The sequence below is a fragment of the Streptomyces sp. NPDC033136 genome, assembly GCF_055578235.1.
This window is the reverse complement of sequence record NZ_JBVIPD010000016.1, coordinates 1-191,161: the sequence shown is the minus strand read 5'-3', so window position 1 is coordinate 191,161 and position 191,161 is coordinate 1. Positions and strand designations below refer to the sequence as shown.

Annotated in this window: 162 protein-coding genes and 14 pseudogenes; 95 read left to right on the top strand and 81 right to left on the bottom strand. The window is 71.0% G+C overall.

Annotated elements, in window-relative coordinates:
* Window positions 1-437: 437 nt before the first annotated feature.
* Window positions 438-638 carry a hypothetical protein gene (locus ACZ5TL_RS27170; RefSeq protein ID WP_468593001.1) on the top strand — a complete coding sequence of 67 codons (201 nt, stop codon included), beginning with the start codon at window positions 438-440 and terminating at the stop codon, window positions 636-638.
* 242 nt (window positions 639-880) lie between these two features.
* On the opposite strand, the gene ACZ5TL_RS27165 is transcribed toward ACZ5TL_RS27170, so the two are convergent.
* The 6 genes from ACZ5TL_RS27165 to ACZ5TL_RS27140 form a co-directional block, all read right to left on the bottom strand.
* Complete coding sequence (locus ACZ5TL_RS27165) at window positions 881-3,715, bottom strand: glycosyl hydrolase family 65 domain-containing protein (protein WP_468593000.1); 2,835 nt, start codon at window positions 3,713-3,715, stop codon at window positions 881-883.
* A 141-nt stretch (window positions 3,716-3,856) separates the two neighbouring features.
* Window positions 3,857-6,124: a discoidin domain-containing protein gene (locus ACZ5TL_RS27160; protein WP_468592998.1), complete on the bottom strand. Its 2,268-nt coding sequence runs from the start codon at window positions 6,122-6,124 to the stop codon at window positions 3,857-3,859.
* 105 nt (window positions 6,125-6,229) lie between these two features.
* A complete protein-coding gene (locus ACZ5TL_RS27155) occupies window positions 6,230-7,099 on the bottom strand; it encodes a carbohydrate ABC transporter permease (RefSeq protein ID WP_468592997.1) in 870 nt (289 codons plus the stop codon).
* A 6-nt stretch (window positions 7,100-7,105) separates the two neighbouring features.
* A complete protein-coding gene (locus ACZ5TL_RS27150) occupies window positions 7,106-8,074 on the bottom strand; it encodes a carbohydrate ABC transporter permease (protein WP_468592996.1) in 969 nt (322 codons plus the stop codon).
* Window positions 8,075-8,111: 37 nt separating this feature from the next.
* Window positions 8,112-9,410, bottom strand: coding sequence for an extracellular solute-binding protein (locus ACZ5TL_RS27145; protein WP_468592994.1), 1,299 nt, complete (start codon window positions 9,408-9,410; stop codon window positions 8,112-8,114).
* A gap of 67 nt (window positions 9,411-9,477) precedes the next feature.
* Complete coding sequence (locus ACZ5TL_RS27140) at window positions 9,478-12,012, bottom strand: beta-glucosidase (RefSeq protein ID WP_468592992.1); 2,535 nt, start codon at window positions 12,010-12,012, stop codon at window positions 9,478-9,480.
* Window positions 12,013-12,166: 154 nt separating this feature from the next.
* On the opposite strand from ACZ5TL_RS27140, the gene ACZ5TL_RS27135 reads away from it, so the two are divergent.
* Window positions 12,167-12,802, top strand: a complete 636-nt coding sequence (locus tag ACZ5TL_RS27135) for a TetR/AcrR family transcriptional regulator (RefSeq protein WP_468592990.1) — start codon at window positions 12,167-12,169, stop codon at window positions 12,800-12,802.
* Between the two features lie 39 nt (window positions 12,803-12,841).
* Here ACZ5TL_RS27135 and ACZ5TL_RS27130 read toward each other — a convergent pair whose 3' ends face one another.
* The 4 genes from ACZ5TL_RS27130 to ACZ5TL_RS27115 all read right to left on the bottom strand — a co-directional run bounded on the left by ACZ5TL_RS27130 (window position 12,842) and on the right by ACZ5TL_RS27115 (window position 18,081).
* On the bottom strand, window positions 12,842-13,831 hold the full coding sequence (locus ACZ5TL_RS27130; RefSeq protein ID WP_468592989.1) for a carbohydrate kinase family protein: 990 nt from the start codon (window positions 13,829-13,831) through the stop codon (window positions 12,842-12,844).
* Between the two features lie 330 nt (window positions 13,832-14,161).
* Window positions 14,162-15,613 carry a glycoside hydrolase family 32 protein gene (locus ACZ5TL_RS27125; protein WP_468592988.1) on the bottom strand — a complete coding sequence of 484 codons (1,452 nt, stop codon included), beginning with the start codon at window positions 15,611-15,613 and terminating at the stop codon, window positions 14,162-14,164.
* The gene (locus ACZ5TL_RS27120; RefSeq protein WP_468592987.1) at window positions 15,606-16,985 is read right to left on the bottom strand and encodes a glycoside hydrolase family 172 protein; all 1,380 of its coding nucleotides are present in this window, start codon (window positions 16,983-16,985) and stop codon (window positions 15,606-15,608) included. The genes ACZ5TL_RS27125 and ACZ5TL_RS27120 overlap by 8 nt, the downstream gene beginning before the upstream one ends.
* A gap of 91 nt (window positions 16,986-17,076) precedes the next feature.
* Window positions 17,077-18,081, bottom strand: coding sequence for a LacI family DNA-binding transcriptional regulator (locus ACZ5TL_RS27115; RefSeq protein ID WP_468592986.1), 1,005 nt, complete (start codon window positions 18,079-18,081; stop codon window positions 17,077-17,079).
* 439 nt (window positions 18,082-18,520) lie between these two features.
* Here ACZ5TL_RS27115 and ACZ5TL_RS27110 point away from each other — a divergent pair, with 439 nt between their 5' ends.
* The 6 genes from ACZ5TL_RS27110 (at window position 18,521) to ACZ5TL_RS27085 (ending at window position 23,155) form a co-directional block, all read left to right on the top strand.
* Window positions 18,521-19,861 carry an ABC transporter substrate-binding protein gene (locus ACZ5TL_RS27110; protein ID WP_468592984.1) on the top strand — a complete coding sequence of 447 codons (1,341 nt, stop codon included), beginning with the start codon at window positions 18,521-18,523 and terminating at the stop codon, window positions 19,859-19,861.
* Between the two features lie 62 nt (window positions 19,862-19,923).
* On the top strand, window positions 19,924-20,799 hold the full coding sequence (locus ACZ5TL_RS27105; protein WP_468592983.1) for a carbohydrate ABC transporter permease: 876 nt from the start codon (window positions 19,924-19,926) through the stop codon (window positions 20,797-20,799).
* Window positions 20,796-21,701, top strand: a complete 906-nt coding sequence (locus ACZ5TL_RS27100; RefSeq protein WP_468592981.1) for a carbohydrate ABC transporter permease — start codon at window positions 20,796-20,798, stop codon at window positions 21,699-21,701. The genes ACZ5TL_RS27105 and ACZ5TL_RS27100 overlap by 4 nt, the downstream gene beginning before the upstream one ends.
* 41 nt (window positions 21,702-21,742) lie before the next feature.
* Entirely contained in the window at window positions 21,743-21,934 is a 192-nt protein-coding gene (locus tag ACZ5TL_RS27095) for a hypothetical protein (protein WP_468592979.1), read from the top strand.
* A gap of 48 nt (window positions 21,935-21,982) precedes the next feature.
* A complete protein-coding gene (locus ACZ5TL_RS27090; protein ID WP_468592978.1) occupies window positions 21,983-22,420 on the top strand; it encodes a hypothetical protein in 438 nt (145 codons plus the stop codon).
* Entirely contained in the window at window positions 22,421-23,155 is a 735-nt protein-coding gene (locus tag ACZ5TL_RS27085) for a NosD domain-containing protein (protein WP_468592977.1), read from the top strand.
* A 207-nt stretch (window positions 23,156-23,362) separates the two neighbouring features.
* On the opposite strand, the gene ACZ5TL_RS27080 is transcribed toward ACZ5TL_RS27085, so the two are convergent.
* From ACZ5TL_RS27080 to ACZ5TL_RS27065, 4 genes are all read right to left on the bottom strand, one after another.
* Window positions 23,363-24,796, bottom strand: a complete 1,434-nt coding sequence (locus ACZ5TL_RS27080) for a carbohydrate ABC transporter permease (RefSeq protein WP_468592976.1) — start codon at window positions 24,794-24,796, stop codon at window positions 23,363-23,365.
* Window position 24,797: 1 nt separating this feature from the next.
* Window positions 24,798-25,724, bottom strand: coding sequence for a carbohydrate ABC transporter permease (locus ACZ5TL_RS27075; RefSeq protein ID WP_468593013.1), 927 nt, complete (start codon window positions 25,722-25,724; stop codon window positions 24,798-24,800).
* Between the two features lie 79 nt (window positions 25,725-25,803).
* Complete coding sequence (locus ACZ5TL_RS27070; RefSeq protein WP_468592975.1) at window positions 25,804-27,108, bottom strand: ABC transporter substrate-binding protein; 1,305 nt, start codon at window positions 27,106-27,108, stop codon at window positions 25,804-25,806.
* 143 nt (window positions 27,109-27,251) lie between these two features.
* A complete protein-coding gene (locus ACZ5TL_RS27065; RefSeq protein WP_468592974.1) occupies window positions 27,252-28,286 on the bottom strand; it encodes a LacI family DNA-binding transcriptional regulator in 1,035 nt (344 codons plus the stop codon).
* 752 nt (window positions 28,287-29,038) lie between these two features.
* Here ACZ5TL_RS27065 and ACZ5TL_RS27060 point away from each other — a divergent pair.
* Window positions 29,039-31,828: a GH32 C-terminal domain-containing protein gene (locus tag ACZ5TL_RS27060; RefSeq protein ID WP_468592973.1), complete on the top strand. Its 2,790-nt coding sequence runs from the start codon at window positions 29,039-29,041 to the stop codon at window positions 31,826-31,828.
* Between the two features lie 141 nt (window positions 31,829-31,969).
* Here the strand turns inward: ACZ5TL_RS27060 and ACZ5TL_RS27055 are convergent.
* The 5 genes and pseudogenes from ACZ5TL_RS27055 to ACZ5TL_RS27035 form a co-directional block, all read right to left on the bottom strand.
* Window positions 31,970-32,305, bottom strand: a pseudogene (locus tag ACZ5TL_RS27055) (transposase); the annotation flags it as partial.
* A gap of 3 nt (window positions 32,306-32,308) precedes the next feature.
* A complete protein-coding gene (locus tag ACZ5TL_RS27050) occupies window positions 32,309-34,105 on the bottom strand; it encodes a molybdopterin-dependent oxidoreductase (RefSeq protein WP_468592972.1) in 1,797 nt (598 codons plus the stop codon).
* Window positions 34,102-34,392 (bottom strand): hypothetical protein, encoded by a 291-nt coding sequence (locus tag ACZ5TL_RS27045; protein WP_468592971.1) that lies wholly within the window; start codon window positions 34,390-34,392, stop codon window positions 34,102-34,104. Before ACZ5TL_RS27045 ends, ACZ5TL_RS27050 begins: the two co-directional genes overlap by 4 nt.
* Window positions 34,393-34,900: 508 nt before the next feature.
* Window positions 34,901-35,374: a hemerythrin domain-containing protein gene (locus ACZ5TL_RS27040; RefSeq protein WP_468592970.1), complete on the bottom strand. Its 474-nt coding sequence runs from the start codon at window positions 35,372-35,374 to the stop codon at window positions 34,901-34,903.
* A gap of 50 nt (window positions 35,375-35,424) precedes the next feature.
* The gene (locus tag ACZ5TL_RS27035; RefSeq protein ID WP_468592969.1) at window positions 35,425-36,708 is read right to left on the bottom strand and encodes an MFS transporter; all 1,284 of its coding nucleotides are present in this window, start codon (window positions 36,706-36,708) and stop codon (window positions 35,425-35,427) included.
* A 292-nt stretch (window positions 36,709-37,000) separates the two neighbouring features.
* Between ACZ5TL_RS27035 and ACZ5TL_RS27030 the strand changes: the two genes are divergently transcribed.
* Window positions 37,001-37,423, top strand: coding sequence for a pyridoxamine 5'-phosphate oxidase family protein (locus ACZ5TL_RS27030; RefSeq protein WP_468592967.1), 423 nt, complete (start codon window positions 37,001-37,003; stop codon window positions 37,421-37,423).
* A gap of 92 nt (window positions 37,424-37,515) precedes the next feature.
* On the opposite strand, the gene ACZ5TL_RS27025 is transcribed toward ACZ5TL_RS27030, so the two are convergent.
* The 5 genes from ACZ5TL_RS27025 to ACZ5TL_RS27005 all read right to left on the bottom strand — a co-directional run bounded on the left by ACZ5TL_RS27025 (window position 37,516) and on the right by ACZ5TL_RS27005 (window position 45,498).
* On the bottom strand, window positions 37,516-38,535 hold the full coding sequence (locus tag ACZ5TL_RS27025; protein ID WP_468592966.1) for an Acg family FMN-binding oxidoreductase: 1,020 nt from the start codon (window positions 38,533-38,535) through the stop codon (window positions 37,516-37,518).
* A gap of 813 nt (window positions 38,536-39,348) precedes the next feature.
* Window positions 39,349-40,566: an IS256 family transposase gene (locus ACZ5TL_RS27020; protein ID WP_468592965.1), complete on the bottom strand. Its 1,218-nt coding sequence runs from the start codon at window positions 40,564-40,566 to the stop codon at window positions 39,349-39,351.
* 719 nt (window positions 40,567-41,285) lie between these two features.
* Window positions 41,286-42,815 carry an L-piperidine-6-carboxylate dehydrogenase gene (gene amaB, locus ACZ5TL_RS27015; protein WP_468592964.1) on the bottom strand — a complete coding sequence of 510 codons (1,530 nt, stop codon included), beginning with the start codon at window positions 42,813-42,815 and terminating at the stop codon, window positions 41,286-41,288.
* Between the two features lie 24 nt (window positions 42,816-42,839).
* The gene (hglS, locus tag ACZ5TL_RS27010) at window positions 42,840-44,234 is read right to left on the bottom strand and encodes a 2-oxoadipate dioxygenase/decarboxylase (protein WP_468592963.1); all 1,395 of its coding nucleotides are present in this window, start codon (window positions 44,232-44,234) and stop codon (window positions 42,840-42,842) included.
* Window positions 44,235-44,277: 43 nt separating this feature from the next.
* Entirely contained in the window at window positions 44,278-45,498 is a 1,221-nt protein-coding gene (locus ACZ5TL_RS27005) for an NAD(P)/FAD-dependent oxidoreductase (RefSeq protein ID WP_468592962.1), read from the bottom strand.
* Between the two features lie 130 nt (window positions 45,499-45,628).
* On the opposite strand from ACZ5TL_RS27005, the gene ACZ5TL_RS27000 reads away from it, so the two are divergent.
* The gene (locus ACZ5TL_RS27000) at window positions 45,629-46,549 is read left to right on the top strand and encodes a LysR family transcriptional regulator (RefSeq protein WP_468592960.1); all 921 of its coding nucleotides are present in this window, start codon (window positions 45,629-45,631) and stop codon (window positions 46,547-46,549) included.
* Window positions 46,550-46,571: 22 nt separating this feature from the next.
* On the opposite strand, the gene ACZ5TL_RS26995 is transcribed toward ACZ5TL_RS27000, so the two are convergent.
* Window positions 46,572-47,504: a LysR family transcriptional regulator gene (locus ACZ5TL_RS26995; protein ID WP_468592959.1), complete on the bottom strand. Its 933-nt coding sequence runs from the start codon at window positions 47,502-47,504 to the stop codon at window positions 46,572-46,574.
* A gap of 149 nt (window positions 47,505-47,653) precedes the next feature.
* On the opposite strand from ACZ5TL_RS26995, the gene ACZ5TL_RS26990 reads away from it, so the two are divergent.
* Entirely contained in the window at window positions 47,654-50,599 is a 2,946-nt protein-coding gene (locus tag ACZ5TL_RS26990) for an FAD-binding and (Fe-S)-binding domain-containing protein (RefSeq protein ID WP_468592958.1), read from the top strand.
* Window positions 50,592-51,737 carry a Glu/Leu/Phe/Val family dehydrogenase gene (locus ACZ5TL_RS26985; protein ID WP_468592957.1) on the top strand — a complete coding sequence of 382 codons (1,146 nt, stop codon included), beginning with the start codon at window positions 50,592-50,594 and terminating at the stop codon, window positions 51,735-51,737. The genes ACZ5TL_RS26990 and ACZ5TL_RS26985 overlap by 8 nt, the downstream gene beginning before the upstream one ends.
* Before the next feature lie 797 nt (window positions 51,738-52,534).
* Here the strand turns inward: ACZ5TL_RS26985 and ACZ5TL_RS26980 are convergent.
* From ACZ5TL_RS26980 to ACZ5TL_RS26965, 4 genes and pseudogenes are all read right to left on the bottom strand, one after another.
* Window positions 52,535-52,753, bottom strand: a complete 219-nt coding sequence (locus tag ACZ5TL_RS26980; protein WP_468593015.1) for a hypothetical protein — start codon at window positions 52,751-52,753, stop codon at window positions 52,535-52,537.
* A gap of 68 nt (window positions 52,754-52,821) precedes the next feature.
* Window positions 52,822-53,145, bottom strand: a pseudogene (locus tag ACZ5TL_RS26975) (YcaO-like family protein); the annotation flags it as partial.
* A gap of 71 nt (window positions 53,146-53,216) precedes the next feature.
* Window positions 53,217-53,609 (bottom strand): glycoside hydrolase family 32 C-terminal domain-containing protein, encoded by a 393-nt coding sequence (locus ACZ5TL_RS26970; RefSeq protein WP_468593012.1) that lies wholly within the window; start codon window positions 53,607-53,609, stop codon window positions 53,217-53,219.
* The gene (locus tag ACZ5TL_RS26965) at window positions 53,593-56,526 is read right to left on the bottom strand and encodes a glycoside hydrolase family 32 protein (RefSeq protein WP_468592956.1); all 2,934 of its coding nucleotides are present in this window, start codon (window positions 56,524-56,526) and stop codon (window positions 53,593-53,595) included. The genes ACZ5TL_RS26970 and ACZ5TL_RS26965 overlap by 17 nt, the downstream gene beginning before the upstream one ends.
* A gap of 265 nt (window positions 56,527-56,791) precedes the next feature.
* Here ACZ5TL_RS26965 and ACZ5TL_RS26960 point away from each other — a divergent pair, with 265 nt between their 5' ends.
* The 7 genes and pseudogenes from ACZ5TL_RS26960 (at window position 56,792) to ACZ5TL_RS26930 (ending at window position 64,062) form a co-directional block, all read left to right on the top strand.
* Window positions 56,792-57,826, top strand: a complete 1,035-nt coding sequence (locus tag ACZ5TL_RS26960; protein ID WP_468592955.1) for a LacI family DNA-binding transcriptional regulator — start codon at window positions 56,792-56,794, stop codon at window positions 57,824-57,826.
* 186 nt (window positions 57,827-58,012) lie between these two features.
* Window positions 58,013-59,278, top strand: a complete 1,266-nt coding sequence (locus ACZ5TL_RS26955) for an ABC transporter substrate-binding protein (RefSeq protein WP_468592954.1) — start codon at window positions 58,013-58,015, stop codon at window positions 59,276-59,278.
* Between the two features lie 87 nt (window positions 59,279-59,365).
* Window positions 59,366-60,292, top strand: coding sequence for a carbohydrate ABC transporter permease (locus ACZ5TL_RS26950; protein WP_468592953.1), 927 nt, complete (start codon window positions 59,366-59,368; stop codon window positions 60,290-60,292).
* A gap of 2 nt (window positions 60,293-60,294) precedes the next feature.
* The gene (locus ACZ5TL_RS26945; RefSeq protein ID WP_468592952.1) at window positions 60,295-61,167 is read left to right on the top strand and encodes a carbohydrate ABC transporter permease; all 873 of its coding nucleotides are present in this window, start codon (window positions 60,295-60,297) and stop codon (window positions 61,165-61,167) included.
* Window positions 61,168-61,284: 117 nt separating this feature from the next.
* Window positions 61,285-62,709 (top strand): glycoside hydrolase family 32 protein, encoded by a 1,425-nt coding sequence (locus ACZ5TL_RS26940; protein ID WP_468592951.1) that lies wholly within the window; start codon window positions 61,285-61,287, stop codon window positions 62,707-62,709.
* Between the two features lie 159 nt (window positions 62,710-62,868).
* Window positions 62,869-63,403, top strand: a pseudogene (locus tag ACZ5TL_RS26935) (PfkB family carbohydrate kinase); the annotation flags it as partial.
* 377 nt (window positions 63,404-63,780) lie between these two features.
* Window positions 63,781-64,062: a hypothetical protein gene (locus tag ACZ5TL_RS26930; protein ID WP_468592950.1), complete on the top strand. Its 282-nt coding sequence runs from the start codon at window positions 63,781-63,783 to the stop codon at window positions 64,060-64,062.
* A 2-nt stretch (window positions 64,063-64,064) separates the two neighbouring features.
* On the opposite strand, the gene ACZ5TL_RS26925 is transcribed toward ACZ5TL_RS26930, so the two are convergent.
* The 6 genes from ACZ5TL_RS26925 to ACZ5TL_RS26900 all read right to left on the bottom strand — a co-directional run bounded on the left by ACZ5TL_RS26925 (window position 64,065) and on the right by ACZ5TL_RS26900 (window position 69,595).
* Complete coding sequence (locus ACZ5TL_RS26925) at window positions 64,065-64,220, bottom strand: hypothetical protein (protein ID WP_093436216.1); 156 nt, start codon at window positions 64,218-64,220, stop codon at window positions 64,065-64,067.
* A gap of 647 nt (window positions 64,221-64,867) precedes the next feature.
* Complete coding sequence (locus tag ACZ5TL_RS26920; RefSeq protein ID WP_468592948.1) at window positions 64,868-65,206, bottom strand: MerR family transcriptional regulator; 339 nt, start codon at window positions 65,204-65,206, stop codon at window positions 64,868-64,870.
* Window positions 65,207-66,740: 1,534 nt separating this feature from the next.
* Window positions 66,741-67,049 carry an SCO5918 family protein gene (locus tag ACZ5TL_RS26915; protein WP_468592946.1) on the bottom strand — a complete coding sequence of 103 codons (309 nt, stop codon included), beginning with the start codon at window positions 67,047-67,049 and terminating at the stop codon, window positions 66,741-66,743.
* Window positions 67,050-67,101: 52 nt separating this feature from the next.
* Window positions 67,102-67,506, bottom strand: a complete 405-nt coding sequence (locus ACZ5TL_RS26910; protein WP_468592945.1) for a CBS domain-containing protein — start codon at window positions 67,504-67,506, stop codon at window positions 67,102-67,104.
* A 46-nt stretch (window positions 67,507-67,552) separates the two neighbouring features.
* Complete coding sequence (locus ACZ5TL_RS26905; RefSeq protein WP_468592943.1) at window positions 67,553-69,046, bottom strand: DEAD/DEAH box helicase; 1,494 nt, start codon at window positions 69,044-69,046, stop codon at window positions 67,553-67,555.
* A gap of 345 nt (window positions 69,047-69,391) precedes the next feature.
* Window positions 69,392-69,595: a cold-shock protein gene (locus tag ACZ5TL_RS26900; RefSeq protein WP_023586116.1), complete on the bottom strand. Its 204-nt coding sequence runs from the start codon at window positions 69,593-69,595 to the stop codon at window positions 69,392-69,394.
* A 944-nt stretch (window positions 69,596-70,539) separates the two neighbouring features.
* Here ACZ5TL_RS26900 and ACZ5TL_RS26895 point away from each other — a divergent pair.
* Entirely contained in the window at window positions 70,540-71,019 is a 480-nt protein-coding gene (locus tag ACZ5TL_RS26895) for an RICIN domain-containing protein (protein WP_468592942.1), read from the top strand.
* A gap of 225 nt (window positions 71,020-71,244) precedes the next feature.
* On the opposite strand, the pseudogene ACZ5TL_RS26890 reads toward ACZ5TL_RS26895, so the two are convergent.
* Window positions 71,245-71,371 (bottom strand): annotated as a pseudogene (locus ACZ5TL_RS26890) (GNAT family N-acetyltransferase); the annotation flags it as partial.
* On the opposite strand from ACZ5TL_RS26890, the gene ACZ5TL_RS26885 reads away from it, so the two are divergent.
* Window positions 71,369-71,575, top strand: coding sequence for a hypothetical protein (locus tag ACZ5TL_RS26885; protein WP_468592940.1), 207 nt, complete (start codon window positions 71,369-71,371; stop codon window positions 71,573-71,575). The pseudogene ACZ5TL_RS26890 and the gene ACZ5TL_RS26885 sit on opposite strands and share 3 nt — an antisense overlap.
* Before the next feature lie 15 nt (window positions 71,576-71,590).
* Here ACZ5TL_RS26885 and ACZ5TL_RS26880 read toward each other — a convergent pair whose 3' ends face one another.
* Entirely contained in the window at window positions 71,591-74,716 is a 3,126-nt protein-coding gene (locus ACZ5TL_RS26880) for an AfsR/SARP family transcriptional regulator (RefSeq protein ID WP_468592938.1), read from the bottom strand.
* 266 nt (window positions 74,717-74,982) lie between these two features.
* Between ACZ5TL_RS26880 and ACZ5TL_RS26875 the strand changes: the two genes are divergently transcribed.
* Window positions 74,983-75,432, top strand: a complete 450-nt coding sequence (locus ACZ5TL_RS26875) for a DUF2690 domain-containing protein (RefSeq protein WP_468592937.1) — start codon at window positions 74,983-74,985, stop codon at window positions 75,430-75,432.
* A gap of 92 nt (window positions 75,433-75,524) precedes the next feature.
* Window positions 75,525-75,641: pseudogene (locus ACZ5TL_RS26870) on the top strand (IS5/IS1182 family transposase); the annotation flags it as partial.
* 40 nt (window positions 75,642-75,681) lie between these two features.
* On the opposite strand, the gene ACZ5TL_RS26865 reads toward ACZ5TL_RS26870, so the two are convergent.
* Entirely contained in the window at window positions 75,682-76,236 is a 555-nt protein-coding gene (locus tag ACZ5TL_RS26865) for a MarR family winged helix-turn-helix transcriptional regulator (protein WP_468592935.1), read from the bottom strand.
* Window positions 76,237-76,560: 324 nt separating this feature from the next.
* Between ACZ5TL_RS26865 and ACZ5TL_RS26860 the strand changes: the two are divergent.
* Window positions 76,561-76,695, top strand: a pseudogene (locus ACZ5TL_RS26860) (winged helix-turn-helix transcriptional regulator); the annotation flags it as partial.
* A 163-nt stretch (window positions 76,696-76,858) separates the two neighbouring features.
* On the opposite strand, the gene ACZ5TL_RS26855 reads toward ACZ5TL_RS26860, so the two are convergent.
* From ACZ5TL_RS26855 to ACZ5TL_RS26845, 3 genes are all read right to left on the bottom strand, one after another.
* On the bottom strand, window positions 76,859-77,011 hold the full coding sequence (locus ACZ5TL_RS26855) for a hypothetical protein (protein WP_468593014.1): 153 nt from the start codon (window positions 77,009-77,011) through the stop codon (window positions 76,859-76,861).
* 229 nt (window positions 77,012-77,240) lie between these two features.
* On the bottom strand, window positions 77,241-77,465 hold the full coding sequence (locus tag ACZ5TL_RS26850) for a hypothetical protein (RefSeq protein WP_468593011.1): 225 nt from the start codon (window positions 77,463-77,465) through the stop codon (window positions 77,241-77,243).
* Window positions 77,466-77,623: 158 nt separating this feature from the next.
* A complete protein-coding gene (locus ACZ5TL_RS26845) occupies window positions 77,624-78,169 on the bottom strand; it encodes a GNAT family N-acetyltransferase (RefSeq protein ID WP_468592933.1) in 546 nt (181 codons plus the stop codon).
* Between the two features lie 494 nt (window positions 78,170-78,663).
* Between ACZ5TL_RS26845 and ACZ5TL_RS26840 the strand changes: the two genes are divergently transcribed.
* From ACZ5TL_RS26840 to ACZ5TL_RS26785, 12 genes are all read left to right on the top strand, one after another.
* A complete protein-coding gene (locus ACZ5TL_RS26840; protein WP_468592932.1) occupies window positions 78,664-79,920 on the top strand; it encodes an ATP-grasp domain-containing protein in 1,257 nt (418 codons plus the stop codon).
* Window positions 79,917-80,765 (top strand): Rossmann-like domain-containing protein, encoded by an 849-nt coding sequence (locus tag ACZ5TL_RS26835; protein ID WP_468592931.1) that lies wholly within the window; start codon window positions 79,917-79,919, stop codon window positions 80,763-80,765. The genes ACZ5TL_RS26840 and ACZ5TL_RS26835 overlap by 4 nt, the downstream gene beginning before the upstream one ends.
* Complete coding sequence (locus ACZ5TL_RS26830; protein WP_468592930.1) at window positions 80,762-81,850, top strand: PLP-dependent cysteine synthase family protein; 1,089 nt, start codon at window positions 80,762-80,764, stop codon at window positions 81,848-81,850. Before ACZ5TL_RS26835 ends, ACZ5TL_RS26830 begins: the two co-directional genes overlap by 4 nt.
* A complete protein-coding gene (locus ACZ5TL_RS26825; RefSeq protein WP_468592929.1) occupies window positions 81,847-82,908 on the top strand; it encodes a mandelate racemase/muconate lactonizing enzyme family protein in 1,062 nt (353 codons plus the stop codon). The genes ACZ5TL_RS26830 and ACZ5TL_RS26825 overlap by 4 nt, the downstream gene beginning before the upstream one ends.
* Window positions 82,892-84,154: an MFS transporter gene (locus tag ACZ5TL_RS26820; protein WP_468592927.1), complete on the top strand. Its 1,263-nt coding sequence runs from the start codon at window positions 82,892-82,894 to the stop codon at window positions 84,152-84,154. The genes ACZ5TL_RS26825 and ACZ5TL_RS26820 overlap by 17 nt, the downstream gene beginning before the upstream one ends.
* A 14-nt stretch (window positions 84,155-84,168) precedes the next feature.
* Complete coding sequence (locus ACZ5TL_RS26815) at window positions 84,169-84,978, top strand: class I SAM-dependent DNA methyltransferase (RefSeq protein WP_468592925.1); 810 nt, start codon at window positions 84,169-84,171, stop codon at window positions 84,976-84,978.
* An 85-nt stretch (window positions 84,979-85,063) separates the two neighbouring features.
* Window positions 85,064-86,671 carry an ABC transporter substrate-binding protein gene (locus tag ACZ5TL_RS26810; RefSeq protein WP_468592924.1) on the top strand — a complete coding sequence of 536 codons (1,608 nt, stop codon included), beginning with the start codon at window positions 85,064-85,066 and terminating at the stop codon, window positions 86,669-86,671.
* On the top strand, window positions 86,668-87,621 hold the full coding sequence (locus ACZ5TL_RS26805) for an ABC transporter permease (protein ID WP_468592922.1): 954 nt from the start codon (window positions 86,668-86,670) through the stop codon (window positions 87,619-87,621). The genes ACZ5TL_RS26810 and ACZ5TL_RS26805 overlap by 4 nt, the downstream gene beginning before the upstream one ends.
* On the top strand, window positions 87,618-88,499 hold the full coding sequence (locus ACZ5TL_RS26800) for an ABC transporter permease (protein ID WP_468592920.1): 882 nt from the start codon (window positions 87,618-87,620) through the stop codon (window positions 88,497-88,499). Before ACZ5TL_RS26805 ends, ACZ5TL_RS26800 begins: the two co-directional genes overlap by 4 nt.
* Window positions 88,496-90,067: an ABC transporter ATP-binding protein gene (locus tag ACZ5TL_RS26795; protein WP_468592919.1), complete on the top strand. Its 1,572-nt coding sequence runs from the start codon at window positions 88,496-88,498 to the stop codon at window positions 90,065-90,067. Before ACZ5TL_RS26800 ends, ACZ5TL_RS26795 begins: the two co-directional genes overlap by 4 nt.
* 81 nt (window positions 90,068-90,148) lie before the next feature.
* The gene (rpmF, locus tag ACZ5TL_RS26790) at window positions 90,149-90,319 is read left to right on the top strand and encodes a 50S ribosomal protein L32 (RefSeq protein WP_184901208.1); all 171 of its coding nucleotides are present in this window, start codon (window positions 90,149-90,151) and stop codon (window positions 90,317-90,319) included.
* Window positions 90,320-90,330: 11 nt separating this feature from the next.
* Entirely contained in the window at window positions 90,331-91,512 is a 1,182-nt protein-coding gene (locus tag ACZ5TL_RS26785; protein WP_468592917.1) for a GTP-binding protein, read from the top strand.
* A 184-nt stretch (window positions 91,513-91,696) separates the two neighbouring features.
* On the opposite strand, the gene ACZ5TL_RS26780 is transcribed toward ACZ5TL_RS26785, so the two are convergent.
* Window positions 91,697-92,632, bottom strand: coding sequence for a LysR family transcriptional regulator (locus tag ACZ5TL_RS26780; RefSeq protein ID WP_468592915.1), 936 nt, complete (start codon window positions 92,630-92,632; stop codon window positions 91,697-91,699).
* Between the two features lie 125 nt (window positions 92,633-92,757).
* Here ACZ5TL_RS26780 and ACZ5TL_RS26775 point away from each other — a divergent pair, with 125 nt between their 5' ends.
* From ACZ5TL_RS26775 to ACZ5TL_RS26730, 10 genes and pseudogenes are all read left to right on the top strand, one after another.
* On the top strand, window positions 92,758-93,768 hold the full coding sequence (locus ACZ5TL_RS26775) for a fumarylacetoacetate hydrolase family protein (protein ID WP_468593009.1): 1,011 nt from the start codon (window positions 92,758-92,760) through the stop codon (window positions 93,766-93,768).
* Entirely contained in the window at window positions 93,765-94,745 is a 981-nt protein-coding gene (locus tag ACZ5TL_RS26770; protein WP_468592913.1) for a cyclase family protein, read from the top strand. Before ACZ5TL_RS26775 ends, ACZ5TL_RS26770 begins: the two co-directional genes overlap by 4 nt.
* Before the next feature lie 112 nt (window positions 94,746-94,857).
* A complete protein-coding gene (locus ACZ5TL_RS26765; RefSeq protein WP_468592911.1) occupies window positions 94,858-95,997 on the top strand; it encodes an FAD-dependent oxidoreductase in 1,140 nt (379 codons plus the stop codon).
* Window positions 95,994-97,031 (top strand): amidohydrolase family protein, encoded by a 1,038-nt coding sequence (locus tag ACZ5TL_RS26760; protein WP_468592909.1) that lies wholly within the window; start codon window positions 95,994-95,996, stop codon window positions 97,029-97,031. The genes ACZ5TL_RS26765 and ACZ5TL_RS26760 overlap by 4 nt, the downstream gene beginning before the upstream one ends.
* Window positions 97,032-97,052: 21 nt before the next feature.
* Window positions 97,053-97,991 carry a VOC family protein gene (locus ACZ5TL_RS26755; RefSeq protein ID WP_468592908.1) on the top strand — a complete coding sequence of 313 codons (939 nt, stop codon included), beginning with the start codon at window positions 97,053-97,055 and terminating at the stop codon, window positions 97,989-97,991.
* Between the two features lie 93 nt (window positions 97,992-98,084).
* Window positions 98,085-99,056: a fumarylacetoacetate hydrolase family protein gene (locus ACZ5TL_RS26750; RefSeq protein WP_468592906.1), complete on the top strand. Its 972-nt coding sequence runs from the start codon at window positions 98,085-98,087 to the stop codon at window positions 99,054-99,056.
* A 199-nt stretch (window positions 99,057-99,255) separates the two neighbouring features.
* Window positions 99,256-100,515 (top strand): FAD-dependent oxidoreductase, encoded by a 1,260-nt coding sequence (locus tag ACZ5TL_RS26745; protein ID WP_468592904.1) that lies wholly within the window; start codon window positions 99,256-99,258, stop codon window positions 100,513-100,515.
* Window positions 100,516-100,677: 162 nt separating this feature from the next.
* Window positions 100,678-100,830, top strand: a pseudogene (locus ACZ5TL_RS26740) (FAD-dependent monooxygenase); the annotation flags it as partial.
* A 136-nt stretch (window positions 100,831-100,966) separates the two neighbouring features.
* Window positions 100,967-101,041 (top strand): annotated as a pseudogene (locus ACZ5TL_RS26735) (succinyl-CoA--3-ketoacid-CoA transferase); the annotation flags it as partial.
* A 427-nt stretch (window positions 101,042-101,468) separates the two neighbouring features.
* Window positions 101,469-103,313 (top strand): thiamine pyrophosphate-requiring protein, encoded by a 1,845-nt coding sequence (locus ACZ5TL_RS26730; RefSeq protein ID WP_468592903.1) that lies wholly within the window; start codon window positions 101,469-101,471, stop codon window positions 103,311-103,313.
* A gap of 405 nt (window positions 103,314-103,718) precedes the next feature.
* Here the strand turns inward: ACZ5TL_RS26730 and ACZ5TL_RS26725 are convergent, their stop codons facing one another.
* Both ACZ5TL_RS26725 and hpnR read right to left on the bottom strand, forming a co-directional pair.
* Window positions 103,719-106,781, bottom strand: a complete 3,063-nt coding sequence (locus tag ACZ5TL_RS26725; RefSeq protein WP_468592901.1) for an FAD-binding and (Fe-S)-binding domain-containing protein — start codon at window positions 106,779-106,781, stop codon at window positions 103,719-103,721.
* Window positions 106,782-107,159: 378 nt separating this feature from the next.
* Window positions 107,160-108,653 carry a hopanoid C-3 methylase HpnR gene (gene hpnR, locus ACZ5TL_RS26720; protein WP_468592900.1) on the bottom strand — a complete coding sequence of 498 codons (1,494 nt, stop codon included), beginning with the start codon at window positions 108,651-108,653 and terminating at the stop codon, window positions 107,160-107,162.
* Window positions 108,654-109,383: 730 nt separating this feature from the next.
* Between hpnR and ACZ5TL_RS26715 the strand changes: the two genes are divergently transcribed.
* The 4 genes from ACZ5TL_RS26715 to ACZ5TL_RS26700 all read left to right on the top strand — a co-directional run bounded on the left by ACZ5TL_RS26715 (window position 109,384) and on the right by ACZ5TL_RS26700 (window position 111,347).
* Complete coding sequence (locus ACZ5TL_RS26715) at window positions 109,384-109,941, top strand: copper chaperone PCu(A)C (protein WP_468592898.1); 558 nt, start codon at window positions 109,384-109,386, stop codon at window positions 109,939-109,941.
* A 250-nt stretch (window positions 109,942-110,191) separates the two neighbouring features.
* On the top strand, window positions 110,192-110,338 hold the full coding sequence (locus ACZ5TL_RS26710) for a hypothetical protein (RefSeq protein ID WP_468592896.1): 147 nt from the start codon (window positions 110,192-110,194) through the stop codon (window positions 110,336-110,338).
* Window positions 110,335-110,907: a PRC-barrel domain-containing protein gene (locus ACZ5TL_RS26705; RefSeq protein WP_468592894.1), complete on the top strand. Its 573-nt coding sequence runs from the start codon at window positions 110,335-110,337 to the stop codon at window positions 110,905-110,907. Before ACZ5TL_RS26710 ends, ACZ5TL_RS26705 begins: the two co-directional genes overlap by 4 nt.
* Entirely contained in the window at window positions 110,907-111,347 is a 441-nt protein-coding gene (locus ACZ5TL_RS26700) for a PRC-barrel domain-containing protein (RefSeq protein WP_468592892.1), read from the top strand. Before ACZ5TL_RS26705 ends, ACZ5TL_RS26700 begins: the two co-directional genes overlap by 1 nt.
* A gap of 48 nt (window positions 111,348-111,395) precedes the next feature.
* Here ACZ5TL_RS26700 and ACZ5TL_RS26695 read toward each other — a convergent pair whose 3' ends face one another.
* The gene (locus ACZ5TL_RS26695; RefSeq protein ID WP_468592891.1) at window positions 111,396-112,541 is read right to left on the bottom strand and encodes a site-2 protease family protein; all 1,146 of its coding nucleotides are present in this window, start codon (window positions 112,539-112,541) and stop codon (window positions 111,396-111,398) included.
* 566 nt (window positions 112,542-113,107) lie between these two features.
* Between ACZ5TL_RS26695 and ACZ5TL_RS26690 the strand changes: the two genes are divergently transcribed.
* Together ACZ5TL_RS26690 and ACZ5TL_RS26685 are read left to right on the top strand one after the other, a co-directional pair.
* Window positions 113,108-113,518, top strand: coding sequence for a four-helix bundle copper-binding protein (locus tag ACZ5TL_RS26690; protein WP_468592890.1), 411 nt, complete (start codon window positions 113,108-113,110; stop codon window positions 113,516-113,518).
* A gap of 258 nt (window positions 113,519-113,776) precedes the next feature.
* Window positions 113,777-114,049: a hypothetical protein gene (locus tag ACZ5TL_RS26685; protein WP_468592889.1), complete on the top strand. Its 273-nt coding sequence runs from the start codon at window positions 113,777-113,779 to the stop codon at window positions 114,047-114,049.
* Between the two features lie 66 nt (window positions 114,050-114,115).
* Here ACZ5TL_RS26685 and ACZ5TL_RS26680 read toward each other — a convergent pair whose 3' ends face one another.
* The gene (locus tag ACZ5TL_RS26680) at window positions 114,116-114,337 is read right to left on the bottom strand and encodes a hypothetical protein (protein ID WP_468592888.1); all 222 of its coding nucleotides are present in this window, start codon (window positions 114,335-114,337) and stop codon (window positions 114,116-114,118) included.
* Window positions 114,338-114,681: 344 nt separating this feature from the next.
* Between ACZ5TL_RS26680 and ACZ5TL_RS26675 the strand changes: the two genes are divergently transcribed.
* From ACZ5TL_RS26675 to ACZ5TL_RS26665, 3 genes and pseudogenes are all read left to right on the top strand, one after another.
* Window positions 114,682-116,370 carry a chloride channel protein gene (locus ACZ5TL_RS26675; RefSeq protein ID WP_468593008.1) on the top strand — a complete coding sequence of 563 codons (1,689 nt, stop codon included), beginning with the start codon at window positions 114,682-114,684 and terminating at the stop codon, window positions 116,368-116,370.
* A gap of 242 nt (window positions 116,371-116,612) precedes the next feature.
* Window positions 116,613-116,885: pseudogene (locus ACZ5TL_RS26670) on the top strand (DUF475 domain-containing protein); the annotation flags it as partial.
* Between the two features lie 204 nt (window positions 116,886-117,089).
* Window positions 117,090-118,976, top strand: coding sequence for an AMP-dependent synthetase/ligase (locus ACZ5TL_RS26665; protein WP_468592886.1), 1,887 nt, complete (start codon window positions 117,090-117,092; stop codon window positions 118,974-118,976).
* A gap of 37 nt (window positions 118,977-119,013) precedes the next feature.
* Here ACZ5TL_RS26665 and ACZ5TL_RS26660 read toward each other — a convergent pair whose 3' ends face one another.
* The 7 genes from ACZ5TL_RS26660 to ACZ5TL_RS26630 form a co-directional block, all read right to left on the bottom strand.
* The gene (locus tag ACZ5TL_RS26660) at window positions 119,014-120,177 is read right to left on the bottom strand and encodes an FAD-dependent oxidoreductase (RefSeq protein WP_468592885.1); all 1,164 of its coding nucleotides are present in this window, start codon (window positions 120,175-120,177) and stop codon (window positions 119,014-119,016) included.
* 23 nt (window positions 120,178-120,200) lie between these two features.
* Window positions 120,201-121,877 (bottom strand): radical SAM protein, encoded by a 1,677-nt coding sequence (locus tag ACZ5TL_RS26655; protein ID WP_468592884.1) that lies wholly within the window; start codon window positions 121,875-121,877, stop codon window positions 120,201-120,203.
* 69 nt (window positions 121,878-121,946) lie between these two features.
* On the bottom strand, window positions 121,947-122,675 hold the full coding sequence (locus ACZ5TL_RS26650; RefSeq protein ID WP_468592883.1) for a TIGR04283 family arsenosugar biosynthesis glycosyltransferase: 729 nt from the start codon (window positions 122,673-122,675) through the stop codon (window positions 121,947-121,949).
* 100 nt (window positions 122,676-122,775) lie between these two features.
* Window positions 122,776-123,564, bottom strand: coding sequence for an MTAP family purine nucleoside phosphorylase (locus ACZ5TL_RS26645; protein WP_468592881.1), 789 nt, complete (start codon window positions 123,562-123,564; stop codon window positions 122,776-122,778).
* Between the two features lie 3 nt (window positions 123,565-123,567).
* Window positions 123,568-125,037: a radical SAM domain-containing protein gene (locus ACZ5TL_RS26640; protein WP_468592880.1), complete on the bottom strand. Its 1,470-nt coding sequence runs from the start codon at window positions 125,035-125,037 to the stop codon at window positions 123,568-123,570.
* The gene (locus ACZ5TL_RS26635; RefSeq protein ID WP_468592878.1) at window positions 125,037-125,495 is read right to left on the bottom strand and encodes a MauE/DoxX family redox-associated membrane protein; all 459 of its coding nucleotides are present in this window, start codon (window positions 125,493-125,495) and stop codon (window positions 125,037-125,039) included. The genes ACZ5TL_RS26640 and ACZ5TL_RS26635 overlap by 1 nt, the downstream gene beginning before the upstream one ends.
* The gene (locus tag ACZ5TL_RS26630) at window positions 125,492-126,901 is read right to left on the bottom strand and encodes a dihydrolipoyl dehydrogenase family protein (protein ID WP_468592877.1); all 1,410 of its coding nucleotides are present in this window, start codon (window positions 126,899-126,901) and stop codon (window positions 125,492-125,494) included. The genes ACZ5TL_RS26635 and ACZ5TL_RS26630 overlap by 4 nt, the downstream gene beginning before the upstream one ends.
* Before the next feature lie 291 nt (window positions 126,902-127,192).
* Between ACZ5TL_RS26630 and ACZ5TL_RS26625 the strand changes: the two genes are divergently transcribed.
* The 3 genes from ACZ5TL_RS26625 to ACZ5TL_RS26615 all read left to right on the top strand — a co-directional run bounded on the left by ACZ5TL_RS26625 (window position 127,193) and on the right by ACZ5TL_RS26615 (window position 129,785).
* The gene (locus ACZ5TL_RS26625) at window positions 127,193-127,975 is read left to right on the top strand and encodes a class I SAM-dependent methyltransferase (RefSeq protein WP_468592875.1); all 783 of its coding nucleotides are present in this window, start codon (window positions 127,193-127,195) and stop codon (window positions 127,973-127,975) included.
* Window positions 127,972-128,721, top strand: a complete 750-nt coding sequence (locus ACZ5TL_RS26620; protein ID WP_468592874.1) for a TVP38/TMEM64 family protein — start codon at window positions 127,972-127,974, stop codon at window positions 128,719-128,721. The genes ACZ5TL_RS26625 and ACZ5TL_RS26620 overlap by 4 nt, the downstream gene beginning before the upstream one ends.
* Before the next feature lie 101 nt (window positions 128,722-128,822).
* A complete protein-coding gene (locus ACZ5TL_RS26615) occupies window positions 128,823-129,785 on the top strand; it encodes a methyltransferase domain-containing protein (RefSeq protein WP_468592872.1) in 963 nt (320 codons plus the stop codon).
* A 46-nt stretch (window positions 129,786-129,831) separates the two neighbouring features.
* On the opposite strand, the gene ACZ5TL_RS26610 is transcribed toward ACZ5TL_RS26615, so the two are convergent.
* On the bottom strand, window positions 129,832-130,059 hold the full coding sequence (locus tag ACZ5TL_RS26610) for a zf-HC2 domain-containing protein (RefSeq protein WP_468592871.1): 228 nt from the start codon (window positions 130,057-130,059) through the stop codon (window positions 129,832-129,834).
* Between the two features lie 274 nt (window positions 130,060-130,333).
* On the opposite strand from ACZ5TL_RS26610, the gene ACZ5TL_RS26605 reads away from it, so the two are divergent.
* The 3 genes from ACZ5TL_RS26605 to ACZ5TL_RS26595 all read left to right on the top strand — a co-directional run bounded on the left by ACZ5TL_RS26605 (window position 130,334) and on the right by ACZ5TL_RS26595 (window position 131,533).
* Window positions 130,334-130,891 carry an RNA polymerase sigma factor gene (locus ACZ5TL_RS26605; protein WP_468592870.1) on the top strand — a complete coding sequence of 186 codons (558 nt, stop codon included), beginning with the start codon at window positions 130,334-130,336 and terminating at the stop codon, window positions 130,889-130,891.
* Window positions 130,892-130,932: 41 nt separating this feature from the next.
* The gene (locus ACZ5TL_RS26600) at window positions 130,933-131,211 is read left to right on the top strand and encodes an anti-sigma factor family protein (protein ID WP_468592869.1); all 279 of its coding nucleotides are present in this window, start codon (window positions 130,933-130,935) and stop codon (window positions 131,209-131,211) included.
* Window positions 131,212-131,305: 94 nt separating this feature from the next.
* Window positions 131,306-131,533, top strand: coding sequence for a cupin domain-containing protein (locus tag ACZ5TL_RS26595; RefSeq protein ID WP_468592868.1), 228 nt, complete (start codon window positions 131,306-131,308; stop codon window positions 131,531-131,533).
* A 79-nt stretch (window positions 131,534-131,612) separates the two neighbouring features.
* On the opposite strand, the gene ACZ5TL_RS26590 is transcribed toward ACZ5TL_RS26595, so the two are convergent.
* From ACZ5TL_RS26590 to ACZ5TL_RS26580, 3 genes are all read right to left on the bottom strand, one after another.
* Window positions 131,613-132,608 carry an Acg family FMN-binding oxidoreductase gene (locus ACZ5TL_RS26590; protein ID WP_468592867.1) on the bottom strand — a complete coding sequence of 332 codons (996 nt, stop codon included), beginning with the start codon at window positions 132,606-132,608 and terminating at the stop codon, window positions 131,613-131,615.
* Between the two features lie 414 nt (window positions 132,609-133,022).
* Window positions 133,023-133,946, bottom strand: coding sequence for a carbamate kinase (locus tag ACZ5TL_RS26585; protein ID WP_468592865.1), 924 nt, complete (start codon window positions 133,944-133,946; stop codon window positions 133,023-133,025).
* Between the two features lie 51 nt (window positions 133,947-133,997).
* Complete coding sequence (locus ACZ5TL_RS26580; RefSeq protein ID WP_468592864.1) at window positions 133,998-134,198, bottom strand: hypothetical protein; 201 nt, start codon at window positions 134,196-134,198, stop codon at window positions 133,998-134,000.
* A gap of 200 nt (window positions 134,199-134,398) precedes the next feature.
* Between ACZ5TL_RS26580 and ACZ5TL_RS26575 the strand changes: the two are divergent.
* Window positions 134,399-134,623 (top strand): annotated as a pseudogene (locus ACZ5TL_RS26575) (cyclic nucleotide-binding domain-containing protein); the annotation flags it as partial.
* Between the two features lie 57 nt (window positions 134,624-134,680).
* Here ACZ5TL_RS26575 and ACZ5TL_RS26570 read toward each other — a convergent pair.
* From ACZ5TL_RS26570 to ACZ5TL_RS26550, 5 genes are all read right to left on the bottom strand, one after another.
* Window positions 134,681-136,885: an SWIM zinc finger family protein gene (locus ACZ5TL_RS26570; protein WP_468592863.1), complete on the bottom strand. Its 2,205-nt coding sequence runs from the start codon at window positions 136,883-136,885 to the stop codon at window positions 134,681-134,683.
* Window positions 136,886-136,925: 40 nt separating this feature from the next.
* Entirely contained in the window at window positions 136,926-139,781 is a 2,856-nt protein-coding gene (locus ACZ5TL_RS26565; RefSeq protein ID WP_468592862.1) for a DEAD/DEAH box helicase, read from the bottom strand.
* Window positions 139,782-139,866: 85 nt separating this feature from the next.
* Window positions 139,867-140,448, bottom strand: a complete 582-nt coding sequence (locus ACZ5TL_RS26560; RefSeq protein ID WP_468592860.1) for a sugar kinase — start codon at window positions 140,446-140,448, stop codon at window positions 139,867-139,869.
* Window positions 140,445-141,593, bottom strand: a complete 1,149-nt coding sequence (locus ACZ5TL_RS26555) for an ROK family glucokinase (RefSeq protein WP_468592858.1) — start codon at window positions 141,591-141,593, stop codon at window positions 140,445-140,447. Before ACZ5TL_RS26555 ends, ACZ5TL_RS26560 begins: the two co-directional genes overlap by 4 nt.
* A gap of 156 nt (window positions 141,594-141,749) precedes the next feature.
* On the bottom strand, window positions 141,750-142,487 hold the full coding sequence (locus ACZ5TL_RS26550) for a GntR family transcriptional regulator (RefSeq protein WP_468593007.1): 738 nt from the start codon (window positions 142,485-142,487) through the stop codon (window positions 141,750-141,752).
* Between the two features lie 128 nt (window positions 142,488-142,615).
* Between ACZ5TL_RS26550 and ACZ5TL_RS26545 the strand changes: the two genes are divergently transcribed.
* Together ACZ5TL_RS26545 and ACZ5TL_RS26540 are read left to right on the top strand one after the other, a co-directional pair.
* Window positions 142,616-143,632, top strand: coding sequence for a Gfo/Idh/MocA family protein (locus ACZ5TL_RS26545; protein WP_468592856.1), 1,017 nt, complete (start codon window positions 142,616-142,618; stop codon window positions 143,630-143,632).
* 149 nt (window positions 143,633-143,781) lie between these two features.
* Window positions 143,782-144,249 (top strand): annotated as a pseudogene (locus ACZ5TL_RS26540) (isocitrate lyase/phosphoenolpyruvate mutase family protein); the annotation flags it as partial.
* Window positions 144,250-144,341: 92 nt separating this feature from the next.
* On the opposite strand, the gene ACZ5TL_RS26535 reads toward ACZ5TL_RS26540, so the two are convergent.
* The 3 genes from ACZ5TL_RS26535 to ACZ5TL_RS26525 form a co-directional block, all read right to left on the bottom strand.
* Window positions 144,342-145,019, bottom strand: coding sequence for a response regulator (locus tag ACZ5TL_RS26535; RefSeq protein WP_468592855.1), 678 nt, complete (start codon window positions 145,017-145,019; stop codon window positions 144,342-144,344).
* A 102-nt stretch (window positions 145,020-145,121) separates the two neighbouring features.
* The gene (locus ACZ5TL_RS26530) at window positions 145,122-145,259 is read right to left on the bottom strand and encodes a hypothetical protein (protein WP_468592853.1); all 138 of its coding nucleotides are present in this window, start codon (window positions 145,257-145,259) and stop codon (window positions 145,122-145,124) included.
* A 72-nt stretch (window positions 145,260-145,331) separates the two neighbouring features.
* Complete coding sequence (locus tag ACZ5TL_RS26525) at window positions 145,332-146,591, bottom strand: sensor histidine kinase (protein ID WP_468592852.1); 1,260 nt, start codon at window positions 146,589-146,591, stop codon at window positions 145,332-145,334.
* A 194-nt stretch (window positions 146,592-146,785) separates the two neighbouring features.
* Between ACZ5TL_RS26525 and ACZ5TL_RS26520 the strand changes: the two genes are divergently transcribed.
* The gene (locus tag ACZ5TL_RS26520) at window positions 146,786-146,986 is read left to right on the top strand and encodes a hypothetical protein (protein WP_468592851.1); all 201 of its coding nucleotides are present in this window, start codon (window positions 146,786-146,788) and stop codon (window positions 146,984-146,986) included.
* 36 nt (window positions 146,987-147,022) lie between these two features.
* On the opposite strand, the pseudogene ACZ5TL_RS26515 reads toward ACZ5TL_RS26520, so the two are convergent.
* Window positions 147,023-147,199 (bottom strand): annotated as a pseudogene (locus tag ACZ5TL_RS26515) (ribonuclease); the annotation flags it as partial.
* Between the two features lie 118 nt (window positions 147,200-147,317).
* Window positions 147,318-147,944 carry a dihydrofolate reductase family protein gene (locus ACZ5TL_RS26510; protein ID WP_468592849.1) on the bottom strand — a complete coding sequence of 209 codons (627 nt, stop codon included), beginning with the start codon at window positions 147,942-147,944 and terminating at the stop codon, window positions 147,318-147,320.
* Window positions 147,945-148,124: 180 nt separating this feature from the next.
* Between ACZ5TL_RS26510 and ACZ5TL_RS26505 the strand changes: the two genes are divergently transcribed.
* Window positions 148,125-148,868, top strand: a complete 744-nt coding sequence (locus tag ACZ5TL_RS26505) for an SDR family NAD(P)-dependent oxidoreductase (protein ID WP_468592848.1) — start codon at window positions 148,125-148,127, stop codon at window positions 148,866-148,868.
* Window positions 148,869-149,224: 356 nt separating this feature from the next.
* Here the strand turns inward: ACZ5TL_RS26505 and alc are convergent, their stop codons facing one another.
* Both alc and allB read right to left on the bottom strand, forming a co-directional pair.
* A complete protein-coding gene (gene alc / locus ACZ5TL_RS26500; RefSeq protein WP_468592846.1) occupies window positions 149,225-150,340 on the bottom strand; it encodes an allantoicase in 1,116 nt (371 codons plus the stop codon).
* Window positions 150,341-150,392: 52 nt separating this feature from the next.
* The gene (gene allB / locus ACZ5TL_RS26495) at window positions 150,393-151,733 is read right to left on the bottom strand and encodes an allantoinase AllB (RefSeq protein ID WP_468592845.1); all 1,341 of its coding nucleotides are present in this window, start codon (window positions 151,731-151,733) and stop codon (window positions 150,393-150,395) included.
* 258 nt (window positions 151,734-151,991) lie between these two features.
* Here allB and ACZ5TL_RS26490 point away from each other — a divergent pair, with 258 nt between their 5' ends.
* Entirely contained in the window at window positions 151,992-152,789 is a 798-nt protein-coding gene (locus ACZ5TL_RS26490) for an IclR family transcriptional regulator (protein ID WP_468592844.1), read from the top strand.
* A gap of 327 nt (window positions 152,790-153,116) precedes the next feature.
* On the opposite strand, the gene ACZ5TL_RS26485 is transcribed toward ACZ5TL_RS26490, so the two are convergent.
* Window positions 153,117-153,452 carry a DUF5955 family protein gene (locus tag ACZ5TL_RS26485; RefSeq protein ID WP_468593005.1) on the bottom strand — a complete coding sequence of 112 codons (336 nt, stop codon included), beginning with the start codon at window positions 153,450-153,452 and terminating at the stop codon, window positions 153,117-153,119.
* 281 nt (window positions 153,453-153,733) lie between these two features.
* Between ACZ5TL_RS26485 and ACZ5TL_RS26480 the strand changes: the two genes are divergently transcribed.
* Both ACZ5TL_RS26480 and aceB read left to right on the top strand, forming a co-directional pair.
* Window positions 153,734-154,348 carry a nucleotidyltransferase family protein gene (locus ACZ5TL_RS26480; protein WP_468592843.1) on the top strand — a complete coding sequence of 205 codons (615 nt, stop codon included), beginning with the start codon at window positions 153,734-153,736 and terminating at the stop codon, window positions 154,346-154,348.
* Between the two features lie 207 nt (window positions 154,349-154,555).
* On the top strand, window positions 154,556-156,181 hold the full coding sequence (gene aceB, locus ACZ5TL_RS26475; protein ID WP_468592842.1) for a malate synthase A: 1,626 nt from the start codon (window positions 154,556-154,558) through the stop codon (window positions 156,179-156,181).
* A 4-nt stretch (window positions 156,182-156,185) separates the two neighbouring features.
* Here the strand turns inward: aceB and ACZ5TL_RS26470 are convergent, their stop codons facing one another.
* Together ACZ5TL_RS26470 and ACZ5TL_RS26465 are read right to left on the bottom strand one after the other, a co-directional pair.
* Complete coding sequence (locus ACZ5TL_RS26470; RefSeq protein ID WP_468592841.1) at window positions 156,186-156,455, bottom strand: Rdx family protein; 270 nt, start codon at window positions 156,453-156,455, stop codon at window positions 156,186-156,188.
* A complete protein-coding gene (locus tag ACZ5TL_RS26465; RefSeq protein WP_468592840.1) occupies window positions 156,452-157,366 on the bottom strand; it encodes a HipA family kinase in 915 nt (304 codons plus the stop codon). The genes ACZ5TL_RS26470 and ACZ5TL_RS26465 overlap by 4 nt, the downstream gene beginning before the upstream one ends.
* 343 nt (window positions 157,367-157,709) lie before the next feature.
* Here ACZ5TL_RS26465 and ACZ5TL_RS26460 point away from each other — a divergent pair.
* The 4 genes and pseudogenes from ACZ5TL_RS26460 to ACZ5TL_RS26445 all read left to right on the top strand — a co-directional run.
* Window positions 157,710-158,246 (top strand): annotated as a pseudogene (locus ACZ5TL_RS26460) (ABC transporter ATP-binding protein); the annotation flags it as partial.
* A 90-nt stretch (window positions 158,247-158,336) separates the two neighbouring features.
* Window positions 158,337-158,438, top strand: a pseudogene (fecE, locus tag ACZ5TL_RS26455) (Fe(3+) dicitrate ABC transporter ATP-binding protein FecE); the annotation flags it as partial.
* A gap of 137 nt (window positions 158,439-158,575) precedes the next feature.
* Complete coding sequence (locus tag ACZ5TL_RS26450) at window positions 158,576-159,559, top strand: iron-siderophore ABC transporter substrate-binding protein (protein WP_468592838.1); 984 nt, start codon at window positions 158,576-158,578, stop codon at window positions 159,557-159,559.
* Window positions 159,560-159,566: 7 nt separating this feature from the next.
* The gene (locus tag ACZ5TL_RS26445) at window positions 159,567-161,639 is read left to right on the top strand and encodes an iron ABC transporter permease (RefSeq protein WP_468592837.1); all 2,073 of its coding nucleotides are present in this window, start codon (window positions 159,567-159,569) and stop codon (window positions 161,637-161,639) included.
* Window positions 161,640-161,729: 90 nt separating this feature from the next.
* Here ACZ5TL_RS26445 and ACZ5TL_RS26440 read toward each other — a convergent pair whose 3' ends face one another.
* Both ACZ5TL_RS26440 and ACZ5TL_RS26435 read right to left on the bottom strand, forming a co-directional pair.
* On the bottom strand, window positions 161,730-162,101 hold the full coding sequence (locus ACZ5TL_RS26440) for a (2Fe-2S) ferredoxin domain-containing protein (RefSeq protein ID WP_468592836.1): 372 nt from the start codon (window positions 162,099-162,101) through the stop codon (window positions 161,730-161,732).
* Window positions 162,102-162,182: 81 nt separating this feature from the next.
* The gene (locus tag ACZ5TL_RS26435) at window positions 162,183-163,718 is read right to left on the bottom strand and encodes an IucA/IucC family protein (protein ID WP_468592835.1); all 1,536 of its coding nucleotides are present in this window, start codon (window positions 163,716-163,718) and stop codon (window positions 162,183-162,185) included.
* A gap of 100 nt (window positions 163,719-163,818) precedes the next feature.
* On the opposite strand from ACZ5TL_RS26435, the gene ACZ5TL_RS26430 reads away from it, so the two are divergent.
* Genes ACZ5TL_RS26430 through ACZ5TL_RS26420 form a run of 3 tightly spaced genes read left to right on the top strand, consistent with a single transcriptional unit; the run spans window position 163,819 to window position 167,413 of the window.
* On the top strand, window positions 163,819-165,312 hold the full coding sequence (locus ACZ5TL_RS26430) for an IucA/IucC family protein (RefSeq protein ID WP_468592834.1): 1,494 nt from the start codon (window positions 163,819-163,821) through the stop codon (window positions 165,310-165,312).
* 44 nt (window positions 165,313-165,356) lie between these two features.
* Window positions 165,357-166,622, top strand: a complete 1,266-nt coding sequence (locus ACZ5TL_RS26425) for a VWA domain-containing protein (protein ID WP_468592832.1) — start codon at window positions 165,357-165,359, stop codon at window positions 166,620-166,622.
* Window positions 166,622-167,413 carry a hypothetical protein gene (locus ACZ5TL_RS26420; protein WP_468592830.1) on the top strand — a complete coding sequence of 264 codons (792 nt, stop codon included), beginning with the start codon at window positions 166,622-166,624 and terminating at the stop codon, window positions 167,411-167,413. Before ACZ5TL_RS26425 ends, ACZ5TL_RS26420 begins: the two co-directional genes overlap by 1 nt.
* Before the next feature lie 228 nt (window positions 167,414-167,641).
* Here the strand turns inward: ACZ5TL_RS26420 and ACZ5TL_RS26415 are convergent, their stop codons facing one another.
* Entirely contained in the window at window positions 167,642-168,268 is a 627-nt protein-coding gene (locus tag ACZ5TL_RS26415) for a winged helix-turn-helix transcriptional regulator (protein ID WP_468592828.1), read from the bottom strand.
* 87 nt (window positions 168,269-168,355) lie between these two features.
* Between ACZ5TL_RS26415 and ACZ5TL_RS26410 the strand changes: the two genes are divergently transcribed.
* From ACZ5TL_RS26410 to ACZ5TL_RS26400, 3 genes are all read left to right on the top strand, one after another.
* Complete coding sequence (locus tag ACZ5TL_RS26410) at window positions 168,356-169,564, top strand: pyridoxal phosphate-dependent aminotransferase (protein WP_468592826.1); 1,209 nt, start codon at window positions 168,356-168,358, stop codon at window positions 169,562-169,564.
* Between the two features lie 89 nt (window positions 169,565-169,653).
* Window positions 169,654-170,283: a hypothetical protein gene (locus ACZ5TL_RS26405; protein ID WP_468592824.1), complete on the top strand. Its 630-nt coding sequence runs from the start codon at window positions 169,654-169,656 to the stop codon at window positions 170,281-170,283.
* Between the two features lie 80 nt (window positions 170,284-170,363).
* Entirely contained in the window at window positions 170,364-170,786 is a 423-nt protein-coding gene (locus ACZ5TL_RS26400; RefSeq protein ID WP_468592823.1) for an acyl-CoA thioesterase, read from the top strand.
* A 204-nt stretch (window positions 170,787-170,990) separates the two neighbouring features.
* Here ACZ5TL_RS26400 and ACZ5TL_RS26395 read toward each other — a convergent pair whose 3' ends face one another.
* From ACZ5TL_RS26395 to ACZ5TL_RS26370, 6 genes are all read right to left on the bottom strand, one after another.
* Window positions 170,991-172,370: an 8-oxoguanine deaminase gene (locus tag ACZ5TL_RS26395; protein ID WP_468592822.1), complete on the bottom strand. Its 1,380-nt coding sequence runs from the start codon at window positions 172,368-172,370 to the stop codon at window positions 170,991-170,993.
* A gap of 120 nt (window positions 172,371-172,490) precedes the next feature.
* Complete coding sequence (gene pucL, locus ACZ5TL_RS26390; protein ID WP_468592820.1) at window positions 172,491-173,438, bottom strand: factor-independent urate hydroxylase; 948 nt, start codon at window positions 173,436-173,438, stop codon at window positions 172,491-172,493.
* A gap of 4 nt (window positions 173,439-173,442) precedes the next feature.
* Window positions 173,443-173,847, bottom strand: coding sequence for a hydroxyisourate hydrolase (gene uraH / locus ACZ5TL_RS26385; protein WP_468592819.1), 405 nt, complete (start codon window positions 173,845-173,847; stop codon window positions 173,443-173,445).
* Window positions 173,848-173,854: 7 nt separating this feature from the next.
* Complete coding sequence (uraD, locus tag ACZ5TL_RS26380; protein ID WP_468592818.1) at window positions 173,855-174,364, bottom strand: 2-oxo-4-hydroxy-4-carboxy-5-ureidoimidazoline decarboxylase; 510 nt, start codon at window positions 174,362-174,364, stop codon at window positions 173,855-173,857.
* Between the two features lie 133 nt (window positions 174,365-174,497).
* Window positions 174,498-174,866 carry a helix-turn-helix domain-containing protein gene (locus ACZ5TL_RS26375; protein ID WP_468592817.1) on the bottom strand — a complete coding sequence of 123 codons (369 nt, stop codon included), beginning with the start codon at window positions 174,864-174,866 and terminating at the stop codon, window positions 174,498-174,500.
* Window positions 174,863-175,114, bottom strand: a complete 252-nt coding sequence (locus ACZ5TL_RS26370; RefSeq protein WP_468592815.1) for a YkoF family thiamine-binding protein — start codon at window positions 175,112-175,114, stop codon at window positions 174,863-174,865. The genes ACZ5TL_RS26375 and ACZ5TL_RS26370 overlap by 4 nt, the downstream gene beginning before the upstream one ends.
* 334 nt (window positions 175,115-175,448) lie before the next feature.
* Here ACZ5TL_RS26370 and ACZ5TL_RS26365 point away from each other — a divergent pair, with 334 nt between their 5' ends.
* The 15 genes from ACZ5TL_RS26365 (at window position 175,449) to ACZ5TL_RS26295 (ending at window position 190,809) form a co-directional block, all read left to right on the top strand.
* Window positions 175,449-176,465, top strand: coding sequence for a lytic transglycosylase domain-containing protein (locus ACZ5TL_RS26365; protein ID WP_468592813.1), 1,017 nt, complete (start codon window positions 175,449-175,451; stop codon window positions 176,463-176,465).
* Between the two features lie 56 nt (window positions 176,466-176,521).
* Window positions 176,522-177,649, top strand: coding sequence for an RNA polymerase sigma factor (locus ACZ5TL_RS26360; protein ID WP_468592811.1), 1,128 nt, complete (start codon window positions 176,522-176,524; stop codon window positions 177,647-177,649).
* Between the two features lie 146 nt (window positions 177,650-177,795).
* On the top strand, window positions 177,796-178,743 hold the full coding sequence (locus ACZ5TL_RS26355) for an ABC transporter ATP-binding protein (protein ID WP_468592810.1): 948 nt from the start codon (window positions 177,796-177,798) through the stop codon (window positions 178,741-178,743).
* Window positions 178,740-179,510: an MlaE family ABC transporter permease gene (locus ACZ5TL_RS26350; protein ID WP_468592809.1), complete on the top strand. Its 771-nt coding sequence runs from the start codon at window positions 178,740-178,742 to the stop codon at window positions 179,508-179,510. Before ACZ5TL_RS26355 ends, ACZ5TL_RS26350 begins: the two co-directional genes overlap by 4 nt.
* Before the next feature lie 3 nt (window positions 179,511-179,513).
* Complete coding sequence (locus ACZ5TL_RS26345) at window positions 179,514-180,329, top strand: MlaE family ABC transporter permease (protein WP_468592808.1); 816 nt, start codon at window positions 179,514-179,516, stop codon at window positions 180,327-180,329.
* A 14-nt stretch (window positions 180,330-180,343) separates the two neighbouring features.
* Entirely contained in the window at window positions 180,344-181,594 is a 1,251-nt protein-coding gene (locus ACZ5TL_RS26340; RefSeq protein ID WP_468593004.1) for an MCE family protein, read from the top strand.
* Entirely contained in the window at window positions 181,591-182,628 is a 1,038-nt protein-coding gene (locus ACZ5TL_RS26335) for an MCE family protein (protein ID WP_468592806.1), read from the top strand. The genes ACZ5TL_RS26340 and ACZ5TL_RS26335 overlap by 4 nt, the downstream gene beginning before the upstream one ends.
* Window positions 182,625-183,710: an MCE family protein gene (locus tag ACZ5TL_RS26330; RefSeq protein WP_468592805.1), complete on the top strand. Its 1,086-nt coding sequence runs from the start codon at window positions 182,625-182,627 to the stop codon at window positions 183,708-183,710. Before ACZ5TL_RS26335 ends, ACZ5TL_RS26330 begins: the two co-directional genes overlap by 4 nt.
* Window positions 183,707-184,837 (top strand): MCE family protein, encoded by a 1,131-nt coding sequence (locus ACZ5TL_RS26325; RefSeq protein WP_468592803.1) that lies wholly within the window; start codon window positions 183,707-183,709, stop codon window positions 184,835-184,837. Before ACZ5TL_RS26330 ends, ACZ5TL_RS26325 begins: the two co-directional genes overlap by 4 nt.
* A gap of 71 nt (window positions 184,838-184,908) precedes the next feature.
* Complete coding sequence (locus ACZ5TL_RS26320) at window positions 184,909-186,189, top strand: MCE family protein (RefSeq protein ID WP_468592801.1); 1,281 nt, start codon at window positions 184,909-184,911, stop codon at window positions 186,187-186,189.
* Window positions 186,186-187,463: an MCE family protein gene (locus ACZ5TL_RS26315; RefSeq protein ID WP_468592800.1), complete on the top strand. Its 1,278-nt coding sequence runs from the start codon at window positions 186,186-186,188 to the stop codon at window positions 187,461-187,463. Before ACZ5TL_RS26320 ends, ACZ5TL_RS26315 begins: the two co-directional genes overlap by 4 nt.
* 164 nt (window positions 187,464-187,627) lie before the next feature.
* Window positions 187,628-188,053: a hypothetical protein gene (locus ACZ5TL_RS26310; RefSeq protein ID WP_468593003.1), complete on the top strand. Its 426-nt coding sequence runs from the start codon at window positions 187,628-187,630 to the stop codon at window positions 188,051-188,053.
* 62 nt (window positions 188,054-188,115) lie between these two features.
* On the top strand, window positions 188,116-188,907 hold the full coding sequence (locus tag ACZ5TL_RS26305) for a hypothetical protein (RefSeq protein ID WP_468592798.1): 792 nt from the start codon (window positions 188,116-188,118) through the stop codon (window positions 188,905-188,907).
* A gap of 160 nt (window positions 188,908-189,067) precedes the next feature.
* Window positions 189,068-189,889: a TIM barrel protein gene (locus tag ACZ5TL_RS26300; protein ID WP_468592796.1), complete on the top strand. Its 822-nt coding sequence runs from the start codon at window positions 189,068-189,070 to the stop codon at window positions 189,887-189,889.
* Between the two features lie 26 nt (window positions 189,890-189,915).
* Window positions 189,916-190,809: a 2-hydroxy-3-oxopropionate reductase gene (locus tag ACZ5TL_RS26295; protein WP_468592794.1), complete on the top strand. Its 894-nt coding sequence runs from the start codon at window positions 189,916-189,918 to the stop codon at window positions 190,807-190,809.
* Window positions 190,810-191,161: the final 352 nt, after the last annotated feature.

Here is a 191,161-nt window from a genome sequence, read left to right as displayed (position 1 = left end):
CTACACCGAAGTCATCCGCCCGCGACCAGCCCGAGCATCGCGAACCCCGCGCACACCAGACCCCTGACCTGCAACGTCACGATGCACACTGCTCATTGAGGTCGCCGTGCACGATCCCAGCCAGCAGATGCCGCGCATGCGCACCCCTGACCTGAACGGCGGTACCGGGAGGCTTCGGCTGGCCCATGGTCACCAGCCTCGCCCATGCCACGACGGTCACCCGCCGGGCCTCCGGCGGCAAGACCGCGACGGCCACGTCGGCGGCCTGGGCCGCGGCGGCGGCTTCGGCGATCTCCTCGTAGGGGGAGGTCCCGGCGGAGTGTGCCGCAGCTGGGCGGTGACGAAGCGGCCGTAGCCGCCGGCGTCGACGAGGGTGAGGTCCAGGGCAGCAGCGCGCTGTCTTCGTCGCCGAGGAGCACCAGGGCGAGCGAAGGACGGTGAAGGCCGACGTCATTACCGCCTCGGAGCACGTCGTCGAGGACTCGGAGTACGACGCCATCCGCACCGCAGTCATCCGGCTGATCCGCTCCCGCGGGGATCGGCACGTGCTGGAACGGGCCACCGCGCTGGTCCCGGAGTGCGGCGTGTTCGCGGATATGGTGCAGCAGTTGCAGGGCCGCCGACGGCGTGCCGGGTGATCCGGCACAACAGGACGCTCGCAGACGCCCAGCTCCACCAGGAACGAGCCGAACGGGCACGGCCACCACCTCCGCTGGTGACGGAGGCGGTGGCCGTTCGGGGCACCCTCGGCCGGAGCACCGGATGCATCCGGCTGAGGGGCACGGTCAGTGACGGTTCGGGCTGGCCGACCGCTGTGCCGTGCAGGCCGTGCCGTGGTTACGGCGATCGCGGACGACTGCGGTCGGCGCGCCCGGCGTGTTTACGGTTCGCAGTTCGTCGCGTCGCCGGCCGGGTGCCTTGTGGGCACCTGCAGTGCTGTGCCGGGCTTGACCTTGCGCACGTCATCGCTGCCGATGCCGACTCGGACGGGGAGCGGCGGGCCGGACCGCAGGGTCAGCTTCGTGGTCTGCTGGCCGACTGACAGGTCGAACGTGCGCCCCTGCCATTTCACCCGGGTGATGTCGACGCCCGGCAGCTGCGGGGGCAGGAAGGGGTCGATGGTGATGGTGTCGGTTCCCCAGCGCATCCCGGTGAACCCGTAGAGGAACTCCTGCAGGTAGCCTCCCTGGCCGGTGGTGAAGTTGAACGCTCCGCCGTTGCGGGTCTCGTACCACTGGTTGAACGGTGCGGCCTGGTAGGGGTCCACGCTGTTCCGCATGTAGTTGTACGTCTGGCAGCCCGGTGATCCGAGGGCAGCGCTGGCGATGGTGGCGATCGCGTCCGTCATCGACGGGCCGTTCGGGTCGGTGCGCGCCTGGTAGTAGTCGAGGTCGTTCTGGGCCAGGCCGGCCGGCATCGGCACCGCCCAGGGGTATTGCAGCAGGGTGACGTCGGCCTGCTTGACGGTCTGCCCGTTGTAGCCCTCGAACTCGGGGTGGATGTTGAGGGCCGTATCCACCGGGATCTTCAGGCCGTCGGCGACCTTGCTCCACTCCGGATCGGCGGGCCGGCCGAGGATGCGGGCGGCGCTGACGGCGATACGCAGCGATGCCTGGGCGCCGGCGTTGGTGGTCACGCTGTTGTCGACGTAGTCGTGGTACTCGTCGGGGCCCATGACGTCGTTGATGTCGTATCCGCCGGCCGGGTCGGGCTCGGCGCGCGTGGCCCAGTAGTCGGCGATGTCCTTCAGCACCGGCCACGCCTTGTCCCGCAGCCACCGCTCGTCGCCGCTCGCCTGGTAGTACTGCCACTGGGCCAGGGCGATGTCGGAGTTGATGTGGATCTCGGTGTTGCCCTCGTTCCAGGGCGGCGGGGTCTCCTCCTTGCCGGTCAGCGCGCTCTGCCACGGGAACTTCGCGCCCTTGATCGGGTGGGCGGGAGTGGACAGCTCCTTGGCGGCCGCCCTGGCGGCGGGCAGCAGTTTCTGCCGGTAGGTGTTCGCGCCGCGTGCGATGTCCGGGTACTGGGCGAGCAGGGCCGGGTACATCCAGGTCTCCGTGTCCCAGAACACGTGACCGCCGTAGCCGTCCGAGGACAGTCCGGCCGGGCTGATGCTCCAGTCGACGCCGGCGCGCGTGCTTGCGAGCAGGTAGAACATGGACGCGCGGATCTGCGCGGTCATGGCGCTGTCACCGGGGATCGAGATGCTCGACTGCCACAGGCGGGACCATGCCTTGCTGTTGCGGGCGAGCGCTTGTCGGTAGCCGTCCGCGGATGCTCGGGCCGCGGTCTTCGCAGCGGCCTGCTGCGGGGTCGCGGACCGAAGCGACCGGTCGGTGTCGACGCTGGAGGCCACGCCCACGTACTTGGTGATCCGTAGCGGCTGACCGGCGCGGACCGGGATGGTCGCGCTCTGCCCGGCGGTGCCGTCGTCGGGTACGGCCATCGCCTTGGTCGGCACGGCTCGGTCGTTGACGCGGAGTACGGAGTTCAGCCCGGCGGTGACCAGCTTCCCGTCGCTCACGACGGTCTGGGACAGCGTCGCGGTCCTGCCGTCGACGCGCGCGTTCCTGGTCGAGGCGTATTTCAGTCCCTGGCCGTCGAACTGGTCCACGACGGTGGCGGTTCCGCTCCAGTGCGGGACGGCCCTCACGCTCACCGTACCCAGATGGCCGTCCGCACGGTTGGCGTTGACCTCGTAGTCGAAGCTGGTCGTGTCGCCCGCCGGGGAGGTCCAGTCGAACGACGTGCTCAGCACGCCGGTACGCAGGTCCAGCGACTGCCGGTACTTGCTGGTAGTGCCGATGGTGGCGGAGGCGATGTCGGTGGGTGGCTGTGCGCCGTCCGGGTACACCGTGAGGTAGTCGACGTTGACCCGGGCCGTGTCACCCTCCTCGACGATGATCTTGAGCGTGTTCGCGCCCGCCGTCAGCGTCACCGGCACGGTCAGCGTCGCCCAGTCGTCCCAGCCGCCCGTGCTGGGCAGGGTCAGTTGCTGGAGCGTGCCGTTGACGCCGAGGTGGATGGTCTGCGGGTCGCCGCTCCCGTTGGCGTACCGGACGGCCAGCGTTGCCTTTCCGGCGGGTGCGTCACGAATCGGGACGACGCCGGCGCCACCGACCGTCGGGTTGCCGCCATTGTTCAGGCCGGCCAGGTAGCCGCCGGCGACCGAGCCGGGATGGGACCTCTCCACGAACGCGCCGCCGGAGATCTGCCCGTACATCGCCGGGCACAGCTGGTTGAACGCGCAGGACCAGCGCCCGATCCCGTAGAGGTCACCGCCGCGGCCGAAGCCGAGCGTGGTCCAGCTCGGCAGACTGGCCCGGTCCTCGAACTTGCTGGGCAGACGGGCGTAGAAGCCGGCCAGCTGGGACTGGGTGACGATGGGCGTGCTGCTGTATCCGTGACCCGCCGCGGGCACGCGCGCGGCGAGGTAGCCGTTGCCGATGAACGTCGGGGAGTAGTTCTTCGATGTGTCGGTCGTGCTCAATACCCAGCCGTCGCCGCCACCGGCCTGGCCTGGCTCGGGTGCGGGGGACGCCGGCACTGCCGCCGTGCCCAAGAGCAGGCTGGCGAGGGCCAGCCCGACGGACGCTGTCCTCCTGGTCATGCGTGAGCGGGCATGCGGATGGACGGTCGCCGACGGCACCGTGTCCTGCGCGGCCCGGCTGCGGCCTCGGGCGCCGTATCCGGCCCGGTCGCCAGGGCTGGTCACCTTCGATACCGCGGCAGCCGCCACGGCCGTGAAACGGCCCCAGGCCGACCTGCGGCGTAAGGTACCGGACCTCACACCTGTGTCGCCTACGGCCTCGCCGTACTCCTTCATCGAAACGCCACCTCCTTGTGGGGTATGGGTTCAGGCCGACCGCGTGGTGAAGATCGCGGCGGCGCCGGCAGGCAGTCGATAGCTGTACGTTGTGCCGCCCCAACGGATGTCGAACGCCGCGGTGCCGCTGCCTGAGTTGTACGCCACCGACAGCCCGGTGCCGTCCGGCAGCTGAGCGCTCTTGCGCTGAACACCCTTGGTCACACCGGCGTTCGAGGTGAGCTTGCCGTCGGGAGCTAGGACGGAGAGGTCGTGGATGGACCACCAGCTGCCGGAGTCGGCCTTGTTGACGACGCGGATGTAGCGGGCGGTGGTGGTGGGCAGCAGGATCCGGGTCACGGTGCTGCCGGGGCCGGTGGCCATCGGCTTGCCCCAGGCGGTGCCGTCGTCGGAGGTGTACACCTCGTACTGGCGGGCGAAGTCGCCGGACGATGCGCTGGCGTCCAGGACGATCTGGTTGAACGTCTGGGCGGAGCCGAGGTCGAGCTGGAACCAGTCGCCCGGTCGCATGCCATGGCCGGCGCTCCAGCGGGTGGCCGTGTCACCGTCGATGGCCTTGGTGGGCGGGTCGTCCGAGCTGCTCGCGGAGGCCGATGCCTGCCAGCTGTCGCGGGGCAGGGCCACCTCACCGGTGGGCGGGGTGAGGGAGGCGCCGGTGGGCAGGGTGTAGCCGAGCCACTGGTCGCCGACACGTATCTGGGGCTGCCGGGTGAGCAGGCTGCTGTCGTAGGAGATCAGGGCCTTGCTGCCGTCGGGGTTGCGGAAGGGGAGGTCGACGGAGCCGATGGCGGCCGGGTCGGTGCTGCCCCGTTGGGTGCCGTCCCAGGTGAAGGTCGCGGCCGCTCCGGCGGCCAGGGTGTAGGTGAAGTGGCGCTTGCCCCAGCGGACGGTGAAGGTACGGTCGGTGGCGCCGGAGTTGTAGGTGACCAGGGCTGTGGTGCCGTCGGGGTTGGTGAACGCGACGTCCTCGACATTGCCCTTGCCGAGGGTGTTGGAGGCGACCCGGCGCGCGCCGGGCTGGACGAACTTGCTGGCCTGGGCAAGCCCCCAGTAGTCGGCCGTCGGTGTGTACGACCACGTGCCGTCGGCGTCCTGAGAGACGGTCACCACGGGGCGGCAGCCTTCGCATCCGTTGTTCCTGGGGCCGCCGTCGGTGTCCAGGGCGATGTTCCAGCGGACGACGCTCTGGGCCCAGTTGCGGGGGCCGTTGATGACGTTGTCCATGGCGCCGGCGAAGCCGCCCTCCTCGTCGCCCTCCCAGGTGCCGCCGGAGCACTCGGTCTGGAAGGCGGGCTTGCCCGGGTAGTTGTTGTGGACGACGGTCTGGTTCACGACCAGTTCGGCTGCGGCGTAGCAGTGCCAGGCGGTGCCGGTGACGTCCCGGGCGGCCGCCGGGTCGGCGTAGAAGGACTCGGGGTAGCCGGTGACGTCCCAGTTGTGGTCGTAGCCCAGGATGCGCGTGGACAGCCCCTGTTTGCGCAGGGTCGGGGCGAGGTTGCGGGTGATGAAGGTCTTCGCCTCGTCGGCGGGCAGATACATGCCGGGGTACGTGGACGGCTCGTGCAGCGGCTCGTTCTGCGGGGTGATGTAGCGCACCGGCACGCCGGCCGCCTCGTACGCCTTGAGGTACTTGGTGAAGTAGTCGGCGTACGGCTGGTAGGCGTCCGGCTTGAGCCTGCCGCCGTTCATCGAGTCGCTGGTCTTCATCCACCCCGGCGGGCTCCAGGGGGTGGCCATGACCGTCAGCTTCGGATTGAGCGCGCGGGCCTGCTTCAGCAGGGGGATGGTGTATGCCCGGTCGTGGTCGATCGAGAAGTTGGACAGCGTGGGGTCACTCTGGCCGGCGGGCATGTCGTCGTAGGAGTAGTTGCCGCTGACGGTGAAGTCGCTGGCGCCCATGGGCTGGCGCAGGATGCTCAGGCCGATGCCGTCGCGGCGGCTGAACAGGTCGCGCATCAGCGCGGCACGCTGGGTCGAGTCGAGCTTGGTGCCGACCAGCCAGGCGGAAGAGTCGGTGAAGGAAGCTCCGAAGCCGGTCATGGGCTGGTACTTGCGGGTGGTGTCCACGGTGATCGTCGAGCCGGAGGAACCGGAAGGTGCGGGTCCGGTATTCCAGGTCACCGGGGACTGCTGAGACAGGTACGTCTTGGCGGACGGGTTGGTGAGCCAGACCGACGCCTTCCCGAGGGCGGTGCCGGCGGAGGCTGGTGTGGCTGACGGGAGGACGGGGAGCGTGGCGATCAGGGTCGCGGCGGCTGCCAGGGAGGTCCGGCGCCATTGCCGGGTGGTGGTTTTCATGGTGCGGCTCCTTGCGGGCATGACGGCCGTGCACGGCGGCTCGCGTGCATGACGTGGTGCGAATCCGGCGCGCGGGAGGCGGAGGAAGGGCGCCGGAGCCATGGGTCACTTCAGGCCGGTGGTCGCGATACCGGCGACGAAGTGGCGCTGGAAGAGCAGGAAGACGATGGTCACCGGGAGGAGGACGACGACGGCGCCGGCGAGGAGGATGCCGAAGCGGGTGAAGTCCTGTCCGCTGCTGGCCAGGGCGAGGCCGACGGGGAGGGTGTACTGGCTCTCGTTCTGGGCCACGACCAGGGGCCAGAGGAAGTTGTTCCAGGAGCCGAGGAAGGTGATGATTCCCAGAGTGGCAAGGGCCGGTTTGGTCAGCGGCAGGATGATCTTCCAGAAGACGGCCAGTTCGCGGCAGCCGTCGACGCGGGCGGCGTCGATCAGTTCGTCGGGCAGGGTGGAGATGAACTGCCGCATCAGGAACACCCCGAAGGGGGTGGCGAGGAACGGCAGGATCAGCCCGAGCAGGGAGCCGGTCAGCTTCATGTTGGCCACCAGCACGTACAGCGGTACGAAGGTGACCAGGCCCGGGACCATGAGGGTGGCGATGACCACGGTGAACACGGCGCGCTGTCCGCGGAATTCGAGCTTGGCCAGGGCGTAGCCGAGCATCGAGCAGAAGATGAGGTTCCCGGCGGTGACGGCGAGGGCCACGATCACGGAGTTGGCGAACATCCTCGTGAAGTCCAGGCTGCTGAACAGTTCCTGGAAGTTCGTGAGCGTGGGGCCGGTGGGGATCAGGTCGGGCGGGATCTTGCGGATGTCGGCCTCGGGCTTGAACGCCCCGGACAGCATCCACAGGAACGGCGTGACCATCAGCAGCAGGAGGCCGCTGAGCGGCAGGTAGAGCCAGGGCCGGCCCCATTCCTGCCGGATGCGGCGGCGTCGGAGGACCTTGTCGTGAGCTGCGGTGAGGGCGCTCATGGGGCATCAGTCCTTGTCCCGCAGCATGCGGAATTGCAGCGCGGTGAGAGCGATGATGAGGACGAAGACGACGTAGCCGGCCGCCGAGGCGACGTCGTAGTTGCCGTTGCCGAACTGCTTGTAGGCGTACAGGGTGGTCGACAGGGTCGAGTCGAGCGGTCCGCCGTCGGTCATGACGAACGGCTCGTCGAAGAACTGCAGGTAGCCGATGCCGGTGGTGACGGCGGTGAGGAGGAGGGCGGGGCGCAGGAGGGGGAAGGTGACCCGCCAGAACCGCTGCCAGGCTCCGGCGCCGTCGAGTTCGGCGGCCTCCATCAGGGACTGGGGCACGGACTGCAGGCCCGCCAGCATGATGATCATGACCGTGCCGAGGTTGCGCCATACGGCCATCACGATCATGACGGGCAGGGCGAAGCGGGTGTCGGCCAGCCAGGCCGGGCCGTCGATCCCGAACCAGGCGAGGACGGTGTTCACCAGGCCTGTGTGGGGTTCGAGGAGGGTTTTCCACACCACGGCGACGGCGACGATGCTGGTGATCACCGGCAGGTAGAACCCGACCCGGAAGACGGCCCTGAAGCGACGGATACCGCTGTCGAGGGCGACCGCCGCGGCGAGCCCGGCAGCCAGCGTCAGGGGCAGGGCCGCCAGGACGAACACGGCCGTGTTGCGCAGAGCGGTGAAGAACTGCGGGTCCTCGAAGAGCCGTACGTAGTTGTCGAAGCCGACGAACGACACGTTCAGCGGGGTGCGCAGGTCGGCGCTCTTGGTGTCGGTCAGGCTCATCAGCGTCGACCAGACGACCGGCAGCAGCATGAAGGAGAAGAACAGGGCGAGGAACGGGGCGGCGAGAACCCACGCGGCGCGGGCCTGCCGACCCCGTGCGGAGCTCCGTCGCGGCGTAGGAGCGGCCGCCGGTTGCTTGCCGGCGGCGGCCCACTTCCGGGTGCCCTGCCCGGTAATGGTGCTGGTGGGCATGGTTGTCATCCGTCCGTACGAGGGATGCAGCGGCGCTTCAGCGGCCGGTGCCGATGCTGGTGGCCTTGGACTGCAGGGTCTTCTGCACGTCGGCGACGGTGGCCTTGCCGTAGGCGAGCTTCTCCAGCTCGGAGTCGATGGCGTCGGCGATCTGCTGCCAGGTGGTGATCGCCGGGGGCGCCTTGGTGACCTTCAGCTGGGTCTCGAAGGCGGCCATCTTCGGGTTCTTGGCGAGGTCGCCCTCCGACCAGGAGTCGACGGCGGCGGGAAGGTTGCCGGAGGCGTCCGCGTACTCGGCCAGGTTCTTCGGCTCGGTGAGGAACCGGACGAACTTCCAGGCCGCGTCGGCGTTGTCGGCGTCCTTGAAGACCGCCAGGTCACTGCCGCCGGCCAGGCCGGCCGCCTGTGTGCCCTTGGGCAGCGGCATAGTCTGCCACTTGCTGTCCAACTCGGGCGCGTTCTTGTGCAGGTCGCCGCCGGTGCTGGGGCCCTGCTGCACGGTGCAGATCAGCCCGTTCTGGAGGTTCTGGCGGGCGTCGGTCTTGTCGTTCGGCGTCAGCTTGTCCTTGAAGAAGCCGCTGTAGTACTCCAGCGCCTTGGTGACCTCGGGCGAGTCGAACGTGAACTTCTTCGCGTCGGCGTCGTAGATGTCACCGCCCTGCTGCCACACCATCGGCAGCCAGAACAGCCAGGAGTTGAAGCCGACCTGCAGCTGAGTGGCGTTACGCAGCTTGGCGTTCTGCTTGCCCGCGGTGGCCTGGATGGTCTTGAGGTCCTTGAGGTAACCGTCCCAGTCACCGGCGGGAGCGCCCTTGATGCCGGCCTTGGTGGTGATGTCGGTCCGGTAGTAGATCACCGACGTGTCCGCGATGAACGGGACACCGTAGGACGTGTCCTTGTACTTCGTGGTGTCCCACTGGCCAGGGAAGAACGCGGACTCCTTGAACGAGGCCGGGGTGGCCTGGAAGCCCTTCATGGAGGCCATCTCGGCCATCCAGGTGGAGCCGATCAAGGACATGTCCGGGGTGTTGCCACCGGCGATCGCGGTGGTCAGCTTCTCGTGCGCGGCGTCCCACGGCACCGCGGTGATCTGCACCGTCACGTCCGGGTTCTGCTGCTCGAACTTCTTCGCCAGGCTCTGCAGATCCTTGTCGGCCTTGTCGCCCATGGACCACATGACCAGCTTGCCCTTGGCCTTGCCGCTGCTGATCTTCGCCGGAGCGTTGTCGGCGGCCGAGGAGTCATCGCTGCGGCCGCAGCCGGTGGCCAGCAGGGCCGCCACGACGGTGGCGCAGGCTATCTGGAGGGTTCTGGTGGTGGGACGTGTGGTGCGCATGGTTGCGGCTCCTTGCGGTCGCGCGGACGGGGCGCGTGGGGCGAAAGGGACGGGCGAGCCGGGAGGCTCAGACTGCGGGGTGCAGGCGGCCGTCGTCGACGGTGACCTCGGCGGTGAGATGTGGATCACGGCTGGAGCGTCCGACGTGCAGGCGGTAGCGGCCGGGCGGAGTACGCCACGCGCTCGCCTCGCTGTCCCAGATCCGGAAGACGCGGGCAGGCACGCACATTTCGGCGGTGACGCGGGCGGCCGGTTCCGCCTGGACCGTGGCGAACCCGGCGAGCAGGCGCACCGGCCGGTCGGTACCGTCCTGCGGAGGCTCCAGGTAGACCTGGACGACCTCACGGCCGACCCGGGGGCCGGTGTTGGTCAGTTCCACGGTCAGGCTGAGCCCGTCTCCGCCCGCGGGGCAGGGCAGATCGGCGGAGACGGGAGTCGAGGAGAGGGACACGGACTCGTACGTCCACTGGCTCCAGCCCAGACCGTGGCCGAACGGGAAGGCCGGGACGAGCCCCGCCCGGTCCCAGGCCCGGTGACCGACGTGGACGCCCTCGCTGTAGTCCACGATGCCGTGGCGAGGGCGGGCGTCGGGGACGGGGACGTCCTCGGTACGGGCGGGCAGTGTCCACGGCAGGCGACCCGCCGGCTCGGTACGACCCAGCAGTACGTCGGCCAGGGCGTGTCCGGCCTCCTGGCCCGGCAGCCATGACCACAGCAGGGCGGGAGCCTCGTCGGCCCAGGGCAGCAGCACGGGGGCGCCGGCGTTGACGACCACGATGGTGCGCGGGTTGGCGGCGATCACCTTGCGGACCAGGTCGTTCTGGTGGCCGGGCAGATCGAGGCCGGTGCGGTCCCAGCCCTCGGACTCCACCTCCTCGTTGGTGCCCACCACAACCACGGCCACGTCGGCCGCCTGGGCCGCGGCGGCGGCTTCGGCGATCTCCTCGTACGGCGTCGGACCGGGCGGTGCGTGCCGGACCTGGCCGGTGACGAAGCGACCGTACCCACCGGCTTCGACGACGGTGAGGTCCAGGGCGAGCGCGAGTCTGCGCCCTTCCGGACCCACCTCGATGTCGATCCCCCGCTGCGGCGGATGGTTGTGGCTGGACTCCAGCACCAGCTCCACACCCCGGTCGTCGTCCCCGGCCAGGACCTCGTCGCCGTCGATGGTCACGCTGAAGCGCCCCGCACAGCCGAACTCCAGGCGGTGCGTCCCCGGTTCGGTGAGAGTCAGCACCGTGCGCAGTAGCACCCGGTGGGTTTCCGGGGCGAAGCCGTCGTACATGGTCCAGTCCCCGGTGGCGCGGACCTCGCTTGCGATGAGGTCGCCCCCGGCGTCCAGGTGGTCGGCGCGTACGCCCGCCGCGCCGGTGTCGGGATCGGTGGGCAGCTCGGCGGAGGCGTGCGGCAGACGCAGGCGGGCATCGCCGCCACGGTGCACGGTCAGCCGGACGTCCTCGGGGAGTGCGGCGCGCAGCCCCTCCTCGTACGACACCGTGCGCACCGCCGGGACGAACGCGCTGCCGCCGCCCTGGAGGTACGGAGCTACGGCGTTGGGGCCGATCAGGGCGACACTGCGGATGCCGTCCGGCGTCAGTGGCACCAGGTCGGCCTCGTTGCGGAGCAGTACTGTGCCGCTGGCGGCGACCTCGCGCAGCAGTTGGTACTCCTCCGCAGCGGGCTCCGCCGAGACGGTGGCCGGCTCCGGCTCGTCGAGCGCACCGACGTGCCGGGCCAGGCGCAGCAGCCGCAGCACCTTGTCGTCGACGGTCTCCTCGGCCACGTCGCCCGCGCGCACCGCCGCCGCGAGGGCGTCACCCCACGGGCCGTCGGGACCGGGCATCACAAGATCCAGACCGCCGACCGCGGAGGCCGTGGTGGACCGGGTCGCGGCCCAGTCGCTGACCACGGGCCCGGAGAAACCCCACTCACCCTTCAGCACCTCGCGCAGCAGCCGTGCGTTCTCGGTCATCGGCGCCGCCACGGTCCCGTCGTCCAGGCCCGAGTACGCGGCCATCACACTCCACGGCTCGGCTTCGGAGAGGACCTGCTCGAAGGGAGCGAGGTAGACCTCCCGCAGCGTCCGCTCGTCCAGCCGGGCGCGGTACTCGGTGCGGTCGGTCTCGGAGTCGTTGGCTACGAAGTGCTTCAGACAGGCGCCCACACCCCGGCTCTGCAGGCCGCGTACGACGGCGGCGGCCAGGGTGCCGGTGAGCAGCGGGTCCTCGGAGAAGTACTCGAAGTGCCGCCCGGCGACCGGGGTGCGCTGGAGGTTGACCACCGGCGCCAGCACCACGTCGACGCCCTTGCGGCGGGCCTCGACGGCGAACAGCTCCCCCAGCCGCTCGGCGAGTTCGGTGTCCCAGGTCGCCGCCAGCGCACTCGGTGCGGGGGCCAGCAGCCCGGTCTCGTCAGGGTCGCCGCCGGTCCCCCGCACGCCTTGCGGGCCGTCGGACATCGTCACCGCGGACAGCCCGAGCCGGGGCTCGGCCGGGAGTCTCCACAGGTCGGCGCCGGTCAGGAGGCGGATCTTGGAGTCCAGGTCCAGGCCGCGGACGCGGTCACGGAGTTCGGTGTCATCAGGGAGGGCAGGGCGGCTCATGCTCGTCCTTCCAGGCCGCGGTGCGGCACGAAGCGGGCGGAACGGGAGCAGGAAAGCACACTTACTAAGTACTTAGTAAGTTCTTGTGCCGAAGTTCTTTCCCCTGTTTGATCGGACCGTGACCACTGATCGAGAGCCCCGTAGACTCCACACGATGAGCGAGAGCACGCCGAACGGGAAGCCGCAGCCTCGTACGGGGAAGAGCCTCAAAGCCCAGCAGCGACGGCAGGAAATCCTGCGGATCGCCATGGACACCTTCGCCGCACGCGGCTACAACAACGCCTCCCTGCAGGAGATCGCCGACCGGGCCGGAGTCACCCAGGCCGGCGTCCTGCACTACTTCCGCTCCAAGGCCCAGCTGCTCACCAGCGTCCTGGACCTGCGTGACGCCACCGACATCGACCAGCTCGGCCCCGACCGCCCTCAGGGCCTGGCCTTCCTGCGCCACCTCGTCGACACCGTCCGCCGCAACACCGAACGCGAAGGCATCGTCCGCCTCTACGCCGTGCTCTCGGCGGAAAGCGTCACCGAGGGACACCCCGCGCAGGGCTACTTCCGCGACCGCTACGCCGGCCTGCGCGTCATGGTCACCGAAGCCCTCGCCGAAGCATCCGAACTCGGTGAGACACGCCCCGACCTCAACCTCGAAGAGGCTGCCACGGCGATCATCGCCGTCATGGACGGCCTCCAGGTCCAGTGGCTGCTCGCCCCCGAGTCCGTCGACATGACGGCCGTGACAGATCGGGTCGTCACCGCACTCCTGGCCGAGTTCACTACCCGAACCGCCTGATACCCGGCGGCAGTTGTCGCCGGGGGCGCGTACGCGAGTTCAGGCGTGCGGCATGAGTCGTTCGGCCTCGGGCTCCAAGAAAGCCGGGACCGTGCGGGGAGGGTTCGCGCCGGGGACGGAGCAGGTCAGGGCGGCGACGCGGGCAGCGAAGGTGCAGGCGTCGGTGAGGTCCGCGATGCTCAGCCCGTCGAGTCGTCCGCCGAGGTGTCCGAGGGCTGCGAGGCGGTGGAGCAGGCCGGCGGTGAAGGAGTCGCCCGCGCCGACGGTGTCGACGACGTCGACGGGCGGAGCGGGCACGGTGACGCGGTGGCCGTCGAGGGACGCGAGGGCGCCGCGTTCGCCGAGGGTGATGACCACGAGCCGCACGCCGGCGGCGTGCCAGGTGTCGCACGCCTGCTCGGGGCCGGCGCCGGGGAGGAGCAGGGCGAGGTCGTCCTCGCTGAGGCGGAGGATGTCGGCCAGGGCGCACCAGCGGGAAATGCGCTCGCGGTAGACGGCGGGCGGCACGAGCAGGGGGCGGACGTTCGGGTCGATGGACACGGTGACGCGCTCGCCCGCGGTGGCGAGGTGGTCCTCGATTCGGCTGCCGCCGGGTTCACGGATCAGCGCCAGCGAACCGGTGTGCAGGCAGACGGTGTCGTCGTGAGCGTTGGCGGCGAGCTCGTCGGCGGCCCACTGCCAGTCGGCGGTGTTGTCAGCGTAGAAGGTGTAGGCCGCCTGGCCGGTGTCGTCGAGGGTGGCGATGGCGAGCGTGCTGGGCTCGGGGGTGGTCACGCTGCCGCTCAGGTCGACGCCGGAGTCAGTGAGGCGGCGACGGAAGAGGGTTCCGAAGGCGTCCTGGGAGAGGCGGGCGCGGAAGCGGGTGGGCGTGCCGAGCCGGGCGAGCGCGACGGCGGTGTTGGCGGGGCCGCCGCCGGGCAGGACGCGCAGGCTGAGTTCGTCGCAACCGGATCGGGTGGGGTCGGTGAAGGCGTCGGCGACGCACTCGCCGACGACGGTGACCGTGCCGGAGGATGCGGGTCTGGCCATGGTGAGGGTCTGCCTCTCTGGGAAAGCCACGGGTGCCGCGCACGGGCTGCCGAGGGCCGCGTGGGACGTGCGGTCGGTGCTGGTTGTCTGCTGATCGTCCGGTGGGTACGGGCTGGCGGAGGTCGCTGGACCGGTGGCTTGGTGCGCCGGCTCACTGGCCGGTTCGCACACGCTTCTGCGCTGCCGCCGCCGAGAAGGGGGTTCTGCGGCTGGTCGCCGCCGATACCCCCTTGCTCACCGCGTCCGGCGCGACCTCGCCCAGCAGACCGCGCCGGAGCCTGGTCGCCCTCGACACGGCCGCCTCGCTCCTGCGGCCGTCCGTGAGTCGTGTCAGGCCAGAGGCTGCCCGCTTACGGGGGTCAGATCCCATGCTTCGACCGCGTACGCAGCCGACTCCGCGCCCACGCCGCTCATCTGTACCCGCCAGGGACCGTCACCGGTGGGGTAGAGGCGCACGGTCAGGGTGCGGCCGGACGCGGTGAAGATCTCGGCGACCGAGTGGTCCAGCAGGATCCGCAGGTTCGCGGTCCGCCCTTCCGGCGGGAGGTGCCAGCGGCCGCCCTTCGCCCGGGGGTCGAGCGAGGCGTGGTCACGGTCGACGACCAGCCTGCCGCTGACCAGGTGGTGGACGATGTCGAGGTACTCGGCCCCGTCCTCGGAGGTCAGCAGCCGTAGCCGCGCGCCGGGCTCCATGCTCACCGTCAGGTCGGTCGCCCGGGAGATCTCGCCGAGGTCCACCGGCTGCTCTGCGTTCGCCTGGCCGGTGGCAGAGATCCGGTGTTCGCCCCGCAGGGAGAGCAGTTCTCGGGCCGGGCTCTGGACCAGCCCGCCGTCCGCGCCCGGCTCCAGTTCGCGGGGCAGCGACAGTATGCCCGCCCAGCCGGCCTCGTCGGTCCAGGTACTGGGGGCGCCCACGCGTTCCTCGTCCCGGGCTTCCCAGATCCAGGCCCACATCAACCAGCGGCCATCGGGAGCCCGGAGCAGGGCGGGGGCGTAGAAGTCCGGCCCGTGGTCGAGGAGCCGGGGCGCCGTGGCGCGGAATACGCCGTCCTCCTCGCGGCCCGGCCAGTAGACCGTGCAGCTGGCACCCTCCTGGGGGTCCCAGGCGCTGGCGAGGACGGCCCCGGTGCCGTCGGGGAAGGCGGCGTACTGCGCGCACTCCCAGCCTTCTTCGGTGTTGCGCCCGTCGGGCAAGGGCTGGGCGGGGCGGGCGAGGAAGACGCCCTGGTACGACCACTCGTCGAGGTCGTCGGAGGTGTACTCCACGGCCGCTCCCCGGCCGTCGGCGAGGGCGGCGCCGACGAGCATCCGCCACCTGTCGCCGTCCCGCCACACATAGGGGTCGCGGAACATCGTCGTACCCTCAGGCGCTTCTGGGATCAGCAGCCGGCCGCGCTTGGTGAAGGTCGTACCGCCGTCGTACGACACCGCCGAGGTCACCGGCTGGTGCCAACGGCCGGGATGGCGAGCCGAGTAGAAGGCGGTCAGGTGGCCGTCGTGCGAAACGGCGTTGCCCGACCAGACGCCGCCCTCGTCGTCACCGCCAGGGGTCGGCGCCAGGGCCACCGGCAGGAGCTCCCAGTGGATGAGGTCCGGGCTGCGGAAGTGGCCCCAGTGCATGTCGGCATGGCGGGCGCTGTGCGGGTTGTACTGGAAGAACACGTGGTAGTGGCCGTCGTGGAAGACCAGGCCGTTGGGATCGTTGATCCAGTGCGCCGGCGGTCGGAGATGGACGGCCGGGAAGTGCGTGTCGAGCGATACCGCCGCCTGGGTCTCAGTCATCGGTGCGCTCGTCATAACGGCGGCGCACGGCCGCGGCCTGCTTGATGTTGGCCTCGGACTCCTGGAGCGAGCGCTCGCCACGCTGCCGGGTCCGCTCGGCGAGGTGCTCCATGTGGCGCTCGAAGCGGGCCTGGTACCGCTCGCGCATCACCGCGATCTCCTCGGCGACGGCTCCTGAACGAGAGGCCGGAACCGGCATCGGCTGTCCGGCCGGGCGGACGGGCAGGCGCTGCTCCAGCGGCAGGATGGTGGCCTTGGGGGACGGCAGTGTCTGGTACCAGTAGGCGGTCGAGGCCCAGTCGTCGGCGAGGTGGTTGCCGTGGCCGTGCTCGATCGAAACCTTGATCCGCTCCTCGAAGCGGACCGGATCAGCCACGTGGAAGCGGTAGTTGACCGAGTAGCCGGGGACGTCGGCCTCGTGGAGGATGGCGCCGTGGTAGAGGTAGGCGTTCTTCTGCATCCCCCACGCGTGGTTGAAGTAGTCCTCGGTGCCGGTCCCGTGCAGGGAGGGCGGCCAGCTGGTGGAGCCGTCGGGCAGGAAGTCGTCGTCGATCCAGATCATGTCGTTGCCCTCGCCCCACCAGCTGCCCTGGCGGTGGTGGACGGAGAGGTTGCAGCCGACGTAGTGGCCCTTGCCCTCGGTGTCGAGGATGACGTAGTTGTCCTCGCCCGTCACGTCGACGATGTTGACCTCGGGGCTGTTGGTCTGGATGTCGGGGGCCCAGCCGTTGCAGGGGTTGTTGCGGTTCCAGCGGGCGTGGAAGTAGAGGGTGTCCTCGGGCAGGTCATCGGGGAACAGCTCATAGTCGATGTAGAAGTACTGCTGGATCGGCAGGTCGTTCTCGTTGACCAGCTCGATCCGGGCGCGCTTGTTGAACGGCATCGGCGCCCAGCAGTTCAGGGCCGCGCTGCCGCCGAAGATCAACGACTCCTCGGGCTTCGCGGAGACGGTGAACAGGGCCGACTGGTAGCTGTTGGGCATGCAGTGGCCGATGCCGAAGAAGTCGCCGAGCGGGACGAGGACGGCGGGCTCCTCCTCGTCGTCCCAGGTGATGCGGATCAGGACCTTGCGGTAGTAGTCCGGGTCCGGCTCCTCCCAGTTCACGCCGAGCGCGTTGTGGATCTCCATCACCGGGGCCACGGTGTCGGCCTCCAGCGGGTCGATCAGGCCGGGGCCGAGGGTGCGGCGGCAGAACTGGGTCATCCAGATGTGGGTGATGCGCCCGGGGCCTTCGAGGTCGGCCAGGACGCGGCTGGAGTGGGCGGGGGTCGTCCAGTAGTCCTGGTTGCGGCCGCGCTGGTCCCAGCTGGAGACACGGGCGGTGCGGGCCCGCGTGGAACGGGTGAGGTGTTCGAGAGAGTGCGAGGACATGGGAAACTGACCCCTTCAGTGATGGTTCGCTGAACTCGGGCGGCGAGAGACTGGACCTCTCTCGCCGCCCCCTTGCTGGTGTGGATGTGGTTCAGGCCGGGCAGCCGCAGGACTCCCGGTAGGTGATCTCCGGCTCCAGGCGGACGGTGCGCGGGCGGGACGTGAGGCTGCCGTCGATCCGACTGAGCAGCAGCTCCATCGCCGTGGCCCCGATCTCGTGGGCGGGCTGGACGACCGCGGTGATACCGGGGCGGAACAGATCGGTGTGCGGGAAGCCGTCGAAGGTGGCGAAGGCGAAGTCCTCAGGCGTGGTCAGGCCCAGTTCCTTCGCCGCCGCCAGTACGCCCACCGCTGTCTCGGTGCCGGCGGCGACCACCGCCGACGGCCGCTGCTGCCGTAGGACACTCGTCATGCGCTCGCCGGTGTCGTCCGCCCGTCCGCTGCCGGTGACGATCAGGGTTTCGTCGACGTCGATGTCCGCCTCGTAAAGCGCCTCGAGGTAGCCGCGCCGCCGCTCGGAGATGGTGGACACAGCGGTGTCGCCCGCGGCCAGGGCGATCCGCCGGTGGCCGTGCCGTTCCACCAGGTGCAGCACCAGCTCCCGCATGGGTGCGGTGTTCTCGACGCCCACCTGGTCGGCCTTGGCTCCGTTGAGGCGGTCGATCAGGACGACCGGAGTGCCCTGGTCGATCACGGCGGTGATGGCCTCCAGGTGGGACCGGGCAACGGGCGCGATGAGCAGGCCGTCGACCCGCCGCTCGGCCAGCACCTCCAGCGCCCGGGCCTCCAGCTCCGCGTCCTCGCCGGAATTGGCCAGCAGCACCGTCAGGCCGGCGCCCATGGCCTCCCGCTCGACACCGTGGGCCATCGCCGCGAAGGCCGGCTCGGCCACGTCCGTGAGGATCAGTCCGATGGAGTCGGTGCGTGAGCGGCGCAGCGCGCGGGCAAGGCTGTCCCGCCGGTAGCCCGTGGCCCGGATCGCGTCCTCGATCCGGGTGCGGGTCTCGTCGCGGACCGGCCGTGTGCCGTTGATGACGTGGGACACGGTGGACGTGGAGACGCCGGCCATCCGTGCAACGTCGGAGATCGTGGCCACTGCTGCTTCGCCGCCTCCTTGTGTCGTCGGACCCGATCCGAGATCCAGTCCGTAACTGCATAACGCCAGACGGTCCACCGGTCCATGTGGTTGACCGGTTCGCCGTCCCTTCGTTTCCCGTTACCGCTAGCGCATCGAAACGATTGCGCAGACCTTCGCACGCCGTGACGCGGACCGTCAATGGCTGCGGCCAGCGCGACTAGCGCACTCCTGGAAACTTCTCTGTCACACGGTATTGACACGCCGGGACTCGCGAGGCACCTTTCATCGAAACGTTTGCGTCAACGGCCGCAGAACCGCCCCGATGCCGACCATTCGAGCACACCGGACATCCATGCCGGAACAGACGGCCTGCACCCATACCGAACATCTCCTCGGAGCCCTGCCACCCCCACGCCGGTTCCGCCTCCCCACCCAGTTCCCGGAAGGCATCAGCACCATGGCGACCTCCCCTCAGCCCGCGACCCCGACGTCGAGACGGCCGTCCGGCATCTCGCGCCGACTCCTGCTCACCGCCACCGCGAGCGCCCTGTTCGTCACCGCCACGGCCTGCGGGTCCGCAGTGAACACGGCGGACGGATCGTCGTCGGACGGCCTGATCACGCTGTCCATGCACAACCCGGACAGCAAGACCCAGGACCCGGCGACCTGGCAGATGGTGCAGGAGTTCAACAAGAAGAATCCCGACATGAAGATCAAGCTGGAGGGCCAGCCGGTCGACCAGCACGAGCAGCGCATGACCATCGCCGCCCAGAGCGGCACGCTGCCGGAGATCTTCTGGGTCTACGACTCGCTCGCGAAGACCATGGTCAAGAGCGACGACCTGCTGGATCTGAGCCCGATCCTCGCTGAGAACGGCCTCAAGGCGAAGTTTGCCCCGAGTATGCTCGCCGGTTTCCAGCAGGACGGCGTCCAGTACGGCCTGCCGTACCAGGCGCTGGTCACGGGCTTCTACTACAACAAGGCCATCCTGGACGAGCACAAGATCGCCGTCCCCGAGACCTTCGAGGACCTGCTCGCCGCGGTGAAGAAGCTGAAGGCGGCCGGCGTGGTGCCGATCGCGCAGGGTGCGAACAACTCGTCGTTCAGCGTGTGGGCGTTCCTGACCATGCTCGACCGCTTCGGCTACGAGGCGAAGTACCAGGACATCCTGTCCGGCAAGGCGAGCTACGACAACGCCGACTTCCTGCGCCTGTACAAGCACGTGGAGGAGCTCGCGAAGGCCGGCGCCTTCCCCTCCAACATGAACACGCAGACCTACGCCCAGGCCGTCGCTTCATACACGGACGGCAAGGCGGCCTTCCTGGACGCGGGTGTCTGGGAGGCGGCCAAGATCCAGAAGAGCACCGTGGGCAAGGACACCGGCTTCTGGGCCGGGCCGACCTTCTCCGACGGGGTCGGCGAGCAGAAGCTCGTCATGAACGTGCCCTCGGCGCCGTTCGTCGTCAGCGCCAAGGTCAAGGACGACAAGAAGAAGTACGCCGCGGTGAAGGCGTTCATCCAGTTCTACTACAGCGACGCGGGCCAGAAGATCCTCGTAGACAACGCCCAGCCGCCGGTGACGACGTACGAGCCGGCCGTCGATGCCGCAAAGAACTCGGTCTTCGCCGCCGTCCTGGCCGAAGCCTCGAAGCCCGGCTGGAAGAGCCCGAAGGCCCAGCCCGACCTGGTCGTCTCCGCGGCCACCGCGAGCGCCATGTACGACAGCTTCTACGGCGTGATGGGCGGCAGCCTCAGCCCCGAAGAGGCCGTGAAGAACGTCCAGAAGACCATCAAGTAGTCACGCTGCCGGCGCCCGCGTGCCGCACGGGGCGGCGCGCGGGCCCGGACGACGGGAACAGCATGAACTGGCTCACCACGCGCCGGCACTTCACCCTCATGGTCGCGCCGGCCCTGATCATCTACAGCCTGTACATGATCTATCCGATCCTGTACTCGCTCTACTACAGCTTCACCAACTTCGACGGCGTCTCCGCCAACGGCTTCGCCGGATTCGACAACTACCAGCAGATGGGCCAGGACGACGCGTTCTGGACCTCGATGCGCAACACCGGGATCATCCTCGGCATCGCCCTGTTCCTGCTGATCCCCCTGGGCTTCCTGCTCGCGATCCTGCTCAGCGGCCGGGTGAAGGGCAGCGGTGCGATGCGGGCGCTCGTCTTCGCCCCCGCGATCATCGCGCCAATCCTCGTCGGACTGATCTGGATCTTCATCCTGGACCCGAAGATCGGCCTGGTGAACGCCTTCCTGCTGGCGATCGGCGTGCCCGCGCACCCGCAGTGGATCGGCGGCCCCACCCTCAGCCCGTACTCGATCGGCTTCGTCTACCTGTGGCAGCAGATCGGGTTCGTCCTGACCATCTTCTACGCCGGCCTGCGCATGCTGCCCCGTGACGTGATGGAGGCCAGCAGCCTGGACGGCGCCAGCCGCTGGCAGCAGCTGCGGCACATCCAGATCCCGATGATGCGCGAGACGTTCGGCATCGTCACCGCGCTCGTCGTCACCGGCGTCTTCAAGGTCTTCGAGCTCGTCTACGCCCTCACCGGCGGCGGTCCCGTCCACCTCTCCGAGGTCATGGTCAGCTACATGTACCACATCACCTTCACCACCCAGCAGTACGGCTACGGCATGGCCCTGGCGGTGGTGGTGTTCGTGGTCGGCACGCTCGCCTCCGCGGCCACGTTCCTCGGCAACCGCCGTAAGGGAGAAGTCCGTTGAGCATCGATACCGAGGTCAAGAAGCCGCTCGCGTCCCCGGCGGCTTCCGGCGAGACTCCGAGCAGGCCGCGACGCCGCAGCCGCGGCAGGATCGTGGTCTCGGCGGTCGCCTACCTGATCACCTTCGTGATCCTCTTCCCGCTGCTGTGGATCATGCTGTTGTCGTTCCAGACCAGTGACAACATCCTCAACGACCCGTTCTCGCTGAGCAATCTCACCCTGGCCAACTACCAGCAGGCGCTGGAGACCCTGAACCTGCTGGTGATGTACAAGAACACCCTGATCCTGGCCGTCGTGTCGGTCACGGTCGGCCTGGTCATCTCCTACATGGCCGCATTCGCGCTCACCCGCATGGTCTTCCGCAGCGGTCGGCGCCGCACGCAGAACACCCTGCGCTTCTACTTCCTGGCCGGGCTCGCCATCCCCGTCTACATCCTGCTGTTCCCGGTGTACCGGCTGGACATCGCCTTCGGCCTGTTCGGCACCTACTTCGCGCTGATCCTGCCGTACATCGCGGTGACGATCCCCTTCAACATCCTGCTGCTGACCGGCTTCCTGCGGGACTTCCCCGAGGAGATCGAACAGGCCGCCGTGATGGACGGGGTCGGGCTGTGGCGCATGGCCTGGAAGGTCGTCTTCCCGCTGATGCGGCCGGTCATCGCCACTCTCGCCATCCTCAACGTCATCTACGTCTGGAACGAGTTCCCCTTCGCGGTCACCCTCATCAACGACCCGAACATGACCACCGTCTCCCTCGGCGTCTCCCAGTTCCAGGGCGTCTACAGCGTCAACTACGGCGCCATGATGGCGTCCGCCACCCTCGTCCTGCTGCCGCAGCTGGCGATCTACGCGGCCTTCCAGAAGCAGGTCATCTCGGGCATGACCGCAGGCGCCGTCCGCTGACCCCCACGCACACCCACCTCACCGGTTCGCTAGGAGCCGTCATGCACCCTGACCAACCATCCGCCCCGTCCCGCCGCACCCTGCTCAAAGGCGCCGCAGCCCTGACCACCGTGGCGTTCCTGTCCGCCGCACCACTGCAGCCCGCCGCCGCTGCCGTACCGGAACGCCGCGAGTCGGCCGAGCCCAAGACCGACCCGCATCCGTCGTACGCCTCGATCGTCGGACTCCTCTGACCTGGCCCCACTCCCCCGCGCAGCAACCTCCAACCGGAAGGACACCCTGTGGCCCGCACCGTCTACGACGTCACCACCTTCAACGGCAGCGTTTCCCCGCACAAGGACATCGGCAAGGTGATCAACGAGATCATCGCCGACATCAAGTCCAAGCAGAAGACCCAGAACACCAGACCCGGCGCCGTCATCTACATCCCGCCGGGCCACTACGACCTGCTCACCCGCGTCGTCATCGACGTCAGCTTCCTGACGATCAAGGGCTCCGGACACGGCTTCCTCTCCCGCGCCATCCACGACGACACCTCCGACACCAGCAAGTGGATCGAGGTCCAGCCCGGCTCCAGCCACATCCGGGTCAAGCACACCGACGGCAACAACGAGGCGTTCCTCGTCCAGCGTTCCGGCGCGCCCGCCGAGGTCGGCCGGCTCAACGGCATCGTCTTCCAGGACTTCTGCATCGACGGCGTGGCGTCCACCAAGCCCTAAGTGGAGGGCAACCACAAAATCGGCATCTCGGTCCAGTCGGACAACGACTCGTTCCGCTTCGAGGGAATGGGCTTCGTCTACCTCACCCAGGCCATGGTCGTCCGGGGCGCGGACGCCTGCAGCTTCACCAACAACTTCGTCGCCGAGTGCGGCACTTCCATCTCCCTCACCGGCGCCTCGCAGGTCGCCAAGATCACCAACAACTACCTGATCAGCGCCTGGGCGGGCTACTCGGTCTTCGCGGAGAACGCCGAGGGCATCCTCATCTCCGGCAACACCATTCTGTGGGCCTGCAACATCACCCTCATCAACTCCAACCGCTGCAACATCTCCGCCAACAAGCTGCTGAGCAACTTCCCCAGCATGATCGCCCTGACGAACGGCAGCTCGGAGAACCTGATCTCCGGCAACCACTTCCGCCGCGTCCACGGCGACGGCACCAGCACCCGCTTCGACGACCTCGTCCACATCAACGGCAGCGACAATGCGGTGACCGGTAACCAGTTCTCCTTCTCTGTACCGGCCGCGAACATCACCCCGTCCGGGGCCGACCCCACGCTCATCCTCATCGCCGGCGGCGCCCGTAACTACCTGGCCACCAACAACATCAAGGCCAGCCTAGACGTCAAGGTCGTCCTCGACTCTTCCTCCACTGAGACGAAGATCCTCTACAGCGCCAAGAGCTCCCAGCTGCAGTCCTACACCGACGACTACTCACTCGTAGCCACACCTTGAGCGGACCGGATCGCCTGCGCGGGCACAGGAGCGCGTAAGCAGCCCTGCGTTCCCGCGCAGGCTTTCCCTGATCTACCTCGCAGACCCCAACGTGTCGGCCGAGCACATCCTCGAGCCCCCCGCCGCGCCACTGCCGGCCGACAGGCTGCGCGCCGCACTGGACGCCACCCAACGAATGACAGTGGCCGAGCGCACCTTCTGAGAACCCTATCCAGGCGATCGATGCCCTCGCGGGCGACGATCTACGTGAATGCGGCCTGGGCGGTCGCGTCTGCCGCGTATCGCATGGTGTACGACCGCACATTCCAGGCGCCGACCGTGTAACCGAGGTGTCCCTCTCCTGCGGCGCGGGCTTCGATCCGCCAGGGGCTGTCTCCGGTGGGGTAGAACCGCAAGGTCAGCGTCTGGCCCGACGGCAGGTAGAACTCGGCAACGGAACGGTCCACCACCAGACGCAGTTCGATCGGGGCACCGGACGCCGTCTTCGCTTCTGGGCAGGGGATACGGTACGTGCCGCCGTGTGCGCGGGTCGAGTGAGGCATGCCCCCGGTCGACGACGAGCTCGCTGGTGGCGGAGTCGATTCTGATGTCGAGGTACTCGGTGCCATCGGCAGAGGTCACCAGCCGTAGTCCCCCTGCCGTCCCCGGAGCGCGGAGTTCGAGACGGGCGGTCAGATCGAAGCTCGTGCTCACCGTGCCCAGTACAGCGGTTCCGGTGGTCTCGCCGGAAGCCGTCACCGCGCGTCCGTCGCGCAGCGCGAGGAGTTCCGTAGCCGGTCGCTGGCGTACGGAGCCGTCCTGGCCGAGTGTCACCTCACGCGGCAGTGTCAGCAGCCCCGCCCAGCCGGCCTCACGCACCCACTGCGGGTCGCGGGCCTCCCAAGACCAGCCCCACAGCAGCCACCGGCCGTCGGGGGCCGGCAGCAGCGCCGGTGCGTAGAAGTCGGGACCGTGGTCAGCGGCCACAGATAGGAGTTCCAGGCGGGCAGGAAGGTGAGGATGGCGACGGTTGCGACAGCCGGGCCGGACAGCGGCATGACGATGCGGCGGTAGATGGTGAACCAGCCCGCGCCGTCCGCGCGCCGCCTCGTCGATCTCCTTGGGGATGCTCTGGAAGTACTGGTGGAAGAAGAAGATCGAGAAGGCGTTGGCGACCAACGGCAGGATCTGCACCTGGTAGGTGTCCATCCAGCCGGTGGTCCACTCCAGGTGGAAGCCGTTGACCCGGAGCAGCGGCAGCTGGTTGATCCACCACACCAGCGGCAGGGCGAAGGTCTCGAACGGCACGATGAGGGTGGCGATGACGGCGGTCATGAGGGCCTTGCGGCCGGGCCAGCGCATCCGGGAGAGAGCGAATGCGGCCAGGCTGTTGACGACGATGCCGAGCACCACGGTGATCGACGAGATGAGCACGGAGTTCAGCAGGAACCGCGTCGCCGGGACCCGCTCGAAGACACCTGTGTAGTTGTCCAGCGACAGGGCGCCGACCGGCAGGAAGGCGCGCAGGGAGCCCAGGTCGCCGAAGATCTGGTCGTCCGGCTTGAACGACGAGACCAGCATGAAGACGAGCGGGAGCGCGAAGACCAGGGCCAGGACGGCCCGGCCGGCGTGTCCGCCGAGGTGCTTCAGGAAGGAGGTCATGTCAGTCCTTCTCCCGGGTCAGGAAGCGCTGGACGAGGGACACGGCCAGCACGAGCACGAAGAAGACCAGGGAGATGGCCGCCGCGTACGCGGTCTGCTGCTGCTCGTAGCCGGTGTGCATCGCCTGGTGGACGACGGTGGTGGTGGAGTCGAGCGGGCCGCCCTGGGTCATCACGTTGATCTGGGTGAAGAGGCCGAGTGCCTGGATGGTGATGGTGATCAGCACGAAGGTCCGGGTGGGGCGCAGTCCGGGCCAGGTGACATGGCGGAAGCGGTGCCGGCGGGTGGCCCCGTCCAGGTCGGCGGCCTCGTACAGCTCGGCGGGGATGGTCTGGAGCCCGGCCAGCCAGATGATCATGTGGAAGCCGACGCCCTGCCACACCGACATCAGGATGATGGCCGGCATCGCGGTGGCCGGGTCGCCCAGCCAGTCCCGGCCCTCGACGTGTCCGAGGGTGAGCGCGGAGAGCACGTGGTTGACGAGGCCGTCCTGTCGGTAGAGGAAGGTCCAGAGCAGGGACACGACCACCATCGAGGTGACGACCGGCAGGAAGTAGACGGTGCGGAAGAAGTTGACGCCGCGCACCTTCGCGTTGACCAGCAGGGCCAGCACCAGGGCGAGCCCGGCCTGGAGCGGGACGACGACGGCGGCGAAGTACGCCGTGTTGCGCAGGGACTTGAAGAAGACCGGGTCCTGGAAGAGCTGGGTGAAGTTCCGCAGGCCGACGAACCGGGCCGGGGTGGGCGAGATCAGCCTTGCGTCGGTGAAGGACAAGGCGAAGGTCAGGGCGAGCGGTACGACGACGAAGACGATCAGCAGCACCACGGCCGGGGTGGCCATGCCGAGGGCGGTGAGGCTCTCACGGCGGCGGGCGTGCGTCCTTCGGGTTCGCCGGACCGTACGCAGCCGGCCGAGGGCTGCGATCATGGTGGTCACGGTAGCTCCAGAGGGAGCCGGTCCGGTTCGGGCGCGTAGGGAAGCGCAGTCGGGGCCCGGACCGGGGCGGTCAGCCGGCGTAGTAGTTGTTCGTCTCGAGGTTGTTGTCGATGGCCTTCGCGGCCTGGCCCAAGGCGTCCTTGGGGTCGGCCCCGGTCAGGATGTCCTGGGTCGCCTTCTGGAACTCGGTGGAGATGTACGGGTAGGCCGGGGTGACCGGACGCACCACCGCGTACTTGCGCGCGAACTGGGCGAACACGCTGAACTTCCCGCCCGGTTGGTAGCCGTCGACCTGCTCGGCGGCGGCGTCGGTGGCCGCGATCGTGCCGGTGGCCGTGGCGTAGTCCACGAAGTACTTGCTCTGGCGGGAGAACTTCAGCCACGCCTGCGCTCCGTCCTTGTTGGAGCAGGTGGAGCTCATCGCCCATTGCCAGGAGGCGCCGCCGATCTTGGGTCCGTTGCCGAAGTCGACGGGCGGGATGATCGCCAGGTCGTCACCGAGCTTCGCGGCGTTCTTGGCCGCGTTCCAGCTGCCGTCCCAGTGGAGGGCGCTCTTGCCGGCCAGGAAGTCCTTGTTGGGGTCGGCTCCGGACTTCTTCGACAGGTAGCCCTTGGTGACCAGCGAGCGGAACCATGTGGCCCACTCCACCGCCTCCTTGCCGTCGAGGATGCCCGAGGCGCTTGTGTAGCCGTCGCGGTCGATCAGGTCACCGCCGAAGCTCTGCAGCTGCGGTGAGTATCCGTACGGGTACCACTCGCCGAGGCTGCCCGTGCCCATCTCCAGCGGGTACTGGAACTTGCCGCTCTTCTTCAGTTCGGCCAGCGCGGAGTCGAACTCGGCCTTCGTCCAGGGCTTGTCGATGGTGGGGATGCGGATGCCGTATGCCTTCAGCACCGACTTGCGGGCGAAGAAGGTGAGGGAGACGTCGGTGAAGCCGAACGCGTAGACCTTGTCCTTGTAGCGGCCGACCGTGCTGGGCAATTGGCCGGACAGCGGGACCTCGCTGCCGGAGACGTCGATGGGGGCCAGGTAGCCACCCCAGGCCCAGTTCGGCACGTTGGGGCCGTCCACGTCGAGCAGGCAGGGCAGCTTGCGGGCCGAGGCGGCGGCCACGACGGAGTCGTTGTAGTTGCTCTGCGGGAACGCCTGGAGCTTGACCTCGTACTCGCTCTGCGAGCTGTTGAAGTCCTTGATGATCTTCTTCACGACGTCGAGCTCGGCCGAGTTGCCGGCGTTGTGCGTCCACAGCGTCAGCGTGTTGCCGCTGGCTCCCGACGTGCTGCCGCCGCTTCCGGTCGCGCATCCGGCGACCAGCGCGGTCGCCGCCGCGACGGCTAAGGTCGCACATGCGAGGCGGCTGGTTCTCAACACCACGAGGTTCCTCCATCTCACTGGGACGGGTCTTGCCGGACCCGCCTTGGCGACCGGTAGCGACGGTCGCTGTTCTTGGTGGCCGTCCCGCCGCCCGGAGGTTCTCCGCTCCGGGCTGCGGGACGACCGTCTTCGGGTGCCTGGTGTCAGCCCGCAGCGGGCGCGCCGATGGAGGCACGCTCCCGCAGCGGCATGGGCACACGGTGTACGGCGGCTTCGAGCGGCCCCTCGCCCAGGATCAACTCCACGGCGAGGCGGCCAAGTTGGTAATGCGGCAGCTTGAGGGTGGTGAGCGCCGGGCGCAGTACGGCCGCGATGTCCTGGTCGTCGAAGGAGACCACCGACACGTCACCGGGCACGGACAGCCCTGCCTCGCCCAGCGCCTGGTAAGCGCCGAAGGACAGCCGGTCGGTCAGGCACACCAGCGCCCGGGGGCCGTGGCCCGCCGCCAGCAGCGCGGAGACCTCCCGGTAGCCGTCGTGCGTGTTCCAGTCGCACTCGATGACGCCGTCCAGGCGGGCCCCGCCCGCCCGCAGGACCTCTTCCAGGCCGCGCATGCGCTCATCGCCGGCGATGATCCCCTCAGGGGTGGCCGGCACCGCCTGGTGACCGCCAATGGCCCAGATGCCTTCGGTGTGGCCGGCCGCGAGCAGGGCACGGGCCGCGTCCCGGCCGGCCTCCAGTTCGTCCGGGACGACGGATGGCGCGTCGAAGCCGGGGGCCAGGCAGTTCAGCAGGACCACCCGGCGCCCGTACAGCTCCTTGGGCGGGGTGATGTACCGGGTGAACATGGACGCGTAGATCACCGCGTCGACCTGACGGTCGAGCAGCGCGTGGACGAGTGACGACTCGGCGGCGCGGTCGCCGCCGGCCTCCGTGATGAACAGCAGGTGGTCGCGTTCCCGGGCGGCCTCCAGCGCGCCGCGGATCACGTCTCCCGCGAACGGTGTCGTGGTGATCAGGTCGGACACGAACCCGATGGTCTGGGTTGACTTGGTCCGCAGGCTGCGTGCCGTGACGTTGGGGCGGTAGCCCAGCTCCCGGGCGGCCTCCAGCACGCGTTCACGGGAAGCGGCGGAGATGCGCATGTCGGTGCGGCCGGAGAGGGCGAACGACGCGGTGGTCGGCGAGACACCTGCCCTGCGGGCAACGTCGGCCATCGTCACGCGGCGTTCAGACATCAGCGACTCAGCTCCCTTGTTAAATCGGATTAGCAAGGTTGCGACGAGAGTGATGCGCTCTTCGCGCGACGTCAACACCTTGGACACCTCGAACTCGAAACAGCGAGGTTTTGTACCGCTATGCCCCATCTCCAGGTAACGCCACGGTAAATCGCTTCGCGTTAGCCCTTGCTTTAGCCGAGACGGCACGCGAACGATGCGGAGCCACGTGGTTGAACCGATTTGGCACGACGAAACTCTGCCGCACCGTCCCAGGAGTCAGCCATGAGGAGAAACCGGCCGTCAGTGTCGTTTCGGCCGCCGTGGGCGGCGCGATTGTCCCGTTCTCGTTCGCTGCCGCTACCGCCGCCGCTCGGAACCCAACACTGCCCGGACGTCCTTGGCCCCGGGCGCGAACCCGCCCAGCGCGGACGAGGCAGCGCTGAAAGCCGACGTCGAACGGGCTGCCGTCCCACACCTGAACACGATCGCGTCAGTGCGCGCTCTGTCTGCCGTCACGGGAGACACGGTCATCTCGCCCACCGGTTCTGCCCCCGGCGGTGCGGCTTTCGACTGCTTCTCGCGGGGCGGGCGCCGGCGCGGGGCGCCGACGGCTTCGGCCGCAGCGTCCGACATGCCTGCTCCCCCATCACCCACAACCGGAGGTATGCATGCGCACATGCTCACCGGCGAGGGGCGCAACGAGGCCCTCGCTCAACGTTCTGCGACTGCTGCTCGCGCTCACGATATGTCTCGGCCTGACGTCACCCCTGATGACGGCACCCGCCGACGCAAGCGAGAGCAGCCTGTCCAACCCGGACTTCGAGACCGGCGACTTGAGCGGCTGGACCACTACGGGAACAGCGTTCAACGGAGCGGTCACCGACGAGCCGGGCTGGGGATGGGGCTGCTGCTTCAACCAGCAGGGCACCCACCACTTATGGGGCTTCGCCGGCGGCGGCGACGCACCCACCGGGACCGTCACATCCGAGCCGTTCACACTGACCGGCACCGGAATGGTCAGCGCGCTCGTGTCCGGCGGCCGTAACGACAACGACCTGTACGTCGCCCTCACCACACTCGACGGCACAGTGCTCCACAAAGCCACCGGAACCGACGACGAGGCGTACCGCAGAGTTACCTGGGACGCACGTGAGCACCTGGGCAGGCAGCTGCGCATCACCGCGGTCGACCGGGCCACCGGCGGCTGGGGCCACATCAACCTCGACGACGTCAGGGTGGGGATCGACAAGGCGCCGGATCCCTCCGAAGCGGGACTCGCCGCCTACTGGGACTTCGCCGACGGCAAGGGCACCACGACCAAGGAGAGAATCAGCCAGGCCGCCGACCCCATCAGCTACGTCTTCAACGACGCGCCGTACAAGCCGGACAGCGATCCGCTCTGGCGCCCGAAGCGCGAGGAGGACGGCGTACTCTCCGGCTCCCTTCTGTTCGACGGCTATTCCACCTGGGTCACGCGGGCCGCGGCGCAGACGCAGCTGCCCACGGACGGCATGACGGTCGAGGCGTGGGTCGCGCCGCGCGCGTTCGAGTGGGGTGACGAGGGGAAGCCGTCCGCCGTCGTCAACCAGCAGGACAAGGGGGCGAAGCGAGGCTTCTCCCTCGGTGTCGGCCGGCATGGACGGTGGCAATTCGGCGTCGGAACCGGTGACACGTGGTACGAGACGACGGTCCCGAAGTCGGCGGCCCTGGCCGCGGGCAAGTGGGCGCACCTCTCGGCGGTGTTCGCACCGGGCGACGGAGCGATCAGGCTCTTCCTCAACGGCGAGCAGGTCGCCCAGACGGCCATCCCCACAACCGCGCGGCTGGCCAAGGCCGATGTTCCGCTGATCATCGGCCGTCACAACCAGCCCGCCATCATCAACGGCACATTCGCCGTGAACATGTTCAACGGACTGATCGACGAGGTGAAGATCCACACCAGCGCACTCGCCCCGGCGTCGGTGACGGCCGGCCATCAGAAGGATGTGCGGTCCTTCGCCGGTGGCGTCACTCCCATGGCCGAGATGGACATGGACCGTTCGCGCTACGACGGTGACCGGTACCGTCCGGGCTACCACTTCACCGCCCCGAACCACTGGATGAACGAGCCTCATGCTCCCATCCAGTACAAGGGCAAGTACCACCTCTTCTACCAGCACAACTCCCACGGCCCCTACTGGCACAACATCAGCTGGGGACACGCGGTGAGCGAGGACCTGGTGCACTGGAGCGACCTGCCCGTCGCGCTCGCGCCCACCGAGGACAGCGTGGCACCCGACGGGGTCTGGTCCGGCGACGCCACCCTCGACGAGAACGGCGTGCCCGTCCTGCTGTTCACGGCCGGCAACGACGCCCAGCGCCCCAACCAGGCGACCGGACTCGCGCGCCCCGTCGACCCCGGCGATCCCGACCTGGTCGAGTGGAAGATGCACCCCACCCTCGTCACCAGCCAGACCGCCGACCTCGATGTCGGCGCCGGACGAAAGGTCCGCTTCGGGGACTTCCGCGACCCGTTCGTCTGGAAGGAGGGCGACACCTGGTTCCAGCTGATGGGCTCCGGCGTCCAGACCAACGACGGCAGGGACGTCGGAGGCACAGCGCTCCTCTACACCTCCAAGAACCTCACCGACTGGGCCTACTCCGGACCACTGATGGTCGGTGACGTGGCGGCCCACCCCAGGACCGGCCAGGTCTGGGAGCTGCCCACGTTCCTGCCGATCGGAAAGGACGCTCAAGGCCGCGAGCGCCGGGCCCTGCTCGTCAACCCGGCCTTCCCCGCCGGCCCCGGCGAGTACAGCAGCAAGTACGTCTACTACTGGGTCGGCACCTGGGACGCCCAGGCCCGCCGCTGGACACCCGACACCACAGAACCGAAGCTGATGGACTACGGCGACCACTTCACCGGCCCCAGCGGAACGGTGGACGACAAGGGGCGCTCTCTGGTCTTCAGCATCGCGCAGGACCGGCGGACCGAGCGCGCCCACTACGACGCAGGGTGGGCGCACAACGCCGGCCTCCCCATCGAACTGTCCATGCTGTCCGACGGCGACCTCGGCTTCAGCCCCGTCGAGGAGGTCTCACGCCTCCACGTCGGCGAAACCCTCGTGGACATCAGTGCCCCGACGTCCGTCACCGACGCGAACGCGCGCCTGACGAACATCAAGGGGGACATGCTCCACATCAAGCTGACACTCGAGCGCGGCAGCGCCGACACCTTCGGTCTCGACGTGCTGCGCAGCCCGGGGGATGAAGAACGGACACGCCTGTTCTACGACGCGCCCGCCGGACAACTTGGAGTGGACAGAACGAGGTCCGGGAACAACTCCAGCGCCGAGCCGAACCTCGGTATACAGAAGGGGCCGCTGACACTCTCGAACGGCACTCTGACACTGGACGTGTTCGTCGACCGCTCGGTGATCGAGACCTACGCGAACTCACACAAGTCGATCACCACCCGCGCCTACCCATTCCGGCAGGACTCCCTCGGCCTGCGACTCTTCGGCGACGGCAGCGTCGTCAAGTCCATGACCGTCTGGAAGATGGGCAGCATGACCGACTGACATTCGGAGTACATCGGCGTACACGCCGGACGCTGAACGCTGTCGTGACCCGCCGTACGCAGAAGCACCGACCGGGATTCCGGCGGGGCTTCTGCCAAGGGGCCCCGCATCGCCTGTTCTGTCACCTGCCTGTCACAGCCCCTATGAGCGGGGGGCTTGCTGTAGCTGTCTTACCAGGTGGAAGACCTCCCGGGCCGCGTAGCGTTTGAGGCAGCGGACGATTTCGCGCCGCGTCTTGCCCTCCTTGATCCGGCGCTCGTAGTAGTCCTGAGTGCGCGGGTCGACCCGCAGGCGGGTGAACACGATGCGGTGGAGCGCGGCGTTGGCCTGCCGGTCCCCGCCGCGGTTGAGGCGACGGAATTGCCTGCGTCCCGAGGAACGCTCGACAGGACTGACACCGCACAGCGCGGCGAACGACGACTCGCTGTCCAGCCGTTCCGGGTTGTCCCCCACCGTGATCAGCAACGTGACCGCCGTGGCTCAGCAGCAGGTCGAGCTTGCCCTCCGGGGCCTCCTCTCGCCACACCACTTCCCGGGGGCGGGCGTCCGGCGGGGCCTCGGTGGCGCGGACGGAGGAGTCGGTGCCGAGCAGGTGCTTGAGGAGGTACTCGTTGCCTTTCGCGGAGGAGCCCAGCAGGTTGGCCCGCCACACGGTGAGCACGCGAGGGAAGTTCTGGGGGCGTCCGGATCCTCTCCCGCGAATCCCAGCCGCCCGGCCTTGAGTTCCGCCACGACGTGCTCACCCCCACACCGCGCCCGGCCGCCTCGGCCTCGTCGGCCAGATCGAGGGGGTTGCGGTCGAATGTCGGATACGACGGCATCCAGCCCATCCGTGCCGACTGCGCGAACGTCGGCGGTGGTCTTCCCCACGAACGGGCCGCCGGACCCGGCCGCCGCGAGGGTGTCGGCGGAGAACGGGTCGTAGCGGAACTGGTCACCGTGCAGGTACCAGTACGCGGTCTGGATCACCAGCCGGGCCGGACGGTTCCAGTCGGCAGCGGTCGCGATCGCCGAGTAGCCGGTGATCGGGCGGACCTTCTCCTGCCCGACGTAGTGGGCCCAGCCGCCGCCGTTCACGCCCTGACAGCCGGTCAGCGTGGTCAGGGTCAAGAACGCCCGGTAGATGGTGTCGGAGTGGAACCAGTGGTTCGTCCCCGCGCCCATGATGATCATCGAACGGCCGCCGGACTCCGCGGCTTTGGCCGCGAACTCCCGGGCGATCCGGGCCGCCTTCCCCGCGTCCACCCCGGTGATGGCCGCCTGCCAGGCGGGGGTGTACGGCTGAGTGGCGTCGTCGTACGAGGTGGGCCACTCCCCTGGCAGACCGTCGCGGGCCACCCCGTACTGGGCCAGCAGCAGGTCGTAGACCGTGGTCACCAGGCGTCCGGCGACCCGCCGTACCGGTACGCCGCGCCGCAGCCGGTCGGCGCACGCCGTCGGGGGCGTCGAAGCGGGGCAGTTCGACCGCGACCGGTACCTCGTCGCCGCCCTCGGCGGACAGCAGGGGCTGCGTGTCACCGAGGTCCAGGTTCCACTTCCCGGCACCCGAATCGCCGTAGCGGTCGCCGAGCGTTCCGTTCGGCACCACCGGTTGCCCGGTGGCCGCATCCAGCAGCACGGTCCGAACTCCGCGTGCTCAGCCGCGGCAGCCTCGCCGCCGAGGTCGGCGGCAGTGAGGAACTTGCCGGGCGTGTACGTGCCCGGCTCGCCCTCCGCCTCGTCGAGGGTGACCAGGAAGGGCAGATCCGTGTACTGCTTGACGTAATCGGTGAAGTACGGGGTGGACCGGTCGACGAAGAACTCCTTGATGATCACATGCCCCATGGCCATCGCCAGTGCCCCGTCGGTCCCCGGCTGGGCTGCGAGCCACTCATCGGCGAACTTCACGTTGTCCGCGTAATCCGGTGAGACCGCGATCACCTTCTGGCCGCGGTAGCGGGCCTCGGCCATCCAGTGAGCGTCCGGGGTACGGGTCACCGGCAGGTTGGAACCCCACATGATCAGAAAGCCGGCGTCCCACCAGTCCCCCGACTCCGGTACGTCGGTCTGGTCGCCGAACATCTGCGGCGAGGCCACCGGCAGGTCCGCGTACCAGTCGTAGAACGACAGCATCGCGCCGCCCAGCAGCGAGTAGAAGCGGGCGCCGGCGGCGTGCGAGACCATCGACATCGCCGGGATCGGTGAGAAGCCGGCCAGCCGGTCCGGGCCGTACTCCTTGATGGTGTGCACGTGCACGGCGGCGACCATCTCGACCGCCTCGTCCCAACTCGCCCTCACCAGGCCGCCCTTGCCGCGCGCGCCCGCTTGTAGCGGCGGGAGCGCTCCGGGTCGGAGACGATGTCCGCCCAGGCCGCCACCGGGTCACCGCCGAGCCGGGCCTTGGCCTCGCGGTACATCTGGAGCAGTACGCCGCGTACGTACGGGTAGCGCACCCTCGTGGGCGAGTAGGTGTACCAGGAGAAGGCCGCCCCGCGCGGGCAGCCGCGCGGCTCGTACTCCGGCCGGTCCGGGCCCACCGACGGGTAGTCGGTGGGCCTCCCAGGTGATGATGCCGTCCTTGACATACACCTTCCACGAGCACGAGCCGGTGCAGTTCACGCCGTGGGTCGAACGGACCACCTTGTCGTGCGACCAACGGTCCCGGTAGAACTCGTCCGCCTGGCGCCCGCCCTTTCGGTGCAGCGTGCGCTGATCCTCAGAGACCTCTGCCCGGGTGAAGAACCGGCGGCTGCGCACCAGCGCCTCCGCCAGCCCGCCGTCCATGCCCGCCCGTGCCTGGCTGGTTTCCGTGCCCACCGTGCCACTCCGCCCCGGGCGTGCCGGCCCGTTCGAGTCATGATCGAGTCTGGCCGCACGCGACTCTACGACCGCAATCCCCCAAAAGGTCAACAGCCGCACCACAAGTGGGCAAAACAAGGCCCGTGGAGATCGTCTGCGCGCCGAGGCGGTTACCCGGGCTCTGCAGGGCTGTGCCGGGAGGTGCCGAACCAAAAGGCGGCCCGGCCGGGCCGCAATGCAGTGCGCAGGCGGCCCACCGCCGGATCTGTCCGACGGTGGGCCGTGAGTGAGCGGTCAGGCAGCCGGCCGGGACAGGGCGCTGCCTGCCTTTACGCGCGCTTTCTCCACCGCTTCCCAGTCCTCGGTGTCGAGGGTGGCGAGCGCGGCCGGGAAGACGCCGTCCTGTTCCTTGAGGATGTGCTCGCGCAGCAGGTCGAGGGTGTCGATCAGCCGGTCCGGCCAGCCCGGGTCAGTCAGGAACGGTCCGTCCGCCTCCGCCAGCACCGCTTCGATGCGGCGGTGCTCGGCCTCCAGGGCGGCGATCTGCTCCGGAAACTCCGTGGCCATCGCGGGGAACAAGCCGCGCTCCTCCACCTGGGTGTGCGGGCCGAGCACGGAGGTGATCTCGCGCGCGAGCTCGGCCATCCGGGCGATCGCGCCGTCACGCCGGGCGTCGCGTACCTGGCTGATGAGGTTCACGACCCTTTCGTGCTCCTGGGTCAGTTCGTCGATGGTCTCCGGTGCCTGGCCGCCGCAGTACTCGCACACCGGTGATGCTCCTTGGTTGTTCGGTCCGTCGTTCTCAGCCGGGTGTGTTCTCACACGGTGGTGTGCGCGGTGCGGTGTCGGCGCCCACGGCCGGTCCGCGGAGCCGGGTCGCCGCCGTGGACGGCGGTGCGGACGCCGGTGAGGGTGTAGGCCAGCGCCGCCGCGGCCACGATCGCGAGCAGGGCGAGACCGGCTGCGTACGTTCCGTACTGCCCGTACAGCGAGCCCATGACCAGCGGCGGGAGGAAGCCGCCAAGGCCGCCCGCGGCGCCGACCACGCCGGTCACCGAGCCGACCTGGTTCGCCGGGGTCCGCAGGGCCACCAGGGCGAAGGTCGCTCCGCTGCCCGCGCCGAGCGCGGCGGCCATCGACAGGAAGGCGATCGTGCCCACCGGGGCCAGGGCCAGGGAGAACGACTGCACGACCGCTCCGGCGACGACCACGGCCAGCGAGCCGGCGAGCACCCGGACCGGGCCCAGCCGGTCGGACAGCCAGCCGCCGACCGGGCGCATCGCCACCGCGAGGAGCACGAAGCCGGCCATGCGGTTGGCGGCGTCGGCCTGGGTGAGGCCGTAGCCGGTCTTGAGGTAGGTGGGCAGGTAGACGGAGAAGGCCACGTAGCCGCCGAAGGCCACCGCGTACAGCGCGGACGCCTGCCAGGTGATGCCGAGGCGCGCGGTCGCGGCCAAACGGCGGGCCAGGGGCTCGGTCGGCACGGTGCGGCCGGGGGCGTCGCGCAGCAGCAGCGCGGCGGCCACGGCGTAGACGGCGAGCACCGCGGCGGTGATCAGGAACGGGGTCGCCATGCTGCCCGCGTCGACGAGCTTGACCGTGGTCAGGGCGCTGATCGCGGTGCCGCCCATGCCGACGCCGAAGACGCCGATCGCGAGGCCCCGCCGCTCGGGCGGGAACCAGGCGCTCACGAGGGGCACACCGACGGCGAAGGCGGTGCCGCCAATGCCGAGGAAGAACCCGCCGACCAGCAGCGCGGCGAGGGAGGAGTGCCCGGCCAGGCCGAGGTAGAGCACCGGCACGATGGTGACCGCCGACACGATCGGGAACATCACGCGTCCGCCGAACCGGTCGGTCAGGGCGCCCACCGGGATCCGGCCCAGGGAGCCGACCACGACCGGCACCGCCACCAGCAGCGACTGCTCGAACGACGACAGGTCGAGACTGTCCTTGAACCGCGGGCCGAGCGGGCTCAGCAGCGCCCACGCCCAGAAGTTCACGGCGAAGCCGACAGTGGCCAAGGCCAGCATCAGCCACGCCTGGCGGGACACCGGAGCACCTGACGGTGAGCTGTCGCCCTTCGACTTAAACGGCTGGACCATGTTGTCCGTCCCTTTCCTCGGATGGTGGTGCGGCACCACCGGGATCGCAATCGCGTGGGCAGGCCCCTTGCCTGCCCAACGGCGTCCCGTAGCCAGCCACTGTCCGCATCCGGGCTCGCCGCCGGCATGGGCCATCAGTCCCTCCAGAGGGCCGGACAGGCCCCGGGTTCAGACCCGATCGTCCCTCCCACGGTCCCGTGCACCCGAGGCCGCCGCGTGCAGCCGCTGTGTCCCGGTGGGGTAGGGCCGGTCGGCCCTACCCCACCCATCGCCGACGGGGGACTATGGACTGATGTTCCAGACAGACGGCTTTCGCGCACTCGACCGGCAGGAGTGCCTGCGCCTGCTGGCCAAGGTGCCGGTCGGCCGCGTGGTGCACACCCGACAGGCACTGCCGGCGGTCCTCCCCATCAACTTCTCCCTGGACACGGACGCCTCCGTCCTTCTGTGCACCTCACCGGACTCGGACCTCGTCCACGCCATCGACGGCGTCGTGGTCGCCTTCGAGGCGGACGAATTCGACGCGGCGACCCGGTCCGGCTGGAGCGTGGTCGTCACCGGACGGGCCACCGTGGTGACGGATCCCGCCGAGCACGAGCGCCTTACGCAGACCGGCCCGAGCTCCTGGATGCCCTTGCGGGAGTCGGTGTTCGTACGGATCGAGTCCGAGATGGTCACCGGACGCGAACTCAGGGGAACGCCCGGCCCGCGGTGAGGCATAGCGAGTAGCCGCTGCGGGATCTTGCCACCTCCAACGCGGGCAGGCGTCCGGCAGCGCGGGCAGCAGCCCGGGCCGACGGCGGGAGGTCACTCCGCCGGCCCGCTACCCCTGTGGTGGCCCCCCGACTCCAGCGCATCAGGTACGACGTTCGTGGACGCGCGGGGCGTACGCGCGCCGTCCGGACCGTAGCCGAACCGGATCAGCAGCTGTGGGCTGCAGCGCTGCCTCGATCCGGCCATCGCCTCCCGCAGGTCCGGCCACTCCATCGCCTGGTGCAGCATCGAGGTCCGCACCCCGTGCACGGTCGCCGTCAGCAGCACGCGCTCCAGGGCCTGACCCGCCCGTAGCCAGTCGTCCCGTCCGTCGTGGGACGTCCACAGCAGAGCCGCCTGGGCATGGCGCTCGAAGCGCAGTGCGGGCAGCTGCGGCACAGGCAGCGCACCGGTGAAGTCTCGCACCGGTATCCGCCCGGACGCATCCCGCGGGCCCAGGACTGTGAAGGGAATGCCGTAGGCGGCGTCCGCTCCCGGGGCGGTGATCCAGGTACGCGCCTCGGCCGCGCGGGCTGGGTGGCCGGCGTTGCGGGCCTCGGCTGCGGCCGTCAGGCGCAGCAGGCGCCGCGTCGCCATGATGTCGGGAACTTCCAGGTGCGCGCCCTCGGCCCGGGCCGAGCTGATCATCTCGTTCACGATCGGGTCCGGCACGGGGCGGCCGGTGAAGGGCATCCGGCTCGTGTGGCGCCGCTCGACCGCCCCGTACAGCCCGCTCAAGGACAGCTGCCCGCCCTCAACAGGCTCGGTCAGCTGCACCGTGGCGAGCAGATCCGGATCGTCTGGTGCAGGACGCAGCCGGACAACGGGATCCCAGCCCAGTGACTCCGCGGCCACCCGGATGTTGAAGACAGCGGCGCCCACCGACAGGTACTGGGCGCGTAGTTGGGGATCGGTTATCGGGAGGCGTCGTCTGAGGTCGACGCGGACCAGGATCGATCTGCCGTCCGGGTCAAGGCCGAACCGCCAGGGCTGCGTGTTGTGGATCGACGGCGCCGCCACCGCTGCGGCCAGCAGGGCCTGAACGGCTGGCGCGTCGACTTCCCGGGTCTGCATCACGGCTCCTTCGCCGAACTCTCCTGTGTTCTGTCAACCTTGTGCCGCCGGACCGTTGGGGACGAGGGTTGACCGGCCCTCCGCTGCGGGCCATGCGGCCTCATTCGGCGAGCGGGAAGACACGCAGCAGGCGGCACCATGTGCCAGGTCCCGGCCTGTCCGGGGGCTGGCATCGCGGTGGGCCGGGGGTGGTGCCTGGGTCGGACGGCGCAACGGCGCCCATCACATGTCCCTTGATCACCGCTGCGAACAGGGCCGACCGGTCCCGCACGAGGGCCGATCTGCCCCACGCATCACGGCTCTGCCCCCGTCTCCCGCCTTGTGGAGACCAGCAGCCGCGCGGGCCGCTCGGACGCCCACATCTGACGAGTCCGTCGGTGCCGGGGCGCTGTCCGAGCGGTCCGGGGGCGGCATCGCCGACAACGAGTTGTCCGTGTTCGACGGCAGGGGAAGCACATGGGGCAGCGCGGTGACCTGCGGCGGCGCAGGGCTCCCTGCGCTACGGCGGCCGGGCGAGGTGCGACGCGGAGGTGCACGAGCACTCCCTGCGCCTGTTCGGTCCGCGTGACGCACGCCGGGTGATCGCAACAGCCGGGCTGGCAACCGCCCTGCGCTACTGACATCCGCAGCCGGCGACGGTCATCCGCACGGCCGGGCGCCAACCCGCTGGGCCACAGTGAGGCAGACCACGGCGGCGTGGGCCGTCGTACCACCGTCACTCACACGCCCGCCCGGCGCACGCGGCCTTCGGCGGCTACAAGGGCTCGAGCATCGGCCGCGAGACGGTCGTGTCCCTTGGTGTGGTGTAGCTGATCATTCGGTGGTGCCGGGCAGGCAGGTGGCGTTGTCCGGATAGAGACTGTCCATGCTCTCGATGGAGAGGTAGCGGCGGGGGAAGGCGATCCACTCGTCGTGGAGCTCGACGAGGACAGCGGTGGCGAGCCGGTCGACGGCGCCGGTGTTCGGGAAGACCTGGACGACGTCGGAACGGCGTTTGATCTCCCGGTTCAGTCGCTCGAGCGGGTTGGTTGACTGGATCTTCTTCCAGTGCTGGTGGGGGAAGTCTGCGAACGCGGTCAGGTCCTCCTTCGCGTCGAGAAGCATCTCTCTGACCTTGGGGAACTGCTCGCCGAGCATGTCCGCGACGGTGTCGAGGTGGGCCCGGACCGCTTCGGCGGTGGGCTGGGCGAAGAGCGTGCGGATCGTCGCGGCGACCATCTCCGCGGCTCCCTTCGGGATCACCGAGAAGACGTTGCGGACGAAGTGGACACGACAGCGCTGCCAGGCGGCGCCGAGCATGACCTTGCGGATGGCCTTGACCAAACCGCTGTGGCTGTCGGAGATGACGAGACGGACACCGGTCAGGCCGCGTTCCCGTAATGAGCGCAGGAACTCGGTCCAGAACGCTTCGGTTTCGCTGTCGCCGACCATGACGCCCAGGACCTCACGGCCGCCGTCCTCGGTGACGCCGGTGGCGATGACGACGGCCTGGGAGACGATCTGGTGGTTCACGCGCGCCTTGACGTAGGTGGCATCGAGATAGACATAGGGGAAGCGGGTGTGATCCAACGGCCGGGTGCGGAACGCGTCGAGTTGTTCGTCGAGGTCCGCGCAGATCCGGGAGACCTCGCTCTTTGATATGCCGGTGTCCGAGCCGAGGGCTTTGACCAGGTCGTCGACCGAGCGAGTGGAGACGCCGTGGACGTATGCCTCCATGACGACCGCGTAGAGGGCCTGGTCGATCCGGCGCCGACGCTCGAGCAGGCTCGGGAAGAAACTGCCGGCCCGCAGTTTCGGGATCGCGAGCTCCAGGTCTCCGGCCTGCGTGGTCACGGTCTTCTCCCGGTGCCCGTTGCGCCAGGTGGTGCGGGTGTCGGTCCTCTCGCCCCACTCCGCACCGATCCGGGCAGTGGCCTCGGCCTCGATCAGTTCCTGCAGCAGCCGCTCAGCGACCTCACGGACGAGTTCAAGACCATCTGCCGAACGTAGTGACTCAAGCAGGCGAAGTAGGTCATGCTGGGACAAGGCCACCGGGCACCCCCTTGGACCGAACTGGCAGTTCACCAAGGACAGTTGCACGGTGGCCTGCCCCGTTCTCAGGGAGCATTCACCGGCAGTCGATGCACGCGAGGGCACGGAAGCGGCGCACTTCCCCGCCAAGATCCGTTACACCACTCCACGGGACGCCATCCGCGAGACCCACAAGATGATGCTGGACCACTACCAGCAGACGAAGAACGTTCTTTGTTCTTACAGCCCTCAGAAGCTTGGGCTCTTCTGAAGTGGGGTTGCCTGGAAGCATCGTTGTGCTCCAGCGGACGCGACCTCGGGCAGACCCGGCACGGCTCGCGCACCGTGCTTCCACGGGCGTCCTCGTGGAAAGGGCTGACACCGGCCGGGAACCCACCCCGAGCGAGATCACCCATTCGGTAGAGGAAAGGCGTCTTTCATGGACTCTGCCAGGCTCTGAGCAGCGTACGGGAGCAGCGGACGCGGTCGTGACCCTCGCCGTCTCCCTCAGCCGGTCCCACTGGCGGCCCCGCCCCCGGAACACCACCGCTCGCCGAGTCCGCCCGGGAGGCGATCAATGTCATGCACCAGTCGCCGGCTTCTGGATGCGCGGCTGGTTCCCCAGTGCACAGCGGACGGTCTGCGGCGGGCGTCCGAGGAGGGGGGTCTCCATCTGGTCGGGGGTGCCACAGATCGGCATCCCACCCTGGCGGCGTGTTCACCTGTGGCGAGGGCTCCGATCATAGGAAGCTGACGCCCTGGGCGAGGTTGAGTTCGCTGGAGTAGTTGATGGTGTTGGTGGCCGGGCGCATGTAGGACTTCCAGGCGTCGGAGCCGGACTCGCGCCCGCCGCCGGTGTCCTTCTCGCCGCCGAAAGCGCCGCCGATCTCGGCTCCTGAGGTGCCGATGTTGACGTTGGCGATGCCGCAGTCGGAGCCGGCCGCCGACAGGAAGATCTCGGCTTCCTGCTGGTCGCGGGTGAAGATGCTGGACGAGAGCCCCTGGGAGACGTCGTTGTGCAGGGCAATGGCCTCGTCGAGGGTGTCGTAGGTGAGGACGTACAGGATGGGTGCGAAGGTCTCCTCCCGTACGACGTCGGTCTGTTCGTCGACCCGGACGAGGACCGGCTCGGTGTAGGCGGCCGCGGGAGCGACCTCGGTCAGGCGCCGGTTGCCGCCGGCGAGGATCTTGCCGCCCTGGGCCCGGACACGGGTCAGGGCGTCGGTCATGACGTCGAGGGCCGTGGTGGAGATGAGCGGGCCGACCAGGGTGGTGTCGTCGAACGGGCTGCCGATGGGGAGTTTGTTGTAAGCGGCGGTCAGCCGCTCGACAAGCGTGTCGGCGATGTCGCGGTGCACTATGAGGCGTCGCAGGGTGGTGCAGCGCTGCCCCGCCGTGCCCGCGGCCGCGAAGACGATGCCCTGGACGGCGAGATCCAGGTCGGCGGACGGGGCGACGAGCGCGGCGTTGTTGCCGCCGAGTTCCAGCAGGCTGCGGCCGAAGCGGGCGGCGACGCGGGGGCCGACCTCACGGCCCATGCGGGTGGAGCCGGTGGCGCTGACGAGTGCGACGCGGGGGTCGTCGACGATCTTCTCGCCGACCGCGCGGTCCCCGAGCAGGAGGCGGTGTACGTCGCGGGGCGCGCCGACCTCGTCGGCTGCCCGGGCAAGCAGGTGGTCGCAAGCCAGGGAGATCAGCGGGGTGAGCTCCGACGGTTTCCAGACCACGGTGTCACCGCAGACGAGGGCGACGGCGGTGTTCCAGGACCACACGGCGGCGGGGAAGTTGAAGGCGGAGATGACACCGACCACGCCAAGGGGATGCCAGGTCTCGGCCAGGCGGTGGCCGGGACGTTCGGAGGCGATCGTGCGACCGTAGAGCTGGCGGGACAGGCCGACCGCGAAGTCACAGATGTCGATCATCTCCTGGATCTCCCCGAGCGCCTCGGAGCGGATCTTGCCCGCTTCGATGGTGACGAGGTCGGCCAGGTCGCTCTTGTGCGCGCGCAACAACTCGCCGAGCCGGCGCACGAGTTCGCCGCGGCGTGGAGCGGGCGTGGTGCGCCAGGTCAGGAAGGCCGTACGGGTGGCCGCGACGGCCTCTTCGGTGTCGGCGTCGGTGGCGGCCGTCAGTCCGAAGAGGTTCTCGCCGGTGATGGGAGTGCGGGCGTGGAAGTCGCCGCCCCCGGGGACGGCGACCCCGATGTGATCGAGGGCCGTGCGGGCGCGGGCGCGCAGGTCGTCCGTGGTGGGCAGTGCGGTGCTGGTCATGGTGGTCCTTGAAGGGTGTGAGGGTCAGCCGAGGGCTTCGGTGAGGTCGAGTTCGCGGGCGACCTGGGTGAGGGAGCGGTCCTGCTGCTGTGCGTAGAGCGCGTAGGGGTCCAGCACGTCGCGGCCGATGGCGCCGGACAGCCAGGCGGCGTCGTAGGCGGTGCCTTCCTGGTCGTTGTCGCGGGTGCCCTCGCCGCTCAGGTTGGACTGGAAGATGCCGGCGGCGGAGCGGGGCAGGAAGTCCTCGTAGACGATGGGCTCGGCACGCACCCAGCCCTGCCGCAGCAGTTCGCCGATGGTGGCGGGCGGTCTGCCGTCGCGGGGCCGGTCGTCGGCCGGACGGTAGGTGAAGTAGGCCAGTTGCTCGGTGGCGAGTTCTTCTTCGCTGCCGGGCATGTGCCGCTCCCATACGGCGCGTGCGATCTCGCTGCGGGCTTCTGCGGGGGTCCGGTTCGCCTGCTCGTCGATGTGGCCGAGGAGTTCGTCGTAGAGAGCACGGCCCTCGCGGGTGAGGGCGATGCCGCGGGCCTCGACCTCACCGAAGCGGACCCGAAAGGCGCCGCTGACGACGCTGCCGTCCGGGGTGCGCATCGCGCGGGGTTCGGCCAGGGCGCGAAAGGATGTCTGCCGCAGCAGGACGTCGGAGCCCTTCCAGGCCGGTGGGCCCTGGATGGTGTCGATCATCTCGATGCCGCGGTCCGTCATACGGCGGTACAGCTCGTCGATGTCCAGGACGCGCGGGGTGAGGTGGTTGATGTGGGTGCTGCGCACGCCGCCGATGTCCGCGGCGACGGCGGACACCCGCTCCAGCGTCTCGTACCACGCCTTGTCGACCGGCTCGCCCGACAGCTCGAAGGACCCGACGGCCAGTTGGAGGAATCGCTCGGCGTCGTCCTCCGGCAGTTCCTTCTCGGCCTCGGCCCGGTCGGCCAGGGCGAGCAGTTCCGGCGGGAACAGCTCGCGGCCGGCGAGGAAGGTCTCCAGTCGTGCGCGCAGGTCCGGGTGGAAGAAGCGCGGATCGGCGGGCGTGAGCAGCGAGGTGAACACCCGGAACGGGTTGCGCGCCAACTCCTCGCCGTCGACGGGCCTGAACGCGGTGGAGATGACGGGAACGGCGCTGGCGGCAGCCTCCCGCAGGTCGTAGAAGCCGACCGGGTGCATGCCCAGGGCGCCGAAGATGCGGGCGACGTGGGCCAGTTCGCGGGGTGTGCCGACGCGGATGGCCCCGTGGCGCTCGGCGGTCACCCGGCTGATGGATCCCAGGCGTTCGGCATCGGCACCCCGTGCGCGCAGTACGTCCTCGTTGACCTCGCGTGAGACGTCCACGAGCGTGGTGTAGGCGGGAACCTCCTGCCCGTACATCTCCGACAGCCGCGCCGCGAACGCGGCCCGCAGTTGCCACTGACTGATTGCTGACATGTCCGGCCTTTCGGTCAGGGTTCACATCGCGGCGCTTCGGGGTTCACACCACGTGGGCTTCCGGGCGGATCTCGGCGCCGCGGTGGAACCGGTCGGCGCTGAGCGGCGATATGTCGGTGAACGGTTCGCGCTCCAGGTACAGGTCGCGCACGATCTCGCCGACCGCGGGCGCTTGGAGGAAGCCGTGGCCGGAGAAACCTGTGGCGTAAAGGAAGTCGGTCAGCTCGCCGGATCGGCCGATCAGCGCGTTGTGGTCCGGGGTGACTTCGTACAGGCCGGCCCAGCCACTGACGGTCTCCATGTCGGCCAGCGCGGGAGCGCGGTGGCGGGCGACTGCGCGGAACAGCTCCAGCCACTGAGGGGTCCAGGTGGTGTCGAAGCCGTCCTCCTGGTCAGGGTCGGCCAGGCCGAGCAGCAGCCCGTCGTCGCTGTTGTGGAAGTAGGCGCTCGATGAGAAGTCGATGGTGAACGGGATGCGCGGTGCGGGTGGCATGAAGGGCGCGGTGAAGGCCAGTTGCCGCCGCACTGGCTTGACCGGGAGGGCGACGCCGGCCATGTCGCCGATCTGTTCCGACCAGGCTCCTGCCGCGCAGATGACGGTGGAGCACGCGATGCGGCCATGGGTGGTGTGCACACCGACGAGGCGGTCCCCGGCGGTGTCGATGCCCGAGACCGCGGTGTGGGTGGCGATGGTGACGCCGGCCCGGGCAGCGGCCTGCGCGTACCCCTGCACGACCAGTCCGGGACGGCAGTGCCCGTCGGCCGGGGAGTATGCGGCGGCCACCAGGCCGTCGGTGCTGATATAGGGACACAGACGCTGGGCCTCGTCGGGTCCGATCATGCGGCTCGGCACGCCCAGGCTGTTCTGGAGCTTGGTGCCGGCCTCGAAGTCATTCGCGTGCTGTTCGTTGTCGAGCAGGAAGAGGTAGCCGACCGTGTCGAGTTTGATGTCGGTGCCGGGGCGGTCGGGGAATCGCTGGTAGGCGCGGAGGCTGCGGCTGCCCAGTTCGATGTTGAGCGGGTCGGAGAACTGGGCGCGCACACCGCCTATCGGCTTGCCCGAACTGCCGCGGCCGAGTTCGCCGCGCTCGACGACGACGATGTTGTTCACGCCGGCCTCGGCGAGGTGGAACGCGATGCTCGCACCCATCACGCCGCCACCGATGATCACCACATCGGCGGAGGCGGGAACGGTGCGGAAGACTGAGGAGGACAACAGGCCACTCCCCTTCCAGGAGGCCACCCCGTCGGAGGACGGGTCCATTTCCAGACCGGCCCGAGGGCCGGGCTGTCCGTGCGGAGGGATGCCGATCAGCTATCTGTCCTCATGGTGCAGCAGCCCAACCATTGACGTCTATCAACGGTTAATGCTCCTGATCTTTTAGAGTTTCTATATGGACTGGACGAGTGCGCAGCTGCGGTCGCTGGTGGAACTGACCAGGCGCGGCACCATCACCGCGGTCGCGGAAGCTCTGGGATACACGCCCGGCGGGGTCTCCCAGCAGATCGCCGCCCTGGAGAAGGCCACCGGCACGCAGTTGGTGCGGCGAGTGGGGCGGCGGGTGGAACTCACCGACGCCGGGGTGACGCTGGCCCTGCACGCCGAGCGCATCCTGACCACGCACGCCGAGGCCGTCGAAGCGCTGGAGCGTACCCGCAACGAGGTCTCCGGGACGCTGCGGGTCGGGCTGTTCGCCACGGCCGCCGCCGAGATCCTGCCGTCGGCCCTGCGACAGGTACGCGAGAGGCATCCGGGCGTGACCGTACGCAGCCGGGACATGGACGTGGACGAGGTGTACGACGCGGTCGTCGGCGGAACCGTGGACCTGGCGCTGGGGCTGGACTACCCGGACGTGCCCATTCCACGTGATCCGTCCCTGCGGGTGAGGGAGCTGTCCCGGGAGCGTTTCTCGCTCGCGGTTCCCGCCGGGGCGATGCCCGGTCGCCGGCGCATCTCCCTCGCGGACACCTGGGAACAGGGATGGATCCTGCCGTCGATCGCCAGCTACTACGGCCGCGCCGTGCTCACCGCGTGCCGCAGGGCCGGCTTCGAACCGCAGGTTCTGCACGAGGTGACGGACACGGCCGCCACGCTCGCCCTGGTGGAGGCCGGGGTCGGGATCAGCGTGGTGACGGATCTGATGCTGCGGCTGCGGCCGTCCCGCCTGGACGTCCTGGATCTGTACGAGACGATGGAACGGCACATCGTGGTGGTGTTCCGCTCCTTCGCCGAGCACCGGCCGACGGTGGCCGCTCTGGTCGACGTCCTGCGCACTTCAGCGGGCGGGCAGTCGCCGGGAGCGATCCAGGCGTGAGGAGCAGAGGCGAAGCAGGTGCTCATCGCCGGACGTCCAGGGCCACAGCCTGCACCGGGTGCACGAACGGCTCTCCTGCCGGTACCGCACCGCGCAAGGAACGGATCACTGTGCCGAGCAGCGGGTTGCTGTTCTCGCGGCGGTGCAGTGCCATCACATGGCGGAAGGCCGAGCGCTGCGCGAGCCGGGTCGCTTGCACCGCTTCGCCGGGCGTGTGACCGAGCCCCGGCACGACCGCCACGCCGAGACCCGCGGCCACCAATTCCCGTACGACGTCGTAGTTGTTGCTGCGAAAAGCGACCCTGGCCTCGAAGCCGGCTGCCGCGCACAGCCGGGTGAGCGCGAGCGCACCGGCCGTTCCCTCCCGACTGGTGATCCAGCGGGCCTGCGACAGCCCGGCCAGGCGCGAGCTCAGGCCGCTGCCGCGAGCCCTGAGCAGGACGAGGTCCTCGCGCACGAGGTCATGGCGGGTCAAGCCGTCCGGCCACTGCCGTGGGCTGAGCCCGTACTCGTACACCAGGGCCACATCGAGATCGCCGCCATCCAGCGCTTCGACGAGTTCCTCCGGCTCCCCCTCCTCGAGCTGGATCTGCGCCCGCGGCTGGGTCGAGGTGAGGACCGACAGCGCCGGAGGCACGAGCCGGACGCCGGCGGTGGGGAAGCTGCCCAGTCTCAGCCGCCCGGTGGCACCGGTGGCAAGCTGCCGCACCTGCTGACCGAGGTCGTCCATGGCCGCCAGGACCGGGCCGCTGAGGTCGACCAGCCGGTGGGCTGCGGCGGTCGCCCGGATGCCGTGCGCCTCCCTCTCGAAGAGCACCAGCCCGGCCTCCTTCTCCAGTGCCGAGACCTGCTGCGAGATCGCGGAGGCGGTGTAGCCGAGATCGCGGGCGGCGACGACGAACGAGCCGGTGCGCACAACGGCCCTCAAGGTGAGCAGATGCTGCGGCTTGAGCAACGGATTCCTCCTGTAGGACCCAGCCAGCATAAGCAAAACTTGCTCTCGGGAGTCATTTCTTTCGTGCTGCTGGGTCTTGTGAGGTGAGCTGGTGGGCGCAGATGGTGAGCGGCATCGAAAGTGGCGGGTGAGCAGGAGGAGCAACCGGAGTGACGGCGACAGCGCAGGGCCCGAATCGTCCCGCCTCGGCGGCAGTGACCGACGCGCTCGCCCGAGGGGACTGCGGCGAGGTTCACGGCGACGCGGGATGCCGGGCCCAGTACTCGGCTGACGCATCCAACTACCGGCAGATCCCCCTCGCCGTGGTCTTCCCCCGCGAGCGCCGGCACGTTCTGAACACGATCGCCGTCTGCCGCCGCCTGGGCGTGCCGATCACCTCGCGCGGCGCGGGCACCAGCACCTCCGGCCAGGCAGTCGGCTCCGGCGTGGTCCTCGACTTCTCCCGCTACTTCAACCAGTTGCTCGCGCTGGATCCCCGCGCACGTACGGCGACGGTGCAGCCGGGGATCGTGCTGGACGACCTGCAACGGGCCGCCGGCGAACACGGTCTGCTGTTCGGCGCGGACCCCTCCACCCACAGCCGCTGCACGCTCGGCGGCATGATCGGCAACAACGCGTGCGGGTCGCACTCTCTGGCCTGGGGGCGCACCGCGGAGAACGTATCGGAACTCGAGGTGGTCACCTACCGCGGGACCGTGCTGCGCCTAGGAGAGATGACCCGGGCGGAGATCGACGAAGCCGTCGCCGTCGGAGACGACCGCGCCGAACTCATCGCTTCCCTGCACCGTCTGGCCGAGCACAACCTGGCAACCCTGCGGACCGGCCTGGGCCGGTTCCCCCGGCAGGTCTCGGGCTACGCGCTCGAACACCTCCTGCCCGAGCGGCGGTTCAACCTCGCCAGGGCCCTGGTCGGCAGCGAAGGCACACTGGCCGTCATCCTCTCCGCCACCGTCCGCCTCATGGCCGCTCCGCCCGCCCGGGCCCTGGTCGTGCTCGGCTACCACGACGCCTGCGCCGCGGCCGACGCCGTTCCCGCCCTGCTGGGGCACCGACTGCTGGCGCTGGAAGGACTCGACCAGGCCCTGACCGACATCGTCACCCGGGCCGAGACGCGCAGGGCGATCGACACCCTGCCCAGCGCCCAAGCGTGGCTGTTCGCCGAACTCGGCGGGCAGGAGGAGGAACTCCCCCGGCTGGCCGAGGAACTCACCGCTGCGGCCGGACGGACCGGGGGGTTCACCGGCCATGAGATCGTCACTGATCCCGTACGGGCCCGGCAGCTGTGGCGGATCCGGGAGGACGGAGCCGGTCTGGCCACGCGCCTGCCCGACGGTTCCGAGGCATGGCCCGGCTGGGAGGACGCGGCCGTCCCACCCGACAGACTCGGCTCCTACCTGCGTCAGTTCACCGAACTGCTCACCCGCCATCATCTGCAGGGGGCCGTCTACGGGCACTTCGGCGAGGGCTGCCTGCACGTGCGCATCAACTTCGACTTCACCACCGATCAGGGCACCGCCGTCTTCCGCGCCTTCGTCACCGACGCCGCAGAACTCGTCGCCGCCCACGGCGGCTCCCTCTCGGGTGAACACGGCGACGGCCAGGCACGCTCCGAGCTTCTGCCACTGATGTACACCCCGGACATGATCGCCCTGTTCGCACAGTTCAAGGGCATCTGGGATCCGGACAGCGGCCTGAACCCCGGCATGATCGTCGACCCGCTGCCCGTCGACGGCAACCTGCGCGTCAGCCCGCACCGCACCCCGCTGCCCCTGACCACCGTCTTCCCCTTCCACGCCGACGACGGCGACTTCGCCAAGGCCACCCGCCGGTGTGTCGGCGTCGGAAAATGCCGCAGTGCCGCCCCTCGCGGGGACGTCATGTGCCCCAGCTACCGCGTCACCCTGGACGAGAAGGACTCCACCCGGGGCCGAGCCCGCCTGCTGTACGAAATGACCCAGGGCGAGGTCATCACCGACGGCTGGCGGTCCACCGAGGTGCGCGACGCGCTCGATCTGTGTCTGTCGTGCAAGGGCTGCAGCACCGACTGCCCCGTCGGCGTCGACATGGCCACCTACAAGTCCGAATTCCTGCACCACCACTACAAGGGCCGGTTGCGGCCAGCGTCGCACTACAGCATGGGCTGGCTGCCTCTGCTGTCCCGCCTTGCCGCCCGCACGCCCCGACTTGTCAACGCACTTACCGCGTCCCGCCTCGCACCCGTCGTCAAGCGACTGGGCGGCATCGCCTCCGAACGCGACATTCCCCGCTTCGCCGACCAGACCTTCCTGACCTGGTTCCGCTCACGCACCCACGAAGACGACGGACACCGGGGCCCGGTCATGCTGTGGGTGGACTCCTTCAACAACCACTTCTCACCCGACGTCCTCAAGGCGGGCGTTGCCGTTCTGGAACACGCCGGATACCGGGTCCAGGTGCCGGACGGAACCCAGTGCTGCGGCCTGACCTGGATCACCACCGGACAACTGGGCGCCGCCCGCCGTATCGCCCGCCGCACCGCCACCGCACTCGCACCGGCTGCTCATGCCGGCGTTCCGGTCGTGGGCCTGGAGCCGAGCTGCACCGCGGCGTTGAAGACCGATCTGCCCGAGCTCCTGAACGGTGACAGCGACGCCGCCGCGCTCGCCCGGTCTACCGTCACCCTCGCCGAACTCCTCCTCCGCCGCACCCCGGGCTGGCGGCCTCCGCGGATCGACGTCCGCTCCCTCAGCCAGACCCACTGCCACCAGTACGCGACCAGCGGCTTCAGCGCCGACAGTGCGCTGCTGGAAGTCATGGGCGTCGACAACAGTGTTCTGAACTCCGGTTGCTGCGGTCTGGCCGGCAACTTCGGCTTCGAGCACGGTCATTACGACGTATCGGTCGCGGCCGGCGAACAGGTACTGCTGCCCGCGGTGCGCGCCGCCGCCCCGGACACCGTGATCCTCGCGGACGGCTTCAGCTGCCGCACCCAGATCACCCAACGGACCGATCGCAGCGGCACACACCTCGCCGAGCTCATCGCCCGGGCCCTGCCCCCGCGGTCCCGGCCCGCTCGCACTCTTCATCAGCAGACAAGGAACCCGCGCTGTGACTGACGCACTCTCCCTCGTCGACGACTGGGGCCCCGAGAAGATCGTCGTCGTCTCCCACCGACGCACCGGCATGAAGGGCGTCCTGGTCATCGACAACACCGCCCGCGGCGTCGGCAAGGGCGGCACACGCATGAGCCCGACCGTCTCCGTCGTCGAAATCGCCCGGCTCGCCCGCGTCATGACGTGGAAGTGGGCCGGCGTCGACCTGTTCTACGGCGGTGCGAAAGCCGGCATCGCCGCGGACCCGGCCTCACCCGACAAGGAGGCGATCCTGCGCGCCTTCGCCCGCGCCCTGTCCAACGAGGTCCCCCGGGAATACGTCATGGGCCTCGACATGGGTCTGACCGAGGACGACGCGGCCATCATCCAGGACGAACTCGGCGACCGGGGCACGGCCGTCGGCACCCCGGCCCACCTCGGCGGAGTCGCCTACGACAAGCTCGGGGTCACCGGATACGGAGTCGCCGAAGCCGCGGACGCCGCCGCCCAGCACCTCCGGCTTCCGCTGAGCGGCGCCCGCGTCGCGATCCAGGGATTCGGAGCCGTCGGCCACGCCGCCGCCCTGCGGTTCGCCGAACTCGGCGCCACCATCGTCGCCGTGTCCTCCGCCCGGGGAGCTCTCCACGCCCCCGCCGGGCTGGACGTGCCCACACTGCAAGCGGCCCGCGAAGAGCACGGAGACGACTTCGTCACCCGCCACCCCCGAGGAACCGTCATCCCGTCCGGCCAGGAACTCACCGTCGACTGCGACATCCTCGTACCGGCAGCCCTGCAGGACGTCATCGACGAGTCAACCGCCCACCAGATCAAGGCCGGGCTCGTCGTGGAAGGCGCCAACCTCCCCACCTCACCACAAGCACAGTCCGTCCTCGCGGAGCGTGGCATCACCGTCCTACCGGACTTCGTCGCCAACGCCGGCGGCGTCGTCGCCGCCGCCTTCGCCATGGACGCCCGCTACTCCGGATTCCGCCCCGAGACACCCGCCATCTTCCAAACGATCTCCAAGCGGCTGCGGGCCAACGCCGTCACCGTCCTGGAAGAAGCCCAGCGCCGCTCCACCACTCCCCACATCGCGGGCCGCAGCCTGGCCGAAGACCGTGTCCGCGCCGCCATGCGCGCCAAAGGCCGTCTTCGGGCCTGATCCGAACGTCTGACGACGTGCAGCAGCGTGCTGAGTCGGCGTGAAGGGGTGACGAAGTCGACACCGTGTTCCATGCTACCGGCCGCAGACCCTCACCCATGGGTCGCCCCTGCATGTATGTGAACACAAATCAGGCCGAGAGCCTCGACCCACTGAACATGTAGTGGCTGCGATCGCAAAGTCCGGCGTCCTCACGCGCAAAGCAGGAACCCGAACTGGGTGAGGAGCCGAACGCGCCTGCGTGCAAGCACAATCGAGCTCACGCCGAAGCCCCGTCAGAGCGCTCCGGTGGGGCTTCGCCTCATGGCTCCGGGCAGAGGCCCGGCCTGGATGTTCCCGCAGGTCTCTCGCCCTATCACCAACGCTGTCACGCGCTGTCACCAACGACGCGGACTCTCCCGGACCTCGATGCCTTGACCTGCTATTACGCAGTGGTTATGGACTGACGTGGACGCCACAGACGGCCCCTACAACCTGTGCCATGTGGTACCCAGTGAGGGACCCAGGATCAGGACGGGAGCCTCTTCTGGCCCGTCAAAGCGGTATTGCAGGGTGTTCGGTGGTGTCTCGCTCACCCGTCTGAGCCTCTCATCTGTCACGAGATGTCACATCGCCGGGGTGGACCTAGCGGGCCTTGACCCGCTCCGGTCCTGCCGACGAGAACCCAGGTATACATTCTCCGGCGTGTACTCGTGGCCGTGTCGGCAGTGGGCCGTCCGGGCGAGTGCCCTCCTTCAGTCGCTACGAGCAACGCTTTCCTCTTTGATCACGACCTCCAGGCGGTTCAGGAAGCAGCATCAGACCGGTCTGACCAGGTTGAAGACCTCGCCGGCTGCGTATCGCTTGAGGCATCGGATGATCTCACGTCGGGTCTTGCCCTCCTGGGTGCGGCGTTCGTAGTACGCCTGGGTGCGCGGGTCGTGACGTAGCCGGGTGAACACGATGCGGTGCAGGGCCGCATCGGCTTGCCGGTCGCCCCCATGGTTGAGCCGACGCGAACTCCGACGTGCGGCCACGGCCGCGCTCGACGCGGGGGGACCCGCACATCCGCCGAACCCCCGCTGGCTGGCCGTGCCGCGTACTGACCGAAGAGACATCGGCAGTCCGGGTCGTCGACGGAACCGAGGTCGAGTCGGTACCAGTCGGTGCGGGGCCGGGCACGCAGGCGGGCGAGTGCGTCCCGCTCGCAGAGTTCGGCGAGCGCGTGGGCGGTCGCTTCGGCGATGGTGTTGCCGGAGGCGAGGCCGTTGCTGGTGGTGCGGAACAGCGGTGGTGTCCACTCGGCGCGGTAGGTGTGGTCGAGGCGGACGGCGGGTTCGGGCACCGTAATCAGGTCGCCGCTCAGCGGCCCTTCGCCGTCCAGCCAGGGCAGCGGCAGATCCGCGTGGAGCGACAGCGCCGGAACCACTCGGACGACGAGAGACGCATCGACCCGGTCGGCGCGCCGGACGTGCCAACCGGGTCGATGGCGCCGACGGGTCAGTCGGTCAGGTTGCTCATCTTCCAGATGGTCATGGACTTGACGACACTGTCGTCGCCGAAGAGCCGCAGGCCGAGAGAGTCCTGCCGGAAGGGGTACGCGCGGGTGGTGATGGACTTGTGCGCGTTCGCGTATGCCTCGATCATCGAGCGGTCCAGGAACACATCCAGTGACAACTCTCCGTCGGAGAGCGTCAGCGGACCTTTCTGGATGCCCGGGTTGGCGTCGACGATGGAGTTGTTTCCGGATCGTGTTCGATCGACGCCCAGCTGTCCGGCTGGGGCGTCGTAGAACAGACGGGTCCGCTCTTCGTCGCCGGGGCTGCGCAGCACATCGAGTCCGAAGGTGTCGGCGCTGCCCCGCTCCAGCAGGTGGTCAGGAGCGCTGGACAGGCACGTTGACGTCGTCGACGTTGATGTGGCCCCAGCCGCCCGTCGCCTTGTCGACGACCTCGACGTAGATCCGTTCGCCGATGTGCTCGGACAGGTCGAAGACGACACGGCGGTACTGTTCGGCACCACGCCCGGTTTCCTTGGCCAGCACCTTGCCGTCGTCCGCACGGACGACGGCGGCGTAGAGCCGGTCGAGGTCGTTGCCGCCGGACACGAGCAGGTCGACCACGCCGTCTCCGCCGAGGACGACGGTGGCGGAGCGGAGCACACCTGTGGCGTCGTCGCCGCCCGCGTCCGGGTTGAAGCCCCACAGGTGGTGGCCGGCCGGGTCGTCCGCCGTCTCGGCCTGGTAGAAGGGTCCGCCCCAGCCCCAGTCGGTGCGGGTGGTCACGTTGGCGGCGCCGAAGGTGGTGCCCGAGACGACGGTCCATCCGGTGAGGTCGCCGGTGGCGAAGTCGTGGTTGGGCAGGGCGTCGACGTTCGCCGGGCGCGGCGGGTCGTAGGCGGCCGGTGCGACCGACGTGTCGTAGGCGCCGTTCATGCGCCAGACGTCCAGGGAGACGACCCGGGCGGAGCCGCCCTCGCTGGTCAGCCGCAGGCCGGTGGAGTCCTTCCGGGTCGGATAGACGCGGCTTGTGAGGCTGTTCGTGCCGTTGACGTACGCCTCCAGCACCGAACGGTCGAGCAGGACTCTCAGCTTCAGCTTCTCGCCGTCGAGTTCGACCGTGCCGCCGTGGACGCCCTTGCGGACGTCCGGGTCGAGGCTGGAGCGGCCGCGGTCGACGGAGAAGCGGTGCTTGCTCGTGTCATAGGAGAGCAGAGTCCGCTCACTGCCGTCGGCGCTCGCCCGGACGGCCAGGGTGACGGTCGCGGCGTCGCGGGGCTCGATGACGGCCTCGATGTCGAGCATGTCACCGGAGACACCGGCGAGTTGGCGGTCGGCCTCCTTCACCGAAGCCTGGCGGATCGTGACCAGCCGTCGGCCCCGCAGTCCGGCCGCCTCTTCGATCGGCTCGACTCCGAGGGTTCCGTCCTGGCGCAGCCAGACGCTGACCGGCATGCCGGCGTTGTGGGCCCAGCCGGACTGGGCGTGCTGCTGTTCGCTGCGGCGGTCCTGGGTGATGCTGAAGAGCACGGAGCGGCCGTCGGGGGTGACGAAGCCGGACGGGCCGGTGAAGTGCTCGCCGAAGTCGAACTCGCGGGGCTTTTCGTGGTCGGGGACGAAGCGGAAGGCGCGCTTGTCGAAGGTTCCGATCCAGTAGTAGGTGTGCTTGACGGCGTTCGGGTTGAACGCCTCCCACCAGGGGCTGACCAGCAGAACGTGCTTGCCGGTGCGCTTGCCCTTCGGGCCGGGGAGCGGGAGGAGCACCGGCAGCTCCCAGACCTCTCCGGGCTCGGGGACGTCAGTGAGGTCGTTCCAGTGCAACGGACCCCGGTAGGTCCAGGGCCCCTCGGGCCTGCGTGCGGTGTAGACGAGCGCGGTTCCGCCGTGCTTCTTGGTGACCTGGGTGCCGTTGTAGTCGACGATGCCGCTGCCGACCAGCTGGTACCAGACGCCGTCCTCCTCCCAGACGAACGGGTCGCGGAAGTTCTCCGCCCACGCGGTGCCGGGGCCGGCGGGGAGGCCGGCCGGGGCCTCGGTGACCGGCTCGGACTTCATGGTCCAGGTGGGCAGGTCCGTGTCGTGGTCGGTCTTGTACGAGGACACGGCCATCCCGGTGCGCTGACGGTAGGACAGCCGGTCGTCGCCGCCGGTGAAGAAGAGCACCGGCCCCCGGTCGCCGTCGACGTACGCCGAGCCCGACCAGATCCCGTCCGGCCCGACCGAGTCCCCTGCCGGGGCGAGGGCTATGGGCATGTCCCGCCAGTGCACCATGTCGGTGCTGACGGCGTGTCCCCAGTGGATCTGGCCCCAGAACGGGCCGAGCGGATCGTGCTGGTAGAAGATGTGGTACTTGCCCTTGAAGTACACGGGCGCGTGCGGCTCGTTCATCCAGTGCCAGGGCGGCAGCATGTGGAACTGGGGGCGGTGCCGGTCGCCGTCGAAGCGGGACCGGTTCAGCGTCAGGTCCGGGCGGGGCACGCGGTTGCCCGGCAGCGCGGCGACCCTCTCGGTGTGCTCCCGCTGGGCGGTGGTGTCGTCCAGGGTGCCGGGGCGGATGACGAGGCTGTCCATCAGGCCCATGTACATGTTGGCGTGGAACTCGCCGTTCAGCAGCGTGGGCCGATTGTGCCGGCCGATCAACAGCTGCTCTTCAAGGGCCAGTTGGGGGGCCTTGTCGGGAGTGGTGGCGGTGCCGATGAGGCGGCCGTCGCGGTAGAGGCGCAGTTGGTGTGCGGCCGGGTCGTAGCTGGCCGCGACGTGGGTCCATCGGCCCTTGGTGGCCGGCTGGTCCGGTGCTCCCTTGACCTCGATCAGGTCGGTGCCGAAGCCGAGTTGGAAGACGATCTGGCCGAAGCGGCGCAGACCGAGCAGGAATCCGGTCTTCGCGTCCGGGTTGTGCTGGTTGACCAGGGCCTGGGGCTTGCCGTCGATGCCGTGCTCGTAGGCGTAGGGGGCGATCCACGCGTCGATGGCCAGGCCCTGGGCGGGGTCCAGCTTGCCGGGGCCTTCGGCGGTGACGACGGTGGAGTAGCCGTCGAAGTACAGCGCCCGGCCGCGCACTCCCCGCCGCCGGACGGGGTCGGTGTCCGGCTTGTAGCGGGCGTCTGTGAAGACGTAGTCGATGGGGTCGGCGGAGCCCGAGACCGCCTCGCGGGCGACCGTGCCGCCGCGCTCGTCGAAGTCCCAGCGGGCGGTGGGACTTTGGGGGCCGCGTCGGCTCTCCGCGGCGGCGGAAGCGGAAGTGAACGAGAGCGGTACGACGGCCCCGCCGATGGCGGCGGACACGACGGTGAGGGCTGTTCTTCTCCTCATGGGCGGGCTCCTGGGTGGTGCGCGGCAGGTCTGACGCACTGCCAAATCGGTTTAAGCGAGATGGCTCGGCATCGTTCGCGCTCCGCCCCTGCTAATGCAAGAGCTAATGCATACCGTTTTACCCGGGGGACACAAGGGAGACGGACAAATGTGCATATATCTCCCCTGTTTCTCATTCGAGATGTCTGCGGTGTTGACATCCGGCCACGGGCGCATCAATCTCTTCGCAACTTGCTAATCCGATTTAACAACGGAGCTGAGCAGCGTGTCTGTACGTCGTGTGACCATGGCCGATGTCGCCCGTAAGGCGGGCGTCTCGCCGACGACGGCGTCGTTCGCCCTGTCCGGCCGCACCGACATGCGCATCTCCGACACCTCCCGCCAGAAGGTCCTGGACGCCGCGAAGGAGCTGGGCTACCGCCCCAACGTCACGGCGCGCAGCCTGCGGACGAAGTCGACGCAGACCATCGGGTTCGTGTCGGACCGGATCACCACGACGCCCTTCGCGGGCGAGGTGATCCGCGGCGCGATGGAGGCCGCCCGGGAACGGGACAACCTGCTGTTCATCACGGAGGCGGGCGGCGATCGCGAGGCCGAGTCGTCGCTGGTCCACGCGCTGCTGGACCGCCAGGTCGACGCGGTGATCTACGCCTCCATGTTCACCCGGTACGTCACTCCGCCCAAGGAACTCTTCGGGCGCCGGGTGGTCCTGCTGAACTGCCTGGCCCCCGGCTTCGACGCGCCGTCGGTCGTCCCGGACGAGTTGGAGGCGGGCCGGAATGCGGCCCGTGCCCTGCTCGCGGCCGGTCACCGCGGGGGCATCTGGGCGATCGGTGGGCACCAGGCCGTTCCGGCCACGCCCGAGGGGATCATCGCGGGCAACGAGCGCATGCGCGGCCTGGAGGAGGTTCTGCGGGAGGGCGGCGCGCGCCTGGACGGTGTCATCGAGTGCGACTGGGACACGCCGGACGGCTACCGGGAGGTCTCCGCGCTGCTCGCGGCGGGCCACCGTCCCCGAGCGCTGGTATGCCTGGCCGATCGGGTGTCCCTCGGCGCCTACCAGGCGCTCGGCGAGGCAGGTCTGTCCGTGCCCGGCGACGTGTCGGTGGTCTCCTTCGACGACCAGGACATCGCGTCCGTACTGCGCCCGGCGCTCACCACGCTGAAGCTGCCGCACTACCAACTCGGCCGCCTCGCCGTGGAGCTGATTCTCCGCAGGGGGCCGCTCGAAGCAGTCGTACACCGTGTGCCCATGCCGCTGCGGGAACGTGCCTCCATCGGCGCCCCCGCCGGGGGCTGACACCGGGCACCCGAAGACGGTTGTCCCGCCGCCAGGAGTACTGACCCTCCGGGCGGCGGGACGACCACCAAGAACAGCGACCGTCGCAACCGGTCGCCAAGGCGGGTCCGGCAAGACCCGTCTCAGTGAGATGGAGGAACCCTCGTGGTGTTCAGAACCAGGCGCCTCGCAGTAGCGAGTGTAGCCGTGGCAGCGGCGACCGCGCTGGTCGCCGGATGCGCGACCGGAAGCGGCGGCGGCAGCACGTCCGGAGCTGACGGCGACACACTGACGCTGTGGACGCACAACGCCGGCAACTCGACCGAACTGGACGTCGTCAAGAAGATCATCAAGGACTTCAACGGCTCCCAGAGCAAGTACAAGGTCAAGCTCCAGGCGTTCCCGCAGAGCGACTACAACAACTCCGTCGTGGCCGCCGCCTCGGCCCGCAAGCTGCCCTGCCTCCTCGACGTGGACGGCCCCAACGTGCCGAACTGGGCCTGGGGCGGCTACCTCGCCCCGATCGACGTCTCCGACAGCGAGGTACCGCTGGACGACCAGCTGCCCAGCACCGTCGGCCGCTACAAGGACAAGGTCTACGCCTTCGGCTTCTACGACGTCGCCCTCACCTTCTTCGCCCGCAAGTCGGTGCTGAACGACTACGGCATCCGCACCCCGACCATCGACAAGCCCTGGACCAAGGCCGAGTTCGACTCCGCGCTGGCCAAGCTGAAGAAGAGCGGGAAGTTCCAGTACCCGCTGGAGATGGGCACCGGCAGCCTCGGCGAGTGGTACCCGTACGCCTACTCCCCGCAACTGCAGAGCTTCGGCGGCGACCTGATCAACCGCGACGGATACAAGAACGCCTCGGGCACCCTCGACGGCAAGAAGTCCGTGCAGTGGGCGACCTGGCTCGGCTCGCTCGTGAAGAAGGGGTACCTGTCGAAGAAGTCCGGGGCCGACCCCAACAAGGACTTCCTCGCCGGCAAGAGCGCCATCCAGTGGGACGGCAGCTGGAACGCGACCAAGAACGCCGAGAAGCTCGGCGACGACCTCGCGATCATCCCGCCGGTCGACTTCGGCAACGGGCCCAAGATCGGCGGCGCCTCCTGGCAGTGGGCGATGAGCTCCACCTGCTCCAACAAGGCCGGCGCGCAGGCGTGGCTGAAGTTCTCCCGCCAGACCAAGTACTTCGTCGACTACGCCAAGGCCACCAGCACCATCCCGGCCACCGACGCCGCCGCGCAGCAGGTCACCGACTACCAGCCGGGCGGCAAGTTCAACGTCTTCGTCCAGTTCGCGCAGAAGTTCGCGGAAGTACGCCCGGTCACCCCGGCCTACCCCTACATCTCCACCGAGTTCCAGAAGGCGACCCAGGACATCCTGTCCGGGGCCGACCCCAAGGACGCTCTGGGCCGGGCCGCGAAGGACATCGACAACGACCTGAAGTCGAACAACCACTACACCGGCTGACCCGCTCCGGTCCGGTTCGGGCCCCGACCGCTCCTTCCCCGCGCGCCCGAACCGGACCGGCACCCCCCTGGAGCTACCGTGACCACCATGACCGCAGCCCTCGCCCGGCTGCGTCCGGTGCGGCGAACCCGAACGGCCCACACCCGTCGCCGTGAGAGCCTCACCGCCCTCGGCATGGCCACCCCTGCCGTCGTCCTGCTGATCGTCTTCGTCGTCGTACCGCTCGCCCTCACCTTCGCCCTGGCCTTCACCGACGCGCGGCTCGTCTCGCCCACCCCGGCGCGCTTCGTGGGCCTGAGGAACTTCACCCGGCTCTTCGAGGACCCGGTCTTCTTCAAGTCCCTGCGCAACACGGTGTACTTCACCGCCGTCGTCGTCCCGCTCCAGGCCGGGCTCGCCCTGGTGCTGGCGCTGCTGGTCAACGCGAAGGTACGCGGTATCAACTTCTTCCGCACCGTCTACTTCCTGCCGGTCGTCACCTCGATGGTCGTGGTGTCCCTCCTGTGGACCTTCCTCTACCGGCAGGACGGCCTGATCAACCACGTCCTGTCCGCGCTCACCCTCGGCCATGTCGAGGGCCGCGACTGGCTGGGCGACCCGGCCACCGCCATGCCCGCCATCATCCTGATGTCGGTGTGGCAGGGCGTCGGCTTCCACATGATCATCTGGCTGGCCGGTCTCCAGACCATCCCCGCCGAGCTGTACGAGGCCGCCGACCTCGACGGAGCCACCCGCTGGCACCGCTTCCGCCACGTCACCTGGCCCGGCCTGCGCGCCACTCGCACGTTCGTGCTGGTTACGATCACCATCGCGGCATTCGGTCTCTTCACCCAGATCAACGTGATGACCGAGGGCGGGCCCCTCGACTCCACCACCACCGTCGTCTACCAGGCGGTACGCACCGGCTACGAGCAGCAGCAGACCGCGTACGCGGCGGCCATCTCGCTGGTCTTCTTCGTGCTCGTCCTGACCGTGTCCCTCGTCCAGCGTTTCCTGACCCGGGAGAAGGACTGACCATGGCCTCCTTCCTCAAGCACCTCGGCGGTCACGCCGGCCGCGTCGTCCTGGCCCTGGTCTTCGCGCTCCCGCTCGTCTTCATGCTGATCTCGTCGTTCAAGCCGGACGACCAGATCTTCGCCGATCTCGGCTCCTGGCGTGCCTTCGTGCCGGTCGGCGTCCTGTCACTCGACAACTACACCGGAGTGTTCGACCGGGTTCCGGCGGCACGCTTCCTGCTGAACTCCGTGCTGATCTCGTCGATCACCGTGGTCCTCGGCATCGTCGTCAACAGCATGGCCGCCTTCGCCCTGTCCCGGATGCGCATGCCCGGCCGCAAGGCGATCCTGACCGCCGTCATCGCCACCCTCATCGTGCCGTTCGAGACCTTCGCCGTGCCGCTGGTGTGGTGGATCAACCAACTGCCGCTGCTCCGCGTCAACGGCTTCCACCTGGAGCTGACCACCGGCTGGATGGACACCTATCAGGTCCAGATCCTGCCGTTCGTCGCCAACGCCTTCTCGGTCTTCTTCTTCCACCAGTACTTCCAGAGCATCCCGAAGGAGATCGACGAGGCGGCAGTCGTGGACGGAGCAGGCTGGTTCACCATCTACCGCCGTATCGTCATGCCCTTGTCCGGCCCGGCGGTCGCCACCGTCGCCATCCTCACCTTCCTGCCCGCATGGAACTCCTACCTCTGGCCGCTGATGGTGGTCCAGAGCGAGGAACTGCGCCCGGTGATGGTGGGCATCTCCTACTTCTTCCAGCTGAACGTGGGCTGGGGCCAGATCATGGCGTACTCCTCCTTGATCACCGTGCCGATTCTCGCCCTGTTCGTGGCGTTCCAGCGGTCGTTCGTGAACAGCATCGCGTCGACGGGCGTGAAGGGCTGAGCTCACACGTCCCTGCGCCACGCGCCGCTTCTCCACTTCTCCTCTTCCCCTGTGCTTCGCGCACTCCGAGAAAGGCCCCGTGTGTCCACGCCGCCTGCTGACCCCCACCTTCCGGCCGTGCATCTGCGCCCCCCGCGCAACTGGATCAACGACCCCAACGGGCTGGTCTTCCACGACGGGCACTACCACGTCTTCTTCCAGTACAACCCGTACGGCCCGCGGCATTCGAACGTGCACTGGGGCCACTACCGCAGCCCTGACCTGGTCAACTGGGAACCTCTCCCGGTGGCCCTCACCCCCACTCCCGGCGGCTACGACGCCGACGGCTGCTTCTCCGGAAACGCGGTCTCCGACGACGGCCGCATGGTGGCCTTCTACTCGGCCCACCGCACCGATCACTGGTGGCAGCCGGTGACCACCGCCGAGTCGTACGACGGCGGAATCACCTGGGCCAAGCGCCCGGAGCTGCTCATCCCCGAGCCGCCCGCAGACACCACCATGTACCGGGACCCCTACGTCTGGCAGCAGGACGGCCGCTGGCGGATGCTGGTCGGCTCGGCCCTCGCCGACAACCGCGCCGCGGCGCAGCTGTACGAGTCCGACGACCTGGAGCACTGGGAGTACCGCGGCCCCTTCCACACCAGCGGCGCCGCGGTCGGCTCCGGCCCGGTCGGATGGGAGTGCCCCCAGTACGCGACCTTCGGCGACCGCGGCGTCCTGATCATCAGCGACTGGACCCCGCAGGCCGGCCCCAGCCATACCACCGTCCACACCGGCCGCGAGCAGGACGGACGCTTCACGGCGACCGCGGCCCCGGTGCCGCTGGACCACGGCCCCGACTTCTACGCCCCCGCGCTGCTGAGGGCCCCGGGGGAGGACCGCTGGCTGCTGTGGGGCTGGTCGTGGGAGGCCCGCGACGACGCCTGGGCGCATGAAGCGGGCTGGGCAGGCACCCTCACCCTCCCCCGCGAGGTGACCCTCGCCGCCGACGGAACGGTCGTCCAACGCCCCGCTCGCGAACTGCTCGCGCTGCGTGGCGAACGCGTACTGCACCGCACCGGGCACGTCACACGGTCCGGGGCCGCCGAACTCGGCCAGGTCAGCCGCACCTTCGACCTCACTGCCGTCCTGACCCCGGACACCACCGGCACCAGCGGCCTGCGCCTGGTCACCGCCGCGGACGACACCGAGTACCTCGCCATCAGCCTCGATCCCACCACCGGCCGGCTCACCGTGGACCGCAGCCACGCGTCACTGGACGCGAGGGCACGAGGAGGCTCATATGCCGTCCCGTGCCCAGCCGCGACGACCGGCACCCCCGTGGAGCTACGCGTGATCGTGGACCGTTCGATCGCCGAGGTCTATCTCGGCGACGGCCGGGTCCTCACCCTCAGGTTCTATCCACTCGCCGAGGGACCCTGGCGACTGCAGGCCCGCACGACGGGCACGGGCCGCAGCGACTTCACCGTCGAGGCATGGAACCTGACCCCGGGCGGACTCCGTCAGGAACCGCTGCTGGCGAGCCCAGGGCAGGACGCGTAACGCGCCGCCTGTCCTACGCGTCCTCAAAACGCCGTCCTCGCCTCGAAGCAGGTGAGGACGGCACCGTCGTCGACCTACCCGTTGACATCGGCGTACCAGCCGGACCCAGGCACAGGAGCCGCAGGCCCACGCCCTCCCCCAGAAAGGCAGAGAGTCACCATGCCCCGACACGGCTCCCCCAGCAGTGTCACCGTCCTTGGCGAGTGCGTCGCCGACACCTTCGCCGACCCTGGCCGGTCCAGCCTCAGCGAACTCGCACTGCGCCCTGCCCGGTGGCGGTCCCGCCAACACCGCCGTCGCTCTCGCCCGGCTCGGCACCCCCACCCGCTTCCTCGGACGATTCTCCAACGACGTCTTCGGCGCCCTCTTCCGAGACCGCCTTAGCGCCTCCGGCGTCGACCTGACCGGTAGCCTAAGCGCCCCCGACCCCAGCACGCTCGCCGTCGCCGACCTCGACGAGACCGGCCAGGCCACCTACACCTTCTACGCCGACAACGCCGCCGACTGGCAATGGACCACCGCCGAACTCGCCGCCACCCAGCAGGACGACGCGGTCTGCCTACACACCGGATCCCTGGCCCTGGTACGCCAGCCCGGTGCCGGCCACATCGAGGCCCACCTCGCTACTGCCCGCGAGCACGTCACCGTATCCGTCGACCCCAACGTCCGCCCCCTGCTCGTCCCGCCCTCGGCCCTGCACAACGACATAGCCTGGCGACTGCTGCCGCTGGAGCTGGGGTTCGGTTCCGGTCAGACCTGCTGGCGCAGGGTTCAGCGGTCAGTTTCCATGCCGTGTGCTACGCATCGGCCGCAAGACGCGCGTCGTCACGGCGTCCCTGCTCCGTGTGCTCGAAAGCGGAGATCCGGAGTACAACGATGCCCGCACCTGATGCCATGGGCGCCCTGAGCCAGTGACGACGAGGCCCCGCCAAACACTCAGCGGGGCCTCGTCGTCTCACTGACGCCCCTGTAACGCGGGGTGCGGGCGATCGACCAGGCCGTCGATGGCCTGGTCCGCGGCGAGGCCGCCTGGGCCGCCTGCGACCTGGCGAAGCGAATCCGCTCGAGCAGATGCAGGCAGCCACCGCCGAAGCGGCCGAGGCGTGGGTGCGCGCGGCCGTCGTCTACAAGCGGCTGCCCGGCGACAGTCCGCTGATGGGCGAAGAGTGGATCACCGGCCCCTGCCCGGTGCTGACCTCTCTCGGCGCGCTCGCCGCCAGCATCACCGCCCTGGGGGAGAACCGCAGTCCCGTCGACGGCTTCTCCTTCGGCCAAGCACCTGGCGGACGGGTCACGGTTCGCGTCCTGCCGGACAGCACTCACTCGTCGGAGAGAGTTGGCGAGGCGCCCTGACTTTAAAAGAAGTGCTTGCGTCCACCGACCGCGCGACCGGTCGCACCCAGGATCCACAGGATGGCGCCAACCAGAATGAGGATGCCACCGATCGTCGTCAGCAGACCCATGCCGACAAGCATGCCGATGATCAGCAGAATAAGACCGAGAATGATCATTTTAAACCCCATCGTCAATTCCGACTCAAGCGCGTGTGCGTATGAGCTTCACAAGGGCCTGAGTTCGTCCCTTGGTGGGTAGATCCCGACCAGCTCCGAATGCCAGGATCTCGGTGCGATAGCCCTTGTGCCCGGCCACACCGTGTTCACACCCTCCTTCGAAACTTCGTTCAGTACGCCATCTCCTCGACCGTCCTCTGCTCCGAAGGTCCTTCCACCCCGGACCGGTTTGGACGTTGGTGACGGAGACACCGGGCAGCGGCGCCTGCGGCGGAGCTTCAACGGTCCCTGACGGGAGACTTCTCTGGCGCCAGCCCCCGCCCTGCCTCCCCGCGGGGTTCCGTCGTCTCACTGCTGCAATGTTGACAGCGGATGCGATCGCAAATCCAGCGTCCCCACAAGCAAAGCAGGAACCTGGCTGAGTGACGAGTCGCACGTGTCCTGTGCGCCAGCGCGTTCGACCTCATGGCGAAGCCGCACCGGAGTGCTCCGGTGCGGCTTCGCCGTCTCTCGGATCCGCGCAGAGATCCCGCCCGGACGGACCTCGGTGGGTCTCGCCGTATCACCCGCGTATCACACAGCCCCATGATCACACCGCACACCGCGACCGTGCGTGCGGTGCCCGCCGACACTGACGGGCACTCATCTCATGCTGCCGCCGTTGGGTTCGCCGATTCGGCGGCGCGGCGGTATTCGGCGTTGAGGCGCTGGGCTTCCTCGAGCTGGTCTTCGAGGATGACGATCCGGCAGGCGGCCTCGATGGGGGTCCCTTGGTCGACGAGTTCCCGAGCGCGCGCGGCAATACGTAGCTGGTAGCGGGAGTAGCGGCGGTGGCCGCCTGTGGAGCGGAGTGGGGTGATGAGGCGGTGTTCGCCGATAGCGCGGAGGAAGCCCTGCGTGGTGCCGAGCAGTTCGGCGGCCCGGCCCATGGTGTAGGCGGGGTAGTCGTCGTCATCGAGACGGCCGAACATGTCGTCTGCTGTCATCGCACCTCTCTGTGGAACGCGTGGAGGGGCCCTGGCGCCGTACTGCCGCCAGGGCCCCGAAGGAACTACTGCACCATCTGCCGGCCCTGATACTGCACCGGCCCTCTGTTTCCGCAGACCCGACCTAGACGCTGTCGGGGGCGCGGGGATCGCGGTTGCTCGACCGGAGACCACCTCACTATCGATGTCCTGCGGTACCCGGGTCCAAGACTTCCACCCGGGCGATCCTGATGGCGCTCGGCCCCTCCGTTCTTCCCTCTTGATCAACTACTCCTGACGGAAACTGCGAACTGCTGGTGGCCTCGAACAGCGCCACTCTTCGGCAGCCAGCCCCGTCGCCCGTCCTGCGTCTGCTCTGGCTTGGAACCCCACTGCCGAACCTCCCGGTGCGCGCGCCCGCAGCCGACGCCTTCACCGAGGTACTGCTCACTGACTTCACTGCTGGGTACTGCCAACCTTCACTTACCAGTACTGCCACTGCGGTACTGCTCATGGCGGCCCCTGATCACTGCGGGCCACCCGGTCCGGTCGTCAGTCCCGTCGCCGTCCTGCAACCGCTCTGGCTTCGGAACTCCACCACCGCACCGTCCTGCGAACTGCAACTGCGTACTGCTGCCCGGCAGTTCATGTCTGCCGGGCCTCTCTTGATCTCGGCTACGACAGAAACCTTAACCACACCGCCAGTCAATGTCTACTCCAGCGGGTATAGATTTCCGCGTGCTAGAAGATGAGGTACTCCGCCTCGGCCAGTCTGCCTCGACCGGTCCATGGATGGTTCAAGCAGCTGCGAGGCTCTGTCCGGCGCTCACAAGTGACCCACCACCGCGTAGCAGGTCGGGCTGGGCGTGACGTCGCCGACTGCGCCGCGGCTACCGTCGGCGGCACCGGCCAACACTGCGTCTCGTGAAGGACACCACCGACCGGCACGGACGTTTCCAGCCGTGACGCCCCCCAGGTCGGCCGTTGACGAGCGCGGCAGAAGGCCCTGTGCCGCCCTCGACGATCCGGGGATGAGCGAGCAGCCGATGGCGAACCGGCACGGCCCCTGACTCGAGCAGACCGCGGGCTGCGGAGACACGGGCTCACGGCAGCAGGTGCCGTCATGCGTCGACTGTGGTCCTCCGTCCCCTTCAGGCAAGCACTGGGGCTCTACGAGGTTGGCAGGTGGAGGGGCGGGGCACATGGGCTGGGCAGGCACGGGCAGAGGCATGAACGATCCAGAGACCAGGGTGACCCTGATGATCACGGTGATTGCCAGCGCCGCAGCCGTCCGTTCCACAACAGCCGTTGCCAGCGGTGTGGAGGCAGAGGGTGTCGGATGTGCTGAGGGATTCCGCCCACTTGGGCGAGTTCGCCCGCCGTCTTCGACGCCCCCGTGGAGGAGGACGGGCCTCCCACGCGTCTGCACTTCCGTGTCGCCCGGATCCTGCAGGGCAACGGTGGCGGGAACTCGCTGCACGCGGTGTGGGCCCGACCGGCGTACCGGTCGGGCCCACACTGCTGCTCAGGTGTCGGCTCGTGTCTGTTTACCCGGTCAGACCGTGACGGGGGCGCCGAGCATCGCGGAGGCATGCTGCATCGGGCTGAGAATGCCCAGGGGCGCTGCCTTGGGAACGGCGCGGCAGGTGAAGCCGAGCTGAGCCATGGCCCGCAGGACTTCGGCGGCGCTGAAGTCACGGCGGTCCTGGCGCGTGATGACCTGGCCGACCTGCTTGACGGGGTAGTGGCGGCGGCCGATGATCACCGATTCGCCGGTGACCGGTTCGGGCTTGATGCCCTTCATCGATTCCAGCACGCCGCCCTTGGTGAGCTCGAAAGGGAAGCGGGCGATGACGCAGCGCATGTGGCCTCACAGAGAGAAGAGGGGAGGACGGTCCGACCAGGGGCGAGGTGTTTCAGCGGGAGAGGGCGAGGATGCCCAGGACGCTGCCTTGCTCGTCGACCACCGGCAGGACACCGAGCCGACGGGTGCGCATCGCGTGCTCGGCTTCGGCCATCGTGGTCACGGGTGCGGCGAACGAACCGTGGTCGCCGAGGATGTCACGCAGGCGGACTCGGTCCGTGTAGTCGGAGCTGTCACGGACCGCGGCGAGTTCGGTACGGGTGACCAGGCCGGTGCACTGGCCGTCCTGGTCGCAGACGACCAGCCGGCCTGTGCGGGCGGCGGCCATGACGGCCAGCGCCACCTCCACGCTCATGTCGTCACAGACCTGCGGTCCGGCCGCGTCCATGACCTCCACCGCCGTCCTGTGCGCGGGGTTGGCGTCCGCCGAGCGGGGCTGCGTATGAACCAGCGTCAAAGGGTGCCTCCTGCAGAGATGGGCCGGCTTCCTGATCACGAAGGTTCTAGGCCACCGCGCCGAAGCCGGACTGGCGTACGGGGGCGCGCCTGGCCGCGGAGGTGGGGCGGCGGCGGCCTCGGGAGGTGGCGCTGCGCTTGGGGCGTTCGACCACCGGTGCGGTGATGACGACCGGAATGCCGGACGGGGCCTGGGCGCCGGTGATCCGGTTCAGGGCCTCGTCGCCCGAGCGGATCTGAGTGGTCTGCGGCCGGATTCCGGCGTCCGACATCAGACGGACCATGCCTCGGCGCTGGTTCGGTGTGACCAGGGTGACGACGCTGCCGGACTCGCCGGCACGCGCGGTACGGCCGCCGCGGTGGAGGTAGTCCTTGTGGTCGGTCGGCGGATCGACGTTGACGACCAGGTCGAGGTTGTCGACGTGGATGCCGCGCGCCGCGACGTTGGTCGCCACCAGTACGGTGACGTGACCCGTCTTGAACTGCGCCAGCGTGCGGGTGCGCTGGGGCTGCGACTTGCCGCCGTGCAGCGCGGCGGCCCGCACCCCGCTGTTGAGCAGGTCCTGGGTCAGCCGGTCGACGGCGTGCTTGGTGTCCAGGAACATGATCACGCGGCCGTCGCGGGCGGCGATCTCGGTCGTGGCGGCGTGCTTGTCGGCGCCGTGGACGTGCAGGACGTGGTGCTCCATCGTCGTGACCGCACCCGCCGAGGGGTCGACCGAATGCACGACGGGGTCGGTCAGGTAGCGGCGCACCAGCAGGTCGACGTTGCGGTCCAGGGTGGCGGAGAACAGCATTCGCTGCCCCTCGGGGCGGACCTGGTCGAGCAGCGCGGTGACCTGGGGCATGAAGCCCATGTCGGCCATCTGGTCGGCCTCGTCCAGCACGGTGATGCCGACGTGGTTCAGCCGGCATTCGCCGCGGTCGATGAGGTCCTTGAGCCGGCCCGGGGTCGCGACGACGACCTCGGCGCCGCCGCGCAGCGCGCCGGCCTGCCGGCCGATCGACATGCCGCCCACCACGGTGGCCAGCCGCAGCCGCACGGAGCGGGCGTACGGGGTCAGCGCGTCGGTCACCTGCTGTGCCAGCTCACGCGTGGGTACGAGGATCAGCCCCAGCGGCTGGCGGGGCTCGGCACGCTGTCCGGCGGTGCGGGCGAGCAGGGCGAGGCCGAAGGCCAGGGTCTTGCCGGAACCGGTGCGGCCGCGGCCCAGAACGTCACGGCCCGCCAGGGAGTTCGGCAGCGTCGCTCCCTGGATCGGGAACGGCACGGTCACACCCTGCCTGCCGAGTTCGGCCAGCAACTGCTCGGGCATGTCGAGATCGGCGAAGCCCTCAACTGCCGGCAGCGCGGGGGTGATCGTCCTGGGCAGCGCGAACTCACCTCGCATTGCGGCGGGCCGACGGCCGTAACCGCCGGAGCGGACGGGGGCGCCGGTACGACGCGGTGCCTGCGAGCCATAGCCGCTGCCACCCCTTCCGGCGTCGGCACGGCCGTCACGGGAGCGGGCGGGACGGTCGTTCGTGTACGTGCGGTTCATGCGGAACCTTCCTCGATGTGGCACATATCAAGGAATTCCCGCTGCGATGAATGGCATGGAGAATTACAAGTATGGACCGGTGGCAAAAGAAACCAGGTCTGGCCGGCGGATACATCCGTGGGCGCAGGTGCTGAAATGAGTGGCGCGATGGGGACCTTGCGATCCGGGTGCCGGCTGCGGTGTAGCGCTTCAGGATGCGTCTGCGTCCTGAGGGAGGAACCGCTTGTGGTGGTACTGCGGATTCCTCCGGGTCGGCCCGCGAGTGAAAGCCGCTGCGGGATACGCGTGCAGCTGGGGCCCGCACCCCGAAGGATGCGGGCCCCAGCTACGGATTGCGCGCGAGCGTCAGGCCGGAACGATGTTCTCGGCCGTCGGGCCCTTCTGGCCCTGCGCGATGTCGAAGGTCACCTTCTGGCCCTCGAGCAGCTCACGGAAGCCCTGCGCGGCAATGTTCGAGTAGTGGGCGAACACGTCGGCGCCGCCACCGTCCTGCTCGATGAAGCCGAAGCCCTTTTCCGCGTTGAACCACTTCACGGTACCAGCAGCCATGTCATATCTCCTTTGGGGCAGTGCATCGGCGTCCGCACTGCGCGGACGCCGTGTCGCCGCGATGATTACCCCCGCCCGGAAATGACCGGAAATACAAAAGTGCACCCGACCGGCAGAAGCCTGGTGGGGGCACTTGAAGTTTTGGGAACCACAACTGCAACTGAGATAGACAGTAGCACGCCGGAGCGGCCCGTGTGCGTTGGATAATTCCACTCTGCTCGTCACGGCAAGAAACTCGTACTGCCCGGTCCGTCAAACTCTGATCTCTCGAGCACAGATATTGATTCACCCGGAGTGCAACGTCTTATGAAGAGTGGCCAACGGCACCAGGGCTCCCAAGGGGGCGCGACGCCGTACGCGGCTATCCGTAAGACGCCTCTTCGAAGGGGCCCAGCAACTCGTATCGCATGCCGTGGGCCGGATCCCGGGGTACGACCAGCGTCGGTCGGTCGACAGGCGACGTGTGACTGGTCGGCGTCGCTGGACGATCGTGTGCACCGTCGCTACGAACGCAAGGCCGAACACTTCCTCGTGTCCGCGTCCTGCGGTACCCGCACGTTCGACTTCCGCGAGCTGGTATCGGGAATCCGCCCATGCCGCCGCGGACTCTCACACCGGAGCGACAGGGAGACGGAATAAGACAGCGGGCTCGTCGGGAAGGCTGTCATCTTCTCGTTCTTGCAGCTCCCGCCCGCCGCATGGCGTTCGCCCTGCCCGTTCGAATCCAGCGGTGCCCTGCCACATCGTTGCGCCGCCTGCGGGACATGTGGGTGACGCTCGGTTAGCCGGCTCGACTAGCTCCGTTCATCCGTTCGAGATCTCCCGGACAGGCTCTGACCTCGGTAAACGACCGGTTGGCCACGCTGTGGAGCTACAGCCGGCTCTTTTACGCTGAGTCTCATGGGCGCCCTCTGAAGAAACTCTCGAGGCTGAGGAGCACTGACATGAGCGACCTCGTACTGCTCGCGGGCGGATCGGTGACGATGACCCACCACGTCACCGGCACCTACTTCATGTGCAACGACTGGCACGACGGTGTCGGCAACCACACCCAGACCTGGGCACAGGACCCGTTCGCCAAGGACAACAACTCGCACCGATGGTTCCTGCGGCAGAACTCCGCCGGCACCGTGCGCATCGAGTCGTACGCCAACCACCGCTGCCTCACCGCGGGGGCCAACCCGCCCGACATCGTGACTCTGCGAGAGAGCACGGACAGCCTCAACCAGCACTGGCGGCTGGTCTCCCACGCAGAGCGCGGCAATGACTTCTACCTGGTCTCGGTCGTGCATCCGCGCTACGCCCTCGCCATCGCCGACCACCTCCAGGGCAACGACCGACTGGTGGGCCTGACCCGCATGTGGGGCGGGCCGAACCTCTCCCAGCTGTGGCGGATCTACCCCTCGTCGGAGGACCAGGGATGAACCCGGACGAGCACGCGCACTGCCCCATCGCGGGGAGTGCCACCTGAAGCGTGCCGGTCGAACAGCAGGTGGCCGCCAGGCGCCGGCCGGAACGGCGACGCGACGGCGGTCAGTCCGGCGCATGGTGCTCGCTCCTTGCAAGACCGGTCGACCGGTCTTGCAAGGACCACTTTGGGGGAGCCACCATGCAGGCGAAGCCAGTGCCCTGCGAACCGGCACACCGCGTCATTCCGAAGGAACGCGGAACTCGAATTCGGGACGGTCCCATGGCACGGCGGGCGGGTTCGCGAGCGCGGTCCCGTCCGCACCGCACCACACCGACGCGGTGGTAGAAGTCCTCGGCGGGAACATGCTACCCGTCATCTTCCGCAGGGGCGTCCCGAACATCGAGGGTCTGGGCAAGCTCCGCTACGTCGTCGAGCAGACCTTCGCCCTGCTCCACCAGTTCAAACGCCTCGCCGTCCGCTGGGAACGCCGCACTGAACTGCACGACGCCTTCGTCTTTCCCGCCTGCAGTCTCATCTGCTGGAGAAGGCTCGAAAAGGCCCGAACATGATCGCGTTACGAGCTCTTAGCTCCCCTTCTCCGCCCCGGTCCCCTCGGCCGTCCAGGTCGGTGTATCCAGCAGCAGGAGCGCCTTGCGCACCTCGTCGACGCGGGGCGAGTCGAGCGCCGTGTACAGCGCCAGCGCCGCCCGGAGGTGGTGCGCGGCCCGCTCCTGGTCCCGCAGCGCCTGCCGGACCAAGGCCATGCCGAGGTGGGCGCGGGCCTGTTCCTCCCGTTCCACGATCACCGACGCCACGTCCAGCGCTGAGGCGTGCGCGTCGAGGGCCTCGGTGTGCCGTCCGGTTCCGTGCAACGCCTCGCCCAGGCCGTTGAGGGCGCCGGCCTCGCCGTAGCGCTCCCCGGTCCGGCGGAAGAGGTCCAGGGCCCGGCGCTGGTGCGCGGCCGCCTCGTCGTACCGGCCGAGAGCGTGCAGCGCGTTGCCCAGGTTGGACAAGCCGTGCCCCTCCCCGCCGGTGTTACCGAGCCGTCGGAACAGGGTCAGCGCGCGCTCGAAGTACCCGGCCGCGGCCCTGTGGTCGCCCAGCCGGGCCACGACGATGCCCAGGTTGCCGAGCGCGCTGGCCTCGCCCAGCGGGTGGCCCGTCGAGCGGTAGAGCTCCAGTGCTCGGCGGTACTTCTTGATCGACGCCTGGTAGTCCTCCAGCAACTCGTGCACGATGCCCAGGTTGTTCAGCACGTCCGCCTCGCCGTGCGCGTCGCCCTCCGCGCGGAACAGCCCGACCGCCCGCTCGTGGTGCTCGGCGGCCTCCCGGTACTGCCCGCGCAGTTCATGCAGCACGCCGACGTTGGTCAGGTGCCGGGCCTCGCCGGCCTGGTACCCGACGCGCCGGCACAGCGCGAGCGCGGTGTCGTGGTGCCGTTGCGCGCTGTCGTAGTCGCCGAGCCGCCGGTGCACCGCCCCCAGACAGACCAGCACGTCGGCCTCGCCGCGGGCGTCGCCGGCCGAGCGGGCCGCCCGCAGCGCGTGGGTGTGGACGGCCAGGGCGTCGGCGTAGTGCCCGGATCGCTCGTAGTGACGGTGGAGGGTGGTGGCGAGGCGCACGGTGTGCCCGGACGGGCCGGGCTCCTCGGTCCGCGAGCACAGCGCCACCAGGGTGGGCTGGGCGGCGGCCAGCCAGGCGCGGCACTCCTCGGCCGTCCGCAGCGGCGGCAGTCCGGTGGCCGGCAGCTCGACGGTGGGGCGCAGATGCCGTTCGGCCGGGTAGAGCAGGTCCATGGCCGCCGCGGACGCCGCCAGGCAGTGGTCCAGCAGCCGGGCCATGGCGGCGTACCGGGCCTGCGCCGGGTCGTGCCGGGCGGCCAGCTCCCCGGCGTAGGCCCGCAGCAGGTCGTGCATGCCGTGCCGGCCGGGACCGGTCCGCTGCACCAGGTGCGCGCCGGCCAGCACGTCGAGCGCACGCCGGGTGCGGTCGGCGGACTCGCCGGCCAGGGCGGCGGCGGAGTGGACGTCGACCTCGGGACCGGGATGCAGGCCCAGCAGCCGGAACAGCCGGGCGGGCAGCTCAGGGAGACGGTCGTAGGACCAGGAGAACACGGCGCGCACCGCGGCCCGCGGATCTCCGCCGCCGTCCAGCAGGTCGAGCCGCCGTCGGCGGTCCCGCAGTTCGGCGACCAGGCCGGCCAGCGACTCGGCGGGACGCGACAGCACCAGCTCGGCCGCCACCCGCAGGGCCAGCGGCAGCCGCCCGCACTGCTCCGCCAAGGCCGCGGCCTCGGCCTGCTCGGCGTCCACGCGCGGCCCGATCAGCGCACGCAGCAGCGCCGTCGCGTTGTCGGGGGACAGCGCGTCGAGGATCACCCGGTGCGCTCCGTGCACCGACACCAGCGACGCCAGGGCGTCCCGGCTCGTGATCAGCACCCGGCAGTCCGGGCCGCCCGGCAGCAGCGGTCTGACCTGGGCGGCGGAGGCCGCGTTGTCGAGGAGGACGAGCAGCCGCCGTCCGTCGACGGCCGTCCGGTAGCGCGCCGCCCGGTCGTCGAGCCGCCGCGGGATCTCCGGCCCGGGGACGCCGAGCGCGGTGAGGAACCCGGCGAGGGCCTGGGCCGCGGACACCGGCTCCTCCGGGTCGTAGCCCCGCAGATCGACGTAGAGCTGCCCGTCGGGAAAGGCGTCACGCATCCGGTGCGCCCAGTGGACGGCCAGCGCGGTCTTGCCGACGCCCGCGGTGCCGGAGACGGCGGAGACGATCACCGCCGCCGTCCGGCGGACGTCCTCCCCGACGAGCAGATGCCCTGTCAGTTCGGCGAGTTGCTCGTCACGACCGGTGAACGGACAGACATCCATGGGGAGTTGGGCTGGGATTGGCGCGGGGGCGGCGGTCGGGGCGGGCGCGGAGCACGGTTCGACGGACGGCTGCCCATCATCGCTCCCGCTAAGCAACTCCTCGTAGCTGGCCCGGAGTTCACGCCCGGGAGGCACACCGAGTTCGTCGGCCAGCTGCTGCCGGATCCCGGTGTACGCGTGCACCGCCTCCGCCTTCCGCCCGGCCTCGCCCAGGGCGCGGACGAGCATCATGGCCAGAGGTTCGGACAGGGGGTGCTCGGCCGCCAGGGGGCGGAGCAGGGCGGGCACCTCCTGCGGCCTCCCCTCGTGCAGGAGGGCCCCGGCCCAGTCGAGCGCCGCCTCGATCCGCTCGCCGGTCCACACGGTCCGCATGCGCTCGGCCCACGCCCCAGCCTGCTCCGGCAGCGGCGCACCCCGCCACAGCCGCAGCGCCTCCTCCAGCACACGGGCCCGCTCGGCCTCGGCGGGGCACGCCCGGCCCCGGGCGACGAGCGCGCGGAAAAGCAGCAGGTCGACGGCGTTCTCGCCCGCTTCCAGGACGTAGCCGCCGGAGGTCCTGACGATACGGAGCGCCCCGCCCTCCCCGTCCCGCGGGTCGCCTTCTGATTCGGTCGACGCGGCGTCCTCCAGGAGCCGTCGCAGCCGGCTGATGTGCGCGTACAGGACCGACCTGGCCCCGTCGGGCGGATCGGCGTCCCACACGCGGCCGATCAGGGTGTCCACGGGGACGGGACGCCCGGCGTCCGTCGCCAGCGCCGCGAGGACCGCCCGCCGGCGCGGCTGCCCCACCTCGCGCGGCCGCCCCCCGACCCGCAGCTCCAGAGGGCCGAGCAAGTGCAGTCTCACCGTTGACGCCGTGCTTCCACTGGTACTCCGATCGATCCGCCACCTCCGTGACCAGTCGGCACCACGGCGGACGTCACAAGGTTTTCGCAAGGTCCACCGTAGATCCTCACGGCGCAGGTCGTCAGGCGTTCCGCCGCACGAACCAGCCTCACGGGACAGCATCCTGACGGCGTCTCACATCGGCGCCGCCGGGTCCCCTGTCGTACGGGGTTCGACAGGGGCCCGGCTCGACCTGGACGCAGAAACACCCCAAGAGGAGACAGAACATGAACATTCGACGCTGGGCCGCGGCCGCGTCCGTCCTGTTGATGGCCGGGGCGGGCACCGCCGTCGCCGCCCCCGCGAGTGCGGCCCCGACCGCGAGCTGCTACGGCTCGTCCTGCGAGGGCAAGGACCCCAACACCTACTGCGCAGACGACGCGACGTCCCCCGTAGGCGGGGTGTGGCTCGGCCAGGCGTACGTGGAGCTGCGCTACAGCCCGAGCTGCCGGGCGGCGTGGGCCCGCATCTCCCGCGCGAGCTACGGAAACGGCCAGTTCACCCCGTTCGCGACCGTCCACCGCAACTCCGACGGGCGCGAGTACACCTGCGCCGTACAGCGCGGCGCCACGAGCTGCTACACCCGGATGGTCAACGACGTCAACGTGACCTCGTACGCCAAGGGCGAGTGGGACAGCGGCGCGCGGACCTACAACGGTCGCACGTCGAGCTACTGACACGCACCGACCCCGGCAGGGCCCGCCGCGACGCACGCGGCGGGCCCTGCCCCCGTCGTTCTGGCTGACCGTCACGAGGCGAGGGTAAGCGCCTCATGCTGTACCGGCGCCTCGCCCGCGACTACGACCACCGACCTGACAACGCGGCCTCCCGCGCCTACTGGGCCTCCACCGCCGGCATGCTCCGCCGCCTCACCACCCCCGGCCCCCTGCCGCCGCGACCGTCGCGACCGTACGCCCGCGCGGAACTCACTCGTTGGCGTCGCGGAGCGTGCGCAGGATGCGCTCCAGGTCGCGGCGGTCCTCGGGTGAGAGCGGTCCGGTGACGTGGCTGCGGAGATGACGGACGTGGGCGGTCAGGGCGCGGTCGAGCGCCTCGGCTCCTTTGTCGGTCAGTACGGCGAGTGCGGCTCGTCGGTCTGCGGGGTCGGGGTCGCGTCGGATCAGACCCTCCTTCGCCATGCGGTCGGCGAGCCGGGTGAAGCCGCCCGAGCTGAAGGACACGGCCTCCGCCAGGCCCGTCATGCGCAGCCGGTGCCCGGGCGTGCGGCCCAGCCGCAGCAGTACCTCGAACCAGGTGCCCGGGACTCCAAGGTCGCGGTGCACCAGGGGTCTGAGGCGAGCGAACGCCTCCACGAACAGGCCGTAGAGCGTCACGTCGTCGTCGTTCAGCAGGGCGCCCCGCTCGCCGCCCAGGTCGGCGGCCTTCCGGCTCCCGTCACCGCGCTGGCCGCCGTCAACGACGCCCTCACCCGGGTCCCCACCGCCTCCCCGCTCGGCTGGGATCCCGTCCGCGGCCTGCACCGCACCGCCCCGCACCCCATCGACCCAGCAGCAGCGCGCCACAAGTCAACCGAGCCTTGCCTCGGCCCAGTTCGACTTCGACCAGGCCCGCGGTGACCCCGGGGCAATCGAGGTCAGCCGACACAGGCGGGCCCCGGGCTGACGCCAGACGACGCCCTGGTGCGCTTGCTGCCCGCCGGCCCCTTATGCTTACCATCGGTAACAGTCGCCTCGACACGACCGATGAGGGCGTGTGACGTGCCACAGTTTCCGGCCTTCGATGTCATGACGGCGACCTGACCGTCCCGTACCTCGCTCGCCCGCATTGCCAACAAGTGGACGGCCATGGTGGTCATCTCGCTCAGCGTCGGCCCTATGCGCTTCGGCGACCTGCGCACCAGCGTCAACGGCGTCAGCGCCAAGGTCCTCACCGCGACACTCCGGGACCTGGAACGCGACGGACTCGTCGTCCGGCACGTGTACGGCGAGGTCCCGCCCCGGGTCGAGTACGAGTTGACCGCACTGGGGCGGACTCTGACATGCCCCGCTTCAGGCACAGGCCCTCTGGGCGCAGGAACACTTCACCGAGGCACTCGCGGCGCGCGAGAGCTACGACGCCCGCCAGCGACCGTGACTACTGGCCTCAGAAGGCGTCCTCGGCCACCTGGTCGCCGGAGAACAGCCACATCTCGCCTCGCGATTCGTCCTCGCACTGCCGACCCGCCGAGAAGTAACCAGACCCTGCGATGCGCGCGCCCTCGATCCGCAGCAGGTCGACGGCCGTCGGAGTCGACATGTGCCGCGACCAGCGAGCCGTTCGCCGTGGGCTCCATGACTGGCTTCAACCCGGACGTTTCTTCCGTGACCGTCATCGCGCCGCCGGACATCTCGCCGATCCTGAGGGCGGCAGTGGACCCACCCCACGGTCAACCCCTCTCCTTTCGGCGAGTTCTCCTGCTGCACCTCCACACTCACCATCGATAGCCAGTCACCTCAACGTAACCAATGGGGTGATGTGATACAGGTCACTCACCGTTTCGGCGTTGCCCGGGAGATGTGAACGGCAACAAACGCCGAATGAAGGGGACTTGCGGCACCATGGCCGGGGCCAGGCGCGCCCGCGAGTTCGTCGCCCCGGAGCAGGACCCCAACCGGCTCAGCGAGGTCGGCGTGGCCCATACCGGCACCGGGTTGAAGAAGTGCACGCCGATCACCTGCCACGCGCGTCCGGTCGCCGTGCCGAGTTTCATGATGAGCATGGAAGAGGTGCTGGAGGCGAGGATCGCGTCCGGCCGGGGCGCAGCGGAACGGTCCGCATCACGCACGGAGGACATCGCCCTGCTGATCCCCCATCGCCAGCAGGGAGGCAGGTGAGGCAGTGATCCTCACACCGGCTGGCAGCCTCCGGTCACATCGGGATCTCGAAGTGCACCGTAGCGACACCCGGTCCATGTTCGCCGGTGGTGCGGGCGTCGAACACCTCCTTCGCCGCACTGCGCCAGAAGGCTTCCGTCCCCTCGATGTTCACGTTGGTGTGGAGGTAGATGAGTTCGTAGCCTGGGGTGTTCGCGATGAAGTCGCAGGCGGTGTCGACCAGCGTGCGGGCGAGCCTTCGGCGCCGGTGTTCGGGCCGCACGTAGACACGGACGAGCTGGGCGGTGGTGCCGGACGGGTAGCGTTCGGCCAACCAGCGCGGATGCGGCGGGTGGTTGGGGCCCTGAGACCGTACGCCCGTCGTGGCCACCACCTCGCCGTCGTGGACGGCCACGAGCAGGAGGTGCCGTGGATCGTCAAGATACGTGCCCCCGATGTCCACCACGTCCCGGTGCCACTGGGGCACGTACCCGTATCCGAACTCGTTGTAGAAGATGTCGAGCATGACGCGGCGCGCGCCGTCCACGTCCGCCGGTGTCGCGGGGCGCACGGTGTATCCACGAGGTGTGGTCTGACTCATCGAGATGTCCTTCCGTATCGGAGTCCCACGCTAGCCAAATGAAAACGGCTTTCAAAAACCTCGGCGTGTCACGGCTTCCCAGGCAGCCCGGGTCCCTGCACAGGCACACCCGCCGCCCACCCGAACCCGGCCGCCCCGAAGCTGTTGACGGGCCGGTCAGCGAGTCCTTCGCGCGCCACACCGCCGTTGCGCTGCCGCCAGACCGAAGCAATCCGGGCGGGCTGCGCTCCGCGAGAAGAAGGCGTCGCGCCGGCGCAGCAGCGCCTGGCTCTGGATGACGTCAACGCCGTAACAGGCGGTCGCCGCCAGGGCGCACATCAGGGCGAGGCGGCGCATGCCCGGTGTCACAGAGCGTCCTCAGATAGATCCACTGAGGTACTGACAATGAAAATGATTACCGATAACGTGTCCACGGCACAGCCGGGCCTGTCTCCTCACGGAGGCTTCGCCGGGCTGTCCTGACATGTGAACCACACCGCACGAAAAGGGGAGCTGTGGCTCATCTGCTGGTGGTCGAGAGCTGGGTCGGATCGATGAGCAGGCTGTTGCCACGGGCGATACGGGAGAGCGGGCACGAGTTCACGTTCCTCACCCGCGATCTGCATCACTACCTGCGATCGGCGCCCGAGGGCGCGGCGCACCCGTTGCTCGGGGCGCGCAACCTGATCACAGCGAACACCAACGACACAGAAGCCCTGCTGCCTGAAGTCGAGCGGCTGCACGCGGTGTTCGGGTTCGACGGGGTGATCACGTCCTGCGACTACTACCTGTCGACGGTGGCGCGGATAGCCGGACGGCTCGGTCTGCCCGCGTCGAGCCCCGAGGCGGTGGAGAACGCCTGCCGCAAGGACGCCGCCCGCCGTGTCCTGGCCGACGCCGGGGTGCCCGGGCCGCTGTTCGCCGTGCACGAGGAGTGGGCCGACATCGCGCGGGCGGCGCGGGAGATCGGCTACCCACTGGTGGTCAAGCCCGTCGACCTGTGCGCGGGCATGTACGTACGCCGGGTGGACGACGAGGAGCAACTCGCCGCCGCCGTCAGGGCGCTGGCCGACTTCCCGGTCAACGCGCGCGGGCAGCGGCGGGCACCCGTGGTGCTGCTCGAAGAACTCCTGGACGGCCCGGAAGTGAGCGTCGAGACCGTCTCGCACGCGGGAGCGGTCCATGTGATCGGCGTGACCGACAAGAGCATCGGCGGGGCGCCCGCGTTCATCGAGACCGGCCACATGTTCCCCGCCGCCCTGTCGAGCGCGGACGCCGAGGCCGCCGAACAGACCGCACTCGCCGCGCTCAAGGCGCTCGGCCTGACCGACGGCGTCGTGGCGCACACCGAGATCAAGCTCACCTACGCCGGGCCGCGCGTCGTCGAGGTCAACCCCCGCCCCGCCGGGAACCGCATCACCGAACTCATACGCCACGTCACCGGCATCGACCTCGCAGCGGCCTTCGTGGACGTCTCCCTGGGCCGCGCCCCCGATCTTCGGCGCACGGACACCGGGCTGCGCAGCGCCGCCATCGGCTTCCTCGTGCCGCAGACCGCGGGCATGCTCGAAGCCCTGGACGGCAGGACACTACGGGACAGGCCCGGCGTCTTGGAGGTGCAGCTCGCCGAGCCCGGCAAACAGGTGAAGGCCGCGGGCAGCAACAACGAGTACCTCGGGCACGTCATGGCGGGCGATGCCTCGGGGCTGGGCGCCCGCGACCGGGTCGAGGCGCTGCTCGGCGAGCTGCGGTCCGGGCTGGTGATCCGATGACCTCCGCCACCTCGGCGTCCACCCGCGTGACGACGTACGACGCACTTACGGCGCAGGCCCGCGCCGGCGAACTCGGCCCTGATCCGGCCGCCCTGCGGATCGCCGTGGCCTTCACCACGCGGCAGGCCGTACGGCACGACGGACGCGGCACCGGCTACCGCAACGAGGTGCTCAGCCTGCGCCTGGCCGAGGCCGTCGGCAGTTGCGCGGTCGAGCCCGGCGCGCTGCCCGACAGTGCGGTCGAGGACTGCGTCGGCGCGGACGTCGCCCGGCTGCTGGAGCATCCGCTGCTGCCGGTGCGCGTGGCCGCCCTCGACGCCTACCTGATGCACGTCACCCCGCACACCCAGGACAGCGGTGCCCGGCCCGTACCGCTGCCGGCCGGGACATCGCTGGAGAAGTCCCGGGCCCGGGCCCGGGCGGTGGTCGAACTGCTCGACCTGTCGCCGGGGGCGACGGTGCTCGTGGTCGGAGTGGTCAATTCCCTGCTGGAGGCGCTGCGGTCACGGGAACTGGCCTACGTTCCCTGCGACCTCAAGGGCGGGGTCACCGAATGGGACGAGACGGTCGTCACCGATGCGCCGGCCCAGGCCGACCGGTGTGATGCGCTGCTCGTGTCCGGTATGACGCTGAGCAACGGGACGTTCGAGCCGCTGCGGGAGCACGCCCTGCGGAACGGCAAACAGTTGGTGTTGTTCGCCCAGACCGGCAGCGCCGTGCTGCCCCGCTTCCTGGGCCACGGGGTGAGCGCGGTGTGTGCGGAGCCGTATCCCTTCTTCTGGCTGGACGGCGGTCCTGGCACCGTCTACCGCTACCGCGCCGACGGTCCGGGAGGCGCCAAGTGACCGCAACCGCCGTACGCCCCGCCGCCCGCCCGGAACTGCTCACCCTGCTCGGCCGTACGCCCGTCGCGCGCATCACCGCCGGCCTGCCGGAACCGCACCCCGGTTTCTGGGCGAAACTCGAAGGGCTCGCCGCGGGCGGGATGAAGGCCCGGGCCGCGGTGTCCATGCTGATGGGCGCGCGTGAGCGCGGCGAGCTGCGGCCCGGTGCCCCGGTGGTGGAGTCCACCTCCGGCACACTCGGCATCGGCCTCGCCTTCGCGGGCCAGGCCCTCGGCCATTCCATCGTGCTGGTCGGCGACAGTGAACTCGAGCCGTCCATGCGGCAGTTGCTGCGCTCTCACGGGGTGCGGCTGGAGATCGCCGACCGTCCGGCCGAGCGGGGCGGCTGGCAGGCCGCACGCCTCGCCCTGCTGCGGGACCTGCTCGCCGAACTGCCCGGCGCCTACTGGCCCGACCAGTACAACAACCCCGACAACACCGCCGGCTACGCCTCCCTGGCCGCCGAACTGGCCGTGCAGCTCGACCATCTCGACATCCTGGTGTGCAGCGTCGGCACCGGCGGCCACAGCGCCGGCATCATCGGCCCACTGCGCCGGCACTGGCCCGCCCTGCGCCTCATCGGCGTCGACGCCACCGGCTCCACCATCTTCGGCCAGCCCGCCCGGCCCCGGCTGATGCGCGGCCTGGGCAGCAGCATCCACCCGCGCAACGTCGCCTACGACGCCTTCGACGAGGTCCACTGGGTCGGCCCCGCCGAGGCCGTCGACAGCTGCCGCCGCCTGGCCCGCGGCAGCTTCGTCAGCGGCGGCTGGAGCACCGGCGCCGCCGCCCGGGTCGCCGCCTGGGCCGCCCGCGTCCACCCCGGGGCGGTCGTCGCCACCGTCTTCCCCGACGGCCCCCACCGCTACCTCGGCACCGTCTACGACGACGACTTCACCACCTCCCACGGCCTCGACCCCGCAACGGCGGCCACGCGGCCCGTCGAGATCCCGCACCCGCACGCGGCCGAGGCAACCGGCTGGGTGCGGTGCACGCGAGTCGCCGACCCGCTGAAGGCCGTCGCTCATTCGGAGAGGAACCCGTGAAGGCCAGCCGGCGCACCGTACGCCTCGACCTCACCGAGCCGCTGCGCATCTCCCGCTCCACCATGTCTGCCCGCGACGCCGTGTGGCTGACCGTCGAACACGAAGGCGTCACCGGGCACGGTGAGGCCGTAACCAGCGTCTATTACCGTCTCGACGCCGAGACCCTTGAAGGGCTCTTCGCTGCCGTCGGTACGGAGCTCGCCCGCTTCCCCGATCCCGAGAACGCCCTGGAGGCCCTGCGAGCGGGTGAGTTGGCCGGTGACGGCACTCCCCCGGCCGTGACAGCCGCCGTCGAGGCGGCGCTGCTCGACCTCGTCGGCAAGCGCGCGGGCAGTCCCGTCCACCGGCTCCTCGGTGCCGTGGGACCTCCGGTCGCCGCGACCGCCCGCACCATCGGCATCACGTCCCTCGCGCACGCGTCGGCGCAGGCCCGCTGTCTCGCGGCGAGCGGCTTCGAGGTGCTCAAGGTCAAGGCGGGGGCGCCCGATCCGGAGGACGATGTCGAGCGCGTCCGCGTCATCCGCGACGCCGCGCCCCGGGCCCGGCTGCTCCTCGATCCCAACGGTGCCTGGACCCTGGCGCAGGCCGAGGCGCTGCTGCCCCGGTTCGCCGACCTCGGTGTCGAGGCCGTCGAACAGCCTCTCGCCCCCGGCGACCCGGAGGCGCTGGGGGCGTTGGCCGAACGCTCACCGCTGCCGGTCATCGCCGACGAGGACGCCGTGGACCTGGAGGACGTGCGCCGGCTGGCCGGGCGCGTCCAGGGCGTCAACGTCAAGCTCGCCAAGTGCGGCGGGGTGCACGCGGTCCTGCGCATCGCCGAGTTGATCGACGGCAGCGGAACGGAGCTGATGCTGGGCTGCCTGACCGCCAGCAGCCTGGGCCTCGCGTCCGCCGTCCACCTCGCCGACCGCGCCCGCTGGGCCGACCTCGACGGGCACCTGCTGCTGGCCCACGACCCGTGGACCGGCATCGGCGGCGAGGACGGCTATGTACGGGCAAGTGACCTGCCCGGGCTGGGCGTCGGGCTGCGGGAGGTGAGCCGTGAAGGCGTGGCGTGAGATGCGCCGCTTCCCGCTCGCGGTCCAGCTCCTGCTGGTCAACCAGCTCGGCGTCAACACCGGCTTCTACCTCCTCATCCCCTATCTCGCCACCCACCTCACCGAGAACCTCGGCCTGTCGGCCGCCGTCGTCGGTGTCGTGCTCGGCGTGCGCAACCTCAGCCAGCAGGGCCTGTTCATCATCGGCGGCTCGGCCTCCGACCGGCTCGGCGCTCGGGGTGTGATCATCACCGGCTGTGCTCTGCGCACGGTGGGGTTCGCGCTGTTCGCGCTCGGCGACAACCTGGCCGTCCTGCTAGCCGCCTCCGTGCTCAGCGGCTTCGCCGGGGCGCTGTTCAACCCCGCCGTACGCGCCTACATCGCCCAGGAGGCCGACGAGCGCAGGGCCGAGGCGTTCGCCCTGTTCAACGTGTTCGCCACCACCGGGGCACTGATCGGCCCGCTGCTGGGCAGCGCGCTGCTGCTCGTGGACTTCCGCACGTCGGCCCTGACCGCCGCCGGCATCTTCGCGGTCCTCACCGTCGCGCAGGCTTTGGTCCTGCCCGCGCGGGAGGTGGAACCGAGCAAGGGCACGGTGCTCGCGGACTGGCGCGAGGTCCTCGGCAACCGCGCCTTCCTCGCCTTCGCGCTCGCCATGGTCGGCATGTTCACCCTGGAGAACCAGCTGTACCTGCTGCTGCCCGACGGAGCACGGCAGGCCACCGGCTGGGACGGCGCGGCCGGCCTCGTCTTCCTCGTCGGCACCCTCGCCAATCTCACCCTGCAGCTGCGCATCACCCGCGCCCTGAAGAAGCGGAAGGACAGGGCACGCTGGATTTCCACCGGGCTCGGCCTGATGACGCTGGCGTTCCTGCCGCCCGCCATGGTGGCCGGTGGCTCCGGTGGGCCGGACGGCACGGTGGACGCGGCGCTGCGCGCCCTGCCCGTGCTGGCGGGAGCCCTGCTGCTCTACCTCGGCGTGATGGTCGCCCAGCCGTTCGTCATGGAGCTGATCTCCGGCTTCGGCCGCCCCGAGCTGACCGGCACCTACTTCGGGATCTTCTACGTCGTCTCGGGCATCGCCGCCGCCGTCGGCAACACCGTCGTCGGCTGGGCCATGGACACCGGGGAGCGGGGCGACGCCGGCTGGCTGCCTTGGGCGTGCTGCGCGCTTTTCGGGCTCGCGTCCGCGCTGGGCGTGGCCTGGCTGCGTCGGCTGGGATCGCTGCCGGCGCCGCCGAAGCCCGCCGTACCCGCGACCGCCTGAGGAAGGACACCGACATGACCTCGACGACGACCGCGAGTGCGCACAACCTGCTCACGGACAACCCCGAGCTGTACGAGGCCCGCTTCCCCGACCCCGACCGGCTGGCCGGACGCTGGGCCGAGGACTGCCTGCGGCGGCACGCCGTGGGCCCGCGCGTGCTGGACATGGGCTGCGGCACCGGCCGCGACGCCGCACACCTGCACTCCGCCGGCCGTACCGTGACCGGCGCCGACCTCTCCGAGGCGATGCTCATGCACGCCCGCGTCCACCATTCCGGCCCCGACTACGTGCGCGCCGACCTGCGCGGATTCGACCTCGGTCAGGACGCGTTCGACGCCGTCGTGTGCCTGGACAGCGCCCTGCTGTACTGCCACACCAACGATCAGCTCGACGCCTTCCTGTCCTCCTGCCGCCGTGCCGTGGCCCCGGGCGGACTGCTCGTCGCGGAGATGCGCAACGGCGCCTACTTCCTGGGCCGCACCGACCTGCTCGACACACCCAGGGTCAACGAGTTCACCTGGCAGGGCATCGCCTACCGCTCCACGACCACCCTCACCGTCGACCGTACGGCCCAACTCCTGCGCCGTACGCGCGTGTGGACCGCGGACGACGGTTCGGAAGCCGTCGAACAACGCTCCGCATGGCGGCTGCTGCTCCCCCAGGAGCTGCGCCACCTCCTGGCCGCGCACGGCTTCGAGGTCCTCGAGCTCCACGACGGTCCCGGCCCGCGCACCGAGCCGCCGTGGCAAGAGGGTCTCCTTCCCGGCCGTACCGCCGACGCCGACCGGCTGCACGTGGTGGCCCGCCTGATCCAGCCCTCCTGACCGGGCCCGTCCCCGCGTTCTGACGCCCCGAAACTGCCGCCCCCCGCACCGCAACGGCACATCCACACACCCTGAGGAAACACGCATGCACGACGAATCCACCCGCTCTTTCCCCTCCCCGGACCGCTTCCCGGGCCTGCGCCGCCGCGGCTTCCTCGCCGCCACCGGTGCCGCCTCGCTCGGCGCACTCACCCTCGCCGGATGCGGCGGCTCAGGCTCCGGCTCCGGAGACGGCGAGAGCAAGGGCGACGGCGCACCGAAGCGGGGCGGGCGGCTGCGCGCCGCGTTCGCGGGCGGCGGCGCCAGCGAGACCCTCGACCCGCACCTGGCCAACCTGTTCGCCGACGTCGCCCGCGCCAAGGCCCTCTACGACAAACTCGCCGACTACGGCCCCGACCTCTCCGCCCAGCCCCGCCTCGCGGAGAAGTGGGAGCCGAACAAGACCCTCGACCGCTGGCAGGTCACCCTGCGCGAGGCCACCTTCCACGACGGCAAGCCGGTCACCGCGAAGGACGTCCTCCACAGCTACCGCCGCATCGCCGATCCGAAGCAGGCGTTCAGAGCCAAGGCGTCCCTGGAACCGATCGACCTCAAGGCCAGCCGCGCCACCGGCGAGCGGTCGATCGAGTTCGTCCTCAAGCGCCCGGCAGCCGAATTCCCCAACGTCCTGGCCGCGTTCGGCGCATACATCGTGCCCGAGAACGCCACCGAGTTCGACAAGAAGCCGATCGGTTCGGGCCCGTTCCGGTTCGGGTCGTTCGCCCCGGGCCGCTCAGCGGTCTTCCACCGAAACGACGACTACTGGGAGGGCGCCCCGTACCTCGACGAGATCGAGTTCGTCGTCGCCAACGAGGAGTCCGCCCGGGTCAACGCCCTCATCGGCGGGCAGGTGGAGTACGCCCACGAACTCAACCCGACCACCGCCCGCGCCCACGAGGGCAAGGGACAGATCGAGATCGTGCGGCTGCAGGGCAGCGCCATGCAAGGCTTCTGCATGAAGACCGACCGGGCGCCCTTCGACGACAAGCGGGTGCGCCAGGCGTTCTTCCTCATCGCCGACCGCAGGGAACTCGTCGACGGCGCTCTGTCCGGCGCCGGGGAGATCGGCAACGACCTGTTCGGCAAGGGCTACGAGTACTACGCCGACGGCCTTCCCCAGCGCGAGCAGGACCTCGACAAGGCCCGCGCCCTGCTCAAGCAGGCCGGCGCCGAGAACCTCAAGGTCACCCTCGACACCTCGGCCGTCGCCGCCGGATTCACCGAAGCGGCCAGCATCTTCCGCGACCAGGCGAAGAAGGCAGGCGTCACCATCGACGTCAAGATGGGCAGCAAGGACTCCTACTGGAGCGACATCCTCGACTCCGGCACCCTGTGCTGCTACCGCTCCGGCGCCATGCCCATCGAGGCCCACATCTCCCAGCGCCTGCTCACCGACTCCACCACCAACGCCACCAAGTGGCAGCACAAGGACTTCGACGCCCTCTACCAGCAGGCCCAGTCCACCCCCGAGAAGACCGACCGCGCCGCCGTCTACGAGCGCATGCAGCGCCGCCTGTACGGCGAGGGCGGCTTCCTGATCTGGGGCTTCGCGGACTGGATCATCGGAACGGCCCGGACGGTGAAGGGGGTTGAGACCAAGGCGCCCGCCAACACCATCGACTGGGCCCGCTTCGACAAGGTGTGGCTCGCGTGAGCGGACTTCGCTCCTTCGTCGCCCGGCGGCTGCTCCTCGGCGTCGCGCAGACCGTGGCCGTGGTGCTGCTGGTCTTCGCGCTCACCGAGGCGCTGCCGGGTGACGCCGCCGTCGCCCTCGCCGGGGACCAGCCCGACCCGGCGCGCATCGCCGCGATCCGCGAGGCCATGCAGCTGGACCGGCCCGCGGTGGAGCGGCTGACCGACTGGGCGGCGGGCCTGTTGCACGGCGACTTCGGCACCTCCCTGGCCTCCGGCCGCCCGGTAGGCCAGTACATCGCCGACGGCTTCGGCCCCACCCTGCTGCTGGCCGCGCTCACCGTTGCCCTGCTCATCCCCGTCGGCTTCGGCCTCGGCGTGCTGGCCGCCCGCCACGAGGGGCGGCTGATCGACCGGCTGGTCAGCTCCGTCACGCTCGCCGTGTACGCGGTGCCCGAGTTCGCCCTCGGCGTGCTGCTGGTGACCGTCCTCGCGATCCGGCTGGGCTGGCTGCCGCCGACCGCCGTCGGCTACGGCACCGACCTGCTCGCCCACCCTGCCGCACTCGTCCTGCCCGTCCTCGTCCTGCTCGCCCGGCCCGTGTGCTCCCTGGTGCGTCTGGTACGCGCCGGCATGATCGACGCGCTCGCCTCCCCGTACGTGGCCCAGGCTCGCCGCTACGGCATCTCCGGCGCCCGCGTCCGCTACACCCACGCCCTGCCCAATGCCCTCGCCCCCGCCGCCCAGCAACTCGCCCGCACCATCGACTGGCTGCTGTGCGGCGTCATCGTCGTGGAGGCGCTGTACGTGATCCCCGGACTCGGCACCGTCCTGCTCAACGCCGTCGCCGAACGCGACGTACCCGTCGTCCAGGGTCTCGCCGTGGTGTTCGGCGTCCTCACCGTCGTGCTCAACCTCGGCGCCGACCTGGTCGCCCACCGGCTCGCGCCCCGGGCGGGGGTGGCCGCGTGAGGATCCTGCGTACGGGCCGCTTCACCCTCGGCATCGCGGTCATCGCGGTACCCCTCGTCCTGGCGCTCCTCGGCCCGCTGTTCGCGGGCGAACCAGGCCCCCGAGCCGCGTCCTTCACTCGCGGCGACGGGCACTGGCTCGGCACCGACTTCGTCGGCCGCGACGTCTGGCAGCAGGTGCTGCACGGCGGCCGGCCGGTCGTGCTGACCGCCCTCGCCGCGACCGCCCTGGCCTACCTCGTGGCCCTGCCCATCGGCCTGCTCAGCGCGCTCACCCACCGCCGCTGGCTGGAGGAAGCGCTGATGCGGCCCCTCGACGTTCTTCTCGCCGTCCCGTCGCTGCTGCTGATCCTGCTGGCGGCGACGGTGTTCTCCCCCGGCGCCGTCGGCCTCGCCCTGCTGGTCGCGCTGGTCAACGTGCCCGACGCGGCCCGCCTCGTGCGCGCCGCCGCCACCGAGGCCGCCGCCCGCCCCGCGGTCGAGGCGCTGCGCATGCAGGGCGAGACGTGGTGGCGCATGGCCGTCGGCTACGTCGGCCGCTCCATGCTGCGCACCCTGGCCGCCGACGCCGGCACCCGGCTGACCGGCGTGCTGTACCTGGTCGCCACGGCCGCCTTCCTCGGCGTCGGCGTGGCGCCCGACGCCGCCGACTGGGCCGTCATGGTCGACCGCAACCGCACCGGCCTGTTCGTCCAGCCCTGGGCCGTCGTCGTTCCCGCCCTGCTGATCGTCGGCCTGACCATGGGCACCAACCTCCTCTTCGACGCCGCGCTGGACAAGGGCGGGAGACAGGGCGCCCCCGCCCGCACAGCCACATCCGGAGGCACGGGCGGAAGCCTCCGGAGCCGGAGCCGGACAGAGAAGGAAGCACGTCCGTGAACCACGAGAACGACACCACCGCGGATCCCGTGGCCGAGATCCGCGACCTGCGCGTCGAGATCGAGGGCAGGGCGATCGTCGACGGGGTCAGCCTCAAGGCCCTGCCCGGCAATGTCACGGCGCTGGTCGGCGCCTCCGGCAGCGGCAAGACCACCACCGGCCTCGCCCTGCTCGGCGAGTACCCGCCCGGCGCCCATGTCACCGGCGACGTACGTCTGACGTCCGACGGCCTGGCCGGCTACATTCCCCAGCACCCGGCAGCCGTCCTCAACCCCGCCCGCCGTATCTCCGCCCTGCTCACCGACATCGCCCGCGCCCAGGTCGCCCACCTACCGCTGGGGCAACGCCGGACGGCGGCCCGCGAACGCGTCCTGCTCGCCCTCGCTGAAGCCCAACTACCGGACGCCGAACCCCTGCTGCGGCGCTACCCGCACCAGCTCTCCGGCGGCCAGCAGCAACGCGTCGTCCTCGCCCAGGCCCTGCTGCTCGGCGCCCGCGTCATCGTCGCCGACGAGCCCACCACCGGCCAGGACGCCCTGACCAAGAGCCGCATCGTCGACCAGCTGGCGGCCGTCGCGGCCCGCGGCATCGCCGTCGTCCTGCTCAGCCATGACCTGGACGTCGTACGCGCACTCGCCGACGACGTGATCGTCATGCGGGCGGGCCGGGTCGTCGAGTCGGGCCCGGCACCACGCGTCTGGCTGGCGCCCCAGCATGAATGGACCCGCGAACTGCTCAGCGAACAGCGGCAGTTCCCGGAAGCGGACAGTTTCACCGGCACCGAGCAGCCCGCGCTGCGGATACGCGACCTCACCGCCCGCCACCACGACGGCGCACGCGGCACGACCGTGGTGCTGCGCACCCCCCGACTGGACCTGCACCCGGGTGAGTGCCTGGCCGTCGTCGGCCGCTCCGGCAGCGGCAAGACCACCCTCGCCCGCTGTCTCGCCGGCCTCCACCGCGACCACGACGGCCAGATCCTTCTCGACGGCACACCGCTGCCCCCCAGCCTGCGCGACCGCAGCCGTACGCACCTCGCGGCCGTACAGTACGTCTTCCAGGACGCGCGCGCAGCGTTCGACGAACACCGCCCCGTACTCCACCAGGTCGCCCGCACCGCGATCCGCCTGCGCGGCACCGACGCGGACACCGCGACGCAGGAAGCCCTGACCGCCCTCACCCGCCTCGGCCTCCCCGAGGATCTGGTCCACCGGCGACCCGGTCAGCTCTCCGGCGGCGAACTCCAGCGCGCCGCCCTCGCCCGCGCCCTGCTCGCCCACCCCCGCGTCCTCATCTGCGACGAGATCACCTCCGGCCTCGACACGATCACCCGCCGGGGCATCCTCGACATCCTCACGACACTGGTCCGCGACCGCGACGACCTGTCCCTGATACTGATCACCCACGACCTGGACACCGCGGCCCTCGCCCACCGCATCGCCGTCCTGGACGCCGGCGAACTCGTCGAGCAAGGCCCTGCCCAGCGCATCCTGACCACCCCTGGCCACCCGTTCACCATCTCGCTCATGGAAACCACGGCACGCCTGGCGGCCGGAACGGGCATCTGACCGGCACACATGCGCTCCATCTCCATCTCGTAATGGGATTCATTTTCATGTACTGTTCTCGCACACCCGAGAAGGAGAACCATGGCCGTCCCCAAGCGGAAGATGTCCCGCAGCAACACCCGGCACCGCCGCGCCCAGTGGAAGGCCGCCACGCCGACGCTGGTGCCGGTCACAGTCGACGGTGTGCGTCACCTCGTACCGCAGAACCTGGTCAGGGCCTACGAGCGCGGGCTGCTGCGCCCCCAGGGCTGAGAGGGACAGGCATGGCGCACGACCAACTGCCGGTGACCGTTCTGTCCGGCTTCCTCGGCGCGGGGAAGACCACGCTGCTCAACCATGTGCTCGGCAACCGTGAGGGGCTGCGCGTCGCGGTCATCGTCAACGACATGAGCGAGGTCAACATCGACGCGGCGCTCGTGCGCGGCGGCGAGGCCGCGCTGTCACGCACCGAGGAACGTCTGGTCGAGATGACCAACGGGTGCATCTGCTGCACGCTCCGCGACGACCTGCTGGTGGAGGTGGACCAGCTTGCCCGGGAAGGGCGGTTCGACTACCTCCTCATCGAGTCCAGCGGCATCTCCGAACCCATGCCGGTCGCGGCCACCTTCGCCTTCGCCCGTGACGACGGCGCCACCCTCGGCGATCTCGCCCGTCTGGACACCATGGTCACGGTCGTCGACGCCGCCAGCTTCCTGCCCGAACTGGCAAGCGGCGACGAGCTCGTCGAGCGCGGCCTCGACCAGTACGAGGACGACGAACGCACCGTCAGCGACCTGCTGATGGACCAGATCGAGTTCGCCGACGTCATCGTGCTCAACAAGCTCGACCTGGTCGACGACGCCGACGCCGAACGGCTGCGGGCGACACTCACCCGCCTCAACCCCTTGGCCCGGATCGTGCCCGCCGTGCACGGACACGTGGAACTCAAGGACGTACTCGGCACCCGGCTGTTCGACCTGGAGCGCGCCCAGCAGGCCCCCGGCTGGGTCATGGAGCTCAATGGCGACCACGTCCCGGAGACCGAGGAGTACGGCATCTCCTCCACTGTTTTCCGCTCCGGACTTCCCTTCCACCCCGGGCGTTTGTGGCGGTTCGTGACCGCGGAGATGGACAGCGGCGCCTACGGGCGGATCCTGCGCTCCAAGGGCTTCTTCACCCTGGCCAGCCGACCGCACGTGACGGGGCTGTGGTCGCAGGCCGGCTCCGTCGCCCGCTTCGAGCCCTCCGCCGCCCACGACACCGACAGCCCGGCACGGCAGGAACTGGTCTTCATCGGCACCCATCTGCACACCGAGGCGCTCCACTCCGCGCTCACCGACTGTCTGCTGGCGGACGGCGAGAGCCTGCCGGCCGACGATCCGTTCCCCGCCTGGGACACCTACGGCATCGACGACACCTGCGACCACGAACATCCCGAACGCCCCGAACTCGTGGCGCGACCCTGAGACTCCGGGCGGGCGGTGGTCGCAGCCACGGCACCGCCCGCCCGGTACAAGATGTGCCACCAGGCGCCCGGCGATGGCCATGACTTCACCCCGCCGATGTCGACGGTCTTGTTCGGCGCGTCACCGAAGGGACCAGGAGCGGGCATCGTGACTGTGTCCTGCCGTTGAAGGGCCCGGCCCGTCCTCAACTCGGCGGAACAGGGATCGTGGGCCGGTCGGCCTTGACGACCTCGGCGACCCGGATCGCCGTCTCCCGCAGCCAGATGTGCGCCGCGTCGCGCGTGTGCACCGGGTGCCACCACAAGGCCTGCTGAAGCGGCACAGCGTCGTAGGGCGGTTCCATGACGCGGACGGGGACGAGTCCGCCCAGCCGCTCGGCGAGACGTTCCTGGATGAGAGCCACCCTCCGGGTGCCGGCTACCAGGAGGGGCATCAGCTGGAAGCTGTCGACGGCGACCTCGACGTGCGGCTCGACGCCGAGCATGCCGATCTGACGGGCGGCGGGCGCATCATAGGTGCGCTGGTACGTCACCCACGGCAGCCGGGCCAGATCGTCGAGGGTGAGGTGCTCGCCGACCTCGGAGTTGTCGTCGGCGACGAGGTACACCCAACGGTCCCGGTAGAGCTCGACGGCGGGGAAGCCGCTGATGATGCCGTGCGGCATCAGCAGCCCGTCGGCGGTGCTCAGCAGCGTCCCGGTGTCGTCGATGATTTCGTTCGGTACCTGTTTGAACCTGAGCCGGATACCTGGTGCCTCGGCTTGGATGGTGCGGGCCAGTTCGGCACCGAAGACGGCCACCGCGTAGTCGGAGGCGATCAGAGTGAACTCACGTTCCTCGCGGGCGGGGTCGAAATCGGCCTGGCTGGTGAAGACACGCTCCAGCAGGTCGCAGGCGGTGGCGGTGCGGTCGAGGAGGGTCAGGCCTAGGGCGGTCAGTTCGTAGCGGCCGCCTTCCCGGGAGAGCAGGTCGTCGTCGAAGTGGCGGCGCAGTCGTGCCAGGGCGGCGCTCATGGCGGGCTGGCTGAGCCCGATCCGTCGGCCGGCACGGGTGACGTTGCGCTCCTCCAGGAGGGCGCGCAGGGCGACGACGAGGTTGAGGTCGAGGCTTGCCAGATTCACTAAGCATCCCAGTGCCGGGGCGGAAGGCGTGCGGGTATTTGGCTCCTGGATTCAGGTTATCCAGGGAATCGATTTCCCAGATTGGAAGTCACGGGCCAGATTAGTAGCACCGCAATCGGGAGGACATCTCCGTGACATCCGCAGCCGCCTCGGCACCCTTCATCCCCTTCTCCGGACCGTTCGCCATCGGCACCCTTTCGGCACCGGGCGAGACCAGGTTCCCGGGCCTCGTGGCCCCGGACGGCCGAGCGCTCGATCTGCGTACGGCCCTGGGTGAACCCGCGCTGACCACGCTCACGCTCCTGGAGCGCTGGGACGAGGAGCTGCCGCGCCTGCACACCCTCGCCGGGGACCCGACGCGCGACTGGCGACCGCTGGCGGACCTTGCGGTGCACGCGCCCGTCGAGCCCCGGCAGATCTTCCAGTCCGGCGCCAACTACCGGCAGCACGTGATCGACCTGGCGGTCGCACACCGCGCCCCGGACGCCCCGGGCACCGTCGAGGAGGCCCGCGCCGAGGTCGCGGCGGTCATGGACAAGCGGGCCGCCGAGGACCTCCCGTACGTATTCATCGGCCTGCCGTCCACGATCAGCGGCCCCTACGACGACGTGGTGCTGCCCTCCTGGGCCGAAAAGCCCGACTGGGAGCTGGAACTGGCCGCGGTGATCTCCCGCCCCGCCTACCGGATCAGCGTGGAGGAGGCGCTGGAGTACGTCGCGGGCTACACCATCGCCAACGACCTCACCGACCGCGCGACCGTCTTCCGCCGGGACATGCCACCGATCGGCACCGACTGGCTGCGCAGCAAGAACGCCCCCGGCTTCACCCCGCTCGGCCCGTGGATCGTCCCGGCCGCCTCCATCGCCGACCCCTCCGACCTGCAGGTCACCCTGAAGCTCAACGGCGAGACCATGCAGGACGAGTCCACCAGCGACATGATCTTCGGCGTCGCACGGCTGGTCTCGTACATCTCCCGGACCGCCCGACTGCTTCCCGGCGACCTGGTCCTGACCGGCAGCCCGGCCGGCAACGGCATCCACTGGGGCCGGCTGCTGCGCGACGGCGACGTGATGGACGGCTCGGTCACCGGGCTCGGGGCCCAGCGCACCCGCTGTGTCGCGGAGGAGGCCCAATGAGCGCCGATCGCGCCGATCGCGTCGACCGTACGAATCCCGAGGCGGCGATCGCCGAGGCCGCCAAGGCGTACTCGAACTGGGGCCGCTGGGGCGAGGACGACGTGCTCGGCACGCTCAACTTCCTCGACGAGGCCAAGCGCCGCGAGGGCGCGGCCCTGATCCGCGACGGCGTCAGCTTCTCCTTGTCACAGGCCTTCGACATGGACGGCCCGCAGAAAGGCTGGCGGCGGCGTACCAACCCGGTGCACACGATGCTCGCCACCGGCACCGACGCCGCTCTGGGCGGCCAGGGCTTTCCGCACGGTTTCGGTGGCGCCGACGACGTGATCGCCATGCCCTTGCAGTGCTCCACCCAATGGGACGGGCTCGGCCACATCTTCGATCACGGCAAGGCGTGGAACGGCCGCCCGGCTGAGAAGGTCGTCACCTGCGAAGGCGACCTGGTCACCGGCATCGAGCACATGGCACCGCACGTCGCCGGGCGGGGCGTCCTCCTCGACGTGGGCCTGGTCATCGGCCAGGACGGCGAACTTCCCGACGGTTTCGCCATCACCGAGGAGCACCTGACCGCGACCGCCGCCTCGCACGGTGTGACCGTCGGTCGTGGCGATCTGGTCCTCGTACGCACCGGGCGGCTGGCCCGCGCCCGTCACGAAGGCTGGGGCGACTACGCGGGCGGACCGGCGCCGGGGCTGAGCTTCAGCACGGCCGGCTGGCTGCACCGGAGCGAGATCGCCGGGATCGCCACCGACACCTGGGGCTTCGAGGTACGGCCCAACGAGTTCGACGACGCCTTCCAGCCGCTGCACCAGGTCGCCATCCCCCACATCGGACTGCTCATCGGTGAGATGTGGGACCTCGACGCCCTCGCCGCACACTGCGCCGCCGACGGCCGGTACGAGTTCTGGCTCACTGCCGCGCCACTGCCCATCACCGGCTCCGTCGGCTCACCGGTGAATCCCATCGCCGTCAAGTAACGCCCTGGACGTCCGGGCGGGCCGCGCCCGGACGGCTACGCCACCCTCGCCGCCGACCCGCAACACCCCCCTTGCCGCTCGAAGTCGCGCGGCACCATCTCAGGGAGAACCCATGAACGACACCCGCCCCCGCACCGTCCTCGTCATAGGCGGCGGCGCCTCCGGCAACGCCGTGACCGTGCTGCTGCGGCGGGCGGGCATCGCCGTGGAACTGATCGAGGCCAAGCCCGACTGGAACGTGCTCGGCTCCGGCATCACCCTCCAGGGCAACGCGCTGCGCGTGCTGCGCGAAGTGGGCGTATGGGACAAGGTCCGGGAGAGCGGCTACGCCGTCGACGCCGTCGGCCTGGCCGCGCCCGACGGGACCGTGTTCCATGTCCAGCAGGACATCCGCACCGGTGGGGACGACCTGCCCCCGCTCTTCGGCATGCAGCGGCCCCGGCTCCAGGAGATTCTGTGTGAGGCCGTTCTCAAGAGCGGCGCGACGGTACGCCTCGGCACCACCGCCGAGGAGCTTATCCAGGACGCGTCCGGCGTCACCGCCCGGTTCAGCGACGGCACCGAAGGCCGCTACGACCTCGTCATCGCCGCCGACGGCGTCGGCTCCCGCACGCGCGCGATGATCGGCATCGGCGACAAGCCCGAACCGACCGGCATGGCCATCTGGCGCGTCCCCGCGCCCCGCCCCGAGGGGGTGGAGCGCATGAACCTGTCCTACGGCGGACCGTGCTACATCGCCGGTTACTGCCCCACCAGCAAGAACACCATCTACGCCTACCTCGTCGAGGCCAACCGCGACCGCGCCTCCATCGACCCGGCCTCGTACGCGGACGAGATGCGGCGGCTGGCCGCGCCCTACGGGGGTGCGTGGCCGGAGATCGCCGCGAGCATCACCGACCCCGCGAAGGTCAACTACACCTGGTTCGACCGGCTGCTCGTCGAGGGCTCCTGGCACCGCGGCCGGGTCGTCCTGATCGGTGACGCGGCCCACGTCTGTCCCCCCACGCTCGCCCAGGGCGCGGCCATGTCGCTGGAGGACGCCTCCGTACTGGCCGAGATGCTGAGCGAGGAGCAGGACTGGAGCTCCCTCGACGCCCTGCTGACCGGCTTCTACGAACGCCGGATCGGCCGTGTCCGCATGGTGGTCGAAGCATCCGTGCAGCTCGGTCAGTGGCAGCTGGACGGCGTCCGGGACGCCGACGCACCCGGTCTGATGGGCCGCACGATGTCCGTCCTGAAGGAGACCCCGTGAACTCCGTGCACCCCGTGAGTTCCCAGAACAGCGCACCCACGATCGACGTCCACGCGCACGTCCTGCTCCCTCAGGTCGAGGACGCCGTCGCCGGGCACCCCGGGCTGGCCGCGGCCCGTGATCTCGACGCCCGCCGCAACGGCCCCGAGGCCATCGCCGTCAGCGGCCCGATGTTCCGGGACCGCTTCCCGAGGCTGACCGACGTCAAGGCCCGGCTCGCCGCGATGGACGCCTCCGAGGTCGACGTCCAGCTGGTCTCGCCGTCTCCCTCGCACTACCACTACTGGGCCGACGAGGACCTGGCCCGTACGGTGTGGGAGCTGGCCAACGAGGGCACCGCCGCGCACGTCGCCCAGGCCCCGCACCGGCTGCACGGCCTCGGCCTCGTCCCCCTCCAGCACCCGGACCTAGCCGTCGAAGCGCTCGAGCACGCCCTCGGCCTGGGCCTGCGCGGTGTCGAGATCTCCAGCCACGCGCCGGGACACGAACTGTCGGACCCCGCGTACGAACCGTTCTGGACACGCGCCGAGGAAACCGGCGCGATCCTCTTCCTGCACCCCTTCGGCTGCACGCTCGACGAGCGCCTCAACCGGTGGTACCTGTCCAACACCGTCGGCCAGCCGACCGAGAACGCCGTCGCCCTGTCCCATCTGATCTTCTCCGGAGTCCTGGACCGGCACCCGGGGTCGCGCATCGTCGCCGCCCACGGCGGCGGCTATCTGCCCACCCACATCGGCCGCTCCGACCACGCCTGGCTCGCCCGCACCGACACCCGCGGCTGCGCGCACCCGCCCAGCAGTTACCTCAAGCAGCTGTACTTCGACTCACTTGTCCACGACCCGGACGTCCTGCGCGAGCTGATCCGGGTGGCCGGCCCCGACCGGGTGCTGCTCGGCTCCGACTTCCCCTTCGACATGGGCACCGACGACCCGCTCGGCGCTCTGCGCGACGTCACGGACCTGCCCGCCCCCCACTTCCACGCCATTCGCGGCGGCAACGCGGCAGCACTGCTCCGCCTTGCCGGAACCGTCTGAACCTCACAGAGGAGACCCCCCATGAGCACACGTCTGCTCACCCACCTGCGGCACGTCGACCTGGCCGTGCCGGACTACGACAAGCAGCTCGACTTCTACGCCGGCGTCTGGGGCCTGACCAAGGTCGCCGAGGACTCCGGCATCTCCTTCCTCGCCGCCGAGGGCTCCCCCGAGCAGTACATCGTCCGGCTCCGCAAGGCCGAGGAGAAGCGCCTCGACCTCATCTCCTACGGCGCGGCCAACCCCGCCGACGTGGACACACTCGCCGAGCAGCTCCTCGCAGGTGGAGTGCAGTTGATCTCCCAGCCGGGCAAGATCGACACCCCCGGCGGCGGCTACGGCTTCCGCTTCTTCGACATCGACGGCCGCACCATCGAGGTCTCGGCCGACGTCGAGGCACGCCGGCACCGTCGTATCGAGGAGAAGGAGTCCATCCCGGTCCGTCTCTCGCACGTCGTCCTGAACTCCCCCGACATCAACGCCACCCGTGCCTGGTACGAGCAGCACCTCGACTTCCGGCTGTCCGACACGATGACCTTGCCGCACATGGGCGAGGTCATGCACTTCATGCGGATCAGCAGCCAGCACCACTCCATGGCCATCGCCAGCGGTCCGCACGCCTCCCTGCAGCACCTCTCCTTCGAGATGCGCGGCATCGACGAGTACATGCGCGGCTCCGGCCGCGTGATGCGCTCCGGCGCCCGCAAGATCTGGGGCCCCGGGCGGCACATGGCGGGCGACAACACCTTCACGTACTTCCTCGACCCGCACGGCAACACCGTGGAGTACACCACCGAGCTCGAAAAGCTGGACGAGGACACCTGGCACCCGCACATCTACGACCTGACGAAGCCCGAGAACGCCGACCAGTGGGGCACGTCCAACCCGATGAACGAGATGGTCGCCAAGGAGATGCTCAACGACGTCGACCGCGGCGTCTTCGTCGCTCCGCCGGTCTGACCCCATGACCCCGGGGGCTCGGCGCACTCCCCCACCCTGCCATGCCGCCGCGCCCCCGGCCTGTGTCAACCCACCCAGCTCCCTAGGACTGCCATGCGTTTCGCCACGTACGAACAGCACGGCCGCAGCCGTCTCGCCACCGTCGAGGACGACGGCGCCCTCTACCCCTGCCCCGGTACGGGTACCGGGACGCTTCTCGACCTGATCCAGGCGGGTCCCGAGGCTCTGCGCGAGGCGGGCAACGCAAGCCTGGACGTGCCGCGCGGCCCGAACGTATCCCAGGTGCGATTGCTGCCGCCGCTCCAGCCACCGTCCGTACGCGACTTCGTCACGTTCGAGGAACACGTCGAGGGTGTACGACGCAGCATCGACGGAGTCTCGGGCGCCCCGGACGCCTGGTACGACGCGCCCACCTTCTACTTCACCAACCCCTACGCGGTCATCGGCGCCCACGACGACGTCCCCGTGCCGCCCGGCAGCCAGGCAATGGACTTCGAACTCGAAGTCGCCGCGGTCATCGGCCGCGAGGGCCGCGATCTCACCCCCGAGCAGGCCCGCGACCACATCATCGGCTACACCATCTACAACGACTGGTCCGCCCGCGACCTCCAGTCCCGCGAGATGCAGGTCGGTCTCGGCCCCTGCAAGGGCAAGGACACCGCCACCACCCTCGGCCCCTACCTCGTCACCGCGGACGAGCTGGAGCCCTACCGCGACAGCGACGGATTCCTGCGCCTGGCGCTGACGGCCGAGATCAACGGCGAGGTCGTCGGGAAGGACCTGCTGTCCAACATGAGCTGGACCTTCGAGGAGATGACCGCATACGCCTCCAGGGGCACTTACGTACGCCCCGGCGACGTACTCGGCTCCGGCACCTGCGGCAACGGCGGCTGTCTCGCCGAACTCTGGGGCGTACGCGACCGCCAGGACCCGCCACCGCTCAAGCCCGGCGACACCGTCACCCTCACCGTCGAGGGCATCGGAACCGTCTCCAACACCGTGGTAGCCGGGGCCGCACCGGTGGCCGTTCCCCGCGCCCGTACGCGCCCGCGAACCCGCCCGTGAAGCGCGCGGCGGTGAGCAGGCTGGACAACAAGGTCGTCGTCACCGGGGCAGGGCGCGGTCGAGGCGCCGGCCCGGGTGGGAGCGACTGTGACCGCCACCGATGTGACACAGGCACCCGGCGGACCGCGTCATCCCCGGGTGGAGGAGTCCTCCTTGACCATCTACCGGCGCAACGACGACCAGGACTGAGGAAGGCGCCATGAAGAAACTCTCCGGCAAACGCGGACGTGTCGCCGTCATCGGCGCCGGCCCCGGCGGTATGGCCGCCGCACTCTCCGTCCACCAGGCCGGTCACGACGTCGCGCTCTTGGAGCGTTACCCGCACGCCAGACCCGCCGGCAACATCCTCAACCTGTGGCCGCCGCCCATCAAGGCGCTCGGGCTGCTCGGAGTGGACACCGAGGACCTGGGTGCGCCCTGTACCTCCGAGTTCCGCAACGCCCGTGGCCGCCGCCGGGTCCGCGCGGCCCTTCCGGAGCAGGTTGTCCGCGACTACGGCGGCGGCTTCATCGGCCTGCTGCGCCCCGAGCTGTACGAGCGGCTGCTCGACGCGCTGCCCGAGGGAGTCCTGCGGGTCAACCACAGGGTGGAGCGCGTCGAGCAGGACGAGAGCGGTGTTCGGCTGCACCTCGCGGACGGACGAGTCCATGAGGCGGACCTCGTGATCGGCGCGGACGGCATCGATTCCCTGGTCCGCCGCACTCTGTGGGGTGACAGCCCCAAGCGCGAGCACAACCTGCACATCTTCGGCGGCTACACCTTCGACGAGAGCGTCGAGACCGAGCCCGGGATGTGCGTCCTCTCCCACACCCGCACTGTGCAGGGCAGCTGGACCGCCATCCGCAACAAGGGACGTGACGGCCACCAGTGGTGGCTCCTCGAAGCATACGACGTACGCCGGGAGTTCACCGGAGACCTGCACTCGAACGCGACCAGCCTCGGCAAAGCCTTCGCCCGTCCGCTCCCCCAACTGATCGCCGCGACCGACCCCGCGCACGTTCAGCGCTGGGTGATCCGCGACCGCAAGCCGCTGAAGCAGTGGTCCAAGGGCCGCGCCACTCTCATCGGCGACGCCGCTCATCCCACGTCCCCGTACGCGGGGTACGGCGCCGGTATGGCCACCGAGGACGGCTACTTCATCGGCCGCCACCTGGCCGGGGTGGACCTGAGCGACTACGCCTCCGTCCGCCGGGCACTCGACGCCTTCGAAGCCCCACGCAAGCCGCACACCGCCCGGCAGTCCCAGCAGGCCTATGCCCTCGGGCAGGTCTTCCATCACGCGCCGCGCGCTCTGCGACCGATCCGGGACGCGATCCTGGACCACACCCCGCTGATGCAGAAAGTGGTCGGTGACTCGACCCCCAGCTCGATCCTCTCTCAGCTCGGTGAGATCGACCGGACCGAAGCCCGCTTCACCGAGCTCCTCAGCCTCGGTGAGACCCGCGACACCGCTTCCTGAGCCAGCCTTGACGCACGGCGGTCGACAAACCTCAGTACTGACGGGCCACCTGCCGTGCGGCGGGCAGGTTTCACCGGACGGCGGGCCCCCGGTCGGCCATCGGTGCGCGAGTGATGGCCGCACGAGCCGCCGCGCGCCCCCGGGCGACCGGACGGGGTCGACCTGGAGGTGCGCACCGACAACGGCCACACCTACACCATGACCGCCGACTGGCTGGTGGGCCGCGACGGCGCCCGCAGCACCGTGCGCGAGCAGCTCGGCCTGCGCCTCGCGGGGACCGCCTACGAGGGCCGGTACGTCATCGTCGACGTCGAGCCGAAGACCGACCGGCCCGCGCTGCGCCACGCCTGGTTCGACCCGCCGTCCAACCCGGCTCCACGCTGCTCATGCACCGGCAGCCCGACGACATCTGGCGCCTGGACTACCAGTTGCAGCCGGACGAGGATCCCCAACGGTCCGCCCGGGCGCCTCGTTCTTCGACTCCGCCCTGAGCTTCGGCATGATCCGCGGCGGCCACATCGACGTCACCGACGACGGCCTCGTCCTGCGCGCACTCGCGCCTGACGTCACGTTCGAACAGGTCCAGCGGGCAACCGGACCGGTCCCGACGGCCGGGTGGCCGGGTCGACGAGGCGACGAGGCGACGACCGGACGGCGCGCCGCGAGTTCCGCGTAGACCCGGGAGTCGGACCGCTCGGCGTTGAAGGGGCACCGGGGCGTTGTCGAGATGATCCGGGCCGGGAGGCCCAGGCCCTGCTCGTCCCACGTCCGCCGATGGTGGCCCGGCCGATGGGGCTCTCCTGCGCCGCACGAGCGACGTCAGGAGCACGACGTTTCTGCCGGAACAGCCCGGTTACCCATGGAGTGTCGTGCCGGCCTCACCGTGACCGCACCTGCCCAGGGAGTGCCGGAGAAAGCCGCAATACGGCAGCACCAGAAACGGAGCCTTCTCCATGGCCAGCCCGAAAGTGTCCGACTACATCCTCCAGCGCCTGCGCGACTGGGACGTCGACCATGTGTTCGCCTACGCCGGTGATGGCATCAACGGCCTGCTGGCGGCCTGGGGACGGGCAGAGAACAAGCCCAAGTTCGTCCAGGCACGGCACGAGGAGATGTCGGCTTTCCAGGCGGTCGGGTACGCGAAGTTCTCCGGCAAGGTCGGAGTGTGCGCGGCAACGTCCGGTCCCGGGGCGATCCATCTGCTGAACGGGCTGTACGACGCCAAGCTGGACCACGTTCCCGTGGTGGCGCTGGTCGGGCAGACGAACCGCAGCGCGATGGGCGGCTCGTACCAGCAGGAAGTGGATCTGCAGAGCCTGTACAAGGACGTCGCCTCGGAGTTCTGCGAGACGGCGATGGTGCCCGAGCAGCTGCCGAACCTGATCGACCGGGCGATGCGCACCGCGTACGCCAAGCGCACCGTCACCGCGATCATCCTGCCCGCCGACGTGCAGGAGCTGGACTACAGCCCGCCGACCCACGAGTTCAAAATGGTGCCGTCCAGCCTGGGGCTCGGGCGCTATGCGCCGGTGCCGTCCGACGAGGACGTCCAGCGGGCCGCCGACGTGCTGAACGCCGGCGAGAAGGTCGCCGTCCTGATCGGGCAGGGCGCCCGCGGGGCTCGCGCCGAGGTGGAACAGCTGGCGGACACGCTCGGCGCCGGGGTGGCCAAGGCGTTGCTGGGCAAGGACGTACTGCCGGACGACCTTCCCTACGTGACCGGCGCCATCGGGCTGCTGGGCACCCGCCCCTCCTACGAGCTGATGCGGGACTGCGACACCCTGCTGATGATCGGCTCCAGCTTCCCGTACACGCAGTTCATGCCGGAGCTGGACCAGGCGCGGGCGGTGCAGATCGACATCGACCCGCACATGATCGGCCTGCGGTATCCCTTCGAGGTCAATCTCGTCGGCGACGCCCGCGAGACGCTGGGACGTCTGCTCCCGCACCTGCGCCGCAAGAACGACCGCACGTGGCGCGAGGGCATCGAGAAGAACGTCTCCCGCTGGTGGGAGGTCATGCAGCGCCGCGCCGCCGTGGACGCCGACCCGATCAACCCCGAGTACGTCGTGCACGCCCTGGACGGCAAGCTGCCCGACGATGCCATCATCAGTGCCGACTCCGGCTCCGCCGCCAACTGGTACGCCCGCCACCTGCGCCTGCGCGGCCGGATGCGCGGCTCGCTCTCCGGCACCCTGGCGACGATGGGGCCGGGCGTGCCGTACGCCATCGGTGCGAAGTTCGCCCACCCCGACCGGCCGGCGATCGCCCTCGTCGGTGACGGCGCGATGCAGATGAACGGCATGATGGAGATGGTGACGGCCGCCAAGTACTGGCAGGAGTGGTCCGATCCGCGGCTGATCGTGGCCGTGCTGAACAACCACGACCTCAACCAGGTCACCTGGGAGATGCGGGCCATGTCCGGCGCCCCGCAGTTCGAGGAGTCGCAGGCCCTCCCGGACCTCCCCTACGCCGAGATCGCGCAGCGCATGGGCCTGGACGGGGTACGGGTGGAGAAGCCCGAGCACGTCGAGGCCGCGTGGGACCGGGCCCTGGCCGCCGACCGGCCCATCGTCATCGACTTCCGCACCGACCCGGCCGTCCCGCCCATCCCTCCGCACGCCTCGCTCGACCAGATCGAGGCCGCGGCCTCCGCGATCCTGCACGGCGACAGCGACCGCGGTTCCATGATCAGGCAGGGAGTCAAGGCCAAGGTGCAGGAGATGCTGCCCGGCAGCCGGCACCGCCACGAACGCCCCGGTGCCGGGCCGCACGACAGCACGGAAGAGAACAAGTGACGTGGTCGGCACGATCGGGCGGATCTCGTCATCGGGCACGCCGCCTTCGGCGTCCCCGCCGCCCATGACTGCATGAGCCGGGCCGTACGCAACACCGGGCGCCCCGGGCATCGCGGTCGGCGCGTCTCCGCGGTCGACACCGCCTTGAGGGACCTCAAGGCGGTGTCGACCGCTCGGCCTGCCTCCGGTGCGGCTGCTGGGCGCAGCCCGCGGTGTCACCCGCTGTGACGGGGTCACGGTCTGGCTGCGCGCCGCCGCCGTCGCCGAGTCGCTCGGCCTGCGCCTCTCGGCCCACTGTGCCCCGCACCCGCACGCCCACGTCGCCGCCTCGGTGCCCCACACGCCGGATCCGCTGACCGGGACCGGGACCGGGCAGAGACTCGCGTCACCGGCGACGGTGTGCTCCTACCCGCGTAGGCGTCGGCGCCATGCCCTCGCCAGCACTGTCAGCCCTGCGACGGCCGCACCGGCCGCAGCCGGCCGAAGCAGAGCCCGTGGTCCGGGTGACGCGGGGCGCTCAGGCTCGGCCTCATCGCCCCGCAGGGCCGCCGCCAAGATCTCGGCCAGGTGCAGCGGAGTGCGTCCGGTGCCGGCCTGGTCGACCTGCGTACGGCAGCTGAAGCCGTCCGCGAGAACCGGCGTCGCGTCGTCCGCCTCCCGCACGGCGGGCAGCAGCCCGGCCTCGGCGCAGGCCATGGACACGTCGTAGTGGCCCTTCTCGAAGCCGAAGTTGCCGGCCAGTCCGCAACAGCCGGCGTCCAGCACGTCGGCGTCGACCCCCGCGCGTTCGAGAACCTTCCGGTCGGCTTCGAAGCCCATGATCGCGTGCTGGTGGCAGTGCCGCTGGACCACCGCGCGGGCGTCGACAGCCGGTGGCTGCCAGTCCTCGGCGCGTTCGACGAGGAGTTCGGCCAGGGTCCGGGTCTGCTTGCGCAGGCGTTCCACATCCGGGTCCTCGGGCAGCAGTTCGGCCGCGTCCGCGCGGAAGACGGCCGTGCAACTGGGCTCGAGGCCCACCACGGGTGTGCCCCGGCGCAGGTCATCGCGCAGCACGTCGAGGGTGTGGCCCAGGACCCGCTTGGCGACGTTCAACTGCCCGGTGGAAATCCAGGTCAGGCCGCAGCACACCGCCGTGTCGGGCACTGTGACGCGGAACCCCGCCGCTTCCAGGACCTCCACGGCAGCCCGGCCGATCGCCGGGTGGAAGTGGTCGGTGAAGGTGTCGGGCCACACCACGACCTCGCCGCGATGCCCCGTGCCGCGCGGCCCGCCGCGCTCGCGCCACCACTGGGTGAAGCGCTGTTCGGCGAAGACGGGCACGTCCCGTTCGAGTGCGACGCCGCCGAGCGCCTTGGCCGCGCGGGCGGCCCAGGGCACGGAGGCCAGCGCGTTGACGGTACGCGGGGCGAACGAGACGGCGCGGGCCACCGCCGGCAGCCAGCCCATCGAATAGTGCGCGAGGGGCCGCAACCGGCCCTTGTAGTGGTGATGCAGGAACTCCGCCTTGTACGTGGCCATGTCGACGTTGACCGGACAGTCCGTCTTGCAGCCCTTGCAGGCCAGGCAGAGGTCGAGTGCGTCGTGCACCTCGGGGGACCGCCAGCCGTCCGCGACCGGCGAGTCGTCGCCGCCTCGCACCATCTCGAACAGCAGCCGCGCCCGGCCCCGGGTGGAGTGCTCCTCCTCGCGGGTGGCCCGGTAACTCGGGCACATCACACCGCCCTCCAGGGAACGGCACTTCCCGACGCCTACACAGCGAGCTGCGGCCTTGCTGAACTTTCCGTCGTCGTGGGGGAAGGAGAAGACGGTCTCCGGCTCCCAGGGCCGATGGCCGGCGCCCAGCCGCAGGTTCTCGTCGAGCCCGTACGGCAGGACGACCTTGCCGGGGTTCATCCGGTTGCCGGGGTCGAACAGTCCTTTCAGCCGCTGGAACGCCTCGATCAGTTCGGTAGCGAACATCCTCACCAGCAGCTCGCCCCGCGCCTGGCCGTCCCCGTGCTCGCCGGACAGCGATCCGCCGTAGGAGACCACCAGGTCGGCCGCCCTCTCGACGAACGCCCGCATCCGGGCGACGCCCTCTTCGGACGCCAGGTCGAAGGGGACGCGGGTGTGGACGCAGCCATGGCCGAAGTGCCCGTACACGGAAGGGTGTCCGTAGTCGAACTCCTCGTACAGCTGCTTGAGGTCGCGCAGGTAGTCGCCGAGTCGCTCCACCGGCACCGCTGAGTCCTCCCAGCCCGGCCAGGTGTCGGGCTCGCCGGGGACATGGGCGGTGGCGCCGAGGCCGGACTCCCGCACCAGCCACAGCTCGTGGACGTGCTGCTCGTCGTCGTACCAGGTGTGGTCGACGTCGTCGGGCCTGGCGTCGATCAGCGACTTGGCCCTGGTCCTGACCTCTTCTCGCGTGTCACCGGTGAACTGCACCATCAGGTACGCCCGCCCGTCGGGCAGTTGCTCCAGCGCCTGCGCGTTGAGGTGTTTCACCCGCTGGAAGTGGACCAGCTGGTGATCGACGCCCTCCAGGGCGGCCGGCCCGTGCCGCAGAACGGCCGGCACATGGTCGGCCGCGGCGCAGATGTCCTGGTAGCCGAGCACCACCAGAGCGGTGTGCCTGGGCACGGGCACGAGTTCCAGTTCCGCGTGCAGGACGGTGGCCAGCGTGGACTCGGAGCCGGTGAGCAGTCCGGCGACGTCGAAGCCCTGTTCGGGAAGCAGCGAGTCGAGGTTGTAGCCCGACACCCGCCGCGGGATGTCGGGGTAGCGCTCGCGCACGAGGTCGGCGTACCGGTCCCGCAGGGCCACCAGACCCCGGTACAGCTCCGCCCGGCGCCCCTCAGCAGTGATCAGGTCGTCCAACTCGGCGTCGTCGGTCCTGCCGGCCCATATCCGCAGACCGTCGTAGGTGAGGATCTCGAGGCGGTGCAGGTTGTCGACGACCTTGCCGTACGCCTGGGCCGTCGATCCGCAGGAGTTGTTGCCGATCATCCCCCCGATGGTGCAGTTCGGGTGGGTGGCCGGCCTGGGCCCGTACTGCAGACCGTACTCGGACAACTGCCGGTTCAGGTCGTCCAGGACGATGCCCGGCTCGACCACGCAGCGCCGGTTCTCCGGGTCCACCGACACCAGTCGATTGCAGTACTTGCTCCAGTCCAGGACCACCGCGGTGTTGCAGCACTCCCCCGCCAGACTGGTGCCACCGCCCCGGGACAGCAACGGTGCCCCGTGCTCCCGGCACACCGCCACCGCTTCCTGGGCCGCCTCCACCGTCCGCGGAAGGACCACTCCGACGGGCACCTGCCGGTAGTTCGAAGCATCCGTCGAGTACGCCGCACACGTGCCGGTGTCGAACCGGACCTCACCGTCCACCCGCGCTCGCAGATCTCGTTCGAGGGCATCGGTGTCGATGTCGGCACCGTCGTCGGCCACCGGACGGCGAGCCACGGGCATGGGCAATTCGACCGGACGCATGCACCATCCTCCACTGCACAATCGACGGACATGGGCATCCGCGCCGCCGCGTCCCGGCAGGGGCTGACGACCAGGGCGGGACTCACCGGGCGATGACGTCTTCCCCAGGGCCCATGACGTGGTCCTTCCTCATTCGTGGTCACACGGCATTCGTGGTCACACGGCCCTGACTGGGTATCCCCGCCCCTTCACGCCCAAACAGAAGGCAGGGCCCTCCACTCACACGCCCCGCGCCGTGCGCGTCACCGCGTGGCGAGGACACGATTCGATTCCGCGAACGGGGCGGATCTGATGTTCTGAGGCACGAGGCGGCTACGCGGGTGTCGTCACCGCCCCGAAGAGCAGGGGCGCCCAGTGCCCGCTGGTCACCGGCACCGGCTATTCCGCCTGTTTGGCGCCGGATCGGCCGCCTGGGCGGGTGTGGACGTACAGCTTGCGGCGGTCACCGACGTCCAGATGCTGTGGAATCGGGAACTCGTAGCGCACGGGGCGGCGGTGGTCGGCCAACTGCCGTACGGGGTTGTAGACACGGTTGAACTTCCACAGCATGCGGGCGAAGTTGGTCTGGCCTCGGGCGAGGTTGCCGCCCAGGATGCGCAGGGCGCCCGCCGCGGTCCGCAGTCCCAGGTGCTTGCGGTTGATGATCGCCTGGGTCTTCACCAGTTCGCGGTAGAAGGCGTCCAGGGGCAAGGCGGTGGGCACCACGGCGTGCTGGATGTCGAACAGCCGGTAGTCACGGGTGGTGAGCCTGCGGGATTCGGTGTGCCAGATCTCCGTTCCCGGGTAAGGCGTCATCACCGTCAGGTGCACGATCTCCGGGACGGCCAGGGCGAAGTCCCGGACGACGCGGAAGCGTTCCTCGTCCCACGCCGGGTCCACGATGAGGTTGATCGCCACGTTGATGCCGAGCCTGCGTGCCACCTCCAGGGCCCGGAAGTTGTCGTCGGGGCTGACCCGCTTGCGGTACAGGTCCAGTCCCTCGGCGTCGATGGCCTCCATGCCGAGGAACATGTACTTCAGACCGAGCCGGGTCCAGCGCCGGAAGACCTCTTCGTTGCGCAGCAGGACGTCGCTGCGGGTCTCCAGGTAGTAGTGCTTGCGGATCCTGCGGCGTTCCAGTTCGGCGGCGATGGCGTGCCCGTGTTCCGGGCGGATGAAGGCGACATCGTCGACGATGAACACGTTCGGCTCCCGGATGCCCGCCATCTCGGCACCGGCCGCCTCGGGGGAGGCTTTGCGGTAGCTGCGGCCGTAGAAGGTCCAGGCGGAGCAGAAGGAGCAGTCCCACGGGCAGCCCCGGGTGAACTCGATCGACGCGCACGGGTCCAGTTCCCCGATGAAGTACCTGCGCCGGTGGCGCGTCAGGTCACGCGCCGGCAGAGGACTGTCGATGCTGTGCAGCATCCGTGGCTCGGGCCCGCGGCCCGCCGGCGTGACGACCCCGGGGACCCCCTCCACCCCGCCGTCACGCACCGCTTCCAGCAGCGGTACCACGGCCGTTTCCCCTTCGCCGCGGACCACCGCGTCCACGGCCCCTTCGGCCTGGGCGAGCACCTCTTCCGCCACGAAGGACACGCTGTGCCCGCCGAAGAAGACGAAACAGTCGGGGGCGGTGCGCTTGGCCGCGTGGGCGAGATGGATCGCCTCGGGGATGTTGGCCAGGTAGTTCAGGGACACACCGAGGGCGTCGGGGCGGAAGGAGGTGAACTCGCGGGCCAGTTCCTTCACGCCGGCCACCTGAAGATCCACGATCCTCACCTCGTGGCCGGCGTCGCGGGCCGCGCCGGCCACCCGCTCCAGACCGAGGGGCTCCAGGCGCAGGAAGATCTCCGAGTACATCAGGGCGCTGGGGTGGACGAGAAGCAGGCGCATGGTCACCTCGGTGAAGGGGACGGGAGGACCGCCGGCCGGTAGCGGCCAGGGGGGTGCACGGGAGAGCGGGCCGGAGCCACAGGCCGCCGAAAGGCCGAGGGGGCGGTTCCCCCTCGATCAGCGTTCACAGCCGTTCACCAGCCCGGCTGCGGCCATGGTTTTGCACGTCAGTGAACCGAAGGCCGGCAACGCGGTGACCGCCGCTGTCTCCGGGGCGCCACGGAGGACGAACACCGGGCCGTACGCCTCGCGGACGGGGTGACCGCGCACGCCGCCCCGCGTCCCGCCGTCGCCCTCGGGCAGGTACGGAATCCGCGAGAGCAGCGATCCGGGTTCGCCCCGATGCGCCGCAGATCACCCGGCCCGGAACCTGGGCCTCGAGGCTTGGAAGGATGACCGCTCCGGGCCCCTTGGCGTCGGTCTCGGCCATACCTCTCCCTCGTACGTGGGACAGCACCTCCATCCTGGCGGCCGTCCGTCACCGATGTCCTGCCCGGGCGCCCGGACGGGTGAGCGGCCCGTCGGCACGGGCACTCGTCACGCTTGCGGGCCGACGTCCCGGACGGTGCGGCGGCGGTGGGGTGGGCGGTGCTGGTGCGCTCCCTGGTGAAGGGACCGCCCTGCGGTCAGTCCCTCGCCCGGCCCAAGGAGTGACGTCCGACGACGGCAGGCGGGCATGCGTTACGGAGGCGCCGCGTGCGCTGCCAGAACACTTCAGGAACGAGGCGGCATGAACGTGTGGACAAGGACATCGGGGCCGTGGCGAAGGGCGGTCGTCTTCCTCATGGCGGGCTGCCTCGCGGCGATGTGGGGAGCGACGGGATGCGGCAGTACGGAGAACGGGTACAACCCGCCGGGTGCCAACGCCCGTGTCGGACCGGTCCTGATCCGTTACGCGCACATCGCCGAACCCTCTGACGGCCCGTGGGAACCGGGCGACGACGCACCCTTCTACCTCTGGCTGTTCAACCAGGGACAACGCGAGGACAGGCTGCTGGGCGCGGAGACGACCGCCGCACGCTCCGTGGACATCGTGAGCTCGGACGGCACGCCACGAGGCCCGGTCGGACTGCCCACCGGGAATCTCGTCGAACTGGAGGAAGGGCGCGCCCACCTGCTGCTCAGGGACCTGCGTCAGCAGATCCGGGGCGGGGACTACGTGTGGGTCACCCTGCGCTTCGAACGAGCCGGCGAGGTCGCGCTGCAGGTGCACTCCCAGATCCCCACCTACGTCGACGACGACGCCACCGACGCACCGGGACTGACATCTCCCTCACCGGCCGAATGAGCCCACGAGGCAGGGACCGCGGGCAACGGGTTCGCGCTCACCCACCGAAGTTCCCGTGCCACCTGGGGAAGGTCTCATTCGGGCGGCGATGTCCCCGTCCTGGCCAGGCGCTCCGCCCCGTCCCGTCATCCCGGTACCTCACAGAGCCCGGCCCCACCTCACCTCTTCCGGTCGACAGCCGAGCGCCGGAGGACGGACCCTGAAGAGAGGACGTACGGCGACGGTTCGTTGAGTAAAGGGGGCCACGGCGATGGAATGGTGGATCTGGCTCATCATCGCTCTCGCGATCCTCCTGGCTGTCGGCGTCTTCGTGCTGTCACTGCAGGCACGGCGCCGCTCCGGCGGTGTCATAGCCCAGGGCCGCCGGCCTCGGCAGGGAGAAGGGCGGAAGCCGTGACCGTCTACATGCGAGCCAGCGCGATCACGAAGAAGCCAGTGGTCACCCTGGCGGGGGAAGACCTCGGGCAGGTCAAGGACCTCGTCTTCGACCCCTCGACGGGCAGCATCCGATGCTTCACCCTCTCAGGCCGCGGCCTGCTGGCGGGGCCCCTGCACCGTGCCCTGCTGTGGGAGAAGGTCCATGCCCTGGGGCCGCACGCGGTCATGGTGCGCGACGAGAGCACGCTGGAGGAGGACGACACGGCCGCCCGGTCGGGCGCGAAGGAGCCGGGCGGCGGAAACGTGCTGGGTGTGGCCGTCGTGACCCGCGGGGGCGCCCGTCTGGGTACCATCACCGACGCCATCGTCGGGATGGGAAGAACACCGGTGGTGGCGGGCTACGAGATAGAAACCGCTGAGCAACGCCGCGTCCTGCTGCCGGTGCCGGGACCGGTCACCGTCTCCGGCGAACGGGTCCTTGTGCCGGACGCCACCGCACAGCACAGCGCGGGTGACCTGGGAGGGTTCGGTGCCGCCGCGGAGAGCCTGCGCAACCGTCTCGAGCACGACCCGCAGGAGGGCCGCTGATGCTGTTCACCCAGGCCCGGGACAGGGCCGTCATGGACCTCGCGACAGCCGAGACGGTCGGGACGGTCTCCGCGTGCACGGTCGCACCGTCACCAGCGCGGATCTCCGGACTGCGCCTGAGGACCGAGGGCCGCGGACACCGCACCCTGGACTGGAACAACGTCCAGTCGTTCGGCCCGGACGCTGTCGCCGTCGAAGAGGCAGGCCTCATCCGCGACGAGAAGAACATCGACCCCGCCGACCACGCCCACGCGGCACACGACCCCATCGGGAAACCCCTGCTGACCGAAACGGGTCTCGACAAGGGCACCGTGCACGATGTCGAGTTCGACGAGCGCTCAGGACGCATCGGCTACCTGCTGACCGACGAAGAGCAGATCCCCGGCGACCAGCTCCTCGGAGTGGGCAGCTACGCGGTTGTCGTCGCCGCCCCGCAATAGGAGAAACCGCAGGCTTCCTGGTCCTGCTTCGCTTGACGTCCGGTTCGCTCACAGGGTCCGGCCCCGCCAGACGGACGAGGAGCTCAGCCAGGAGGTGACCCGGCTGATGTCCGAGGACGTGACGATCCCGACCAGGCGGCTGCCTTCCAGGACGAGGGCGCGGTGGGCGGAGCTGGCCTGCAGCTCGGGCACCAGCCGGGCCAGCGGGTCGTCGGGACGGGGGGTCGGCAGGTCCTCGACCGGCGTCATCACGCGGGTGACGGGGGTGGACGCGCGCTCGGTCTCCGGGACCGAGTCGGCGCCCTTGAGGGTGACCAGGCCGGCCGCGGCGTCCCCGTCGTCGACGACGGGAAAGGCCGAGTGACGGTAGCGATACCGCGGGTCGGCGAGGAACTCGCCGACGGTCGTGGTGGCCGGGACACTCACCGGATCGGTCGTCATCGCGTCTCTCACCGGGATTCCGCCCAGCAGTTCACGCAGTCGTGCCTGGCCGCCTTCCATCGTTGCCATCGCGAGGACGAACCAGCCGATGACCACCAGCCAGACCCCGCTGAAGAGGGCCCCGACGAGGACGAGGTACAAGCCGAGACCGACCAGCGCCCACCCCAGCAGCCGGCCCGCGCCCGTGGCCACGACGGTGGCGCGCAGCGGACTGCCGGTCTTCCACCACACGATCGCTCGTAGCAGCCGGCCCCCGTCGAGCGGCGCGGCGGGCAGGGTGTTGAAGACGGCCAGCAGGATGTTGATCCCCGCCAGCCAGGCCAGCGCCGCCACCATGAGCCCGGCGTCGGACACCCCGCCCAGCAGCCCGGCCGCCAGAGCGAACACCCCGCCGAGCAGCAGGCTGACCAGCGGGCCTACGCCGGCGATACGCAGTTCCGCTCCCGGGGTGGACGCCTCGCTCTTGAGCCGGGCGACCCCTCCGAGGAGCCACAGGGTGATGTCGTCCACGGCCACACCGTTGCGACGGGCCACGACGGCGTGGCTGACCTCATGAGCCAGCAGCGACAGCAGGAAGACCACCGCGGTCAGCGATGAGGCCGACCAGTACTGCCATGCCGGGCGATCCGGATGATCCTCCGGGAAGCGGCCCTGAGCCAGCCCTACCAGGATCAAGACGAAAATGACCAGGACGCTCCAGTGCACGCCTACCCGAACACCGGCCAGGCGGCCCAGGGAGAACGTAGCCCGCACGGCAGCCACCTCACTCGTCCAGCCCTGGGGGGCGCCGCCGGGTGACGCCGACCACCGAGGAGACGAGGTTCCGCCATCACATCGGGCAGGCGCCCACGGCCAGGGACCGGCGTACGCGCATCGACATCCGCGGTCGACAGCGGTGGGGTGCCACCCGGGCACGAGGGGGAGGTGGACTGCCACCACTGCTTCCCCCCGGCCCGGATGGCCCTGTCCATCCCAGGTCACCCTCCCGCCAGGGACGAAACCTCAGCGGACCTCAGCGAGCGAAGGGGAGCACAGGCCCTCGGCCCGCGACCAGCATGAGAGGTAGCAGGATGTGGAGGCGACTCGCGTCGGCGGGGCGGGCCGTCTTGCCCCAGGTTCCTGGGGCGACCGCCTTCCAGCAGGACCGGTCACGACCGTCCGCACGGCGTTCCTGGGGTTGTCCTCGGCGTCTGGCCGCCTCATCGCGGTCCAGCGCTGGGGCGGTGGTCCGGAGCGGGTTTGTCCGCACCCCGCACGTGTTACTCGCACACTCGTCCAAGCCCTCCGTCTTGGACGACACCACAACGCTGGAGGTCCCCATGACCACTGCCGTGAAGGACATGCTCGACACCTACCCCGCCGACCTGGGCCAGGTGGACCGCGAGAAGCTCGCCCGCTGCATCGAGGAGTGCATCGCCTGTGCCCAGGCATGTACCGCGTGCGCGGACGCCTGCATGTCGGAGGAGATGGTCAGCGAGCTGACCAAGTGCATTCGCACCAACGCGGACTGCGCCGACATCTGCAACGCCACGGCCTCGGTGCTCTCCCGCCACACCGGTTACGACGCCAACGTCACCCGGGCGATCCTCCAGGCGTGCGCCACCGTCTGCGAAGCCTGCGGTGACGAGTGTCAGCGCCACGCCGACCAGCACGACCACTGCCGCGTCTGCGCCGAGGCATGCCGCCGCTGCGAACAGGCATGCAACGAGCTGATCACCGCTCTGGGCTGACGCGTGCAGAAGTGACCAGGCTGACCAGCGGCCTCGGCCAGCGATACGCAGCCCGCCGGAGGGGCTGCGTCTGTGTACTGCCCTGAGCCGGGCCGGTCCCGTCCCGCAGCCACAGGGTGACGTCGGCACAGGAACCCTCGGCACGCCCGGCGCCCCGCATTCCCGCGCGCCGTCGTTGTGTTCCGGGCAGGACTGAGGGGTACACGGTCAGCCTCCAGCGAGTACCACGAGTACCAGGGCAACGACTCCGTCGAGGAGATGAGCCAGATGATCGTCCTCGGATTGCTCCTCCTGGCAGCCACAGGGGCCTTCACCGGCCTGGTGATCGCCGACAACCTCTCCGGCGGGCCCGAGTACACCGTGTCCGTACTCGGCCAGGACATCGCCACCATGAACGCGCTGGCCATCTTCTGCTCCGGCCTGGCCCTCGCACTGATCTTCGCCCTGGGACTCAGCACGGCAAGCACAGCCGTCCATCGCCACCGCAAGCACCCTCGCTACACGACTCCCCCTGGCACCCCCGACCACTGACGTAGAGGGCCGTCCGGCCGCCACGCGGAGGAACCGGCGAACCGACCGGGGCCGTTACCCACGCGCTCACCGCACTGAGCGTTCCAAAGCACCCCGGTGATCGGAAACCCACTGACAGGCCGCCTGGACTTGCCTCACCGTCCGTGCGTCACGGAGCCGGATCATGGCGGCGTCACCCGCATCGGCCTGGGTCTCGATGCCCCGCCGGCACCGGTCCTGCCACCACAGGATGGTGGACACGAGACGTTGCCGGTCCGCCAACTCGTAGCTGTCGACGATCAGCCTCATGCGTCGGGCCACCTCGTCGACGTCGGTGACCGAAGGGCCCAGAGAGGTCCGCGTCCGGCCCGCTCGGCCAGGACCTCCTCCGCCCTGGTCACGCGCAGGGCTCCGCCCTGGTCACGGAAGCCCGACGAGCGCGTCCGCATGCGGGCGGGAGACCGGTGGTGTCAGCCGGTCACCCCCGCGCACCGGCACCCCTGACATGTTTTGCATACTGCAAACGTGAGGAAGGGGAAGCAATGAGCGCCATCCCGGCATCCGAGGACGGGAAGCCCGCAGCCGCTGCCGCGACGTCCGTCCCCGCGTCTTCGCGGGGGTTCGCGGGCCTGCTCTCCCCGTCCTGGGGCCTGATGGCACTGGCCTTGGTGATCGGCGCCGGAGCCGGTGCGGGCTCGATCGTCTTCCGGTGGTGCATCTCGGCCTTCACGCACCTCTTCACCGGTCACGCCGACTACGCCGCCACCCCTGGCGCCCCCCATCCGCACCTGCCCTGGCTGGGCCCGTACTTCGTGCTGCTCGCACCGGTGGTCGGCGGCCTGCTGTACGGGCCGCTGGTCAATCGGTTCGCCAAAGAGGCGCGCGGGCACGGGGTACCGGAGGTGATGCTGGCGGTCGCGCAGCGCGGCGGGCGGATCAGCCCCAAGGTCGCGGTGGTGAAGACGCTGGCCTCCGCACTGACCATCGGCTCGGGCGGCTCGGTGGGCCGGGAGGGGCCGATCGTGCAGATCGGCTCGGCGCTCGGCTCGACGCTGGGTCACGTGACCAAGGCGGCCGAGGGCCGGATGAAGCTCCTGGTCGCCTGCGGCGCGGCGGGCGGCATCGCTGCGACCTTCAACGCCCCGCTGGCCGGGGTGTTCTTCGCCATGGAGCTGATCCTGGGCACCTTCAGCGTCGAGGCGTTCGGAGCGACGGTGCTGGCCAGTGTCACCGCGAGCGTGATCGGGCGGGCCGCCTTCGGTGACGTGGCGTTCCTCGATCTGCCGGACTTCCGCGTCGAGCACCTCGTCCAGTACGGCCTGTTCGCTCTGCTCGGCATCGCCGCCGCTGTGGTCGGAGTGGGCTTCTCCCGGTTTCTGTACCTGGTCGAGGACGCCTGCGACTGGCTCTGGCGCGGCCCTGAGTGGCTGCGCCCGGCAGTCGGCGGGCTGGCGCTCGGCCTGGTGCTGCTGGCCCTGCCGGAGATGTACGGCGTCGGCTACCCGGTGCTGCAGAAGGCCACCGAAGGCGGCTACGCGATCGGTTTCCTGCTGGTGCTCCTGGTCGGCAAGATGCTGGCGACCAGCCTGACCATCGGTATCGGCGGCTCGGGCGGGGTGTTCGCGCCCAGCCTGTTCGTCGGGGCGATGCTCGGTACGGCCTACGGCACCGGCGTCCACGACCTGCTGCCCGGCACGGCCGGCGCGGTGGGCGCCTACGCGCTGGTCGGCATGGGCGCCGTCTTCGCCGGAGCGTCCCACGCACCGATCACCGCGGTGGTCATCCTCTTCGAACTCACCGGCGAGTACGCGATCATCCTGCCGCTGATGCTGGCGATCGTCCTGTCCACAGCGGTCAGTCGCCTCCTGTCGGCGGACACCGTCTACACGCTCAAGCTACGCCGCCGCGGCGTCGACCTCGACGGCCCTGCCCGCGGCGCGCGGATCGGCGCCCAGCGCGTCGGCACCGTCATGGAACCGCTGCCGGCCCCCCTGCCCTCGTCCACGGAGCTCCAGGACGCCGCAGATCTGCTGAGCCTGTCCGCGCACGCTGCGCTCCCCGTGGTGGACGACGCCGGAGACTACGTCGGGATCGTCACCGCCCAAGCGGTCGCCGAGGCACTCGCGGAACAGCCGGAGACGGCGCCCTCACGGGTCGGCCGGCTCGCCGAGACACCCCCGCTCGTCACCATGGACCAGTCCCTCGCGCAGGCCCTGCATGCGCTGCTCTCGGCTCCGGGCACCGGAGTGCCGGTCCTCGACTCGGCGCAGGGCAAGCCGATCGGCTGGCTCAGTCACCACAGCGCACTGCGCGCGGTCCACGCCGCGGCCGCCCCGCGATGACGTCTCGCCCCTGCCCGATCCGCCGTCCACGTCACCGGGTTCGACCAGCGCTCCGTCGCCTTGGACATCACCGCCCCCTGCGCGCGGGCTGGAAGCTCACTCTCCGCAGAGTGCGCGGGTCGAGGCGCGAGCGGACTTGCGCGACCCTCACCGGCGGCACCTCGCCCGGTGACCGGGACGACGGGAGCGCGTTCGGTCCGGGCTGGTGACCGGCTGGGCGCGAGCGGCGTCCGCGCAGGCGGTTTGTCCGCTCCCTCACCGTCTACCTGGTCCGCCAGGGCACCCTCGACGACTACGTCTACCTGGAGCACGGCGCCCACTACGCCATCGGTGCCCTCGCCACGATCCTGCTGATCACCATCCAGCACCAGATCAGCGAGATCATCACCGGCCTGATCGGCGTCGTCCTGATCGCCGCGTCCTTCCTCGCCTCCGTCCGCCGCAACAAGGCGCTCGCGGCGGAGGGACGGGGCGCTGCCGCGGACGACAGGACAAAGGTCCCATCCGGGGCGTGACCAGCCGGCGGACTGGTCGGCCCTTTCCGCTGCCGGGTGCCGTGAAAGGTCCGGGGGCGTGGGAGGGCGGAGGGGACGCACGCGTTCATCCCCCCGCCCTCCTCCCTTACGTACCGGAGGTTTTGCCTCTAGTCTCACTCTGCTTACGAGTTACCGGCCAGTTAACAACTCTTTGGATGGGCGCACCCGGGCCCGGAGGTAGATGTGAGTTCCGCGCAGTCAGTTCTTGGCAACCGCCCCGTTTCGGTGGCGCACCTCTTCCTCTCGAGAGTCGAGGCCACACCCGACCGGGAGGCCTACCGCTATCCAGCGGCGGCCGGCGACGGTGCTTCGGGAACCGAGCAGTGGCACTCTCTGACCTGGGCGCAGACCGCCGAGCGGGTCAAGATGATCGCGGCCGGGCTTCTCGCGCTCGGGGTGCGGCCCGAGGAGCGGGTGGCGATCTCCTCCTCCACCCGCGTGGAGTGGATCCTGGCCGACATGGGCGTCATGTGCGCGGGCGCCGCCGCCACCGCCGTCTACCCCAGCACCGACGCCGACGAGACGGCGTACATCCTCGCCGACTCCGGCAGCCGGGCGATCTTCGTCGAGAACGACGCCCAGCTGGCCAAGGTGGTCTCCGAGACCGACCGCCTGCCCGGCCTCCGCCACGCGATCCTCTTCGATCCCGGAGCCGACGCGGATCCCGTGGAAGGGCTGGAGGTCCTGTCTCTCGCCGAGTTGGAGAAGCGCGGCACCGCGTACCTGGAGGAGCACCCTGACGCCGTCGAGGCGGCGGTCCGCGCGATCGAGCGGGAGCAGCTCGCGACCCTCATCTACACCTCCGGCACGACCGGCCGCCCGAAGGGCGTGCGCCTGGTCCACGACTGCTGGTCGTACCAGGGCGTCGCCCAGGAGGTCAGCGGGCTGCTGCGCCCCGAGGACGTGCAGTTCCTCTGGCTGCCGCTGTCCCACGTCTTCGGCAAGGCCCTGATCTCCGGCCAGATCAGGACCGGACACGTAATGGCCGTGGACGGGCGCGTCGACCGCATCATCACCAACCTGCCCGCCGTCCGGCCCACCGTGATGGCGTCCGCACCGCGGATCTTCGAGAAGGTCTACAACGGCATCGCGAGCAGGGCGAGGGCCGAAGGCGGCGCCAAGTACAAGATCTTCCTCTGGGCGGCGCAGGTCGCCCGCGACTACGCCAGGGCACAACAGGACGCCGTGGCGGCGGGGGGGAGCAGCCGGGTGCCCTTGTGGCTCTCCGTGCGGCACGCCCTCGCCGACCGGCTGGTGTACCGCAAGATCCGCGCGGCCTTCGGAGGCAATCTGCGCGGCAGCGTCTCGGGCAGCGCCGCCCTCGCCCCCGACATCGGCTACTTCTTCGCCGGGGCCGGCGTGCCCGTCCTCGAGGGCTACGGCCTGACCGAGACCAGCGCCGCCTGCACCGTCAACCCCGCCGACGACCTCCGCGTGGGCACGGTCGGCAAGCCCCTGCCCGGGACCGAGGTCCGCATCGCGGAGGACGGCGAGATCCTCCTCAGAGGCCCCGGAGTCATGCGCGGCTACCACAATCTTCCGGAGAAGACCGCCGAGGTGCTGGAGAGCGACGGCTGGTTCCACACCGGCGACATCGGCGAGGTCGACAAGGACGGCTTCGTGCGGATCACGGACCGCAAGAAGGACCTGTTCAAGACCTCGGGTGGCAAGTACGTGGCCCCCACGGAGATCGAGGGGCGTTTCAAAGCCGTCTGCCCGTTCGTCAGCAACATCCTGGTCATCGGCAACGGCCGCAACTTCTGCACCGCCCTGATCGCCCTCGACGAGACCGTCATCATGGAGTGGGCGGCATCCCACGGCCTCGGCGGCCGCAGCTACCCGGAGGTCGTCTCGTCACCGCAGGTCCACGAGTTGATCGACGGCTTCGTCCAGCGCGTCAACGGTGATCTGCAGCGGTGGCAGACCATCAAGAAGTTCTCGGTGCTGCCGCGTGACCTCGACGTGGAGCACGGTGAGCTCACCCCGAGCCTCAAGGTCAAACGGCCTGTCGTGGAGCGCGAGTACGCCGAGGCCATCGAGGCCATGTACGAGGGTTCCCGCGAAGCCTGAGCTCCATGGGTCCCGGCCGCCACCGGCCGGGACCCGGCTACAGCGCCTCCGCCACAACCCCGGCGAGCTGGTCGATCTGCTCGTAACCGGTGCGCAGCAGGAAGGTGTTGAGGCGGCCGTAGGACTTGGCGCCGAGGATGAAGAAGTGCGGTTCGGGATTGCGCAGGGCGTCGATGCCGACGGACGGCTGGGCGAGGCAGTCCCCGCCCGCTGAGCCGAGGAGGGCGGCGGAGAGGCTCATGGGGGCGCCGGTGGCGTAGCACTCGTGGACCTGCAACTGCCGGTAGAGGGAAGCGTCGCCGGTGTATCCGGTCAGCGCCACGACGTGGTCGCACACGACCTCGCGCGGGCCGTCGGCGGTGGCGAGGGTGACGCGCACCCGGTCGCCGGCGGGTCGCAGGGCCTGGACGTGGGCGCCGGTGTGGACGGTGACGCGGTCGTGGGCGCCGTCGGCGAGGGCCAGGGAGGTGTCGACGAGCTGCTGGCGGCCGGGCAGTGTGTCGTCGGGTATGGCGCCCCAGTCGGGTGCGGGGCTGCGAACCGCCCACTCGACGCGGGTGCCGGGCAGGGCGGCGAGGTCGTGGGCGGCGGTCTGGGCGGATTTGCCGGCGCCGACGAGCAGGACGGTTCCCGTCCAGCGGCCGGGCGCGCCGGTGTCGGGGAGGGTGCGGGTGACGCGGTCGGCGAGCGCGCGTTCGCCGACGGCGGGGATGCCGCCGGGGCCCAGGGTGTTGGGGTGGGAGTAGGTGCCGGTGCAGTCCAGGACGGCGTCCGCCTCGGCGATGTCCTCGCCGCCGGGGGTGTCCAGCAGGAGGGTGAAGCGGGCGGCGGCTCGGGTGCCGGTGCCGATCTGCTCGTGCTTGAGCAGGCCGGTGCGGGCGATGGCTGCGACCCGGGTGCGGTGCCGGATGCGGCCTTCGAGGGCGGGCAGGGCGGCGACGGGTTCGAGCAGGCGGTTCACCAGTTCGGCCCCGGTGGGGCAGTCGTCCCCGGTCGGGGCGTGCGGCAGGTGGGCCCGCATCCGCCGGGAGGCGTTGAGGTCCCACGGGGTGAAGAGCCGGACGTGGCCCCAGGCCCGCACATGGGCGGCCGCGGCGTCCCCGGCCTCGTAGACGGTGAACGGCCGTCCGGCGTCGGCGCAGGCGAGGGCGGCGTCCAGGCCGACGGGCCCGGCGCCGAGGATGGCGACATGTCGCTGCATGGTGAACTCCCTTTCCGTACGGGTCAGATGGCGCAGTGGACGGGGCGGGGCAGGGTGCCGTCGGTGAGGCGGGCGGTGAAGAACCGCTCGGTGACCAGCTGTTGGCCCGTGGTGAGCGGGGTGCCGGCCGGGGCGAGGTGCAGGTCGGGGCTGGTGATGAGGTCGGCTCCGGCCGGGTGCCAGTGCAGTCCGTCGGCGGTGACGGTCAGTTCGGGGATGCTGGAGTCCTCGCCGATCTCGACACCGGTTTCGGCGAAGCCGCGGCGCAGCAGCGGGCGTACGGCGAAGTGGTCGGCGGGCAGGCCGAGTTGGGCCAGCAGCTCGGCGACCGCGGGGACCTCGTGCGTGTTCTCCGGGGTCTCGGTGAGGGCGACGCGCGGGGGCAGGCCGAGGTCGATCAGGTGGCGTATGCCGTCGAGAGTGCGCTGCCAGGAGCCGGAGCCGCGGTGGAGGTCGTGGGTGGCGGCGGTGGCGCCGTCCAGCGAAGTCTGGACGGTGAGCTTGCGGTCGGCCAGCTCGGCGAGACCGTCGGCGCGGCGGCCGCGCAGCAGCATCGCGTTGGTCATCACGACGGTGGGCAGATCGGCGGAGGCGTGGTCGAGGAGGCCGACGATGTCCGGGTGCAGGAAGGGCTCGCCGCCGGTGAGGTACAGCTCGGTGAACCCGGCCTGTACGGCCTCGTCGACGAGGGCGCGGAAGGTGCCGGTGGGCAGGGCGCGGGGAGCCGCCTTCGGGGAGGAGGCAACCGCGCAGTAGTCGCAGGCCAGGTTGCAGTGGAAGTTGGTGTAGATCCACAGCCGGGACGGGAAGTAGGGGGTGCCGAACAGCGGGACCACCGGCCGGTCGTCTGCCGGCGCCTCGGGCGTGGCATCGCCCCAGCCGTCGTCCGCCGGACGGAAGCCGGAGGGCAGGGTGGAGCGGTAGAGGTGGTAGCGGCCCCGGGAGCGCTCGCGCGGCGGCAGGATCTCCAGGCAGGTGGTCCACCAGCCGGTCTCGATGGTCTCGGCGAAGATCTCGGGGAGTCCGGCGGCGCGCATCGAGCGGGCTTGGGCCTGCCAGTCGTACGCGAGCGGGACCAGCTCGGCGGTGACGTGCCCGTCGGACAGGTCGAGGATGGCGTACCAGACCTCGCGGCGGCCGTCGTTGGCGGGTTTGCCGAGCACCCCGACGTTGACGGCGAGGGTGCCGCCGACGCGTCGCTGCCAGGGCAGTCCGCTGTGGGTGCACAGGACGACGTCGGCCCCGGACGCCTCCGCTCGCAGGCGGTGCTGGTCCTCGGGGAGCGACTCCCACCAGAAGTCGTTCAGGGCCAGGGTCGAGCCGTGGACCATGTGGACGTCGACGCCGTCGACGATCTCCCGGCGCTCGGTGGGCAGGGTGCCCATCCAGGCGGCGAAGTCGCGGCCGGTGGTGGCGAGCGTGTGGTCGTAGACGATCTGGGCGTACTCGTTGTCCTTCGGGTCGCGGTAGCCGCAGCCGCAGTCGGTGTCGCCGCGGGCGATGGCCACGTCGTAGTTCCCGGCGACGCACTCGATGCCGTTGGCGGTGAGGATCGGCCACAGCGCGTTCACGTCGGCGCCGAATCCGCCGAGATCGCCCAGGCAGAAGAGCCGTTCGGCGCCTCGGGCGCGGGCGTCGTCGACGAAGGCCTGGAGGGCGTACGGATTGCCGTAGGGCCCTCCGCAGACTGCGATGCGCATGACGTCGGTCTCCAATGGTCGAAGGAGTCGAAGGAGTCGAAGGGAGGGGGGAGAGGAGAGGGGCGTCGTTCAGGTGCGGCCGGTGCGTGCCGCTGCCGGGCGTCGGTGCGCGAGGAGGCGGGGGCCCGCGGTGTAGCGGACGCGGATGGCTTTGGGGTCGACGCCGGCGAAGTACAGCAGCTTCAGGTACTGCATGAAGGCGATCATGCGCCAGGTCCCGTGGGCGACCAGGCGGCGTGAGGAGGCCGTCGAGGTGGCGGGCAGCAGGCACAGCCGGCCGCGGCGGTGCAGGCGCCGCGACATCTCCAGGTCCTCCATGATGGCCAGGTCGGGGAAGCCGCCGAGGGCGTCGAAGACTGCGCGGCGGATGAACATGGCCTGGTCGCCGAAGATGTGGTGGAGGCGGCGGGCGCGGGCGTTGGACGTCCACGCGAGATAGTTCAGGCCGGGTGTCCTGCGGTCGAAGCGGAGGGTGAGGCCGCCTCCGACCACGGCCGGGTCGGCGAGTGCGTCCAGGATCTGGTCCAGGGCGTCGGGGTCGATGGCGGTGTCGGCGTGGACGAACCAGAGGATGTCGCCGGAGGCATGCCGGGCGCCCTCGTTCATCTGCCTGGCCCGGCCGCGCTCACTGGTGATCACGGTGGCGTGGCGGGCGGCGAGTTCGGCGGTGGCGTCGGTGGAGCCGCCGTCCACGACGATCAGTTCGCAGTCGGGGAAGTCGTGGCACAAGCGGCTCACCGCGGTGTGGATCGCGGCCTCCTCGTTGAGTACCGGGACGATGATCGACACCTGTGTCATGGCGTCTCCACGGGCTGGAGCAGGGCGACGATCGGTGCGGGGAGGGCCGGGTCCGGCGCCAGGATCGTGGGGATGCCCATGCCCTGGTGGGCGGTGGCGCTCACGTGTCGAACCGGTAGACGAAACCGGCCCCGCTCACGCCGTCCAGGGACGGCAGCGCGTGCCCGGCCAGCGTGGCGAAGACCTCCTTGCTCGCCGCCATGCGCTCCAGCAACGCCTGCACCGGTTCCGGTTCGGCGGCGACGCCGTTGGCGTGATCGGTGACGAAACCGACCAGCGCCATGGGCAGTTCGGCCTCCCCGGCCAGGACGACCTCCGGGCCCGCGGTCTGGCTGATCGCGCTCACCCCGGCCGCGGCCAGCGCGGCGACCTCCGCTCGTGAGTTGAACCGGGGGCCGTCGACGTGTCCGTACACACCCCGCGTGGCGACCGGTACCCCGGTCTTCTCGGCGGCGGTGATCAGCGCCTGGCGCAGCGGCTCGCTGAACGGCCGGTCGAAGATCCAGTGGCCTCGGCCTGCCGCGCCGGGTGTGTCGTACCAGGTGCAGGGGGTGCCGTCGGGCAGCCGGTTGGCGGGGAAGTACAGGTCGTCGAAGACCACCAGGGAGCCCGGCGCCAGGTCCGGGTCGAGGGAGCCGCAGACGGTGAAGGACACCACGGCGTCCGTGTCGCGGGCCAGCAGGGCGGCGAGGTTCGCCTTGTGGTCGACCTGGCTGGAGAGCCGGTGGTGACCGGCGCCGTGCCGGGACAACTGCACGATCTCCGCGTCCCCGAGGCGTCCCTCGGTGACGTTGACCTCGCCGTGGTCCGTGGTGACGGTCAGCTCCGCCGCCCCCTCCAGGTGGGGCCAGTCGTAGCTGCCCGAGCCGGTGATCACGCCTATGCGCATGGACTACTTCTCCTTCGGTTCCTGTGGTTCGTTCGATTCCTGTGGTTCCTTCGGTGACGTGCTGGCCGAGCGGCGGGCCGGGGCGCGGACCTCGACGACCGGCAGGAGGGTGCGCAATGCCGCGTTCTCCGCCGGGCCGAGGACGGCGTGCTGCACGCAGGCGGGGACGAGGGTGCCGTTCTCGGGGTGGGCCATGGCGTAGTGGCAGGCGGCCAGCCGCTCCTGGGTCTCGCGCAGCCGGGGCTCCGCGGCCCGCTCGCCGCGCTGCGTCATCTCCCAGGCCGGGGCGACGACGTCGGCGTCCATGAACTGGTGCATGACGAACGTGACCAGGCGCACCCGCATCCGGTGGCGGGCCAGCCGCAGCGGTCCGACGCGGCGGATCGTGCGGGCCAGCCAGCGCAGCGCCGTCACAGCGGTGGACGGGTGGCGGACCACCACCCGCAGGATCCTGACCGCGAGGAGAGCGGGCGGGGTGCCGGTGAAGGTCACCTTCCCGAACCAGCGGAAGAACGCGTCGCGTACGGCGAGGTCGCGCGGGTCGGCGCCGTCGAGGAACGGGTACCAGTGCCGGCAGACGTAGAAGCCGTAGGCGGTGCGGTTGCAGCGCACATCGCCGTTCTCGAAGACCCTGTAGTCGAGCCGGGCTCCGGCGCCGCGCTCGATCTCCGCCCACACCCCGTCCGGGGTCACCTCGCGGAACTTCTCCTTCCAGCGGCGCTCGTCGCCGAGGAAGGCGGCGGGCTGGAAGGAGAACATGCCGTAGCCCATGGCGTGGCAGTCGCGGATCACGCCCGCGACCTCGTCGAGATTGCCCGGAGTGACGGTCATGTTGTGGGCGAGGAAGAACCGCACCCCGTGCTCGCGCCGCAAACGGCGGAACATGACGGCGAACCGGGCGCGGTACGGGTTCAACGACCGCTCGTTCGGGGGGCGTTCGATGCCGCGCCGGCCGTACATGAACTGGTCGAAGTGCGCGGCGAAGGACAGCCGCCCGAACCGCCGTGTGCCGTCCGGGCCCAGGGCGAGGCGGGTCAGATAGTCGTAGTCGAAGTCGCCGTGGGTGAAGCTCATCGGTTCCCGGCCGTGGTCCCGCATGATCGCGAGAGCGGCGGCGTGGTCGTCGGGGGCGAGCAGGCTCACCTCGCCGCCGATGAGCTGGGTGTGGGCACGTGGTCCCCGCAGCTCACGCAGCAGGCGCATCTGGGCGGTGACCTGTTCGCGGGTGTGCGGGCCGTCGACGCGTACCTGGTTGGCGTCCCGGGAGTGGTAGCAGGGGGTGCACTTGAGGTCGCACTGGGGGAAGACGCCGTGGGTGCCCTCGCAGCCGACGCCGTGCCGGCCGAGGGTCTGGCCGGGGGTCCTTGCGGCCTCGGGGAGTTCCGCCCAGCGGCGTTCCATGGCCGCGGCGAACTCAGGGTCGTAGGGGCGGGTGGCCCGTTCGAGGGCGCGCAGTTTCGCGATGATCCGCATCAGTGGCTCTCCTGCCGGGTCCGAGCTGCACGAGCCGTGGCGGGCGACGAGGCGGGCCGGGCCCGGTGCAGTCCGCGCCACAGCAGCCAGGCGTACAGCAGCATCAGGGCGTCCTCGACGAGGACGTACCAGCGCAGCGGCTGGGCGAGGTAGGTGCCGAAGCAGCCGCAGTTGTCGAGAGCGGGTCCGCGGGCGAACGCCTGGGCGGCCAGCACCGACCACACCACCGCGACGCCGGTGTACAGCCATACGGGCGTGGTGGCGCGGGAGCGGGGCCGGGCGAGGAACCAGACGGCCGTCACAGCCTCGGCGCTGATCAAGGCCACGGCCAGGGCGGTCGAGGCCGCGCCGGACGTCACCCCGTAGGCGGACAGGATGGCGGGCATCGCGTCGAACGAAGCGGCCTGGCCGAGCGCCATCGCCGCGAGGAGTAGGCCCAGGACGAGACGCAGGATCACCGGATCACCCCTCTGCGGAGTTTCAGCAGCGCGCCGATCGCGCCGCTGCCCCGGGCCAAACGGGCGTAGACGTCGGCCAGCGCCGTGTGCCAGGGCCCGTCGGCGTAGGTGGGATAGGGGTGGACGGTGCGGGCGTAGTCGGAGGGCGTCCAGCCCAGGCGCACCGCCGCCGCCGGATGGGCAATGGTCTCCCCCGCCCTCGGCGACACCACCGTGGCCCCGACGATCTTCCCGCGCGGGCCCAGCACCAGGGTCGTGAAGCCCTCGGTGCGGCCGTCGGCGACCGCCCGGTCGACCCGGTCGTTGTCCAGCGTGTGGACGCGTGCGGCGGCGCCGTACTTCTCGCGCGCCTCGTCGGCGGTGAGGCCGACGCGGGCGATCTCCGGATCGGTGAACGTCACCCGGGGCACCGCCCGGTAGTCGATGGGGCGGCGTACACCGAGGAGGGCGTCGGTGGCGGCGGCTCCGCCCTGCGTGCCGCCCAGGTGGGTGAAGGCCGAACGGCCGGTCACGTCACCGGCGGCGTAGATCCGGTGGTTGGTGGTGCGCAGCCGGCCGTCGGTACGGACATCACCGCTGTCGGTCAGCTCGACACCGGCCTCTTCCAGACCGAGCCCCCGGGTGTTGGCGCGGCGGCCGGTGACGGCCAGCAGCGCGTCGTACGGGAGAGGGCCTCCGGGACCGTGTACGGCACCACCGTCGACTCGCTCGGCGCGGTAGCCGGTCCGTACGGTGATGCCCTCGGCCTCCAGACGCTCCCGCAGTACCCGCGAGGCGCGCGGTTCCTCACGGGGCACCAGGCGGTCCATCGCCTCCACGAGGGTGACCCGCGAGCCGAGCCGGGCGAACGCCTGGCCCAGCTCGCAGCCGACCGGACCGCCGCCCAGCACCACCAGGCGGCGCGGGAGTTCGGACAGCTCCCAGACGGTGTCGCTGGTCAGCGGCCCGGCCTCGGCCAGGCCGGGGACCGGCGCCAGGGCCGGCGAGGAGCCCGTCGCGATCAGGGCGTACCGGAAGGAGACCTCCCGCTCGCCCGCGGTCAGGGTTCCCGGGCCGGTGAAGGACGCCGTGCCGTGCGCGACGTCGACTCCGTACGGGGCGAGCGCGTCGGCCGAGTCGTGGGGTTCGATCGCGCCGATCGCCCGTTTCACCTCCGCCATGGCCGCCGCGAGGTCGGCCGGGCCGGACACCGGCGGGAGCCCGTAGGCAGTGGCGCGGCGGGCCGCCTGGACATCGGCGGCGACGTGCAGCAGCGCCTTGCTCGGTACGCACCCCGTCCACAGGCAGTCCCCGCCCAGCCGGTCCCGCTCGACGAGCAGCGTGCGGGCGCCGAAACGCCCGGCGGTTCGGGCCGCGGTCAGCCCGGCGCTTCCGCCGCCGATGACCACCAGGTCGTACCTGCTCATGCTGTGGGCTCTCTCCGGTCGGTGCGCGGTCGTCGGACGTGAGGGAAACCCGGCGACACACCCAGGGCCTTCCCTCTCCCGGTCCCACGATCACGGCCGGGAAGGCCGGCCCACGTCATCCCTCCACCTCCGGCGTGTCCGAGACGGAATGCGGGACCGGCCGGGCAGGGTTCCCGACGGCAAGGGCAGGGGCGAGCAGTTCCCCAAGGGCAGGGGCGAGCAGTTCCCCACGGGGGGAAATCCCCCCACGGCGAGCAGTCCCCCACGGGCGCGCAGAGAGGCAAGGGCCGGATGGACGAACCGGACTGGCGGCGTTTCATCTCCGCCTACCACCAGGCGCACCCCGGTATCACCGAGCAACTGTTCTCCCTGGCCGACGCCTCCCCCTACGCCTGGCTGGCCGAACCGCTGCGCGGCCTCGAGGGCACGGTCCTCGACCTGGCCTGCGGCTCGGCCCCCACCCGCGATGAGCTCCCGGACGCCGACTGGGTCGGGATCGACCTGTCGGTGGCAGAACTCGCCGAAGCGGCGCGGCGCGGACGGGGGCCGCTGGTCCGCGCCGGAGCGGACGCGCTCCCGGCCGCCTCCGCGAGCGTCGGGGCCGTCTGCGCGGCGATGTGCCTGCCGGTGGTCACGCCCTTGCCGCGGGTGCTCGGGGAGATCCGGCGCGTGCTGCGGCCCGGAGGGACGCTCACGGCGCTGGTGCCCTCCCAGTCCGGGCTCTCCCCGTCCGGCGCGCTCGGCTGGCTCCGGGTGATGACGGCCCTGCGCGCCGTACGGCAACCGTGGCCCAACCCGCAGGCCCGCGACGGACTGGCCGCCCTGCTGCACACAGCGGGCTTCCGTGTCCGCGCCGACGAGCGACGCGTCTTCGCCCTCGCCATCGACTCGGCCGAGCCGGCGGCCCTGCTGGCCGACGCCCTGTACCTGCCCGGACTGACACATCACCGCGCCGAGGCCGCCAAGCGCTCCCTGGCGCGGTGGGCGGCCTCGGGACGACGCCTGGAACTGCCGCTGCGCCGCGTGGTGGCCGACCTTCCCACCGGACAACCACCGTCGCAGGAGCCGATATGAACCGCCCGGCAGACCCCTTCCCCGCAGCCGAGCACCTGCCGTCCGACGCGGCCCCGGACCGGGCGGCGGCGCGGTCGGCGCGCGCGGCGTGGATACGGCTGGCCGTCCTCGTCGTCCTCCTGGCGGCGCTCGGCTTCTGGGTGGCGACGGGGGGCGCGGACCTGTTGCGCGAGGTGCGCCAGTGGGTGGACTCGCTCGGCCTGTGGGGGCCGGTGGTCTTCGCGGTCTGCTACGCCCTGGCCGTGACGGCGCTGCTGCCCGGCTCGGTACTGACCGCGTCCGCGGGGGCACTGTTCGGGCTGCCGCTGGGGGCCGGCACCGTACTTGTGGGGGCGACGGCGGGTGCGGCCCTGTCGTTCGGCCTCGCCCGCTGGCTGGGGCGTCCGGTGGTGGCCCGCTACGCCGGATCGGGGCGGCTGGCCCGGCTGGACGCCTATCTGACGCGCCGCGGGTTCGTAGCCGTCCTGGTCCTGCGGCTGGTGCCGCTGTTCCCCTTCTCGGTGATCAACTACGGGGCGGGGGTGGCCGGTGTCCGCTTCTCCTCCTACGTGACCGCCACGGCCCTGGGCATCGTCCCGGGCACGGTCGTCTACACGGGGCTCGGCGGGTCCCTGGGCGACCCCGCGTCTCCTGGGCTGTGGATCGCGCTGGGCGGTCTGCTGCTGCTGAGCGCGGGCGGCTGGTGGGTGGCACGGCTGGTCCGCTCCCGCAGCGCCGAGGTCAGCGCGACTGCCGGTGGTCAGTAACCGACCACCGGCTGCCGGCAGCCGGTAGCCGGTAGCCGGCAGCCGGCAGCCGGTAACGACCCTGGGACACCGGCGGCGAACGTCGGCACGGTCGACGGGGAATGACGACCGCCGCACAGCGGGTTCCCGTCGCGCCCGCGGCTCTCGCCGAGGTCCACGACGAGGTCATGGAGCGCTTCTACGGCTGCGGCTCGCCCGTCCCGCCCGCGCTCGAGGGGGCCGCCGTGCTCGACCTGGGCTGCGGCAGCGGGCGGGACGTCTACGTGCTGTCCCAGCTGGTCGGCCCCACCGGCCGGGTGACCGGCGTCGACATGACCGAGGAACAGCTGGCCGTGGCGCGCCGCCATCAGAGCTGGCACGCCGAACGGTTCGGCTACGCCAACACCGACTTCCGCCACGGCTACATCGAGGACCTGACCACGGCCGGCATCCCGGACGCCTCCGTGGACGTGGTGGTCTCCAACTGCGTCCTGAACCTCTCGCCGGACAAGCCGCGTGTCTTCTCCGAGATCTTCCGCGTCCTCAAGCCCGGTGGCGAGCTGTACTTCTCCGACATCTTCGCCGACCGCCGCCTGCCCGCCGCCCTCTTCGACGACCCCGTCCTCGTCGGCGAATGCCTCGCCGGCGCCCTGTACACCGAGGACTTCCGCCGCGTCCTCGACCGCAGCGGATGCCCGGACGCCCGCACCGTCACCGCCTCCCCGGTGGAGATCAGCGACCCGGACATCGAGCGGAAGATCGGCTTCGCCGCCTTCACCTCCCGCACCGTCCGCGCCTTCAAGCTCCCGCTGGAGGACCGCTGCGAGGACTACGGCCAGGTCGCCGTCTACCAAGGCACCATCGCCGAGCACCCGCACGCCTTCGACCTCGACGACCACCACCGCTTCCACACCGGCAAGCCGGTGCTCGTCTGCGGCAACACCGCCGACATGCTCGGCGCCACCCGATACGCGGCCCACTTCACCGTCACCGGAGACAAGAACCACCACTTCGGCCTGTTCCCCTGCGACCCCGTGGACGGGGCTGCCGCGCCGGGCACGGGCGCCCCGTCGGCCTGCTGCTGACCGGCCGGCACACCGGCCGCCAGAGCTCGGGTGGGACAGGTGTCCTTCAACGCCGGGGCCGGTCCCGCCCCGGCGGCGTGGTGAGGTGATGGGCGAAGCGCCGTACCCGGGCCGATGCGAGGGAGGGGGGCGTCCGCTGGGGATGGTGCCGGAGGGACGCCTTGATCAGCCACAGCAGTTGCTGCCGGCCGCTGCACCCCCAGCAGCGGGCGACGTGAGCGGCCACCCGCATGCGGTGCGCACCCGTGAGCTGCCCGTCGGCATACGCTTCCACGTCACCCCGCAGCCGCACATGCCGTATCTTCTCCCGGCACTCGGCCCACACTCGCCCAGGCCCGGGAACGCGCTGCCCTCTCATGCGTCGGAAACCCGTCGCGCCGCACGCCGTATTCCAGCCCCCGCGTGGCGCCTCACCTCGCCACCGACCACGGCGGCACCGGGGACCGGAAAGCGAAAGGCGGAGGCGGATGGCCGAAGGCGGAACAGAACAAGGAAGAGGAAGGAATGCGGCTCCGGGAAGAAGGGGTTTCCACCGTGTGGAAGACGAAGTGACAGCGTCACCTGACCCCGCGGACCCTCGGGGCCGGGCGTTCGCCGCCTATGTGCTGCCGGAGGTGGAGGTACTGCTGCGGGTGGCGATGACGCTGACCGCGCAGCCGGCGGATGCCGAGGACCTCGTGCAGGACACCCTGCTGCGCGCCTACCGGGCCGTGGACCGCTTCGACGGGAAACATCCGCGCGCGTGGCTGCTGACGATCATGCGACGGGCCGAGATCAACCGCCACCGCCGCCGTCGTCCCCACCTCCTGGACGACCCGGACACCGATCTGGACCGGCTCAGCACCACGGGCACCAGCGGATCGGCGGAAGAGATCGTGGTGGGTGAGGCGTTCGACGAGGTGGTGGACGAAGCCCTGGGCGCGCTGCCGGACAAGCACCGCCAGGTGGTGCAGCTGGTGGACATCGACGGACTCACCTACGCGGAGGCCGCCCGCCTGCTGGACGTCCCCGAGGGCACCGTGATGAGCCGGCTGCACCGGGCGCGCAAACGGATACGGGCGCGGCTGGCCACGGCGGGACTGGCACCGAAGCGAGGTGTGATGTGAAGAGGCGTCCATGGTGGCGGCGTGCGCCGGCCGAGCGCCGAATGAACTGTCTGCGGGTCGCGCGCGTGCTGCAGTCCTACCTCGACGGCGAGACCGACGAGGTCACCGCACACCGGGTCGCGGCACACCTGGAGGACTGCCGGCGATGCGGCCTGGAAGCGTCCGTCTACCGGGAGATCCACAACGCGCTGGCCCGCCGGGCGGAGCCCGACCGCCGAGCGGTGGAGCGCTTGCAGGCGTTCGGCGCATCGCTCCTGAGCGATCCGCCGGCCGGAGACGACGACGCGGAACACGGCCCGACGCCTCCGGCGGGCGCCTAGGTGTGCTGGTCGGTGGGCCGAGCGGACTGAGCAGCGCCCACGCCCAGAAGTTCACGGCGAACCGACCGTGGCCAGGGCGAGCATCAGCCATACCGTGCCGGACACCGGTGTACCGGACGGTGAGCTGCCGGTCTTCGACTTCGACGGCTGGACCCTCGACCTGGTCCTGGGCGAGGAGGAGACCGAGGCGAAGCCCGGGAGCTGGATCCATCTCCCGGCACGGCTGCCGCACCCCGTGCGCGCCACCGAGCCCGGCGTCATGCTGCTGACCATGCCGCCCGCCCCGGAGCCGTCCGGCCCCGGAACCCCTTCCGCAGCATGACCGATGCCCGGCCGGGTGCCTCTTCCTGCCCGGCCGGGCACCAGGGGTCTCGTGCCCGGCCGGGCACCAGGGGTCTCGGTCACACGATGTCGAGAACGTCTCTCACCGAGCGGCGGGGAGTGGCCGGGCCCCGGGGCCCGTAGCCGAGGCGCAGCACCATCTGCACATGACCGGTGCCCCATCCCGGGTCGCGGGCCAGCAGACGCAGCTCGCGGTCTTCCAAAGCATGAGAGGTCAGGGACGTGGCCAGCTCGGCCAGGGTGGCCTCCAGCAGAACCCGTTCCAGGGCCTGCCCCGCGCGCAGCCAGTCGGCGGGGGTGTCAGCGGGGGTGCTCAGCAGGGCCAGGTGCGGGGTGCGCTCGAAGGCGGTGCTGCCGCGGTCAGCCACCGGCCGGCGTCCGGCGAAGTCCCGTACCGGAGCCTTGCCGTCCCGCCTGCGCGGGCCGAAGGCGTACTCGGGGACGCCGTCGACGGCGGTGTCCGCCTCCGTACCGAGCCGGGTCCAGCGGATGAGGTCCGCGCGGGCACCGGGGTCCATGGCGTCGCGGCTCTCCGCATCGCGGACCAGGTCGAGCACTGTCTCGGCGTGCCAGACACCGGGGAAGAGGAGGACGGCCGACTCGCGCGCCGCCGCATCCTGCAAGGCGACCTGGACGTCCTCCGGGATGTCCTTCTCCGCGAAGGGATGGCGGCTGGTGTGCCGCTGCCGGATCGCCTCGTGCAGCCGCGCCAGGTCGTCCTCCCGCAAGCGCCGCTCGCCCGGGGCGGCCAGGTGGACGGCTGCGAACAGCAGCGGGTCCTGTGGCTCGGGCAACAGCCGGACGTCGGGGGCGAGGTCCGCGTGCGCGGCGGCGACGCGCAGGTTGAACAGTGCCGCCCCGCAGCCGATGTGCAGCGCCCGGTTGCCGGGATCGGACCGGGGCATGGCCCGTGCGAGGTCGGCGCGCAGCAGCAGGAGACGCTCGTCGGCGACGTACCGGAAACGCCAGGGCTGCGCGTTGTGCATGGACGGAGCCGCGGTGGCCTCGGCCACGAGCCGGGTCACCGTCTTCTCGTCGATTTCGCCCGAAGCCATGGAATCCTCCTGTCATGCCCGGCCCTGACGCGGGCCCCACCAGGCACCGCGTCAGCGGCCCGGCCCACCCGCCGGCACCACGGCCACCACGGCCACCACGGCCACCACGGCCACCACGGCCACCACGGCGATCCGGCCCGCACCCGACGGCCGATTTCCAGTCTCTGCCCGGCGGCACCGCCGAGCACCCGGAACCCGTACACCGGCGCGGCCATGACGGACGGGGACACCATGCGCGAGGGTGTCCGTGTGGTCAGGGCCGCGGGAGCGTTGTGACGCGGCGCAGGTAGGTGCGTCCGATGCGGCCGAAGCCGTTGATGCCCACGCGCACGGTCATGTCCGTCGTCCTCCCCGGTCAGGGCCCGGCGGTGTCCGGGGACGTACGGCCAGCCTGGTGGCCGGGGCGGCGGCAGGTCAGCCGGACACCAGGCCAGGGCGCACCAGGGTTCCCGACCTCCCGTGGACGATCTCGTACGCCGCGTCCAGCGCGCCGATGGCGGCCAGGCCCCCGGTGCGTTCGACGAACCGGGCGGCGGCCTCCGTCTTGGGGCCCATGGAGTCGGCGGGGTAGCCGGCGCGGCGCAGGTCGTCGGGGGTGGCGTCGAGGACGGGCCGCGGTTCGTGGGTGCCGTAGCCGGTATAGACACACGGGACGTCGGTGAGGATGAGCAGGAAGTCGGCCTTGAGTTCCTCGGCGAGCAGGGCGGCGGTGAGGTCCTTGTCGACGACCGCGTCCGCGCCGTGCAGCGCGCCGGTGTCGTGGTCGGCCGTGACCGGGACGCCTCCGCCGCCGGCACAGATGACCAGTGCGCCGCAGGTGAGCAGGTCGTGGATGGTCTCGGTCTCGACGATCGCCTCGGGCGCGGGTGAGGCGACGACTTGGCGCCAGCCGGTGGCGTCCTTGGCGATGTGCCATCCGTGCCGTCGCGCGAGGGTGCGGGCGACGTCCCCGGGGTACACCGGGCCGACGCGCTTGGCGGGGCGTGCGAACGCCGGGTCGCCTGCCCGTACGACGGTGTGGGTGACGAGCGCGGTGATCTTGCGGCCGGGCAGCGTGTCGTGCAGGGCCCGGACCAGCAGCGAACCGATCAGTCCCTGGGTCTGGGCACCCAGCAGGTCCAGCGGATAGGGCGCGGTCAGGACAGGGTCGGCCGCGCTCTCCATGGCGAGCAGACCGATCTGCGGCTCGTTGCCGTGCGTGATCACAATCTCGTGGTCGAGAGCGAGAGCGGCGACGGCGGTGGTCACCCGGTCGATGTTCGCCTGCTGTACGGCGGCGTCGGGGCGTTCGCCCCGGTGCAGCAGGGCGTTGCCGCCGAGAGCGATGACGATGCGCATGACGTGGGTCCTCCAGGGGGCGGCATACGGCAGTGGGAAGGCGTCCCCCGCTCAGGGACGGACCAGGATCCGGTCAGGCGAGCCGGGCGTCGCCGCGGCCCGCACGGGGACCGGCGCGCGCCGGCTGCTGCGCAGCCGTGCTCGTAACTCCAGCGCGTCGAGCACGGCGCTGAGCACGAAGGCGACCGCGGCGGAGGTCCCCAGGAGGACGGCGACCAGCGTCCAGAACTCCGGAGTCGGTGACGTATCCACCAGGCACACCCTCTTCCGCGTCCGCCGGGCCGGCTCACGTCTCCATCGAACCCCCGGGCCCCGTCCCGGCACAGGGTGCCGAACGGCCCGGACACGGCGCCGGGCGGCCCGGTCCGGGGGCCGGGTGGCCCATGGCCCGGCAGCAGACTCGGCAACACGCTGGACGTGGCAGGTTCCTACGCCCGTCCAGGAGGTACGTCATGAAGGCTCCCGCCACGGCCGGCACGCTGCCGGCGCTCCCGGCCGAGCACCAGCAGCGGTTGATGCGCTGCGCCCGGGAGGTGTCGTTCCCCCAGGGCACCCGCCTCTTCGAGGAGGGGGGCCGCGCTGACCGGTTCTGGATCATCCGCACCGGCTCGGTCGACCTCGACATGCGTGTGCCCGGCCGCCGCGCCGCCGTCATCGAGACGCTCCGCCACAACGAACATTGACCGGAGTCGACTCACCACTCCGCGCTGACCGCGGGGTCGGGCGGCGGCCTGTCAGAGGTCGCTCGCCATGCCCAGGCCCGTCAGTGCGCCGACCGGGTCCAGGTCGGGGGTGCCTCTGGGCCACCAGTCGTCGCGGCCCGGCTCGGACTCGTAGGCGTACCACAGGCCGTCGCGGCCGAGGCGGAGCTGGACATGGCCGTGCGGGTGGGTGAGGTGGTTGCGCCGGGGGCGGAAGGCGGGCAGATCGGCGGCGAGGAGCAGCGGGCGGGCCCGGTCGAACCGGCCGGCCGGCGGGTCCCACGGCTCCTCCAGTACGGCGAGGCCCTCCAGCCCGCCCTGGCGCCACGCGGCGACCGCGCGGGCCAGGTCGGACGGGCTGCGGCCGGCGGCGGAGGCGAGCGAGGAGTAGAGCGCCCGGCTGCCCGCCGTGAGGCCCGAGCCGGGCCGGGCCGCGGCCAGACGGACCGCGTCCTGCCAGAAAGTCAGCTGCCCGACCGGGTCGCGGCCGGTGGTGAGCAGGGCGTGGGCCCGGGCTGCGGCGTCCGTGGCCAGCTGGTCCAGCGCGAAGGGGTCCGGGCCGCCTGGGGACGCCGGGTAGGCCGGGGGCTGCTCGGGGTGCGGGGGCGGGGGCAGGGGTGCGGGGAGCGGCGGGAGGGCGCGTGTCGCGAGGACCTCGGCGGCCCGCACGCCGGGCGCGGGCGCCGGTTGCCGGTCCTGGGCGGCGCGCGCCGCGCGGGTGGCGCTCAGCCGGGAGAGCGCGTCGAGCAGCTCGCGCTCACCCCGGCCGCGCAGCAGGAGCAGCACGAAGGGGTCGGCGTCGAGCAGCCGGGCGGTCTGGTAGCAGAGGGCGGCGGCGTGCTTGCAGGGGTGGCCGCGGTCGGGGCAGCTGCACCGCGGCTCCAGGTCGCCGGGGCCGGGCAGCAGGGCGACACCGCAGTCCGCCAATGACTGCGGCATCTCCTTGTCGAGGAGCGCGGCGATGTGCCCGGGCCGGTCGGCGGCGGCCTCCAGGAACCGGTCCCAGTCGGTGTCGCCGAGGGTGCGCAGCCGCACCTGCACGCGGTACGGGCGCGGACGGCTGCCGTGCACGTACGCCAGGACGAGACCGGGCGTCACCGTGATGGCGTCGACGTGCCCCCGCCCGGCGTATCCCCGCCCGCGCTCCAGCCGCTCGGCATCCAGCGCGCCCTGCTCCAGCGCGGCGACCCAGGCGTTCCCCCACCAGCTCTCGGCGAAGGTCTCGCCCTCCCGGTGCGGAAAGGGCGGGAAGGTGCGGCGCAGGTCATTGTCCCGGTTGGGGGCGGCCATGGAGCGAGGGGTGGCACGGGAGGGAGCGGGGGTGGGGCCAGGGGCGGGGCCGGTGGTCTCGAGGGTGGGGGTGGAGGTCTCCGGGTGACTGGTCCTGGGGGCGTAGGCCGGGGCCGGGCTCGGGGCCGGGGCCGCTTGGTGGCTGATGTCGGGGGTATGGGCTGAGGCCCGGCCAGGGGCTGAGGGGAGGTTCTCCTGTCCGGTCGTCTCGTCGGGGTTGTCGGGGTCGTCAGGCGTCGTGTCCGGCTCACCCAGCTCACCTGGCTCACCCGGCTCGTCCGCAAGGCCCGGCATACGGAACGCGTCGGACAGCAACTCCCGTACATCACGCGCTCCCTCGCCGGCGGCGTGTTCGCGCGCTCGCCGCGCAGCCGCCGCCCTGTCGTCCACCGCGCTCTGCCGTGCCCGGCGCCTTCGCCGGGCACCTTCCCTCTCGGTCTCTTCCCTCGCCCGCCGCGCGTCGTCCCGCGCCGCGCGCAGCGCGTCGCGCGCGACGTCCGCAGCACGCGGGCCGGGCCGGTCGGTGGCGCCGCCGCCGCGAGCGGTCGAAGTCCGCTCGTCCTCTTCCGCTCCGGTGGGTGCGCCGGCCGAGGCGGGCCCCGGCGGGCTCTCCTCGGGGTCGGCGGACACTTCCGGCTCCGACGGTGCTCCGACCGCCGGGGTGTCCTCGGGCGCACCGGCATCCTCACCCGCGCCCTCCTCACGCGCCCGGTCCTCGCCACCCCGTCCGCTCCCCCGGTGCTCGGACACCGCCCTGCGCAGTGCCTCGCGGGCCACGTCCGCGGGCCGGGGGGTCTCCTGGCCGGTGGACGCCTCGCCCGGGACGGCGGATGCCTCACCCGGAACTGCCGCCGGACGGGCCGCCGGTGCCGTGCCCGGCTCCTGGGCCGTCCGCTCCCTGGCGGCCCGCAGGGCCCGGCGGGCCTCGTCGGCCGGACGGTCGCTCATGACGACCTCCGCGGGGACGGCAGGAGGCGCGGACGAGGCGTCATGACGACCTCCGCAGGGAGACCAGGTCCGACAGCTCGCGGTCCGTCAGTTCCGTGAGGGACGACTCGCCCGAGCCGAGGATCGCGTCGGCCAGGGCCCGCTTGGCGTGGAGCATCTCGGCGATGCGGTCCTCGACCGTGCCCTCGGTGATCAGACGGTGGACCTGGACGGGCTGGGTCTGGCCGATGCGGTAGGCGCGGTCGGTGGCCTGCTCCTCGACGGCCGGGTTCCACCAGCGGTCGAAGTGGACGACGTGCCCCGCGCGGGTGAGGTTCAGGCCGGTGCCCGCCGCCTTGAGCGACAGCACCAGGACGGGGGTCGACCCGGCCTGGAAGCGGTCCACCATGCGCTCCCGCTCCGGGACCGCCGTGCCGCCGTGGAGGAGGTCGACCGGGACTGCGCGGCCGGCCAGGTGGGAGGTGATCAGGCGGGCCATCCCGACGTACTGGGTGAAGACGAGAGCGGAGCCGTCCTCGGCCAGCAGGGTGTCCAGCAGCTCGTCCAGCAGGGCGAGTTTGCCGGAGCGGGCGGCGAGCCGGTCGCCGGCCCGGGCGTGCTCCTCCTTCAGGTACAGCGCCGGGTGGTCGCAGATCTGCTTGAGCGAAGTCAGCAGCTTCAGCACCAGGCCCCGCCGGGCCATGCCCTGGGAGGTCTCGATGGCGAGCATCGACTCGCGGACCACCGCCTCGTACAGGGCGGCCTGTTCGCGGGTGAGCGGGACCGGGTGGTCGGTCTCCGTCTTGGGCGGCAGTTCGGGGACGATGCCCGGGTCGGACTTCCTGCGGCGCAGCAGGAAGGGCCGGACCAGGCGGGCGAGGCGCGCCACGGCCTCCTCGTCCTCGCCGTTCTCCACGGCGCGCGCGTGCCGGGCGCGGAAGGATTTGAGCGGGCCGAGGAGGCCCGGGGTCGTCCAGTCGAGGAGCGCCCAGAGTTCCGAGAGGTTGTTCTCGACAGGCGTGCCGGTGAGGGCCACGCGCGCGGGGGACGCGAGGGTGCGCAGCGCCTTGGCGGTGGCCGAGTAGGGGTTCTTGACGTGCTGTGCCTCGTCGGCGACGACCATGCCCCAGGCCTGCTCGGCCAGGGCGGGGGCCACCGAGCGCATGGTGCCGTACGTGGTGAGGACGAAACCGCCGTCCAGGCCGGCCAGGCTGCGGTCGGGGCCGTGGAAGCGGCGGACCGGGACGCCGGGGGCGAAGCGGTTGATCTCCCGCTGCCAGTTGCCGAGCAGCGAGGCCGGGCAGACGACCAGGGTCGGCTCGCGGCGGGCCCGCTTCAGGTGCAGGGCGATGAGTGTGACGGTCTTGCCGAGGCCCATGTCGTCGGCGAGGCAGCCGCCGAGGCCGAGGGAGGTCATCAGGTCGAGCCAGGCCAGGCCGCGGAGCTGGTAGTCGCGGAGGGTGGCGTGCAGGCCGGGGGGCGGCTCGGCCGGGCGGATCCCGGCGGTCAGGCGGTCGCGCAGGGTCGCCAGGGCTCCGACGGGTACGGCCTCGACCGTCTCACCGTCCACCTCGGCGGTCCCGGTGAGGGCGACGGACAGCGCGTCGACCGGGTCGAGCAGGCCCAGGTCCCTCTTGCGGGCCTTGCGGACGAGGGCCGGGTCGACGAGCACCCACTGGTCGCGCAGCCGGACGACCGGGCGGTGGGCCTCGGCGAGAGCGTCCATCTCGGAGTCGGTGAGCGGGTCGCCGCCGATGGCCAGCTGCCAGCGGAAGCCGAGCAGGTCCTCGCTCTCGAAGAAGCCGGTGCCGTCGGTCGCCGCGCCGGGGGCCGGGCGGACCACCGCCGTGGCGGACAGGTCCTGCGCGAGGTCCCTCGGCCAGTGCACGGCGACCCCGGCCGCGGCGAGCCGGGTGGCCGCGACCCCGAGCAGGTCGCTCAGCTCGTCCTCGGTCAGTGCCAGCACGTCGGGCACGTCCTGGTCGGAGAGCCGGTCGAGCGGGGGCCAGATCCGGGCCGCCCGGCGGACGGCGAGGGCGGCGTCCACCCGCGCGCGGGGGCCGAAGGCGTCGTCGGCCTCACCCGCCCACAGGGCCGCCGCGTCGGCCACGAGGGTGGGGTCGGCGAGGCTGTGCACCTGGACGACCGCCGCGCCGGCACCGCGGGCGCCGCCGTCGGAGGCGTCGTCGAAGAGGTCGTACGCCGACAGGTCCAGGCGGAGCGAGATCCGCACGCCGGCGTCCATGCCGGCGGCGACCTCGGCGGCCCAGTCGTGGGCCGCGGGCAGATAGTGGGCTCCGCGGGCCGCGAAGGGCCGGCCGGAGGTGTGGGGAGCGGCTGGGGTGCGGGGCAGGGTGTCGGCGACCGCGTCCAGGAAGGCGCGCACGAGCGCTTCCGGCTCGGGCAGGCGGAGCGGGCCGGGGCCGGGCAGCGGTACGGCGTGCCCCTCGTACGGCAGGGCGGCGGCCACCGCGCGCAGGTGTGCGATGTCGTCCGGGTCGAGAGGGCCGGCGCGCCAGGCGTCGTGCCCCGTGGCGGTCAGGCCGGGCAGCAGCCGGCCGCGTGCGGTCAGCCGCAGGGCGTGCAGGGCCGCCGCGCCCCAGCAGGCGGTGGCGGGGTGGGCCGCCGGGTCCTGCCGGGCCCGCACCAGGAGCGGCAGGGCCGCGTCCAGCGGGAGGGACAGCGCAGGGGTGGTCCGCCGCCGGACTCCCGCGCCGTGCCGTCGTACGACGGTCAGCTCGGTGTCCTCGATGTCCTCGGCTTCCTTGATGCCCTCGGCGGGCAGGGGCTCGCTGTCGGGGTCCCAGAAGGCGATGCGCCCGTCGCGCGGGAGGGGTGCGGGCAGGAAGACGGCGGGGAGCCGGACCGGGACCGCCGCGTCCCCCGCCCGCCCGGCCGCCGCAGCCGTGTCGCCCATACGTCCTGTCACCTCCCGCCCGCCTGCCGGATCAGATGTCTCCGACTCTACGGGCGGGGTCTGACAAACGGCCCCGGCGACGGGATCAGGGCACGGTCTGGGACACGGCGTACACCCAGGGGTACGCCGGGTTGGACAGGTCGACGACCACGTCGTGCGTGGGGGCCGGCTTCTTCTGCCGGTGGACGAAGCCGTACCAGACGTCGCCCTCGGGGAACTTCCAGCCGGTGACCTTGCGCGCACGGGCGCTGATGGTGATGTGGTCCTTCTCCAGATCGTCCCGGGTCATGCCCAGGCCCGTCAGGTAGGCGTCCAGTCCAGCCGCGTTGGTCTCGAACTGGGCGTACAGGCGGCTGGTCTTCCAGTTGTTGGTCTCGTAGTACGCCACGTGCCAGGCCGGGTGCGGGATGGGCACCTGGTAGATGCGGCGCTGGAGCTTGGAGGGCCAGCCCTCGGTCAGGCCGGTCGCCGAGTACTTCGCTTCCTTGTCCCTGCCGCTGTCGCGGCTCTGGTTCGCGGAGATCACCAGGTAGCCGGCCGGGATGCCGATGAGCAGCACGATGATCAGCAGGGTGAGCGCCCTGCGGCGGATCATGTGGCGGCGGTCCTCGACCGGGCGGTCCGGTTCGTCGGGCCAGGGTCCCTGGTGGGGCAGGGAGGCGGTCACAGCGTCTCCTGGGTGCTGCGGAGCGACTGTGTGTACCGCTCGTAGCGCTCGTACCGCTCCACGCGGCGGCGCTTGGCGCGGCGGAAGCGGCGGGCGACCAGCCGGGCGAGGTCGGCGGCGCCGACCATGCCGGCCTCGGGGCCGAGCTGGGCCCGGACGATGCGGGCCTCGGGGCGGTAGCCGCGGCCGGTGAGGTGCCGTCTGAAGGCGTCCCGGGCGGGGCCGATCAGCAGGTCGTCGGCGGCCGAGACACCGCCGCCGATCACGAAGCAGGACGGGTCGAGGGCGGCCGCGAGGTTGGCGATGCCGACCCCGAGCCACTGGCCGATGTCCTGGAGCAGCTCGATGCACATGGCGTCGCCCTCGCGGGCCAGCTCGGTGATCATCGGGCCGGTGATGTCGCCGATGTTGCCCTTGACGTGCTCGATGATCCCGTACGCCACCGGCGAGTCGGCGGCGGCCAGCTCGCGCGCCTCGCGGACCAGGGCGTTCCCGGAGCTGTACTGCTCCCAGCAGCCGCGGTTGCCGCACGGGCAGCGGTGGCCGCCGGGCACGACCTGCATGTGGCCGAACTCGCCGGCGACGCCGTACTTGCCGCGTTTGACCTGGCCGTCCTCCAGGATCGCGCCGCCGATGCCGGTGCCCAGCGTGATCATGACGAGGTGGTCCTCGCCGCTACCTGCGCCGAAGCGCCATTCCGCCCAGGCTGCGGTGTTGGCGTCGTTGTCGACCAGGACCGGGACCGACAGGCGGCTGGCGAGGCGGTCGCGGAGCGGTTCGTTGCGCCAGGACAGGTGGGGGGCGAACAGCACGCGGTTGCGGTCGGCGTCGACCCAGCCGGCCGCGCCGATGCCGACGGCGTGCACGTCGTGCCGGTCGGAGAGGTCCAGGACCAGCTCGGCGATCGTGTCCTCGACGACCTTCGGGCTCTTGGACTTGTCAGGGGTCTCCGTGCGGAGCTTCTCCAGGATATTGCCGTCGGCGTCGACGACGCCCGCCATCACCTTCGTACCGCCGATGTCGATGCCGACCGTGGGCACGCGGGGGGCCGTCAGGTGCGAACGGCGCTCCCGGGTGCCGACCGTGCGGAGCACGGTGGCACGGCGGGAACCGATGGGGGCGGTGAAGTCGCGGTAGGTGCTCATCGCGCCCGATTCTGCCTCACGGCAGGGGTGGGCGAGGAGCGGGGCGGGGGCGGGGTGGTGCGGGTCATGGCCGGGTGCGGGTGGACGGGGCTGAGCGCGCCCACGCGGCGGAGCCGCACATCGGCCCAGCCCCGCGCCCCAGGAAACGCGTCCCCCTCACGTCCTCACGAGAAGCTGGAACTCGAACGAATAGCGCGTCGGGCGGTACGTGTGCGTGCCGTACTCGACCGCGCGGCCCGTGTCGTCGAAGGTGACCCGCTGCATGGTGAGCAGCGGGGCCCCTGCCTCCTCCGCCAGCCGTTCCGCCTCCGCTGCCGTCGCCGCGCGGGCGCCGATCGACTGGCGGGCGCTGTGCAGGGTGATGCCCGCCGCTCGCATCAAACGGTAGAGGCCGGTGGTCTCCAGCTGCCCGGTGTCGAGGTCGATGAGGCCGGGGGGCATGAAGTTGCAGAGATAGGCCATGGGCTCGCCGTGGGCGAGGCGGAGGCGTTCGACGCGGTGGACGTCGCTGTCCTCGGCGACGCCCAGTGCGGCGGCGACCTCGGCGGAGGCCGGCACGATGGTGTTGACGAGGACCTTGGTGGCCGGGCGCTGGCCCGCCGCCTCCAGGTCGTCGTAGAGGCTGCTGAGCTCCAGGGGGCGTTTGACCTGGCTGTGCACGACCTGGGTGCCCACGCCGCGGCGGCGGACGAGGAGGCCCTTGTCGACGAGCGACTGGATGGCCTGGCGGACGGTCGGCCGGGACAGGCCGAGCCGGGCGGCGAGTTCGATCTCGTTGCCCAGCAGGCTGCCGGGGGTCAGCGTGCCGTGCTCGATCGCGGCCTCCAGCTGCTGGGACAGCTGGAAGTACAAGGGCACGGGAGAGCTGCGGTCCACGCTCAGCTCGAGCTGCACGGTCGGGTCCACTTCTGGTTTCGGCACGGGCCGAGCGTAGCTCCGTGCGCTGTTGACGGGAAGTCGTGTAGTCAGATTGTCCGGACATTCCGATTGACAGGGGCGGGCTGTGCACGCACTTTGTTTCCATGCGCATCGGCGTCATCGGTACGGGCCGCATCGGAACGATCCACGCGAACACCCTCAGCAGACACCGCGAGGTCGGCTCCCTGATCCTCACGGACGCGGACGCCTCACGGGCCCAGAACCTGGCGCACCGGCTGGGTGAGACGGCCGCGCCCGGCGTGGAGGAGATCTTCCGCTGGGGGGTCGACGCGGTGGTGATCACGACGGCGACGTCGGCCCATGCCGAACTGATCGGTCGGGCAGCACGCTCGGGCCTGCCGGTGTTCTGCGAGAAGCCCATCGCTCTGGACCTGCCGGGGACGCTGACGGCGATCACCGAGGTGGAGACGGCCGGGACGGTGCTCCAGATGGGCTTCCAGCGCCGCTTCGACGCGGGCTACACGGGTGCGCGCGAGGCCGTGCGGTCCGGCAGGCTGGGGCGGCTGCACACCGTGCGGGCGCTGACCAGCGACCAGGCACCGCCGCCCGCGGCGTGGCTGCCGGCGTCGGGCGGGCTGTACCGGGACACGCTCATCCACGACTTCGACGTGCTGCGCTGGGTGACGGACCGGGACGTGGCGGACGTGTACGCGGCCGGGTCCGACGCCGGGCCCGCGATGTTCCGCGAGGCGGGCGACGTCGACACCGGCGCCGCGCTGCTCACCCTGGACGACGGCACGCTCGCCACGGTCACGGCGACCCGGATGAACGGGGCCGGTTACGACGTGCGCATGGAACTCGCCGGGGAGCTCGACCAGATCGTGGTGGGCCTGGACGACCGTACGCCGATCGCGTCCACCGAGCCGACCGGGCCGCCGGCCGCGGACAAGCCCTGGACGGGCTTCCTGGAGCGTTTCGGCCCCGCCTACGAGGCGGAGCTGAACGCGTTCGTCGAGGTCGTCCGGGGCGAGCGGGCCAACCCCTGCGACGGGCGCGAGGCCCTGCAGGCGCTGCGGGTCGCCGAGGCGTGCGAGCAGTCGCGGCGGGAGCGCCGACCGGTGCGGCTCGCGGAGATCCCCGGCGGGGTCTCCCCCGTTTAGGGTCCTTAGTGGTTGGCTCCGGAAGCCCTGCGGGGGTTGACCCCAGAGCCAGGGCCATGGATATCGGTGCGCCAGATGCCGCGGGTGAGGCCGACGTCTGAGTCGGATTCTTGCCAGAAGGCGGGCAGCAGTCGATGTTGACTGCGCGCATGACCATCACACAGCCGGACAACGCCCGCCTCTTCCGCTCTCTGCACGCCCCAACAGAACCTCTCACACTAGCCAACGCCTGGGACGTTGCGAGCGCCCGCGTCATCGAGGCCGCGGGTGCCTCCGCGATCGCCACGACCAGTGCCGGCGCCGCCTGGTCACTGGGTTCGTCAGACGGCGGCATCCTTACCCGGGACCAGGCGCTGGAACTGATCGGCCGAATCGTCGCGGCCGTCGCGGTTCCAGTCACCGCTGACATCGAGGGCGGATACGGCAAGGACGCCGCCGGCGTTGCTGAGACCGTCGCCGGGGTGCTCACGGCGGGCGCCGTCGGCGTCAACCTCGAGGACGGCACCCGACCGCCGACAGAGCTCGCAACACGGCTGGCTACGGCCCGGCAGACCGCCGATCGGGCAGGCGCGGACCTGTTCCTCAACGCCCGAATCGACACCTTCGTGTCCGGGCTTGTTGCCCATGAAGCGCTTCCTCCCGGGTGTGAACACCGGGGGTTCCGCGCTAGATCATGCTGAAACGACCTGTTAGCCGTGGCGGCGGGCGGTCAGCTTCCCTCCTGCTCCTCCTCAAGGAGTCCCGCGTCGTGGGCGAGCAGCGCGATCTGCACCCGGTTGTTGAGGTCGAGCTTGGCCAGGATGCGCGAGACGTGCGTCTTGACGGTGGCGACGCTCATGAAGAGGCCGGTGGCGATCTCGGCGTTGGCCAGGCCCCGGCCGACCGCGACGGCCACCTCGCGCTCGCGGTCGTTGAGGACCATCACGCGCTCCCGCGCGCGGGTGCGGCGCGTGTCGGCGGCGGTGCCGGCCGCGTGCCGGATCAGCTGGCGGGTGACGGTGGGCGACAGGACCGGGTCGCCGGCCGCGACCCTGCGCACCGCCGCGAGGATCTCGGCCGGCGGGGTGTCCTTGAGGACAAAACCGGCGGCGCCCGCGCGCAGCGCCCGCAGCACCTGCTCGTCGGCGTGGAAGGTGGTGAGCACCACCACCTGCGGAGCGTCCTCGCGGGCGCGCAGCCGCTCCGTGGCCGTGAGACCGTCGACGGCCGGCATCCGGATGTCCATGAGCACGACGTCCGGGCGGGTGCGGTCGACGAGGGCCTCCACCTCGGCGCCGTCGGCGGCCTCGCCGACGATCTCGATGTCGTCGGCGCCGCCCATCATGAAGGACAGCCCGGCCCGCACCAGCGGATCGTCGTCGACGAGGAGCAGTCTGATCGCAGTCATGGGCCATACGTAATCACGGCCGGGGCCCGGCGGCGGGCGCGGGCGGGGATTCGTGGCTCCGCGCCAACCTCCCTCCTACCACGCGGGATTGACGCCGGGCGGTCAGGCGCGCAGCACAACTCCGCGCAGGGTGCGCAGGCGGTGGACCTCCCACCGGACCACCGCCGGCACCGGGACGGGGCCGCCGAGGAGGACGAGCACCTGGACCGTCGGCGGGCCGGGCGGCAGGCCGCCCGCCACCCAGGCTGATGGCCGTGAACTCCCTTACCGGCGGGCCGGTCAAGCAGGGAGGGCAGGGCCGCGTGCTCGCACTCACGCCCACGGCAGCGACGCCCGCACCTCGAATCCGCCGTCGGGGGTGTGGCCGTGCTCCAGGCGGCCGCCCGCCAGGGTCGCCCGTTCGGTCAGGCCGATCAGCCCCTGCCCGGAGCCGGGTACGTGCGGCACCTCGCCCTCGGGGGCCGGGTTGCTCACGGAGACGGTGAGTCCGGTGCCCGGCGCGCCGCTGACGGTCACCGTGACCTCCGTGCCGGGGGCGTGTTTGCGCGCGTTGGTCAGAGCCTCCTGGGCGATCCGGTAGACGGTGCGGCCTACGGAGGACGGGACGGCGGCGGGGTCGTCGACCCGATGGCCGAGGGAGACCTTCATACCGGCTTCCCGGGACTCGGCGACCAGCGTGTCCAGCGCCCCGAGCGTCGGCTGCGGCCGCCCGGTGTCGTCGGGCTCGCCCGCCCGCAGCACGCCGATGATCTCCCGCAGGTCCTGCAGGGCCTCGTGCGCGCTCTCCCGGATCACACCCGCCGCCCGCGCCGTCTCCGCCGGGGGCGCGTCGGGCCGGAACTCCAGGGCGCCCGCGTGCACGCTCAGCAGCGTCAGCCGGTGGGCGAGCACGTCGTGCATCTCCCGCGCGATGGCCTCGCGGGCGAGCCGCTGCGCCTGCTCGGCCCGCAGTCGCGCCTCCGTCTCGGCGCGCCGGGCGCGGTCCCTGAGGCTCACCATGAGCTGCCGCTTGGCCCGCACGAACATGCCCCAGCCGACGATCGCCAGGGTGAGCACCACGACGAAGAGCACGGCCACCAGGTAGGGGAGGTCCGCGTCGGGACGCAGCCAGTAGTAGAGCGGGACGAGCGCCGCGTTGATGCCGCCGACCCAGGCCACGTACCGGAAGGGGCGGTGCACGGCGAGGGTGAACAGCGCTATCAGGCCCGCGCCGCCCGCGGTCTCCGAGACGAAGGTGACGGGGGTCATCGCCACGGCCAGCCCCAGCGGCCAGCGGCGGCGCAGCCAGACCGCCCCGCAGGCGAGCGCGCCGATCACCTGGTCGACGACGGCCAGGCCGGGCGGGACATGGGGGTTGCCGGCGAGCGCCTCCACGGCGGTCGCGCCGACCACCACGGCCAGCACGAAGCAGGAGAAGTCGACGACCCAGTCACGGGCGGTGCGGCGGGGCCGCCGCCCGGCCGGTGCGGCGCCGGGGTCGAGTTCGTGCAGAAGGGCCGACGGAATGAACCATCTGCGCCCGGTGAACAGCGCGGGCGTCTCCCCCACGGGCACCGGGGAGGCCTGTTCCACGTCGTCACTCCTCACGAGCGGCAAATCTACGCAGCCGCGGCGCCGTTGACCCGCCCCCGGGCCCGATCGTCGACCAAAGTCGCCGCGCCGCAGACTTTCGGCGCGGCGGGCCCGACCGGACCCGGGACTTCCGCCGGCGGAGGGCCGCCCCGCGGCCGATGTGCGTGGGGGGACCGCGGGGCGAGGCTCAGGGCATGACGGAGGTACTGCGGATACTCGGCCTCCTCGCCCTGGTGCAGGGCGTGGCGGGCCTGGTGCACACGTTCACCGACTGGAACTGGGGCCTCGTGCAGCGACTGGGGTTCCTCGACGGCTACGAGGTCTACGCGAGCGTCGCCCTGCTCGTGCTGGGCGTCGCCCTGTTCGCGGCGGCCGCCGGCCGGAAGTCCGCCTGAGTGGCCCCGGGCGGACTTCCGGCCGGCGTTCACCGTCTGGAAGACGGTGCCGTCCTGCTCGAACGGGCAGGGGCCACTCTGCTCGATCAGATCGAGCGTGTCGTGGGCCTGGGACGGCAGGTCGCTGTAGCAGATGTCACCGACGGCGGTGGGGGCCGCGTCGGCCGTGGTGGCGGAGACGGTGCCGCCGACGAGGAGGGCAGAGAGTGACATGTCAATGACAAGCCAGGGAAATTTCCCGTGAAGGCCCCCGGGTTCACGGGAGTTCACCTGCCCACCGGCACCCTCACGCGCTGCTCACCAGGGCCGGGGAGGACGCCGGGCGGGACGGCTACGCGTTCTCCGGCAGGGCGTACTCGCCGTACTCCGGGCGGCCCTTCAGGTCGTACGACTGGATCGAGACGCCCGCGCCGGTGACGCTCCCCCCGGCGTGCTCGAACGCGGTCGGCACGGCGCCCTCCCTGAACAGCCGGAACCCGGAACCGAGCACGACCGGGAAGGTCAGCAGGTGGAGGGTGTCGACGAGGTCGAGCGCGAGCAGGGACCCGACGAGGGCACCGCTGCCGTGCACCTGGACCTCGCCGTCGGTGCGCTCCTTCAGCGCGGTGACCTCCTTGGCGAGGTCCCCGGACAGCACGGTCGCGCCGGCCCACGCGGGGTCCGTCAGGGTCGAGGAAGTCACGTACTTCGGCAGGGAGTTGAGCTTGGAGGCGACCGGGTCGCCGGGATCGGTCACCTTCGGCCAGAACGTGGCGAAGATGTCGTACGTACGGCGTCCGAGCAGGAAGGCGCCCGGGCGGGCGAAGACCTCGTTGATGAACCGGCCGAAGTCCTCGTCGGCGTACGGAAAGCTCCAGCCGCCGTGCGTGAAGCCCCCGCGGGTGTCCTCGTGCGGGCCGCCGGGGGCCTGGTAGACGCCGTCGAGGGTGACGAAGAGGGTGGAGACGAGCTTGCCCATGGCGGGTGCCTTCCTTCCGGAGTCTCGGTGGGGCCTGGTGTCATCGGTTCAGACCCCGCCGGCGCCCGCAACTCATCGCTGGGCCGGACGGCGCGCCTCGCCCGCGTGCCGGCACCGGCCCGGGAGTTCGACGTCCGTTCACCGCCAGTGTCCCGGTCGCGTGGCCGCTGGGATGGACGCATGACTTCTCAGGGAACTCTGGACGGCAAGGTGGCTCTCGTGACCGGCGGGAGCCGTGGCATCGGCGCGGCGACGGCCCTGCGGCTGGCCCGGGAGGGCGCGGACGTCGCCGTCGGCTATGTGAACGGCAAGGAGGCGGCGCAGGACGTCGTACGGGCGGTGGAGTCGCTGGGTCGCCGGGCGGTGGCACTGCGCGCGGACGCGGCGGAGGCCGCCGGGGCAGCCGGTGTCGTGGACGCGGCGGCCGAGGCGCTGGGCGGGCTCGACGTCCTGGTGAACAACGCGGGGGTGGGGGTGCTCGGGCCACTGGAGAGCCTGTCGCTCGCGGAGGTGGAGCGGGTGCTCGCCGTCAATGTGCGCGCCGTCTTCCTGGCGTCCCAGGCGGCCGCCGCGCGGATGCCCGAGGGCGGGCGGATCATCACGATCGGCAGCTGCATGGCCCAGCGGGTGCCGGGGCCCGGCGGGACGCTCTACGCGACGAGCAAGGCCGCGCTGATCGGGCTGACCAAGGCCCTGGCCAGGGAGCTCGGCGGGCGCGGGATCACGGCGAACCTCGTCCATCCCGGCCCGATCGACACCGGCATGAACCCTGCGGACGGGCCGTACGCGGCCGGGCAGGCGGCGATGACGGCACTGGGGCGGTTCGGGACGGCGGACGAGGTCGCGTCGATGGTGGCCTACCTGGCCGGGGCGACGTACGTGACCGGGGCGGAGTTCCCGGTGGACGGCGGACACGCGGCGTGAGCCTTGGGCGGTGGGGACAGGCGGGCGGGCACCGCGGGGGACGGGCGGGCGCGCGCGGGACGGGCGGGCGGGCACCGCGGGGGGCGGGCGGGCGCGCGCGGGACGGGCGGGCGGGCACCGCGGGGGGCGGGCGGGCGCGCGCGGGACGGGCGGGCCCGCCGGGCACGCGCGCGGTAGCGTCCCGGCGTCCCTAGTGCCCTACGCGGGCCGGGGCGCCGGGCGCACGCCCCGGTAGCACTAAGACACCCCCGGCCGTACGCAGACGCCGCCGGGCCCACGCCCGGAACGCACGCGGCATCCGCGGCCGTATGAGGGCCGGGACGCCGGGCGCACACCCTTCGGTGGGGCCGGCTGTCTCAGCCGCCCAGTTCCTGGTGCCGTGCCGTCAGCCGGCTCGTTCCCTCCTGGGTCAGGGAGCCGAACAGGCGGAGCCTGGAGATGCCGCCGTCCGGGAATATGTCCACGCGCGCGTGCGTGCCGACGGCCGGGTCCGGCAGGACGAAGCGGTGGTTGGTGTCGGGCTGGAGGCGGGTGCGGGGCAGGATCTCCTGCCAGTCGCCGTCCTCGCCGTCCTTGACCGAGACCGAGGCCCAGCCGGCGCTGTTTCCCTTGAGGTAGGCAGTGTCGATCTCCAGGGCGCGGATCCGGGACTGGGCGGCGAGCCGGTAGCGGATCCAGTCGTGGCCCTGGTCGCGGCGGCGGCGCGTCTCCCAGCCGTCGTCCATCTTGCGGGAGCGGCCCGGCCGGATGGTGTTGGTGGCGGGCGAGTAGAAGAGGTTGGAGGCGTCCTCGGCCCGGCCGCCGTTCTCCAGGGCGACGACGTCGAAGGTACCGAGCACCTCCAGCCACGCGGGGTCGGGGACGACCTCGCCGTGGACGCGCAGGCGGGCGATGCCCCCGTCGGGGTGCTGGTTGACCCGCAGGTGGGTGAAGCGCTGCTCGACGGCGACGGAGAAACCGTTCGCCGCGTGGCCGCCGACCGGCGTGCGCGGGACCAGGGTCGTCCACTTGACGTCGTCCCCGAGGAGTTCCTCCGGGGAGGGGGAGCCGGCGACGCAGGTGCCCTCGACGGACACGGCCTGCGGGTAGTTGCCGCGGAAGTGCGCGGTGTCGACGACGATCCCGCGGATCACGCCCGGGGCGCCGAGGCGGACCAGCGCCCAGTCGTGGTCCTCCGCGGTCGGCCAGGGGTGCTCTGCGGAGGCGCCCCGGCGGCGGCGCGTCTCCCAGCCGTCCATGATCTTGCCCTTGTGCCCGAAGCGCTCGGGGTCGAACTCGGCGCGCTCGGGCACCAGCAGGTTCTCGCGCTGGGCGAAGAACTCGTCGTTGGCGGCGATGACACCGGCGCCGAGGTGCCGGTCGGCGAGGTTGGCGTACTGGGTGAAGGGGAAGCCGGCGGTGCGGTAGTCCGCGTAAGGGTCGCCGCCTCCGTAGGGGTTCGCGTCGCCGGTGAAGCTGGGAATCGCCGTCACGGGATGGATGCCTTTCGGGGGTCGGCCGGTGGGGATGCGGGTGCGGGGAGGTCTACGGCTGCCTGGTGAGGAGTCGGCCCTTCGGTTCGGTGAACTCGCCGTCCGCGACGATGCGCTGCCCGCGCAGCCAGGTGGACTTCACGACGCCGTGCAGGGTCCTGCCCGCGTAAGCCGTGACGTGGTTGCGGTGCTGGAGGGCCGCCGGCTCGACGGTGAAGGTCTCGTCGGGGGCGAGGACGGCGAAGTCGGCGTCGCGGCCCGCCGCGATGGCGCCCTTGCGGTCGTCGAGCCCGACGAGTTCGGACGTCCGTGTGGACATCCAGCGGACCACGTCCTCCAGGCGGTGCCCGCGCCGGCGGGCCTCGGTCCACACCGCCGCCAGGCTCAGCTGGAGCCCGGAGATGCCGCCCCAGGCCGTCGCGAAGTCGTCGGTCTTCAGGTCGGCGGTGGACGGGGAGTGGTCGGTGACGACGCAGTCGATGGTGTTGTCGGCCAGCGCCTGCCAGAGCAGGTCCTGGTTGGCGGCCTCGCGGATCGGCGGGCAGCACTTGAACTCGCTGGCGCCGTCGGGGACTTCCTCGGCGGTGAGGGTCAGGTAGTGGGGGCAGGTCTCCACGGTGATGCGGACGCCCTCCGCCCGCGCCTCGGCGATCATCGGCAGGGCGTCGCTGGAGGAAAGGTGCAGCACGTGCACGCGCGCGTGGAGGGCCTTCGCCTCGCGGATCAGCTGGGCGATGGCGGTGTCCTCGGCGTCCCGGGGGCGGGATGCGAGGAAGTCGGCGTACCTGGGGCCGGGCCGCTGCGGGGCGGAGGCGAGGCGGTGGGGGTCCTCGGCGTGCACGATGAGCAGGCCGTCGAAGGCGGCGATCTCGGCCATGGTGCGGGCGAGAGGGTCCCGCTCCAGGTGCGGGAACTCGTCCACGCCGGAGGGCGACAGGAACGCCTTGAAGCCGAAGACGCCGGCCTCGTGCAGCGGGCGCAGGTCCTTGATGTTGCCGGGCAGGGCTCCGCCCCAGAAGCCGACGTCGATGTGCGCCTTGTCGGCGGCGACCTGCTGCTTGGTGCGCAGGTGCGCGACGGTCGTGGTCGGCGGGAGGGAGTTGAGGGGCATGTCGACGAGGGTCGTGATGCCGCCGGCCGCCGCGGCGCGGGTGGCGGTCCAGAAGCCCTCCCACTCGGTGCGGCCCGGGTCGTTGACGTGCACGTGGGTGTCGACCAGGCCGGGCAGCAGGACATGGTCGCCCAGGTCCTCCAGGCGGGCGGTCTCCGGTACGGGTGCGTCGTACGGGAGGACGGCCGTGATCGTGCCGTCGGCGACCGCGACCGATGCGGCGCGCGTCCCTTCGGGAGTGATGACACGCGTCGAGCGAAGCACCAGTTCAGCGTCGGACACCCGAACCCCTTACGTCCACTTGCTTGCGTTAACTTCCACGTAACGGAATTCAACTTTCTGTTGAAGGAGTCTTCCCTCCCGCCCGGACTCCGTCAAGGGCACACTGGACTACGGCGCCCTCCCCGCGGCCAACCCTGGACGTTTCCACAAAGCGGAATTAAGATTCCAATAAGCAGAACGTAGCTACGTACACACCGGGGAGTCAACCGCCTGCCGGGTAGGCTTCAGCTCTTCCGCCAGTCCCGAAAGGAACGCGCCGTGCCGACGTCCAGCGCCAGCACCACCGACTCCGCCCGGTCCTCCTCCAACGGTGGGGTCCAGTCCCTGGAGCGCGCCTTCGACCTGCTCGAACGGATGGCGGACGCGGGCGGAGAGGTGGGCCTGAGCGAGCTGTCCGCGAGCAGCGGACTGCCCCTGCCGACCATCCACCGCCTGATGCGCACGCTGGTGGTCTGCGGGTACGTACGCCAGCAGCCCAACCGGCGGTACGCGCTCGGCCCGCGCCTGATCCGCCTGGGCGAGTCGGCCTCCCGGCTGCTGGGCACCTGGGCGCGGCCGTACCTCGCGCGGCTGGTCGAGGAGACCGGCGAGACGGCGAACATGGCACTGCTGGACGGGGACGAGATCGTCTACGTGGCCCAGGTACCCTCGAAGCACTCGATGCGCATGTTCACGGAGGTCGGCCGGCGCGTGCTGCCGCACTCCACGGGCGTGGGCAAGGCCCTGCTCGCCGGGTTCCCGCCGGAGGAGGTGCGCGCCCTGCTCTCCCGTACGGGCATGCCCGCCGCGACGAAGAAGACGATCACGACGCCCGACGGGTTCCTCGCGGCGCTGGAGGACGTGCGCCGCGAGGGCTACGCGATCGACGACAACGAGCAGGAGATCGGCGTCCGCTGCCTTGCGGTCCCGGTGCCCGACTCCCCCACCGCCGCCGCCATCTCCATCTCCGGCCCGGCGGGCCGGGTCACGGAGGCGGCGACGGACCGGATCGTGCCGGTGCTGCAGCAGGTCGCCGGCGAACTGTCGGAGGCCCTCGCCAGCCAGAGCCCCGCCTGACGGACTGACAACGCCGCCCCGGGAGCCGCCCCCGGCGACCGGCACGGCCGGGAAACCGCCTTCGCGTCCGGCGGCCGGGCCTCTCGCGAGAGAACCGCATCCGGCGAGAACTCCCGCCGGGACCACGACTGGACCGGCGGCGCCGGTGCGGCCGGTGCGCTCAAGACACGCAGGCGCGGGCGCCGGCCCGACCGCGACCCGCTGGGGCACGGCCCAGGATGGCCTCGCGCAGGCATCGCGGCGGGGCCGGGCGGCCCGTTTCCGGGACGTCAGGGCCCGCCGCCGGCAGGCCCGCGGGCAGGTGGCGCCCCGGGCCGCGCACCCGGGTTACCGGGATTCCCCTCCGTAGCACCGATCCGGACCGCACTCCTGGCCCTGCCCGTGCACCGGCCCTCCGAAGAGGTCCACCGCCCGGCGGACCTCCGACAGACCCGGGGACAGCGCGCTCACCGAGCCGATCGCCCCGGCGATCAGCAGCAGGGAGCGGCGCATGCGCGGGACCTCGGGGGCGCCGGTGGCCGCCACGGCGTCCAGGGCGGCCAGTTCCTCATCGGCGATGCTCCGATCGGCGAACTCACCGGGATGAGCGGCCAGGCGGCGGCGCAGCCGGGACACCGCGAAGCGCAGCTCCGTCACGCGCGGGTCCTCGTCACCGCCGGTCACAGGCCCCTGCCGCTTCCGCTCCACGCTCCGCAACACAGTCCTCCCCCTCGCACCTCTGTCGTGCGCGTGCCCTTCCGACGCGAAGTCCCCCACACCGGGCAGCGCTCGGCCGCCCGGCCGGTCGGTGCGGGCGACAGTAAACGACGCGGACCACCGGACGCCAGCCCATTGCGTCATCGACTTGTTTCGCTGCGTGACTTTCCGGCCCGAGGCGCACGTCCGTGCGATGCTCGCCCCCGCGCCGCGCCGGGCCCGCGCGGGGCGTGCGGTATGCAGGGGTCATGACGACACGGGAGACGAAGGGCGGGGCACGGGCGGTCGCGGGACTGCTGCTGGCCGCAGGGGGCGGGCGGCGGCTCGGCGGGCGGCCCAAGGCACTGCTCACCCACCGGGGACGGCCGCTCGTGGAACACGCGGTGCGGGTGCTGCGGGAGGGCGGCTGCGAGCGGGTCCATGTGGTGCTGGGCGCGCGGGCGGACGAGGTCCGGGCGCGAGCCGCACTGCCGGGATGCGTCCTAATCAGCAACCCCGACTGGGAAGAGGGTATGGGGACGTCCCTGCGGGCCGGGCTGGACTCGCTCGCCGGTTCGGGCGCGGCGGCCGCCCTGGTCTCGCTCGTCGACCAGCCCGGGATCGGCGCGGCGGCGGTGGCCCGGGTCCTCGGGGCGCACAAGGACGAGGAGTCGCTGGTGTCGGCCGCGTACGACGGGGTGCGCGGCCATCCGGTGCTGTTCGGGGCCGCCCACTGGGCGGGCATCGCCGCGACTGCGACCGGGGACCGGGGGGCACGCGCCTATCTGAACGAGCACGAGCCGGGGATCACGCTCGTCGAGTGCGGGGACGTGGCCCGGCCCTTCGACATCGACACGGAGGCCGATCTGGCCCACCTTGAGTGAGCAGGGTGGCACGGAGCGCCACCTTGCCTCGGCCTGGAGAGTCTCGACATCAACAGACGATTGAACTTCCACTATGAGGAAACTAGTATCCACTGATCAGAAGCGCCCGAAGGCTCCGCGGGCGCCGATCGCCGTATCCGGGAAGACTGGCACCCGGTGCCATGCCGCCGGTTCGTCTTCACAGCTCGCTGAAGGAAGTGACCGTTCATGTCCGCTCCAGCGCCGTCCCCGCTGGCCATCGTCGACGCCGAGCCCCTGCCCCGCCAGGAGGAGGTCCTCACCGAAGCGGCCCTCGCCTTCGTGGCCGAGTTGCACCGGCGGTTCACGCCGCGGCGTGACGAACTCCTCGCCCGCCGCGCCGAGCGCCGCGCCGAGATCGCCCGCACCTCCCGCCTCGACTTCCTCCCGGAGACGGCCGGGATCCGCGCCGACGACTCCTGGAAGGTCGCCCCGGCGCCGGACGCCCTGAACGACCGCCGCGTCGAGATCACCGGCCCCACCGACCGCAAGATGACCATCAACGCCCTCAACTCGGGCGCCAGGGTGTGGCTCGCGGACTTCGAGGACGCCTCGGCGCCCACGTGGGAGAACGTGGTCCTGGGCCAGCTCAACCTCACCGACGCCTACACCCGTGCCATCGACTTCACGGACCCGGTGTCCGGCAAGTCGTACGTGCTGAAGGCGGACGAGGAGCTCGCCACGGTCGTCATGCGCCCGCGCGGCTGGCACCTGGACGAACGCCACCTCACCGACGCGGACGGCACCCCGGTGCCCGGCGCGCTCGTCGACTTCGGCCTGTACTTCTTCCACAACGCCCAGCGCCTGCTGGACCTGGGCAAGGGCCCCTACTTCTACCTCCCCAAGACGGAGTCGCACCTGGAGGCCCGCCTCTGGAACGAGGTCTTCGTCTTCGCGCAGGAGTACTGCGGCATCCCGCAGGGCACGATCCGGGCCACCGTCCTGATCGAGACGATCACGGCCGCGTACGAGATGGAGGAGATCCTCTACGAGCTGCGCGACCACGCCTCCGGGCTGAACGCGGGCCGCTGGGACTACCTGTTCTCCATCGTCAAGAACTTCCGTGACGGCGGCGCCAAGTTCGTCCTGCCGGACCGCAACGCGGTGACGATGACCGCCCCGTTCATGCGCGCGTACACCGAACTCCTCGTCCGTACCTGCCACAAGCGCGGCGCACACGCGATCGGCGGCATGGCGGCCTTCATCCCCTCCCGACGGGACGCCGAGGTCAACAAGGTCGCCTTCGAGAAGGTCCGCGCCGACAAGGACCGCGAGGCGAACGACGGTTTCGACGGCTCCTGGGTCGCCCACCCCGACCTGGTCCCGATCGCCATGGAGTCCTTCGACAAGGTCCTCGGCGACAAGCCCCACCAGAAGGACCGGCTGCGCGAGGACGTCGACGTCAAGGCGGCCGACCTCATCGCCGTCGACTCGCTCGACGCCAAGCCCACGTACGCGGGCCTGGTCAACGCCGTGCAGGTCGGCATCCGTTACATCGAGGCCTGGCTGCGCGGTCTCGGCGCGGTCGCCATCTTCAACCTGATGGAGGACGCGGCCACCGCCGAGATCTCCCGCTCGCAGATCTGGCAGTGGATCAACGCTGAGGTCGTCCTCGACAACGGCGAGCAGGTCACCGCCGAGCTGGCCCGCAAGGTCGCCGCCGAGGAACTCGCGGCCATCCGCGCCGAGATCGGCGACGAGGCCTTCGCGGCCGGCAACTGGCAGCAGGCGCACGATCTGCTGCTGACGGTCTCCCTCGACGAGGACTACGCCGACTTCCTCACACTGCCGGCGTACGAGCAGCTCAAGGGCTGAACAGCTACCGCTCCGAGTGGCCCAGGGTCTTTCCCGGGGCCACTCGGTCGCGTACGGCCTTCTTCACGGCCGTCGGTTCGGGGAAGCCCTGCTCGCGCCGGTCCCATACGACCTCGTCGCCGACGCGCACGACGAACACCCCGCCCGTGCCGGGCCTGAGCGCGAGTTCGGTGACTTCGGCCTCGAAGGTCGTGAGCAGTTCCTGCGCCAGCCAGGCCGCGCGGGGCAGCCAGCGGCACTGGGTGCAGTACTCGATCTCGACACGGCCACTCATCCGAGGTGCACCGACCATTCCTGTTGGGCCGCGGGCCTGCCGTGCAGGTCGGGGACCTGTTTGAGCCACGCGGGGCGTCCTTGCTGGTTCTTCGCCGCCCGCAGGGCCTCCTCGGCGGCGAGCTCCTCCCGGGGCGGGAAGTCCGTGGGCAGCCACGCCCCGGAGGCCCGCACGCGCGCGTGGAGGTACGTCACGTACGCCTCGCGTGCCGCGTCAGGAGCGGCGAAGGCCGGGTCGTCCGCGAGCCAGGCGTCCGGGACTTCGGCGAGGATCTCTCGCAGCAGTTCCTCGGTCACCTTCGGCCCGAGTTCGGCGTCGGCGGCCCGGACGTCGGGCCCGTAGTGGCCGAGGGCGTGGTGCCGGAAGTCGTAGGCCTTGGCCGGGTCGGTGCCGTCCCAGCGGTGGTGGAAGACGAGGGCGGCGCCGTGGTCGATGAGCCACAGGCGCGGAGGCGCCACGCCCAGGGTGGGCCAGACCATCAGGTTGGAGCTGTGGACCGTGCGGTCGACGTTGACGGTCAGGGCGTCGAGCCAGACGATCCGCCCCGCCTCCAGCGGATCGACGGGGAAGACCCGGGCGACCTCCGGGGTGAAGTCCCGGGCTCCCGGCAGACAATCCATGCCGAGGTTGACCCCCGCGCTGGCCGCGTGCAGGCCCCGTACCTCCTGATGCGGCTCGTGCCGCGCGATCGCCGGGTCGAAGCGCACCAGGACCAGCTCTGGGAAGCGCAGTCCGAGGGCCCGGGCCAGTTCCCCCACGACCACCTCGGCGACCAGCGCCTTGCGGCCCTGTGCGGAGCCGGTGAACTTGACGACGTAGGTGCCGAGGTCGTCGGCCTCGACGACGCCGGGGACGGAACCGCCGGTCCGCAGGGGCTCGACGTATCGGGTCGCGGTGACCTCTCTCAGCATCTTCCCAGGCCCCACAAACCGTCTACCCGCCCTTCACGGCCGACTCCAGCGCATACAGCCCGAGCATACAAAGGCAGCCGCCCCGGCGCGGCGGCGCTCACGCGAGCCCATCGGCCGCTCGCCCCCTCGGCGCCGGGGACGTGGAGCGCCGCCGCCAGGGGGCGCGGGCCGGAAAGTACCGGTGCGTCCGTGCCGTGGCGCGCGGGTCGCCGACATCGGCCACGTCCCTGATGCCCGGCGGGCATCGGCTGCTCGCCGGTACGAGGGGGCCGGGGGCCCGGCGCGAGGCCAGGCGCCGAACCCTCTTGTCAAGGCGATATTAGGTTAGGCTAACCTTCGACGCGTGAGATCTGGTGAAGAAACGGCCGACGGACCGCGTCTGCGCGGACATCAGCTGTCGGCCACGGGCGTGACCGTGTCGTACGACGGCACGGACGTCGTGCACGACGCGGCGATCGCGCTGCGGCCCGGCGAGGTGACCGCCCTGGTCGGTCCCAACGGCAGCGGGAAGTCGACGCTGCTGCGGACGGTCGCCCGGCTGCAGCGGGCCCGCCGGGCCGAGCTCAGGATCGACGGCGACACCGACGGCCTCGCCCTGACCGCCCGGGAGTTCGCCCGCTACGTGGCCCTGCTGACGCAGGGGCGCCCCACGCCCAGCGGACTGACCGTGCGGGATCTCGTCGAGTTCGGCCGCTACCCCTACCGGGGCCGCTTCGGCCGCCCGGATCCGGACGCCTCGGCCGCGGTGGAGCGGGCGCTCGCGCTGACCGGGGTGACGGACCTCGCCGCGCGCGGCGCCGACCATCTGTCCGGCGGGCAGCTGCAGCGCGTGTGGCTCGCCGGCTGCCTCGCGCAGGAGACCGGTGTGCTGCTGCTGGACGAGCCGACGACCTATCTCGACCTGCGCTACCAGATCGAACTCCTCGACCTCGTCCGCGATCTGGCGGACGACCACGGGATCGCCGTCGGGGTCGTCCTGCACGACCTCGACCAGGCGGCGGCCATCGCCGACCGGATCACGCTGCTCGAAGCGGGCCGGATCGTCGCCGACGGCCCGCCCGAGGAGGTCCTGACCCCGCAGCGGCTGACCGCCGTCTACGGCATCCGGATCGACGTCGACACCGACCCCCACACCGGCCGGATACGGACCCGCCCGATCGGCCGGCACCACACCCGTACCACCCGTAGCGAAAGGCTCGGCACCACCTCATGAGACGTCTCCTGCTCACCGCGGCCACCACCACCGCCGCGGCCCTCACCCTCGCCGCCTGCGGCACCACCGAGCCGGCCGCCGACAGCTCGCCGAAGAAGACCTCCGAGGCCATCAGCCTCACCGACTCCACCGGCGCGAAGGTCGAGCTCGACGGCCCGGCCAAGAAGGTCGTCGCCACCGAGTGGAACGAGGTCGAGAGCCTCATCACCCTCGGCGTCGACCCCGTCGGCGTCGCCGACGTCAAGGGCTACAAGACCTGGGACACCGCCGTCCCGCTGAAGAACGAGCCGAAGGACATCGGCACGCGCGGCGAGCCGAGCATGGACACCATCGCCTCGCTCTCCCCCGACCTCATCGTGGCCAGCTCCGACCTGCCGGACGCCGCCGTGAAGCAGCTGCGGAAGATCGCCCCTGTGCTGGAGATCAAGTCCGCGGACGCCTCCGACCAGGTCGGGCAGATGTTCGAGAACCTCGACCTCATCGCCAAGGCCACCGGCACCACCGACAAGGCCGAGACGGCCCGGAAGAACTTCGAGGCCAAGGTCGCCGAGGGCAAGAAGGCCCTCGCCGACGCCGGGCTCGACGGCGCCGGCATCGCCTTCGCCGACGGCTATGTCACCTCCAACCAGGTCTCCCTGCGCCCCTACACCAGCGGCTCGCTCATCGGCGCCGTCAACGAGCGGCTGGGACTGAAGAACGCCTGGAAGGTCAAGGGCGACCCGGCCTACGGCCTCGGCACCACCGACGTCGAGGGCCTCACCGCCCTGCCGAAGGACGTCCGGTTCGCCTACATAGGCAACGACGGCGACAAGTCCAGCAACCCCTTCACCGGACAGCTGAAGAAGAACGCCGTCTGGACCTCCCTGCCGTTCGTGAAGTCGGGTGACGTGCACCGGCTGCCCGACGGCATCTGGATGTTCGGCGGTCCCGAGTCGATGGAGGCGTACATCGACGCTCTCGTCGACGCGCTGACCAAGTAGCGGGGCCATGGCCGTCACCGAAGCGCCCCCCGTCACCCGTCGTCCGGCGGCCGCGTCCCGGACGGGCGCGGCCGCGGTGACGGCCGGACTCGTCCTCCTGGTCGCCGCCCTCGCCGTCGTCGACATCACCCAGGGAACCGCGGCCGTCGGGCCCTCACAGGTGTTCAAGGCCCTGACCGGGCAGGCCGATCCGGGCGACGCCTCGGTGGTGATCGCCTCCCGGCTGCCGCGGATGACCGCCGGCCTCCTGGTCGGCGTCGTCCTCGGCATCGCGGGTGCCGTCCTGCAGGCCGTCAGCCGCAACGTGCTCGCCTCGCCCGACACCCTTGCCGTGAACGCCGGTTCCTATCTGGCCCTCGGGCTGGTCGGCGCCACCGGCGTCTCGCTGCCGCTGCTCGCCTCCTCCGGCGTCGCCTTCGCGGGCGGGCTGGTGGCCGCGGCCGTGGTGCTCGCCCTGTCCGGCCTCGGCACGGGTACCGTACGGCTGGTCCTCGCCGGCACCGCGCTCGCGCTGGGCCTGAACTCCGTCACGGAAGGGCTGCTCCTGCTGTTCCCGCAGCAGACAGAGGGCCTCTACCAGTGGAACCAGGGCAGCATCGCCCAGAACGGCTTCGACGGCGTCCTGCAGATGCTGCCCGTCGCCCTGGTGGGTCTCGCCGGGCTGCTGCTGGTCGCCCGCCGGGTCGACGCGCTCGCCCTCGGGGACGACGCGGCGCGCGGGCTGGGCGTCCCCGTCCACGCCACCCGCGTCACGGTGGTCGTCCTCGCGGCCCTGCTGTCCGCGGCAGCCGTCACGCTCGCCGGCCCCCTCGGCTACGTCGGACTGTGCGCCCCGGCCCTGGTGCGTCCGCTCGCCCGCCGGTTCCGGGGCCTCGTCCGGGCCAGGGCGGCCCTGCCCGTGGCGGGCCTGGCCGGTGCAGGCCTGGTGCTCGGGTCCGACGTGCTGCTGCGGGCACTCGTCCCCGCGGACACGGCGGTCGCCGTCCCCACGGGCATCGTCACCAGCCTGGTCGGTGCCGTGTTCCTGGTCGTGACAGCGGTGCGGCTGCGGGACACCGCCGGGGCCGAGACACCGGACCGGCTGCGGATCCCGAGCCGGGCGGCGTTCCTGGTGGCGGTGACGGTCCTGGTCGCCGCGGTCGTCGGCGTCACGCTGGCCGGTGTCCTGCTCGGCGACAGCAAGCTGCTGCTCGGCGACGTCGCCAACTGGCTGCAGGGGCGGGCCGGACGGACGGTCTCCTTCGTCCTGGACACCCGCGTGCCGCGCGTGCTCGCGGCCCTGTGCGCGGGCGCGTCGCTCGCCCTGGCCGGCACGCTGGTGCAGGCCGTGACCCGCAACCCCCTCGCGGAGCCCGGGGTACTCGGCGTCTCCGGCGGAGCCGCGCTGGGCGCGGTCCTGCTCGTGACCACCGCCCCCGCCGTCGGATCCTGGGGCGTCGCCGGTGCCGCCTTCGCGGGTGCGGCGCTGGCCTCCGCCATCGTCTTCGGGCTCGCCGCCCGGGGCGGCTACCGGCAGAACCGGCTGGTTCTCGTCGGCATCGGCATGGCGGCCGGATCGACGGCCCTGATCAGCCTGCTCATCGTGCTCACCGACCCGTTCAACGCCACGAAGGCGCTGACCTGGCTGTCCGGCTCGACGTACGGGCGGACCATGGCCGACGTGCTGCCCGTCGCGCTCGTGCTGGCGCTGGGCCTGGCCGTCGCGGTCGCCCGGCGCACCGAGCTGGACCTGGTCTCCCTCGACGAGGACACCCCGCGGCTGCTCGGCCTCGGGCTGCCCGGGGCCCGGCTCGGCTTCCTGGTGGTGGGCGTGCTGCTCGCCGCGACCGCCGTCGCCTCGGCCGGCACCATCGGCTTCGTGGGCCTGGTGGCACCGCACGCGGCCCGCGCTCTCGTGGGCCGGCGGCATGTGCGGGTCGTACCGGTCGCCGTCCTGCTCGGGGCCGCGCTCGTCTGCACGGCCGACCTCATCGGCCGCACCGTCATCGCCCCGGCCCAGCTGGGCGCCGGCCTGATGACGGCGGTGATCGGCACGCCGTACTTCCTGTGGCTGCTGGTACGGGGCCGAAAGGGTGGATGAGTACACGAGAGATCATGACAGGTGCGGCACCCTCACGGAGTTCGCCGGGTAGGGCGCGTCGGCATGCCCGTGCTCCGGGTGCCGGCCGCGTCATGAACCGCCGGAGCGGCGCCGCGCCGCGGGCGTGATGACGTACAGGCCGAGGATGTCGGGCAGCGGCGCGACACCGGGGCCGCCCTCCCGCACCCAGGAGACGACGTCCTCGGTCGCGGCCGGGTCGTTGACCAGCCCGAGCCACACCGGCCGTGCCCCGGCGGCCCGGCCCGCGGCGGACGGCCGGACGACGATGACGTTGGCCTGGTCGCAGACGTCGAGGCAGTCGGAGACACGCACCGGTGCCGCCGCGCGCAGGCGCTCGGTCTGCTCGGCGTGATCGACGCCGGTCACCTTGGGGCTGCCGCAGCAGCAGTCCCGGCAGACGACGATGCGGCACGGGACCTCTCCGCCCGGCGTCGCCGACATGCCGCGCCCTCCCTCTCCGCTCGTGGTGATCATCATTTCATGCGGGATGCCCGGCCTCGGAGGGGGCGTCGGGCCGGCTCGTCACGTTCCTTCCGCGAGCGGGTTGGGCAGCGGCCGGTAGCGGGCGTCGGCGCCGTCCGCGCCCGTCCAGCGCAGCAGCAGGTTCGTCTTGGCGGGCAGGGTGGGTGAGGTGAGCAGGGCGGGGATCTCGGGGAGGTCGTGGCGGGCCAGTTCGCGGCGGGCGGCGGGCCAGGGGTCGAATCCGGGGTGGCGTTCGGCGAGGGCGCCGGCGATCTCCATCAGGTGGTTGACGACCAGGCAGTACACGAGCCGCTCCCAGCCCGCCTCGCGCGAGACCTCCGGCAGCAGCTTCACGCCCTCGGCGTCCCGGTACAGGGCCTGCACGGGCAGGCCGTCGGCGTCCACGGCGACCAGGGTGTTCTGCAGGTGGGCCTCGACGACGACGCCGTGCCCGGCGAAGACCGCCAGGGCCGGGGGCACCACCTGCGCGAGGTAGGCCGCCCACCAGGCCCCGGGGTCGGCGGCGCGGTCGAGCGGGCTGCCGTCGAAGCCCTCGACGAGTCCGGCGGCGAGCAGCGGCGTCGCGCCGGGCAGCAGACGGCCGCCGAAGCCGTCGCGGACGAGGACGGCCAGGGGCTCGAAGGCGAAGTCGGCGGTGCGGTAGCCGCGGTCACTGAGCCAGGCCGCGGGGCCTTCGCACGTCTCGAAGGCGGAGCGGACGGCCTCGTCGGTCCGGCGCAGGGCGAGCAGGTCGTGGCGCCACAGCCGGCGGATGTCGTTGGTGATGCGCACGTCCAGGCTGAACTTCAGGAAGAGGTCGTGCTCGGCCGTGTGGAGCGTGCGGATCGCGGCCGTGGGCCGGCTGTCGAAGGCGGTCGTGCCGAGCCGCACCAGCCGGCCGTCCGCGAAGGCGGCGTCGAGCTCCCCGCCGGCCAGGTCCAGCTGCCAGGGGTGGGCCGGGAGCAGCCGGTAGCCGGGCGGGGCGGTGCCGAGGGCGTCCAGGGCCGAGGTGTCGCCCTCCTCGACGACGCAGTCCTCGCGCAGTCCGAGCAGGGTCAGCGGGAACCGGGCGTACGCCTCGGGCGCGTACGGCAGCCAGCCGGCGGCGGGGCCGCCACCGCGCGCCTTGGGGGCGGGGTGGTGGGTGTGGCCGGTGAGGAGGCACTGCTCGGAGCGCAGGTAGAGGTCCCCGGGCGGGGTGGCGCGGGACCGGGCCGCGAGCAGCGCGGCCACGGCGTCCCGGCTGTCGATCATCTCGGCGGGCAGTTCGTGGTTGGACCGGCCCGTGTACCGGCGCAGTTCCTCGGCGACGAGTTTGACCAGTTCGGTGTGGTCGAGGCGGTGCCAGGCGTCCGCCGCCCGGACCTCGGGCCCGGAGGGCCGCCGGGTCCCGCGCACGCGCAGCAGGCGGTCGCCGCCGGGCAGGCGGTACACCCGGTGTCCGCCCTCCTGGCGCACCGGCCGGGCTACCTCCCGCAGCAGGCAGTTCAGCAGGGGCACGGCGGCGTACGCGTCGGCGAGACCGCCGGTGGCCGGGTCGTCACCGTGGGCCGAGTCGTCGTCGGCGGGCGGGGGCATGAGGTCCACGCGTTCCACTCGTCCCTGTGGTCCTTCCAGCGTTCCGGGCGGAGATGATCAGTATGTCGGTCGTCGCCATTCCGCTGTGACGCCCTATTCGTACCCGAGGAGCCCTCCCGTGCACCGTCCCCCCACCGCCGAGGCCGAGGTCGCCGACGAGCTGGCCCTCGTCCGGCCCGGACTCCTGCCGCGGTACGAGGCCGAACTGCCCGGTGCCCGGGCGGCCGTGCTGTCCCGCCTGTGGCGTGGTCTGGCCCATGATCCGCTGCCCTGGGTCACGCGCAGGGAGGAGGGCCGCGACGGGCTGACCCTGCACCTGCGCGACGGACGCCGGTTGCACGGTCCGCGGCCGGATCCGTACGCCACCGGCGCGTACGTCACCGTCGTACGGCTCGACGGGACGGACCACGACGATCCGGCGCGGCTGGTGACGGCCCTCGCCGTACCGCGGTCCGGCTCCTTCGCCGCCGAACTCGGTCACAGCGTCGCCTCGTTGGCGCTGTCGAGGGCGGGGCAGGAGGGTGCGCGGGAGACGTGGCCGGAGCAGGACTGGGAGTGGGAGCAGCGGATCGTGGACGGGCATCCGTTCCACCCGACCTGCCGGTCCCGGCCCGGTTTCTCGGTGGCCGAGCAGCTCGCCTACGGGCCCGAGCACCGGCCGCTGGTGGAGCTGGGGCTGGTGCCGGTGCGGGCGGAGGAGTGCCTCGTCACGGGCGAGTGGCCGCGGGAGCTGCGGGACGGGGGGCGGGTGGTGCTGCCGGTGCACCCGTGGCAGGCGGCGCATGTGCTGAAGCGGGCGTGCGAGGAGCGGCGGCCGGGGCATCCGCTGATGTCCCTGAGGACGCTCGCGCTGCCCGGCGGGCCGCATGTGAAGACCTCGCTCAGTGCCCGGCTGACGTCCTCGGTGCGGGACATCTCGCTGCCCTCGGTCGCCGCGTCCGCGGTGCTGTCGGACTTCGCCGGGGTACCGGCGGCCCGCACGGGCGGCCTGCTGCACGTCACCCGCACCCTGGGCGCGGCGGCGGGTGGCTCCCCCGATTTCGCGGCCGTCCTGCGGGAGTCGCCGCAGGCCTGCGCGGGCCGCGGCGAACGCGTCCTGCCGGTGGCGGCGCTCGCCACCACCGAGCTGCCCCGCTCCCCCGCCTGGCTGGCCGCCTTCGCGCGCCTCGCCCTCACGGTCGGCCTGCGGATGCTGGAGCTGGGCGTGGCCCTGGAGGCGCACGGACAGAATCTCCTGGTCGTCCTCTCCCCCACGGGTGATCCACTGCGGCTGGTCTACCGCGACCTGGCCGACATCCGCGTCAGCCCGGCCCGCCTCGCCCGCCACGGCATCGAGGTGCCCGAGCTGCCCGCCCGCATGGTCACGGACGACGAACGCGCCCTGCGCCGCAAGCTCTTCGGCTCCCTCGTGGCGGGCGCGCTGGCCGGGACCGCCGGGTCGTACGAGGCGCTCGCGGCGGCGCTGGAGAGGGCCGTACGGGATCTCCCGCACACCCCGGACCTCGCGGCGCTACGCGTGGATCCCCTGCCGACGAAGGCGCTGACGCTGATGCGGCTCTCGCCGCGGACGCCCGGCGACCAGTGGGCGGAACTGCCCAATCCGCTGCTGTGAGGCCCGTTTTGGAGCACGGGCGGGGTGATCAATAGGATCCGCCGATGATCACAAGTAAACGGCTGGCGGCGGGCGTCTGCGCCCTGCTCGCCGCGCTCACGGCCGGGCTCGCCTTCCCGGCCGGGGCGGCCGCCGGCGAACCCACCGGCCAGGACGCCCCCAAGGTCGACCTCGTCCTCGATGTGAGCGGCTCGATGCGGGCGCGGGACATCGACGGCCAGTCACGGATGGCCGCCGCGAAGCAGGCGTTCAACGAGGTGCTCGACGCGACGCCCGAGGAGGTCGAGCTCGGCATCCGCACCCTCGGCGCGAACTACCCCGGCGACGACCGGAAGACGGGCTGCGAGGACACCTCGCAGCTCTACCCGGTCGGCCCGCTGAACCGCACCAAGGCCAAGACGGCCGTCGCCACGCTCACCCCCACCGGCTGGACGCCGATCGGCCCGGCCCTGCTGAAGGCGGCCGACGACCTGGACGGCGGTGACGGCTCCAAGCGCATCGTGCTGATCAGTGACGGAGAGGACACCTGCGCCCCGCTCGACCCGTGCGAGGTGGCCCGGGAGATCGCCGCCAAGGGCATCGGCCTGACCATCGACACGCTGGGCCTGGTGCCGACCGCCAAGCTGAGCAGGCAGCTGAGCTGCATCGCCGAGGCGACCGGCGGCACCTACACCTCCATCGAGCACCAGGACGAACTCACCGACCGGGTCAACCAGTTGGTGGACCGGGCGGCCGATCCGGTGGTGACGCCGGTACCGGCGAAGGGCGCGGAGCGGTGTGCCGGGGCGCCGACGCTGAAGTCGGGCCTGTACAGCGACCGGGAGGAGTTCGGGCAGCAGCGCTGGTACCGGGTGGACCTCCCGCCGGGCAAGGAGCTGCGCGCCTCGGTGAGCGTGGCGGCGGACCGGGCCGTGAACCCGGGCCACGGCGTCCTGCTGCGGGCCGTCACGGCCAAGGGCCGCGAGATCGTGCGCGGCGAGGCCGCGGGCAACGGCCGTACGGACGTGATCTCGACGGGCCTGCGCTATCCGAAGGCCGCGAGCGACGAGGAGGGCGCCCCCGCCGAGGCCGTCTGCCTGGCCGTCTCGCACTCCTTCTCGGCGGCCTCCGGCGTGAAGACCACGCCCGGTCTGCCGCTGGAGCTGACCGTGGACGTCGTGGACGGACCGGGCCAGGCGGGCGACGTGGCCTCCTTCGGCCTCGGCCGTGGCTGGTGGCTGCTCGGCGTACTGATCCTCACCGGCTTCCTCGCCGGTCTCGTCTGGGGCTGGCTGTCGCGCTGGCGGTTCGCGGTCTGGAGGACCAACTGATGCGATTGGTAAGCGCGTTGAGCGCCGCGTTGCTGACCCTGGGACTGGCGGCCGCTCCGGCCGCGGCCGACCCGTGGCCGAGCGCGTCGCGGGACGGTTCCCCGGCGCCCAAGCGGGCGGGCACCTCGTTCCGCACGGCGACGGAGGTCGAGCAGGGCCAGCGGGCCACGGCGAACGGCTCCACCGGCGACTACCTGTACTGGTCGTTCCCCGCCGACACCGGGCAGCGCCCCACGGTCAGCGCGACGGTGCGGCTGCCGGAGTCCCACGCCCCCCAGACCTGGCAGATCGACGTGTACGACGGTCTGCGGCGCCGCCAGGCCTGCCAGTACGGGGCGCAGACACGCACCGCGGCGGCGGACGCGGCCTCCCTGGAGCTGACCTGCGTGCTGCGCACGGTCCGCGCCTGGTCGGAGCCGTGGGCCGACGACCCGCTGCCCGGTACGTACTACATCCGGCTGACGGCCACCGGCGTCGCCACCGCCGACCTCGGCCTCCCGGTCGACGCCGCAGTGCGGGCCGACTCCAGGGACATCGGCGGCTCGGCGGCGGTGGACGGCTCACTGGCCGAGCCGCTGGCGCCGGGCATCGCGACGAGGTCCGAGGACCAGGAGGAGAACGCGGCGGTGCTGGCCGGCCTGCGGCCCGAGGACGGCTGGGCGTCCGGCCGGTGGTCGGACCGGTGGGTGTGGACCGCGGTGGGCGGCGTGCTGGCCGCACTGGCGGGCGTCGCCGGGTACGCGCTGACGCGCGGCTCGGGACGTCCGGCACGGGTGCCGCCGGGCGCCTGACCATGCCTCAGGAGGCTCGCGGGCCGCGGGCCTCACCGGGGGCGCGGCCGAGCGCCCGAGCATGCCGCGCTCCGGAAGGCCCGTCGACGGCGGGCCTCACCGGGCCGCCGCCGAGCGCCCGACCATGCCGCGCTCCGGAACCCGCCGGGCGGGGGCCTCACTGGGGCGCCAGGGGATGTCCCGCCTCCGTCCGACCCCGGAGAATGCCTGCCGCGCCCGGGCCCCCTCTCATGCCTCGCGGAGCGCCTCGGCGAGCGTGCCCTCGCCGCTCACCTCGACCCGCCCCTCCCGCACGGCCCGGGCCAGGCTCAGCTCCCCCCGGCCGATCGCCGTGCACGTGCCGGTGTCCAGGACCAGCCGGGCGTCCGGCTCCCCGGGGGCGGGCCCGTCCCCGTACACCGGCCCCTCCTCGGCACCGGCGCGCAGGTGGAACAGCCCCTCCTCCAGACGGACTTCGACGAGTCCCTCCCGGTCCAGCAGCCGCAGCAGGGGCAGGGCGAACCAGTGCGCCCGTACGGCGTCCGTCGGCCGGCGCTCCCCGAGCTCCGCCTGCCCCCACGCCCCCAGCGCCTGGAGCACCGGCAGCAACTCCCTTCCGCGAGGCGTGACTTCATACACGAAGGCGGCACCGGGCGGCGGCAGCCGGCGCCGGGTCGCGAGGCCGTCGCGCTCCATGTCCTTCAGCCGCGAGGCGAGTACGTCCGTGCTGACGCCGGGCAGGTCCGCGTGCAGGTCGGTGTAGCGGCGGGGGCCGGCGAGGAGCTCGCGCACGATCAAGAGGGTCCAGCGGTCGCCGACCAGGTCGAGGGCGCGGGCGGCGGAGCAGTACTGGTCGTAGCTTCGGCGAGGTGGCATGCGACGCAGTCTAGACAAGTTGTTGGACTTTCCAAGCGGCTACTTGGTAAAACCAAGCAACATCAGTTGGCAGAGGGGAAGCGGCGCATGGAGTTCCGGCAGTCGAGCAAGCTCAGCGAGGTCTGTTACGAGATCCGCGGCCCTGTGATCGAGCACGCCAACGCGCTGGAGGAGGCGGGCCACAGCGTGCTGCGCCTCAACACCGGCAATCCCGCGCTCTTCGGGTTCGAGGCGCCGGAGGAGATCCTCCAGGACATGATCCGGATGCTGCCGCGGGCGCACGGATACACCGACTCGCGCGGCGTCCTCTCCGCCCGCCGCGCGGTCGCCCAGCGCTACCAGACCCTGGGGCTGGAGGTGGACGTGGACGACGTCTTCCTCGGCAACGGCGTGTCCGAACTGGTGTCGATGGCCGTGCAGGCGCTCATCGAGGACGGCGACGAGATCCTCATCCCCGCACCGGACTTCCCCCTCTGGACGGCGGTGACGACCCTCGCGGGCGGCAAGGCCGTCCACTACCTGTGTGACGAGCAGGCCGACTGGTACCCCGACCTCGACGACATGGCGTCGAAGATCACCGACCGCACGAAGGCGGTCGTGATCATCAACCCGAACAACCCCACCGGCGCGGTCTACCCGAAGGAGATCGTCGAGGGCATCCTCGACCTCGCCCGCCGCCACGGCCTCATGGTCTTCGCCGACGAGATCTACGACCAGATCCTCTACGACGACGCCGTGCACCACTCGGCCGCCGCACTCGCCCCCGACCTGGTGGTCCTCACCTTCTGCGGCCTGTCGAAGACGTACCGCGTGGCGGGCTTCCGCTCCGGCTGGCTGGTGGTCACGGGCCCCAGGCAGTACGCCAGGGACTACCTGGAGGGCCTCAGCATGCTGGCCTCCATGCGGCTGTGCGCCAACGCGCCCGCGCAGTACGCCATCCAGGCCGCGCTCGGCGGCCGGCAGTCGATCGGCGAGCTGACCGCGCCGGGCGGGCGGCTGCGGGAGCAGCGGGACGTGGCCTGGCAGAAGCTCAACGAGATCCCCGGCGTGACCTGCGTGAAGCCCAAGGGCGCGCTGTACGCCTTCCCGCGCCTGGACCCCAGGGTGCACCGGATCCACGACGACGAGCGGTTCGTCCTGGACCTGTTGCTGCGGGAGAAGATCCAGGTGGTCCAGGGCACGGGCTTCAACTGGCCGGCCCCCGACCACTTCCGCATCCTGACCCTGCCGCACGCGGAGGACCTGGAGGCGGCGATCGGACGGATCGGGCGGTTCCTCGGCGGGTACCGCCAGTAGGCGCGGTTGTCAGTGGCGGGTCGTAGCCTTCGAGCAGGTGGGAAGAGTCCCCGAGGCCGAAGCCCCCGAGGCCGGGAGAGGAGCGCGCCGTGACCCGACCGCCGACCGCCGCGCAGCGGCGTGTCATCGACGCCGCCGATCCGGTGACCGGGCGCCTCAAGGGCACCGAGGCGCAGCTCACCGCCCTGGTCAAGCGGGGGCTTGCCTTCCGCCACCCCCGGCCGCCGCACGATCACTTTCTGACGCCGGAGGGGCACCGGGTACGGCAGGGCATCACCCAGGTGCCCGAGCCCGCCGCACAGGTACCCGCCTCGACGGGCGTGTTCGCGGCGCGCGCCGGTGGCGAGCGGGACCCTCCGCGGCCCGGGCCCGCCCGGCGCCGTGAGGTGCACAGCGCCTGGCAGGGGCTGCTGGAACTGCGCCGGATGACCAACCCGGACGGGTCCGTGGACCGGCCGTGCGGCTGGGAGCGTTCGCATCTGGTGCAGGCCGCCGCGCTGGCCCTGGAGGCGGCCGGGCACCGTCCCGCGGGACAGGAGGGCGGCGGGTATCGCGTACGGGAGACACCGCAGCCGGAGGCCGTCGCCGTCCACGAGCCGGACGGCGAGGCACTGCGGGCCTGCGCGGCCACCCTGGAGGGGGCGGGCTGGCAGGTGAGCGAGCACCGCGAGCCGCGCGCCGGAACCCGGTATCTCCTGGCTTCACCGCGCCGGGCGTGATGAGCATGCCAAGATCGGTGGATCGTTGCGCAGTGCACGAGAGTCCCGTGCGAGAGAGTCCGGCGCGAGAAGGGAAAGCCGTGAGCGAGCCGTTTTCCGTCCCTGTGACCGTCCGTGGATACGAGACGGATGTCCAGGGGCACCTGAACCAGGCCGTCTACCTCAACTACGCGGAACACGCCCGCTGGGCGCTGCTCCAGGCGGCCGGCATCAGCCAGGCCCGCCTCATCTCCACGGGCGTCGGACCGGTGGCCCTGGAGACGACCGTCCGCTACCGGCGGGAGCTGCTCGCGGGTGACGAGGTCGAGGTGACATGCGCCTTCGCCTGGGGCGAGGGCAAGACGTTCCGTATCGAGCAGACCGTCCGCAAGGCCGACGGCACGGTGGCCGCCGAGATCACGGGGGTCGGCGGCATCCTGGACCTCAAGGAGCGCAGACTGGTCGCCGACCCCGCGGCGGTCTTCAAGGAACTCGCTGCGGACCCGGGCGTGTTCGGACTCTGACGTCTTGGTGGTGCTGGTGGTCATGGGGGCCTCCCTGCTCGAGCGAAGCCGAGAGCTTGGGGAGGGACCGGAGACGCGGGTGACGGGGGGCCGTCTCCGGGGCGCACATGTACACGCGCGCCCCGGAGACGGCCGCCGTGGTCCCGCTCGGGTCCACGGCCACCGGCCGGGAGCCGTCCCTCCCGGCCGGAGTCACCGGGGTGTTCAGCCCTGCGCGGCGATCCTCGCCAGCCGCTGGGCCTCGTCCCGCGTCGCGCGGGCGATGGCGTCCTCGTCCGCCGTGAGCAGCCGCCCGTCCTCGACGATCTGCCGGCCGTCCACGAAGGAGGCGGTGACCGGGGCCGCCGCGCCGAAGACCAGGGCGGTCACCGGGTCGGCGATGGAGGCGTGGGCGAGCGTGTCCAGCTTCCACAGCACGAGGTCGGCGAGCTTGCCGGGCTCCAGGGAGCCGGTCTCCGCCGCCCGGCCCAGGACCTGGGCGCCGCCGTAGGTGCCCAGGCGCAGGGCCTGACGGGCGTTCAGGGCCGCCTCCTTGTGGGCGCCGAGGCGGTTGATGAGGAGGGCGTTGCGCAGCTCGGTGTGGAGTTCGCCGGACTCGTTGGAGGCGGTGCCGTCGACGCCGAGGCCGACCGGGACGCCGGCCGCGAGCATGTCGGGGACGCGGGCGATACCGGCGGCGAGGCGGGCGTTGGACGACGGGCAGTGCGCGACGCCGGTCTTCGTCCGGGCGAAGGCGGCGATGTCGGAGTCGTTCATGTGGACGCAGTGCGCCATCCACACGTCCTCGCCGAGCCAGCCGGTCGACTCGAAGTAGTCGGTCGGGCCCATGCCGAACAGTTCGTGGCAGAACTTCTCCTCCTCCACGGTCTCCGAGCCGTGGGTGTGGAGTCGGACGCCGAGGCGGCGGGCGAGCTGGGCGCCATCGCGCAGCAGTTCGGTGGAGACGGAGAAGGGCGAGCAGGGCGCGACGGCGACCTGGGTCATGGCGTCGAAGGAGGAGTCGTGGTGCTGCCGCACGGTCTCCTCGGTGGCGGCCAGCGCGCCGTCGAGGGTCTCGACGGCGAAGTCCGGCGGCAGACCGCCGTCCTTCTCGCTGCGGTCCATGGAGCCGCGGGCGAGGGTGAAGCGGACGCCCATGTCGCGGGCGGCGCCGATGATCGCGCCGGAGAGGTCGCCGGAGCCGTGCGGGAAGACGTAGTGGTGGTCCATGGCGGTGGTGACGCCGCCGCGGGCCATCATCGCGAGCGAGCCCTGGGCGGCCGCGCGTACCATCGGCTCGTCGATGCGCGCCCAGGTGGGGTAGAGCGCGACCAGCCAGTCGAAGAGGTTGTGGTCGGTGGCCAGGCCCCGGGTGATCCACTGGTAGAAGTGGTGGTGGGTGTTGACCAGGCCGGGGGTCACGAGGTGGCCGGAGGCGTCGATCCGGCGGACGACGTTCTCCAGGCCCTCGGGGGCCGGGCCCGCGCCGAGGGACTCGACGCGGTTGCCGGCGAGGACGATGTGTCCGGAGGTGTACTCGGTGTCGTTCGCGTCGACGGTCGCGATCGCGCAGTTCTCGATGACGATGCGCCGGTCTGCTGCCATGGTTCGTCCCTTTTCACGAAGGTGTGCTGAATTCGAGAGGGCACGGCAGGACCCTGGGAGTTTTGAGTGCCGTGGCCGGGAGGAGGGTTCCCCCGGCCACGGGTGCCGAAAGAGGGAACGTCAGAGGTTGGTGAGGTCCACGGGGATCCGTGCCTCGCAGCCGTCCCGCAGGATCGTCGCCTCGATCAGGCCGTAGGGGCGGTCGGCGGCGTAGTACACCTCGTTGTCGTTCTTGAGGCCGAACGGCTCCAGGTCGACCAGGAAGTGGTGCTTGTTCGGGAGGGAGAAGCGGACCTCGTCGATCTCGCCGCGGTTGTCGATGATCCGCGCGCCCATCTGGTACAGGGTCTGCTGGAGGGAGAGCGAGTATGTCTCGGCGAAGGCCTGGAGCATGTGCTTCTTCGTCTGCTCGTAGGACTTCTCCCAGTCGGGCATGCGCTGTTCGTCGTCGGTCCAGCTGAACCGCCAGCGGCCGGAGACCTCGGTGGCCAGGATGCGGTCGTAGGCCTCCTTGAGCGTCGTGTACTTGTCCTTGACGTAGCCCCAGAACTCGGAGTCGGTCGAGTTCATCACGACGAGGTCCTTGAGGCCGGAGACGACCTCCCACTTCTCACCGTCGTAGGTGATCTGCGTGAGCCGTGTCTCCTGGCCCTTGCGGACGAAGGAGTGCTCGACCGCGTCGTCGCCGGTGAACCGCGCGTCGGCGTCGGAGGCCTCGATCCGCTCCCAGGCGTACTCCTCGATGCGGATCCGGGCCGTCCTGATCGGTTCCTGCGAGGTCACGAAGTGACGGGCGAGGTGGATGCCGAACTGCTCTGCGGACTCGATGCCGTGCTCCTTGGCGAACGCGTACACCGTGTTCTTGGTGGTGTCGGTCGGCAGCACGTTGGCGTTCGAGCCGGAGTAGTGGACCTCGTCCATGTCGCCGGAGAGCGCGACCGAGACGTTCAGGTCCTTGATGTGGTGGGTGGCGCCGTCCCGCGTGATCTTGACGACTCGGTTCTCGGCCTTGCCGTACTGGTTCTGTCCCAGGAGCACAGGGCGGGCAGGGCGGGAATGGACGGTCATGTAGCTAGCTCCCTCGGTATACGGAGTAGCCGAACGGGTTGAGCAGCAGCGGTACGTGGTAGTGCTCGCCCGGGACGACGGCGAACGTGATCGCCACCTCCGGGAAGAACACACCGGCGCCGCTGTCCCGATTCGCGGGGGCGTCCTGCTGCGCATCGGCTTGCTTCTTCGCGGATTCTTCGAAGTACGGCTCCACCGCGAAGTCGAGCCGTACGTGGGTGGTCCCCGCCGGCAGCGCCGGGAGGTCCTTGCACCGCCCGTCCGGGTCGGTCGCGGAGCCGCCGAGCGCCTGCCAGTGGGCCGCGCGCCCGGAGCGGGCGGAGACGTGGACGGCGACACCCTCGGCGGGGCGGCCGACGCTGGTGTCCAGGATGTGCGTGGACACGGACGCGGTGGCGGAGGTGCTCATGCTGCGGTCAGTCCTCTTCGACGAGTCGGTTCAGACGGATGCGGTTGATCTTCCCCAGTTCCGTGCGGACGATCTCCCGCTCCTGCTCCGGTGTGTTGCCGATCCGGTCCCGGACCGCGTCGCGCATCTGCTCGCCGGTCCGGCCGGTGGCGCAGATCAGGAAGACATGGCCGAACCTCTCCTGGTAGGCGAGGTTCAGTTCCAGCATTTCCGCCTTGAGAGCGTCGGAGGCGCCGGCCATGCCGCGCTGCTCCCGGGCCGAGGTGGGGTCCCCGGCCTTCGGGCGGCCGATGGGCGGGTGGCCGGCCATCGCCTCTTCCAGGTCCGCGACCGTCAGCTCCGCCATGGCGGCGTCGCTCGCGGCGTACAGGTCCTCGGGGGTGGCGTAGGGGCGGGCGGCGAGCAGACGCTCCGCCCACGCCGTGGAGGCGCACGCCTCGTGGAGCGCGGTGAAGGCCGCGTGCTCCCCGAGGGTGTTGAAGCGGGCCAGGCCCGGCGGCGTGGAAGTGGACGTCACGGGAGCCTCCGTGGCCGGATGCGGCCTTCGTGCTGAACGGGCGTGCCGACAGCTAACGCCCTCCCGCGACCGCACGTCAACAGTTTGTTGAAAATTCGGGACGTGAAACCGGACCGGTGAGCCGTGTGCCCGGTCAGGCGCCCTTCTCGCGGTTGAGGTAGTTGTAGACGGTGAAGCGGCTGACGCCCAGGGCGCTCGCCACGGTCTCCACGCCGTGCCGTACGGAGAAGGCGCCGCGCGCCTCGAGTACCCGGACGACCTCCTGCTTGGCCTTGCGGTCCAGATCGGCCAGCGGCACGCCCTTGCGGCGCTCCATGGCGGCCAGGATGTGATCGAGGGAGTCGGCGAGCTGGGGCAGCCGTACGGCGACGGCGTCGCGGCCCTCCCAGGACAGGACGACATCGTCGGGGCCTGCCTCGTCGGGCGGGATCATCTCCCCGCCCATGGCGTCGACCAGGGGCTTCACGGCCGCGATGAACGGCTCGTCCCCGGTGCCGGTCACGACTCGCCCTCCTCGATCACGTTGACCTGGAGGGAGACCCGGGTGGCGCCGGCCGCCAGGGTCTTGCGGAGCAGGGCGTCCACGGCGGTGAGCACCGCGTCGGCACCGCCCTCCGCGGTGTTGCCGAACGGGCCGACGTCCACGGCGTCCAGCTCGGCGGCCTCGATGACCTCCCGGGCCACCAGCGCGTGCGCGGGCGCCTCGTCGAGGTCGAAGGGCTCGGTCGTGAACTCCACTTTCAGTCGCACTGTGCCCCCATGACATCTGCTCCGACCCACGCGTGCCGCCAGGTCCGCGATCGGGACCGGAACGCCCCGGCCGCTTGGGGAGACCTTAACGGACACGGTTGCGGACCTCGCCTGCTCAGCGGGCCCCGTTCCGTACGACGGACGTGCCGCCCCGCCGCGTAGAGCAGAGGACGGATCCACACAGGGAGGGGAACGCGAGGTGCGCAGATTCAGGAGCGGCGTGTTCAGGGGTGTCCCAGGCGTCACAGGTGTCACAGGTGGCGCGAATGCCAGGGGTACGAGGGGTTCGAGGGGTGCCAGAGGTGCGAGGGGTACGGCGCTCGCGGCGGCGGCCATGGCCGCGCTGACCGCGTCCCAGGCGCCGGGGGCGCTCGCGGTCCGGGCCTCGGAGCCCGCGCGTCAGGCGACACCCGCCGAACGCGGGCCGAGCGTGTCCGGCGACACTCCCTACCGGACCGAGCTGCCGCCGCTGCGGACGGGGAAGCGGAAGCAGGGCACCGGGCCGGTGACGGGCGGTGGTGCGCTGCCGGCGAGCGTGTTCGCCGCGTACCGGCACGCCGAGCGGGAGCTGGCCCGCACCACCCCCGGCTGCGGACTGCGGTGGCAGCTGACGGCCGCGATCGGGCAGGTGGAGTCCGGGCAGGCGCGGGGCGGCCGGGTGACCGCGGACGGCACGACCGTCACGCCGATCCTCGGCCCCCGGCTGAACGGCGGCCCCTTCGCCGTCATCCGCGACACCGACAACGGCGCGTACGACGGGGACACGGCCTACGACCGCGCGGTGGGCCCGATGCAGTTCATCCCCTCCACCTGGGCCCGCTGGGGCGCCGACGGCAACGGCGACGGCCGGGCCGACCCGAACAACGTCTTCGACGCCGCGCTCGCCGCGGGCCGCTATCTGTGTGCCGGCGGGCGGAACCTGTCCGACCCGGCCGACCTGGACCGGGCGATCCTCGGCTACAACCACTCGCGGGCGTACCTGCGCACGGTCAGGGCCTGGTACGCGCACTTCCTGGAAGGACACCGGGTGGTGCCGGACGGCCGCGCCGAAGCCCCGGGCCGGCCGGAGCCGGCCCGCCCGGGCACGCCGGAGCCCGCCGCGCCGAAACCCTCCGCCCGCCCGAGCACGGCCCCCTCCCGTACACCCGCCACGCCGTCCCCCACTCCGTCACCCGCTCCGTCCCGTCCGGCAGCCGGAGGCGGGGAGCCGGACGAGCCGCTGCTCCCCGTGCCCGACCCGGAGGTGCGGCTGCCCGGGGACGCGGTGCCGCCCGGCGACGCTCCACTGACCGGCAACAGTGAGGACACAATGGGAATCGCCCCCTCCACAACCACGGCTACCGGGGGGTAATGTCGCCGAGCCGCCGGACGGCACAGGAACCGGCGGGTGAGCGCGAAGGGGCCCTCATGGCGACGGACATGCCTGCTGAGGCAGAAGCGGCCATGGCACCTCGGGCACAGGAGGCCCACGACCGTTGGCAGCGCATGTGGAGCCACCGCGAGCAGTTGCTCAAGGTGGCCCGGCGGCGGTCGATGAGTCTGGAGGACGCCGAGGACGCCGTGCACGAGGCGATGCTGCGCGCCGCGGAGCGCCCGGACCTCGACGACGAGCGCCTCGGCGCCTGGCTGACCACCGTGACCATGCGGCTGTGCGTGGACCGGTACCGCCAGGTCAACCGTGAGGCCGAGGTGCGCACCAGCACGCTCGTCGCGCCGGGTCCGGTGCCCGTCGAGGAGGTCGTCTGCGACCGGGCCGAGGCCAGGTGGCTGGCGGTGCGCAGCGGGGACCTGCCCGCCCGCCAGGCGGAGGCGCTCCGGCTGAAGTCCGAGGACCTGGACGTCGGCCAGGTCGCCGTGCGGATGGGACTGAGCTACCGGACCGTCGAGTCGCTGCTGGCCCGGGCCCGGCGCACGCTGCGCGCCTCGCTGGCCGGGACGCTGGGGGTCGTGCTGTTCCTGATCGGGCGCGGGCGGCCCCGCGGGGGCGGCAAGGCGCACACGGTGGCCGTCGCCTCCACGGCCGCGACCCTGGCGGTGGCGGGGTTCGTCCTGCCGTACACGCTCGACGGGGGCGGCGACGGGGGCGGTCCCGCGTCGCAGCCCTCCGTGTCGGGGCCCCCGGAATCGCTCCGGCCCGACGGTGACGGCCGGGGTGCCACTCCCGGAGGGCCCGGTCCGTCGTCCGCGCCGGCGGTGCCCGGTGGGCGGGCGACGGAGTCTCCCGCGGGCGGTCCGCTGCTGCCGCTGTCCGTGCCGTCCCTGCCGGAGGCTCCGGTGCCTGCGCTTCCGGCGCTGTCGGCCCCCGCGGTCCCGCGGGTTCCGGGTGTGCCGGACGTGCCGGAGCTGCCGGGGCTCTCCGAGGTGACCGGCACGCCGGACGTCCCGGGCATCCCGAATATGACGGATGGTGCGGATGTGCCGGATGTTCCGGCCGAGTCCGACGCCCCGTCGGTCCCGCCGGCTGCGGCGACCCCCTCGGTTTCGGACACGTCCGCCGTTCCGAACGCCGTCCCCACGACGCGCTCGCTGCCGTAAAGCCGCACGTCGGGCCGCTCGTGGAGCGGCCCGACGCCCGCCCCGCGAAACCCCTTCGAAAAAAATCCGCCGCAGTGGCGACGGACGTCCCGCCCCTCCCCGTAGAGCAGGTGTCGGAGCTGCTCCACGGCTGAAGGGTGAACCGGATGGGTGTCGAGATCTGCGTGGAAGGGCTGACCAAGTCCTTCGGCCACCAGGTCATCTGGCAGGACGTCTCGCTGACGCTGCCCGCCGGAGAGGTCTCGGTCATGCTCGGCCCCTCGGGCACGGGCAAGTCGGTGTTCCTCAAGACGCTCGTCGGCCTGCTGAAGCCGGAGCGCGGCTCGATCACGATCCAGGGCCGGGACGTCACCAAGCTCCGCGAGCACGAGCTGTACGAGGTGCGGAAGCTGTTCGGGGTGCTGTTCCAGGACGGCGCGCTGTTCGGCTCGATGAACCTCTACGACAACATCGCCTTCCCGCTGCGCGAGCACACCCGCAAGTCCGAGAGCGAGATCCGGCGGATCGTGCTCGAGAAGATGGACATGGTCGGTCTGATCGGCGCCGAGGAGAAGCTGCCCGGCGAGATCTCCGGCGGCATGCGCAAACGGGCCGGACTGGCCCGCGCCCTGGTGCTCGATCCGGAGGTCATCCTCTTCGACGAGCCGGACTCGGGGCTCGACCCGGTGCGCGTGGCCTATCTCAACCAGCTGATCGTCGACCTCAACGCGCAGATCGACGCGACCTTCCTGATCGTCACGCACGACATCGCCTCGGCCCGCCAGGTGCCCGACAACATCGGGCTGCTGTTCCGGCGGGAGCTGGTCATGTTCGGCCCCCGGGAGAAGCTGCTGACCAGCGACGAGCCGGTCGTACGGCAGTTCCTGAACGGCCGGATGCAGGGGCCGATCGGCATGGCCGAGGAGAAGGACGCCGCCCAGGTCGAGCAGGAACTCGCGCAGTTGGGCGCCGGCCCGCGCGCGGAGACTCCCGGCGGGCTGGAACTGACTCCCCGCCTGCTGCCGGGGCCGGGCATCACCCGCCCGCCCCGCTGGGAGGCGATCGCCGGACGCGAAGCCGAGCTGCACCGCCGGAAGGAGGTGGCGGACGCATGAGCCTGTCGCCCACCGGGGCGCTGCGGCACTCGGGCAGCCTGTTCGCGATGGCCCTGGACGTCCTGCGCACCCTGCCCCGTCGCCCCTTCCAGGTGCGGGAGTTCATCCAGCAGGCGTGGTTCATCGCGAGCGTCACGATCCTTCCCACCGCGCTCGTGTCCATCCCCTTCGGTGCGGTCATCGCGTTGCAGATCGGCAGCCTGACCCGGCAGCTCGGCGCCCAGTCCTTCGCGGGTGCCGCCTCGGTGCTCGCGGTCCTGCGGGAGGCCTCCCCGATCGTCACCGCGCTGCTGATCGCGGGCGCCGGCGGCACGGCCATCTGCGCGGACCTGGGGGCGCGCAAGATCCGCGAGGAGATCGACGCGATGCAGGTGCTGGGTATCGACCCGATCCACCGCCTCGTCGTCCCGCGGGTGCTGGCGTCGATGGTGGTGGCCCTGCTGCTCAACGGCCTGGTGTCGGTGGTCGGTGTCGCGGGCGGCTACTTCTTCAACGTGATCCTCCAGAACGGCACGCCCGGCGCGTACCTGGCGTCCTTCACCACCCTCGCCCAGCTCTCCGACCTGTGGGCGGCCGAGCTGAAGGCGCTGGTGTTCGGGGCGATCGCCGCGATCGTCGCCTCGTACAAGGGGCTGACCACCAAGGGCGGGCCGAAGGGCGTGGGGGACGCGGTGAACCAGTCGGTGGTGATCACCTTCATGTTGCTGTTCCTGACGAACTTCGTGATGACCGCGGTGTACTTCCAGGTCGTCCCGCAGAGGGGTTAGCCGATGAGACTCCTTGACCGCCCCCTGCGCTCTCTCGAGGAGCTGGGCACCCAGCTCTCCTTCTACGGCCGCTCGCTGGCCTGGACCGGCCGTACCCTGCGCCGCTACAAGAAGGAGGTCCTGCGCCTGCTCGCCGAGGTGAGCTTCGGCCGGGGCGCGCTGGCCGTCGTCGGCGGCACGGTCGGCGTGATCGCCTTCCTGTCGTTCTTCACCGGCACCGAGGTCGGCCTCCAGGGCTACGCGGCCCTCAACCAGCTCGGCACCTCGAACTTCGTGGCGTTCCTGTCGGCGTACTTCAACACCCGGGAGATCGCCCCGCTGGTGGCCGGGCTCGCCCTGTCCGCGACGGTGGGCGCCGGCTTCACCGCACAGCTCGGCGCGATGCGGATCAGCGAGGAGACCGACGCCCTGGAGGTCATGGGCGTCCCCTCGCTGCCGTTCCTCGTGACCACGCGGATGATCGCCGGGTTCGTCGCCGTGATCCCGCTGTACGTGGTCGGGCTGCTGTCCTCGTACCTGGCCGCCCGCACCATCACCACCGGCTACTACGGGCAGTCGACCGGCACCTACGACCACTACTTCCAGCAGTACCTGCCGCCGGTCGACGTGCTCTGGTCCTTCGGGAAGGTGATCGTCTTCGCCGTCCTGATCATCCTGGTGCACTGCTACTACGGCTACTACGCGAGCGGCGGACCGGCGGGCGTCGGCGTCGCGGTGGGCCGTGCGGTGCGCACCTCCATCGTCGCCATCAACGTCCTGGACTTCTTCCTGAGCCTCGCCATCTGGGGCGCCAGCACGACCGTACGGATCGCGGGGTGAGACACATGAACCGGATGAGAGTGATCGGACTGCGGTTGTACGGCGTCGCCTTCCTCGCCGTGCTCGCCCTGCTGCTGTCCCTCGCCGTGGCCGTCTACCAGCAGGCGTTCACCCCCGTCGTGCGCGTCACGCTGGAGGCCGGCAGCCTGGGCAACCAGCTCGATCCGCGGGCCGACGTCAAGCTGCGCGGGCTGCTGGTCGGTGAGGTGCGCGCGGTACGGGCGGACGGCGAGAAGGCCACGCTCGACCTCGCGCTCAAGCCGGAGCACGTCGCGTCCATCCCGTCGGACGTGCACGCGCGGCTGCTGCCCAAGACGCTGTTCGGCGAGAAGTTCGTCGACCTCGTGGCGCCGCGCGGCTCCCCGGCCGCCCGGCCCATCCGCGCCGGGGACGTCATCACCCAGGACCGCACCAGGGTGGGCATGGAGGTGCAACAGCTGATGAACGACCTGCTGCCCCTGCTGCGGACCGTCGAGCCGGGTGAACTCAACGCGACGCTCTCGGCGTTCGCCACCGCGCTGGAGGGCCGGGGCGACCGGATCGGCGACAACCTGACCCGCGTCGAGGACTATCTGCGCCGCCTCAACCCGCACCTGCCGTCCCTGAAGGAGGACATCGCGCGCTTCGCCGACGTCGCCGAGGTGTACGGGGACGCCGCGCCCGACCTGATGCGGATCCTGCGCAACACGGTCACCACCAGCCGCACCCTCGTCGAGAAGGAGGACCGGCTGGCCGCCGCCCTGCGCACGACCGCGTCCGTCGCGGGCACCACGGAGGAGTTCCTCGCCCAGAACGGCGACCGGCTGATCACCCTGGGCCGGGTCTCCCGCCCCACGCTGGAGCTCTTCGCCCGCTACTCGCCCGAGTACCCGTGCCTGCTGGAGGGCCTGGTGCGGCAGGAGGAGGCGTCCGAGGAGGCGTTCCGGGGCGGCAGGATGCGGATCACCCTCGAAGTGGTGCGGGCCCAGCGCGCGTACGAGCCCGGCGAGGAGCCGCGCTACGGCGAGCGGTCGGGACCGAACTGCCGGGGTCTGCCCGGTCCGCCGGTGCCCGGCCCGAAACCCAGACTCAACGACGGTACGTCGTCCGGCGGTTCGGACGGCGCCCTGCCCGGAGGTACTCACGTGTCCGCCACCGAGGCCGAGCAGCGGGCCGTCGGCTCGCTCGTGGCCCCCGTCCTGGGCGTGCCCGCCGACGAGGTGCCGCCCGTCACGACCCTGCTGTTCGGACCGCTGGCCCGCGGAACGGCGGTGAGCGTCGCATGAGGGCGACCGGAGCACGCAGCACAGCGGCGCCGCTGATCAAGTTCAGCTTGTTCGCGCTGGTCACGATCATGGCGACGGCCCTGCTCGCCGCGACCATCGTCAACGTCTCCCTGTCCGACAAGCACACCTACCGCGCGGTGTTCAGCGACGTGACGGGCCTGGAGGAAGGGGACGACATCCGGGTGGCCGGGGTGCGGGTCGGCGAGGTCGAGGGCATCCGGATCAAGGACCGGACGCTGGCGGAGGTCAGCTTCACCGTGGCGGCCGAGCGCCCGCTGCTCACCAGCACGCAGGCGGTGGTCCGCTACCGGAACCTGGTCGGGCAGCGGTACATCGCGCTGACCGAGGGCGCGGGCACGGACACGCGACTGCGTCCGGGCGGCACGATCCCGCTGTCGCGGACGCAGCCGGCACTGGACCTGAACGCGCTGCTGAACGGCTTCAAGCCGCTGTTCGCCGCGCTCAGCCCGCAGGACGTCAACCAGCTCGCCACCGAGATCATCAAGACCCTCCAGGGTGAGGGCGGCACCGTCAACAGCCTGCTCGCGCACACCGCGTCGCTCACCACGACGCTCGCGGACCGCGACAAGCTGATCGGCTCCGTGATCGACAACCTCAACACCGTGCTGGAGACGCTCGACAAGCGCGGCGCCCGCTTCTCCGGGCTGCTGAAGCAGCTGCGGCGGGTGATCTCCGGGCTGTCCGCCGATCGGGGGCCCATCGGGACGTCGCTGGTGAGCATCGGCAACCTCACCGAGGCCACCTCGGGGCTGCTGGAGGACGCCCGCCCGGCGCTGAAGGACGACATCGCCGGGCTGAGCGATCTCACCGGAACGCTGAACAGGAACGAGAAGACCGTGGAGGGCGTGCTGAAGCGGCTGCCGAACAAGCTGAACGAGCTGACGGGGACGGCGTCCTACGGCTCGTGGTTCAACTTCTACCTCTGCGACTTCGACGGCCGGATCGTGCTGCCGAAGACGAAGCAGGTGCTCACTCCCGAGATGCACGTGGCGCGGGCGAGGTGTGGCCGATGAGCCCGCGCGTCGTGCGGCGGCGCCGCCGTCGCCCCGAGCCGTTGGTGAAGGTGCGGATCCTGCCGCCGAAGCTGCCGCGCGTCCGGCTGCGCCGCCCGCGCCCGAAGCCGTTCCGCGACCGCAACCCCGTGGTGATCGGCGCCGTCGGCCTGACCACCCTGGCCCTGCTGACGGCCGCCGCGTTCAACGCCGACGACCTGCCGCTGATCGGCGGCGGCGAGACGTACAGCGCGGCCTTCTCGGAGGCCGGCGGGCTGAAGCCGGGCGACGAGGTGCGGATCGCCGGGGTCAAGGTCGGCAAGGTCGAGGAGGTGGGCCTGGACGGCGACCACGTCGAGGTGACCTTCAAGGTCAAGGGCGATCCGGAGGTCGGCTCCGAGACCAGCGCCTCGATCCGGGTGAAGACGATCCTCGGCGCGAAGTACCTCGCCCTGCACCCGAAGGGGCCCGGCCGGCTGAAGCCGGGCAGCGAGATCCCGCTGCGGCGCACGGTCTCGGCGTACGACGTCGTGCAGGCGTTCAGCGATCTGACGACCACGACCGAGGAGGTCGACACGCAACGGCTCGCGAAGGCGCTGGACACCCTCTCCACCACCTTCAAGGACTCGCCCGCCGAGGTACGCGCCTCCATCCGGGGGCTGTCGAGGATCTCCCGGACGGTGGCCTCGCGCGACAAGGCGCTGCGCGAGCTCCTCGACCACGCGAACGGCGTCACCGGCGTGCTGTCCGACCGCACCGAGGACTTCTCCGCGCTGGTCGAGGACGGCGACAAGCTGTTCAAGGAGATCAGCAAGCGGCGCACTGCGATCCACAAGCTGCTCAAGAGCTCCGCCGCGCTCGGCATCCAGCTCTCCGGCCTGGTCGAGGACAACCGCGAGGAGATCGGGCCCGCGCTCAAGGGCCTGAACACCTTCGTCAGGATGCTCGAACGCAACCAGGAGAGCCTCGACCGCAGCGTCGCACTGCTCGCCCCGTACGTGCGGGTCTTCACCAACACCCTGGGCAACGGCCGCTGGTTCGACGCCTACGTCCAGAACCTGGTGGCCGCTCCGGTGGCCCCGCGGACGGGAGGCACACGATGAACAAGCGCCTGAAGGCTCTCGCCCTGCTCACCGCGCTCGCGGTCGCCGCCGCCCTCACCGTCGCGCTGTGGCCCCGCACCGGGTCCGTCCGGGTCACGGCGTACTTCCCGCGCACCGTCGGCATCTATCCCGGCTCGGACATCCGGGTGCTCGGCGTGCGGATCGGCGAGGTCAAGAAGATCACGCCGGAGGGCGGCCGGGTGCGGGTCGAGCTGGAGTACGACGAGGGCCGCAGGGTCCCGGCCGACGCGCAGGCCGCGATCATCAACTCCTCGGTGGTCAGCGACCGTTACGTGCAGCTGCTGCCGGTCTACCGCAAGGGGCCGGTGCTGCGCGACGGCGACGTCATCCCCGAGTCGCGGACGGCCGTACCGGTCGAGCTGGACCGGATCTTCGACAGCCTGCACACCACGTCCGAGGCGCTCGGCCCGAAGGGTGCGAACCAGGACGGCTCCCTGGCGCGCCTGCTGGGCGTAAGCGCGGACAACCTCGAAGGGCAGGGCAAGAACCTGAACCGGACGGTCGAGGACCTCTCCAAGGCGGTCACCACCCTGTCCGACGGCCGGGGCGACCTGTTCGGCACCGTGCGCAACCTCCAGGTCTTCACCGCCGCGCTGGCGGCCGACGACAAGAGCGTGCGGTCGTTCAACAACAGCCTCGCCAAGGTGGCCGGTCAGCTGGCCGGGGAGCGCAAGGACCTGGCGGCGGCGCTGAAGCACCTGGCGGCGGCGCTCGGTGACGTGGCCGACTTCGTGAAGAAGAACAAGAAGGCACTGGCCTCGGACGTCAAGGGCCTCAGCAAGGTCACCAAGGTGCTCGTCACGCAACGGGCCGCGCTGGAGGAGCTGCTGGAGACGGCCCCCACCGGACTGTCCAACCTGCACAACGCCTACAACCCGTCCGCCGGCACCCTCGACACCCGCAACAACGCGCAAGCGTCGCAGGATCCGGCCGACCTGCTGTGCTCCCTGCTGAGGACGACCGGCGACGAGGGCGGCGAGAACCCCGGCTGCGAGGAGCTGGACAAGCTCTTCGACTCGCTGCCCGAGGTGCCGAAGGCGCCGGTGGTGCGGAGCACGGGCTCGGTGGACCGGACCCTCGGCGGAATCCTGGAGGCGGACGTATGAGCGGCGGGCGCGGGAGCGATGAGCGCGGGAGCGGCGGGCGCGGGAGCGGCGGGCGCGGGAGCGGCGGGCCCATGAGAGCCGGGGCGGTCGTGTGGGCGACGGCCGGGGCGCTGCTGCTGTCCGGCTGCCAGTTCAACGGCTGGTACGACGTCCCGCTCCCCGGGGGCGCCGCCGCGGACGGCCGTGCCTACCACGTCACGGTCGAGTTCAGGGACGTGCTCGACCTGGTGCCGCAGTCGGCGGTCAAGGTCAACAACGTCACGGTGGGCACCGTCGAGCAGGTGCGACTCGACGGGTGGCACGCGCGCGTACGGCTGCGGGTCGCCGACTCGGTGAAGCTGCCGGGCAACGCGGTCGCCGAGCTGCGGCAGACCAGCATGCTCGGCGAGAAGTACGTGGCCCTGTCCGCCCCGGCCGGCTCCGCACCCGCCGGCCGGCTGCGCGACGGCGACCTGATCCCGCTGTCCCGCAGCGGCCGCAACCCGGAGGTCGAGGAGGTGCTGTCCGCCCTGTCCGCGCTCCTGAACGGCGGCGGGGTCGCTCAGCTCAAGACGATCACCGTGGAGCTGAACAAGGCCCTCGAGGGCCGCGAGAACCGGGTGAAGTCCCTGCTCAAGGAGCTGAACACGTTCCTCGGCTGCCTGGACGGCCAGCGCCGGGACATCGTCCGCGCGCTCAAGGGCATCGACCGGCTGGCCAAACGGCTCGGGAAGGAGAAGAACACGATCGCCACGGCCGTCGACACGATGCCGCCCGCGCTGAAGGTCCTCGCCGACCAGCGGCGCGACCTGACGAAGATGCTCACCGCCCTGTCCAAGCTGGGCAGGACGGGCACCAGGGTCGTCAACGCCTCGCGGGACGACACGGTCGCCAACCTCAAGGCCCTGCGGCCGGTCCTGGAGCAGCTCAACAAGGCGGGCGACGACCTGCCCAACTCCCTCGAACTGCTCACCACCTACCCCTTCCCGCGCAACGCCGTGGACGCGATCAAGGGCGACTACGTCAACCTCCACGTGACCGCCGACCTGGACCTGGCGGGCGTCTACGGCAACCTCACCGACGAACCCGGCGATGGGGACGGAGACTCCGGCAAGCCGCAGGCCCCGGACCTTCCCGCCCTCCCGGACGGGCCCGAGGTTCCCGAGGTGCCCGGCCTGCCCTCACCGACGGCGGTACCAGAAGCACCGGACGTGCCGGACACGCCCGTCGAACCCCCGGCGCCCCGGGACTCCGACCCGCTGTGCCCGCCGGTGTGCACCGCGGCCCACGGTCCCCTGCCCGGCTCGCGCCGCCTCCCGCCGGGGATCGACCTCGCGCTCGCGGAGCTCATGCTGAAGGGGATACAGCCGTGATCACACGTACGGTCAAGGCCCAGCTGCTCGCCTTCGCCACCGTCACCGCCCTGGGGGTGTCGTACGTCGGCGCCGAGTACACGGGTCTGGTGGACGGCCTCCTCGACCGCGGCTACACCGTGCGGGCCGACTTCGCCGACTCCGGCGGCATCTTCAGCGGCGCTGAGGTCACCTACCGCGGGGTGCCGGTGGGCCGGGTCGGCGACCTGCGGCTGACCGGCTCCGAGGGTGTCTCGGTGGCCCTGGAGATCGAGGACGGCGCGCCGCGCATCCCGGCGGACACGCTGGCGGTGGTGGCGAACCGCTCGGCGGTGGGCGAGCAGTACGTCGACCTGCAGCCGCGCCGCCCGGGCGGCCCGTACCTGCTGGACGGCAGCGCGATCCCGCGCGAGGACACCCGGGTGCCGCTGCCCGTCACGGACATGGTCCTCAGCCTCGACCGGCTCGTCACCTCGGTCGGCAAGAAGGACCTGCGCATCACCGTCGACGAACTGGGCGAGGCCTTCGCCGGCACGGGGCCCCATCTGAGCCGGCTGGTGGACTCGGGCAACGCGCTCGTCGAGTCGGCCTCCGACTCGCTCCCGGAGACGGTCTCGCTGATCGAGGACTCGCGGAAGGTGCTCAGGACGCAGGCCGACCAGGGCTCGTCCATCAAGTCGTTCTCCCGCGATCTGGCTGCGCTCACCGCGGAGTTGAAGTCGAGCGACGGGGACCTGCGCCGGCTGATCGACAACTCGGTCCCGGCCGGGCAGGAGGTCAACTCGCTGCTGCGGTCCACCCGGCCGCATCTGCCGGTCCTGCTGGCCAACCTCATCAGCGGCGGCCAGGTCACCGTGGCCCGGCTGCCCGGCGTGGAGCAGGCGCTGGTCACCTTCCCGGTGGTGGTCGCGGGCAGCTACACCGTCATTCCCGGTGACGGCACCACCCACTTCGGCCTCGTCCTCAACGCCGACGACCCGCCGCCGTGCACCGAGGGGTACGGCACGCGGCGGCGCGACCCCGCCGACACCGGCACGCGCGCGGCGAACACCGACGCGCGCTGCACGGCGCCGCGCGGCAGCGGCACCTCGGTGCGCGGCGCGCAGAACGCCCCCGGCGCGTCCGGCCGTTCCGGCGGCGCCGGCCCGGCCGCCTACGTCACCCCGTACGACCCGGAGACCGGGACGACCACCGGCCCGGACGGAACGCCCGTCGAGATCGGCTCGACGGGCGGCGAACAGACCGTGTTCGGAAAGGATTCGTGGCAATGGCTGCTCGTCGGACCGATGGCATGAGCGGGGGCCTCCTCCCGCTGATCGGCGGCTCCCTCACCAGGACCCTGCGACCGCTGCGACGGCTGGCCGCCGGACGGGCGGACAGCGGCCGCCGCACCGCGCGGTCCGCCGGGCGCCGCAGGGCGCAGTCGACGGGGCTCGTCGCGGCGACGGCCCTCACCACGGTGCTCGCGGTCTGGCTCGGCCTCCAGGTGCACGACCAGCGCGCGGCGGAGCAGCGCCGCCAGGAGATCCTGGCGGCGGCCCGGCAGTCGGCGCTGAACTTCACCTCGCTCGACTACCGGCACTACGAGCGGGACAGCGGGAACGTGCTGAAGGGCGCGACCGGCGACTTCAAGAAGCAGTTCGCCGCGCAGACCGAGCAGCTGACCAAGCTCGTCGCCGGGAACAAGTCGGTGTCCGAGGGCCAGGTCCTCGAAGCGGGCATCGTACGGTCCGACGCGCGTTCGGCGCGGGTGCTGGTCGTCGCCGACAGCAAGGTGACCAACACCGCCGTGCCGGACGGGGAGGCGCGCACCTACCGGCTGCAGCTCGACCTCGTGCACGAGGGCGGCCGCTGGCTGACCTCCGACGTCGAGTTCGTCGGCTGACCACCCGTACCACCCCGGTGCCACCCCCGCACCACCCCCGTACCGCTGTGAGGAGAAAGACCGTGGCGAACCCGACCTCCCGCGTTCGCGGCGCCGGCTCCCCCGCCGGCCGCACCATGACCGCGGCCGCCCGCGCGGCGGCCAAGCGCGCCCGGCGACCGGAGCACCCCGAGCAGGGCAGGAGTACCGTCTCCTCCCCGGCGGACGAGGCACCGCGGCAGGCAGCGGAGCCCGGTTCCGGGCGCACGGTGCTCGTCGACGCGCCGGACGGCGCCTGGGACGACCCGCCGGAGCCGTCGCCCGAGTCCGCCGAGGAGGAGCCCAGGGAGAGCACACCCGTGCGGCGGTCGCCGCGCGGAGGGCTGTTCACCGCCGCGTCGGCCGTCCTGCTCGTGGCGGGGCTGGTCGCGGCCGCCGTGCTCGGCTGGCAGTACCGGGACGGGCAGCGCGCGGACCGGGCCCGGGGGGAAGCGCTCGCCGCGGCACGGAAGGCGGCGCCGGTCGTACTGTCGTACGACTACCAGCACCTGGACCGCGACTTCGCCCGGGCGCGCACGCATCTGACCGGCGGCTTCCGTGAGGAGTACGGCAGGACCACGAAGACGGTGGTCGGGCCGACCGCCCGGAAGTACCGCGGGGTGGTGAAGGCGGCGGTCGTGGAGCCGGCGGGCGGTGGCGCACCAGCGGCCTCCGTCGTGTCGGCCTCGCCGGACCGGGCGGTCGTGCTGCTCTTCGTCAACCAGGTCACCAGGAGTACCCAGGTCACGGGGTCCCGCGTGGACCTGAACCGGGTGCGGATGACGCTCACCCGTACCTCCGGGGGCTGGAAGGTGAGCGGCGTCGACGCGCTCTGAACCCCGAACAGCCTCCTGCCGATGCGTCCCCGCGCCCCCGCGCGGGGGCGCTTTTTTGCGGTCGCTCTTGACAGTCCTTCCCGGCCCCGGGCAATCTTCCATTAAGCAGAAATCAACTTCCGTAATACGGAAACATTTCAGGAAGGGAGCGCCGAGCCCGATGGGATTCGCAGACCAGCGCTTCAACGTCAACCTGTCGATCCTCTTCACGGAGCTCCCCCTGCCGGAGCGCCCCGCCGCCGCGGCGGCCGCCGGGTTCACCGCGGTCGAGCTGTGGTGGCCCTGGGTCGACTCGCCCACGCCGGAGCGGTCCGAACTCGACACGCTGAAGCGCGCCATCGAGGACGCCGGCGTCCGGCTCACCGGCCTGAACTTCTACGCCGGGCGGCTCCCGGGCCCGGACCGCGGCGCCCTGTCGGTCCCCGGCGAGGAGTCCGAGCGGTTCCGCGCCAACATCGACGTGGCCGCCGGCTTCGCGGCCTCCCTCGGCTGCACGGCCCTCAACGCCCTGTACGGCAACCGCGTCGAGGGCGTGGACCCGGCCGAGCAGGACGCGCTCGCACTGGAGAACCTGGTCCTCGCGGCCCGGGCCGCCGACCGGATCGGCGCGGTGCTGCTGGTCGAGGCGCTGAACCGGACCGAGTCACCGCGGTATCCGCTGGTGTCCGCCCCGGCCGCCGTGACCGTCGTCGACCAGGTCAACGAGGCGACGGGGCTGGGCAACGCGCGCTTCCTCATGGACCTCTACCACCTGTCCATGAACGGCGAGGACCTCCCGTCGGTGATCGAGCAGTTCGCGTCGAGGACGGGCCACGTCCAGATCGCCGACAACCCCGGCCGCGGCGCCCCCGGGACGGGCTCTCTGCCCCTCGAAGACCTCCTCGACCAGCTGACGAAGGCGGGTTACGACGGCTGGGTCGGCCTCGAGTACAAGCCGGGCGACCGCCCGAGCGCCGAGGCCTTCGACTGGCTGCCCCGCTGACCTCCGCACCCGAAAGGCACCCCCTCATGAGCACCCCTCTTCCCAAAATCGCCTGGATCGGCCTCGGCATCATGGGCTCCCCCATGTCCGAGAACCTGATCAAGGCGGGCTACGTCGTCACCGGCTTCACCCTGGAGCAGGACAAGCTCGACCGCCTCGTCGCCGCGGGCGGCACGGCCGCCGGTTCGATCGCCGAGGCCGTGCGCGACGCCGACGTCGTCATCACGATGGTGCCCGCGTCCCCGCAGGTGGAGGCCATCGCCTACGGCCCCGACGGCATCCTGGCGAACGCGAGGTCCGGTGCCCTGCTGATCGACATGTCCTCGATCACCCCGCAGACCTCGGTCGACCTGGCGAAGGCGGCTCAGGACAAGGGCATCCGGGTCCTGGACGCGCCCGTCTCCGGTGGCGAGGCCGGGGCCGTCGAGGCCGTGCTGTCCATCATGGCCGGCGGCGAGCAGGCCGACTTCGACCGGGCCAGGCCGATCTTCGAGGCGCTCGGCACGACCGTCGTGCTGTGCGGTCCGCACGGCTCGGGCCAGACCGTGAAGGCCGCCAACCAGTTGATCGTCGCCGTGAACATCCAGGCGTGCGCCGAGGCCGTGGTCTTCCTTGAGAAGTCCGGCGTGGACCTGAAGGCGGCCCTGGACGTCCTCGGCGGCGGTCTCGCCGGCTCGACCGTGCTGACGCGGAAGAAGGACAACTTCCTCGGCCGGGACTTCAAGCCGGGCTTCCGGATCGACCTGCACCACAAGGACATGGGCATCGTCACCGACGCCGCCCGCAACGTCGGCGCGGCCCTGCCCGTCGGCGCCGTGGTCGCCCAGCTGGTCGCGTCCCTGCGCACGCAGGGCGACGGCGGCCTGGACCACTCGGCGCTGCTGCGGGCCGTGGAGCGACTCTCCGGCGCCCAGGTCTGACCCTCGCAGAACCGGGGCCCCCGCACTCCGGGCGGCGCCGCCGCTGACATCTGCCCTGTCGCGCCCGAAGGGGCGGCGCCGCCCGGAACCAGCCATGCCCACCACTTCAACAAACTGTTGCTGATCCGGCCTCCCGCCCCTGGGCTCCATGAAGCAGAAGAGAACCTCGCGCGCTTCCACGCCGCCGGCCCCGAGCACGGGCGGCGCGTCGAGGAGGCGGTCCGTGCCCTGCGCGAGGAGTCAACTTGACCCGGCCTTAAAGGACCGGGCTTGGAGGTAGTGCCCAACTGGCTGCTGGGGTGGACTCCTCCGTCCAGGCACCCCGTTATGGGGTGGCAGGGACGCGTGACTC

Excerpts from the sequence above, each read along its gene's own strand:
- ACZ5TL_RS27160 (WP_468592998.1), bottom strand. The coding sequence starts at position 6,124 with ATGAAAACCACCACCCGGCAATGGCGCCGGACCTCCCTGGCAGCCGCC.
- ACZ5TL_RS27155 (WP_468592997.1), bottom strand. The coding sequence starts at position 7,099 with ATGAGCGCCCTCACCGCAGCTCACGACAAGGTCCTCCGACGCCGCCGC.
- ACZ5TL_RS27150 (WP_468592996.1), bottom strand. The coding sequence starts at position 8,074 with ATGCCCACCAGCACCATTACCGGGCAGGGCACCCGGAAGTGGGCCGCC.
- ACZ5TL_RS27145 (WP_468592994.1), bottom strand. The coding sequence starts at position 9,410 with ATGCGCACCACACGTCCCACCACCAGAACCCTCCAGATAGCCTGCGCC.
- ACZ5TL_RS27140 (WP_468592992.1), bottom strand. The coding sequence starts at position 12,012 with ATGAGCCGCCCTGCCCTCCCTGATGACACCGAACTCCGTGACCGCGTC.
- ACZ5TL_RS27135 (WP_468592990.1), top strand. The coding sequence starts at position 12,167 with ATGAGCGAGAGCACGCCGAACGGGAAGCCGCAGCCTCGTACGGGGAAG.
- ACZ5TL_RS27130 (WP_468592989.1), bottom strand. The coding sequence starts at position 13,831 with ATGGCCAGACCCGCATCCTCCGGCACGGTCACCGTCGTCGGCGAGTGC.
- ACZ5TL_RS27125 (WP_468592988.1), bottom strand. The coding sequence starts at position 15,613 with ATGACTGAGACCCAGGCGGCGGTATCGCTCGACACGCACTTCCCGGCC.
- ACZ5TL_RS27120 (WP_468592987.1), bottom strand. The coding sequence starts at position 16,985 with ATGTCCTCGCACTCTCTCGAACACCTCACCCGTTCCACGCGGGCCCGC.
- ACZ5TL_RS27110 (WP_468592984.1), top strand. The coding sequence starts at position 18,521 with ATGGCGACCTCCCCTCAGCCCGCGACCCCGACGTCGAGACGGCCGTCC.
- ACZ5TL_RS27105 (WP_468592983.1), top strand. The coding sequence starts at position 19,924 with ATGAACTGGCTCACCACGCGCCGGCACTTCACCCTCATGGTCGCGCCG.
- ACZ5TL_RS27095 (WP_468592979.1), top strand. The coding sequence starts at position 21,743 with ATGCACCCTGACCAACCATCCGCCCCGTCCCGCCGCACCCTGCTCAAA.
- ACZ5TL_RS27080 (WP_468592976.1), bottom strand. The coding sequence starts at position 24,796 with ATGACCTCCTTCCTGAAGCACCTCGGCGGACACGCCGGCCGGGCCGTC.
- ACZ5TL_RS27075 (WP_468593013.1), bottom strand. The coding sequence starts at position 25,724 with ATGATCGCAGCCCTCGGCCGGCTGCGTACGGTCCGGCGAACCCGAAGG.
- ACZ5TL_RS27065 (WP_468592974.1), bottom strand. The coding sequence starts at position 28,286 with ATGTCTGAACGCCGCGTGACGATGGCCGACGTTGCCCGCAGGGCAGGT.
- ACZ5TL_RS27060 (WP_468592973.1), top strand. The coding sequence starts at position 29,039 with ATGACGGCACCCGCCGACGCAAGCGAGAGCAGCCTGTCCAACCCGGAC.
- ACZ5TL_RS27045 (WP_468592971.1), bottom strand. The coding sequence starts at position 34,392 with ATGTCAAGGACGGCATCATCACCTGGGAGGCCCACCGACTACCCGTCG.
- ACZ5TL_RS27035 (WP_468592969.1), bottom strand. The coding sequence starts at position 36,708 with ATGGTCCAGCCGTTTAAGTCGAAGGGCGACAGCTCACCGTCAGGTGCT.
- ACZ5TL_RS27030 (WP_468592967.1), top strand. The coding sequence starts at position 37,001 with ATGTTCCAGACAGACGGCTTTCGCGCACTCGACCGGCAGGAGTGCCTG.
- ACZ5TL_RS27025 (WP_468592966.1), bottom strand. The coding sequence starts at position 38,535 with ATGCAGACCCGGGAAGTCGACGCGCCAGCCGTTCAGGCCCTGCTGGCC.
- amaB (WP_468592964.1), bottom strand. The coding sequence starts at position 42,815 with ATGACCAGCACCGCACTGCCCACCACGGACGACCTGCGCGCCCGCGCC.
- hglS (WP_468592963.1), bottom strand. The coding sequence starts at position 44,234 with ATGTCAGCAATCAGTCAGTGGCAACTGCGGGCCGCGTTCGCGGCGCGG.
- ACZ5TL_RS27005 (WP_468592962.1), bottom strand. The coding sequence starts at position 45,498 with ATGGACCCGTCCTCCGACGGGGTGGCCTCCTGGAAGGGGAGTGGCCTG.
- ACZ5TL_RS27000 (WP_468592960.1), top strand. The coding sequence starts at position 45,629 with ATGGACTGGACGAGTGCGCAGCTGCGGTCGCTGGTGGAACTGACCAGG.
- ACZ5TL_RS26965 (WP_468592956.1), bottom strand. The coding sequence starts at position 56,526 with ATGAGGAGAAGAACAGCCCTCACCGTCGTGTCCGCCGCCATCGGCGGG.
- ACZ5TL_RS26950 (WP_468592953.1), top strand. The coding sequence starts at position 59,366 with ATGACCGCAGCCCTCGCCCGGCTGCGTCCGGTGCGGCGAACCCGAACG.
- ACZ5TL_RS26945 (WP_468592952.1), top strand. The coding sequence starts at position 60,295 with ATGGCCTCCTTCCTCAAGCACCTCGGCGGTCACGCCGGCCGCGTCGTC.
- ACZ5TL_RS26930 (WP_468592950.1), top strand. The coding sequence starts at position 63,781 with ATGCAGGCAGCCACCGCCGAAGCGGCCGAGGCGTGGGTGCGCGCGGCC.
- ACZ5TL_RS26925 (WP_093436216.1), bottom strand. The coding sequence starts at position 64,220 with ATGATCATTCTCGGTCTTATTCTGCTGATCATCGGCATGCTTGTCGGC.
- ACZ5TL_RS26920 (WP_468592948.1), bottom strand. The coding sequence starts at position 65,206 with ATGACAGCAGACGACATGTTCGGCCGTCTCGATGACGACGACTACCCC.
- ACZ5TL_RS26915 (WP_468592946.1), bottom strand. The coding sequence starts at position 67,049 with ATGCGCTGCGTCATCGCCCGCTTCCCTTTCGAGCTCACCAAGGGCGGC.
- ACZ5TL_RS26905 (WP_468592943.1), bottom strand. The coding sequence starts at position 69,046 with ATGAACCGCACGTACACGAACGACCGTCCCGCCCGCTCCCGTGACGGC.
- ACZ5TL_RS26900 (WP_023586116.1), bottom strand. The coding sequence starts at position 69,595 with ATGGCTGCTGGTACCGTGAAGTGGTTCAACGCGGAAAAGGGCTTCGGC.
- ACZ5TL_RS26895 (WP_468592942.1), top strand. The coding sequence starts at position 70,540 with ATGAGCGACCTCGTACTGCTCGCGGGCGGATCGGTGACGATGACCCAC.
- ACZ5TL_RS26885 (WP_468592940.1), top strand. The coding sequence starts at position 71,369 with ATGCTACCCGTCATCTTCCGCAGGGGCGTCCCGAACATCGAGGGTCTG.
- ACZ5TL_RS26875 (WP_468592937.1), top strand. The coding sequence starts at position 74,983 with ATGAACATTCGACGCTGGGCCGCGGCCGCGTCCGTCCTGTTGATGGCC.
- ACZ5TL_RS26855 (WP_468593014.1), bottom strand. The coding sequence starts at position 77,011 with ATGTCGACTCCGACGGCCGTCGACCTGCTGCGGATCGAGGGCGCGCGC.
- ACZ5TL_RS26850 (WP_468593011.1), bottom strand. The coding sequence starts at position 77,465 with ATGAAACTCGGCACGGCGACCGGACGCGCGTGGCAGGTGATCGGCGTG.
- ACZ5TL_RS26845 (WP_468592933.1), bottom strand. The coding sequence starts at position 78,169 with ATGAGTCAGACCACACCTCGTGGATACACCGTGCGCCCCGCGACACCG.
- ACZ5TL_RS26835 (WP_468592931.1), top strand. The coding sequence starts at position 79,917 with ATGACCTCCGCCACCTCGGCGTCCACCCGCGTGACGACGTACGACGCA.
- ACZ5TL_RS26815 (WP_468592925.1), top strand. The coding sequence starts at position 84,169 with ATGACCTCGACGACGACCGCGAGTGCGCACAACCTGCTCACGGACAAC.
- ACZ5TL_RS26810 (WP_468592924.1), top strand. The coding sequence starts at position 85,064 with ATGCACGACGAATCCACCCGCTCTTTCCCCTCCCCGGACCGCTTCCCG.
- rpmF (WP_184901208.1), top strand. The coding sequence starts at position 90,149 with ATGGCCGTCCCCAAGCGGAAGATGTCCCGCAGCAACACCCGGCACCGC.
- ACZ5TL_RS26785 (WP_468592917.1), top strand. The coding sequence starts at position 90,331 with ATGGCGCACGACCAACTGCCGGTGACCGTTCTGTCCGGCTTCCTCGGC.
- ACZ5TL_RS26770 (WP_468592913.1), top strand. The coding sequence starts at position 93,765 with ATGAGCGCCGATCGCGCCGATCGCGTCGACCGTACGAATCCCGAGGCG.
- ACZ5TL_RS26765 (WP_468592911.1), top strand. The coding sequence starts at position 94,858 with ATGAACGACACCCGCCCCCGCACCGTCCTCGTCATAGGCGGCGGCGCC.
- ACZ5TL_RS26755 (WP_468592908.1), top strand. The coding sequence starts at position 97,053 with ATGAGCACACGTCTGCTCACCCACCTGCGGCACGTCGACCTGGCCGTG.
- ACZ5TL_RS26750 (WP_468592906.1), top strand. The coding sequence starts at position 98,085 with ATGCGTTTCGCCACGTACGAACAGCACGGCCGCAGCCGTCTCGCCACC.
- ACZ5TL_RS26745 (WP_468592904.1), top strand. The coding sequence starts at position 99,256 with ATGAAGAAACTCTCCGGCAAACGCGGACGTGTCGCCGTCATCGGCGCC.
- ACZ5TL_RS26730 (WP_468592903.1), top strand. The coding sequence starts at position 101,469 with ATGGCCAGCCCGAAAGTGTCCGACTACATCCTCCAGCGCCTGCGCGAC.
- ACZ5TL_RS26725 (WP_468592901.1), bottom strand. The coding sequence starts at position 106,781 with ATGCGTCCGGTCGAATTGCCCATGCCCGTGGCTCGCCGTCCGGTGGCC.
- hpnR (WP_468592900.1), bottom strand. The coding sequence starts at position 108,653 with ATGCGCCTGCTTCTCGTCCACCCCAGCGCCCTGATGTACTCGGAGATC.
- ACZ5TL_RS26715 (WP_468592898.1), top strand. The coding sequence starts at position 109,384 with ATGAACGTGTGGACAAGGACATCGGGGCCGTGGCGAAGGGCGGTCGTC.
- ACZ5TL_RS26710 (WP_468592896.1), top strand. The coding sequence starts at position 110,192 with ATGGAATGGTGGATCTGGCTCATCATCGCTCTCGCGATCCTCCTGGCT.
- ACZ5TL_RS26700 (WP_468592892.1), top strand. The coding sequence starts at position 110,907 with ATGCTGTTCACCCAGGCCCGGGACAGGGCCGTCATGGACCTCGCGACA.
- ACZ5TL_RS26690 (WP_468592890.1), top strand. The coding sequence starts at position 113,108 with ATGACCACTGCCGTGAAGGACATGCTCGACACCTACCCCGCCGACCTG.
- ACZ5TL_RS26685 (WP_468592889.1), top strand. The coding sequence starts at position 113,777 with ATGAGCCAGATGATCGTCCTCGGATTGCTCCTCCTGGCAGCCACAGGG.
- ACZ5TL_RS26680 (WP_468592888.1), bottom strand. The coding sequence starts at position 114,337 with ATGAGGCTGATCGTCGACAGCTACGAGTTGGCGGACCGGCAACGTCTC.
- ACZ5TL_RS26675 (WP_468593008.1), top strand. The coding sequence starts at position 114,682 with ATGGCACTGGCCTTGGTGATCGGCGCCGGAGCCGGTGCGGGCTCGATC.
- ACZ5TL_RS26660 (WP_468592885.1), bottom strand. The coding sequence starts at position 120,177 with ATGCAGCGACATGTCGCCATCCTCGGCGCCGGGCCCGTCGGCCTGGAC.
- ACZ5TL_RS26655 (WP_468592884.1), bottom strand. The coding sequence starts at position 121,877 with ATGCGCATCGCAGTCTGCGGAGGGCCCTACGGCAATCCGTACGCCCTC.
- ACZ5TL_RS26650 (WP_468592883.1), bottom strand. The coding sequence starts at position 122,675 with ATGACACAGGTGTCGATCATCGTCCCGGTACTCAACGAGGAGGCCGCG.
- ACZ5TL_RS26645 (WP_468592881.1), bottom strand. The coding sequence starts at position 123,564 with ATGCGCATAGGCGTGATCACCGGCTCGGGCAGCTACGACTGGCCCCAC.
- ACZ5TL_RS26640 (WP_468592880.1), bottom strand. The coding sequence starts at position 125,037 with ATGCGGATCATCGCGAAACTGCGCGCCCTCGAACGGGCCACCCGCCCC.
- ACZ5TL_RS26630 (WP_468592877.1), bottom strand. The coding sequence starts at position 126,901 with ATGAGCAGGTACGACCTGGTGGTCATCGGCGGCGGAAGCGCCGGGCTG.
- ACZ5TL_RS26625 (WP_468592875.1), top strand. The coding sequence starts at position 127,193 with ATGGACGAACCGGACTGGCGGCGTTTCATCTCCGCCTACCACCAGGCG.
- ACZ5TL_RS26620 (WP_468592874.1), top strand. The coding sequence starts at position 127,972 with ATGAACCGCCCGGCAGACCCCTTCCCCGCAGCCGAGCACCTGCCGTCC.
- ACZ5TL_RS26615 (WP_468592872.1), top strand. The coding sequence starts at position 128,823 with ATGACGACCGCCGCACAGCGGGTTCCCGTCGCGCCCGCGGCTCTCGCC.
- ACZ5TL_RS26600 (WP_468592869.1), top strand. The coding sequence starts at position 130,933 with ATGAACTGTCTGCGGGTCGCGCGCGTGCTGCAGTCCTACCTCGACGGC.
- ACZ5TL_RS26590 (WP_468592867.1), bottom strand. The coding sequence starts at position 132,608 with ATGGCTTCGGGCGAAATCGACGAGAAGACGGTGACCCGGCTCGTGGCC.
- ACZ5TL_RS26585 (WP_468592865.1), bottom strand. The coding sequence starts at position 133,946 with ATGCGCATCGTCATCGCTCTCGGCGGCAACGCCCTGCTGCACCGGGGC.
- ACZ5TL_RS26570 (WP_468592863.1), bottom strand. The coding sequence starts at position 136,885 with ATGAGCGACCGTCCGGCCGACGAGGCCCGCCGGGCCCTGCGGGCCGCC.
- ACZ5TL_RS26565 (WP_468592862.1), bottom strand. The coding sequence starts at position 139,781 with ATGGGCGACACGGCTGCGGCGGCCGGGCGGGCGGGGGACGCGGCGGTC.
- ACZ5TL_RS26555 (WP_468592858.1), bottom strand. The coding sequence starts at position 141,593 with ATGAGCACCTACCGCGACTTCACCGCCCCCATCGGTTCCCGCCGTGCC.
- ACZ5TL_RS26545 (WP_468592856.1), top strand. The coding sequence starts at position 142,616 with ATGCGCATCGGCGTCATCGGTACGGGCCGCATCGGAACGATCCACGCG.
- ACZ5TL_RS26535 (WP_468592855.1), bottom strand. The coding sequence starts at position 145,019 with ATGACTGCGATCAGACTGCTCCTCGTCGACGACGATCCGCTGGTGCGG.
- ACZ5TL_RS26520 (WP_468592851.1), top strand. The coding sequence starts at position 146,786 with ATGACGGAGGTACTGCGGATACTCGGCCTCCTCGCCCTGGTGCAGGGC.
- ACZ5TL_RS26510 (WP_468592849.1), bottom strand. The coding sequence starts at position 147,944 with ATGGGCAAGCTCGTCTCCACCCTCTTCGTCACCCTCGACGGCGTCTAC.
- ACZ5TL_RS26505 (WP_468592848.1), top strand. The coding sequence starts at position 148,125 with ATGACTTCTCAGGGAACTCTGGACGGCAAGGTGGCTCTCGTGACCGGC.
- ACZ5TL_RS26480 (WP_468592843.1), top strand. The coding sequence starts at position 153,734 with ATGACGACACGGGAGACGAAGGGCGGGGCACGGGCGGTCGCGGGACTG.
- aceB (WP_468592842.1), top strand. The coding sequence starts at position 154,556 with ATGTCCGCTCCAGCGCCGTCCCCGCTGGCCATCGTCGACGCCGAGCCC.
- ACZ5TL_RS26470 (WP_468592841.1), bottom strand. The coding sequence starts at position 156,455 with ATGAGTGGCCGTGTCGAGATCGAGTACTGCACCCAGTGCCGCTGGCTG.
- ACZ5TL_RS26465 (WP_468592840.1), bottom strand. The coding sequence starts at position 157,366 with ATGCTGAGAGAGGTCACCGCGACCCGATACGTCGAGCCCCTGCGGACC.
- ACZ5TL_RS26450 (WP_468592838.1), top strand. The coding sequence starts at position 158,576 with ATGAGACGTCTCCTGCTCACCGCGGCCACCACCACCGCCGCGGCCCTC.
- ACZ5TL_RS26445 (WP_468592837.1), top strand. The coding sequence starts at position 159,567 with ATGGCCGTCACCGAAGCGCCCCCCGTCACCCGTCGTCCGGCGGCCGCG.
- ACZ5TL_RS26440 (WP_468592836.1), bottom strand. The coding sequence starts at position 162,101 with ATGTCGGCGACGCCGGGCGGAGAGGTCCCGTGCCGCATCGTCGTCTGC.
- ACZ5TL_RS26425 (WP_468592832.1), top strand. The coding sequence starts at position 165,357 with ATGATCACAAGTAAACGGCTGGCGGCGGGCGTCTGCGCCCTGCTCGCC.
- ACZ5TL_RS26420 (WP_468592830.1), top strand. The coding sequence starts at position 166,622 with ATGCGATTGGTAAGCGCGTTGAGCGCCGCGTTGCTGACCCTGGGACTG.
- ACZ5TL_RS26415 (WP_468592828.1), bottom strand. The coding sequence starts at position 168,268 with ATGCCACCTCGCCGAAGCTACGACCAGTACTGCTCCGCCGCCCGCGCC.
- ACZ5TL_RS26410 (WP_468592826.1), top strand. The coding sequence starts at position 168,356 with ATGGAGTTCCGGCAGTCGAGCAAGCTCAGCGAGGTCTGTTACGAGATC.
- ACZ5TL_RS26395 (WP_468592822.1), bottom strand. The coding sequence starts at position 172,370 with ATGGCAGCAGACCGGCGCATCGTCATCGAGAACTGCGCGATCGCGACC.
- pucL (WP_468592820.1), bottom strand. The coding sequence starts at position 173,438 with ATGACCGTCCATTCCCGCCCTGCCCGCCCTGTGCTCCTGGGACAGAAC.
- uraH (WP_468592819.1), bottom strand. The coding sequence starts at position 173,847 with ATGAGCACCTCCGCCACCGCGTCCGTGTCCACGCACATCCTGGACACC.
- ACZ5TL_RS26365 (WP_468592813.1), top strand. The coding sequence starts at position 175,449 with ATGGCCGCGCTGACCGCGTCCCAGGCGCCGGGGGCGCTCGCGGTCCGG.
- ACZ5TL_RS26360 (WP_468592811.1), top strand. The coding sequence starts at position 176,522 with ATGGCGACGGACATGCCTGCTGAGGCAGAAGCGGCCATGGCACCTCGG.
- ACZ5TL_RS26355 (WP_468592810.1), top strand. The coding sequence starts at position 177,796 with ATGGGTGTCGAGATCTGCGTGGAAGGGCTGACCAAGTCCTTCGGCCAC.
- ACZ5TL_RS26350 (WP_468592809.1), top strand. The coding sequence starts at position 178,740 with ATGAGCCTGTCGCCCACCGGGGCGCTGCGGCACTCGGGCAGCCTGTTC.
- ACZ5TL_RS26345 (WP_468592808.1), top strand. The coding sequence starts at position 179,514 with ATGAGACTCCTTGACCGCCCCCTGCGCTCTCTCGAGGAGCTGGGCACC.
- ACZ5TL_RS26340 (WP_468593004.1), top strand. The coding sequence starts at position 180,344 with ATGAGAGTGATCGGACTGCGGTTGTACGGCGTCGCCTTCCTCGCCGTG.
- ACZ5TL_RS26335 (WP_468592806.1), top strand. The coding sequence starts at position 181,591 with ATGAGGGCGACCGGAGCACGCAGCACAGCGGCGCCGCTGATCAAGTTC.
- ACZ5TL_RS26330 (WP_468592805.1), top strand. The coding sequence starts at position 182,625 with ATGAGCCCGCGCGTCGTGCGGCGGCGCCGCCGTCGCCCCGAGCCGTTG.
- ACZ5TL_RS26325 (WP_468592803.1), top strand. The coding sequence starts at position 183,707 with ATGAACAAGCGCCTGAAGGCTCTCGCCCTGCTCACCGCGCTCGCGGTC.
- ACZ5TL_RS26320 (WP_468592801.1), top strand. The coding sequence starts at position 184,909 with ATGAGAGCCGGGGCGGTCGTGTGGGCGACGGCCGGGGCGCTGCTGCTG.
- ACZ5TL_RS26300 (WP_468592796.1), top strand. The coding sequence starts at position 189,068 with ATGGGATTCGCAGACCAGCGCTTCAACGTCAACCTGTCGATCCTCTTC.
- ACZ5TL_RS26295 (WP_468592794.1), top strand. The coding sequence starts at position 189,916 with ATGAGCACCCCTCTTCCCAAAATCGCCTGGATCGGCCTCGGCATCATG.